Annotated in this window: 222 protein-coding genes (2 of these 222 cut by a window edge); 144 read left to right on the top strand and 78 right to left on the bottom strand. The window is 38.5% G+C overall.

Annotated features, from left to right (window positions below):
* Window positions 1–199: the 3' portion of a hydrolase gene (locus ABXZ32_RS07855; RefSeq protein ID WP_354618125.1), read on the top strand. It extends 296 nt beyond the left edge of the window; 199 of the gene's 495 nt are visible here — the last part of the coding sequence; its start codon lies beyond the left edge, outside the window; it ends in the stop codon at window positions 197–199.
* Here ABXZ32_RS07855 and ABXZ32_RS07850 read toward each other — a convergent pair.
* The 14 genes from ABXZ32_RS07850 to ABXZ32_RS07785 all read right to left on the bottom strand — a co-directional run bounded on the left by ABXZ32_RS07850 (window position 196) and on the right by ABXZ32_RS07785 (window position 16,857).
* Window positions 196–855 (bottom strand): alpha/beta hydrolase, encoded by a 660-nt coding sequence (locus ABXZ32_RS07850; protein WP_354618124.1) that lies wholly within the window; start codon window positions 853–855, stop codon window positions 196–198. The two genes, ABXZ32_RS07855 and ABXZ32_RS07850, sit on opposite strands and share 4 nt — an antisense overlap.
* A 1-nt stretch (window position 856) precedes the next feature.
* Window positions 857–1,180, bottom strand: coding sequence for a hypothetical protein (locus tag ABXZ32_RS07845; RefSeq protein ID WP_354618123.1), 324 nt, complete (start codon window positions 1,178–1,180; stop codon window positions 857–859).
* A gap of 8 nt (window positions 1,181–1,188) precedes the next feature.
* The gene (locus ABXZ32_RS07840) at window positions 1,189–2,439 is read right to left on the bottom strand and encodes a dihydroorotase (RefSeq protein WP_354618122.1); all 1,251 of its coding nucleotides are present in this window, start codon (window positions 2,437–2,439) and stop codon (window positions 1,189–1,191) included.
* Window positions 2,436–4,355 (bottom strand): BatA domain-containing protein, encoded by a 1,920-nt coding sequence (locus ABXZ32_RS07835; RefSeq protein ID WP_354618121.1) that lies wholly within the window; start codon window positions 4,353–4,355, stop codon window positions 2,436–2,438. Before ABXZ32_RS07835 ends, ABXZ32_RS07840 begins: the two co-directional genes overlap by 4 nt.
* A gap of 157 nt (window positions 4,356–4,512) precedes the next feature.
* The gene (locus tag ABXZ32_RS07830) at window positions 4,513–5,520 is read right to left on the bottom strand and encodes a glycosyltransferase (protein WP_354618120.1); all 1,008 of its coding nucleotides are present in this window, start codon (window positions 5,518–5,520) and stop codon (window positions 4,513–4,515) included.
* A 150-nt stretch (window positions 5,521–5,670) separates the two neighbouring features.
* Complete coding sequence (locus ABXZ32_RS07825) at window positions 5,671–7,191, bottom strand: bifunctional GNAT family N-acetyltransferase/carbon-nitrogen hydrolase family protein (RefSeq protein WP_354618119.1); 1,521 nt, start codon at window positions 7,189–7,191, stop codon at window positions 5,671–5,673.
* Between the two features lie 165 nt (window positions 7,192–7,356).
* A complete protein-coding gene (locus ABXZ32_RS07820) occupies window positions 7,357–7,995 on the bottom strand; it encodes an SGNH/GDSL hydrolase family protein (protein WP_354618118.1) in 639 nt (212 codons plus the stop codon).
* Between the two features lie 92 nt (window positions 7,996–8,087).
* Window positions 8,088–9,161 (bottom strand): AI-2E family transporter, encoded by a 1,074-nt coding sequence (locus tag ABXZ32_RS07815; protein ID WP_354618117.1) that lies wholly within the window; start codon window positions 9,159–9,161, stop codon window positions 8,088–8,090.
* A gap of 57 nt (window positions 9,162–9,218) precedes the next feature.
* On the bottom strand, window positions 9,219–10,010 hold the full coding sequence (locus ABXZ32_RS07810; protein WP_354618116.1) for a DUF3050 domain-containing protein: 792 nt from the start codon (window positions 10,008–10,010) through the stop codon (window positions 9,219–9,221).
* 164 nt (window positions 10,011–10,174) lie between these two features.
* Window positions 10,175–11,455 carry a mechanosensitive ion channel family protein gene (locus ABXZ32_RS07805; RefSeq protein WP_354618115.1) on the bottom strand — a complete coding sequence of 427 codons (1,281 nt, stop codon included), beginning with the start codon at window positions 11,453–11,455 and terminating at the stop codon, window positions 10,175–10,177.
* 170 nt (window positions 11,456–11,625) lie between these two features.
* Window positions 11,626–12,951, bottom strand: coding sequence for an alpha/beta hydrolase family protein (locus ABXZ32_RS07800; RefSeq protein ID WP_354618114.1), 1,326 nt, complete (start codon window positions 12,949–12,951; stop codon window positions 11,626–11,628).
* An 8-nt stretch (window positions 12,952–12,959) separates the two neighbouring features.
* Window positions 12,960–13,688, bottom strand: coding sequence for an MIP/aquaporin family protein (locus tag ABXZ32_RS07795; RefSeq protein ID WP_354618113.1), 729 nt, complete (start codon window positions 13,686–13,688; stop codon window positions 12,960–12,962).
* Window positions 13,689–13,713: 25 nt separating this feature from the next.
* Entirely contained in the window at window positions 13,714–15,204 is a 1,491-nt protein-coding gene (glpK, locus tag ABXZ32_RS07790; protein WP_354618112.1) for a glycerol kinase GlpK, read from the bottom strand.
* A gap of 45 nt (window positions 15,205–15,249) precedes the next feature.
* Window positions 15,250–16,857 (bottom strand): glycerol-3-phosphate dehydrogenase/oxidase, encoded by a 1,608-nt coding sequence (locus ABXZ32_RS07785; RefSeq protein WP_354618111.1) that lies wholly within the window; start codon window positions 16,855–16,857, stop codon window positions 15,250–15,252.
* A 138-nt stretch (window positions 16,858–16,995) separates the two neighbouring features.
* Here ABXZ32_RS07785 and ABXZ32_RS07780 point away from each other — a divergent pair, with 138 nt between their 5' ends.
* On the top strand, window positions 16,996–17,757 hold the full coding sequence (locus ABXZ32_RS07780) for a DeoR/GlpR family DNA-binding transcription regulator (RefSeq protein ID WP_354618110.1): 762 nt from the start codon (window positions 16,996–16,998) through the stop codon (window positions 17,755–17,757).
* A 3-nt stretch (window positions 17,758–17,760) separates the two neighbouring features.
* Here ABXZ32_RS07780 and ABXZ32_RS07775 read toward each other — a convergent pair whose 3' ends face one another.
* The 5 genes from ABXZ32_RS07775 to ABXZ32_RS07755 all read right to left on the bottom strand — a co-directional run bounded on the left by ABXZ32_RS07775 (window position 17,761) and on the right by ABXZ32_RS07755 (window position 21,892).
* Entirely contained in the window at window positions 17,761–18,117 is a 357-nt protein-coding gene (locus tag ABXZ32_RS07775) for a hypothetical protein (protein ID WP_354618109.1), read from the bottom strand.
* A gap of 122 nt (window positions 18,118–18,239) precedes the next feature.
* Window positions 18,240–19,733 (bottom strand): S10 family peptidase, encoded by a 1,494-nt coding sequence (locus ABXZ32_RS07770; protein WP_354618108.1) that lies wholly within the window; start codon window positions 19,731–19,733, stop codon window positions 18,240–18,242.
* A gap of 175 nt (window positions 19,734–19,908) precedes the next feature.
* The gene (locus ABXZ32_RS07765) at window positions 19,909–20,673 is read right to left on the bottom strand and encodes a TIGR02757 family protein (RefSeq protein ID WP_354618107.1); all 765 of its coding nucleotides are present in this window, start codon (window positions 20,671–20,673) and stop codon (window positions 19,909–19,911) included.
* Window positions 20,670–21,056, bottom strand: coding sequence for a CPBP family intramembrane glutamic endopeptidase (locus ABXZ32_RS07760; protein WP_354618106.1), 387 nt, complete (start codon window positions 21,054–21,056; stop codon window positions 20,670–20,672). Before ABXZ32_RS07760 ends, ABXZ32_RS07765 begins: the two co-directional genes overlap by 4 nt.
* Before the next feature lie 173 nt (window positions 21,057–21,229).
* Window positions 21,230–21,892: an ABC transporter ATP-binding protein gene (locus ABXZ32_RS07755; RefSeq protein WP_354618105.1), complete on the bottom strand. Its 663-nt coding sequence runs from the start codon at window positions 21,890–21,892 to the stop codon at window positions 21,230–21,232.
* Between the two features lie 250 nt (window positions 21,893–22,142).
* Between ABXZ32_RS07755 and msrA the strand changes: the two genes are divergently transcribed.
* From msrA to ABXZ32_RS07720, 7 genes are all read left to right on the top strand, one after another.
* Window positions 22,143–22,685, top strand: a complete 543-nt coding sequence (gene msrA / locus ABXZ32_RS07750; RefSeq protein WP_354618104.1) for a peptide-methionine (S)-S-oxide reductase MsrA — start codon at window positions 22,143–22,145, stop codon at window positions 22,683–22,685.
* 15 nt (window positions 22,686–22,700) lie between these two features.
* On the top strand, window positions 22,701–23,300 hold the full coding sequence (gene folE, locus ABXZ32_RS07745; RefSeq protein WP_354618103.1) for a GTP cyclohydrolase I FolE: 600 nt from the start codon (window positions 22,701–22,703) through the stop codon (window positions 23,298–23,300).
* A gap of 41 nt (window positions 23,301–23,341) precedes the next feature.
* Window positions 23,342–23,641 carry a hypothetical protein gene (locus ABXZ32_RS07740; RefSeq protein ID WP_354618102.1) on the top strand — a complete coding sequence of 100 codons (300 nt, stop codon included), beginning with the start codon at window positions 23,342–23,344 and terminating at the stop codon, window positions 23,639–23,641.
* A 93-nt stretch (window positions 23,642–23,734) separates the two neighbouring features.
* Window positions 23,735–24,334 carry a class I SAM-dependent methyltransferase gene (locus ABXZ32_RS07735; protein WP_354618101.1) on the top strand — a complete coding sequence of 200 codons (600 nt, stop codon included), beginning with the start codon at window positions 23,735–23,737 and terminating at the stop codon, window positions 24,332–24,334.
* Between the two features lie 96 nt (window positions 24,335–24,430).
* On the top strand, window positions 24,431–25,651 hold the full coding sequence (locus ABXZ32_RS07730; RefSeq protein ID WP_354618100.1) for a sulfite oxidase: 1,221 nt from the start codon (window positions 24,431–24,433) through the stop codon (window positions 25,649–25,651).
* Between the two features lie 4 nt (window positions 25,652–25,655).
* A complete protein-coding gene (locus ABXZ32_RS07725) occupies window positions 25,656–26,126 on the top strand; it encodes a monoheme cytochrome C (RefSeq protein ID WP_354618099.1) in 471 nt (156 codons plus the stop codon).
* Between the two features lie 69 nt (window positions 26,127–26,195).
* Entirely contained in the window at window positions 26,196–27,071 is an 876-nt protein-coding gene (locus ABXZ32_RS07720) for a sterol desaturase family protein (RefSeq protein ID WP_354618098.1), read from the top strand.
* A gap of 62 nt (window positions 27,072–27,133) precedes the next feature.
* Here ABXZ32_RS07720 and ABXZ32_RS07715 read toward each other — a convergent pair whose 3' ends face one another.
* From ABXZ32_RS07715 to ABXZ32_RS07680, 8 genes are all read right to left on the bottom strand, one after another.
* A complete protein-coding gene (locus tag ABXZ32_RS07715; RefSeq protein WP_354618097.1) occupies window positions 27,134–29,359 on the bottom strand; it encodes a TonB-dependent receptor in 2,226 nt (741 codons plus the stop codon).
* A 39-nt stretch (window positions 29,360–29,398) separates the two neighbouring features.
* Window positions 29,399–29,731, bottom strand: a complete 333-nt coding sequence (locus ABXZ32_RS07710; protein ID WP_354618096.1) for a hypothetical protein — start codon at window positions 29,729–29,731, stop codon at window positions 29,399–29,401.
* A 52-nt stretch (window positions 29,732–29,783) separates the two neighbouring features.
* On the bottom strand, window positions 29,784–30,101 hold the full coding sequence (locus tag ABXZ32_RS07705; protein ID WP_354618095.1) for a DUF6787 family protein: 318 nt from the start codon (window positions 30,099–30,101) through the stop codon (window positions 29,784–29,786).
* A gap of 35 nt (window positions 30,102–30,136) precedes the next feature.
* Entirely contained in the window at window positions 30,137–30,598 is a 462-nt protein-coding gene (locus ABXZ32_RS07700; protein WP_408016891.1) for a DUF6146 family protein, read from the bottom strand.
* Window positions 30,599–30,686: 88 nt separating this feature from the next.
* Window positions 30,687–31,319 (bottom strand): DUF937 domain-containing protein, encoded by a 633-nt coding sequence (locus ABXZ32_RS07695; RefSeq protein ID WP_354618093.1) that lies wholly within the window; start codon window positions 31,317–31,319, stop codon window positions 30,687–30,689.
* A 78-nt stretch (window positions 31,320–31,397) separates the two neighbouring features.
* Window positions 31,398–32,348: a D-2-hydroxyacid dehydrogenase gene (locus tag ABXZ32_RS07690; RefSeq protein WP_354618092.1), complete on the bottom strand. Its 951-nt coding sequence runs from the start codon at window positions 32,346–32,348 to the stop codon at window positions 31,398–31,400.
* 31 nt (window positions 32,349–32,379) lie between these two features.
* A complete protein-coding gene (gene serC, locus ABXZ32_RS07685; RefSeq protein ID WP_354618091.1) occupies window positions 32,380–33,444 on the bottom strand; it encodes a 3-phosphoserine/phosphohydroxythreonine transaminase in 1,065 nt (354 codons plus the stop codon).
* A 70-nt stretch (window positions 33,445–33,514) separates the two neighbouring features.
* Window positions 33,515–34,576 (bottom strand): acyl-CoA reductase, encoded by a 1,062-nt coding sequence (locus ABXZ32_RS07680; RefSeq protein ID WP_354618090.1) that lies wholly within the window; start codon window positions 34,574–34,576, stop codon window positions 33,515–33,517.
* Window positions 34,577–34,642: 66 nt separating this feature from the next.
* Here ABXZ32_RS07680 and ABXZ32_RS07675 point away from each other — a divergent pair, with 66 nt between their 5' ends.
* A complete protein-coding gene (locus ABXZ32_RS07675) occupies window positions 34,643–34,993 on the top strand; it encodes a 4Fe-4S dicluster domain-containing protein (protein ID WP_354618089.1) in 351 nt (116 codons plus the stop codon).
* 47 nt (window positions 34,994–35,040) lie between these two features.
* Here the strand turns inward: ABXZ32_RS07675 and ABXZ32_RS07670 are convergent, their stop codons facing one another.
* Together ABXZ32_RS07670 and ABXZ32_RS07665 are read right to left on the bottom strand one after the other, a co-directional pair.
* Window positions 35,041–35,784: a class I SAM-dependent DNA methyltransferase gene (locus ABXZ32_RS07670; RefSeq protein WP_354618088.1), complete on the bottom strand. Its 744-nt coding sequence runs from the start codon at window positions 35,782–35,784 to the stop codon at window positions 35,041–35,043.
* A gap of 62 nt (window positions 35,785–35,846) precedes the next feature.
* The gene (locus ABXZ32_RS07665; RefSeq protein ID WP_354618276.1) at window positions 35,847–38,732 is read right to left on the bottom strand and encodes a TonB-dependent receptor; all 2,886 of its coding nucleotides are present in this window, start codon (window positions 38,730–38,732) and stop codon (window positions 35,847–35,849) included.
* A 378-nt stretch (window positions 38,733–39,110) separates the two neighbouring features.
* Here ABXZ32_RS07665 and ychF point away from each other — a divergent pair, with 378 nt between their 5' ends.
* From ychF to ABXZ32_RS07640, 5 genes are all read left to right on the top strand, one after another.
* Window positions 39,111–40,205: a redox-regulated ATPase YchF gene (gene ychF, locus ABXZ32_RS07660; RefSeq protein WP_354618087.1), complete on the top strand. Its 1,095-nt coding sequence runs from the start codon at window positions 39,111–39,113 to the stop codon at window positions 40,203–40,205.
* 311 nt (window positions 40,206–40,516) lie between these two features.
* A complete protein-coding gene (locus ABXZ32_RS07655) occupies window positions 40,517–42,370 on the top strand; it encodes a DNA topoisomerase IV subunit B (protein ID WP_354618086.1) in 1,854 nt (617 codons plus the stop codon).
* Between the two features lie 31 nt (window positions 42,371–42,401).
* Entirely contained in the window at window positions 42,402–45,050 is a 2,649-nt protein-coding gene (locus tag ABXZ32_RS07650) for a DNA gyrase/topoisomerase IV subunit A (protein WP_354618085.1), read from the top strand.
* A gap of 8 nt (window positions 45,051–45,058) precedes the next feature.
* Complete coding sequence (mscL, locus tag ABXZ32_RS07645) at window positions 45,059–45,493, top strand: large-conductance mechanosensitive channel protein MscL (RefSeq protein WP_354618084.1); 435 nt, start codon at window positions 45,059–45,061, stop codon at window positions 45,491–45,493.
* Window positions 45,494–45,579: 86 nt separating this feature from the next.
* Window positions 45,580–46,539 carry a sterol desaturase family protein gene (locus tag ABXZ32_RS07640; protein WP_354618083.1) on the top strand — a complete coding sequence of 320 codons (960 nt, stop codon included), beginning with the start codon at window positions 45,580–45,582 and terminating at the stop codon, window positions 46,537–46,539.
* 243 nt (window positions 46,540–46,782) lie between these two features.
* Here the strand turns inward: ABXZ32_RS07640 and ABXZ32_RS07635 are convergent, their stop codons facing one another.
* Both ABXZ32_RS07635 and ABXZ32_RS07630 read right to left on the bottom strand, forming a co-directional pair.
* Entirely contained in the window at window positions 46,783–47,160 is a 378-nt protein-coding gene (locus tag ABXZ32_RS07635) for a DNA topoisomerase IV (protein ID WP_354618082.1), read from the bottom strand.
* Between the two features lie 81 nt (window positions 47,161–47,241).
* The gene (locus ABXZ32_RS07630; RefSeq protein WP_354618081.1) at window positions 47,242–47,649 is read right to left on the bottom strand and encodes a helix-turn-helix transcriptional regulator; all 408 of its coding nucleotides are present in this window, start codon (window positions 47,647–47,649) and stop codon (window positions 47,242–47,244) included.
* A 296-nt stretch (window positions 47,650–47,945) separates the two neighbouring features.
* Here ABXZ32_RS07630 and ABXZ32_RS07625 point away from each other — a divergent pair, with 296 nt between their 5' ends.
* The 4 genes from ABXZ32_RS07625 to ABXZ32_RS07610 all read left to right on the top strand — a co-directional run bounded on the left by ABXZ32_RS07625 (window position 47,946) and on the right by ABXZ32_RS07610 (window position 51,111).
* Window positions 47,946–49,055, top strand: a complete 1,110-nt coding sequence (locus ABXZ32_RS07625) for a M14 family metallopeptidase (RefSeq protein WP_354618080.1) — start codon at window positions 47,946–47,948, stop codon at window positions 49,053–49,055.
* A gap of 114 nt (window positions 49,056–49,169) precedes the next feature.
* Window positions 49,170–49,649 (top strand): Lrp/AsnC family transcriptional regulator, encoded by a 480-nt coding sequence (locus ABXZ32_RS07620; RefSeq protein WP_354618079.1) that lies wholly within the window; start codon window positions 49,170–49,172, stop codon window positions 49,647–49,649.
* A 65-nt stretch (window positions 49,650–49,714) separates the two neighbouring features.
* Complete coding sequence (locus tag ABXZ32_RS07615) at window positions 49,715–50,230, top strand: DinB family protein (protein WP_354618078.1); 516 nt, start codon at window positions 49,715–49,717, stop codon at window positions 50,228–50,230.
* On the top strand, window positions 50,230–51,111 hold the full coding sequence (locus ABXZ32_RS07610; RefSeq protein ID WP_354618077.1) for a YihY/virulence factor BrkB family protein: 882 nt from the start codon (window positions 50,230–50,232) through the stop codon (window positions 51,109–51,111). Before ABXZ32_RS07615 ends, ABXZ32_RS07610 begins: the two co-directional genes overlap by 1 nt.
* Before the next feature lie 3 nt (window positions 51,112–51,114).
* On the opposite strand, the gene ABXZ32_RS07605 is transcribed toward ABXZ32_RS07610, so the two are convergent.
* Together ABXZ32_RS07605 and aroB are read right to left on the bottom strand one after the other, a co-directional pair.
* A complete protein-coding gene (locus tag ABXZ32_RS07605; protein ID WP_354618076.1) occupies window positions 51,115–51,441 on the bottom strand; it encodes a hypothetical protein in 327 nt (108 codons plus the stop codon).
* A gap of 99 nt (window positions 51,442–51,540) precedes the next feature.
* Window positions 51,541–52,602, bottom strand: a complete 1,062-nt coding sequence (aroB, locus tag ABXZ32_RS07600) for a 3-dehydroquinate synthase (protein WP_354618075.1) — start codon at window positions 52,600–52,602, stop codon at window positions 51,541–51,543.
* A 94-nt stretch (window positions 52,603–52,696) separates the two neighbouring features.
* On the opposite strand from aroB, the gene ABXZ32_RS07595 reads away from it, so the two are divergent.
* Window positions 52,697–53,863, top strand: a complete 1,167-nt coding sequence (locus ABXZ32_RS07595; protein WP_354618074.1) for a proline dehydrogenase family protein — start codon at window positions 52,697–52,699, stop codon at window positions 53,861–53,863.
* 22 nt (window positions 53,864–53,885) lie between these two features.
* Here the strand turns inward: ABXZ32_RS07595 and ABXZ32_RS07590 are convergent, their stop codons facing one another.
* The 3 genes from ABXZ32_RS07590 to ABXZ32_RS07580 are packed head-to-tail and all read right to left on the bottom strand — an operon-like array spanning window position 53,886 to window position 56,057.
* Complete coding sequence (locus tag ABXZ32_RS07590) at window positions 53,886–54,269, bottom strand: DUF4258 domain-containing protein (RefSeq protein ID WP_354618073.1); 384 nt, start codon at window positions 54,267–54,269, stop codon at window positions 53,886–53,888.
* Window positions 54,270–54,272: 3 nt separating this feature from the next.
* Window positions 54,273–55,472, bottom strand: a complete 1,200-nt coding sequence (locus ABXZ32_RS07585; RefSeq protein WP_354618072.1) for an alanine dehydrogenase — start codon at window positions 55,470–55,472, stop codon at window positions 54,273–54,275.
* Between the two features lie 42 nt (window positions 55,473–55,514).
* A complete protein-coding gene (locus tag ABXZ32_RS07580) occupies window positions 55,515–56,057 on the bottom strand; it encodes a hypothetical protein (RefSeq protein WP_354618071.1) in 543 nt (180 codons plus the stop codon).
* Window positions 56,058–56,915: 858 nt separating this feature from the next.
* On the opposite strand from ABXZ32_RS07580, the gene ABXZ32_RS07575 reads away from it, so the two are divergent.
* Together ABXZ32_RS07575 and ABXZ32_RS07570 are read left to right on the top strand one after the other, a co-directional pair.
* Entirely contained in the window at window positions 56,916–57,860 is a 945-nt protein-coding gene (locus tag ABXZ32_RS07575) for a hypothetical protein (RefSeq protein WP_354618070.1), read from the top strand.
* Window positions 57,861–58,014: 154 nt separating this feature from the next.
* Window positions 58,015–59,268 (top strand): hypothetical protein, encoded by a 1,254-nt coding sequence (locus ABXZ32_RS07570; protein WP_354618069.1) that lies wholly within the window; start codon window positions 58,015–58,017, stop codon window positions 59,266–59,268.
* A 133-nt stretch (window positions 59,269–59,401) separates the two neighbouring features.
* On the opposite strand, the gene ABXZ32_RS07565 is transcribed toward ABXZ32_RS07570, so the two are convergent.
* The 3 genes from ABXZ32_RS07565 to porX all read right to left on the bottom strand — a co-directional run bounded on the left by ABXZ32_RS07565 (window position 59,402) and on the right by porX (window position 62,084).
* Entirely contained in the window at window positions 59,402–59,785 is a 384-nt protein-coding gene (locus tag ABXZ32_RS07565) for a hypothetical protein (protein WP_062054263.1), read from the bottom strand.
* Window positions 59,786–60,111: 326 nt separating this feature from the next.
* Complete coding sequence (gene tsaE / locus ABXZ32_RS07560; RefSeq protein WP_354618068.1) at window positions 60,112–60,519, bottom strand: tRNA (adenosine(37)-N6)-threonylcarbamoyltransferase complex ATPase subunit type 1 TsaE; 408 nt, start codon at window positions 60,517–60,519, stop codon at window positions 60,112–60,114.
* Between the two features lie 20 nt (window positions 60,520–60,539).
* Window positions 60,540–62,084 (bottom strand): T9SS response regulator signal transducer PorX, encoded by a 1,545-nt coding sequence (gene porX / locus ABXZ32_RS07555; protein ID WP_354618067.1) that lies wholly within the window; start codon window positions 62,082–62,084, stop codon window positions 60,540–60,542.
* Window positions 62,085–62,121: 37 nt separating this feature from the next.
* Between porX and ABXZ32_RS07550 the strand changes: the two genes are divergently transcribed.
* From ABXZ32_RS07550 to hisIE, 19 genes are all read left to right on the top strand, one after another.
* Window positions 62,122–63,351, top strand: coding sequence for an HD domain-containing protein (locus ABXZ32_RS07550; RefSeq protein ID WP_354618066.1), 1,230 nt, complete (start codon window positions 62,122–62,124; stop codon window positions 63,349–63,351).
* Window positions 63,352–63,374: 23 nt separating this feature from the next.
* Complete coding sequence (gene lpxD, locus ABXZ32_RS07545) at window positions 63,375–64,400, top strand: UDP-3-O-(3-hydroxymyristoyl)glucosamine N-acyltransferase (protein WP_354618065.1); 1,026 nt, start codon at window positions 63,375–63,377, stop codon at window positions 64,398–64,400.
* Window positions 64,393–65,793 (top strand): bifunctional UDP-3-O-[3-hydroxymyristoyl] N-acetylglucosamine deacetylase/3-hydroxyacyl-ACP dehydratase, encoded by a 1,401-nt coding sequence (locus ABXZ32_RS07540; RefSeq protein ID WP_354618064.1) that lies wholly within the window; start codon window positions 64,393–64,395, stop codon window positions 65,791–65,793. Before lpxD (ABXZ32_RS07545) ends, ABXZ32_RS07540 begins: the two co-directional genes overlap by 8 nt.
* Before the next feature lies 1 nt (window position 65,794).
* Complete coding sequence (gene lpxA, locus ABXZ32_RS07535) at window positions 65,795–66,580, top strand: acyl-ACP--UDP-N-acetylglucosamine O-acyltransferase (RefSeq protein WP_062054251.1); 786 nt, start codon at window positions 65,795–65,797, stop codon at window positions 66,578–66,580.
* Between the two features lie 5 nt (window positions 66,581–66,585).
* Entirely contained in the window at window positions 66,586–67,152 is a 567-nt protein-coding gene (gene efp, locus ABXZ32_RS07530; RefSeq protein WP_062054250.1) for an elongation factor P, read from the top strand.
* Between the two features lie 76 nt (window positions 67,153–67,228).
* Window positions 67,229–68,161 (top strand): UDP-3-O-(3-hydroxymyristoyl)glucosamine N-acyltransferase, encoded by a 933-nt coding sequence (locus tag ABXZ32_RS07525; RefSeq protein ID WP_354618063.1) that lies wholly within the window; start codon window positions 67,229–67,231, stop codon window positions 68,159–68,161.
* 74 nt (window positions 68,162–68,235) lie between these two features.
* Window positions 68,236–69,108 (top strand): succinate--CoA ligase subunit alpha, encoded by an 873-nt coding sequence (gene sucD / locus ABXZ32_RS07520; protein ID WP_354618062.1) that lies wholly within the window; start codon window positions 68,236–68,238, stop codon window positions 69,106–69,108.
* A 154-nt stretch (window positions 69,109–69,262) separates the two neighbouring features.
* Window positions 69,263–70,009, top strand: a complete 747-nt coding sequence (gene fabG, locus ABXZ32_RS07515; RefSeq protein WP_354618061.1) for a 3-oxoacyl-[acyl-carrier-protein] reductase — start codon at window positions 69,263–69,265, stop codon at window positions 70,007–70,009.
* Window positions 70,010–70,100: 91 nt separating this feature from the next.
* Window positions 70,101–72,134 (top strand): VWA domain-containing protein, encoded by a 2,034-nt coding sequence (locus tag ABXZ32_RS07510; protein ID WP_354618060.1) that lies wholly within the window; start codon window positions 70,101–70,103, stop codon window positions 72,132–72,134.
* Window positions 72,135–72,148: 14 nt separating this feature from the next.
* Window positions 72,149–72,964: a prohibitin family protein gene (locus ABXZ32_RS07505; RefSeq protein ID WP_354618059.1), complete on the top strand. Its 816-nt coding sequence runs from the start codon at window positions 72,149–72,151 to the stop codon at window positions 72,962–72,964.
* Between the two features lie 243 nt (window positions 72,965–73,207).
* On the top strand, window positions 73,208–74,065 hold the full coding sequence (hisG, locus tag ABXZ32_RS07500) for an ATP phosphoribosyltransferase (protein ID WP_354618058.1): 858 nt from the start codon (window positions 73,208–73,210) through the stop codon (window positions 74,063–74,065).
* Window positions 74,065–75,354, top strand: a complete 1,290-nt coding sequence (hisD, locus tag ABXZ32_RS07495; protein ID WP_354618057.1) for a histidinol dehydrogenase — start codon at window positions 74,065–74,067, stop codon at window positions 75,352–75,354. Before hisG ends, hisD begins: the two co-directional genes overlap by 1 nt.
* Before the next feature lie 60 nt (window positions 75,355–75,414).
* Window positions 75,415–76,470, top strand: a complete 1,056-nt coding sequence (gene hisC, locus ABXZ32_RS07490; protein ID WP_354618056.1) for a histidinol-phosphate transaminase — start codon at window positions 75,415–75,417, stop codon at window positions 76,468–76,470.
* 50 nt (window positions 76,471–76,520) lie between these two features.
* The gene (hisB, locus tag ABXZ32_RS07485; RefSeq protein ID WP_354618055.1) at window positions 76,521–77,654 is read left to right on the top strand and encodes a bifunctional histidinol-phosphatase/imidazoleglycerol-phosphate dehydratase HisB; all 1,134 of its coding nucleotides are present in this window, start codon (window positions 76,521–76,523) and stop codon (window positions 77,652–77,654) included.
* 89 nt (window positions 77,655–77,743) lie between these two features.
* Entirely contained in the window at window positions 77,744–78,328 is a 585-nt protein-coding gene (gene hisH, locus ABXZ32_RS07480) for an imidazole glycerol phosphate synthase subunit HisH (RefSeq protein WP_354618054.1), read from the top strand.
* Between the two features lie 3 nt (window positions 78,329–78,331).
* Window positions 78,332–78,751, top strand: a complete 420-nt coding sequence (locus ABXZ32_RS07475) for a GNAT family N-acetyltransferase (RefSeq protein ID WP_354618053.1) — start codon at window positions 78,332–78,334, stop codon at window positions 78,749–78,751.
* A gap of 9 nt (window positions 78,752–78,760) precedes the next feature.
* Complete coding sequence (gene hisA / locus ABXZ32_RS07470) at window positions 78,761–79,492, top strand: 1-(5-phosphoribosyl)-5-[(5-phosphoribosylamino)methylideneamino]imidazole-4-carboxamide isomerase (protein WP_354618052.1); 732 nt, start codon at window positions 78,761–78,763, stop codon at window positions 79,490–79,492.
* 60 nt (window positions 79,493–79,552) lie between these two features.
* Window positions 79,553–80,308 carry an imidazole glycerol phosphate synthase subunit HisF gene (gene hisF / locus ABXZ32_RS07465; RefSeq protein WP_354618051.1) on the top strand — a complete coding sequence of 252 codons (756 nt, stop codon included), beginning with the start codon at window positions 79,553–79,555 and terminating at the stop codon, window positions 80,306–80,308.
* 73 nt (window positions 80,309–80,381) lie between these two features.
* The gene (gene hisIE, locus ABXZ32_RS07460) at window positions 80,382–81,011 is read left to right on the top strand and encodes a bifunctional phosphoribosyl-AMP cyclohydrolase/phosphoribosyl-ATP diphosphatase HisIE (RefSeq protein ID WP_062054229.1); all 630 of its coding nucleotides are present in this window, start codon (window positions 80,382–80,384) and stop codon (window positions 81,009–81,011) included.
* Here hisIE and ABXZ32_RS07455 read toward each other — a convergent pair.
* Window positions 81,006–81,824, bottom strand: a complete 819-nt coding sequence (locus ABXZ32_RS07455; RefSeq protein WP_354618050.1) for a DUF1853 family protein — start codon at window positions 81,822–81,824, stop codon at window positions 81,006–81,008. The two genes, hisIE and ABXZ32_RS07455, sit on opposite strands and share 6 nt — an antisense overlap.
* 78 nt (window positions 81,825–81,902) lie before the next feature.
* Here ABXZ32_RS07455 and ABXZ32_RS07450 point away from each other — a divergent pair, with 78 nt between their 5' ends.
* The gene (locus ABXZ32_RS07450; protein ID WP_354618049.1) at window positions 81,903–83,045 is read left to right on the top strand and encodes a vWA domain-containing protein; all 1,143 of its coding nucleotides are present in this window, start codon (window positions 81,903–81,905) and stop codon (window positions 83,043–83,045) included.
* A 40-nt stretch (window positions 83,046–83,085) separates the two neighbouring features.
* On the top strand, window positions 83,086–84,555 hold the full coding sequence (locus tag ABXZ32_RS07445) for a magnesium chelatase (RefSeq protein ID WP_354618048.1): 1,470 nt from the start codon (window positions 83,086–83,088) through the stop codon (window positions 84,553–84,555).
* Between the two features lie 49 nt (window positions 84,556–84,604).
* Here the strand turns inward: ABXZ32_RS07445 and ABXZ32_RS07440 are convergent, their stop codons facing one another.
* Window positions 84,605–85,087 carry a hypothetical protein gene (locus tag ABXZ32_RS07440; RefSeq protein ID WP_354618047.1) on the bottom strand — a complete coding sequence of 161 codons (483 nt, stop codon included), beginning with the start codon at window positions 85,085–85,087 and terminating at the stop codon, window positions 84,605–84,607.
* A gap of 294 nt (window positions 85,088–85,381) precedes the next feature.
* On the opposite strand from ABXZ32_RS07440, the gene truA reads away from it, so the two are divergent.
* The 5 genes from truA to ABXZ32_RS07415 all read left to right on the top strand — a co-directional run bounded on the left by truA (window position 85,382) and on the right by ABXZ32_RS07415 (window position 88,834).
* Window positions 85,382–86,167: a tRNA pseudouridine(38-40) synthase TruA gene (gene truA / locus ABXZ32_RS07435; protein ID WP_354618046.1), complete on the top strand. Its 786-nt coding sequence runs from the start codon at window positions 85,382–85,384 to the stop codon at window positions 86,165–86,167.
* Window positions 86,168–86,213: 46 nt separating this feature from the next.
* Window positions 86,214–87,305 (top strand): magnesium/cobalt transporter CorA, encoded by a 1,092-nt coding sequence (gene corA / locus ABXZ32_RS07430; protein WP_354618045.1) that lies wholly within the window; start codon window positions 86,214–86,216, stop codon window positions 87,303–87,305.
* 213 nt (window positions 87,306–87,518) lie between these two features.
* The gene (locus tag ABXZ32_RS07425; protein WP_354618044.1) at window positions 87,519–88,019 is read left to right on the top strand and encodes a Dps family protein; all 501 of its coding nucleotides are present in this window, start codon (window positions 87,519–87,521) and stop codon (window positions 88,017–88,019) included.
* A 101-nt stretch (window positions 88,020–88,120) separates the two neighbouring features.
* On the top strand, window positions 88,121–88,633 hold the full coding sequence (locus ABXZ32_RS07420) for a hypothetical protein (RefSeq protein WP_354618043.1): 513 nt from the start codon (window positions 88,121–88,123) through the stop codon (window positions 88,631–88,633).
* A gap of 69 nt (window positions 88,634–88,702) precedes the next feature.
* Window positions 88,703–88,834 carry a DUF1328 domain-containing protein gene (locus ABXZ32_RS07415; protein ID WP_354618042.1) on the top strand — a complete coding sequence of 44 codons (132 nt, stop codon included), beginning with the start codon at window positions 88,703–88,705 and terminating at the stop codon, window positions 88,832–88,834.
* 28 nt (window positions 88,835–88,862) lie between these two features.
* Here ABXZ32_RS07415 and cysM read toward each other — a convergent pair whose 3' ends face one another.
* Both cysM and epsC read right to left on the bottom strand, forming a co-directional pair.
* Window positions 88,863–89,747 (bottom strand): cysteine synthase CysM, encoded by an 885-nt coding sequence (gene cysM / locus ABXZ32_RS07410; protein ID WP_354618041.1) that lies wholly within the window; start codon window positions 89,745–89,747, stop codon window positions 88,863–88,865.
* Window positions 89,737–90,531 carry a serine O-acetyltransferase EpsC gene (epsC, locus tag ABXZ32_RS07405; protein ID WP_354618040.1) on the bottom strand — a complete coding sequence of 265 codons (795 nt, stop codon included), beginning with the start codon at window positions 90,529–90,531 and terminating at the stop codon, window positions 89,737–89,739. Before epsC ends, cysM begins: the two co-directional genes overlap by 11 nt.
* A gap of 95 nt (window positions 90,532–90,626) precedes the next feature.
* On the opposite strand from epsC, the gene ABXZ32_RS07400 reads away from it, so the two are divergent.
* Window positions 90,627–91,307 carry a DUF2461 domain-containing protein gene (locus tag ABXZ32_RS07400; protein WP_354618039.1) on the top strand — a complete coding sequence of 227 codons (681 nt, stop codon included), beginning with the start codon at window positions 90,627–90,629 and terminating at the stop codon, window positions 91,305–91,307.
* On the opposite strand, the gene ABXZ32_RS07395 is transcribed toward ABXZ32_RS07400, so the two are convergent.
* From ABXZ32_RS07395 to ABXZ32_RS07385, 3 genes are all read right to left on the bottom strand, one after another.
* Complete coding sequence (locus tag ABXZ32_RS07395) at window positions 91,296–91,706, bottom strand: glyoxalase (RefSeq protein ID WP_354618038.1); 411 nt, start codon at window positions 91,704–91,706, stop codon at window positions 91,296–91,298. The genes ABXZ32_RS07400 and ABXZ32_RS07395 overlap by 12 nt on opposite strands.
* A 136-nt stretch (window positions 91,707–91,842) precedes the next feature.
* Entirely contained in the window at window positions 91,843–94,875 is a 3,033-nt protein-coding gene (locus tag ABXZ32_RS07390) for a WD40/YVTN/BNR-like repeat-containing protein (RefSeq protein WP_354618037.1), read from the bottom strand.
* Window positions 94,876–94,935: 60 nt separating this feature from the next.
* Window positions 94,936–95,700 carry an outer membrane lipoprotein-sorting protein gene (locus tag ABXZ32_RS07385; protein WP_354618036.1) on the bottom strand — a complete coding sequence of 255 codons (765 nt, stop codon included), beginning with the start codon at window positions 95,698–95,700 and terminating at the stop codon, window positions 94,936–94,938.
* A 383-nt stretch (window positions 95,701–96,083) separates the two neighbouring features.
* Between ABXZ32_RS07385 and ABXZ32_RS07380 the strand changes: the two genes are divergently transcribed.
* Window positions 96,084–96,479: an acyl-CoA thioesterase gene (locus tag ABXZ32_RS07380; protein WP_354618035.1), complete on the top strand. Its 396-nt coding sequence runs from the start codon at window positions 96,084–96,086 to the stop codon at window positions 96,477–96,479.
* Here the strand turns inward: ABXZ32_RS07380 and ABXZ32_RS07375 are convergent.
* Window positions 96,476–97,765 carry a dipeptidase gene (locus ABXZ32_RS07375; protein WP_354618034.1) on the bottom strand — a complete coding sequence of 430 codons (1,290 nt, stop codon included), beginning with the start codon at window positions 97,763–97,765 and terminating at the stop codon, window positions 96,476–96,478. The two genes, ABXZ32_RS07380 and ABXZ32_RS07375, sit on opposite strands and share 4 nt — an antisense overlap.
* 181 nt (window positions 97,766–97,946) lie before the next feature.
* Here ABXZ32_RS07375 and ABXZ32_RS07370 point away from each other — a divergent pair, with 181 nt between their 5' ends.
* The 6 genes from ABXZ32_RS07370 to ABXZ32_RS07345 are packed head-to-tail and all read left to right on the top strand — an operon-like array spanning window position 97,947 to window position 107,993.
* Complete coding sequence (locus tag ABXZ32_RS07370) at window positions 97,947–99,746, top strand: ATP-binding protein (RefSeq protein WP_354618033.1); 1,800 nt, start codon at window positions 97,947–97,949, stop codon at window positions 99,744–99,746.
* A gap of 21 nt (window positions 99,747–99,767) precedes the next feature.
* Window positions 99,768–100,139 (top strand): response regulator transcription factor, encoded by a 372-nt coding sequence (locus ABXZ32_RS07365; protein WP_354618032.1) that lies wholly within the window; start codon window positions 99,768–99,770, stop codon window positions 100,137–100,139.
* Window positions 100,140–100,146: 7 nt separating this feature from the next.
* Window positions 100,147–102,903, top strand: a complete 2,757-nt coding sequence (locus tag ABXZ32_RS07360; RefSeq protein WP_354618031.1) for a ring-infected erythrocyte surface antigen domain-containing protein — start codon at window positions 100,147–100,149, stop codon at window positions 102,901–102,903.
* Window positions 102,896–104,323: a glycosyltransferase family 2 protein gene (locus ABXZ32_RS07355; RefSeq protein WP_354618030.1), complete on the top strand. Its 1,428-nt coding sequence runs from the start codon at window positions 102,896–102,898 to the stop codon at window positions 104,321–104,323. The genes ABXZ32_RS07360 and ABXZ32_RS07355 overlap by 8 nt, the downstream gene beginning before the upstream one ends.
* Before the next feature lie 5 nt (window positions 104,324–104,328).
* Window positions 104,329–106,728 carry an LTA synthase family protein gene (locus tag ABXZ32_RS07350; protein ID WP_354618029.1) on the top strand — a complete coding sequence of 800 codons (2,400 nt, stop codon included), beginning with the start codon at window positions 104,329–104,331 and terminating at the stop codon, window positions 106,726–106,728.
* Entirely contained in the window at window positions 106,725–107,993 is a 1,269-nt protein-coding gene (locus tag ABXZ32_RS07345; RefSeq protein ID WP_354618028.1) for a YaiO family outer membrane beta-barrel protein, read from the top strand. The genes ABXZ32_RS07350 and ABXZ32_RS07345 overlap by 4 nt, the downstream gene beginning before the upstream one ends.
* Window positions 107,994–108,453: 460 nt before the next feature.
* Here the strand turns inward: ABXZ32_RS07345 and ABXZ32_RS07340 are convergent, their stop codons facing one another.
* Window positions 108,454–109,317 carry a sigma-70 family RNA polymerase sigma factor gene (locus ABXZ32_RS07340; protein ID WP_354618027.1) on the bottom strand — a complete coding sequence of 288 codons (864 nt, stop codon included), beginning with the start codon at window positions 109,315–109,317 and terminating at the stop codon, window positions 108,454–108,456.
* 192 nt (window positions 109,318–109,509) lie between these two features.
* Between ABXZ32_RS07340 and ABXZ32_RS07335 the strand changes: the two genes are divergently transcribed.
* The 10 genes from ABXZ32_RS07335 (at window position 109,510) to ABXZ32_RS07290 (ending at window position 117,737) form a co-directional block, all read left to right on the top strand.
* Window positions 109,510–110,019 carry a DUF6155 family protein gene (locus ABXZ32_RS07335; protein ID WP_354618026.1) on the top strand — a complete coding sequence of 170 codons (510 nt, stop codon included), beginning with the start codon at window positions 109,510–109,512 and terminating at the stop codon, window positions 110,017–110,019.
* Window positions 110,020–110,022: 3 nt separating this feature from the next.
* A complete protein-coding gene (locus tag ABXZ32_RS07330) occupies window positions 110,023–110,946 on the top strand; it encodes a 2-hydroxyacid dehydrogenase (RefSeq protein WP_354618025.1) in 924 nt (307 codons plus the stop codon).
* Between the two features lie 107 nt (window positions 110,947–111,053).
* Entirely contained in the window at window positions 111,054–112,565 is a 1,512-nt protein-coding gene (locus ABXZ32_RS07325; protein ID WP_354618024.1) for a DEAD/DEAH box helicase, read from the top strand.
* A gap of 3 nt (window positions 112,566–112,568) precedes the next feature.
* Complete coding sequence (locus ABXZ32_RS07320; RefSeq protein ID WP_354618023.1) at window positions 112,569–113,819, top strand: glycosyltransferase; 1,251 nt, start codon at window positions 112,569–112,571, stop codon at window positions 113,817–113,819.
* Between the two features lie 69 nt (window positions 113,820–113,888).
* Window positions 113,889–114,731 carry a 1,4-dihydroxy-2-naphthoyl-CoA synthase gene (locus ABXZ32_RS07315; protein ID WP_354618022.1) on the top strand — a complete coding sequence of 281 codons (843 nt, stop codon included), beginning with the start codon at window positions 113,889–113,891 and terminating at the stop codon, window positions 114,729–114,731.
* Window positions 114,732–114,988: 257 nt separating this feature from the next.
* Window positions 114,989–115,603, top strand: coding sequence for a DEAD/DEAH box helicase (locus tag ABXZ32_RS07310; protein WP_354618021.1), 615 nt, complete (start codon window positions 114,989–114,991; stop codon window positions 115,601–115,603).
* Between the two features lie 11 nt (window positions 115,604–115,614).
* Window positions 115,615–115,845: a putative signal transducing protein gene (locus tag ABXZ32_RS07305; protein ID WP_354618020.1), complete on the top strand. Its 231-nt coding sequence runs from the start codon at window positions 115,615–115,617 to the stop codon at window positions 115,843–115,845.
* Window positions 115,846–116,169: 324 nt separating this feature from the next.
* Window positions 116,170–116,556: an SRPBCC domain-containing protein gene (locus ABXZ32_RS07300; protein ID WP_354618019.1), complete on the top strand. Its 387-nt coding sequence runs from the start codon at window positions 116,170–116,172 to the stop codon at window positions 116,554–116,556.
* 183 nt (window positions 116,557–116,739) lie between these two features.
* Window positions 116,740–117,171, top strand: coding sequence for a BLUF domain-containing protein (locus ABXZ32_RS07295; RefSeq protein ID WP_354618018.1), 432 nt, complete (start codon window positions 116,740–116,742; stop codon window positions 117,169–117,171).
* 131 nt (window positions 117,172–117,302) lie between these two features.
* Complete coding sequence (locus ABXZ32_RS07290; RefSeq protein WP_354618017.1) at window positions 117,303–117,737, top strand: BLUF domain-containing protein; 435 nt, start codon at window positions 117,303–117,305, stop codon at window positions 117,735–117,737.
* A gap of 80 nt (window positions 117,738–117,817) precedes the next feature.
* Here ABXZ32_RS07290 and ABXZ32_RS07285 read toward each other — a convergent pair whose 3' ends face one another.
* Entirely contained in the window at window positions 117,818–119,152 is a 1,335-nt protein-coding gene (locus tag ABXZ32_RS07285) for a serine hydrolase domain-containing protein (protein ID WP_354618016.1), read from the bottom strand.
* An 83-nt stretch (window positions 119,153–119,235) separates the two neighbouring features.
* Here ABXZ32_RS07285 and ABXZ32_RS07280 point away from each other — a divergent pair, with 83 nt between their 5' ends.
* The 4 genes from ABXZ32_RS07280 to ABXZ32_RS07265 are packed head-to-tail and all read left to right on the top strand — an operon-like array spanning window position 119,236 to window position 122,758.
* Window positions 119,236–120,108: a pirin family protein gene (locus tag ABXZ32_RS07280; RefSeq protein WP_354618015.1), complete on the top strand. Its 873-nt coding sequence runs from the start codon at window positions 119,236–119,238 to the stop codon at window positions 120,106–120,108.
* A 9-nt stretch (window positions 120,109–120,117) separates the two neighbouring features.
* Window positions 120,118–120,576 (top strand): 3D domain-containing protein, encoded by a 459-nt coding sequence (locus ABXZ32_RS07275; protein ID WP_354618014.1) that lies wholly within the window; start codon window positions 120,118–120,120, stop codon window positions 120,574–120,576.
* Between the two features lie 46 nt (window positions 120,577–120,622).
* Window positions 120,623–121,279 (top strand): peptidoglycan recognition protein family protein, encoded by a 657-nt coding sequence (locus ABXZ32_RS07270; RefSeq protein ID WP_354618013.1) that lies wholly within the window; start codon window positions 120,623–120,625, stop codon window positions 121,277–121,279.
* Between the two features lie 6 nt (window positions 121,280–121,285).
* Entirely contained in the window at window positions 121,286–122,758 is a 1,473-nt protein-coding gene (locus ABXZ32_RS07265; RefSeq protein ID WP_354618012.1) for a M14 family zinc carboxypeptidase, read from the top strand.
* Between the two features lies 1 nt (window position 122,759).
* Here ABXZ32_RS07265 and ABXZ32_RS07260 read toward each other — a convergent pair whose 3' ends face one another.
* Window positions 122,760–122,927: a hypothetical protein gene (locus ABXZ32_RS07260; protein WP_354618011.1), complete on the bottom strand. Its 168-nt coding sequence runs from the start codon at window positions 122,925–122,927 to the stop codon at window positions 122,760–122,762.
* Between the two features lie 168 nt (window positions 122,928–123,095).
* A complete protein-coding gene (locus tag ABXZ32_RS07255) occupies window positions 123,096–124,187 on the bottom strand; it encodes a vWA domain-containing protein (RefSeq protein WP_354618010.1) in 1,092 nt (363 codons plus the stop codon).
* Between the two features lie 276 nt (window positions 124,188–124,463).
* Here ABXZ32_RS07255 and ABXZ32_RS07250 point away from each other — a divergent pair, with 276 nt between their 5' ends.
* The 13 genes from ABXZ32_RS07250 to treF all read left to right on the top strand — a co-directional run bounded on the left by ABXZ32_RS07250 (window position 124,464) and on the right by treF (window position 138,074).
* Entirely contained in the window at window positions 124,464–124,715 is a 252-nt protein-coding gene (locus ABXZ32_RS07250; protein ID WP_354618009.1) for a MoaD/ThiS family protein, read from the top strand.
* Window positions 124,716–124,764: 49 nt separating this feature from the next.
* Entirely contained in the window at window positions 124,765–125,748 is a 984-nt protein-coding gene (gene moaA, locus ABXZ32_RS07245; RefSeq protein ID WP_354618008.1) for a GTP 3',8-cyclase MoaA, read from the top strand.
* A gap of 55 nt (window positions 125,749–125,803) precedes the next feature.
* Entirely contained in the window at window positions 125,804–126,391 is a 588-nt protein-coding gene (locus ABXZ32_RS07240; protein ID WP_354618007.1) for an NTP transferase domain-containing protein, read from the top strand.
* Window positions 126,392–126,393: 2 nt separating this feature from the next.
* Window positions 126,394–127,464, top strand: coding sequence for a HesA/MoeB/ThiF family protein (locus ABXZ32_RS07235; RefSeq protein ID WP_354618006.1), 1,071 nt, complete (start codon window positions 126,394–126,396; stop codon window positions 127,462–127,464).
* A complete protein-coding gene (locus ABXZ32_RS07230) occupies window positions 127,455–128,234 on the top strand; it encodes a sulfite exporter TauE/SafE family protein (protein WP_354618005.1) in 780 nt (259 codons plus the stop codon). Before ABXZ32_RS07235 ends, ABXZ32_RS07230 begins: the two co-directional genes overlap by 10 nt.
* Before the next feature lie 2 nt (window positions 128,235–128,236).
* Window positions 128,237–129,442: a molybdopterin molybdotransferase MoeA gene (locus ABXZ32_RS07225; protein WP_354618004.1), complete on the top strand. Its 1,206-nt coding sequence runs from the start codon at window positions 128,237–128,239 to the stop codon at window positions 129,440–129,442.
* A complete protein-coding gene (locus ABXZ32_RS07220; RefSeq protein ID WP_354618003.1) occupies window positions 129,439–130,464 on the top strand; it encodes an XdhC family protein in 1,026 nt (341 codons plus the stop codon). Before ABXZ32_RS07225 ends, ABXZ32_RS07220 begins: the two co-directional genes overlap by 4 nt.
* Window positions 130,464–131,075, top strand: a complete 612-nt coding sequence (locus ABXZ32_RS07215; RefSeq protein WP_354618002.1) for a nucleotidyltransferase family protein — start codon at window positions 130,464–130,466, stop codon at window positions 131,073–131,075. The genes ABXZ32_RS07220 and ABXZ32_RS07215 overlap by 1 nt, the downstream gene beginning before the upstream one ends.
* Window positions 131,076–131,098: 23 nt before the next feature.
* Window positions 131,099–132,196 (top strand): amidohydrolase family protein, encoded by a 1,098-nt coding sequence (locus tag ABXZ32_RS07210; RefSeq protein WP_354618001.1) that lies wholly within the window; start codon window positions 131,099–131,101, stop codon window positions 132,194–132,196.
* A gap of 237 nt (window positions 132,197–132,433) precedes the next feature.
* Window positions 132,434–132,925, top strand: a complete 492-nt coding sequence (locus ABXZ32_RS07205; protein WP_354618000.1) for an RNA polymerase sigma factor — start codon at window positions 132,434–132,436, stop codon at window positions 132,923–132,925.
* Window position 132,926: 1 nt separating this feature from the next.
* The gene (locus ABXZ32_RS07200; RefSeq protein ID WP_354617999.1) at window positions 132,927–133,526 is read left to right on the top strand and encodes a hypothetical protein; all 600 of its coding nucleotides are present in this window, start codon (window positions 132,927–132,929) and stop codon (window positions 133,524–133,526) included.
* 175 nt (window positions 133,527–133,701) lie between these two features.
* Complete coding sequence (locus ABXZ32_RS07195; protein WP_354617998.1) at window positions 133,702–136,353, top strand: MGH1-like glycoside hydrolase domain-containing protein; 2,652 nt, start codon at window positions 133,702–133,704, stop codon at window positions 136,351–136,353.
* Window positions 136,354–136,493: 140 nt separating this feature from the next.
* Window positions 136,494–138,074: an alpha,alpha-trehalase TreF gene (gene treF / locus ABXZ32_RS07190; RefSeq protein WP_354617997.1), complete on the top strand. Its 1,581-nt coding sequence runs from the start codon at window positions 136,494–136,496 to the stop codon at window positions 138,072–138,074.
* A gap of 87 nt (window positions 138,075–138,161) precedes the next feature.
* On the opposite strand, the gene ABXZ32_RS07185 is transcribed toward treF, so the two are convergent.
* Complete coding sequence (locus ABXZ32_RS07185) at window positions 138,162–138,995, bottom strand: OmpA/MotB family protein (RefSeq protein ID WP_354617996.1); 834 nt, start codon at window positions 138,993–138,995, stop codon at window positions 138,162–138,164.
* Between the two features lie 181 nt (window positions 138,996–139,176).
* On the opposite strand from ABXZ32_RS07185, the gene ABXZ32_RS07180 reads away from it, so the two are divergent.
* From ABXZ32_RS07180 to ABXZ32_RS07165, 4 genes are all read left to right on the top strand, one after another.
* Entirely contained in the window at window positions 139,177–140,445 is a 1,269-nt protein-coding gene (locus ABXZ32_RS07180; RefSeq protein WP_354617995.1) for an MFS transporter, read from the top strand.
* Window positions 140,446–140,738: 293 nt separating this feature from the next.
* On the top strand, window positions 140,739–141,191 hold the full coding sequence (locus ABXZ32_RS07175; RefSeq protein WP_354617994.1) for a cold-shock protein: 453 nt from the start codon (window positions 140,739–140,741) through the stop codon (window positions 141,189–141,191).
* A 210-nt stretch (window positions 141,192–141,401) separates the two neighbouring features.
* On the top strand, window positions 141,402–142,076 hold the full coding sequence (locus tag ABXZ32_RS07170) for a haloacid dehalogenase type II (protein ID WP_354617993.1): 675 nt from the start codon (window positions 141,402–141,404) through the stop codon (window positions 142,074–142,076).
* Window positions 142,077–142,278: 202 nt separating this feature from the next.
* Complete coding sequence (locus tag ABXZ32_RS07165) at window positions 142,279–143,835, top strand: DEAD/DEAH box helicase (RefSeq protein WP_354617992.1); 1,557 nt, start codon at window positions 142,279–142,281, stop codon at window positions 143,833–143,835.
* Between the two features lie 35 nt (window positions 143,836–143,870).
* On the opposite strand, the gene rlmF is transcribed toward ABXZ32_RS07165, so the two are convergent.
* Entirely contained in the window at window positions 143,871–144,770 is a 900-nt protein-coding gene (gene rlmF, locus ABXZ32_RS07160) for a 23S rRNA (adenine(1618)-N(6))-methyltransferase RlmF (RefSeq protein ID WP_354617991.1), read from the bottom strand.
* 140 nt (window positions 144,771–144,910) lie between these two features.
* Here rlmF and ABXZ32_RS07155 point away from each other — a divergent pair, with 140 nt between their 5' ends.
* The 4 genes from ABXZ32_RS07155 to ABXZ32_RS07140 all read left to right on the top strand — a co-directional run bounded on the left by ABXZ32_RS07155 (window position 144,911) and on the right by ABXZ32_RS07140 (window position 148,016).
* Window positions 144,911–145,243 (top strand): ArsR/SmtB family transcription factor, encoded by a 333-nt coding sequence (locus ABXZ32_RS07155; RefSeq protein ID WP_354617990.1) that lies wholly within the window; start codon window positions 144,911–144,913, stop codon window positions 145,241–145,243.
* A gap of 35 nt (window positions 145,244–145,278) precedes the next feature.
* Window positions 145,279–145,905, top strand: a complete 627-nt coding sequence (locus ABXZ32_RS07150; RefSeq protein WP_354617989.1) for an arsenate-mycothiol transferase ArsC — start codon at window positions 145,279–145,281, stop codon at window positions 145,903–145,905.
* A gap of 2 nt (window positions 145,906–145,907) precedes the next feature.
* Window positions 145,908–146,963 carry an ACR3 family arsenite efflux transporter gene (gene arsB / locus ABXZ32_RS07145; RefSeq protein ID WP_354617988.1) on the top strand — a complete coding sequence of 352 codons (1,056 nt, stop codon included), beginning with the start codon at window positions 145,908–145,910 and terminating at the stop codon, window positions 146,961–146,963.
* Between the two features lie 183 nt (window positions 146,964–147,146).
* Window positions 147,147–148,016: an acyl-CoA thioesterase gene (locus tag ABXZ32_RS07140; protein WP_354617987.1), complete on the top strand. Its 870-nt coding sequence runs from the start codon at window positions 147,147–147,149 to the stop codon at window positions 148,014–148,016.
* A gap of 74 nt (window positions 148,017–148,090) precedes the next feature.
* Here the strand turns inward: ABXZ32_RS07140 and ABXZ32_RS07135 are convergent, their stop codons facing one another.
* Both ABXZ32_RS07135 and recQ read right to left on the bottom strand, forming a co-directional pair.
* Window positions 148,091–148,738: a hypothetical protein gene (locus tag ABXZ32_RS07135; RefSeq protein ID WP_354617986.1), complete on the bottom strand. Its 648-nt coding sequence runs from the start codon at window positions 148,736–148,738 to the stop codon at window positions 148,091–148,093.
* A 130-nt stretch (window positions 148,739–148,868) separates the two neighbouring features.
* On the bottom strand, window positions 148,869–150,977 hold the full coding sequence (gene recQ / locus ABXZ32_RS07130) for a DNA helicase RecQ (protein ID WP_354617985.1): 2,109 nt from the start codon (window positions 150,975–150,977) through the stop codon (window positions 148,869–148,871).
* Between the two features lie 99 nt (window positions 150,978–151,076).
* On the opposite strand from recQ, the gene ABXZ32_RS07125 reads away from it, so the two are divergent.
* The 8 genes from ABXZ32_RS07125 (at window position 151,077) to ABXZ32_RS07090 (ending at window position 158,112) form a co-directional block, all read left to right on the top strand.
* On the top strand, window positions 151,077–152,426 hold the full coding sequence (locus tag ABXZ32_RS07125) for a DEAD/DEAH box helicase (protein ID WP_354617984.1): 1,350 nt from the start codon (window positions 151,077–151,079) through the stop codon (window positions 152,424–152,426).
* Window positions 152,427–152,575: 149 nt separating this feature from the next.
* Window positions 152,576–153,376, top strand: a complete 801-nt coding sequence (locus tag ABXZ32_RS07120) for a hypothetical protein (RefSeq protein ID WP_354617983.1) — start codon at window positions 152,576–152,578, stop codon at window positions 153,374–153,376.
* A gap of 187 nt (window positions 153,377–153,563) precedes the next feature.
* Window positions 153,564–154,262 (top strand): hypothetical protein, encoded by a 699-nt coding sequence (locus tag ABXZ32_RS07115; protein ID WP_354617982.1) that lies wholly within the window; start codon window positions 153,564–153,566, stop codon window positions 154,260–154,262.
* 113 nt (window positions 154,263–154,375) lie between these two features.
* Window positions 154,376–154,882: a GNAT family N-acetyltransferase gene (locus tag ABXZ32_RS07110; protein ID WP_354617981.1), complete on the top strand. Its 507-nt coding sequence runs from the start codon at window positions 154,376–154,378 to the stop codon at window positions 154,880–154,882.
* 37 nt (window positions 154,883–154,919) lie between these two features.
* The gene (locus ABXZ32_RS07105; RefSeq protein WP_354617980.1) at window positions 154,920–155,408 is read left to right on the top strand and encodes a GNAT family N-acetyltransferase; all 489 of its coding nucleotides are present in this window, start codon (window positions 154,920–154,922) and stop codon (window positions 155,406–155,408) included.
* Window positions 155,409–155,584: 176 nt separating this feature from the next.
* Entirely contained in the window at window positions 155,585–156,481 is an 897-nt protein-coding gene (locus ABXZ32_RS07100) for a DUF4382 domain-containing protein (protein WP_354617979.1), read from the top strand.
* 151 nt (window positions 156,482–156,632) lie between these two features.
* Window positions 156,633–157,595 (top strand): EamA family transporter, encoded by a 963-nt coding sequence (locus tag ABXZ32_RS07095; RefSeq protein ID WP_354617978.1) that lies wholly within the window; start codon window positions 156,633–156,635, stop codon window positions 157,593–157,595.
* A gap of 154 nt (window positions 157,596–157,749) precedes the next feature.
* Entirely contained in the window at window positions 157,750–158,112 is a 363-nt protein-coding gene (locus ABXZ32_RS07090) for a DoxX family protein (protein ID WP_354617977.1), read from the top strand.
* Window positions 158,113–158,128: 16 nt separating this feature from the next.
* On the opposite strand, the gene ABXZ32_RS07085 is transcribed toward ABXZ32_RS07090, so the two are convergent.
* Window positions 158,129–158,485 (bottom strand): DoxX family protein, encoded by a 357-nt coding sequence (locus ABXZ32_RS07085; protein ID WP_354617976.1) that lies wholly within the window; start codon window positions 158,483–158,485, stop codon window positions 158,129–158,131.
* Window positions 158,486–158,638: 153 nt separating this feature from the next.
* Here ABXZ32_RS07085 and ABXZ32_RS07080 point away from each other — a divergent pair, with 153 nt between their 5' ends.
* From ABXZ32_RS07080 to ABXZ32_RS06995, 18 genes are all read left to right on the top strand, one after another.
* Window positions 158,639–159,889 (top strand): NAD(P)/FAD-dependent oxidoreductase, encoded by a 1,251-nt coding sequence (locus ABXZ32_RS07080; RefSeq protein WP_354617975.1) that lies wholly within the window; start codon window positions 158,639–158,641, stop codon window positions 159,887–159,889.
* Between the two features lie 151 nt (window positions 159,890–160,040).
* Window positions 160,041–161,135, top strand: coding sequence for a nickel-binding protein (locus ABXZ32_RS07075; RefSeq protein ID WP_354617974.1), 1,095 nt, complete (start codon window positions 160,041–160,043; stop codon window positions 161,133–161,135).
* Window positions 161,136–161,387: 252 nt separating this feature from the next.
* A complete protein-coding gene (locus ABXZ32_RS07070) occupies window positions 161,388–161,870 on the top strand; it encodes a cupin domain-containing protein (RefSeq protein WP_354617973.1) in 483 nt (160 codons plus the stop codon).
* 78 nt (window positions 161,871–161,948) lie between these two features.
* Window positions 161,949–163,334: an FAD-binding oxidoreductase gene (locus ABXZ32_RS07065; RefSeq protein ID WP_354617972.1), complete on the top strand. Its 1,386-nt coding sequence runs from the start codon at window positions 161,949–161,951 to the stop codon at window positions 163,332–163,334.
* A 128-nt stretch (window positions 163,335–163,462) separates the two neighbouring features.
* A complete protein-coding gene (locus tag ABXZ32_RS07060; protein ID WP_354617971.1) occupies window positions 163,463–164,044 on the top strand; it encodes a Crp/Fnr family transcriptional regulator in 582 nt (193 codons plus the stop codon).
* Window positions 164,045–164,116: 72 nt separating this feature from the next.
* Window positions 164,117–164,797, top strand: coding sequence for a type 1 glutamine amidotransferase domain-containing protein (locus ABXZ32_RS07055; protein ID WP_354617970.1), 681 nt, complete (start codon window positions 164,117–164,119; stop codon window positions 164,795–164,797).
* A gap of 3 nt (window positions 164,798–164,800) precedes the next feature.
* Window positions 164,801–165,913: an alkene reductase gene (locus ABXZ32_RS07050; protein ID WP_354617969.1), complete on the top strand. Its 1,113-nt coding sequence runs from the start codon at window positions 164,801–164,803 to the stop codon at window positions 165,911–165,913.
* A gap of 34 nt (window positions 165,914–165,947) precedes the next feature.
* Entirely contained in the window at window positions 165,948–166,367 is a 420-nt protein-coding gene (locus tag ABXZ32_RS07045; RefSeq protein WP_354617968.1) for an OsmC family protein, read from the top strand.
* Between the two features lie 181 nt (window positions 166,368–166,548).
* A complete protein-coding gene (locus tag ABXZ32_RS07040; RefSeq protein ID WP_354617967.1) occupies window positions 166,549–166,995 on the top strand; it encodes a BLUF domain-containing protein in 447 nt (148 codons plus the stop codon).
* A 232-nt stretch (window positions 166,996–167,227) separates the two neighbouring features.
* Window positions 167,228–167,659 (top strand): FKBP-type peptidyl-prolyl cis-trans isomerase, encoded by a 432-nt coding sequence (locus tag ABXZ32_RS07035; protein WP_354617966.1) that lies wholly within the window; start codon window positions 167,228–167,230, stop codon window positions 167,657–167,659.
* 363 nt (window positions 167,660–168,022) lie between these two features.
* Window positions 168,023–169,582 (top strand): hypothetical protein, encoded by a 1,560-nt coding sequence (locus ABXZ32_RS07030; RefSeq protein ID WP_354617965.1) that lies wholly within the window; start codon window positions 168,023–168,025, stop codon window positions 169,580–169,582.
* A 182-nt stretch (window positions 169,583–169,764) separates the two neighbouring features.
* Complete coding sequence (locus ABXZ32_RS07025; protein ID WP_354617964.1) at window positions 169,765–171,105, top strand: DEAD/DEAH box helicase; 1,341 nt, start codon at window positions 169,765–169,767, stop codon at window positions 171,103–171,105.
* A gap of 58 nt (window positions 171,106–171,163) precedes the next feature.
* The gene (locus tag ABXZ32_RS07020; RefSeq protein WP_354617963.1) at window positions 171,164–172,474 is read left to right on the top strand and encodes a DEAD/DEAH box helicase; all 1,311 of its coding nucleotides are present in this window, start codon (window positions 171,164–171,166) and stop codon (window positions 172,472–172,474) included.
* A 112-nt stretch (window positions 172,475–172,586) separates the two neighbouring features.
* Window positions 172,587–173,441 carry a dienelactone hydrolase family protein gene (locus ABXZ32_RS07015; protein ID WP_354617962.1) on the top strand — a complete coding sequence of 285 codons (855 nt, stop codon included), beginning with the start codon at window positions 172,587–172,589 and terminating at the stop codon, window positions 173,439–173,441.
* A gap of 185 nt (window positions 173,442–173,626) precedes the next feature.
* On the top strand, window positions 173,627–174,619 hold the full coding sequence (lpxD, locus tag ABXZ32_RS07010; protein ID WP_354617961.1) for a UDP-3-O-(3-hydroxymyristoyl)glucosamine N-acyltransferase: 993 nt from the start codon (window positions 173,627–173,629) through the stop codon (window positions 174,617–174,619).
* A 753-nt stretch (window positions 174,620–175,372) separates the two neighbouring features.
* Entirely contained in the window at window positions 175,373–176,500 is a 1,128-nt protein-coding gene (locus ABXZ32_RS07005; protein WP_354617960.1) for a serine hydrolase domain-containing protein, read from the top strand.
* Window positions 176,501–176,668: 168 nt separating this feature from the next.
* On the top strand, window positions 176,669–177,229 hold the full coding sequence (locus ABXZ32_RS07000; RefSeq protein WP_354617959.1) for a LemA family protein: 561 nt from the start codon (window positions 176,669–176,671) through the stop codon (window positions 177,227–177,229).
* Entirely contained in the window at window positions 177,229–178,923 is a 1,695-nt protein-coding gene (locus tag ABXZ32_RS06995) for a DUF2207 domain-containing protein (protein ID WP_354617958.1), read from the top strand. Before ABXZ32_RS07000 ends, ABXZ32_RS06995 begins: the two co-directional genes overlap by 1 nt.
* A gap of 61 nt (window positions 178,924–178,984) precedes the next feature.
* Here the strand turns inward: ABXZ32_RS06995 and ABXZ32_RS06990 are convergent, their stop codons facing one another.
* Together ABXZ32_RS06990 and ABXZ32_RS06985 are read right to left on the bottom strand one after the other, a co-directional pair.
* Window positions 178,985–181,288, bottom strand: coding sequence for a type IA DNA topoisomerase (locus ABXZ32_RS06990; RefSeq protein ID WP_354617957.1), 2,304 nt, complete (start codon window positions 181,286–181,288; stop codon window positions 178,985–178,987).
* Between the two features lie 143 nt (window positions 181,289–181,431).
* The gene (locus ABXZ32_RS06985; protein ID WP_354617956.1) at window positions 181,432–182,898 is read right to left on the bottom strand and encodes a hypothetical protein; all 1,467 of its coding nucleotides are present in this window, start codon (window positions 182,896–182,898) and stop codon (window positions 181,432–181,434) included.
* 1,104 nt (window positions 182,899–184,002) lie between these two features.
* Between ABXZ32_RS06985 and ABXZ32_RS06980 the strand changes: the two genes are divergently transcribed.
* The 8 genes from ABXZ32_RS06980 to ABXZ32_RS06945 all read left to right on the top strand — a co-directional run bounded on the left by ABXZ32_RS06980 (window position 184,003) and on the right by ABXZ32_RS06945 (window position 194,294).
* Window positions 184,003–185,553, top strand: a complete 1,551-nt coding sequence (locus tag ABXZ32_RS06980; RefSeq protein WP_354617955.1) for an SDR family NAD(P)-dependent oxidoreductase — start codon at window positions 184,003–184,005, stop codon at window positions 185,551–185,553.
* A gap of 126 nt (window positions 185,554–185,679) precedes the next feature.
* Window positions 185,680–186,885: an acyl-CoA dehydrogenase family protein gene (locus ABXZ32_RS06975; RefSeq protein ID WP_354617954.1), complete on the top strand. Its 1,206-nt coding sequence runs from the start codon at window positions 185,680–185,682 to the stop codon at window positions 186,883–186,885.
* An 811-nt stretch (window positions 186,886–187,696) separates the two neighbouring features.
* Window positions 187,697–189,580 (top strand): CocE/NonD family hydrolase, encoded by a 1,884-nt coding sequence (locus ABXZ32_RS06970; RefSeq protein WP_354617953.1) that lies wholly within the window; start codon window positions 187,697–187,699, stop codon window positions 189,578–189,580.
* A gap of 87 nt (window positions 189,581–189,667) precedes the next feature.
* Window positions 189,668–191,002 carry a sodium/glutamate symporter gene (locus ABXZ32_RS06965; RefSeq protein WP_354617952.1) on the top strand — a complete coding sequence of 445 codons (1,335 nt, stop codon included), beginning with the start codon at window positions 189,668–189,670 and terminating at the stop codon, window positions 191,000–191,002.
* Between the two features lie 15 nt (window positions 191,003–191,017).
* Window positions 191,018–192,145, top strand: coding sequence for a D-TA family PLP-dependent enzyme (locus tag ABXZ32_RS06960; RefSeq protein ID WP_354617951.1), 1,128 nt, complete (start codon window positions 191,018–191,020; stop codon window positions 192,143–192,145).
* Window positions 192,146–192,166: 21 nt separating this feature from the next.
* Complete coding sequence (locus tag ABXZ32_RS06955; protein WP_354617950.1) at window positions 192,167–192,862, top strand: 3-keto-disaccharide hydrolase; 696 nt, start codon at window positions 192,167–192,169, stop codon at window positions 192,860–192,862.
* A 63-nt stretch (window positions 192,863–192,925) separates the two neighbouring features.
* Complete coding sequence (locus ABXZ32_RS06950; RefSeq protein ID WP_354617949.1) at window positions 192,926–193,429, top strand: GreA/GreB family elongation factor; 504 nt, start codon at window positions 192,926–192,928, stop codon at window positions 193,427–193,429.
* A 295-nt stretch (window positions 193,430–193,724) separates the two neighbouring features.
* On the top strand, window positions 193,725–194,294 hold the full coding sequence (locus ABXZ32_RS06945; RefSeq protein WP_354617948.1) for a PAS domain-containing protein: 570 nt from the start codon (window positions 193,725–193,727) through the stop codon (window positions 194,292–194,294).
* A 62-nt stretch (window positions 194,295–194,356) separates the two neighbouring features.
* On the opposite strand, the gene ABXZ32_RS06940 is transcribed toward ABXZ32_RS06945, so the two are convergent.
* From ABXZ32_RS06940 to ABXZ32_RS06930, 3 genes are all read right to left on the bottom strand, one after another.
* Window positions 194,357–194,941, bottom strand: a complete 585-nt coding sequence (locus ABXZ32_RS06940) for a pseudouridine synthase (RefSeq protein WP_354617947.1) — start codon at window positions 194,939–194,941, stop codon at window positions 194,357–194,359.
* An 83-nt stretch (window positions 194,942–195,024) separates the two neighbouring features.
* Entirely contained in the window at window positions 195,025–195,945 is a 921-nt protein-coding gene (locus tag ABXZ32_RS06935) for a pseudouridine-5'-phosphate glycosidase (RefSeq protein ID WP_354617946.1), read from the bottom strand.
* Window positions 195,942–196,862, bottom strand: coding sequence for a carbohydrate kinase family protein (locus tag ABXZ32_RS06930; protein WP_354617945.1), 921 nt, complete (start codon window positions 196,860–196,862; stop codon window positions 195,942–195,944). The genes ABXZ32_RS06935 and ABXZ32_RS06930 overlap by 4 nt, the downstream gene beginning before the upstream one ends.
* 65 nt (window positions 196,863–196,927) lie before the next feature.
* Between ABXZ32_RS06930 and ABXZ32_RS06925 the strand changes: the two genes are divergently transcribed.
* From ABXZ32_RS06925 to ABXZ32_RS06915, 3 genes are all read left to right on the top strand, one after another.
* Window positions 196,928–197,728, top strand: coding sequence for a BtpA/SgcQ family protein (locus tag ABXZ32_RS06925; RefSeq protein WP_354617944.1), 801 nt, complete (start codon window positions 196,928–196,930; stop codon window positions 197,726–197,728).
* Window positions 197,729–197,826: 98 nt separating this feature from the next.
* On the top strand, window positions 197,827–198,384 hold the full coding sequence (locus tag ABXZ32_RS06920) for a DUF4251 domain-containing protein (RefSeq protein WP_354617943.1): 558 nt from the start codon (window positions 197,827–197,829) through the stop codon (window positions 198,382–198,384).
* A 106-nt stretch (window positions 198,385–198,490) separates the two neighbouring features.
* Window positions 198,491–199,402: a sugar phosphate isomerase/epimerase family protein gene (locus ABXZ32_RS06915; RefSeq protein ID WP_354617942.1), complete on the top strand. Its 912-nt coding sequence runs from the start codon at window positions 198,491–198,493 to the stop codon at window positions 199,400–199,402.
* A gap of 153 nt (window positions 199,403–199,555) precedes the next feature.
* Here ABXZ32_RS06915 and ABXZ32_RS06910 read toward each other — a convergent pair whose 3' ends face one another.
* Window positions 199,556–199,939, bottom strand: coding sequence for a response regulator (locus ABXZ32_RS06910; RefSeq protein ID WP_354617941.1), 384 nt, complete (start codon window positions 199,937–199,939; stop codon window positions 199,556–199,558).
* Window positions 199,940–199,947: 8 nt separating this feature from the next.
* The gene (locus tag ABXZ32_RS06905) at window positions 199,948–202,596 is read right to left on the bottom strand and encodes a PAS domain-containing sensor histidine kinase (protein ID WP_354617940.1); all 2,649 of its coding nucleotides are present in this window, start codon (window positions 202,594–202,596) and stop codon (window positions 199,948–199,950) included.
* A gap of 215 nt (window positions 202,597–202,811) precedes the next feature.
* Here ABXZ32_RS06905 and ABXZ32_RS06900 point away from each other — a divergent pair, with 215 nt between their 5' ends.
* The gene (locus ABXZ32_RS06900; protein ID WP_354617939.1) at window positions 202,812–204,311 is read left to right on the top strand and encodes a transglutaminase-like domain-containing protein; all 1,500 of its coding nucleotides are present in this window, start codon (window positions 202,812–202,814) and stop codon (window positions 204,309–204,311) included.
* Window positions 204,312–204,313: 2 nt separating this feature from the next.
* Here ABXZ32_RS06900 and ABXZ32_RS06895 read toward each other — a convergent pair whose 3' ends face one another.
* A complete protein-coding gene (locus tag ABXZ32_RS06895) occupies window positions 204,314–204,562 on the bottom strand; it encodes a hypothetical protein (protein WP_354617938.1) in 249 nt (82 codons plus the stop codon).
* Between the two features lie 231 nt (window positions 204,563–204,793).
* Between ABXZ32_RS06895 and ABXZ32_RS06890 the strand changes: the two genes are divergently transcribed.
* From ABXZ32_RS06890 to ABXZ32_RS06845, 10 genes are all read left to right on the top strand, one after another.
* Window positions 204,794–206,983 carry an outer membrane protein assembly factor BamB family protein gene (locus ABXZ32_RS06890; RefSeq protein WP_354617937.1) on the top strand — a complete coding sequence of 730 codons (2,190 nt, stop codon included), beginning with the start codon at window positions 204,794–204,796 and terminating at the stop codon, window positions 206,981–206,983.
* A 231-nt stretch (window positions 206,984–207,214) separates the two neighbouring features.
* On the top strand, window positions 207,215–207,637 hold the full coding sequence (locus ABXZ32_RS06885) for an ABA4-like family protein (RefSeq protein WP_354617936.1): 423 nt from the start codon (window positions 207,215–207,217) through the stop codon (window positions 207,635–207,637).
* Complete coding sequence (locus ABXZ32_RS06880) at window positions 207,634–208,434, top strand: hypothetical protein (RefSeq protein ID WP_354617935.1); 801 nt, start codon at window positions 207,634–207,636, stop codon at window positions 208,432–208,434. Before ABXZ32_RS06885 ends, ABXZ32_RS06880 begins: the two co-directional genes overlap by 4 nt.
* 278 nt (window positions 208,435–208,712) lie before the next feature.
* Complete coding sequence (gene kefF, locus ABXZ32_RS06875; protein WP_354617934.1) at window positions 208,713–209,309, top strand: glutathione-regulated potassium-efflux system oxidoreductase KefF; 597 nt, start codon at window positions 208,713–208,715, stop codon at window positions 209,307–209,309.
* A 3-nt stretch (window positions 209,310–209,312) separates the two neighbouring features.
* Window positions 209,313–211,202, top strand: coding sequence for a monovalent cation:proton antiporter-2 (CPA2) family protein (locus ABXZ32_RS06870; protein WP_354617933.1), 1,890 nt, complete (start codon window positions 209,313–209,315; stop codon window positions 211,200–211,202).
* 509 nt (window positions 211,203–211,711) lie between these two features.
* Window positions 211,712–212,791 carry an alpha/beta hydrolase gene (locus ABXZ32_RS06865; protein ID WP_354617932.1) on the top strand — a complete coding sequence of 360 codons (1,080 nt, stop codon included), beginning with the start codon at window positions 211,712–211,714 and terminating at the stop codon, window positions 212,789–212,791.
* Between the two features lie 128 nt (window positions 212,792–212,919).
* Entirely contained in the window at window positions 212,920–213,297 is a 378-nt protein-coding gene (locus tag ABXZ32_RS06860; RefSeq protein WP_354617931.1) for an ArsR/SmtB family transcription factor, read from the top strand.
* Window positions 213,294–213,887, top strand: coding sequence for a mercuric transport protein MerTP (gene merTP / locus ABXZ32_RS06855; RefSeq protein WP_354617930.1), 594 nt, complete (start codon window positions 213,294–213,296; stop codon window positions 213,885–213,887). The genes ABXZ32_RS06860 and merTP overlap by 4 nt, the downstream gene beginning before the upstream one ends.
* Entirely contained in the window at window positions 213,887–214,093 is a 207-nt protein-coding gene (locus ABXZ32_RS06850) for a GDCCVxC domain-containing (seleno)protein (RefSeq protein WP_354617929.1), read from the top strand. Before merTP ends, ABXZ32_RS06850 begins: the two co-directional genes overlap by 1 nt.
* Before the next feature lie 229 nt (window positions 214,094–214,322).
* The gene (locus tag ABXZ32_RS06845) at window positions 214,323–214,514 is read left to right on the top strand and encodes a cold-shock protein (RefSeq protein WP_354617928.1); all 192 of its coding nucleotides are present in this window, start codon (window positions 214,323–214,325) and stop codon (window positions 214,512–214,514) included.
* Window positions 214,515–214,589: 75 nt separating this feature from the next.
* Here ABXZ32_RS06845 and ABXZ32_RS06840 read toward each other — a convergent pair whose 3' ends face one another.
* The 3 genes from ABXZ32_RS06840 to ABXZ32_RS06830 all read right to left on the bottom strand — a co-directional run bounded on the left by ABXZ32_RS06840 (window position 214,590) and on the right by ABXZ32_RS06830 (window position 216,832).
* Window positions 214,590–215,234 (bottom strand): thiamine phosphate synthase, encoded by a 645-nt coding sequence (locus tag ABXZ32_RS06840; RefSeq protein ID WP_354617927.1) that lies wholly within the window; start codon window positions 215,232–215,234, stop codon window positions 214,590–214,592.
* Window positions 215,235–215,464: 230 nt separating this feature from the next.
* On the bottom strand, window positions 215,465–216,193 hold the full coding sequence (locus ABXZ32_RS06835; RefSeq protein ID WP_354617926.1) for an acyl-CoA desaturase: 729 nt from the start codon (window positions 216,191–216,193) through the stop codon (window positions 215,465–215,467).
* A 69-nt stretch (window positions 216,194–216,262) separates the two neighbouring features.
* Complete coding sequence (locus ABXZ32_RS06830) at window positions 216,263–216,832, bottom strand: Crp/Fnr family transcriptional regulator (RefSeq protein ID WP_354617925.1); 570 nt, start codon at window positions 216,830–216,832, stop codon at window positions 216,263–216,265.
* A gap of 228 nt (window positions 216,833–217,060) precedes the next feature.
* Here ABXZ32_RS06830 and ABXZ32_RS06825 point away from each other — a divergent pair, with 228 nt between their 5' ends.
* Window positions 217,061–217,660, top strand: a complete 600-nt coding sequence (locus ABXZ32_RS06825; protein WP_354617924.1) for a DUF6642 family protein — start codon at window positions 217,061–217,063, stop codon at window positions 217,658–217,660.
* Window positions 217,661–218,145: 485 nt separating this feature from the next.
* Here ABXZ32_RS06825 and ABXZ32_RS06820 read toward each other — a convergent pair whose 3' ends face one another.
* Window positions 218,146–218,490, bottom strand: coding sequence for a hypothetical protein (locus ABXZ32_RS06820; RefSeq protein ID WP_354617923.1), 345 nt, complete (start codon window positions 218,488–218,490; stop codon window positions 218,146–218,148).
* A 195-nt stretch (window positions 218,491–218,685) separates the two neighbouring features.
* Here ABXZ32_RS06820 and ABXZ32_RS06815 point away from each other — a divergent pair, with 195 nt between their 5' ends.
* Both ABXZ32_RS06815 and ABXZ32_RS06810 read left to right on the top strand, forming a co-directional pair.
* On the top strand, window positions 218,686–218,988 hold the full coding sequence (locus tag ABXZ32_RS06815; RefSeq protein WP_354617922.1) for an HPF/RaiA family ribosome-associated protein: 303 nt from the start codon (window positions 218,686–218,688) through the stop codon (window positions 218,986–218,988).
* Window positions 218,989–219,243: 255 nt separating this feature from the next.
* Window positions 219,244–220,188 carry a TerC family protein gene (locus ABXZ32_RS06810; protein WP_354617921.1) on the top strand — a complete coding sequence of 315 codons (945 nt, stop codon included), beginning with the start codon at window positions 219,244–219,246 and terminating at the stop codon, window positions 220,186–220,188.
* Window positions 220,189–220,227: 39 nt separating this feature from the next.
* Here the strand turns inward: ABXZ32_RS06810 and ABXZ32_RS06805 are convergent, their stop codons facing one another.
* The 10 genes from ABXZ32_RS06805 to ABXZ32_RS06760 form a co-directional block, all read right to left on the bottom strand.
* Window positions 220,228–220,476 (bottom strand): phosphopantetheine-binding protein, encoded by a 249-nt coding sequence (locus ABXZ32_RS06805; RefSeq protein ID WP_354617920.1) that lies wholly within the window; start codon window positions 220,474–220,476, stop codon window positions 220,228–220,230.
* A 20-nt stretch (window positions 220,477–220,496) separates the two neighbouring features.
* The gene (locus ABXZ32_RS06800) at window positions 220,497–221,774 is read right to left on the bottom strand and encodes a beta-ketoacyl-[acyl-carrier-protein] synthase family protein (RefSeq protein WP_354617919.1); all 1,278 of its coding nucleotides are present in this window, start codon (window positions 221,772–221,774) and stop codon (window positions 220,497–220,499) included.
* Window positions 221,771–222,211 carry a 3-hydroxyacyl-ACP dehydratase FabZ family protein gene (locus ABXZ32_RS06795; RefSeq protein ID WP_354617918.1) on the bottom strand — a complete coding sequence of 147 codons (441 nt, stop codon included), beginning with the start codon at window positions 222,209–222,211 and terminating at the stop codon, window positions 221,771–221,773. The genes ABXZ32_RS06800 and ABXZ32_RS06795 overlap by 4 nt, the downstream gene beginning before the upstream one ends.
* A 49-nt stretch (window positions 222,212–222,260) precedes the next feature.
* Window positions 222,261–223,058: an SDR family oxidoreductase gene (locus tag ABXZ32_RS06790; RefSeq protein WP_354617917.1), complete on the bottom strand. Its 798-nt coding sequence runs from the start codon at window positions 223,056–223,058 to the stop codon at window positions 222,261–222,263.
* 56 nt (window positions 223,059–223,114) lie between these two features.
* Window positions 223,115–224,170: a type III polyketide synthase gene (locus ABXZ32_RS06785; protein WP_354617916.1), complete on the bottom strand. Its 1,056-nt coding sequence runs from the start codon at window positions 224,168–224,170 to the stop codon at window positions 223,115–223,117.
* Window positions 224,167–224,892, bottom strand: coding sequence for a methyltransferase domain-containing protein (locus ABXZ32_RS06780; protein ID WP_354617915.1), 726 nt, complete (start codon window positions 224,890–224,892; stop codon window positions 224,167–224,169). The genes ABXZ32_RS06785 and ABXZ32_RS06780 overlap by 4 nt, the downstream gene beginning before the upstream one ends.
* The gene (locus ABXZ32_RS06775) at window positions 224,889–226,016 is read right to left on the bottom strand and encodes an NAD(P)/FAD-dependent oxidoreductase (protein ID WP_354617914.1); all 1,128 of its coding nucleotides are present in this window, start codon (window positions 226,014–226,016) and stop codon (window positions 224,889–224,891) included. Before ABXZ32_RS06775 ends, ABXZ32_RS06780 begins: the two co-directional genes overlap by 4 nt.
* A gap of 75 nt (window positions 226,017–226,091) precedes the next feature.
* On the bottom strand, window positions 226,092–226,757 hold the full coding sequence (locus ABXZ32_RS06770) for an OmpA family protein (RefSeq protein WP_408016946.1): 666 nt from the start codon (window positions 226,755–226,757) through the stop codon (window positions 226,092–226,094).
* A gap of 41 nt (window positions 226,758–226,798) precedes the next feature.
* Window positions 226,799–227,281, bottom strand: a complete 483-nt coding sequence (locus ABXZ32_RS06765; RefSeq protein WP_354617912.1) for a lipocalin-like domain-containing protein — start codon at window positions 227,279–227,281, stop codon at window positions 226,799–226,801.
* Window positions 227,282–227,421: 140 nt separating this feature from the next.
* A complete protein-coding gene (locus ABXZ32_RS06760) occupies window positions 227,422–229,398 on the bottom strand; it encodes an alpha-ketoacid dehydrogenase subunit alpha/beta (protein ID WP_354617911.1) in 1,977 nt (658 codons plus the stop codon).
* Window positions 229,399–229,525: 127 nt separating this feature from the next.
* Here ABXZ32_RS06760 and ABXZ32_RS06755 point away from each other — a divergent pair, with 127 nt between their 5' ends.
* Together ABXZ32_RS06755 and ABXZ32_RS06750 are read left to right on the top strand one after the other, a co-directional pair.
* Window positions 229,526–230,476: an isopenicillin N synthase family dioxygenase gene (locus tag ABXZ32_RS06755; RefSeq protein ID WP_354617910.1), complete on the top strand. Its 951-nt coding sequence runs from the start codon at window positions 229,526–229,528 to the stop codon at window positions 230,474–230,476.
* A gap of 59 nt (window positions 230,477–230,535) precedes the next feature.
* Window positions 230,536–230,686, top strand: partial view of a translation initiation factor gene (locus ABXZ32_RS06750; protein ID WP_354617909.1) — the beginning only. Its footprint extends 182 nt past the window's final position; only the first 151 of its 333 coding nucleotides appear in the window; its start codon is at window positions 230,536–230,538; its stop codon lies beyond the right edge, outside the window.

Below are 230,686 nucleotides of genomic sequence, written 5' to 3'. Positions count from 1 at the left end.
TAATCCTTTAGTTCCCTACGAAGGTATGGAAGGAGATTTTAAGATCAATAAGATTAAAACCTTGAACCATAAATGGATCATCGCAGATTTTTCTGATGGTCAGTATTGGGGTGAAGTATTGATAAAGTATGAGCTCAAAGATGATATGAGTGTAGATTTTACTTTATTGGACCATCTATTGTACACCCGTAGCAATTAAATTTTATTACCAAGCCATTTTTTAAAGGAGTAAAAGTTTTGTGGGGCAACGCCATGTCCAACAGGGAACTCCTCATATTTGTGCTCCACACCAAGTGATTCTAAGATTTGCGGTGCTTTTTGTGCCCATTCTGGCGGAATTACTTGGTCTACCATTCCATGGGAAGCATAAATTTTTAGATTTTGGTGGTCCTTGGTTTTATGATCCTTTGTCAATAAATTTTCATTGATATAACCACTGAGTGCCACAACATTCTTAACTTTTTCAGGATAGGACAATGCCACCGCATAACTAAGAATTGTTCCTTGACTAAAGCCCAAGAGGGTAATTCTTTTTTCGTCCAAATGATAGGTAGCACAAGCCTCATCTATAAATTTCACAATTTTTTCCCTGGCAATTACGGCCTGCTCCTCATCGCTCCATTTTCCATTAATATCATCAAAATTTATCGCATACCAAGCGTTGCCATAAGGAGGTAGGGGATATGGGGCCCGGACAGAAATAATGCATAGTTCTTCTGGGAGTTCATTGGCAAAGGAAAATAGATCTTCTTCATTGCTCCCATATCCATGAAACATGAACATTACTGGAGGTTTTCCTGTTTTTAAAGATGATGGTCTTATTATGTGATGAAGGGATAGAGGTGCTGTAGTCATGCTATTGAATGAATGTAAACCATTTTTGAAAATATTCACCAACTAAGGGAACAATCTGTTTTTTACCCGAAATAGCTCCTATGAAACCATAGCCCCATAAAATTAAATATGAAATATAAAGTCCGTACCAGGCATAGGCATTGAACCATTGACTCAAAAATAGGGCAAATCCGAGAAAGAATAAATGTAAACCAAAGGCTTGCCGTGTATGGAAACGTGCAAAATCATTTTTCGGCTCCATGTTCATGGTTATTGCTATCAATGCACCAACCAAGGTGAAGTAAGCTACTATCGCAGTTGTCCTTCCTTTTTCCATATTCTCCATCTTGTGTATTATATAATCTGTCCGTTTGCGATAATCCCTAAGGCCTTACCTTTAAGCTTTGCCCCTAAGAACATACTGTTTTTGGAAGTGGATAAAATGTTCTTGGTATCAAAAGTATATTCCGTCTCTGGATCAAAAATCGTCAAAGAAGCCTGTTCCCCTTCTTTTATAACTGGAGTCACCAGACCAAAACGCTCCCTGCCTTTTGTCAATAAGGCAATGGTCAATTCCAGATCCAAAAGTTTATTAAGTCCACCAAAGGCACTTTCGAGACCAATACTACCGCTTGCAGCATTGTCAAACTCAACTCTTTTTTGTTCTATATCCATTGGGATATGATCGGAGGTAACGGTATCTATTGTACCATCCTTTAGTCCTTTTAGCAATGCCTTTACATCACTTTTTGTCCTTAAAGGAGGCATTATTTTGTAATGTGTATCAAATTCTACCAAATGTTCATCTGTGAAAAACAAGTTGTGGATTGCTACACTACAGCTTACATCCAAGCCTTTCTTTTTCGCTTCTGCAATAAGTTTAACAGAGCCAGCGGTAGAGATTGTTGGAATGTGCAATTTTCCTCCTGTATATTCTAATATGAACAGGTCTCTTGCAATTTGCAATTCTTCTGCCAGGGAGGGTATTCCCTTTAATCCCAATTTTGTGGAGACTTCACCTTCATTTACAAGGCCTTTCCCCGCTATTTTATAATCTAATGGGAAGGACATGACCAAACCATCGAAATTCTGGGCATACTGCAAAGCAATTTTCAGCAAGTTGGAATTTTCTATGGCATGTTTAAAATCATAATAGCCTACCGCTCCAGCATTTTTCATATCATAAAGTTCTGCCAGATCCTTCCCTTCCCCTTTAACGGTTAAGCATCCTAAAGGATACATGTTTGTGGCATGACCATTGGCAGCATTTTTGAGAAAAACAATATCAGAACTTGAGTCGGGTATTGGGTAGGAGGTAGGGTTCAGTACGATATCTGTAAATCCGCTTTTGGCAGCTGTTTGCAATCCGTTTGTTATGGTTTCACGCTCTTCAAAGCCTGGTTCTCCAAAACTAACACTACTATCGAACCAACCCACTGAAACATGTAAATTGGAATGCTCTATCACCTTGGTCTTGGAAGGAGCCTCTATTTTAACGGCAATTTTATCAATGATACCATTTTTGATAAGGATGTCCCTACGCTTTAAATGAAGGTCCTTATTGTTGGTATCGAATATTTTGACGGATTTTAAAAGTATATTCATTTAAAAATTTTTTGGATAAGAACCTCGACCAACAGAAATAGTAGCGCTAAAATAATAAACCATTTCCAAAGCTCGGTTATGCGATTCTCTTTTTCAAGCGATTCGAAGACTGAATTTATGGAGTCTGAGGAAGAAGTTGAGGATAAATTGTCCAAATCCATAAATCTAAGCTCACTTTCGCTCCTAGGGTAATTAAAACTGATGTTTTTTATTGTCCTATTTTTTTCTTTGATGGAGTAAAGCCCATCTTTAGTGGGAACACTGCCAAATTTTAAGGTAGTTTTATTGGTGTAGGATTTCTGTTCAGGGATAACCTCGTATCCGTTTTGGGATAGTTTTATAATCTGATCCTTTCCTAAACTTACAGCCAGATCCACAGTTTTGGTTTGTCCCAATATCTCATATAAATTAGCCATTTTGAGGCTATTGATTCCCATGGTGTACAATGTTGGAACAATCAAGGGAGAGTTTTTAAAATTGGAAATACCTTCGGATAGAGGGGAAGTAAACAAATAGAAACCGTTTAATCCTAGTAAAAATGGAGCCCCATTTTCAAAGGCAAGCATCTGGGGAGCATCGGATGTAACTGTATAAAATTCCGAAACCTTAGGATATTGAAAATTCACCACCTTTTTATCAAACACATTTTCATACAATGGATGCGAAAAATTTATGCTTACTATATTGTTTTCTCCAGTTATTTTCTGGGAAAATGCTGATTTATAAAACCCATTTAATAAGGCGTTATAAGAGGTGATATCAGTGTTTTCTGAAGGTATGATTAATAAGTTGCCCCCATTTTCTTTGAATTTTTGCAATACAGCGATCAAGGAGGCAGGTATTGCATCCAATTCGTTCAAAATGATGATATTTTGCCTGTCTATAGCGCTATAATCCATTTCATTCAAGGCTGAGCTGGAATAAATAAATTCGTCATCCGTAAAAATCCTGGACAAGAAATTATCGTCGGCCTGCTTAATAGCCAGAACGTTGATTTTTTCTTTCGGAGCCATGTTAAAATACATCACGTTATCATAGCTAAGCCCTGAATCTGAAATTTCCAAGGATCCATTTATTTCCGAATTATAGGGAATGGTAAATGAAACTGATGCCCTTTTATTGACAAATTGGGCGGAGGTCTTCGCAATTAATTTTTCAGAATTAAACAAAGAAACGGGGGTGTCCGGGATATCTGTATTAGTGGATAGTAGGACTTCCAATTCTATGTTTTCAGGGGAACTGGAAGATATGTAAACGGAATCCAAGGACACGTTCTCTAAGTTCCCGGATTTTAATTGAACATGATGCCTTTGATAATAATTCGAAGTATCCATAAACTTTGAAGCCATTCGTTCCTGAAAATCAGATATGACAATCAAATTTTTGACCGAAGGTTTAGCCGCATCAAAATAAGTGGCCCCCTTTAGATAGATATCGTTTATTTGTAGTTGGTTCGTAGAATGTTCAAGTCCCAATAATTCGTTTTGGATATCCTTTAGTTTACTATTTCTAAACACTCTATCATTGGTGAACAGCGTAAAGGACTTTTCTCTTGGCAAGGACTTTATTAATTGTTGAATGCCTTTATTTAACAGGGTTTCATTGTCCTCTTTGGCCTGAAGGCTGAAGGAGTTGTCCAAATAGATAACCGTTTCCTTTTCTTGAAGTGCTGATTCATTGGATAGGAATGGCTGTGCAAAGGCTATAATCAAAGCGGTGAAAAGAAGCAATCTGGTGGTTAAAAGTAGCCACTTTTTCAGGGTACTGCTTTTTCGTGATTGGGATACCACCTTTTGCAAAAGCTGAACATTGGTAAAAGGTGTTTTTTTAAATCTTCTAAGCTGAAAAAGATGTACAATAATGGGAATGAGTAGTAGTAATAAAGCCCAAAGTAGTTCCGGATGTTTAAACTGCATTCCTAAATTTAGTTTTCCAAATATAAATAAAAACACCCACTCCCTTGAATCCAAAGTGGCTTTAATTTGGCAATTTTATATTAGGGCTTCACAATTAATTTTAAGATTTTTCCATTAAATTATAAATGTTCCAATAGCGTCATAATTCTACGAATGCTCAACAGAAAAAATAAGAATCTTGTGGGGCGTTCATTTGCAATCCCTTGAGATGTTCCCGAATAAAACTCTGTGCCTCACTATTGGCTACGGTAATAATAATTTGCGGCTGTTCAAAATGTTTTAAGGCGCTAAAATGTTGTAATTCCTTACCATATATTTCCTTTCCTATTTTTTTTGGATTGTTGCAGATCCAATAAAAGTCGACCTTCTTGTTCAATAAATTTTGTGCAAGATTCTTTCCTTTTTTTCCTGCTCCCCACACTACAAGCTGGCGCGACTCCTCAAAGTTTAATTTTAAAAAATAATGGAGTTTTATTTCCAAAAAATAATTTTGCGCATAATGCTCACTAGTTCTTGAAGCTCTATAATCATAGTCTCTCCAATAATGTAAGACTTCATTGGATGGAATACATTTTAATCCATGTTCAAAGAATCTAAAGGCCAAATCATAATCCTCTGGGTAGCGGTTGGGTTGAAAAGCATCACAATTATCGAGGTCCGACTTATGCACCATCCAACAGGGAGATGGAATTGGGCATTCTTTGTATATCTCAGAGAAATTGGCACCTAAATGGGTTAGTCTGTTGAGCCATTTTTCATATTTCAAATACCCGTCGCCAACTCCACCTTCACAAAAATATTTTACTTTTCCGATCGCTAGATGGCCCTTTCCCTTAGATATCAAGGCTTCTAGCAAAAGGTGGATCTTTTTTGGTACCATTATATCATCTGAATCCATTCTGGAAATATAATTTCCTTTACAAAGTGAATACCCCATTCTTAAAGCCTCAATAATGCCAGAGCCTTCATTTTTAAATACATGGATCCGAGGGTCTTCCTTGGCATATTGCCTTATAATAGATATGCTATTATCGGAGGAATGGTCGTCAATGGCAATAACCTCCCAGTTCTGATAGGTTTGTTCCAATATGGACTCAATACACTCAGGAAGGAATTTTGACGTATTCTTGAAAGGAATCAATATGCTGACCAATGTTTCTTGCATAGGGTACAAGGTATTAAAATAAAGAGATTTGATTGGTTTGAACCTGCTTGAGATTAATTTAGTTGACTTTAGCGCAAAAAAAAAGTCCAAATCATTGGTTGAATTTCTTCTTTTCAATGACTTGGACCTATACTATATTCAGGGTTTTACCTAAAGTTTCTTTAATTCAAAAAGGTCTTTTCTTCTATCCCTTAAATTCTTCACGGCACCAAATTGGTTTAATTCACGAAGCAATTCCACATCAACATCAACAATCAAGATCATTTCCGTATTTGGTGTGGCCTCAGCTTTTATTCCGTTCGCAGGAAACGAGAAGTCGCAAGGTGTAAAGACCATGGATTGTGCATATTGGATGTCCATATTGTGCACTTTGGGAAGGTTTCCTACACTCCCCGCAATTGCAACATAGCATTCATTTTCAATAGCCCTGGCCTGAGCACAGTTCCGCACTCTTGAGAATCCATTTTGTGTATCTGTCAAATAAGGAACAAATAAGATATCCATTCCATCATCGGCCAATATTCTGCTCAGTTCAGGAAACTCGGAATCATAACAGATCAGGATTCCAATTTTACCACAATCAGTATCGAAAGTTTTTAATTGGCTCCCACCTTGTAGACCCCAGACTTTAGCTTCATCGGGAGTAACATGTAGTTTTTCGTAACGTTCCCTGGTACCATCACGCTTACACAAATACCCAACATTATAAAGTCGGCCATCAATTATTTCCGGCATACTTCCAGAAATAATATTGATGTTATAGCTGATGGACAATTTGGTAAACTGCTCTACAATGGCTTCCGTGTGTTTGGCCAGCTCCCTAATGGCCGCTGGTTCCGATAGATGGTTGTTTTCGGCCATTAAGGGCGCATTGAAAAACTCTGGAAATAAAGCAAAATCTGATCTATATCCTGATACCGCATCAACAAAGTACTCAACTTGCTGCATCAGTTCCTCCAAATTTTTATAAGGACGCATTTGCCATTGTATGAGGCCTAGTCTAATCAATGTTTTTGTAGTCTCGGCCTTCTTTTGGGGTTTTGTATAGTAAATATTGTCCCATTTCAATAAAACAGCATACTCACCTGAGGCTTCATCGCCCTCTTGATACCCTTTCAATAATTTTTCGGGATGGAAATCATTGGCCATTTGAAAATTAAGGACAGGATCATTGATCTCTTTTCTCTTTACCTTGGCAATATATTCCTTAGGTGATATATCCTTTGAGTACTTATGATAATTTGGGATTCTTCCCCCAAAGGCAACTCCTTTTAAATTGAGTCTTTCGCATAATTCCTTTCTGTAATCATAGAGTCTTCTGCCCAATCGCATTCCCCTGAATTCAGGTTTAATAAAAACATCAATGCCGTAAAGAACATCTCCATCTGGGCTATGCGTAGAAAACATATAATCTCCAGTTATTTCCTGATAGGTATGCTGGTCATCAAATTTATCATAATCCACAATTATGGAGAGGGCACAACCAACAATCTGGTTGTTGATCTTAAGTACAACTTGGCCCTCAGGAAATTTTTTGATCAAGATATCAATTTGATGTTCCCTCCAGTACGAATTGGGAAAATTGGTATAGGAGGCAATCATTGCAGTTTTAAGCTCTTGGTAATCATCTATGCTTAAATATTTAAGCTCAATATTTTCAATTTCTTTCATTTTAACAACTACTAATTAGAGTTTTAAAGGTATCGATTAATTATGATTTGAAAAAAAATCATTTGGTATGGTTACAATAAGTGATTATTTGTGAACATCAGCTTTTAGGGAACAAGTACTATGTTCTAATATCAGATTACCCCATTGATAATAAAGCAATATTCTTTATTGTAATGCCTTTTGAATAGCAGCTTTAGCAAGAGGTCCCATAATTTTATAACCCAGGGCATTTGGATGGATCCCATCGTATGTGTAAATCTTTTGTAAGCCATTGTTAGAATCTACCATATTTGAGAAATAGTCCAAATATACATGGCCGTTGATTTCGGCATACTGCTTGAGCGATGTATTCAAAGCAATAACTTTCATTGAAGGCTCCAATCCTGGGGCCCACGGAAAATCAGATGCTGGTAAAACGGAGGATAAAACTACTTTAATGCCATGTGCTTTTGCCAATTCTGCCATTGAAAATATATTGTCCTCAATCATTTTTTGGGTGGATGGTCCAGTATTTCCAGCAATATCATTGATACCGGCCAACAGTACTACCACTTTTGGCTTAAGGTCCAAAACATCCTGTCTGAAGCGAAGCAACATTTGTGGGGTGGTCTGTCCGCTGATACCTCTGTTGACATATCCCTTGTTATTAAAAAATTCTGGGTTGTGATCGATCCAACCTTCGGTAATGGAATTACCCATAAAAACAATACGGTCCTCTGAATGCACCTCTTTTTCCAAAGCTATATTGGCTTCCTTATATTTATTTAAATTCGCCCAATCTTGGGCAGCCATAGATCCAGTCATGAATATAGTTAGGAATAGGGTGATTAAAGTTAATTTCGGCAACCACATCTTTAGATTTATTTTGGGTCAGGATACTATTGCAGTCAAGGATATTAAGATACCTTTCTAATTGAGCCCAGGCCCAAATCTACCTTTATTTCATCACCAGAAATGATCTTGGCAATTATTTTGGTTCCGGGGAACTGTTCCAATATGACTTTGATGAACACTGTGATTGGGATTGCTAAAATTAAACCTGGGACTCCCCAGATATATCCCCATAGCATGAGCATTACCAAGATAGTAATTATATTGATGGAAAATGACTTGCCCATGAAGATTGGCTCCAATATAGAACCAAATAAAACCTGTACTCCCGTTATCGTAAGAATAAAGAAAAGAAGTACGTTCACTGAATCAAGACCGACAAAGGCAAAAATACTCAATAATATTACCGTGGCAAAGGATCCTATCATTTGTACAAAATTGATAAGAAAGGCAAATAGCCCCCAAAAAATAGGGAAATTCACATCAAAAAAATAACAGGCCAAACCTGTACCTACACCGGTAAAGAAACTTACCAAAAACTTCACCTTAATAAATTTTATCAGGTCATTCTCAATTTTTATAAAGGTCCTGACCGATGCATGTTTTTGTTTGATAATGGTAGAATTCAATAGTTTTTGAACGTTTATAGATTCTGAAAGCCATAATACCGCAAAAAATACGGTCATAAGCAGCATGGTTAAGGTACTACCAAGAAAGCTAAGGGTAGGGACAAAATTTTGCATAATGCTGTCCTTATTTAGAAATTGACCATAAATATCTGTGCCTTCGACCAATTCCATACCCATGGATTCTTCAAGATCGACAATTATGATATTTAATTTATCCTCTGCCTGCATTAAAAAGGATTGGTCGGTAGATAGTATTTCATTACTGGTGAGCTGTATTAATTCACCTCCAATTTTAAATATCCCAGCGATGATCAAGACAATGACCAAAATACTGATTGGTTTTGGAATTCTTTTCTTGTTCATGCCTCTCATTAATGGTAAAAAGAGTAATGCAATAAACATAGAGGACACCAGTGGTATAAAAATAAAAGATAATATTTTGAGCAAATAAAAAACCAAGGGCACTACTATGACCAGTAATAATATATTCGTTGTCCTTAAATCTTTCATGTTCTAAATTTTATTTAATCCTTACCCCAGCTTCACGCACCAACAAGAATAATGCTATTAATTTTGCAGCTGTAATTTTTTGGCTTCAATTTGTCTTGTAATGAAATCCCATAATTTTATTCTTTGTTCCAAAGCCTGTTTTGCAACTACTAGGCACTCTTCCCATTTAGTTTGATCCTCACCACATAATTCCGAAACCATTTTCAGGGATAAAGGACCGTGCTCATCACCATCTATTTCTATATGCCTTTTTAGGTAATAAGAAAGTTTGCTGTAGGATTTGGAGGTATCACCCTTTTCTTCATTCTTTATAATTTCAATAAACATATCGGGAATCAAATCTTCCCTACCAAATGTAAAGGCCGAAGCAATCAAATGTGGCTTATCAGTTGAGATAATTTTAAAAGTGAACTCCACAAATTCCCGAACTCCACTCTCCAAGTTAATGGTGTCACAGGCCTCTGAAACCTGATTGGTCTCATTTATCAGCCCAATGAATTGATTAATTTTAGAAGTGTCAGCCTTAATCTGATCCATGGCATCCAAATACATGTCAAAATGACTTTTTGGCTCTCCTAGTTCGTCAATATCGCTTTCCTCCCCATGTACAATTTCATTGATAAACCTTGCCAATGTTGCGTTTGATCTTGGGGTCCATGGCACGGTCGTACAGGTTAAATTTATTTGAAGGGCCTTGAGCAAGGACATGAAATCCCAAACAGCAAATACATGATGCTGCATGAAAACCCTAATATCATCAACTTCTGATAAGTTCGCATACAATTGATGAGTGGCCAATTGTTGTCTTAAACCATCGATTTCTCTTTCAATTTTTTCTATTTGTTGCATAAGCCAATTGTAATAATACCGCCAAAATGGAATCCTTTAAGAATGAAAAAAAAATTATTTAAAAGATTCTTTGACAGCTGCAATTTTTTTGGGGTAAAGATAATTGACGGCCCCTATTAAATAAAGGGCTTTAACAAGAATATAAGATTATTAAGAGGACAAGGTTAAGATGACATAGGCATAGGGGGAACAGAATTATCGGGGAGTTCAAATAGCTCCAACTCAAAATAAGGGACAGCAGCCAAAAGATGGTCAAAAATATCTGCCATTATGTACTCATAATTTTCCCATCTCCTATCGCTGCTAAAGGCATATACCTCTAATGGGATCCCTTGGGAGGTAGGCGCAAGGTGCCTGGCCATAAGCATCATATTTTTATTAATGCCCGAGTGACTGGCTACATAACTCTCCACATATTTTCTAAAAACACCAATATTGGTCAAATTTCTTCCATTAATTGCCAATTCCTTGTTGATATTGTTAGATGTATTATAGGTATCTATATCATTTTCCCTTTTTTCCAAGTAAGCTGTAAGAAGACCTATGCCCTTTAGCCTTTCAATATCTTCCTTAGTGAGATACTTGATGCTCTTTTGTTTGATGATCAGTGCCCTTTTTATCCTTCTTCCGTCTGAGTTTACCATACTCCTCCAGTTTTTGAAAGAATCTGAAATTAAGGCGTAGGTAGGGATGGTAGTGGTTGTATAATCAAAATTTCGAACCTTTACAGTGGCTAAATTTATTTCGGTAACATCACCATCTGCCCCATATTTCTCAAAGGTGATCCAATCCCCAATACGGACCATGTCATTAATGGACACTTGAATACTGGCTACAAATCCTAAAATAGTATCCTTAAATATTAAAATAATCACGGCAGAAGCCGCCCCAAGGGTGGTAATGAATTTAATAAACTCAAATCCGGTAACAATAGCCAGGGCAGAGGCTACACCTATGATCCACGCAAAGATCATAAACACCTGAATGTAGCTATCTATGGGTTTGTCCCTGAGGTGGGGCAAGGTCTTAAAATAGCTCTTTAGGGTGTTCAATAAACTGCGAACGATCCAGAGGGTCAATATGATGCTAAATACATGAAGTCCTTTTTCTGCTATACTGTCCGCATACTTATAATCGATCAGCACTGTGGGCATAAATTCCAAAGCAATGAATAGGGGAACAATATGGGCAACGTTTCTTGGCACTTTGTTGATCACCAAATAATCATCAAAAGTTGTAGTAGTCTTTTTGGCAAACGCAGTAAAAGCCTGGATTAAGATTTTTCTAATGATAAAATCCAAGATGCTAATAATTAGAAGCATCGCCAAAAGCAGGCCTAACATATTAAAATACTTCGCCGCGGTTTCTGAAAAACCAATCGAAATAAAATAATCGTATAGCACATGGGCTATTTCCGGAAATATAAGTTCTTTTTGAAATATCATAACTCCGGCAAAAGTATCAAATTGATATGGAGAATCGATGTTTAATCGAGATGGATTTTAACGCATTATAAGAATTTATGATTTATGTAACATATCATTTTATTTAAATAAGAAAAGGGCTCCGAACTAAGTAGTTGGAGCCCTTTGTTTACTTAACTTTCCACAATAAATTATTCCGCAGGCATCGTGTGCAACAGCTCCATTCCCGTCGATGACCTGGGAACGAACCCGAACCAATCTTGCCCATTGGAATTCTCCTGAAGATTCAAATATTTTGCGTAATCCTTTTTGGCTTTTAAATGTAGCCCAATAAACGCGGTAACAAAGTGTTGGTTTATATTGTTCATTCGTCGGGAATCCCACGAAGGTTCCGCATAACGGTAATATTCATCTATGTGCAGCCCCTCTTGTAAAGATTCTACCGGAGGTGGGTTGGGCGCCACATTATGTCTGCCATTGGCATAGGTAAGTAAATATCTATCTGCATTGACACTGCCGCTATAAATGGCCTTAATTCCTTTATCATAGCCGGAAATGTCATCTTGATCACCGGCAATAAAAAAAGTGGGGGTTTTTAGGCCCTTGAGACCCTCAAGGTCCCATACACCTCTTTCCATGCCCCAAGGTGCAAAGGCAACAACAGCCTTTATCCTAGGATCCTTGCCGCCCACGAATTGCGGGTCATTGGAAACAAGACTAGTAATGGCAGTATTGCCGCCAGTCATGGTTCCGAAAAAAGTCTTTAATTGGTCGCTATATCCTGCTCCAGCTACATTTAAAACGCCGTAACCACCCATGGAATATCCAATAATAGCGGAATTATTCATATCAATTAATCCAGATAGGAAACTACCCGATTTTGGTTTGTTGAGTTCGTCAATTTTGTTAAGCGTAAACAAAATATCCTTAGGTCTGTTCAATAATGTGCTTTGAAATCCGCCAGCATCTTTAAACGTAGAATCCGTATGATCTATGGCCACCACGATATAACCTTTTGAGGCCAAGTTTTCAGTTAAATAGGTAAGGAGTAACCTAGAACCCAAATACCCATGGGAAACTATGACCAAAGGAAAAGGTCCGTCTTTGGAGAGGGGGGAAGCGTCTTTTGCTGCCCTGCCCTTAAAGGTGAAAGGGATCAAAGGTCTCTTTTCATCATTTGAGGAACCCATTACTTGATCATAAACAACAACCTCGGGAGTATTCCCATCAAGCATAGCCGGATACCATACTTCAATTTTTAACGGTCTATCATATAAGGGAGCAATGCCCTCCTTAGCATTGAGAATATCTATTTGTTTGGGATTAACGAAATCCAAGGTACGTACACCAACCTTATGTTCACCCCTCACTGCCAATTCTGGAGCGTCGGGAAGTGCATCCCCATATATAAATTTATCGGTTCCCTGCCCAAATACAACTGGACCAGTACTAATGAATAAAGCTGTAAAAAAGATTAAAAGGATGTTGTGATTATTTACTTGTGGATTGAGTCTCATAAAATTGGTTAGTTAAGAATTATTGAAAGAAGTGCCGCCAATGATGCGCCCACTATTGGTCCTAATACTGGGATCCAGGCATATCCCCAGTCATTACCGTTCTTATTTTTGATGGGCAAGAGAGCATGAACAATTCTAGGGCCTAAGTCCCTTGCGGGATTAATTGCATACCCAGTGGTGCCACCTAATGAAAGTCCGATCGCCCAAACCAGAAAAGCCACGGGAATTGCTCCCACTGAACCCAGGCCTACGGCGGTTTCGGAGTCTGTTATTGAAGCATCCGTGAAATACAAAATTGTGAATATCAATACAAAAGTCCCTACGATCTCACTAATTAGATTCGTTGGATAATGTCTAATTGCCGGAGCCGTGCAAAAAACTGCTTTTTTTGCATCCCCATTGTCTGTAGCGCTAAAATGATTTCTATATACGGCCCATACTAGAAAAGAACCTATCATGGCACCTATAAATTGGGCAAGAATAAATAAAGGGACCAACTCCCAGTCAAATTTACCCGCAAAAGCCAAGCCTATGCTCACTGCGGGGTTTAAATGAGCTCCGCTGTAAGGTGCTGAGACAACAACCCCAATATAGACTGCAAGTGCCCATCCAGTGGTAATAACTATCCAGCCACTATTATTACCGGCTGTTTTGTTCAATACTACATTGGCTACGACGCCTCCACCCAATAAAATGAGTAGGCCTGTGCCAATAATTTCTGCTATAAAAGGTGTCATAATTTAAATGGTTTGTTTAGTGTGATTATTTTGCCCAAAATTGTAAGGCCGCGATGGCCTTGTACCATCCTTTAATTCCTTTGTCTATACCTGCGCGTTCTGTGGTAGGGTTAAAGTGTACATCGGTTTGCCAGATTTCTTGTATTTCCTCAAGACTATCCCAATATCCAACTGCCAAACCGGCCAGGTAGGCCGCGCCCATAACTGTAGTCTCTATTACTTTGGGCCTGACGGTAGTGGTATTTAGAACATCTGATTGAAATTGCATTAGGGTATCGTTCACCGTTGCCCCGCCATCTACCCTTAATTCTTTTATGGTTAGTTCTGCATCAGCTTCCATAGCCTTTAGTATATCCATAGTTTGATAGGCTATTGATTCAATGGCAGCTCTAGCAATATGGGCATCCGTAGTTCCTCTAGTAATCCCAAATATTGTCCCTTGTGCTTTTTGGTTCCAATATGGGGCACCTAACCCAGCGAAGGCAGGCACAAAATACACCCCTTCTGCATCGCTGACAGAACCAGCAAGTTTTTCAACATCGGATGATGTTTTTATAATCTTCAGTCCGTCCCTTAGCCATTGTACCACAGCACCAGCAATAAAGACACTTCCTTCAAAGGCATAGGTAGTTTTTCCATTTATTTTCCAGGCAACGGTGGTCAATAAATTATTCTTGGAAACTATTGGTTTCTCTCCAATATTCATAAGCATAAAACAACCGGTGCCATAGGTATTTTTAACCATCCCAGGTTTGGTGCACATTTGACCAAATAATGCTGCTTGCTGATCTCCCGCAATTCCGGCAATGGGTATTTTGCTTGCAATGATGGTTCCAGAGGTATGTCCGTAAAGCTCACTGGACTGTTTGACTTCCGGAAGCATACTCTTTGGGATATCAAAAAGCGCTAATAATTCATCATCCCATGACATGGTATTGATGTTGAAAATAAGGGTTCTAGAGGCATTGGTGACATCGGTGATATGATTTTCTCCCAAGGTCATCTTCCATACTAACCACGTATCAATAGTCCCCATAATTAAATCTCCTTCATTGGCCCTTTTTCGTGCGCCCTCTACATTGTCTAAGATCCATTTTACTTTAGTTGCAGAAAAGTAAGAATCAATGACCAATCCCGTTTTTTTTCTGATAAGATCAGATTTGCCCTGTTCCTTTAATTCATCGCAATATTCGGCGGTTCTTTTGTCCTGCCAAACAATCGCATTATAGACAGGTTCTCCAGTCTTTTTGTCCCAAACTACTACCGTTTCCCGTTGGTTCGTAATCCCTATTGCCGCAATGTTACTCCCGTTCAACCCTTTCTTTACTAAGGCTTCCGCAGCTATCCCAGCTTGGGTGGACCAAATTTCCATGGGATCATGTTCTACCCAGCCCGGTTGTGGAAAATATTGGGTAAACTCCTTTTGGGCAATGGAAACAATGTTTCCTTTTTTATTGAAAATGACGGCTCGGGAACTGGTTGTGCCCTGATCTAGGGCAAGAATATATTGGTCCATATATTAAATTTATAAAGATTTATCCAAAATCTATGGGTTAATAATTTAAGTTGTTGGTTGGCTTTTTAAGATATAATTTTTCGCTATAGCATTGAATGCTAAGATTTGTGATGTTTTCCATTCTAAAGACTTTTCGAGTTCCTGTGCCAAAATTTCGGCAACTAAAGGCGCCATTTCTACTGCTGCCCTTGCATCAAGAAATAGAGCCCTAACACGTCTGGCAAGTACATCCTCAATAGTCCGGGCCATTTCATTTCTTACGGCCCAAACCACTTCTGCCTTCAGATAATCTAAATTTGGATGTAGTTTTTCTCCAAGTTCAGGATCTTTTTGTATTAACTTCTTAATTTCTTGGTAATCCGTACCATAGATATATAAGTGATTGTTACGGTCCATGATATCAGTAGAACCATGTATTGCAAGAGAAGCGGTTTTACAGACCTTCTTTTTCAATTTCCCTATTTCAATAACCTTGTTCAAGGTATCCTGTGCCATTCTTCGATAGGTGGTCCATTTACCTCCAGTTATGGTGACTAGTCCAGAATTGGAGACAATTATTTTATGGCTTCTAGATATTTCCTTTGTTTTTTCAGACTCATCTTGTGGCGCCGCTAAAGGCCTTAGTCCCGCATATATGCTAAGGACATCTTTTCTTTCGACTTTTTTGGTCAAGTATCTATTGGCGGTAGTGAGAATAAAGTTGATTTCCTCTTCCAAGGCTATCGGTTCCAGGCTATGACTGTCCAATACAGTATCAGTGGTCCCCACTACAACCTTATCGTGCCAAGGTACCAAGAAAAGGACTCGTCCGTCATCGGTTTTTGGAATCATGATGGCATCATCCCCAGGTAAAAATGATTTATCCAAAACAAAGTGTATCCCCTGACTGGGGCGTACCATATTTTTGGCATATTCATTATCCATTTGTAATATTTCATCTGTAAATACACCAGTGGCATTGATGACCACCTTGCCATGGAGGGTATAGTCCGTGCCTGACTCCCTGTCAATTGCAATTACACCGTTAATAGTTCCTGTATCATCCTTTGTCAACTTTTGGACTTCAAAATAATTGAGAACGGTAGCCCCATTCTCGATTGCTGTTTGGGCAATATTGATAGCCAATCTAGAATCATCAAATTGACCATCTTGATAAACAACGCCTCCTTTTAAATGTTCGGTATTGAGGGTTTTTAATCTATTATGAGTTTCTTTTTTATTGATATGGAAAGATTTTCCCAAACTTAATTTTCCAGCCAAGAGGTCATATATTTTGAGACCTGTGGTATAAAAGATACCATCCCACCATCTATAATTGGGTATGATAAAGGACTGATTTGATACCAAATGTGCAGCATTTTTTAGCATTAACCCTCTTTCATATAAGGCCTCTTTAACCAAACCTATATCGCCTTGAGCCAAATACCGAACCCCACCGTGTACCAATTTTGTACTTCTGCTAGATGTCCCTTTTGCGAAATCTACTTGTTCCAATAGTACCGTTTTATAGCCCCTAGTAACACTATCTAAAGCTATACCCAGACCTGTGGCACCACCACCTATAATTATAACATCCCAGTTTTTGGTACTTTTTAGCCCTTTAAGAATGGTTTCTCTTTCAAAAATATTCACACATTTTACTTTTAAATCCATTCAATAGTAATACAAATAATCATAATAAAAAAACATTTCGAAACTAAAACGAAATTAAATGAAGCTAAAAATAATTATATTTGATCATTTATATAATTTTTATAAACTTTAAGTTTCATTTTATTACATATTTGCATTATGAAAAGACATCAAGATATTCTGGAAAGACTGCAGGAAGAAAAGTATGTGGAAGTATCGTATCTCTGCAAAAGCTTGAATGTTTCTGCGGTAACCATTAGAAAGGATTTAAAAATTTTGGAAGAAAAAGGGCTCTTATTTAGAACCCATGGGGGAGCTTCATTGGATAATCCTTATATAAATGATAGGCCTGTTAATGAGAAGGAAAAGATTTCGGTCTCCCAAAAAAATGAAATAGCAGAAGCAGCAGCCCAACTCATACTGGAAAATGATTCCATAATGATCGCTTCCGGTACTACCGTGCAGGCTTTGGCCAGGTGTATTAGGCCCAAAGGAAAATTAACGGTGATCACCTCCTCTTTAAATGTGACTTTAGAGCTTATTAAGTTTAAGGAAGTGGAAGTATTACAATTAGGCGGTTACGTGCGTCATAGTTCATCTTCGGTAGTGGGGAATTATGCTGCTTATATCCTTGATAATATCTCTTGCAGTAAATTGTTTTTGAGTGTTGATGGGATCGACTTGGAATACGGTTTAAGTACCACTCATTTAGAGGAGGCCCAGTTGAACAAAAGGATGTTGTCGGCTGCTCAAAAAATAATTCTATTGGTTGATTCTTCGAAATTCGGTAAAAAAAGTTTTGCCAAAATATGTGATTTGGAACAAATAGATGAGATTATAACAGATAAGGGTATCTCATTGTCATTAATAGAGAAATTGGAAGAAAAAGGGATAACGGTTACAGTAATGAATAAGGGTTAGAATTTATTTTTTGAACAATTCGCCTGGTTCTCTGGCATCTTTGTCCAACAGCCATTTTTTTGCCTCTTTTGGTTCCACGAACATACGCATATAAGCTGCTCTGTTTACGGCTACGTTTTCGGTAAGTTTGGTCATATGATCAGGGGGCCACACGACAGCAAGTTTTACCTTGGAACGTAAAACCTCTGCTATCCTTTCTCCAATAAAAAAACGGTCAATAGTGGAAGCATCCGTGTCCTTTAATTCTTCTCCCAGCAAAAGTACTTTATAGTTTCCATGTGATTCGCACGCTTCTAATATGATCTCTGGCATTTTGATAAAGTCCTGAAAAATATAGGAACCTGTGATTTTCATAACCATATGGTCCCTTTTATTTTTAAAGTTATATGTACATTTTAGCATCCTGATGTGAACTTAATAAGATGTATCGAAGCTGTTAAAAATATGACAGCCCAAGTTCATGGGCTGTCACAGAATTTCATCTAATATTTTGCCGACTTACCGGTCGCACTAGAATTAATAATAAACTCTCTTATATCGTTATTTGCTTTTTGTAAATCTTCCCTTCTTAAATACATCATATGCCCGCTTCTATATCCCTTAAAGCTAAATCGATCTTTCATGCGCCCGCTAGGATCAATCTGCCACATGGTATATTTGGCGTTAAAGTACGTTGTTGCCCCATCGTAATACCCAGATTGGAACATCACTTTTAAATAGGGATTTTGGGCCATGGCCTGCCTTAAATTGTCCCTCGTATTGTCATCGCTGTCATCCCAAGGATTTACTGGGCCGAACATATTGTACTTCATATCAGTTTTGAATTTCAATTCCTCCTGAAGATAATAGTTTATGGCAGGGGTAAAGGAATGCAACCAAGAAGTCAGCTCAGAGTTGTAATCTGGCGAATCACCGGCCAATTGCTTATCCATCCCTAAATAACGGGAATCCAATCGACCAATAGTGTACCCACTTTTATCCCTTAATAGTGCTTTCCAGAAATAACTTGTAGGAATAACTAAATTGTGTTCCAAAATCTCTTTCTCTGTAAGTCCTGAGTAGAAGGACATTTTTTTAGCCACCTCCAATTTTTCTGTATCCGAAATAAAACCTCCCTTAGACAAGGCAGGAATAAGGGTGTTTAAGGTATAATTTTCGGATTCCGGTAAAATTTCCAGAAGATCTTTCTGCTGTAAGGCCGGATCCAAAGCTTTTTGATACCATGCCGCTGCTGTAAAATATGGCAAGTTCAAGGCGTCGGATACTGGTCCGCCAACACGAATAACTTTATAATCTGCCGGAGAAACCATTATGACCCCATTGAGGTACATCCATTGCCTGTTCTGTAGTTCCAATGCCAATCCCGCTACCCTGGTGCCACCGTAGCTTTCACCGATGATATATTTTGGGGACCGCCATCTGTTATTACGGGTAACAAAGGTGTTCAACCACTCTGCCAGGTATTTAATATCGGCATTGATGCCAAAAAATTTAGATCTATCTACTTCCTTTCCACTCACAGGGATGGTCCTAGAATATCCTGTGTTAGCTGGATTTACGTAAACGATATCTGCAACATCTAAAATCGAATAAGGATTTTCTTTTACCCCATAAGGTTGAACAGGAAAGCCTTCATCGTCAATCTTGAGTATTCGGGGACCTGTATATGCCAAATGCATCCATACGGAACCTGAACCCGGACCGCCATTAAAGGAAATAACCAAGGGCCTTTCCTCCCTGTCCTTTACATTGTTTCTTGTATAATAGGTGTAGTGGAGGGCCGCTATGGGTTTCCCCAATTCATCCCAAACCGGTTGGGTCCCAGTTTTAGCCGTGTAACTAAATGTAGCTCCATTCGCGGTGACACTATGTTGTGTGACTACGGTAGTGTCTATGGGCAGGGTTCTATCTTGGGCTTTGGAAAGCAAGACGGTACAAGAAATAAGAAGAATAGAAAGGGTAGTTTTTTTTATCATAGTTTTTGGTGATTAATTAAGTTTTAAATTTAACTATTAATAAAGGAAAGACGTAAAGCAATACACGGGTGAACTGTTAAAACTATTATAAATTTTGCATGATGGCGATTCGTTTTAATTCCAATTTAGATTTTACTCAAACCTTTACATGTACTTAGAATTGGTGCAAAACGCTTTAAAACTTTTCGAAAACGCCCAATCCAAAGAGCGCAAAATCGTATTTTACTGGATCTTTTGAATCTAATTTGCGCAGGCTGTAATCCAGTTCAGCCAGGGCTTTGGCATCGTTTTGTTTGCGCTTTAATAATCCCAATTTTCTGGCAACATTACCCGAATGTACATCTAGCGGGCAAGAGAGTATGCTGGTGGGAATGTTCTTCCATAAGCCAAAATCCACTCCGGTTGTATTATCCCTGACCATCCATCGTAAATACATGTTGATCCGTTTGGCTGCAGAGCCCTTTACAGGATCAGAGATGTGTTTTGTAGTGCGTTTTGGATGAGGGATCTCAAAGAAGACTTCTTTAAATTTTGATATGGCAGGTTGGATGGACTTTTTGTCAAGATTGCTTGTAAAAACGCCTTCCAGTCCGCCCCTGTATTGATAAATATTCTTAAGACTTTTCACAAAATACACCAGGTCTATCCCATTAAATGTCCTGTGCACAAAATTATGCAGCTTATCCAGATCATCCTCTTGATGGTTTTTTATAAAATCATACGGAGCATGATCCATAAGTTCCATCATTTTATGGGCGTTAGAAATAATACTTTTTCTATTTCCCCAAGCAATGGTGGCGGTAAGAAATCCACTGATCTCCACATCTTCCTTTATGGTAAACAGATGGGGAATTTGAATGGGATCGCTTTCTAAAAATTCTGGATGGTTGTATTGAATTACCTTGGCATCCAAAAATTCTTTTAGTTCGGTTTTTTTCATTCCATTGGAATATTTAGAATTTTTAGCAACATTACCGGTCCTATTAGTACCGTATTAAAGGTAGCATGAAATAAGATAGACCATTTGAGCCTAAGTTTCACTCGGATATATCCTAAGAAAATTCCAGTTATCAGTTGGGGAGCAATAAGTAAAGGAGTATAATAATATAGTTGGGCGTCTCCTTCGAAATTAAAAATATGGACTATTCCGAATAGTAGGACCGAAGTGTAAAATGCATATTTAAAATAGGGACTGTTCCTAAAATACACTAATGGACCTCTGAACAACACTTCTTCCACAATTGGGGCCATAATACTAACGGTTAGGAAAATTATCCAAATAGAATTTTGCGAGAACAATTTTTCTGTAGAATGCTCTCCCATATTGAATCCTAAAATGTTAGAAAGAGCGTAGTTAAATAGTACAATGGACAGGCCAATTATCAAGTTCCATTTTAATAAAGAAAGAAAAATAGTCTTTTTGTAAGCGCTGGGGGCATTGTGATACTCTCGATATACTGGGTTTTTAATATATTTCCATACGTTATAGAGCATGTTTATGAAGTAATGAGTCCGTCGACCATGACTAATTTCCTGTCTGCCATTTCTGCCAATTCTTCATTGTGGGTTACTATGACGAACGTTTGTCCGAATTGTTCTCTCAATGTAAAAAAAAGTTGGTGAAGGTTGTCCGCGCTTTCAGAATCTAAATTACCACTTGGCTCATCAGCAAAAATAATGGAAGGATTGTTCACCAAGGCCCTTGCAACTGCCACCCTTTGTTGTTCCCCGCCAGACAGTTCACTTGGTTTATGATGATACCTATGGGAGAGGCCCAAAAAATCCAAAAGCTCTTTGGCTCTTTTTTCAGCTTGTTCCTTTGGCGTTTTTTTTATGAATGCAGGAATACAAACATTCTCCAATGCAGTGAATTCAGGTAATAGTTGATGGAACTGAAATATAAAACCAATGTGCTCGTTTCTAAATCTGGCCAGCGCCTTATCATTTAAGGAGGTAACATTGATTTGATTGATGAACAATTCACTGTCATTTTTATTGGTCTGGTTATCCAATGTTCCCAAAATCTGTAATAATGTTGTTTTTCCAGCACCAGAAGCTCCAACAATAGAAACAATTTCACCTTTTTTAATATGTAGGTCTACTCCTTTAAGAACCTTGAGTTCACCATAATATTTTTGGATATTGGAAGCCTGAATCATGAATTATTTTTAGGGGTTGAAAGTAATCATAAAGCCCAACATTACAAAATTAGCCATTGTTTGATGTTTTTATAATTATAGTAATCCAAAGGATAGTTCTGGGGAAAAGCAACGACTTAAATGCTGTTAAATGGCGTAAAGGCAATCGAAGAATAAAATTATGACCGATTTATCATTTTATTTTAAGAAAAGTATAAATAAATGAATAAATTTGTTCAACGTTTGTCTAAAAATGATAAACATTAAATCTATGAATGATTCTAATTCTGAAATAGCAGTACTGGCAGGGGGATGTTTTTGGTGTACCGAAGCTGTGTTTCAACGCTTACGTGGGGTTAAAGAAGTAATCCCGGGTTATACGGGAGGTAATATAAAAAATCCTGCTTACAGGGAAATAGTTACTGGAAGGACTGGACATGCCGAAAGTATTAAAATAACCTTCGATCCTTCGGAGATACAATTTAAATCTCTGTTGGAGGTGTTTTTTGCTACACACGATCCTACAACATTAAATAGGCAGGCAAATGATGTGGGTACCCAATACAGAAGCGAAATTTTCTATCAAAATGATGATCAGAAAGCCATTGCCGAACAGTTTATAAAGGAACTTAATCAAAATAATGTTTTTGGTAATCCAGTGGTAACAGCAGTTACTGAGGCCAAACCTTTTTATAATGCAGAAGAAGAACATATCAATTATTACAATGATCATAGAACCCAAGGATATTGTCAAGTGATCATAGACCCAAAAATTAAAAAGTTAGAAAAATATTACAGCAATAAACTACTATAATTATACTAAAAGCATATGTCGCCATATAAAAGTTTAGAAGAGTACAATTTTGAAATTACAGCAGAAGTTCAGGAAAGGTATTCCCGTATTATTGATGAAATAGGGGAGGATGTCAACCGCGAAGGCTTGGTAAAAACGCCAGAAAGAGCAGCAAAAGCAATGTTATTTTTAACACAGGGCTATAAACAAGATGCTGTGGAAATCTTAGAGGGAGCCATGTTCAAGGAAGATTATGATGATATGGTCATCATCAAGGATATTGAACTTTATTCCCTTTGTGAACACCATATGCTGCCATTTTTTGGAAAGGCGCACATTGCCTATATTCCGAACGGACATATTGTTGGATTGAGTAAGATACCACGTGTTGTAGATGTGTTTGCTAGAAGATTACAAGTTCAGGAGCGTTTGACACATGACATCTTGGAATGTATAAACAACACCTTAAAACCTAAGGGAGTTGCTGTGGTTATAGAAGCTTCGCACATGTGTATGATGATGAGAGGGGTGCAAAAACAGAACTCAGTAACCACGACTTCCGGATTTAGGGGTCAATTTGAAAAACAAGAGACCCGAAATGAGTTTCTTAAATTAATTAGTAGTAAGCTTTCTTAATTATTTGCGATTTTTATTGTCTGTAATTATTAACTTTAAACATGTCTATTATTGAAAATCATAAAATAAGAAATCTTTTTCTTGGCCTTGTTTTCGATGCGTTGGGAATGGTTTCCTTTCTAATTCCAGGAATAGGGGAGTTCTCGGACATTATTTGGGCACCCATCTCAGGATGGTTAATGACCAGAATGTATAAAGGAAAAATTGGACAGGCTGCAGGAGTAATTGCCTTTTTGGAAGAGCTTGTTCCCGGTTTGGATTTTATTCCCTCCTTTACTTTAATGTGGCTCTATACCTATGTAATAAAAGCCTCAAGAAAAGGAAAAGTAATAGAAGTTTAACCTATAAAAATCTTAATTTTAAAGACCCATTCCTTAGTTTTCTAAGATTGGGTCTTTTTTGTTTTGTACTTGAATAGAACCACAGCTAGAACAATGACCGACTCAGATTTAAAAAACATACTAGGCAACTTAGATATTTATCTACTGGATCAGATTGTAAAAGGTCGGTATTCAAAGGAAGATAAAATATTGGATGCAGGTTGTGGATCAGGAAGAAATATGTACTGGTTTTATGACAATCAATTTAATATTTGGGCAATGGATAATGATTTGGCAAATATTAAATTGGTAAAAGAAATTTATCCGGGTTCTAGCGATCAATTCATTGTATCCGAACTAGATGAGATGCCATACACCAATGGGGAGTTTAATCATATAATTTGTAATGCGGTATTGCATTTTGCTAGAAATGAGAAACATTTTATTGGAATGATGGCCGAAATACTGAGGGTTTTAAAGGTGCATGGATCTATTTTTATAAGGATGGCTTCCAATATAGGAATAGAGGAATTAGTTGTGTCCGAAGGAAATGGTATTTTTTCCATTCCAGATGGCACTCAAAGGTTTTTGTTGACAAGGGAGCAGTTGAATAATTTCATGGCCAAATTTAATCTTACATTTTTGGAACCTGTAAAAACAACCAATGTCCATGATGTAAGATGTATGACTACCTTGGTACTCCAAAAGAATTAAGGGTAATCTCCGGGCATAAATTTATGGCGTGTTGTATGTATTTTGAATTCATTATTTTTAATCAATAGCTTAAATACAATTGCTAATTGTAGATTTATGAAGAGAAGAAATTTTGTTGGTAAGGTAGCTCTAGGTGCCATGTCGGGGATCATTGGAACCGAAATAGTATTTGGATCTTCTATGCCTTTGGAGTATGTGCCATTGTTCCTACAGGACAATGATCCTTATAAAATGTTTGCCAAGGACAAGGAAATGGTGGTGCTAAATGACAAACCATGGAACATAGAGGCCAAGGCGCACCTTTTGGATGATAGGATTACGCCCAACAAATCGATGTTTATTAGAAATAACGGGTTAATTCCTGAAAATATTGATGCCAAAAATTGGACCCTTACTATTGATGGAGAATCTGTAAAACAAAAAAAGACTTACTCCCTAGCGGAGCTCAAATCAAAATTTAAAATATATACCTATCAACTTACCCTGGAATGTGGAGGAAATGGGCGTAGTGAATTTGATCCCCCGGCCAAAGGCAATCAATGGACGATAGGTGCCGTATCCTGTGCCAATTGGACAGGGATTAGGGTTAGGGACGTGCTGGAAGATGTTGGAATAAAAGAAGATGCCGTATACATAGGCTACCATGCCCAAGATCTACATTTGACTCGCGACCCTAATAAAGAGCCAATTTCTAGGGGAGTACCAATGAAAAAAGCATTGATGGATGAAACAATACTGGCCTTTCAGATGAACGGAAAGGATATTCCCCTTGCCCATGGATATCCGCTGCGTTTGGTGGCAGGAGGGTGGCCCGCATCTGTCTCAGGTAAATGGATCAACAGGATCAGCATTAGGAATAAAGAGCATGACGGTGAAAAAATGACGGGTTCTTCTTACAGAGTGCCAAAAAATCCAGTGGCTCCGGGAGAGGAGGTAAAAGATTCGGAAATGGCGATTATAGAATCTATGCCGGTGAAATCATTGATAACCTATCCAAAATCAGGAGCTTTGTTGCAGTCTGGATCTACCTTGAAGATTAGGGGACATGCATGGGCCGGAGAACTGGAAGTTACTAAAGTGATGTATTCTATTGATTTTGGTGCCACATGGAATTCGTGTTCCCTTGAAAAGCCTATTAACCGATTGGCATGGCAACATTTTTCGGCGGGAATACAATTTCCTAAAAAGGGATATTATGAGGTATGGGCCAAAGCGATTGATAGTAATGGCAAAGCACAACCCATGCTTGTACCTGGATGGAACCCAAAAGGATACTTAAATAATGCATGCCATAGAATAGCAGTTAAAGTGGTATAGATAAATGGCAAAGTCAGAAAAAAACAAACAAAATTTTAAGGCGCCCTATAGACTTCTCATCAGTGGGTTTTTATTACTAGTGGTGCTAATTGCTGTTGTATTTTATTTTTATGATGAGGCTGGAATAGCCTTATCTGACACTTCTAATGATGACGTTGAATATGTTAATATTGAGGAAGATACGGAAAGAATAGTGAATGGAATCCATGTAAGAACCGGGTTTATAGTGTCCGATGGGATGCAGCAAGTAATAAACAATTGCACAAATTGCCATTCTGCAAAATTGGTTACACAAAACAGGATGAGCAAAGAAGGGTGGACAGCCACCATACGATGGATGCAGAAAACCCAAAACTTATGGGATTTAGGTGAAAATGAAGGTGTAATAGTAGATTATTTGGCAAAAAACTATGGTCCAATAAAAAAAGGGAGAAGGGAAGGTTTAAAGGATATAGAGTGGTACCCATTAAAATAGAAAAGGTTTTGATGTAAGGAATTCACCTATTTCACTACTTAGCATAGTAGTAAAACAACAAGTTTTATATTGGAAAAATATACAGAAGCTTTTATAAAATCTTTTATGGGAACCTTAGATTGGACATGGAAATCCATTCTTATGGAGGTGCCCTGGTACAATAATTACTTTTGGGGACTTATAGCAATTTCTTTGTTGGTGTGGACTTTGGAAATCTTATTTCCCTGGCGCAAATACCAGTCTATTTTCAGAAAGGATTTTTGGATGGATGGTTTCTATATGTTCTTTAACTTTTTCATCTTCGCTATAGTAATCAGTGGTTTTTACAAACTATTAGGGGTTTTTTTCAAAGACATTGGAATATCATCCAAGAGTTTGGCCATCTTGGATTTAAGCAATCTTAATATGGTTTTCCAATTATTGATATTTTTTATTGTATTGGATTTTGTGCAGTGGTTTACGCATATCTTACTTCATAGATATGCCTTTTTATGGAAATTCCATAAGGTCCATCATTCCGTAAAGGAAATGGGATTTGCGGCACATTTGAGATATCATTGGATGGAAAATGTGTTCTACAAGCCGTTAAAGACTTTTGGAGTAATGATTTTAGGGGGATTTGAGCCAGAACAAGCTTACATTGTCCATTTTCTTGCCATTACCATAGGACATTTCAATCATTCCAATATTAAAATTACATGGGGCCCTTTAAAATACCTATTCAATAACCCAGTAATGCATCTTTACCATCATGCATACACCTTGCCTAAAGGCACTTATGGCGTAAATTTTGGTATAAGCCTAAGTCTTTGGGACTATATTTTCAAAACCAATTATATTCCTGAAGAAAGTGGAGACATTGAATTAGGATTTAAAGGGGATGAAGAGTTTCCTAAGGGTTTTTTGGAACAAATAACACATGGGTTTGGTCCCTCCAAGAAATAAATAAAAATAAAAAATGGGAACATTTTTGTTGTTCCCATTTTTAAAAACTAATCCATTAGATATTATAAAGGTAAACTAAGTGCCAGACTAATATTTCGGCCTATGTCATTTATTCCATCAGATTTTAATCGTGATAAATGGGAAACATAGGACTTATCCAAAACATTGTTTCCACTGACGCGTATTTCAACATCTTGTTTGCCTACGGTTATGTTGCCACCAATCCCAATATTTAAAATGCTATATCCATCTGTAGCCGTTTCAAATTCATTCACTTTATTTTGGTCGAAAGCCGATTTTAAGGTAACAAAGGCGTAACTATTGTTTAACCAATGATTTGCATTGGATTGCTCAATTCTAATGGTATTGGTGAGACTATTGGCTGGAATAAGGGGTAAGTAGTCGCCGCTATCCAATTTTCCGATCACGGTTTGGTAACTACTTTCCAAATGCAGCCAATCTAATGGATGTGGGTGTAAATGGAACCCAAATTCACCGCCGTATAACTTAGCATCTTGTTGTTGGTAGTTATAAACGGCATTATCATCCTGAACGGTTCCCGTTGGCTCCAAATAAACATAATTGTTCACATCATTTAAAAACCCATTGGCAAATATTTCTATATGTTCATTTTTATATTCCAAGGAAATATCAGTTTGTATGTTCTGTTCATTTTTCAAATCTGCATTACCTATTTCATATCTATTGGTGCCTTCATGGACTCCATTGGAAGTGAGCTCGGCCAAATTAGGAGCCCTAAAACCAGAGGCTAAATTTAATCGACCAATAAAAGACTGGGCAAAGTTCAACTTATAGCCTGCAGCAGCATTAAAACTGCTAAAATCCCTGTTCAATTGGGCTATGTAACCCTCTTCACTTGGTATTCCTGCGGCCTCGCTATTGATAGACCTATGATCAAACCTTAGTCCTACTTGAAGATCGTTATTGCTATTAAAATGGAGGTGGGAGGTAGCCAAGGCGCCAATATCATTGGTAATGGCGTCGGGTATTAATATCTCTTCCCCAAAATTAGTATTGCTCTGATGCATTCCCTGTAAGCCAAAAATGGTCTCCACCTTTCCAAATTTGGGCAGATTATAGTGTATGTTATAATTAAAAGTGGACAAATCCATATCCAAGGCGGCATTTTGAGGGTCATCTTCAAATTCCTTTCTTTCATTAAAAGTATAGCCAAGTGTAAACTCCATGCTTGATCTGTCAAAAAATAAATTGGATTTAGAGCTAAGGATTTGATTGGTTATCTTTTGAAAGGGGAGTTCTGGAGTTCGTTCAGTGGTCTGCTCCCCAATAGCTTCCGGTATTCCAATTTCGGTGGCATAGTAATTATATCTTACCTCCGTATTAAATTTGGTTCCTTGATAAGCAACTCCAGTTTTTATGTCATTTTCTTTAAATCTTGAATTGGTTACCCTATCTCCATCCCCAGTTTTGTAATCTGCATGAGAGGATGTTCCTCCTCTTAGGATGAATTTGAGGTTTTCACCAGATGTCTTAAATCCGGCATTGGCACCATATCCCTGTGTATTGGAAAAATAATTAAGATTGATATCCCCAACTGTAGAATTTGACGGTGCAAATTTTTCTGGATTTAAATATAACACCCCACCCATGGCGTCTGAACCATAGAGTAGGGAGGCGGGCCCTTTTATGACCTCTATGCTCTCAATACCTGCATCATTAACACCTAATCCATGTTCATCACCAAACTGTTGGTTTTCTAATCTTACGCCTTGGGTATAGACCAAAACCCTGTTAGAACTCAAACCTCTAATTACCGGTTTGCCTATGCCAATACCAGTAGAAACACTTTCTACCCCTGCTATGTTGGTAATCCCATCTGCTAAAGTAATGGCTCCTTTCTTTTTTAGCATGGCTACATTGGCATATTCTACCTTAACGACATTTTCACTTTGTAATTTGTGAAAGGGAGTGGAAACTATGACTTCTTCCATTTCTATAGCACTGAGCTTTAAACTAACGTCTAAGACGTTTTCACCCTGATTAATATCAATGGTTTTTGAAAAAGTTTGAAATCCTAAATAGGCAATTACAATTTTATAAGGTCCAACTGGTATATTAGAAAGGGAATAGTTTCCGCTTGCGTCGGTCAAGGTTCCTTTTTCCAATTGGGGAAAATAGATCTCAACTTGTTCCAATGGAGATTGGTCTTCATTGCTTATGATCGTACCGGAAATTGAATTTTGTGAATAACTGCCTTGAGTTATAAAAAATAATGCAATAAGGGGTACTGTTAAAAATTTGCACATAATTAAATTTGAAAAAGATGAATAATATTTTAAATCGAATTATACACTAACTGGTGGGCCCCTAAGAGAATAATGAAGTTTTTGAAAAGTATTTACAAAGGAATAATAATCAAAATGGTCCTCTCTAATGTTTATTACCAGCAATTCATCAAAATGATTCTGAGGAAGGAAATAGTGAAGGGAGACGTTAAATTTCTGAAAAGGACAATCAATTTCGGCACTGTGGATATGAACGCTGCCTTCCAGATCACATTTCACCTCTTTATGGCTATATAGAGAATGCCATAATTTTACTACCGAGGGAGCTTCAATGGCAGCTAATAACAAAAAAGCTGCGGTAATTAATAGAAAATTTTTAAATCTGGTTCCCACATCACAAACTAAACAAATCCTATGAAGAAGGAATGTTAAGGAAAGTATAATTTTATTTAAATAGGAAGCCTAGGCCCAATCTGCCAAGCATTTTCTTTTCAAAATTCCAAAAAAATTTGAACTGGCCAAACAACCATCCGAAAAGCACAAGTAGAAGTTGGTAAATTGGAAATATGATAAGAATTCTTGTGGTCCAATAAAGGAAGGAGTAAATTCCATCTTCAGGGAAAATAGATCTGGTAAATCCTATTGCTTCCAATAAAGGCCTGGCAATTTTAACTGAACTAGAACCTGTTAATGCAAACACCAATAAAATGACGACTACTTCGAAGTTGGAATCTATGCCCCAACGTTCTTTTAGTTTCTTCATATCCTTCTTTAAATTCTCGCGCAAAGATAAAGCATTTATATTCTAGGAACAAAAGGCCCTAAGCGTTGATTGTATTTACGTTTGAAATAGATGAAATAATTATATAGTTGATAGTTTACTTCATATCCATAATCCGTTTGTGGATCATAGTTGATTTGGAGTTCATAAAGGTTGGGGCCAAAACGTTGTGGTTGCAGCACCCTTGCATTCCATTCCCTCACGTAAATATTATTTCTATTTTCCATAAATGATTGAGAATAGTATTGTCTAGGTTTGGCAACAGACTGCAACCAAAAATTAAAACCAGGCTCAATGATAATTATGTCATATTCCAAGCTTTCATTGGCAATGGTGATCGTATCCCCTTCTTTTTGGTTAAAGGCCATTTTTTCCTGATCGGTTACCTCCACGGCCTGTTTAGTTCCTGTACAGCTACCAATGGCAAGGGCCATTACAATAATGAATGCTATAATTTTAAGAAACGATTTAATTAACATGACCATTGTTTTTATTGTATTTAAGGTACAAAAAAACCACCTGAGAGGACAGGTGGTTTTGTTAAAATATTCTTATTTTGAATCCTTACTATTTTCCAAAGAGACCTCCAAGCATACTTCCTAATCCTCCTTTTTTCTTTGTATTTCCTAAGACCATATCTGCAACATCATCAAGAACACTTCCGTCTCCATCAGAATCCAATAAACTAGTTATCAAACTTTGATTTTGTTGTGGCTGTCCTCCTAACATGCTGCCAATTAGACTACTTAGTCCGTTTGCATCGTCAAGGCTGTTCTGAGATTTTTGTTTTCCTAAGAAACCCATTAATATTGGTGCAGCTATTTTCAATATGTCAGCCACTGAGCTGGCATCCAAACCTGATTTTTGACTTAAAGTATTTTCGACTAGTGCTTGTTTGTTTCCCAATAAATGTCCAAGTATTCCTGCGCCGTCACTCATAACCGATTGATCAACACCACCATTGAACATACCTCCAAGATTGTCCAAAATACTTCCATTGTGTTTGGAATTTAAGGCACTCATCAACCCTTCTGCCCCTTGTGGGGTAGATGCGTTTTTCTTCATGGCACCCATTAAAAGAGGCATTGCCATGCTAAGTACATCGGCAGTTTTCTCTTCAGAATTACCAGTTTGTCCAGCTATTCCACCAATTAATTGTTTGCCCATTGGGCTATCTAGTAATTCTAATAATCCTGACATGTTTTTTAAATTATGTTCGTTGGATTCCTAAGATACGAAATTGAAATACAAAAAAACAGATAAGGGCTTTTACCACCACTATTTGGAATGGTCTATAATCAAATTCGCCAATTCCATTCCAATCCTTTCCTGGGCCTCAATGGTACTGCCTCCAATGTGCGGGGTCAGGGAGATTTGAGGATGCATAAGGATCCTTATTTCAGGACTTGGTTCAGATTCGTAAACGTCCAAACCTGCAAAAAGTACTTTTCCATTTTCTAAGGCATCAACAAGAGCCACTTCGTCTATTACACCACCTCGAGCAGTATTTATTATACCAACTCCATCTTTCATCAATTCAAATTCCTTCTTGCCAATAGCGTATTGTTTTTGGGCTGGAACATGCATGGAAAAGAAATCTGCGGATTTCAAAAGCTCCTCCATAGAATTATTCTTTAAAACAAAGGATACGGACTGTCCATCAAAAAAGGGAACAGTAACTGTTGTTTCTTCTCTATGGTGGTCATGATACATCACCTTCATGCCAATACCCAAAGCTATTTTTGCAGTAGCCTGACCAATTTTTCCAAACCCCACGATCCCTAGGGTCTTTCCTTTAAGTTCCAAGCCTTTGGAATATGCTTTTTTGAGCATATTGAACTTGCTATCTCCCTCTAACGGCATGTTTCTATTGGAATCATGAACAAATCGCACACCGCTGTACAAATGGGCAAAAACAAGTTCCGCCACAGAAGCTGCGGATGCCTCAGGGGTATTAATAACTTTTATTCCTTTTTGCACGGCATATTCAACATCAATATTGTCCATGCCAACGCCGGCCCTACCTACTATTTTTAAGGTGGGACAGTTGTCTATTACTTCTTTGTTTACTTCAGTAGCGCTTCTAACCAAAAGAATTTCAATGGCGTTTTTATTGATATAATTTATCAGCTGTTCTTGTGCAACCTTGGTGGTATTAACTTCAAACCCTGCATTCTGCAAGGCCTGTATTCCAGATTGTGATATTCTATCGTTCACCAGTATTTTCATGCTCATCTATCTTGAATAATCTTTTTATTAATTATGCTTTTCGTTCTAATTCACTCATTATATCTACCAATACTCCAACGCTTTCCAATGTTAGGGCATTGTACATTGATGCGCGGTATCCTCCTACAGACCTGTGTCCGCTTAGACCATTGATGCCCGCTTCTTTCCACATGGCATCAAAAGTAGCTTGAAGTTTATCATCCGTAAGATTAAACGTGGCGTTCATTGTTGATCTGTCCTCTTTTACGGAATATCCCTTGAAAAGAGGATTTAAGTCTATTTCTGAATATAATAACTGTGCCTTTTTATTGTTTATCTCTTCAATAGCTTCTATACCACCTAAGTTTTTAAGCCATTCCAGGGTTAACATGGAAACATATACAGGAAATACGGCAGGGGTGTTGAACATGCTCTCTTTGGAAATGTGTACCTGATAATTCAACATAGAAGGAATTTTGCGGCTCACTTTTCCTAAAACGGATTCTTTAACAACTACCAAGGTAGTCCCGGCTGGACCCATATTTTTTTGTGCACCGGCATATATCAAATCAAATTTAGAAAAGTCGAGCTGTCTCGAAAAAATGTCAGAACTCATATCACAAACAAGTGGGACATTTACCTTTGGGAAGTTTTTTATTTGCGTCCCGTAAATGGTATTGTTTGAGGTTAAATGTAAGTAATCCAGATCATTGGGAACACCGTACATCTTAGGGATATGGTTGTAGCCTTCAGATTTGGAAGAGCCAACCTCTAATACCTCCCCGAAGAGTTTTGCCTCCTTTATCGCTTTATCACTCCAAGTTCCTGTATTCAAGTATCCTGCTTTTTTCTCCAATAGGTTATAGGCTGTCATTAAAAACTGAAGACTTGCTCCTCCTTGTAAAAAGAGGGCTTTATAGCCTTTGTTTTCCAATCCCAACAATTCCAATGCCAAGGCTTGAGCCTTATCCATTACAGCTACAAAATCCTTGCTGCGGTGAGATATTTCTATTAGGGACAACCCTGATCCATTAAAATCCTGGATCGCTTCTGCTGATTTAAGTATTACTTCTTGAGGAAGGACACAAGGTCCGGCACTAAAATTATGTTTCTTCATGGGTGGTGAAATGTTTAAGTGGTAAAGTTCATTAATTATGACCAAATTAAATAGGTAAAATCAGGTAATTTTATGCATTTATCAGAAATTCTACTGTATCAATTCCATCGGCATAGTCCGATAAATTTGGATTCTGCGTTTCTCCAAACGCAATTTCCCCATCTATAATCCCATTGCCAACAACGCATTGTATTTTTTCCTTTTCAGCTTCAAGTTTTAATTCCAATTCTTTTAATGAATCATATACCTCGTAAAACACAGTGGCTATGGGGGAGGAATAACTTTCGTCTTCCTTAAGCATCAAAAAACCATTGTCGAGCAACTTAAATTCACTCATTAGATAAACCGCCTTGTTGTAATCATAATTATTGGAATACTTTACTTGATTGATTATCGGATTATAGGAAAAGATAGCCTCAAAAAAGACATTGAAATTATAGTTTTTGGGAACAAAAAACTTAGAGACACTTCTACATCCAAGCCCATAGTATCTAAAAATATCCTCTCCCAGGGCATTCAATTGTTCCGATGTTTCATTACCCGTCAGAACGGCCACGGAATTCCTATTTCTCCTAATAATATTGGGTTTATTCCCAAAATAATGCTCAAAGTACCTTGCAGTGTTATCACTTCCAGTGGCAATCACTACATCAAAACCCTTCATTTGTCCTTCCGTAATGGTAATTTCATTTTTTAGGGTAGGGGCAACGTGAGTTAAATATTTTATCACGCAGGGAAGTAGGATATTGTCATTGGAGGATAATTTAATCAAGGCTTTGTTGCCTGTTAAAATAGTAACCATAAAATCATGAAAACCGACCAAAGGGATGTTGCCCGCCATTATCAAGGCCACAGTTTTAGGTTTATTTAGATCAACATCATAGTCTGACAGCCATTTGACAAGTTTTTCCTCAGTCAATAAGTCTCCCCATTTTTCTAAACAAAAAAGGATATTCTCTTTAATGAACCATCCATTTTTATGTCCAGCTAAAGTAATTGTTTCATCGAATTTTAAAAACCATTCATTAGTAGATTCTTGATTGTGTTCACTTTTATTGGAAAATTCACAAAACTCTCGGAACAAATCACCAAGTTTAACAAATGCTTCTAATCTCAGTTCAAGCTCAGTCATTATATTTGTATAGTGTTTTAATAGGATTTACCTTTGTGCAAAAGTAAGCAATAGAAAAAGAAAATTATGGCAATTATAATAACTGATGAATGTATAAATTGTGGGGCTTGTGAACCGGAATGTCCAAATACCGCAATTTATGAAGGAGCAGATGACTGGAGATATAGTGATGGTACTTCCTTAAAAGGGAAGGTTGTATTGCCAAATGGCTCTGAAGTGGATGCCGATGAAGTACAAGAACCAATAAGTGACGAAATTTATTATATCTCCCCTGACAAGTGTACAGAATGTGTGGGTTTCCATGAGGAACCCCAATGTGCAGCGGTATGTCCGGTGGATTGTTGTGTTCCAGATGACAGTCATGTGGAGACAGAAGAAGAATTACTGGCAAAACAGCGTTTTATGCACCCAGAATAAGAATGGTAAGCATTATTATTAAAAGCCCAATCCTCTGATTGGGTTTTTTATTTGTTCTTTTTAGCAACGATCACAAAAGTATCAAAGGCATAGGTAGGCCTGTCCATTGAGTCCTTAACTTCAAATCCTGCCTGTTTAAGTGCTGACCTTATTTCCGTTTCTGTAAATACCTTGAATATTACCGTGTCCTTTCCCAAAAACAGATTTTCTGCACTTCCTTGTTCATAGTAGGAGGCCGTCCAATGAATTAATTCCGGGTCATCTTTCATGGAATACCATTCTGAAGTTCTATAATAATTGGTATTCCCCACCTTGGATGTATGAAGTACTGTTGGGTTTTCACGGATATATGGTATAAACTTCGTTGCATCTATACAATCAAAAATCATATATCCATTTAGATTCAAGACCTTATGGATACACTTAAAAGTGCTCAAAAGGTCATCACTTGTAAGTAAATAACTGGTTGATCTACCTGTTATAAGGGCGGCATCAAATCTTTTGTCCAAACTAAAATTTCGCATATCCCTATGGACAAAATTCCCGTTTGGAAATTTTTCCCGTGCAATGGACAGCATATGTTCGCTATAATCCAATCCCAGATAGGCATCAAAATCTTTACTGAAATAAGTTGCAAGGTTCCCCGTACCACAACCTAATTCCAAAATGGATTTTACCTTGTTTTCTTGACACAGTTGTGCGTAAAATACATATTCGGCATTATAGTCTATAAAGCCTTTATATATTTTATCAAATACCCTGGATAATTTTGGACCGTATAAATTACTCATATCTGTAACAAAAAAAAGCTACCTAAAAATAGGTAGCTTTTTACAATTAATCTAGTTGTTTACTAGAATCTGTAGTTCACTGAAAAATTCATCATTGTTCCTAATTGACTAAAATGATATCCATCATAAGTCATTTGAGAGTAACGTGAATTGAAAGTTATTAAATTAGCTTGTTCGTCTATTAATGTCAATCCACTTGCTTGGATAGTAGGATTGTCAATTATAGCCTGACCCGCTGCATTCTCTGCTTTAAATGACCATTCTGGCAGCACATCCAATAGGTTATTAATATTCAATGCTAGAGTAAGTTTAGGAGTCGCACTAAAGGTAACACCTAAATCTGTTACAATTTTTGGTGTAAACTCAGTTCTTAAATCATTACTCATCCCTTGCTGCTTGAAAGTAGTCTTACCGAAATAGGTGTTGTTTAAAGAAAAACCAAACTTGTTGATGTCATAATTAGCACCTAAGATCCATTTGGTCTCTGGTCTAGAGGTAAAGAACAATGCCTCTTGTGTGTCGTTCACAACTGACTGTCCGGCATTCGCAACTAGAGTTGGATTTTTTACAGCTCCATCTCTTTCGTTTTGAATAGTATAGTTACCAGATAAGTTTAAATCAAGTAAACCTTGACCTAGCATAATATTATCATAGCTCAATACTACATCTATACCTGAGGTCCTAGTGTCAATAGCGTTCGCAAAGAAACTAACATCTGACAAATTATTATCTCTCAAGATATCATCAAGAGGAGTAGTTCCTATATTATTGCCGTTATCATCAAATTCGGTTCCTGTGATTTCAGAACTTAAAACAATTCTGTCTTTCACTGCGATGTTATAATAATCTAGGGTATAGCTAAATCGACCAGCAATTTTACCACCTAATCCTATAGTAAAGTTATTTGAAGTTTCAGCATCCAATTGTGGAATACCCAATAATTTGGCCTGGGTAGAAACATTGTTAACTAAACCACCAACTTGAATACCTTGACCAGGCACAAAGCTATACTGCGCTTTTTGTGTATAAATTTGGTGTAGGGTAGGAGCTCTGAAACCTGAAGAAAGCGAACCTCTTAAAGTAAAGGCATCACTAACTTTATAACGAGAGCTGAATTTATAAACAAAGGCATTACCAAAATCAGAATAGTTCTCAGTACGAACAGTTCCGCTTAATAGGAATTCATCAGATACATCATAATCCAAACTGAAGTAACCACCAATATTATAACGGTTAAATTTTCCAGAGTTTTGAGGGGATGCTCCTGCAAAGGAATCGGCTCCACCACCATCGTAAGAAGCTAGTTCACCTTCAATAACTTCAAAAGTTTCGGTTCTGAACTCAGCACCAACACCTATACTTACTTTATCAGAAAGGATTCTTGAAATATCAATGTTTCCTACATTATGGGAGAAAGCAGTTCCACCCGGATCAAAGGATTGCTGGCTATTTTCTCTATACAGTTGAGATCCTTGGGAAATTTCAACCCCTTCACCTTGTTCTACTGTCCCATTACCATCTGCATCGTAGGCGGTTGTATTAACATTGCCATCACCGTTAGAGTCAACCCATGTAGAAGGAGAGTACACAAAATTTCTATTGTGCGTATTATTCACTTTGTAAGTCTGTGTATTTCCACCGGTAGTAAAACTGGCATCTATGTTCCAGTCATTAATAGTAGATTTAAAACCAACAGTAGCATTATAATCAGATAATAAGCCTTCAAATGTTGGTAAATAACCATCATAACCACCAGCTGTAGTAGGATTGTCTCCTGGAAAGAAATCCGCTAGATAAGGGAAATCATCTAAAGTTCTCCAATATGGAGTTCTGTAATTTGCAAAACTGTTTACAGCTTTGTAAACATAAGCCGCATTCCCATATAACTGCGTATTATCACTTAAGTCATATCCCATGTTGATCGAAAACTTGGAAGCCGCTGTTTCAGGTGATGCATTAATATTCCCTCCATCTGGTTTACGGGATAAAAATTCTTGGACAAAACCGAGATCCGCTCCAAATCCTAGGTCACCATCAGCTTCAGCTAATGCGTTTACTTTACCTGGTCTGTTTGCCTGATTTACTTTTGATAAATCTATGGTGTAGTTTACAAAGCCTTTGTCGTCACCTATGGTACTACCGTTGTTAACTGCAACTCCAAACATTTCGCCATCACCTTCTGAGGTAATTCCTGTCCTAACAGTTGCAGATCCTTCACTTGGGCTATCTTTTAGAATAATGTTCATTACCCCGGCTATGGCATCAGAACCATATTGAGCAGAAGCTCCATCTCTAAGTATTTCAACTCTTTTGATAGCGTCTGTTGGGATAGCTGAGATATCAGCACCCGTTTCACCTCTACCTGGCGAAGTTTGTGTGTATAATAAGGCACTTAAATTTTTCCTTTTACCATTGATCAAAATCAAGGTTCTACTTGGTCCCATGTTTCTAATTTCATATGGATCCAAAAGAGAAGTTGCATCGTTCACCGGTGTTTGAACCGTGTTAAAAGATGGAATCCTATACTGTAACGCCTTATCAAAGGTCATTTGTCCAGTTGAAGTCAATTCCTTGGCTCCAATAACATCTACTGGTAATGGGCTGTCAGCGTTACTTCTAGGTGCTGTACGTGAACCTACCACAATAAATTCTTCCAATTGCATTCCTTCTGCAAGTGTAACATTAATTGTAGACTGACCTGCAACTTTTACTTCCGTAGTTGCAAATCCTACATAACTGAATACCAAAGTAGCATTGTCCGCCACAGATATTTCATAGTTTCCATCAAAATTGGTTGATGTTCCATTATTTGTACCCTTTTCTACAATGTTCACTCCTGCGAGGGGCAAACCTGCGTCATCCTTTACTGAACCACTTACCGAATTCTGCGCAAAGGCAGTCGATACGGATAGTAAAAGAAATGCTGTAAAAGCATAAAACAATCTCATATAGTTTAAGTTTTGAGTTAATATGTTGCCGAAAATAACAAAAAATTTATGAATTAACATTTTTTTGTGAAATATAAAGTCCAATCGTGAATTTTCTGTTTAATCAAAGGAATGGCAAGTCAGTCATATAGCGGGTTATAATTCAAGGATATTTTCTTAATAAATTTATCAAAAACTTTAATGATAAAATATGGGGTGTATAGGTAATTCTTGTCCATAATAAAGGAAGCCTTAAGATTAATCTGCTTTATTATTCCCTTTAACACTACAAATTCACTTAAAGTTCAATGACTTTAACTGTCTGGTGATAGTTTGTGGAATCAATGGTTTGGAATTTGCTTTTTAGAACTATATTTGCACCCTCAAAATAATGAAAGAATGAAAGCAGGTATCGTAGGATTGCCAAACGTTGGTAAATCAACACTTTTCAATTGTTTGTCCAATGCAAAAGCACAAAGTGCCAATTTTCCGTTTTGCACCATAGAGCCTAATATAGGGGTGGTAAACGTGCCAGATGCTAGATTAGAAAAATTAGAATCTTTGGTCAATCCGGAGCGAGTTCTACCAGCAACCGTAGAAATAGTTGACATAGCAGGGTTGGTAAAGGGAGCCAGTAAGGGAGAAGGTCTTGGAAACCAATTTTTGGGGAATATCCGTGAAACCGACGCAATTCTTCATGTCCTAAGATGTTTTGATAACGACAATATTGTTCATGTAGATGGATCCATCAATCCTATTAGGGATAAGGAGACCATTGATATGGAATTGCAATTAAAGGATCTTGAAACGGTAGACAAAAAGCTTGAAAAAGTAAAACGCGCTGCCAAAACTGGGAATAAGGAAGCACAAAAGGAAGAAGCTGTCCTATTGAAAATTAAACAAGGTTTGGAAGCGGGTGTTTCCATTCGCGCCCTTGAATTTAGCAAAGAAGACAGAAACGAATTTGTAAAGCCGTTGCAGTTTATTACAGATAAACCGGTGATGTATGTCTGTAATGTAGATGAAGAATCCGCAACCACAGGTAATAGCTACGTGGATAAAGTAAAAGAGGCGGTAAAGGACGAGAATGCAGAAGTTATATTCTTAGCAGTAGGGACAGAAGCTGATATTACTGAACTGGAAACTTATGAAGAGCGACAAATGTTTTTGGAAGATCTTGGTCTTGAAGAACCGGGATCTGCCAAATTAATTCGCGGGGCATATAAATTATTAAATCTTGAAACCTATTTTACAGCAGGGGTCAAAGAGGTAAGGGCATGGACTATTCCCGTTGGGGCAACGGCGCCACAGGCAGCTGGAGTAATTCATACCGATTTTGAAAAAGGATTTATCCGTGCAGAAGTGATTGCTTACGACGATTTTGTTGCCTTTGGAAGTGAGGCCAAGGTTAAAGAGGCAGGTAAAATGAAAGTAGAGGGCAAAGAATACATCGTTAAAGATGGTGATGTAATGCACTTCCGTTTTAATGTGTAAGAATCACAATTAATAAGGTTTAAATTATCTTTATACTTTAAACGGTAATAAAAATAATACCCCAAGTAGGATAGATGTCAAAATAGGGCATTCATTTTACTTGGGGTGTTTTATTATATTTTTGCTATATTATCGTTTAGGTCCTTCAGGTAATTCTGATTTTCTACTACCGTTACTGAAATCGAAATCCCTTGGAATACAATCTATATCAACAAATGAATACAAGCTATTGTTAATTACTTTAACAAGTAGTGTTTTTATCTTTTTAGAACACTCCCTATATTAGCAACGCGCCTTAAACTACTTAATTAATGGAAAACACCCAATATACCGAAGATAATATACGTTCATTGGATTGGAAGGAGCATATTCGTATGCGACCTGGAATGTATATTGGTAAATTGGGAGATGGATCCTCTGCAGATGACGGTATCTATATACTTCTTAAGGAAGTTTTGGATAACTGTATAGATGAATTTGTAATGGGGGCAGGGAAGACCATAGATATCAGTATAAAGGATAATGTGGTCAGTGTTCGTGATTATGGCCGGGGTATTCCTTTGGGCAAAGTTGTGGATGTTGTTTCCAAAATGAATACAGGTGGTAAGTACGATAGTAAGGCCTTTAAGAAATCGGTAGGTTTAAATGGGGTTGGTACAAAAGCTGTCAACGCATTGTCCACTTTTTTTAAAGTAGAATCATCTCGAGAAAATAAATTAAAAACAGCAGAATTCCATCAAGGCAATCTGGTCTCTGAAGATGGCCCTGTGGAAACAACAAAACGTAAAGGAACCAAGGTTTCCTTTATTCCTGACGAGGTTATCTTCAAAAAATACAAATACAGGAATGAGTATGTGGAGCGCATGCTTAAATACTATGTCTATTTAAATCCAGGGCTGACCATTGTTTTCAATGGGGAGAAATTCCATTCAGATAATGGTTTAAAAGATTTATTGGAGGACAACAATTCCAAGGATGATATGCTCTATCCAGTAATTCATTTAAAGGGAGAGGATATTGAGGTTGCCATAACACATAGTAAAACACAGTATAGCGAGGAGTATCATTCCTTTGTGAATGGACAGCACACCACGCAGGGGGGGACCCACCAATCTGCATTTAGGGAAGCGGTGGCAAGGACCATTCGTGACTTTTACGGCAAAAATTATGAGGCTTCCGATATACGGAAATCCATAATTTCCGCCATTGCCATTAAAGTGATGGAACCTGTATTTGAAAGTCAGACCAAAACAAAGTTGGGTTCTACGGATATGGGAGGCGATTTTCCCACGGTGAGGACCTACATCAATGATTTTGTTGGAAAGCAGCTAGACAACTACTTGCATAAAAACCCAGATACCGCAGAAAAACTGCAGCGAAAGATCATGCAGGCGGAACGCGAAAGAAAAGAACTTTCCGGAATTCGAAAACTGGCAAAGGATCGGGCTAAAAAAGCGAGCTTGCACAACAAGAAACTTAGGGATTGCAGGGTGCACCTTGGGGATATGAAAAACGAAAAGCGGTTGGAGAGCACCTTATTTATTACAGAGGGAGATTCTGCATCCGGCTCCATTACCAAATCTAGGAATGTAAATACCCAGGCTGTTTTTAGCCTTAGGGGGAAGCCATTGAATTCCTATGGCATGTCCAAGAAAATTGTATACGAGAACGAAGAATTCAACTTATTGCAGGCGGCCTTGAACATAGAAGAATCTATGGAGGATCTCCGGTATAACAACGTTGTGATCGCTACGGATGCCGATGTTGATGGAATGCACATCCGATTGCTGTTGATTACATTCTTCCTACAATTTTTTCCCGAGCTCATTAAGGAGAACCATCTCTATATTTTGCAGACCCCTTTGTTTAGGGTACGCAATAAAAAAGAAACCATCTATTGTTATAGTGAGGATGAACGAAGAGATGCCATAGAGAAATTAACAGGAAAACCTGAGATCACAAGGTTTAAAGGTCTGGGGGAAATCTCCCCGGACGAATTCCAGCACTTCATTGGGGACGACATTCGTTTAGAGCCCGTGATGTTGGATAAAGCGCTGTCCATTGAGAATTTATTGGAATTCTATATGGGCAAAAACACACCCGACCGCCAGAAATTTATTATAGAAAATCTTAAAGTTGAACTTGATCTTGTCAAGGACAACTAAATATAAACCAAACTAATACGAATCTTTCTGAATGGAAGAGAATGAAGAAGTAAATGAAGGAATTAATGAAAACCTAGATAACTCCCAGGACTCCTTGACCAAGGTCACAGGGATGTATAAAGATTGGTTTTTAGATTACGCTTCCTATGTTATTTTAGAACGTGCTGTACCAGCTATCGAAGACGGATTTAAACCCGTACAGAGACGGATCATGCACGCCCTAAAAGAACTGGACGATGGAAGATATAATAAGGTGGCAAACGTTGTTGGACATACAATGCAGTACCATCCCCATGGTGATGCCAGTATAGCTGATGCCATGGTGCAGATCGGTCAAAAAGATCTGCTGATCGACACCCAGGGTAACTGGGGTAATATTTTAACTGGGGATGGGGCAGCGGCATCGAGATATATTGAGGCCAGACTTTCCAAATTTGGACTGGAAGTTGTTTTTAGTCCAAAAATTACAGAATGGCAACAGTCCTATGACGGCAGGAGGAAAGAGCCAGTAAACCTTCCGGTTAAATTCCCACTTTTATTGGCCTCAGGTGCCGAAGGAATTGCGGTGGGACTTTCCACAAAAGTACTGCCACACAACTTTATTGAATTAATAGACGCCTCTATCAAACATTTGAAAGGACAGCGTTTTACCCTTTTTCCTGATTTTCCGACGGCTGGTATTATCGATGTGACCAATTATAACGAAGGACTCAGGGGAGGAAAAATTCGCGTAAGGGCAAAAATTTCACAACTGGACAGGAATACGCTGGTTATAAACGAAATTCCATACGGAACCAATACTTCTAGTTTAATAGATTCCATCCTAAAAGCAAATGATAAAGGGAAAATAAAAATTAAAAAAATTGAAGATAACACTGCTGCGGATGTAGAGATTTTGGTGCATTTGCCAAGTGGACTTTCACCCGATAAGACCATTGACGCCCTTTATGCCTTTACAGCCTGCGAATCTTCAATTTCACCTTTGGGATGTATTATAGAAGACAACAAACCTCTTTTTATTGGAGTGGTTGAAATGCTGAAAAGGTCCACTGATAATACGGTAGACTTATTAAAGGCTGAATTGGAAATACAGCTTTCCGAACTTGAGGAGCAGTGGCACTTTACTTCTTTGGAACGGATTTTCATTGAGAAAAGAATATATAGGGATATTGAAGAGGAAGAGACCTGGGAAGGGGTTATTAAGGCTATTGATAAGGGACTACAACCTCATGTCGGCCATCTAAAAAGAGCTATAACTGAGGAAGATATAGTCCGACTTACAGAAATTCGGATCAAAAGGATTTCTAAGTTCGACTTGGAAAAGGCCCAACAATTTATTGAAGGTCTGGAAGAAAAAATTGCACAGGTAAAGCATCACCTTGAGCATTTGATTGAATATGCCATAGACTATTTCAAAAGTCTAAAGGAAAAATACGGAAAAGGTAGGGAGCGTAAATCGGAAATTAGAGTTTTTGATGATATTGAAGCTACCAAGGTGGTTATTCGGAATACAAAACTCTATGTGAACAAAGAGGAAGGTTTTGTTGGAACTTCTCTAAAAAGGGACGAATATGTGACCGATTGTAGTGATATTGATGATATTATTTGTTTTACGAAGGATGGCAAGATGATGATCACCAAGGTGGACGCCAAGACTTTTATCGGTAAAAATATTATTCATGTTGCAGTTTTTAAGAAAAAGGATAAGCGCACCATTTATAATATGATCTATAAGGATGGGAAAGGTGGTCCTAGTTATATTAAACGTTTTAATGTAACCAGCATTACCAGGGACAAGATTTATGACCTGACCAATGGTAAGGCCAATTCAGAATTATTGTACTTCTCCGCCAATCCCAATGGGGAGGCCGAAGTGGTTACTGTAATGTTGAGACAGGCAGGCAGTATTAAAAAATTAAAATGGGATATCGATTTTGCCGATGTGCTCATCAAAGGCAGGGCTTCTAAAGGAAATGTTGTTACGAAATACCCTGTTAAGCGAGTAGAACTAAAAGAAAAGGGTGTTTCTACCTTGAAGCCAAGGAAAATCTGGTTCGATGACGTGGTTAGAAGGCTCAATGTTGATGGCAGGGGAGATCTATTGGGGGAATTTAGAGGAGATGACCTGCTTCTTGTTGTGACCCAAAAAGGAATCGCCAAAACATTGATACCTGATCTTTCAACGCATTTTGATGAAGACATGATTTTGTTGGAAAAATGGAATCCGGAAAAGCCATTATCCGCTGTGTATTATGAGGGGGAAAAGGAAAAGTATTATATCAAACGCTTTGTCATTGAAAATGAAGGCAAAGAGGAATTGTTCATTTCTGAACACCCTAAGTCGGTCTTAGAACTCGTTTCCACGGATTGGAGACCTGTCGTAGAAATAGAATTTACCAAGCCCAGAGGCAAGGATGCAAAACCCAACCAAACAATTGATTTGGAGGACTTCATAGCGGTTAAGGGAATTAAAGCTTTAGGTAATGTATTGACGTCAGAAAAGGTAAAGAGTGTAAACGCTTTGGAACCATTGCCATTTGAAGAGCCAGAGGAGCAAAAGCCAGAGGACATGGAAGTTGTTGATGAAGAGCCGTTAGACTCTTCCAGTGAAGCTACTTCAAATTCCACGAAGCCCAAGGGGTCCAAACCAGAAGATGAGGGCCAGACTTTATTATTCTAAATAATGCCATGAAAGATTTTTTTAAAGAATTTAAGAATTTTGCGATCAAGGGCAATATGATCGATATGGCGGTGGGTATCATTATAGGAACCGCCTTCAACAAGGTGGTCGATGCCATAGTAAAAAAGGTGATCATGCCTCCGTTGAACTTATTGACAGGTGGCGTAAATTATTCCGATAGAAAGTTTATCCTTAGGGAAAAGCAAGAGAATATAGAAGAAGTTGCTATTGCTTATGGCGAACTGATCGAAGTTTTTGTGGACTTTATTGTAGTGGCCTTTACCATATTTGTGGTCATCAAGTTTATCAACCGCTTTAAATCCAAATCGGAAGATCCTAAAAATCAAGAAGTGGCCACCCCAAAAAATTTAGAATTGCTGGCCAATCTGGAGGAATTAATGAAGGAACAAAATAATTTATTGAGAAGTATAAAAGAAAAATAGAAGCTTGTATTAATTTGATATGTTGATGTTAAAGTATTAAAGAGTAGCGTGAGTTTATTGTTATATTTACAAAAAATGTAGTTTTTATGGATTTTACCAATCCGTTAGTATACGGAGTCCCCTGTTTTATTGCCTTTATCTTATTGGAATTAACTTACAGCAAAACCCACGGAGATGATGACCTTTACGAGTGGAAAGATTTTGCCGCCAGTGGCTTTATGGGCATTGGTTCCGCTATTATTGCCCCTTTAATTAAAGTAATATCTGCCATTGTAATCTTTGAATTTACCTATGAGCTTTTTAATCCTGTAGATGTTTCAGGAGTTCGTACAAACATTCTAGGATATGAATCATTTGGGTATGCCTGGTATGTCTGGCTTCTTTGTCAATTTGCAGATGATTTTACCTATTATTGGTTCCATAGGGCAAACCACGAAATACGTATTTTATGGGCTGCACATATTGTACACCATTCTTCAGATAATTTTAATTTAGGTACTGCTGTAAGAAACGGCTGGTTCACCATATTGTACAAGCCCTTATTTTATATGTGGATGCCTGCATTGGGCTTTCCTCCAGAAATGGTTGTGGTCTGTTTGGGTATAGAGGCATTGTGGCAATTTCAGCTTCATTCGGTCTATGTCCCAAAAATGGGTTTCTTAGAGAAGATCTTTAACACCCATACCATGCATCAGGTGCACCATGCACAAAATGTAGAATATTTGGACAAAAACCACGGAGGGTTTCTGAATATATTTGATAAAATCTTTGGTACCTGGAAAGAACTGGATGATGATATAGATGTAAAGTACGGGGTAATACACGCACCTGATTCCCATAATCCCATTGTGATCCTTACTCATGAGTTTAAGGACATTTATAAAGACGTAAAGAAATCTAAGAAGCTCTCACATGCGCTGATGTATATCTTTGGCCCTCCGGGCTGGAGTCACGATGGCAGCACATTAACTGTAAAGCAACAACAGCGACTTTTTAAGGAGCATAAGGATGTTAATCCGGAATTGGCTTATAGTAGGCCAAATTAGGTAACAGAGCATTATACATATAAAAAAGCCCTTGGAACTCCAGGGGCTTTTTTATGTTTTGGGGAGAATATAAAATTGGTGCTACTTGCACGCAGTTTCGTTCTCCTGATCAGCATTCTTGTAGTATCTGATATCGTAAAATGAGTAGAGGTTGCATCAAGTATGCAGAATCCACTTATGGAGTCGTATATAAATTGTGATGATGGCTGAAATCACCCCTATCCAATAAAAATCAAAAGCAGTTTAATTTGTTTTTGTGGCTGTTCCCCTGGATTTCTTTTTGTTGCCTACAATATTGTATTCAAAGGTATAGCTGTCATTCGTAGTAGAGAGGATCTTCATATGCACCGATTTCTCCTCTGCCATGTTTTTTGGATTAAGCTTTTTCACTATGTACTCACAGTCGTTGATCCATCTTACGGAAGAAGTGTCGCTCTTCCCTTGGAAATAGTCGATTTCAATGTCGTTTTTACGAATGAAGGTAGTTGTCAATTCTTCACCGTTCACCGTAGAAGTAAAACTGAATTCCCCTTCTTTAAACTGGGTACAGTTGCGCTCTGGCTGGTAACATGACACGCATAGGAGAACAGAAAATACAATGTAAAATGAATTTTTAACCATACCACAAAGAAAAGAAAATTGCGGTTATCTACCATTGAAACTTTTTACAACTTTTAAAACAAACCCCTGAAAAAAGGAGCACTATTCTTTATTTCCGAAGTACGATGAAAAACTTCCATCCGAATAAAAAATAACAATTCGTTCTACTGTTTTATTTAAAGAGCTCTTAATGTTATCTAACCTTGGGACCGGAGGTTGGGAGGTCTCTTTTACTTTTGGTTTTTCAGGGGTAGGGAGTTGGGTAGCTTTCTCCTCGTTTTTATTTGAAGGAAAATTACCTTCTCCCTGAAGTAACCAATAAAGATTTACTTCTGGAAAGGCATGGACAATCTTTAATACAAATTCCAAGCTCGGTTTATTTCTCCCGGTTAACAAGTGTGAAATACTGGAACGCTGAACCCCAATTTTATCAGCCATGGCAGAGGCTGAAAGATCATAATACTGGATCACCAGTTCAAGTCTTTTTAAAAATGCATCTTGGTTTAACATTGTAACATATTTAATACAAAAGTAATCATTTCCCCTTCAACTTCAAGTAATCAGATCCCTTAATTTGCTATAATAAATTGAATTATGACTTTAAAATAAAGTATATAACATATTGATATAATGAGATTTAAGATATAACTATACAAATTTCCTATTTGTTAGATTTTAGCTGTTTACAAAAACGCAACATTAATACAATATGCTACATAAAATCGTATACAATTGTATATTTTTATTGTTTACAATTGTAATTGTATTTGATGTTAGTTTTGTAAACAAATAAATGACAGAATTACATGCAACCATTTAATTTGGATTATTCAACGATAAAGGAAAAGACGGTTACGGGAAGATATGTGACCAATGCAGAGGTTGATAAATTTTTAAACCTACACTCCAAAGAATTTAAAATAGAGGAAATAGGTTTTTCTGTACTTCAGAAAAAAATTAAAATGGTCACTATTGGTTCAGGTCCTAAAAAAATATTGATGTGGTCCCAGATGCATGGAAATGAATCCACCACCACCAAAGCTGTTTTAGATCTATTGAACTATTTAAAGGAACCTTCAGATCTTGCAAAAACAATTCTCAAGGAATGTACCTTAAAAATTATCCCCATACTAAATCCTGATGGGGCTGCTGCATACACACGTATAAATGCCAATGAGGTCGATTTAAACAGGGATGCCCATGATCGGTCACAACCAGAAAGCAAGGTGTTGAGAACAGTTTATGATGCTTTTGAGCCCGACTTCTGCTTTAACCTACATGATCAAAGGACCATCTTTAATGTTGGTAATGATCAAAAGCCAGCAACCATTTCATTTTTGTCCCCTGCCCATGATCAGGAAAGGAGTATTTCTAAAACGAGGGGAATAAGCATGCAGTTGATCGCAGCTATGAACAGTTTAATTCAAAAATTGATTCCAGGACAAGTCGGTCGGTATGATGATAGCTTTAACCATAATTGTGTGGGAGATGCATTTCAAATGTTGGGGACACCCACCATACTTTTTGAGGCAGGGCATTTTGAGGATGATTATAAAAGGGAACATACCAGAATGTACATTTTTTATGCCATGTTAAAAGGGGTAGAGACCATTGCAAAATCGGAGATAGAACAATATCCCCAGCATATGTACTTGGAAATTCCGGAAAACAGCAAATTGTTTTACGATATCTTAATTAAAAATGTGGACCAAGTAGTGCCCCACCTTCCCAAAAATTCGGATTTAGGTATCCTTTATAAAGAGGTTTTAGAATCCAACACTATAAAATTTATGCCGTTTGTTGACAAGACAGGCGATCTTGGTGACTATTTTGGACATAAAACGTATAATTGTCTCGAGGAAAATGATGCGGAAATCGTAAAATCCAATAAAAAACTAATGAATTCTATAAGATAAAAATTGAATGAAATCGTTTGAAATATACAAATCGTTATGATTTTCTTAAAAAAATAGATTATTTATTACATTTAATTCCTTTATTTTCTATTTTTGCTCAAAATATTTACACCAATGAGTAAAGTTAAATTAGACGAAATAGATCACCAGATTCTGGACATGCTTATAGACAATACCAGAACTCCATTCACAGATATAGCAAAAAAATTATTGATCTCAGCAGGTACTGTACATGTTAGGGTGAAGAAAATGGAAGAAGCAGGAATAATCAAGGGTTCATCATTAACCTTGGATTATGTCAAATTGGGGTATGCCTTTATTGCATATGTAGGTATATTCTTGGAAAAAACACATCAAACAAAATTTGTCTTGGAGCGTTTGAGTCAAATTCCTTTTGTAACTGTAGCACACATTACCACCGGAAAATTTAATATTTTCTGTAAAATCAGGGCAAAGGATACGAACCACGCTAAAAATATCATTTTCAAAATTGATGATATTGATGGTATTAGCAGAACTGAAACTATGATTTCATTGGAAGAAAGCATTAATGATAAGAAACGTTTGATGCACACTATTTTCAACGAGCTATAACGAATTTTAAATCTTATTAACCATCCCAATCATTACCTTTGATTGGGATTTTTTATTTTTATACAATGAGGACAACAGATTTAAGCACTACAGATTACAATTCTTATTACCAACCCTATATAGAGGCCTTAGGGGATGTAGAATTAATGGACGGATTGAAAACAGGTATGGATCAATTTGTGAACCAAATAAAGAACATTCCTGAAGAGAAATTAACGTATGCTTATGGAGTTGGAAAATGGACCATTTTAGAGGTTTTGGTGCATTTGATTGATACCGAGCGGGTTTTTCAATATAGGGCCTTGCGTTTTTATAGAAATGATAAAACGCCCTTACCTGGATTCGACCAAGATGAATATGTGCCTGCTTCCAAAGCCAATAAGCGCACTAGAGAAAGTATTATAAAAGAATTTAAGGCCGTAAGGCAATCTACCATTGCATTATTCGAAACCTTTGAAGAAGAGGGGTTAAAAAGAACTGGAATGGCCAGCAGTGCTAAAATGAGTGTTGGGGCAGCCGGATTAATTATTTCTGGACATCAGAAACACCATCAGGCCATTATTGAGAACCGATATTTATAATGAGTGATAGCGTACAGATTTTCTTTTCCCTATTAAAAAAAACATTTGCTGCATGGTATAAGGACGATCCATTTGGTAAAAGTGCCATTATTGCGTACTACACTTTATTTTCACTTCCTTCCTTATTAATGATCGTTGTTACCATTTCTGGGTATTTTTTCGGTGTGGATGCTGTGAGGGGAAGAATCGTAGAAAAGTTAGGCGGATTGATAGGGGAAGGGGTGTCCGAGGCTATAGAAGCAATGATTGCCAATGCTACCCTCAACCAAAGTAGTACTTTTGGTGTTATTCTTGGAGTTGCCATGCTGCTTTTTGGTGCAACCGCTGTTTTTGTTCAATTAAAAAAGACCATGAACGCTATTTGGCATGTGAAATCAAAAAAAGAAGGATATATAAAAACGTTGGTGGACAGATTGATTTCTTTTGGAATGGTCTTGGTCTTGGGATTTTTATTTTTGGTCTCCTTGGTGCTGTCCGTCCTATTGAATGTTATGAGTGAATATATAGGGCAAATAGCACCTTATATTGCGGCCATATTTGCAGATATTGTGAGCTTCCTTCTTTCCTTTGGTATTATTACGGGCTTGTTTGGAGCTATTTTCAAATGGTTGCCGGATATTGAGATCCGATGGAAAACTACTTTCTACGGAGCCGGACTCACCACCATCCTTTTTTTGTTAGGCGAGTACCTTTTAGGATTTTATTTTACCAAAAGTGATCCAACATCCGTATATGGAGGGGCCTCTTCGGTAGTTTTAATCTTGTTGTGGGTATACTATACCTGTATCATCATATTTTTTGGTGCAGAATTTACCTATCAATACGCTACTTATCGCAATGAAAAGGTAGGGCCAAACAAAAGAGCTATTAGTGAAGAATAACAACTATTCGTCAAAATCTTCTTCATGCCTATCTTCGTACTCATACTCGGTTTCTTCATCTCCAGCAATAACCTGAGGTTTGATGGGCTTGATCTCTAATTCCTTTTCCATTTTATCATCAAATTCAGCAATAAATCGTGCTAAACACTTACTGATCTTAACAAGATAAAGGGTGTCATTGGTTTTTACTTCAACGGCTTCCACAATTTCACCATGCATGTTCTTAAAGGAGATAATATCACTATCTCCATATCCGTGGGGATATTTTTCAATAAGAAGGTTGGCTACTTGATGGTCCAGTTTTTTGTAGTCTACTAGTCGGCGTATCATAGTTTGGTTTTTAGGATGGTTTCTTATCCTAAGCTATGTTATTTATTCGTTACGCAACTGAAAGAGTTGTAAAACCACCCTTTTAAGTAGGTGTAGGCATTAATCTTTGTAGTAATCAAATGCCTTGATATACAAATCGTTAGGTATTTTTATGTCAATAACAGGGTTTCCGATAGATTCTAAGAGCACAAAATTGATATTGCCATGGGAGTTCTTTTTGTCAAACTTCATTAAACCCAAGATGGCTTGTATATCTTCTTCAGTGAAAGCTACTTTTTTATACCTTTTAAGAAAGGTGGTCTTAATATCTTCCAGTTCCTTTTCCGATAGCCCTGTCAGTTCTTTGGATAAAAACGCTTCCATAATCATCCCTACAGCTATGGCCTCCCCGTGTAAAAGGGTCTCATGTGATGAGCTCTCCAGGAAATAGGATTCTATGGCATGCCCAAGGGTATGACCGAAATTCAAGATCTTTCTTATGTTTTGCTCTGTAGGATCCTGTAGTACGACTTCATTTTTTATTTGTACGGAATGATAGATGAATTCATCCATAGTATCAAAATTGGAAAGTAATTTAAGTTCTTCCCAATACTTTTTTTCCTTGATAAGGCCGTGTTTCAACATTTCGGCAAACCCGCTTTGAAGTTGTCTTTCCTCCAGGGTATTTAAAAATTGGGACACCACCAGTACCATCTGTGGCTGGTTGATAACACCAATCTGATTTTTTATAGCTCCCAGGTCTATTCCGGTTTTACCTCCTACAGAGGCGTCTACCATAGATAATAGGGTAGTGGGCACATTAATAAAATGGATGCCCCTTTTAAAACAGGAGGCTATAAATCCGCCCATATCGGTTATGACCCCACCTCCTAAATTGATCATTAGACTTTTACGGTCTGCATCCAATTCGGACATGGCTTCCCAAACCTGAGTACAGGTCTCCAGATTCTTATGGATTTCCCCCGCTTCTATTTCAATGATCTCGTAAACATAATCTCCCTCTATTTCTGCCATAAACTGGGGCAGGCAAAGATTATGGGTGTTTTCATCTACCAAGATGAAAATTTTGGAATAATCAGCACCCTTTAAGTGCTTGTTTAATGCCTTAAAAGCGTTTTCGTTGAAATGTACGGCGTAGGAATCACTGGATATCGACTTCATTCTGAGCGTATTGAAAAAGACAAAATAAAGGCTATTTTTATAGATAAAATAAATATTCTGTACTTATATTTGGCCCATTACGAAATTGACAATAATGGATCAAATTTTTGAAAATACCGCAACGGCTTTTGCATTAAAAACAGACTCCGAATTGGAGAGAGCCTATTTTTTATTTAAGATGATTGCCAATGAACCATTGGTGAGAATTGGCTCTGCTGTTACTAATTTTGCCATAAAGGCCCATTTGCCTGTGGAAGGATTGATACGAGCTACGGTATTTGACCATTTTTGCGGCGGTGTCAATGAACAGGATTGTTTACCGCTTATTGAAAAAATGCACCAAAAAGGGGTTTCATCGGTATTGGACTATTCCGTTGAAGGAAAGGACGTGGAAAACCAATTTGATTTTGCCTACGAGAAAATAATGGAAATCCTCAATTTTGTAAAAGAGAAAGAGGGGATTCCGTATGCAGTTTTTAAGCCTACCGCTTTTGGTCGCTTTGCGATCTACCAAAAAATAGGGGAGGGAAAAACCTTAACGGAAGCTGAAAACCAAGAATGGCAACGTATCATCAACAGATTTGATAAGGTATGTAAAAAGGCGCATGATATGGATGTGGCCCTTTTGATTGATGGGGAAGAAAGCTGGATGCAGGATGCTGCAGATAGTCTGGTTGAGGATATGATGGTAAAATACAACAAAGAAAAACCTATTGTCTTCAACACTTTGCAAATGTACCGTTGGGATAGGATGGATTATTTGAAGAAACTACACCAAAAGGCCAAAGAAGAGAATTTTAAAATAGGGTTTAAAGTGGTTCGTGGAGCCTATATGGAAAAGGAGAACGATAGGGCAGAGGAGAAAGGTTATCCTACACCTATTTGTGAATCCAAAAAAGCCACAGATGAGAATTTTGATGCTGCCATAGAATATATTGTAGAGCATCTGGACGTTATTGCCCTCTTCTCGGGAACCCATAACGAATTGAGCTGTTATAAATTAATGGAGCTCATGGACAAAAACAGCATTGCCCATAATGATCCCAATATTTGGTTTGGCCAATTATATGGTATGAGCGATAATATCTCCTTTAATCTGGCTGCACATGGGTACAATGTAGCCAAATACCTGCCATTCGGACCGGTAAGGGATGTAATGCCCTACCTTATACGAAGGGCAGAAGAAAATACCTCTGTATCAGGACAGACTACAAGAGAGCTTACCTTATTGAAAAAGGAGCGTACGCGTAGAAAAATATAAATCTAGGAGAACCAGTTGAATTTTAGAACTGGGTAATCCGTTCCACTAGAACCTTTGAAGGGCAATTTTTAACTTCTAAAATTGCCTTTTTCTCTTTTATAGCGCCTTCTATAACATAAGTTCTGCATGGTACAGCCTTCGCATTGCTTTTTCCAAAATCTATATCCCCATCCCTAAAAAAGGTTTCGATATCCAAAGTGTCTAGTTTATTGGACGCTAAGAGTTCGTTAATGTCCTCGGAATACGCAATAGGTTTGGACCTTAAGTCCTTTAAAACCCTACAGTTTGGAAAATAACAGAAAGATGTTCCTGTTTCTTCCGTTTTTTTCTTAAAAAAGAAGGTAAGAAATACTATTCCAATAGAAAGACCGACCAAAAAGAAGCCGAGTCGTTTTAAAAATGCCATACACTAAAAAATAAGAAAATTGATATCGCTATAAGAAAGGTCATACCATTCCCCAACCGATTTGTTGGTCAAAATACCGTGGTACAAATATAGGCCATTTCTTAGTCCTTTATCAAATCTCAAGGAATTTTCAAGTCCACCGTCTTCCCCTATTTTCAAAAGATAGGGCGTAAAGATATTACTGATGGAAATAGAAGATGTTTTTGGATATCTGGAAGGGATATTGGGTACCCCATAATGGATGACGCCAAATTTTTCTCTGGTTGGCTTATCGTGCGTGGTTATTTCACTGGTTTCAAAACACCCGCCCATATCAATACTCACATCAATGATGACGGCCCCTTTTTTCATGTGCTCCACCATGGTACTGGTGACCACAATAGGAGACCTGTCCTTTCCACGGGTAGCTCCAATGGCTACATCACAGCGTTTTAAGGCCTTTAGAAGATTTTTAGGCTGTATGGTAGAGGTATAGACCGTTTGTCTTAAATGGGTCTGTATGTTTCGGAGCTTGGTAATGGAGTTGTCGAACACCTTTACATTGGCCCCCAAGCCAATGGCAGATCTGGCAGCAAATTCCCCTACCGTGCCAGCACCTATAATAACCACTTCAACAGGGGGAACCCCACTGATGTTGCCAAACATAAGGCCATTACCTTTATTGGTGGCAGCCATAATTTCGGAAGCTACCAAAACAGACGATATTCCAGCAATTTCACTTAATGACCGTACGGCCGGGTATTTCCCATCATCATCCAAGATGTACTCAAATGCAATGGCAGTGACCCTTTTCTTGGCCAGTTCCTCAAAATATTTTTTGGATTGTGTTTTTATCTGCAGGGCAGAAATAATGGTTGCCTGCGGATTTAATAGTTGTATTTCGGAGTGGGTAGGTGGTTCTACCTTAAGGATAAGGGGACAGGAAAATACTTTCTTGGTGTCCCTGGTGATTTCGCCTCCGGCATTGGTGTAATCTATATCTGAATAATTGGCTCCTTCTCCTGCTCCGGATTCTATTAATACCCTATGTCCATGTGCGGTAATGGCATTTACGGCATCTGGGGTTAAACAAATACGTTTTTCCTGGAATTGGTTTTCCTTGGGAATCCCAATATAGAGTTCTCCTTTTTGTCTTAAAACTTCTAAAGTTTCTTCTTGTGGCAGTAATTGTTGCTTGCTAAAAGGTGAAGAAGGTTGGTTCATAAGTTGTAATTGAACGTGCCAATAGGCACATCATCTTCAAATTTACAATTTTTTTGTTTTAAGTGCTTCTTTCTCCATTCGTAAACGTTCCCTTTCTTGAAGCATTTTTAATTCCGCATCCATAGCATCCAAATCTATGCCATGCACATGCTTATCATAAAGCTTAATCCTAATAAAATATACAATAGGGGTAATGACCATACATACAGGTAAGATCCAAAGGACATTATCTGTGTCTACATAATCATCGGATCCATAGACCGTTTCAAAAATTTGAAAGGAATACATACATATAGGGATCAAAATGATATGGTACCACCAGTCCTTAGAGGTAAAAAACCAAATAATAAATAAGTATAAGGGAATAATTTTCCCTACCATAAACCAGCCATAAAGCTCCATTGTGCCAAAGCCGTTACTGTCAAAGGTCATTCCAAGAAAAGTAAATGTTGCACCTTGTTCTTTGGGCAGATACTCATGTGCCTTGAATATAAATGGGGCCAATATGATCAAGAATACCATTAAGGATTCTATGAGTAGTTTCTTTTTGGCCTTCTTTGTTTTGGGGGTCTCTTGTTCTTTCATTAATGTAAAAATCTAGCGTATGAAACTATAAAACGCAAAAAAGGGTAATTTATGATTACCCTTTTTAAAAATTTCAAAAAAAAACAATTACAGATGTTTATCCGTTACCATTCCCTTTGTTAATTAGCGTTTTGTCGATGCCTTGCTCGTACAATGCATCATCACTAGCTGTACTGGAAGTACAGGAAGCAACAAGCAATGTTGTGGCGGCGACAACAGCGAAAAAAATCTTTTTTGTGTTCATCGTAAAAAGTTTTTAGTTAATAAAATTTCATCTTCAATACAAATGTAGGAAAAAAATTACAAACAATTTGCATTACAACGACAAAATAATACATTTAATCGATAAAAAAAATACTTTCATCGAATTTAGTGTCTTTTCATGGAAAATGTACAATAATATTTTGACTTATCCGATATGTAGTCCTACAAAATGTTTTAACACTTAATATAATATAGGCTATCTTTTCTCTCAAAATATGAGACTTACAATAGGCCCTTATTCTTTATGGTTACTATTAATCCATAACCTGAATGGTACTATGTCGATATATTATATTAAATCTAATGAATTAAACTATTTTTGAATTGTTGAATGTCATACCCATAAAATATAGCCCCCAGCTTCTACTTACCTTAAGTATTGCACTTTTACCCTTATTGCTATATGTGTATTTATGGATACCAGATTCTTATACTTTATCTATTTTTTCATACTCCATTAGGATCACTGAATTTATATCATATTATGTTTTAGGGAAGCTGTATGTAATTTTATTATTGGGATATTGGTTTATCTCAGAACCGAGGATTTGGCGGTATTGTTTGATACCGGGACTGTTATTGACCATCTTCCAAATGGTTGCTATATTATGGGGCCCGGACATGGGCTATGGTATTTTATCCTTAGTAACTTTACTTTGCGGTTCCCTATATTTTCTTTTATTGATAGTCCTGTCTAAGCGTTTTACCACCCATTTGCAAAACTCCTTATCTGTTGTGACCAGCGACATTATTTTTTTGATAAAAACCATTCAAGATCGTAAGCTTGTCCTTGCCATAAAAGAGAGAACGATAGATAAACTAAAAACACAACCCGTAGAATCTAAAAAGGAATCAGGGCTAGGTAAAATTAAGGATTTGCAATCGAATCGTGAATTTGGATCGGAATCAACTGCATTGTCAAATAATCATAATAATTTGACCAAAGCGAACATAATTGGCATTGTTACTGTTCTTTTGATCTTACCTGTTTTATTTTATTCCTACAAATTGGTTCCCAATGATATTGTGGAAGTACAAATATTTGGATTTTCATATAATGCGGGGTTTCCGACCTTTCAGACTTTCGTATACTTTGTTTGTTTGAAAATGTTCAGTTTAATTTACCTATTAACCTGGTTTCTTACTTGTAAACACATTTGGAGATATGGTGTGCTGATCAATTTGTTAATTGTGGCCTTTCAGCTGGTCTCCATTGTAAATCCAAGTATTTCCCAGGCTCTCGATGAACATGAACTTTATTATTCTTTTCCTTTTATTGTGCCCATACTGTTACTGATGTTACTATTGTTCAAAGTGAACACCTATCAAATGCAAATTAGGGAGGCAGATGGGAAATTGGAATATGAGATCACAAGAATAATTGAAAAACATCAATCATCTGATATCAATGAAAAGTTTGCAATTCCTTTTCAGCAATTGTCAAAAGAAAAGGAATATTTGCGACCAAAAGAATATGAGGAAAGGTTGGCACTTCTTAGAAATAGATTGGTTTTGGAATTGAAAACACTTCAGCATTAGGCCTTTCAATAAACGTTTTACAATATTCTTTTAAAGAACCTCTTTTCTAATTATTTTATAAAATTTTATACTAAAATGTAAGTTTTAGCGCTTAGAGTATAATCTTTATATTCATTTCAAAATTCAACTTTTGTAGGTTGTTCATTAGATTTTTATGGCTGAACAGAAAAGGGAGAGAAATAGCTTATGGAAGAAAAAAATGTCAGTGGATGTCCTTATTGCGTTCGCAATTATATTGCTGCCTATAACACTATACTCACACATATTTACAAATTCTGATACGTCAGGAGTATATAGAATTGGCAACCTGATCATTAAACATAGTTTTCTAAATAATCAGGCGTTGGTATGGTTTAATCTTTCAATGCTTATACCATTACTTCTCTATATTATTTGGTTTTTTACTTCTCATTTTGTTTGGAAATATTTTATTTTAAGCCCAATAGGGCTATTTCTATTTGAGTTGATATATGAAGGAGGAGTACTAAAAAAAAGCTCTCAGAATTTAATACCTATTATAATTTTTATAATGGTATTCTTACTTTCTTTGGTTCTTCTTGATCGAAGGTTTTATGGTTTTAGATTCAACAACATTGGACGAGATATTGATACGGGTGCACCGGTAATTAAAAATTATAAGAACATATATGCTAATTTGCGTGTACACAAAAATAAATTGGAGCGAGTGCAACACCAAACTTCTGCACAAGGCTATTTGAAAAAGTTATACGGAGCGATAGAAGTTTTAAATACAGAAATGGATTTTTCCGTAAAAAAAGCAAAAAAGCGTAAGAGGATACGGCAGGTATTCGAATTAATTAGTTCCATTTTGCTAATTTCAATCCCAGCCATTTACTATGTTGATACTTTAATTCCTATAGGAATAAAAACATATCAATGGGGTTGGTTTGTAATTCATGATTTTGGTTTTAATGGAATACACATGTTCTTGTGGTATTTAAATTTAAAACTATGTGTACTGATTCCGTTGATGATTTGGTTTATTAGTTGTAAAAACTGGTGGAGGTATTCTTTATTGGTGCCAATTATTATATATTCATTTCAAATTTGGGAAACTGTTCAAAGTACATCTGGTCCTGTAGATCAATTTGAACTTTTTAAAGCGTTGCCTGCAATCCTATTTATCGTAGGACTACTTCTTGTTTTATCTTATTTTGTCCAATATCGCTACAAGATTTATGATATTTATTTGGATCTGACCCAAGAGATAAATGATCTGGTAAGTCGGTTGGGCTCAAGCAACAGTACGGTTATTGAAAAAAAGGTATTATTGGATCAACTAAAAGAAACTACGATTTCTGAAGTTACTGCTACAGAACGGATGGAAGCTCTTGTGAAACTTAAAGAATCCCTTATTTCCGAATTGGACAAGAAGAAAGAAAAATAAAGATCTTCCTCTTTTTTAAATTAAATATGGTGTAAATCCCATCGAAACAAGCCAATAAAAAAAGCTTCCTTAATATTAATTAAAGAAGCCTTAGCTGTTGAATAGAATGCTAAAAAAGTAGAATAGGGGGGGACTAATCTTTACTTTTTGTCTTTTCAATTTCTTGGGTCACATCCAAAAGAAGTTTTTGTAACTCATTTTCCTGGCGCTCCCTAATTTTTTGCTCAATTATCTTTTCAATTTCCTGTTGTTTGGTGGCAGGCAATTGATCGAATTCCAAAGACTTGGATTCTGCACCTTTTTTAATCATTTCACCTTCACCCGTCATCAACCAAACTAAATTTAATTGTGGATACGTTCTAATGATTGTTTCAATGACATCACTACCAATTGAGGCATGATTTTTTTTCATCCTTAAAGTATAACCGTTTCCGGCCCCTATGGACAAATCAAACTGTCGGGCACTTAATCCCGCGTATTTGATGAATTGTGTTAACCGATCTATAGTTTTTATCATAATGGAGGATTTTGTTGTAGATATAAATCTATAACGTTATCGAATATACAAACAAATATAGGTAAATAATGAGTGGTATAAAATTATTATTGAGATAAAATTCAATTAATTTTGTGGTTTGTAGGACTTTATCTTCATTTTTGGTAGTTTATTCTGTATGAATGGTGCATTTATCCATATAATTTTTTGTATTCATAGAAAATAAAAAATCAAGACTTTATTCTTCGTTCGTAAAGATTTATTACTACAATCCCATGTGATTCATACTTTTTAGCAGCTTAATTGTTTTTAATTAGAAGCAATTATTGGAATAAAAATGAAGTTGCCTAATTGCCAAAGGTTATGTTCCGGGTCTTGTGATCTACAATTTCTATGAACAGATTTGTACAATCTTCAGGAATATAGGATGGAACTTTTTCCGGCCATTCTATAAAAACCCATGCCCCGGAATATAAATATTCTTCTACGCCAAAATCCAAGGCTTCTTCCTCGTTTTCCAATCGGTAAAAATCAAAATGGTACCCCAATAACTCATTGGTGGTTGTATGATATTCATTAACGATCCCAAAAGTTGGGCTGTTGGCATTGCCTGCGCCACCCAATTCTTTTACCAAGGCTTTTATAAGGGTAGTTTTACCTGCCCCCATGGGACCATGAAAGCAAATCACCTTCGATTTGGCCGATGCCACTATTTTTTTTGCCACTTCGGGCAGCTCCTTTTCTGAATACATCATAATAAAATAATCTAAACTGCCTATCTAGGCTCAAGAACTATAAACGGTATAATAACCTCTTCCAATGAAACGCCCCCATGCTGATAGGTGTTTCTATAATAACTCACATAGTGGTTATAATTATTGGGATAGGCAAAAAACAAATCGTTCTTGGCAAAAATAAAAGAACTGCTCACATTTATAGTAGGAAGATTAACGTCTTTTGGATTCCTAATTTCTAAAACATCCTTCTCCTCATACGTAAGACTTCTCCCTGTTTTATATCGTAAGTTAAGACTCGTCTCCTTGTCTCCTATGACCTTTGAAGGCTGTTTTACATTTATGGTACCATGATCTGTGGTAATGATCAATTTGAGCCCCATATTCTGTGCTTGTTGTATAATTTCCAGTAAAGGGGAGTTTTTAAACCAGCTAAGGGTCAAGGATCGATATGCTTTGTCATTGGATGCCAATTCCTTGATGACCTCCATTTCTGTCCTAGAGTGGGATAACATGTCCACAAAATTATAGACAATCACCGTTAAATCATTTTCCTTGTGGGATTTGAAATTTTGGGATAAGTGTTTTCCTTGTTTTAAACTGCTTATTTTATGGTAATCCCATTTTAGGTCTAACCCCAACCGCTTTAATTGTGTTCCTAAGAATTCAGCTTCAAACAAATTTTTCCCACCTTCATCCGTATCATTTTTCCACCAATCTGGATACTTCTTTTCCATATCCAATGGTGTAAGTCCAGAAAAGATTGCATTTCTGGCGTATTGGGTAGCTGTTGGGAGTATGCTATAATAAGGTGTTTCCTTTTTCTTTTTATAAAAGGTGTTCAAAGTGTCTTCAAAGGCCAGCCATTGGTCATACCTCAAATTATCTATAACCACCAATAAGGTCTTGTTGTCCTTTAGTTCTGGCTTAACCAATTCCTTGAACAGGGTATGCGACATTACCGGTGCATCCCCGCCTTGGTACCAATCTTCATAGTTTTTCTCCATGAATTTACAGAACTGGGCATTGGCCTCCGTCTTCTGGGATTCCAATATTTCGAACATACCAGAGTCTTCAATTTCTTCCAAACGAAGTTCCCAATATATAAGCTTCTTATACAGCTCTGCCCATTCTTCATAGGAGTTCACCATAGAAAGATCCATGGATATTTTCCGGAATTCTTGCTGATAGTTGGCTGTGGTCTTTTCGGACACCAACCTAGAGTGGTCCAAATTCTTTTTAAGTGATAAAAGGATCTGGTTGGGATTTACTGGCTTTATTAGGTAATCCGCTATTTTAGAACCTATGGCTTCCTCCATAATTAACTCTTCCTCACTTTTTGTAATCATCACCACAGGTAAGGAGCTATTGATGATCTTAATTTCATTCAGTGTTTCCAAGCCCGATATTCCAGGCATGTTTTCATCCAAAAAGACAATATCTACCTTACTTTTGGTAAGTTCTTCCAAGGCTTCTTGTCCACTTAAACAGGTAATTACTTCGTAATTTTTGCTTTGGAGGAATATAATATGTGGTTTAAGTAGATCAATTTCATCATCTACCCATAGGATTGTAATCTTGTTCATTTAGTGCTTATATTTGCTGCCTTAAAGATTCGTAATTTTGATTAAATCAAACAAACTTAAAATTTTTAATGATCCAATTTACGGATTTATTAGCATACCCAATACTCTAATTTTTGACCTGATCGCCGAACCCTATTTTCAGCGATTGCGAAGAATTTCACAAATGGGATTATCTTCTTTGGTGTATCCAGGAGCAACCCATACCCGATTTCATCATGCTTTGGGGTGTATGCATCTCATGCAAAAAGCCATACAAGTACTTCGTTTTAAGAAGGTTGAGATAACTGAGCAAGAAGAGGAAGGCCTCTTATGTGCCATCTTATTACATGATATAGGACACGGTCCTTTTTCCCATGCCATGGAGCACAGTATTGTGGAAGGGGTCAACCATGAGCGGATATCCCTTCTTTTCATGGAAAAACTGAATATGAAGTTTAACGGAAGTTTAACTACGGCCATTCAGATCTTCAATAGGGCCTATCCTAAAAAATTCTTGAATCAATTGGTGTCCAGTCAGCTCGATATGGATCGAATGGATTACCTTAAAAGAGACAGTTTTTATACTGGTGTTGCCGAAGGAAATGTGAGTTCTGATCGATTGATTACCATGCTCAATGTGGTGGATGGGGAATTGGTCGTAGAGGAAAAAGGTATTTATTCCGTAGAGAAATTCCTGATGTCCAGACGTTTCATGTACTGGCAGGTATATCTGCACAAGACCGGTTTGGTGGCGGAAAAGTTGTTGATCAGCGTTCTTAAAAGGGCCAAAGAGTTATTGGAGAAAGGGGAGGAACTAGAATGCAGTAAACCCTTGTTGTTTTTTATACAGCATAAAATTAATGAGGGTAATTTTGATGACGATACTTTGGAGATCTTTGCCAAATTGGACGATGTGGACATCCTATCAGCTATAAAATTATGGGTTGGGCATCCCGACTTTGTACTTTCAGAATTGTGCGATATGATCATCAATAGAAGATTGTTGACCATTAAAATGAAAAACAAGCCAATTGATGATGAAAAGCTCCAAAAGCAATTCCAAAAAATAAAAAAATCTTATAACCTTACCGATGAGGAAACTGCGTATTTTGTTTTTAGTGGGAAGATTGGAAACAAGGCCTATGACCAAGATAGGCAGAACATTAATATCGTAAGAAGAAATGGTAGAATCACCGATGTGGCCAAGGCTTCAGACCATTTAAATTTAAAAGCGCTTTCCAAAACAGTGACTAAATATTATATCTGTTATCCCAAAGTTGACGTTTAACTATTTTTCTTACTTTTGTCCTCATGAAATTTACAGCTAGCCAGATTGCGGGTATATTGGAAGGTGAGGTTGAAGGTAACCCTGAAATCACTGTTCATAAGCTATCCAAAATTGAAGAAGGCGAGGACGGTTCCCTTACCTTTTTGGCTAATCCCAAATATACTCCCTACATTTATTCTACCCAGGCTTCCATTACCATAGTGAACAGGAGCTTTAAACCAGAGCATGTTTTAAAGACTACCCTGATCAAGGTGGATGATGCATATGAGTCTTTCTCCAAATTATTGGAGTATTACAATCAGGCAAAGAATATTAAGACTGGAATTGAGAACCCTGTTTTTCTTTCAGAATCAGCATCTTACGGAACTGGATTATACCTAGGTGCTTTCTCGTATGTGGGGGAATATGTGAAAATGGGCAATGACGTAAAGATCTACCCAAATGTTTATATTGGTGACAATGTTACCATTGGCAATAATGTCACCGTTTTTGCTGGGGCCAAAATTTACTCAGATACCCAAATTGGCAATAATTGTGTTATACATAGCGGGGTAATATTAGGTGCCGATGGATTTGGGTTTGTACCCAATGGCAGTGGAGAATTCAGCAAAGTGCCACAGACAGGGAACGTAGTATTGGAAGATAATGTAGATGTAGGCGCGGGCACTACTATAGATAGGGCCACCTTAGGTTCTACCATATTAAGAAAAGGTGTTAAATTGGATAACCAAATCCAAATTGCGCATAATGTGGAAATTGGGGAACATACGGTAATAGCCGCACAAACGGGTATCGCTGGATCTACAAAAATAGGTAAGAACTGTTTGATAGGAGGACAAGTGGGCATTGTTGGCCATATTGTCATTGGAGATAGGGTGAAAATCCAGGCACAATCCGGAATAGGTAGAAATATCAAGGATGGTGAGATTTTACAAGGGTCACCTTCCCTACATTATGGGGATTTCAATAAATCCTATGTACATTTTAAGAATTTACCGAAGCTTGTCAATAGATTGGAAGAACTAGAAAAAAATAAAACCAGTGAGTAAAACAACTGCAAAACAAAGGACTATAGAGAAGGAGATTACACTATCCGGTGTTGGATTACATACCGGAGAGAATGTCACAATGAAATTTGTGCCTGCTCCTGAAAATCATGGCTACGCCTTCAAAAGAGTTGATCTAGAAGGGGACCCCATCATTGAGGCCGATGCCAATTATGTGGTGAACACCCAGCGCGGTACTAATTTAGAAAAAAATGGGGTCAAGATTCAAACCTCAGAGCACGTGCTAGCTGCTTTGGTAGGTCTGGAAATTGATAATGTCCTCATAGAGCTCAACTCGTCTGAACCACCCATTATGGATGGTTCCTCCAAATTTTTTATAGAAGCTTTGGAAAAAGCCGGCATTGTGGAACAAGATGCTGTTAGGAATGAATATGTAGTAAAAGAGGTCATTACCTATAAAGATGAGGCCACCGGAAGTGAAATAACCATTATTCCTTCAGATGAATACCAAGTGACCACTATGGTCGATTTTGGAACCAAAGTATTAGGGACCCAAAATGCTACCTTGGAGCGTTTATCAGATTTTAAAACAGAAATAGCCCCAGCACGTACCTTTAGTTTTTTACATGAACTGGAAATGTTGTTGGAGCATGGGTTGATAAAGGGAGGTGATTTAAATAACGCCATTGTATATGTAGATAAGGAGATTTCTGAATCCACCATGTTGAAACTACAAAAAGCCTTTAAAAAAGAAAAGCTTTCGGTTAAACCAAATGGCATTTTGGACAATCTTACCCTGCATCATCCTAACGAGGCCGCAAGGCATAAATTATTGGATGTTATTGGTGATCTCGCTTTGGTAGGCACAAGAATACGAGGTAAAGTCATTGCCAATAAACCCGGACATTTTGTGAATACCCAATTTGCACAGAAATTGTCCAAAATGATAAAAATGGAGAAAAGGAACAGCGTTCCTACCTATGATCTCAACCTGCCACCCTTGATGGATATCCATCAAATTATGGCCATGTTGCCACATAGACCTCCATTCTTATTGATCGATAGGATTTTAGAGCTTTCTGATAGTCACGTTGTTGGGATGAAAAACGTGACCATGAACGAACCGTTTTTTGTAGGACATTTTCCCGATGCTCCTGTAATGCCTGGAGTTTTACAAGTGGAGGCCATGGCCCAGACCGGAGGGATCTTGGTATTGAGTACTGTTCCCGATCCTGAGAATTATCTGACTTTCTTTATGAAGATCGATAATGTAAAATTTAAACAAAAAGTATTGCCAGGTGACACCCTGACCTTTCACTGTAGCCTGATTACGCCTATAAGAAGAGGAATATGCCATATGCAAGCTTATGCTTATGCAAACGGTAAACTGGTTTGCGAGGCAGAAATGATGGCACAAATAGCAAAAAAGAAATAATATGAACCAACCACTGGCGTATATACATCCAGGGGCAAAAATCGCCAAGAATGTGGTGGTGGAGCCGTTTACGACTATTCATAATAACGTTATTATCGGCGAGGGAACTTGGATAGGATCCAATGTAACCATAATGGAAGGGGCCAGAATAGGAAAAAATTGTAATATTTTTCCAGGAGCCGTAATTTCAGCAACGCCCCAAGACTTAAAATATAAAGGAGAAGAAACTACCGTGGAGATTGGTGATAACACCACCATCCGGGAATGTGCTACCATTAATAAGGGGACTTCAGACAGAATGAAAACCAAAATAGGCAAGAATTGCCTGATTATGGCTTACTGTCACGTAGCCCATGATTGTTTTATTGGTGATAATTGTATCTTCTCGAACAACTCTACCTTGGCCGGACATGTTACCATAGGTGATAATGTGATATTGGCAGGTCTGGTTGCGGTTCATCAATTTGTATCAATAGGTCACCACGCTTTTGTAACTGGAGGCTCACTGGTAAGAAAAGATGTTCCTCCCTTTGTAAAAGCTGCTAGGGAACCCTTATCTTATGTAGGGATTAATTCAGTAGGCCTAAGGCGCAGGGGATTCGAATCTGATAAGATCAGGGAAATCCAGAATATTTATAGAATACTGTACCAAAAAAACTACAACAATTCCCAGGCTGTACAGATCATAGAGGCAGAGATGGAAGCAACTCCGGAAAGAGATGAGATTTTACAGTTTATAAGAGATTCCCAGAGAGGGATAATGAAAGGATATTTTAGTACAAATTAATTTATATGGCATCTACATCAGATATTAGAAAAGGTTTATGCATCAGGTATAACCACGATATTTTTAAAATTATTGAATTTTTACACGTTAAACCGGGAAAAGGTCCTGCTTTTGTTCGTACAAAACTTAAAAGTGTCACTACTGGAAAGGTGATTGACAATACTTTTTCTTCCGGACATAAAATTGAAGATGTTCGCGTGGAGACCCGTACCTACCAATTCCTTTATTCGGAAGGGGAAACGTACCACTTTATGAACACCGATGATTACAACCAAATTACACTTCAGGAAAGTTCATTGGATGCTCCAGGATTATTGAAAGAAGGTGAAATGGTGACCATTTTGTTCAACACCGAGGATAGCATGCCCTTGTCCGTTGATATGCCAGCCAGTGTTGTATTGGAAGTTACCTATACAGAGCCAGGTGTAAAGGGTAATACCGCTACCAATGCCACAAAACCGGCCAAAGTAGAGACTGGAGCCAGTGTAAATGTCCCTTTGTTTATCAATGAAGGTGATAAAATAAAAGTGGATACAGAGAAAGGCGCTTATATGGAGCGCGTAAAAGAATAATCCAGTTAATCATATATAGGTGTTTAGCTTTTGGAGGAAAACTCTTTTTGTTAAACACCTTTTTTAATATCAAACAATGAAATTTCCCATTCCTTATTCCTTAAAACAGATTGCTGGCATTATCAATACAAAGTATGTAGGGGATGATGACTTCCCAGTTTTAGGGATGAACGAAATTCATGTGGTGGAAGCTGGGGACATCGTTTTTGTGGATCATCCAAAGTACTATGATAAGGCCTTAGATTCAGATGCTACCGTTGTACTCATCAATAAGGAGGTTGCTTGCCCGGAAGGGAAGGCACTTTTAATTTCTGATGACCCATTCCGGGATTTTAATACGTTGACCAACTTTTTTAGGCCATTTGAAAAATCGGCCAGCAATATAGCTCCCTCAGCAAAAATTGGGAAACATACAACTATTCAACCCAATGCCTTTATTGGGAACAATGTGGTCATTGGGGAACATTGTGTTATTCATTCCAATGTCTCCATTTATGATAATTGTGTTATTGGAGACCACGTTACCATCCATGCAGGTGCCGTCTTGGGGGGAGATGCTTTTTATTATAAAAACCGTCCTACCGGGTACGACAAATTACTATCGGGAGGTAGGGTAGTAGTAGGGGATCATGTAGATATTGGGGCTTTATGCACCATAGATAAAGGAGTTACAGGGGATACCACCATTAAAAAAGGATCCAAGTTGGACAATCAAGTTCATGTAGGCCACGATACCGTGATAGGGGAGAAATGTCTTATTGCCTCCCAAACGGGAATCGCCGGATGTGTTGTAATCGAGGATGAAGTAATCCTTTGGGGACAAGTGGGCGTTATCAGTGGGATCACCATCGGTAAAAAAGCAGTGATCATGGCCCAATCTGGGGTATCAAAATCATTGGAGGGAGGCAAGAATTATTTTGGTAGTCCGGCTGAAGAAGCAAGGGAGAAATTGAAGCAATTGGCCTATGTAAAACAAATCCCTTTCATCTTGGATAAATTGAAGGAATAAATAAGCAAGCGAATACTTTAGAAATCGTTTTTTAAGACATATTTTTGTAAACCAAAAAATAAACCAAATATAGAATGAGCGTTTTAGTTAATAAGGACTCGAAAATTATTGTACAAGGTTTTACAGGTAGTGAAGGTACTTTTCACGCCGAACAGATGATCGAATACGGAACCAACGTAGTTGGGGGTGTTACTCCAGGTAAAGGAGGTCAAGAGCATTTGGGAAGACCTGTTTTCAACACTGTAGAGGAAGCTGTAGAGAAGGTAGGAGCGGATACAACTATTATTTTTGTACCACCCGCATTTGCTGCAGATGCCATTATGGAAGCTGCTGAGGCAGGAATTAAAGTTATTATTACTATTACCGAAGGTATCCCTGTAGCTGATATGGTGAAGGTTTACGACTATATAAAAAGTAAAGATTGCAGATTGATAGGTCCTAACTGTCCAGGAGTAATTACCCCAGGAGAGGCTAAAGTAGGCATCATGCCAGGTTTTGTCTTTAAGAAAGGGAATATCGGAATCGTTTCAAAATCAGGGACATTGACATACGAAGCTGCTGACCAGGTAGTGCGTCAAGGATTGGGGATTACTACCGCAATTGGAATTGGTGGAGATCCAATCATTGGTACTACTACCAAAGAAGCTGTTGAATTATTGATCAACGATCCAGAAACACAATGTGTGGTTATGATCGGAGAGATCGGCGGTCAATTGGAAGCTGATGCTGCACACTGGTACAAAGCTAGTGGTAGTAAAAAGCCAATTGTAGGTTTTATCGCAGGTGAAACTGCTCCTGCAGGAAGAACAATGGGCCATGCAGGTGCTATTGTTGGTGGTAGCGATGATACAGCTCAGGCCAAGAAACGTATTATGAGGGAATGTGGAATCCACGTAGTAGATTCTCCAGCAGAAATTGGTTTAAAAGTAAAAGAAGTAGTAGGATAACAATTGTCATATTAAAAATATAGGATTCAGTAAATGAATCTCAAAAAAATCCCTATCATTCTGAATTAAATTCGGGAGGAATAGGGTTTTTTTTTCGCCTTATCTGAAACATAGCCTATATTTGAATATCAACTTAAGTAAACAAAAGAATCACATGAAGCTTCTAGAAGGAAAAAATGTTATTATTACTGGTGCCAGTAGAGGTATAGGTATGGGGATTGCCAAGGTTTTTGCAGATCATGGTGCCAATGTAGCCTTTACCTATAGTTCCAGTGAGGCACCTGCCCTTGAATTGGAAAAAGAATTAACGGCTAAAGGCGTTAAGGCTAAAGCATACAAAAGTAATGCGGCCAGTTATGAGGACTCAGAAAAATTGGTTGGCAAAATACTGGAAGATTTTGACAGTATAGATGTCTTGATCAACAACGCTGGTATTACAAAGGACAATTTGCTTATGCGTATGTCCGAAGAAGATTTTGATGCCGTTATAGAAATCAATTTAAAATCTGTTTTCAATATGACCAAGGCTGTACAACGTACCATGTTGAAGCAGCGCAAAGGTTCTATCATCAATATGAGTAGTGTTGTTGGGGTAAAAGGGAATGCAGGACAGACCAATTATGCGGCCTCAAAAGCAGGAATGATAGGTTTTACCAAATCTGTGGCTTTGGAACTTGGTTCCAGAAACATTCGTTGCAATGCTATTGCACCAGGATTTATAGAAACGGAAATGACAGACAAATTGGACGCTAAAGTAGTTCAGGGTTGGAGAGATGGCATTCCACTTAAGCGCGGTGGTTCGCCGGATGATGTTGCAAATGCTTGCTTGTTCTTTGCTTCGGACCTTTCAGCTTATGTAACGGGACAAGTTTTAAATGTTGATGGAGGAATGTTGACATAGCCAGAAATTTTAGGGTAATGATTTTACATCCTTTACTTTTAAAAATAAGGAGATTTTTCCCCTTGGCTATCAAAATGAATTTATAAATTATATGCAGACATCTTCAGTACTATTAATTTTGCTCGCGGTTTTGTTCGCATTCGGAATAGTACTGATTCAATATTTTTACAAGACCAAAGGGAGTAGGAAACTTAAAGTTTTCCTCTCCCTTTTACGTTTTCTGGCCATCTTCGGCGTCCTATTGTTATTGATCAATCCTAAATTTACCAAAACAGAATACGAGATTGAAAAGTCCAATTTGGTAGTATTGGTCGATAATTCCACCTCTTTAAAGGAAATCAATAAAAACGCCAATATTGATTCCCTGCTCAATAAAATTGCCAAAAACGAAGACGTTTTGGATCTGTTCAACCTTGAAACCTTCAGTTTTGGGAACGGTTTGGAAGCTCTGGACAGTTTAAGTTTTACGAAAAAAAGCACCAATATCGCCAATGCGCTGAATTCTATCAATACCTTATTTGATTCCTCCAATACGGCTGTCATAATGATAAGTGATGGAAACCAGACAGTTGGAGTAGATTATGAGTTTTACGGTTCCCCCAATAAAATTGCAGTGTATCCGGTAGTGGTGGGCGACACAGCAACCTATGACGACATAAGAATCTCCCAAGTCAATGCCAATAAGTATGCCTTTCTTAAAAATAAATTCCCCTTGGAAACATATGTTGCTTATGAAGGAGAGGGCAGTATAAATACAGTGGTCCGTATTATGATTGATGGGAAAGTTGTGGCTACGGAGACGGTAAATTTATCAAAAACGGACAATTCCAAAAGGATAAATAGCCTTCTGGAGGCAAAAACAGTCGGAGTTAAGGAAATAAAAATTACGGCAAGTCCTTTAAAGAATGAAAAGAACATAGTCAATAACCAACGTGAAATTGCATTGGAGGTCATAGATGAAAAAACCAATGTGGCCATCATTTCAGATATACTCCATCCCGATATAGGGGCATTAAAAAAGGCTATTGAAAGCAATGAACAGCGTAGGGTAACATTGTTTAAGCCTGGCACGGACGTAACTAAACTGGATGATATCGATCTGTTCATTCTTTACCAACCCATAAGTAGCTTTAAGCCAATATATGACTTTGTAAGGACCAAAGAGGCACAAATATTCACTGTAACGGGTTCTAAAACCGATTGGCGCTTTTTGAATTCTGTACAAAATAGTTTTGAAAAGAATACCTACAATCAAACTGAAGAGATTTTTCCTGTACTAAACCCCAATTTCTCAATTTTCAACAATTCTGAATTTTCCATATCCAATTTTCCACCTTTGGAAAGTGATCTGGGGGAGATCCTGATCACAAAATCCCATGAAACCGTGTTGGACCAGCGCATCAAGGGGGTAGAGGTAGGAGAGCCACTGTTGGCAGTTATTACAGATGGTACCAGAAAGGAAGCGGTCCTGTTTGGAGAGAATATATGGAAGTGGAGAATGCAGAGTTTTAGAAACGACCAAAACTTCAATAATTTTGATGAATTAATGGGCAAGTTGGTATTTTACCTGGCTACAAATAAGGCCAAGGAACGATTAACGCTCGATTATAATACGATATTCTCTGGTGCCGGCGATGCCAAAATTAAGGCGTCTTACTTTAATAAGACTTATGTATTTGATTCAAATGCCTCTCTAACCATTACCATCAAACGATTGTCGGATAACGCTGTACGGGAAATACCTATGTTATTGAAAAATGGGTATTATGAGGCAGATCTGGAAAATTTCACTAGTGGCTCTTATGAGTTTAAGGTAAGTGTGCAAAATGAAAATATTTCGAAATCAGGAGGTTTTAAAATTCTGGATTTTGATGTTGAAAAACAATTCTCATCCAGTAATTATCTAAAGATGGGAAGATTGGCGCAAAATACAGGCGGCAGACTTTTTTACCCAGAGAAGACTGATAATCTTATAGCGGAGTTAATTAATGATAAACGTTATTTGCCAACCCAAATAGGCAGGCAAAATGTTGTATCTTTAGTCGATTTTAGAATTTTATTGGCCATAATTATTGCTGCACTTTCAGCAGAATGGTTTTTGAGAAAATATAATGGATTAAGTTAAATTAAATATAGAAAATGGACAAATTACCTAAGATTGCATTACCTGCAATATTTATTATTATTTTACTAGTTATTCTAATTACTAAATCGGCTGTTACCATTGGATCAGGTAAAGCAGGTGTATTATATGAAACTTTTGGGGGAGGTGTTGTTACTGATGAGCCTGCCATGGGCGAGGGTTTCCATATAGTAGCCCCTTGGAACAAAGTTTTTATTTACGAAGTAAGACAACAAGAAGTATTCGAAAAAATGAATGTACTATCCTCCAATGGATTGGACATTAAATTGGATGCTTCAGCTTGGTTTGAACCTAAAAGAGAATTCTTGGGAAAATTACACCAGGAAAAAGGAGAAGAATACATTCAGCGTGTATTATTGCCAACGATAAGATCTGCTGCAAGAAGCGTTGTAGGACGTTATACCCCGGAACAATTATATTCCAGTAAAAGGGATGCCATACAGGCAGAAATTTATGAGGAAACCAAAAAAATTGTGGACGGTCAGTACATTCAACTAAATGAAATTTTGGTGCGCGATGTTACTTTGCCATCTACGATCAAGGATGCTATTGAGCGTAAGTTAAAGCAAGAGCAGGAATCCTTGGAATATGAGTTTAGACTGGTTACAGCCTCAAAAGAAGCCCAAAAAGTTATAATTGAAGCTCAGGGTAAGGCAGATGCCAACCGTATTTTAAGTGCTTCTTTAACGGATAAAATTCTTCAGGACAAAGGGATAGAAGCTACCATTAAATTAGCGGAATCTCCAAACAGTAAAGTAATTGTTATCGGTTCTGGAGATAGCGGGTTGCCAATAATTTTAGGTAATCAGTAGTATTTTAACATTTTTGAAATAAAATGTGAGGTATTAATTTTTCAAGATTAAAAATTAGTATTATTTTTGCGTCATTATGAAAAAGCAAAGTGTACATCATCATCATTTCTTTACTTGCAATCAGGCGAGCTAGAAATGTATTGTTGTAACTAAAATATATTCTAACCCGTTTGAGCAATCAAACGGGTTTTGTTTTTAACATCCTGTTTGTTTTGTTCAGATCAAAAAACAAAAATTAAACACATGAAAAAAATTAAAATTGCTATTCAGAAAAGCGGACGCCTAAATGAAGATTCCCTACAAATTTTAAAGGATTGCGGTATCTCCATCGATAATGGGAAAGATCAGCTCAAGGCTTCCTCAAGAAATTTCCCCTTAGAAGTGTTTTATCTTAGAAATGGTGACATCCCCCAGTATTTAAGGGATGGAGTAGTGGACATTGCCATTATAGGCGAGAATGTATTAATTGAGAAAGGGCAGGACATAACAGTAGCTGAAAAACTTGGTTTTTCTAAGTGCAAGGTTTCCCTGGCCGTACCAAAGTCGGTCAAATACCAATCGGTAAAGGATTTTGAAGGCAAAAGAATTGCTACCTCCTATCCAAATACCGTTGAGAGCTATCTAAAAGAAAAAGGGGTTAAGGCAGATTTGCACATTATCAGTGGATCAGTGGAAATTGCACCCAACATTGGCCTTGCCGATGCCATTTGTGACATAGTATCCAGTGGTAGTACCCTTTTCAAAAACAATTTAAAGGAGGTGGAGATAATGCTTCATAGTGAGGCTGTTTTGGCAGTTTCACCAGAGATTTCAGAGGAAAATACGCTGCTCTTGGAAAAACTACGTTTTAGAATTCAATCGGTTTTAAGAGCCCGTCAATCTAAGTATGTGTTATTGAATGCCCCAAATGAAAAACTGCAGGAAATTATTGCCCTACTGCCGGGAATGAGGAGTCCAACAGTCTTGCCTCTGGCAGAAGAAGGCTGGAGCTCCGTGCATACTGTTATCAATAAAGACAAGTTCTGGGAAGTGATCCAGGAATTAAAAGAGGCAGGAGCTGAAGGTATATTAGTTTGTCCAATTGAAAAAATGGTCCTGTAATGAACAAAATTTATAATCCTGAAAGAAAGGACTGGGAAGCTGTTTTAAAGAGGCCAACACAAGAGGTTGATCAAATTGAGGGTATTGTCAATCAGATTTTCAAAGAGATAAAGACAAATGGTGATGAAGTTATAAAGAAGTACACCCAACAATTTGATGGGGTCGCTTTAGAGAATAACAAAGTCACGGAACTAGAATTGGAAGAAGGGATAAACTTAGTTTCAGAAGAGCTTAAAAATGCCATCCTTCAGGCAAAAAGTAATATTGAAGTTTTCCATAAGGCCCAAAGGACTTCTAAAATAGAGGTGGAGACCACCGAGGGAGTGGCTTGTTGGCAGGAGAAAAGACCAATTCAAAAGGTTGGACTTTATATTCCCGGCGGTACAGCACCTTTGTTTTCAACGATTTTAATGTTAGCGGTTCCTGCTGCCATTGCTGGTTGTAAGGAAGTGGTTTTATGTACGCCTCCCAACAAGGAGGGAAAAATTAATCCAGCTATATTATATACGGCCAGTCTTTGTGGAGTAACTCAAATTTTCAAGGTAGGGGGTATCCAGGCAATTGCTGGAATGACTTTTGGAACGGAGACCCTGCCCAAAGTCTACAAGATCTTTGGACCTGGAAACCAATATGTGACCGTTGCCAAGCAGATCGCCACTAAATTTGGAGTTGCCATTGATATGCCTGCCGGACCCAGTGAGCTATTGGTCATGGCCGATGATTCCGCTAATGCTGCATTTGTAGCCTCGGACTTATTGAGTCAGGCCGAACACGGTGTGGACAGTCAGGTTATTCTCGTTTCCACGTCCAAGCAACTCATAGAATCAGTTGAAAAAGAGGTAGAAACTCAAATTGAAGTACTCCCCAGAAAGGAGATAGCAATACAGGCTATTGCCAATAGTAAGTTGATATTTGTTGAGGAAGAGCAGACAGCCATTGACCTAATCAACGAGTACGGCCCTGAGCATTATATCCTTTGTGTGGAAAATGAGGCTTTCTTTTTGGAAAATACCTTCAATGCAGGTTCGGTATTCATAGGTAATTATACCCCGGAAAGTGCTGGGGATTATGCCTCGGGCACCAACCATACTTTGCCTACAAATGGGTACGCCAAACAATACAGTGGGGTGAACCTGGATAGTTTCATGAAAAGTATGACCTTTCAAAAGATTTCTGATAAAGGTATCCAAGCAATTGGAAGGACCATAGAGGTTATGGCAGAAGCGGAAGGGTTGCTAGCACATAAGAATGCCGTTACCCTTAGGCTAAAAAGTTTGAAAAATAATTAATTTATCCGGAACCAGTTCGAAGCACTAAATTTTCGGTAATTGGTCCTTGTGGCGTAGACTATGAAAATAGAAATAAATATAAATAATCTGGTTAGGGAAAATGTAAAGGGACTCAGTCCTTACTCCTCTGCAAGGGATGAGTATGTTTCCGATGGATCTCAGATGGTTTTCCTGGATGCCAACGAAAATCCATTTGAAAATGGGGTCAATAGATATCCAGATCCACAGCAGCGGAGCCTAAAGGCTGTTTTGGCTTCCCAGAAAGGTGTTGATGTATCACAGATACTTCTTGGAAATGGGAGTGATGAAGTGCTCGATCTACTTTTTAGGGCATTTTGCGAGCCTAGGGAGGATAATATTATTTCTCTACCTCCAACATATGGGATGTACAAAGTGCTTTCCAATATTAATAACATAGAAAATAGAGAGGTTTTACTAACTGAAGATTTCCAGCCGAATGTGGCAGAAATCCTTAAGGCAATGGATCAAAGGAGCAAGCTCTTATTTGTTTGTTCGCCTAATAACCCTACTGGAAATGGTATCTCAAGTGCCTATATCCATGAATTATTGACTAAATTTAATGGTCTGGTCGTTATCGATGAAGCTTATATAGATTTCTCTAAGGATGCTAGTTGGATTGGTGAATTATCCCAATACCCTAATTTGGTCGTTACCCAAACCCTTTCTAAAGCTTATGGTCTTGCGGGAATTCGACTAGGGATCTGCTACGCGTCGTCAGAAATAATTGCGGTGCTCAATAAGATCAAGCCGCCGTACAACGTCAATGAACTGACCCAACAGCGAGCCCTAGAAAGACTTCAGAATACAGAGAAGGTGCAAGAGGAAGTAACGAATATCCTAAAGGAGAGAAGTGTATTGGAAGCGGTATTGGCGGACATGAATTTTGTAGACAGGATCTATCCTACCGATGCCAATTTTATTTTAGCCAAAGTAGATGACGCTACCAAAAGATACAATCAATTATTAGAGGCTGGAATTGTGATCAGAAATAGGACCACACAACCCCTGTGTTCAAATACCTTAAGATTTACGGTAGGGACTGCAGCGGAAAATAAAAAATTAATAGAAAAATTAAAGGAATTAGATAACCAATAAAAAAATCCCAAAGCCCTCTTTTGTAAAGTTGGGCCAAGGATCAGGGTCATATGAAAAAAGTATTATTTATAGACAGGGACGGCACTATCATTAAGGAAACAATTGATGAGCAAATAGATGCCTTTGATAAAATGATCTTTTATCCAAAAGCATTTACGTTTTTGGGTAAAATTGCCAAGGAGTTGGATTATGAATTGATCATGATCACCAACCAAGATGGGTTGGGAACCGATATTTTTCCTGAGGACACCTTTTGGCCAGTACACAATTTCATCCTAAAATCTTTTGAGAATGAAGGAGTGGTTTTTAACAAGGTGTTCTTGGATAGAACCTTTCCACATGAAAATGCCCCTACTAGAAAACCTGGTACTGGATTATTGACAGAGTATTTTTCCGATGACTATGATTTGGCAAACTCTTTTGTGATAGGGGATAGATTAACGGATATGGAACTGGCAAAGAATCTTGGAGCCAAAGGAATCTTCATCAACGACAATACCAATTTGGGTACTGGGGAAATCACAGTCAAACACGAGGAACTCAATGATGTGATTGCCTTAGAGAATAATGATTGGGAAAAAATATACGAGTTCTTAAAGCTGAAAGACAGGGTTTTTGAAATAAACAGGAAGACCAATGAAACGGATATTTTTATAAAATTGAATCTTGACGGGACTGGAAAAAGTAATATAAAGACCGGACTCGACTTTTTTGACCATATGCTGGACCAATTGGCACGACACGGCCAAATGGACCTAGATATTAAGGTAAAAGGGGATTTGGAGGTAGATGAGCACCACACCATAGAAGACACCGCAATAGCCTTGGGGGAGGTATTCCATAAGGCCTTGGGAAATAAGCTCGGAATAGAAAGATATGGGTTTTGTTTACCCATGGATGATTGTTTGGCCCAGGTTGCCATAGATTTTGGTGGTCGTAACTGGCTGGTATGGGAAACCGAGTTTAGGCGTGAAATGATTGGAAAAATGCCAACTGAAATGTTCTTTCATTTCTTTAAATCTTTTACCGATGGGGCGAAAGCCAATTTGAACATCAAGGCAGAGGGCACCAATGAACACCATAAAATTGAGGCCATTTTTAAGGCCTTCGCAAAAGCTATAAAAATGGCTGTGAAGCGCGACGTGGAAAAAATGGTTTTACCTAGCACCAAAGGGGTACTGTAATATTAAAATAATAATGATCGAGGTTTTATGCAATCCGTTCTCAAAGAAATGAGATGCAACCAAGTATCTAAATCGTCTACCAAAAAATAATGAAAATAGTTATTATCAACTACGGTGCTGGAAATATTCAGAGTATCAAATTTGCAATAAAGCGCTTGGGCTATGAGGCTGTTTTAAGTGATAATGTGTCGGAAATAAAGGCTGCGGACAAAGTTATCTTCCCGGGAGTGGGAGAAGCAAGCAGCGCTATGAAAAAGCTTCGCGACAGTAAGTTGGACGCAATAATCCCCGATTTAAAACAACCGGTCTTAGGAATATGCCTTGGGATGCAGCTTATGTGCAATTCTTCGGAAGAAGGAAATACGCAAGGTTTGGGAATTTTTGATGTAGATGTAAAGAAATTTTCAGATAAGGTAAAGGTGCCGCAAATTGGTTGGAACCAAATTACCGATTTAAAAACATCTTTATTCAAGGGTATACCAGAAAAGGAACATATTTACCTAGTACATAGTTTTTATGCCCCTATTTGTTCTGAAACCATTGCTGTATCCGAATATGAAGTACCCTATAGCGCAGCCTTGCAGAAGGATAATTTTTACGGGACGCAATTTCACCCAGAAAAGAGCAGTACGATAGGTGAAGCAATCCTCAAGAATTTTCTAGAAGTTATTTGAGCCATGGAAACGTATATATCTACCAATAAAGAAGACTTGGACGTCCCTAAAATACACCGATATATCAGTGAAGATTCTTATTGGGGCAAGGGAAGAACCCTGGAAGATGTGCAGAAAACCATTAATAATTCATTCTGTTTTGGTTTGTATTCCGAAACAAATGAACAATTGGGCTTTGCTAGGGTAGTTACTGATTTTGTCGTATTTGCTTATATGATGGATGTAATCATTTTTAAAAATCACCAAGGTAAAGGTTTGGGGGATAAGCTCATATCACACATAATGGAATGTGATGCTTTAAGTAAGATAAAGACCTTTGCGCTGAAGACAAAAGATGCCCATTCGCTCTATGAACGCTTTGGATTTGAAAAAATAGAAAATTCTAAACTTTGGATGACCAAAGACAACGTGGTCCTTTTATAAAATATTAAGATGAGAATAATACCGGCAATAGATATCATAGATGGTAAGTGCGTCCGCCTTTCAAAAGGGGATTATGATACCAAAAAAATATACAATGAACACCCCTTGGAGGTTGCCAAGGAGTTTGAGGCCCATGGTATTGAATATCTGCACTTGGTTGATTTGGATGGTGCAAAATCCAAACACATTGTGAACCATAAGGTCTTGGAGCAGATAGCTTCAAATACCTCCTTAAAAATTGATTTTGGTGGGGGACTTAAAACCGATGATGATCTCAGGATTGCGTTTAACAGCGGTGCCCAACAAATCACCGGTGGTAGTATTGCAGTTAAAGATAGGGACACCTTTATCAATTGGATACAAAAATATGGTGCCGATAAAATCATTCTTGGTGCGGATGCGAAAGACGAAAAGGTGGCTGTTTCTGGATGGCTTGAAGATTCCAAGGAGGAATTAATACCCTTTATCCAAGCGTATCTCAAGGAGGGAATTTCCTATGTGATTTGTACAGATATCAGTAAGGACGGCATGTTGGAAGGTCCGTCCTTTGATCTTTATTCAAAAATTATTAGAGAAGCAGGGCCAAAAATTAAGCTTATTGCCAGTGGGGGAATTTCCACTTTTGATGAGCTGCCCAAATTGGTAGAAATGGGATGCGAGGGAACAATTATTGGAAAGGCCATTTACGAAGGGCGTATTTCCATGAAGCAATTGGAGGAATTTATTTTAAAAAGCACCTAAAATTAAGATTGAAAGTTTAGGAAGGCAATAGCTTTTCAAACTTTCAAAAAAAATATACTTATGTTGACAAAACGTATTATTCCATGTTTGGATATAAAAAATGGACGCACAGTGAAGGGGATCAATTTCGTGGATCTACGCGATGCCGGAGACCCGGTAGAACTGGCGGAGATTTATGCAAGAACAGGAGCTGATGAATTGGTTTTCCTGGATATCTCGGCCACAGAAGAAAGGCGGAGAACCCTGGCCGATCTTGTTTTAAGGGTTGCAGAGAAAGTAAATATCCCATTTACCGTGGGTGGCGGAATTTCTTCGGTAGAAGATGTAGATATCCTATTGCAAAATGGTGCCGATAAGGTTTCCATTAATTCCTCTGCCGTCAAAAACCCCCAATTGATCAATGACCTGGTTGCCAAGTTTGGATCACAATGTATTGTGGTTGCCATAGATGCCAAAGAAATAGATGGGGAGTGGATTGTTCATTTGGTAGGAGGCAAGGTGCCTACAGAACTCAATCTTTTTAAATGGGCCAAGGAAGTGGAGCAACGTGGTGCAGGGGAAATATTATTTACCTCCATGAATCACGATGGTACCAAAAATGGATTCGCAAACGAAGCATTGGCCAAATTATCCACAGAACTTAATATCCCTATTATTGCCTCAGGAGGCGCTGGGAATATGCAGCATTTCACAGATACGTTTATCGAAGGAAAGGCTGACGCCGCTTTGGCAGCCAGTGTATTTCATTTTAAAGAAATTGAAATTAAGGATTTGAAGGAAGAATTGAAAAGGAACCATATTCCGGTACGCTTATAATAGAATTAGGAGTTTAGGATATCCATGAATTACGGGTTTTCTATAGTTCGATTATCACAATATTCAAGAAGTTATGAAAATAGATTTTACAAAAAATTCGGACGGTTTGGTGCCGGCAATTATACAGGATGCGAGTACCAAGAATGTATTAATGCTTGGCTACATGAACGAGGAAGCCTACCAAAAAACTATGGAAACCAAGACGGTAACCTTTTTTAGCCGTACCAAAAACAGACTGTGGACCAAAGGGGAGGAGAGTGGTAATTTCTTAAAGCTCACCAATATTCAATTGGATTGTGATCAGGACACCCTTTTAGTCTCTGTAGATCCTATTGGCCCTACTTGCCATAAGGGTACTGATACCTGTTGGGGCGACAAAAATGTACAGGCTTTTGGGTTTATTTCTGGCTTGGAGGATATCATCCAAAATAGAAAAGACCAAGCGGAAGGTAAAGCTCCCATTGAGGATGGTGCCAAGCCGAGCTATGTCTCTTCTCTTTTTCAAAAAGGGATCAATAAGGTGGCGCAGAAAGTCGGGGAAGAGGCCGTGGAAGTAGTCATTGAGGCTAAAGACAACAACGATGGACTCTTTTTGGACGAAAGTGCCGATCTGCTGTTCCATTACCTGATACTATTGCAGGCAAAAGGATTTAAACTGAATGATATTGTGGAAGTTTTAAAAGTTAGGCATAACAAATCATAACCACCATACTACAAAAATTTTTACGAACTCCCCATTCGATTTTTTTAACCAAACCATAGGGGAGTTTTTATTTGACAATTGGGAATCTATATCCAACTCAATATCTTGATAGGACTGCCAATGTAAACCTGCTGTAGGGTTTTGGGGCCACTCCTTTTTAAAAGGAATATAAAACTGAGTGTTATCCCGGCTATAGGACGCAAAATTATCCCTTGTCATCCAGAACCCAGCAATACATTCTGTATTTAAAGGGGCAAGGTTTTGATATTTTAGATCCCACGGAATATAGACCTGGCCTTTGAAACAAACCTTGTGATCCAGGTCCTTAACATCAATCTCCCTGTCCTTTAATGCTCGGTCACCCTCTTTGGAATACAATAATGGAATCTGATGGTGTTTGATCTTCTCTTTTTTGGCATAAAAAGTATCCCTTTTATTAGGCCCTATCAACTGGTGGATAAGATTTGGAAACGAAGGATCCAAAATGTAAAACTTATAGGTGAGCTCAACATGTACCAGTTTGTCTTTTTCCAGATCCTTCAGGATGAAATCGATTTCACCCAAACTAATTTTGTCTTGTCTGATATGAATATTATAAGCGTTGACCCTATAACGCGAGGAGTGCTGAACAAGTTGATGGAAAACATATTCCATTTGATGCCCCAATCTTATATTATGCGGTATAGGCTCAACTTGCAAATGCTCCAGATCGACTTTTGGAAAGTCAAATTGCTCTAGGCCATCATAGTTTCCATGCCATAAGGGTGGAGTTTGTAAAAAGGCGTTAAATTTTGAAAGGTTTTCACGATCCATACGATACTAAAGTAGTGCAAACAGTTAAGTTTTCTTTAAAAAATAATGGGTCTCTTCCAAATGTATTAAATTTATAGAATGGCTATGAACATAAGAAAAGGGTTTCGTTTTTCCAAGTACGAGGCACCGAACCAAACTCCCTTCGAAAAGCTTTTTGAGATTTTCAAAGAGTTGATTACACATACTTCCGGGGATGTGGAGGAGGCGTTGGATTGGTTGCGGGAGCTGGATAAGGAATACGAACTTACAGATGAGAATTACACCATTGATGACTTCATTGAAGACCTCAAAGCAAAAGGGTTTTTAAGAGAAGAATTTAAAGATGGTGGAGGAGATGGTGCCGGGGAAGGCGAAGGAGATTTATCCATAACTGCCAAAATGGAGCGTGTTATAAGACAAGCGGCGCTGGACCAGATTTTTGGCAAACTCAAACGCAGCGGTTCGGGCAACCATAAAACCGGTAAATCCGGTAGGGGAGACGAGCATACAGGGGAATTCCGTGAATATAGGTACGGCGACGGACTGGAACATATTTCCATGACCGAGAGCCTGAAGAATGCCCAGATAAATCATGGGATGGACAGCTTTACCCTAAGCGAGGATGATCTTGTGGTAGAGGACACCCAATACAAGGCACAAATGAGTACGGTGCTTATGATTGATATCTCCCACAGTATGATCCTCTATGGGGAAGATCGAATTACCCCCGCTAAAAAGGTAGCAATGGCCCTGGCTGAACTTATTACCACCCGCTATCCCAAAGATACCTTGGAGATTTTGGTGTTTGGTAATGATGCTTGGCCAATTCCCATAAAGGATCTCCCTTATTTGAAAGTGGGACCATACCATACCAATACCGTAGCAGGATTACAATTGGCAATGGATATGCTCAGAAGAAAACGGAATACCAATAAGCAAATCTTTATGATTACCGATGGTAAGCCCAGTTGTTTACGAATGCCGGACGGTACTTACTATAAGAACAGTGTGGGCTTGGATGATTACATAGTTGAGAAATGCTACAATATGGCCAGACAGGCTAGAAAATTACATATTCCAATTACCACCTTTATGATTGCCAAAGATCCATATTTAACTCAGTTCGTCCGCCATTTTTCGGAAGCCAATAATGGCAAGGCCTTTTTCACAGGACTAAAAGGACTTGGAGAAATGATTTTTGAAGATTACGAGCAAAACAGAAGAAAAAGATTAAAAGGATAATAACGAATAACTTCCAATAGAGAAGTGTTTAAAAAGCTATATGAAATTGAACTATAAAGAAATAACGACACTTGGAGCCCTAAAAAATGCGGGGTACCAATCAAAAAACATCAAGGATGAGCTTAGGGACAACCTAATACTTAAAATAAAGAACAAGGAACAAACCTTCAAGGGGGTATGGGGTTATGAAAATTCGGTGATTCCCGAGCTGGAAAGGGCCATACTTTCCAGACATAATATTAACCTATTAGGACTCAGGGGACAGGCTAAAACAAGATTGGCAAGATTAATGGTCAATCTATTGGATGAATATATTCCTATTGTGGAAGGGTCGGAAATTAATGATGATCCCTTAAAACCCATGTCCAGATATGCCATGGAACTCATTAAGGAAAAAGGGGATAAGACACCTATTTCTTGGCTGCCGCGCGAAGAACGGTTTTATGAAAAACTGGCCACCCCAGATGTAACTGTTGCGGATTTAATTGGTGATGTGGACCCCATAAAAGCAGCAAACCTAAAATTATCCTATGCAGATGACAGGGTGATCCATTTTGGGATGATCCCAAGGGCCAACCGCTGTATTTTTGTAATCAATGAGTTGCCAGATTTACAGGCGAGGATCCAAGTGTCACTTTTTAACATATTACAGGAAGGGGATATACAGATCAGAGGGTTTAAATTGCGACTACCCTTAGACCTACAATTTGTCTTTACGGCCAATCCAGAAGATTATACCAATAGAGGAAGCATTGTTACCCCTTTAAAAGATAGGATTGGATCACAAATTTTGACCCATTACCCCGAGGACATCAAGACTGCCAGGAAAATTACGGAACAGGAAGCCAAATTGGATGAAAGACAGACCAATGCTGTATTTGTTCCAGATGTGGCCAAAGATCTTTTAGAGCAAATAAGTTTTGAAGCTCGGGAAAGTGAATATGTAGATGCCAAAAGTGGCGTAAGTGCCAGAATGAGTATTACGGCCTTTGAGAACCTATTGAGCACCGCAGAGCGCCGTGCATTGAAAAATGGTGAAGACAGCACGAGTATCCGTTTAAACGACTTTATGGGGATTATTCCGTCTATAACCGGGAAAATAGAACTGGTATATGAAGGAGAACAGGAAGGTGCAGGGGGAGTTGCTTCAATTTTAGTGGAGGATGCCATAAAAACCTTGTTCCCTATGTATTTCCCTCAAATAGATAAATTGGAGCGAAAAGATGCGGTTGGACCCTATGATGAGTTGATATCGTGGTTTTTTGATGGGGACGGTTTCGAAATATTGGATGATGCAACCAATAAGGAGTATCAAAAGGAACTGGACAGTGTTCAGCCATTGAATCAATTGATTAAGGAATATCAACCAGATACTTCAAAAGAAGATAGTTACTTTTTAAAGGAATTACTGCTTTGGGGCTTGGTGGCCCATAAGAAATTGAGTAAACACAGGTTTACGGAGGGGTATCAGTTTAAAGATCTCTACGGAAGCTTTATAAGCGGACTATAAACAAAAAAGCCCTTTCTATTAGAGAGGGCTTTTTTTTATGTGTGGATTCCTATTGCCAAGAATCAATATTATCGTTCACATCCATAAATTTATATTCCCCTACCAAAACCTTACGGTGCTTAAAGGAAACCAACGTCATAAAAATTAATAGGGAGTACAAGGTAACGATCAAGGATCCCATTGGAATAAACGTTTTTGGGATTATTGAAGCATCATAATCTGTATAACTGGAAAGGATATAAAGCGTATCGAAAATTTGAAATACGTAGATGAAAAGTATCACGTACAAGAGATATTCCAGATTCCTCATTTGTGGATCTGGATATTCATTTTCCCGCACTTTGAACCATATTACATAGAGGTATACAAAATGGGCTATGGACAATATGGGAAAAATATAATTGTCAAATTTAAAAAAGTAGAACTTATTGGTATAAAGTCCATAAAAGTTAAGAACGATAAGTGTTATCAATGTCACTATTGATAATAGCTTAATCATTCCCCATGGAAGGATGCGTAGTAGTGTATTCATTTAAGTAGGTTTCGAGGTGCTTGGGGAACCTCAGTTTCTTTAAATAAAACGGAGTACAATTTTATTTATTTCAAACATTTCGATGAAGTGCAGCCATTGTTGGGAACGCTTAAAAAAGTGTTGTGTAATGGGGTTTGGTCCTTCAAATGACGTCTTGATATTGTTGGGAAAAGCCTAAAAAGTGTGGTGAAATGACATTCATATTATTAGAGCCTAAAAGTCTATGGTGTAATTAGTATTTTTGGTGGGCCAAGTTTCAAAAGAAACTTACCTAAACAGCATCAAAATTGGCCCATGCAAAAGGAACGCTATTATTACTTGATTGAATTACAATTCTTGGGCTTCCGATATAGTGGATGGCAGAAGCAGCCGGGCCAAAAGACCATTGAGAGCATGCTCCTCAAAACCTTAAAGTTTGTATTGCCTGAAAGAAAATTCAAAATCTTGGGGGCAGGACGTACTGATGCGAAGGTTTCTGCACTTCATGCCGCTTTTGAACTATTTTTGGATGATGCCCCGTTGAACGACCTAATAGAATTTAAAGCGCTATTCAATAGGAATTTACCCCCAGACATAAGAATTACATCTATTTTATCTGTCGATAAAGACTTTAATGTTATTCAACACAGTAAGGAAAAGGAATATGTCTATTTATTTTCATACGGGCAAAAAAACCATCCCTTTAGTGCCCCCTTTATTGCCAACATACAGGATGACCTGGATTTGGAACTGATGACCAAAGCTACCGGTCTATTTGTAGGGAACCATGATTTTCGAAACTATACGACTAGGCATCAGGAAAATACCAATTCCAATCGAAGCATAAAAAGCTGTGTAATACAGGAGAACACGATTTTAAAGGCCAATTTTTTCCCCGAAAAAAGCTATGCCCTTCATATTGTATCAGAAGGTTTTATGCGCTATCAGGTACGCATGATCATGGGCGCATTAATTTTATTGGGAAAAGGGGAACTCAGTCTAAATGATATAGAAGAATCCCTGAAACCGGAAACTGTTTTCCTTTTGTCCTACGTTGCACCTGGTTCAGGGTTATTGTTGAATAGATTGGACTTTCAATAAATATTTTGGTTACATATCCCTATCTTTAAATCTTAAAATTCCTAGCATGTCCAAAAAGAAACCTAACCATAAAGTAACCCATAGAAAACAACAAAGAGCCAACAAAAAAATAGGAAAGGCACCAGGTACGGTAACCTATCTAGGGTTTAGGGAAGGTCAAAAAAGTAAAGTTATCATAATAGAGTATGATGACAATGCATTTCAAGTGCATCAAACAGATGATGTTGAAAAAATTCTGGATTTTAAGAAGTCCCCCTCTACTTCATGGATCAATGTAGTAGGATTAAGTGATGAAGCCTATATAGAAACCCTTGGTAAGGCCTTTGAGTTGAACCCGTTGATTATAGAAGATGCTGTAAATACAAGTCAAAGACCGAAAATTGACGAATATGAGGATTACATTTTTTGCGTCCTAAAAATGATTTATCTGGATGCCAACAATGAGTTGGTCAGTGAGCATGTTGCCTTTGTGTTAATGGAAAGAACCGTGATTGTCTTCCAGGAACTTCAAGAGGACGTTTTTAATGGTCTCAGAGAGCGTATCCAGACAAAATCGGGTCGTATTAGGAGTAGGGGAGCAGACTACTTACTTTTTGCCCTTTTGGACGCAATTATAGACAACTATTTTGTTGTTTTGGAGAACATCAATGCCAAAATAGAGCTATTGGAAGAAGAGGTGTATGACAACCCAAAACCAGAAACTGCCCGTAAGATCCAAGATTTAAAAAAGGAGGTTCTAAGAGTGCGCAGGAGGATTTTTCCTGTAAAAGAACTGATCAATAGGCTTATAGATACTGAAAACCCCTTGATCACGAAGGACACCAAATTGTTCTTAAAAGATTTAATGGATCACTGTCTCGAAATCAATGAAAGTCTGCAGATTTACCGGGAAATGTCCATGAGCTTATTGGAGATGTATATGAGTAATGTCAGCAATAAAATGAATGAGGTGATGAAAGTACTTACCATCATGGCATCTATATTTATTCCATTGACCTTTATTGCTGGAATCTATGGGATGAACTTTTCCTATATGCCCGAATTACAATGGAAATATGGCTATTTTGCTGTATGGGGAGTTATGTTGACCCTTTTTATAGCTATGTTAATATTCTTCAAAAAGAAGCGCTGGCTTTAACAGATCATTTTGTTAATACTTCCTAAATACCGTTAAAGGTCGTTAAACGCCTTGACATCACCTTGTACACCCTGTATATTGGGGGTGTTGGACATATTTATATAACATCTTTTTTAGGGCATTCGCCCAATCCGCCAATAATCTATTGGCATACCAGAGACTTCCTGTCCAATTAAAAATCACATTTTTTAATCACTAAATTTTATATTGAATATGAACTATTTAAATATTAATGAAGAAAAACTTTTGCCTGTAGTTATTGAACTGAATACACTATTGGCAGATTACCATATGTACTATCAAAAATTGAGGAACTTCCATTGGAACATCTTGGGAAATAACTTTTTTGATCTTCACGAAAAGTTCGAGGAGCTATATACAGATGCAAGAGTGAAGGTAGACGAGATCGCAGAACGTATTTTAACACTACGGTACCACCCAATGAGTAATTATAGCGAATATTTAAAAGCCTCTTCCATTGAAGAAAGTACAATTTCATTAGCTGATAAGGAAATGGTAGAAGAAATTTTAAAGGCACACCGATTATTGCTCAAGCAAATGTCAAAAGTGGTGGACAAGGCCAATTCCATTGGGGATGAAGGTACCATAGATATGATTGGCGGCTATATTGGCAACCTTGAAAAAACAAGCTGGATGCTGGATGCCTGGAACAAAAGTAAAACTGATAAATTAAAAGATGCCACAGTGAGCTAGTCGTAGACTATACTTTAAACTTCATTCAAATAAAGAGATAGTATCAACAATAGCTAAGTGGGAAACACTTGGGAAAAAATTATTAACCTAAAACAAGACATATGAAATCTATAAAAATATTTTTAAGCACTCTAACATTATTTTCTGCAGCTACAATGCTGGCCCAGGAAAACAGTGATATGACCTCAGAAACCACGGAGAAAACATATTCGGTTTACGATGGTGGTGAATTGATAAAAAATTCTGTAAAAATCAACACCATGGTATCTCGTGATGTTCTGATCAAAAAGGAAGACAAGAACAAATTAAATCAAGATCGCGTGTTCCAAAAAAAGAATGTGATGAAAACGGTCAAGATCGATAATGATAGTGACAATACGTATGACGAGATTATTAAATTTAGCTATAGAGCAGACGATAAGTCCGACTTCATGTTGGTGACCAATGACGAGGAAATCATGGTAGCCATAGATAACGGAGATAACTTAGAGATTGTAAAGAGTGAGAGTATTTATAAAAATAAACTCAAAAACAATAAAGAGGCCTATGTCATTACCGATGATAAAGGAAATGAAATAGATTTATTTATTGAAGAGTATAAGTCAATGAAATAGAATGATTTACATTTATTAACTTAAACTCAAGCATTAATGATGTGGCGCTGGACCTTTATATTTTTATTGATGGCAATTATTACCGCAATCCTTGGTTTCGGAGGATTGGCAGGTGCTGCTCAGGGAATAGCAAAAATTCTTTTCATTATCATTATGCTGGTTTTCTTGCTCACCCTCATTAGTGGGTTGTTCAGGAAATAAAAAAAGAGCGCTTATCGGCGCTCTTTTTTTATTCGAATAAGTCTGAGGATAAATAGCGGTCGCCCCTATCGCAAATGATGGAAACAATTACTCCCTTATCTAAGGTTTTGGCCAATTCCAAAGCGGCTGCTGTAGCACCGCCACTGCTCATTCCGGAGAACACTCCTTCTTCCTTGGCCAATCTTTTGGCCATCTCAATGGCAGCTTCTTCGGTTACCTCAATGATTTGGTCGACCTTACTTCTATCAAATATTCTGGGTAAATATTCTTCTGGCCATTTTCGTATCCCTGGTATCTTGGCATCGTCTTCTGGTTGCACCCCTACAATCTGTATGTTGGGATTCTTTTCTTTTAAAAAAGTAGATGTTCCCATAATGGTACCTGTGGTTCCCATGGAGGAAACAAAATGTGTCACTTTTCCTTCGGTATCCCGCCAGATTTCCGGACCTGTACCTTTATAATGTGCCTTCCAGTTATCGTCATTACCAAATTGGTTCAACATAATGTAACCATGGTTGGCCACTTTCTCCTCTGCATAATCACGTGCTCCTTCAATTCCAATATCCGCTGGGGTCAAGGTCACTTTTGCTCCATACGCCCTCATGGTCTGAACCCGTTCTTTGGTGGAATTTTCAGGCATGACCAACTCTATGTCCAAACCATAGATCCCTGCAATCATGGCCAATGCAATTCCGGTATTTCCGCTTGTGGCTTCAATCAGTTTAGAGGTTTTGTCAATATCGCCTCTTTCCAGACCGCTTTGGATCATATTAAGTGCCGCCCTGTCCTTGACACTGCCTCCGGGATTATGGCCTTCCATTTTAAAAAACAATCGGACATTTGGATTTTGGTTCAACACCCTTGATTCTACCAGAGGGGTATTCCCAATTAGATCTATTATACTATGACCCATTAGTGATGGTTTTTATTTTTATCTCTGGTTTATGGTACACCGTTGAGTTTGGAGGTATGGAAGACGTGATCCACGCGTTACCTCCTATGATACTATTTTCACCAATAACTGTTTTTCCTCCTAAAATGGTAGCATTGGCATAAATGGTCACATTATTTTCTATGGTAGGGTGTCTTTTGGTATTCTGCAGGTTTTTGGCAACATATAACCCACCTAAAGTTACCCCTTGGTAGATTTTAACATTGTTCTTGATTATAGCCGTTTCGCCTATAACCACCCCAGTTGCATGATCAATAAAAAAGGAGTCTCCAATCTTGGCTCCAGGATTGATATCGACCCCTGTTTGTCTATGGGCATATTCAGTCATCAGGCGGGGAACCATAGGAAACCCTTCTTCATATAATTCATGGGCCAAACGGTAGATGGCGATTGCATAAAAACCTGGATATGCCATATACACCTCTTCTATGGATAAAGAGGCGGGATCGCAGTTCACAATGGCCTCTGCATCTAAATTAAGTTTTTCCAAAATAGTAGGTATTTTGGCCATATAGTTGTTCCAAACTTTTTTACATGGGGTTTCCAACTGCCAACAGGCCAAACGTACCAACTCATCAAACTCCGATTCCAAAATATCTAAATTTTCTTCTACCGGCGTTTCAATATCGAAAAGCATGAAAAAAAGTCGATCTGTGAAATTCTCTACATTGTGTTTCAACCGGTATCTTAAATTGGGTTGTTTTTTATGTTGTATTATTTTCTTTATGATTGATTCTTTATCCATATGATGATCTAGTTAGTTCAAAATTAACCATAATTTCAAACGATAGCATTGAAAATGTTTAACTTTAAGGTAAAATTATAAAGCCTTTAGGTCGTATGCAAAGCACATTGATTACGAAAGACATCTTCGATTTTTTAAAAGCATTGGAAAAAAATAATAACAGGGAGTGGTTTACAGAGCATAAATCACAGTTTAAAGCCTTAGAATCCAAGGTTAAGGATTTCTACAAAAGTATACTACAGGCCTTGGAGGAACACGATGAGATAGAAAAATTAAAAATGTTCCGCATCTATCGTGATGTACGGTTTTCGAAGGACAAAACACCCTATAAAATTCATTTTGCTGGTTCTTTTTCTAGAGCGGGAGCGTCATTGCGCGGCGGGTATTATATGCGGTTAAAACCGGACGAAAGCTTTATTGCAGCCGGATTTTGGGAGCCAAACAAAGATGATCTCCTAAGAATCAGAAAAGAGTTTGAAACGGATTCATCAGAATTTAGAGAAATACTCAATGATCCTACTTTTAAAAAAGTATGGGGCGATCTACAAGGGGAGGAACTAAAAACTTCTCCAAAAGGATTCGATAAGGAAGATCCCAATATAGATCTTATCCGCAAAAAGCAGTTTATTTTTGTAAAGCACTTTTCAGACCAAGAGGTATTTTCTCCCGAGTTCAAGAATACAGTCAATGAATCATTTAAGACTATTAGACCTTATTTTGATCTTATGAGCGAAATCCTCACCACCAATTTGAATGGAGAGACCTTATTGGACTAAAGCGACCAATTCAAGTAGCTGTATTTGATCTTTGAGACGTTCTATGGCCATATTCATCATCCTTTTGTTCAAGGCCGAAGAATTTCGGATATAGGTTTCGTATTCCTCAACAGTAAATTGACCAATGATCAGACCCTTTAGGGAATTTCTGAACTTAATATCCTTTTGAACAGCATTTTCAATGTATTCCATGCGTTTCTGAAGGGTAAGCTCATAGAACCTGTTCTTGTGTTTCCCAATATAATTTTTGAAAACAGCAATAATCAAAAAGTTCTGTAATTTGATGATAGGACGCAGTGTTTGGTTTTGAAACCGTTCATCGGGGCTCATATCACTTGTAATTCTGGCGGAAGGAATCTCTGGACGAAGGCTCAAGAGATTAGTGGATCTACTATTCATCTCACGGAGTTTTTATAAAGATAGCCATTAACAAAGAGTCTAATTTATTTATACCAATTAGTTTTTAACGGGGTTATGAACAAAAAAAAGCCATTGACTTATGGGTCAATGGCTTTTAGGTATTGTTTGATTTTATTTATTTGCTCCCCACGAAATCCTCAAAACTTTTTAATTGCAGGCTTTCATAAGCCTTGGATTTCTTTTTCAGTTTATCAAAGTCCGTTTTAGCTGCAGTGAATCGGTCAGAGATAACATTTAGGTTGTCCAATTCAGATTTTGTAGGCTTATCATAATTACTGGCCAACTTACTATACAGATCGGTCATTTTTTCCCTAAGCTGTGGTTCGGCCGAACCAACATAATTATCCCCTGTCGTAACGACCAAGGTTTTTTTCAGGTCATTCAGTTTAGAATTCAACTTGGTATTCCCATTGTTTTTAGTTTGTTCCATAAGTGCGTCTACTTCATAAACCAGATAGGCAAGCTCCTGGGTCATATTGTAAAGTTTCATGATCGTTTCATTTTTAAGTTTTCGATCACTTGGAGAAAGGGGAGACCTTTCGTCATAAACCAGTTCAAAGGTATGTTCAAAAGTATCCTTGCCTTTGTTCATGACAACTTTATAAGTGCCGGCCGGTACTTTAGGTGCTGTAAAGCCGCCAAAACTGAATGTTTTTCCCTTGGCCACTTTAGGTACATTCCTGGTGTATCCCCAATTCACTATATTAATTCCTTTGGATTTACCTGGTCCAAGTTCCATAATTTTGTTCCCTTCCATATCCTGTACTTCCATCGACATTTTACCAAAGGTGTGTCTCTTTTTTAAGTAGTACTTAATTTGAACGTCTTTGGTCTTGTTCTGACCCACAAATTGGGTTTCATTACCAAATCCGCTAGAAAACCCTCCTTGCTCATCAATTACTGTTGGCTTGTTCGCGAAAAAATGCACATTTTTATCCATAACCTCAGGGGTAAGATCCCTTAAGGGGGAGATATCGTCAATGATGATGATACCCCTACCGTGAGTCCCCATTACAAGGTCGCTCGTTTTTTTCTGAAGATCAATGAAATGTACAGCCACTGAAGGCATATTGTTTGTGAATTTGTACCAATTGTTACCACCATCCATGGTGATATAGAGTCCAAACTCAGTCCCCAAAAATAAGAGGTTAGGATTTACATAGTCCTCTTGGATGTTCCTAACAAATCCTTCAACATCCGGGGTAATTATATTGGTCCACGTTTTACCAAAATCAGTGGTTTTATAGGCATATGGTTTCATATCCCCAGTCGTATGTCCTTCAAAAACAGCATAGGCAGTCCCTTTATCAAAGGAACTTGCTTCTATGTGGTAGCACCATGTATTCTTGGGTAACCCAATAATATTACCTACCGTATTGGTCCATGTTTTTCCCCCATCTTGGGTAACTTGTACATTTCCGTCGTCCGTACCCACCCAAATGACCTTTTCATCCTTTGGGGATTCCGCGATTGTAAAGATGGTGGTATGGTTTTCCGCTCCTGAATTGTCTTTGGATAGTCCTCCTGAATCTTCCTGATTTTGCTTTTTTGGGTCATTGGTGGTAAGGTCTGGGGAAATAATCTGCCAAGTATCTCCCATATCCTCCGATTTATGAAGGTATTGGCTTCCCATGTAAAAACGATCAGGTTGATGCTCGCTTACTGCCATTGGGGCATTCCAATTAAATCTCAATTTCGGAGTTTCTTTTGTAGGCAGTGGCTGAATGGTTTTGGTAAGGTTTTTTTCCACATCATAGCGCCACACATTTTCAGCTCCTTGCATTTCGGAGTATATAATTTTTTTTGTCGGATGCTTTAAAACTCTAAAGCCATCTCCGTAACCAACAGAATTCCAATCCCTGGCTTCTACGCCTCCCGGGGAACTGGAGGGACCATACCATGATCCATTGTCCTGTAAGCCTCCGTAGACATTGTATGGCTCCTCATTATCAACACTAACATGATAAAACTGTGAAAGAGGTAGGTTCTCCACAATTTCCATGGTATTACCACCATTCCAAGAACGGTAAACACCACCATCCGTACCCACATAAAGGATATCAGAATCTTTGATACTAAAGGCAAAATCATGGATATCACTGTGCATATTTCCAAGATTTTTAAAAGTTTTGCCACCATCCCTGGAAATGGAGCCACTTAAGCCTCCTTTGACAACAACGTTTTCATCTTTTGGATCTACCACAATTCTAGAAAAATAAAAAGGTCTAACCGTAATTCCGAAATCATTGTTCAACTGTTTCCAAGATTCTCCCGCATCATCACTTCGATACAATCCTTTCTTTTCGTCCTTTTCTGCTTCTATAACTGTGTAAAGAATATTTGGCTTTGATGGTGCTACTGCAATTCCCAAACGCCCTAAATTGCCTTCCGGAAAACCATTGTGTATTTTATTCCAAGTTGCTCCCCCGTCAACTGACTTGTATAGGGCGCTGTTACTGCCTCCCGACTCAAAAGACCATCCTGTTCGTCTAAACTCCCACATAGAGGCGTAAAGGATATTGGGATTAGATGGGTCCATGGCCAAATCTGCACAACCCGTCTTGGCATTGATATACAAAAGCTTCTCCCATGTGGCTCCGGCGTCCTTAGATTTATAAACACCTCTTTCCTCACTGTCGCTCCATAAGGCGCCTAAAACACCTACATAGATTTCCTTGGAGTTTTTAGGATTAACAATAATACTTGTAATTCGTTCAGAAGCGTCAAAACCAATTTTATCCCAATTGGTTCCTCCATCCACCGATTTATAAAGACCGTCTCCTATAGAAACACTATTCCTTGTCCAGGTCTCCCCGGTTCCCACATAAATAGTATTGTCCGGATCATTGGGATCCACGGTAACTGTACCAATAGATTGACAATATTCATCAAAAATTGGATTAAACGTCGTCCCGGCATCATTGGATTTCCAAACCCCGCCACCTGCAGTACCTGCATAAATGATGCGGCTATTAGTTGGGTGTACTTCCATATCGTTTATACGTCCGCTCATAAGAGCAGGACCGATATGCCTTGCGGTCATGTCACCAAAAATTTCTTTGCCATTATTGGTTTTTGCTTCCTGTGCAAGCCCAACAAAAGGAAGTAGGATTGCGCCAACTAAAAGTTTATATATTATTTTTTTCATTTGGATGTAGCTTTAAATAAAAAAGACCCTTAAAAAAGAGTCTTTTATGATGTTATTAGATTATTTGTCCTCTTTTATTTCATCGGGAAAAGCAAAAGCTCCATCCTCTACGGTAGGATTAAGAACAATGCTCTCGATAGTCAATGGACTGCCAGGTTGCCCTTTAACGCCCTGGGTCATTGAGAATGGAAAGTATATGCCATCCACTTCTTGGTAGTCACTCATGGTTACCTCTGAAGTCATTCCTTTACCTGGACCCGACTTAACTTCCGACTGTACTGCTATGGGGACATAGTTTTCTGAATCAAAAAAGTAGAAGGAAACATCTTCTTCTTGTTTGCCATCAACCATTATTGGTTCTTTTACCAATTTAATTTTATATGTTTCCGCTCCATCAATGGTTTCCTTACCCATTAATTCAACGGTATATCCCTTTTCTTTGTAATTAATAAATGAATCAGGAAAATCATTGGAATTTAACTTAAAGTTAGCGGTAGCTTCTGCATCACTTTTTTCTGCCTTCATGGTCATGAAATTATGACTCCAAAGCGTGTTGCCATCAAATACTCCTTGTTTGATTTCCTTACCTTGAAAATTGATAATGGTCATTTGTCTACCATCGTTCAATTGCAAAATTTCCAAAGGTATTTCCATACCGCCTTGACTAACTTTGGCGGTCATCTTTACACCTTTTATACTCATCATTTTTTCCAAACCACCAACATTCTCAAAATAATTGGCTAGTATATCGTCAGCTGTTTGGGCCTGTAGTGGCGCCAAAAAAGAAATAAGCAAGGCAGCTAAACTGATTTTTAATGTCTTCATTTCCATTTAGATTTTAAGTTATAGTTTCTAATTAGTAGTCATTTGCAAGAATTGTTACACTATATGAGGTATAATCTTTAATTTTTTAACACCCTAACGCCATAACAGTTAAAATGATCCTAAGTACAAAAACCGAACCTTCTATATATTTAACTATTTGCACAGAATTAACGGTTTAGGGTGGTGGATTATCTTTCTATGGGATCATGGGGTATATGAATAAAAAAAAGATCTATATAAAATGACAATTTCAATAGTATGTTTTTGTCAATATCCGTTATTCATGGGCATTAAAATTTCAAATTCACATTTCTGACTCCTAATCCAAATCCATGTTATTTTTTCAAGATAAAGTCGACTAATTTTGGATAAAACAGTGAGTTATGAGATTTCATACTAGAAAATGGGTCAAACCAGAAGATTTAAATGCGAATGAGACCTTATTTGGAGGTAGATTGCTTGCATGGATAGATGAAGAAGCTGCTCTTTACAGTATTATTCAGCTGGAAAGCAAGAAGGTGGTTACCAAATACATGTCGGAAATCAATTTTATGAGTACCGCGGTTAAAGGTGATATTATTGAAATAGGGATTGAGGTAGTTAAATTCGGGAAGTCCTCGTTGACATTAAATTGTGAGGTCCGCAATAAGATGACCCGTGAGACCATTGTTACGGTTGACAATATTATAATGGTGAACTTAGGGGTCGACGGAAAGCCGGCATCCCATGGCAAAACCAAGATAGAATATGTAAAGGATAGACTAGCGGCCGAAAGTTAATTTTCGGCCAAGTTTTTTGATACTGCCTGCACTTCATCCAAAACCCTTAAAAGGTTTCCTCCCCATAGTTTTTCGATTTCCTCTTCAGAATATCCTCTTTTTACCAACTCCAAGGTCACGTTAAAGGTCTCGGAAGCATCATCCCATCCTTCAATACCACCGCCACCGTCAAAATCAGAGCTAATCCCTACATGATCTATTCCAATAAATTTTACCATATAATCGATATGGTTTACGAAATCTGAAACATTTACTGCTTCAGGGGCATTTTTATCCTTTGAAGCCTCTATTTTGGCCTGTTTTAAAACTTTAGGATAATTCGCCATGAACGCAGCTCTTTGAGCGTCTGACAGCTCGGGAAATTGGGATCTTTCATACCAATCAATATCCATTGAATCGGCAATTTTAGAATAGAGTCCTTTCATATATGCAGCTCTGGCTTCATGTTTATCCGTGTTTAGATAAGAACTGAAGGCTACGGTTTGTACAACCCCTCCATTCTTTTTTAACAGTAATAATTGATCATCATCCAAATTACGACTGTGATCACATAGTGCCCTAGCCGATGAGTGTGAAGCGATAATAGGGGCCTTGGAAAGTGTTACCATTTGCTCCATAGAAGATTTTGATGGGTGGGATATATCAATCATTATCCCAAGTCTATTCATCTCAACCACAGCTTTTTTGCCTAATTCACTTAAACCATTATGTAACCATATGCTATCCTTTTCTCCGGTATTGGAATCACAAAATTGACTATGTCCATTGTGGGAAAGGGAAATGTATCTGGCGCCAAGATCATGGTATTTTTCAAAATTTGAGAGATCCTCTCCTATGGGATATGCATTTTCTACACCGATCATGGCTACTTTCTTACCCGATTTAGAAATGCGCCGTACATCATCAGAGGTCAAAGCCAATTCAATTTTCTCAGGAGCTATGTCCTCACAGAGTCGGTGGATGGCTTCAAATTTATCCATGGCATTTTTTGCCGCTTTTTCATATCCTTCAGCGTTTAGGGAATCCTGTCCGGTATACACAATTAACCAAGAAACATCCAATCCGCCTTCTGTCATTTTCGGCAAATTTACTTGGGTATCCAAATTTTGGGTGTAATTGATGCTATCTGTGAAATTACCCACATTTATATCGTTATGGGTATCAATAGTAATCACCTTTTCATGTATTCTATGTGCCTTTTCCAAAACACTTTCGGCCATTTCCTTTTTCTCTTCCTTACAGGCTACCAAAGTTAAAATGCTGATAAATACGACAAACTGCTTCATAATGATTGTTTATATACCTACAAATAAAGCACTTTGACAACACAAAAGGAAGGCTAGATAACATTTAATTGCCTAAAGTGTATAGAATGGTGAAATTTAAAAAACCAAAACCAATAGCTAGTAATGGGCTTGAGAATTTTGAAATCGATTCATTAAGGCCATAACCCAAATCCAATACCCTTTGAAATCTAAAGACCTAACGTATCACTTAACCGACTTAGAAGCAAAACTGAGCAATCTATCTTTTGAAAAATTGACGACTGAAGAGGCTTCCCAGTTAAAAAAATCTTTCAATTCGTTAAAAAGTAGTCTTGAGGAAAAATTTGTTGGGACTACAGCTTCCAACACCTCGCCAACGTATGGAGGAGAGGAAGCAGAAATGGACAGAGGCCACAAAAAAAATACTTCCAGCCAGTCGCCAAAAAATCACACTAACAACACAGGGGAACATTTGGTTGCGAAAGTTAGCCATGAAATAAGAACGCCACTCAACGGAATTATCGGATTTACGGATTTATTACAGGAAAGCGAGCTTTCTGAGGAGCAAAAGCAACATGTATCTGCTATACAATCAGCTTCATACAACCTCATGGACATCATCAATGAGCTTTTGGAATATTCCAAACTCTCAGCTGGACTAGAACATTTTGAATCTGTGAATTTCAATTTCTACAGTTTGGTTAGGGACGTCATGTATCTCTGCAATACCCTTATCATGGATAAAGAGGTAAAATTGGAAGTGGATATGGATACCAAAATTCCAGAAATGTTGGTTGGAGACCCGTCCAAACTATCTCAAATATTATTAAATCTCGTTGGTAATGCCATTAAGTTCGTTAATAAAGGAGATATACATCTTAGGATCCAAGCCTTAAAGCAGAGCAATAAAGACATCGTTTTGGATTTTAAAATTATCGATACAGGTATAGGTATTTCCGAAGAACATCTCGAACATATTTTTGATGCTTTTAGACAGGCCGATCATGATACATTTAAGAAGTACGGTGGTTCTGGTTTGGGGCTGAGTATTGTTAAACAAATAATAGAGAACCTAAATGGTAATATAAACGTTACTAGCACCTTAGGAGTAGGAACAACTTTTAACTTTGAGCTACCCTTCATCATTGGTGTTGAGTTGCCAAAAGAAAAGGACGATCAGCACAAAGCAAACATTAATAATAGGAAGGACCTTGTAAAAGGCATGCAGATTCTTGTATTTGAGGACAACCTTCTCAATCAGAAACTCATTGAAAAAAGATTAAAAAGTTGGGGGTGTTTGGTTCAAATAACGGATAATGCCCAGTATGGTCTAAACATTCTTGAAAACAACAAGATAGATTTGGTTTTTATGGATCTTAGAATGCCGGTTATGGACGGATTTGAAGTGACCCGCAGAATCAGGAGCAGTAAGAACGCCTATGTGAGTCAAATCCCTGTTATAGCCCTAACGGCCGACTTTTCTATTAAGGACAAGGAACAATGTCAGAATAATGGCATCAATGATTACATTCTAAAGCCTTACAGTCCAGATGAATTATTATTGAAATTAACCTCTAACCGGGCAGATATGAAGATAATTGACAAGAATGACTCCAAGTTGGCGACCCAACCTAAAGTTATTATAGATGAGGAGGCGCCTAAAATAAATCTCAAACTCATTTTAGAGGAGTGTATGGGCGAAGTGGATCTTTTGGAGGAATTAGTAACCCTTTACAAGCAAAATGCCCTAGAATTTATCGGTAATGTGAAGCACCACCTAGAGGTGGAAGATTATGAAAACATTCAATTTGCAGCACATAAAATGAAATCGGGTCTAGCTATGATGCAGACCTACAGTTTGCACGCTATAGTTGTTCAAATACACCAAACTTGTATAACAGATAAGGATCAAAAACACCTGGAATTTTTATATAACTGTTTTCTGGAAGAGTATCCAGTAGTTATAAATGAAATAGAAATAGAAATGAAAAAATTAAAATAAACCCTAAACCATTCCCCCCAAATGGACAAGAAAAAAATTTTACTGGCAGAAGATGACGAATTACTAGCCTCCTTATTGACCTTCCGACTTGAAAAGGCCGGTTATATTGTGATAAGGGCCAATGATGGAAAGCAAGTGAAGGAGAAACTCTCTGAAAGCATTCCTGATATAATCGTCAGTGATATTATGATGCCGTATTTATCCGGGTTGGAACTGATTGATTTCGTCCGGAACCAATTGAGCTTGTCCGTTCCAATTATTATCATTTCCTCTGCAGGGAATGAGGAGAATGTATTAAGCGCCTTTGAGTTAGGCGCCAATGATTTTATATCCAAACCTGTAAGTCCAACAGAATTATTGGTAAGGGTTGCCAGAGAATTAAGAAAAGTCTGATCCATTAATGAACCTTCTTACCATACATAGCTATGCGCTGTTAGATGTTCCAAAGATCCATACGGATCTCTTGTGGGATTTAACGCTCTTGTTTTCTGTATTGGCTGTAGTTTATTTTGGAGTTATTTTCTTTTTTAGAAACAAATTCACCTCTAAGACCAAACAGATATCAGACCGTAAGAGGCAACTTTCGCCTATGATCAGCGAGTTTCTTTTTTACGACGCAAATAGTGCTAATGAGGAAGATCACAAGAATTATATAACCCTCAAGATCGAGATCAGGGATCTTATCAAAGACGAATTCAACCATCAAATACTGTCTGATATCCTTATCGATCTACAAAAAGATTTATCCGGAGAAACCTTGGAGCGCCTGTACAAGTTGTTTAAAGACTTAGGACTTCATATCAAAGCATTTGATAAGCTCAGGAGTTATCGATGGCAGGTAGTTTCCCAGGGAATTATGGAGCTCACACGGATGAGCGTCACAGAATCTTACGGCTTTATCACAAAATTTATAAACGATAAAAGGGGGACAGTTCGCAAACAGGCTGAATTGGCAGCGGTGTCGCTGGAAGAAAAAGGTATTGTGCATTTTCTGGATACCACCAGATATCAGATATCAGAATGGCAGCAGCTAAAACTAATGGATATCCTTAGACAGAAGGAAAACTTTCAGCCGCCTAGATTCAAAAGATGGCTGACCTCCAACAACAAGGCCGTGGTACTTTTTGCACTACGCCTTTTGAAGCATTATGATCAAAACGATGCTAATGCCATTTTGATCCAATTGGTGCGCCATAAAAACAAACAAATCAAAGAAGAAACTATCAGTTGTATCCAAAAATTTGGGGTAGTTGAAGCCTTGGATACGCTTAAAATGGTGTTTTGGAAGAGTAATGTGAACAGCAAGATTTTGATTCTCGATACCATATCTGAGCTAGGTACTGAAAAGGATATAGAATTCTTGCAAAATGTTGAAAGTAAGTCGTTTAATTTTGTTGTAAAAAGTAAAGCTTTAAGTACTATACTCACCTTGGCTCCTGATTCGGATATGACTTTGGAAGACCTGGAAGACACTTCTGATGATTCTCATTCAATGACATCAGATTTTATTGTATCCAATGATGAAGAAAGCACTCAACTTGAAGAAGAACCTATGAATGGGCCTGCATCGGATTCACCTGAAACGGATATTCCTGAAGCACTGCCATCAGAATTAGTTGTAACAGCTGAGACAAATATAGAAGTTGAAATTCCAGAAGTTGATTCAGAAAGTATCCCTGAGACATCATTAGAAAACAAATTTTTAGAGGAAGAACAATTGAAAGAATCAGAATTTGATGCACTTGATATGGAAATTCCTGAAGATCTGCCAACAGAAGATATGGTAATGCCAGAGGGTATTATTGAATTGGAAATTTCAGAAGTTGATTCAGATAGTATCCCTGAGACATCATCAGAAAACAAAAATTTAGAGGAAGAACAATTGAAGGAATCAGATTTTCATGCACTGGAATCGGAAATCCCTGAAGACCAACCACCTGAAGACATAATAACAGCAGAGCCAATAATTGAATTTGAAATTCCAGAAGTTGAATCAGACAAAGTCCCTGAGACACCATTAGAAAACAAAAGTATTAAAGAGGAGACCCAAACTAACAATACAGACCAACCCATGAAGGAAGAGAAAAAAGAAAAACCAGTAAAAGAATCCTTCTCCTTAAGCATGGAGGATTTAAAGAATTTAGAAGTGATTTCTGATGAAATACTGTATTCATTGGACCTGGAATCCCTTGATCAGTTCTTAAAAGACATCCCTGATTTGGACGATTTTGTTGAAATTGAAAAGGAAGAGCCCATAGTAAAGGTAAAACCAGATTTTAACGGTCTTCGTTTAAATAAAGATAGGACTGCACCCAACGACGACTTTTATGAGGATATTTTTTCCATAAAGGATGATTGTGATAAAAACATCCTATTGGATACCATCTTTGATGTTGGTGATGAAAGGGAGATTCCTATTTTGAAACAAATCGTGGTCAATGAAGATAACATAGGTATCAGGGATAAAGCCCTTAAAATATTAAATGGTATTTCGGATCAAAACTATTGGTTTTCTGAAGAAGAAGGAGCTGTCCTGGAAATTGAAAAGATTAGGGACAGGTGTATCTTTAAGCCTCTTTTTAAAAATGCAGATGTTGAAACCAAATTAGTGCTATTGGATCAAATAGGAGAAATAGGGGATACCAAGGAATATATCTTCCTAAAGACCTTATTGAGTACCGAAAATCCGATCCTCAAGAAAAAAATTGAACAGACCATCGTCTTATTGGAGGAACATCTAAACTTGGTTCCTGCTGAAATAGAAGAAATAAGAGGAGAATCCCCACGAAACAAGGATGGCAGCAAGGATAAGCTCATTAGAGAACCTGATGAACCCGTTAGTCCTACCGGAATCCTCACTTTGGATGAAGAAATTCCGATAGAGCAATTGGGAAATATCTATTCCGTAGAAAATTTTCAAAACACCAAAGGTAAAATGCCTTTGGATTTTTGCTTTTTATTGGATGACCTCGAAATAAGTCCTTCTAAGTCTTCAGATCTATTGGACATGGACTTTGAACTGGGTTCTTTGAAGGAACAATCGAGCACAAATAAAAAGCATGAAGAAGCTAAGAATAATGGGGCCACGGGAACCATTTCCTTTCTGGATCAGATTCTTTCCTTACCATCAAAAATAAAGGATATCTTTAATGGATAGTGGACTGCTAAATATCATCCTGGATTATATAAACATCGTTTTTTTGGTGTTTACAGTGGTGCTGTTTATCATGTTCACCTTTATGGGATACCTTTCCACCCGAAATTCCCTGCATTACAAACATAAAAATAGTTTTGGGGATCTATCCAAAATAATGGCCTCCCCAATGGCACCGAGCATTACCATTATTGCGCCTGCCTATAACGAAGGACTTACCATAGTGGAAAACATACGGTCCCTGCTCTCATTGCAATACGTTAACTACGAGGTAATGGTGGTAAATGACGGAAGTAAGGATGACACCTTAGAAAAGATGATTGCGGCCTATGACCTTGTTAAAATCGATAAAAAAATAGATCCGAATTGGCAATCAAAACCGATACGAGGTATATATAAGTCCAAACAACTTTCTTTTTCCAAACTTACAGTGATCGACAAAGAGAACGGCGGTAAGTCAGATGCCTTGAACACTGGCATGCACCTCTCAGAAAATCAATATGTAGGTTGTATAGATGTGGATTGTCTTTTAATGCCGGAATCCCTTTTACATGTGGTAAAATCGTTTTACCAACGCTCACAAAAAAGAGTTATAGCTGTTGGTGGGGTAATTAGAGTTGCCAATTCCTGTAAAATTGCAGGTGGGATGTTAGAGGAAATACGATTACCCAAGAATTGGTTGGCGAAATTTCAACTATTGGAATATACCCGCTCCTTTTTGCTGGGCAGAATGGCTTGGGGACGAATAGATAGTCTCTTGATTATTTCAGGGGCCTTTGGGTTTTTTGATAGGGAAATTGCTTTGGCCGTGGGAGGATATGACACCAAAACAGTAGGGGAGGACATGGAAATTGTCTTTAAAATGCGTAGATATATGCACGATAGGGACGAGCCTTATACCATTGAGTATATCCCAGATCCCTTGTGCTGGACAGAGGTGCCAGAGAGTTTGAAGATTTTGGTAAACCAAAGGGATAGATGGTCCAGGGGAAACCTGGAAACCCTACAAAAGCATAAGGATATGTTCTTTAACCCAAAATATGGGAAATTGGGAATGATCAGTTACCCTTATTGGTTCTTTTACGAATGGTTGGCACCTATTTTAGAATTCTTTGGATTCTTTTCCATTATTCTATTCTATTACCTAGGGATCCTAAACTGGAGCTTTTTTGTGGCAATCACCTTGTCCATTTATGCCTATTCGATAATGTATTCATTTTACGCCATATTATGGGATGTTTATTCCTATAACCAGTACACCAAAACAAAGGATATATTGACACTAATGTTATTCGCTATTTTGGAACCTGTAATATTTCATCCAATCGTGGTATTTTCCTCGGTCAGGGGTAATTATAAGAAATTGTTCAATATCAAATCTGGTTGGGGAGTTATAACACGTAAAGGATTTAGTAAAGCTTAAGATACATGCAGGTAGAAGAAAAAATAACAAAACATGCCCCCAGAAAGACCCTAAGGGAATATACCCGATTGGTCATTGCTTTCTTTGGCTGTCTTGTGGTTATTTCCTGTTACCAATTTATACGTTTATATCTCAGTGGAGTGTTGGATGTGTTTGTTGGCAAGAGCCTCTTGTTGCAATTGTTTCATCACCTGGGCTATGCCTCTTTGGTAGGGCTACTCCTGGTTTTTGGTTTTAATTTTCTGGAATCAAGAAAACCAAATTTTGGTTTTGTAGTAACCATAATCATTCTGATCATAGGTTTACTAACAGAGGTTTTATTGACGGAATACTATCTTGCCAATTATGAGATCCTAGAGGTAAACATACTAAGTCTTACGTGGTATGGGGTGAATATATGGAAGATCAGCACCATAGTATTAATGGCCATAATCAGCATGCTGTCACTATTTTTTCTATTCTATAAGATTACGGTCAAGGTGCATCGCATCATTAGTAAAATGTACCCCTTGACCATTGTGTTTTTTAGCCTGTTCTTGGCGGCACTAGCTTCGGAAAAGAAGCCTATCAATGAAAATAAAACGCAACATTTAACAGTTAGTCTTGCCGAGGAATGGTTGGATCTGAATAAGTATGATGGAAAGGTGGAATTCCCACTTCTCCAACCCACAAAAACTGAGGACCGTTTAGGGGAGTTTTTCAACCTGAAAGCAGAGAAACCGAATATTGTTATCTTGATCGTGGACGGCCTAGGATCGGACTTTTTGGGTAAGGACCCCAATTACGAAGGATTTACCCCTTATCTTGAATCCTTAAAGGGCAGTTCACTCTTTTGGACCAATTATGTGAGCAATGTAGGTCAAAGTTCCGAAGTTTTGCCGAGCATCATAGGTTCCTTGCCGTTTGGTAAAAAGGGATTTACCAATACCAAGATATCTCCCGAACGCAACACCCTCTATGGCATTCTAAAGGCCAATGGTTATTATACGTCCTTTAATTATGGAGGAAATAGTAGTATCAATTTTCTGGATAGGTTCCTTTATGAAGAACGGGTGGACTATATTTTGGACCGAAAGAATTTTGATGACACTTACGAACTACAAAAAGAGGATGCAGCCGGACTTTCTTTAGGATATCCAGATAGGGAGCTTTTCAAGAAATATAACGCAGATTTCATAGAATACCCGCGTGCCAGATTTGATGTGATACAAACTTTAAGTACTAAAAATCCGTCACTAATCCCTAATCTTTCCTATTATGAAGATAAAGTAGACAGAATCCTAGAAAAAGAAGCCCTAGGTTCAAAGCCCCGTAAAATAGTCGAAAATAATAAGGAGATATTCGCAGGCCTTTACTACATGGATCAAAGCATTAAGTTGTTCTTTAAAAACTATAAGAAAAAAAGGACATTTGAAAACACGATCTTCATAATTACAGGAACACACAACCTTTCCGACCTGCCCCATGGGAACAATCTAGATCGCTATAGGGTGCCACTACTTATTTATAGTCCCTTGCTCAAACAAACCAAACAATTCAATTCCCTCTCCTCCCATGCAGATTTGGCTCCAAGTATCCTTGCCTTGCTGACACAAAAATATAAACTGGACCTACCATCGGAAACTGCTTGGTTGGGATCTGGTCTGGTAAACAACGGTATGTATGATAAGGAGAAGAAAATACTATTTCTTAGAGAAAAGAACAATATCAGGGAATATATACAAGGAGATCATTTCATCTCAAGAAATACGGTATTTAAACTAGGTACGGATCTGGTTCTGAAGAAAGAAAAGGACGAACAAATCATTCGAGAAACTAAGGATGGATATAGGAACTCAAAAGCCATCAATAACTATTTGAACAATAATAACAAAATCATCCCAACTTCTCTGGCACTTTTCAAAAAACCCAAGAACGAATTTTCTAAACAAGAACAGATATGGGTGAACAGTGTTTTTGGCGGCGCCGATTTTGATAATGCCTATTCAACTGCCAGAGATCTGGCTTTGAATAATGAAAGGGATAGGGCCATGCTGCTCAGCAGGTACATTCTAACTAAAATTCCAGGTCACGCAGACACGGAAATCCTATTGGGCAGGGTAAATGCGTGGAATGAAGCTTATGGCGAGAGTATTGCAATCCTAAAGGAGGTCATTAGAAAATATCCCACCTATTCTGATGGGTATGCGGCCTTATTAGACGTATATTTCTGGTCCGATAAAAACCAAGAAGCCTTATTATTGATCGATCCATTGAAAAAGCATAATATCAAATCTCCAGATGTGATAAAGAAAATGACAAGGGCCATGGAAAATATGAAACAAGAGGCCCTGGAAAATCCCAATGCAGTGTATTTTGATTATACTAAAATTAAAGCTTATCTAGATCAGGTCACCATCAAATGAATCTAACCAAACACCATATCCTATTCCTATTTCTGGTAATATCCATTATTGGACATACTCAAGAAACACCTATGGAAAAGTCGCCAGAGGCATCGTTTGCAACTGCCCAAAATCTTGCATTTAAAGGTGATAGAAGCGAAGCTAGGGATACTTTGAAAGTTATACTGACAGCAAATCCAAATTTTCACGACGCCAGGGTATTATTGGCAAAGACTTTTAGCTGGGACAAACAATATGAAAATGCCAGAAAGGAATTCAATAAAGTGCTTTCTCATGACAAAATGATCAAAGATGCATGGATAGGGGCTATAAACAATGAAATATATGCCGAAAACTACTATTTGGCCCTAGGCCTTTCCAACAAAGCCTTAAAATATCTAAAACTGGACCAAGACCTATCTTTATTAAAGGCTAGGGCGATCAATTCTATCGGAGAGGTACCTTCTGCCATAGACTGGTTGCAGGATCATTTAAGGAGGTTCGAAGGGGATACCGCTGCCAAGGCATTTTACCGGGAACTAAAAGATCAGGTCAATGTGAACAGTATTGGCATCTCTACCACTGCCGAAGTCTTCGATATCGTATACGATCCAATGGCAGCGGTAAGTGTCGACTATAAAAGAGTTACCTCTCTAGGAAGTATTTCGGCCAATGTCAACTATGGACACAGATTTGGTGTGGATGGTATCCAATACGGGCTGGATCTCTACCCTAAGGTCACAAAAAACATATACACTCATTTAACCTATTCCTTTTCCAAAGCTGAGATCTTTCCCAAGAATTTAATAGGAGGGGAGGTCTACCTAAAGCTACCTAACGCTATGGAAGCATCATTAGGGGGTAAGTATTATGATTTTGAAAATTCCACCGCTACGGTTATCACAGGCTCATTTGGGATGTACAAAGGGAACTTCTATTATTCATTTAGACCTTATATTACCCCGGTGCCCAATGCATCTCCCAGTTTTTCTGGGGCGTTGGATGTACGAAAATATTTAAAAACTGCTAAAAATTATTTTGGGGGAGTGATAAGTTATGGATTTCTACCGGAATTAACCCAATTGAACATCAACAACCAATTGATTTCAGAAACGGTTCTATACTTGGAATCGCAACGATTGAATTTAGTCTATCAATTCCCCTCAAAGAATTTACAGAACCTCTGGAAATTACAAGCTGGAGCGTTAAGACAAGAGCTAGTCTTTGATTCTGAACGTTTTGTATGGTCGGTTTCAGCAGGGATCAATTACAGATTTATGTTCTAACAAACAAGGTCAGCCCATAAAAGAGCTTGTTTTTACAACAAAAAAAAGCACCTTCACCACAAAATGTTTTTTTGTTTGTACTAATTAAATAAGTTTACTCCATAGATTTAAAGTCCCAAATTTTAAATTAATTAAAACCCGAACTTAATTATGTTATACGACACCTACGGAGAGGAATACTTAATCTTCCTTAAAGATTTAAATGAAATTTTAAGTTTAAACGAATTGGTGGAGCTAGACTATTTATAGGCTAATAACATCATTATTAAAACCCCAAATTATGGCAAACCAAAATCAAGACAACGCAGCTTATTTGAGCTTTATGCAAGATTTAAACGAAATCTTGGTCAACTTTAATATTAATAAGTTGAATTATTCATAGTGCTATTAGAGCCACTAAAAAAAGGAGCACCTTATTGGGTGCTCCTTTTTTTTATATAAAAATCATTAAGTGCAATTATTATCCCAAATAAGTCTTTAGAATCTTGCTTCTAGAGTTGTGTCTGAGCTTTCTGATGGCCTTTTCCCTTATTTGTCTTACTCTTTCCCTGGTCAGATCAAATGTCTGTCCTATTTCGGCCAAGGTCATGGAATGTTGGTCTCCAATCCCGTAGTATAGTTTTACCACATCGGCTTCTCTTTGTGAAAGTGTTTCCAAAGCCCTGTTAATTTCCGTGTTTAGGGATTGTAACAATAACTTTTTATCCGGATTTGGTGATTCTCCTGATCTAAGTACATCATATAAATTGGAATTTTCTCCTTCAATCAAAGGAGCATCCATACTTACATGCCTACCGGAGTTTTTCATCGACTGCTTTACTTCGCTTACAGAAAGATCCAATTCCTTGGCTATTTCCTCAGCAGAAGGCGGACGCTCATGAGCTTGTTCCAAGTAAGAAAAAGCCTTTTTGATCTTGTTTATGGACCCGATCTTATTCAAAGGCAATCGTACAATTCTCGATTGTTCGGCTAAAGCTTGTAGAATAGATTGTCTGATCCACCAAACGGCATAGGAAATAAATTTAAAACCCCTCGTCTCATCAAAACGCTTGGCTGCCTTTACCAAGCCTACATTTCCCTCATTTATCAAATCCGGTAATTTTAAACCTTGATTCTGATATTGTTTTGCAACGGAAACAACAAACCTTAAATTTGCAGTAGTTAATTTGTTCAAGGCCAATTGATCACCCGCTCTTATCTTTTGGGCCAGCTCCACTTCTTCATTTGCGGTAATCATATCTATTTTACTGATATCTTGCAAGTACTTGTCCAATGATTTTGATTCCCTGTTTGTTACCTGCTTGATGATCTTTAGTTGCCTCATATATGGATTTTTGATTTAGAAAGTTTACAAGGCTATATGATACATTATTTTTATGGATAATCCAAAAAACATTGTCATTTAATGCCTTTTTTTGTGAAAAATTTAAGATTTTGGTGAATTTACACTAAAATATGTTTGAATTATTTTAGCAAATACTACTTTTGAGGGAACAATTGTCGGTATTATCGCACTATGAGCAAAAGGGCATTAAAGAAATACCTTGCAGAACTACGGCAAGAGGAATTAGCAGATCAACTGATGGACCTTTATGACAGGTTTCCCGTCGTAAAGGAATATTATGATTTTGTCTTTAATCCAAAGGAGGACAAAATGGTGCAGGAAGCAAAGGTGAAAATATCCAATGAATATTTTCCCGTAAAACGCAAGCGTCCAAAAGCGAGAAGATCCGTTGCTCAGAAATTTATCAAGCACTTTATAAAATTAGGGGTAGAGCCTCAATTGATTGCGGATGTTATGTTGTACAATCTCGAAATTGCCCAGGCTTTTTCCGCTGACAAAAATGTCCCGGATGCATTTTTTAAAAGTATGCTCAATTCTTTTACAGAAGTAGTCCAATACATTTCTATAAATGGCCTATTGTCAGATTTCAAAGAGCGGATCGTACAAATATTTGAAACCACACATAATCAAAAATGGCCCAATGAAGAGGAATTTTCCAGGGCATTGGATATAATAGATTAGCATATGGCCATTGTAATTATTAGACAGGACGGAAAAGCTTCCCATTGGAAAGAAATCCTACTGAGTACATCCAAAAATATTCCCATTTATGAATTTGGGGAAGAACATCCAAAAGAAGATATTACCATGGCGTTGGTTTGGCAACATCCAAAGGGTTCCTTAAAACAGTATCCCAACTTAAAGTGTGTGGCATCTATGGGAGCTGGAGTGGATTTTATCATGGCTGATTCTGATATTTCGGAGAACATTACGATCACCAGAGTGGTAGACCCTATGTTGGCCAATGACATGTCCGAATTTGTAATTGCTTGTATCTATTCACATTTAAAAAATCTGTCATTCTATGGACAGCAAGAATCCCAAAAGAGTTGGACAAGAAAGGAATACTTGAGTAAGGAAGATGTTACCATAGGTATAATGGGCTTGGGCGAATTGGGGAGAACCCTTGCCAAGGATCTTCAACATCAGGGGTTTCAAGTTCAAGGTTGGGCCAATTCCCGTAAGGAGGGCATCCATACCTTTCTAGGCAAAAAGGAGCTTACCCAATTTTTATCCACTACCTCCATTTTGGTCTGTTTGCTGCCATTGACAGAGGATACCAGAAACATTTTGGACAAAGAATTGTTCAAGAAACTACCCAAAGATGCCTATGTCATCAATGTGGCCAGAGGTGGGCACTTAGTGGAAAAAGACCTTCTCAATATGGTTGATAGCGGACATTTGTCAGGTGCAAGCTTGGACGTATTTTCCCAGGAGCCATTGCCGCAGGACCATCCATTTTGGGGGCATCCCAATATCCATATTACCCCACATATCGCAAGTATTTCTTCTCCAAAATCAATCGTTCCACAAATCTTGGAAAATTATAACCGATTGGCCAAAGGGGAGCAGTTGAAGAACGTAGTATCTACCTCCAAGGGATATTAAATTTTTATATTTCCCCAATTTAAATTTCTTTAAAGGGCAAAAAACTGCTAATTTTGAAAGGTTCCCTCAACCTTAAAAAGTTAAAACCCAAAAACCATTGAATCCTATTGGAGATTAAAAAAGAACAAGCGGAAAAGACCCTATATGATTATCAACTAGAGGATCTGAACACCATTTTTAAGCAATTGGAAGAATCTCCCAACGGTTCCAATTTGTTGTACCAATTACCCACTGGAGGAGGTAAGACTGTGGTTTTTTCAGAAATTGCCAAAAGATACATTAGGGAAACACAAAAAAAAGTGGTGGTATTGACCCACCGTATAGAGCTAAGCTCACAAACGTCTAAAATGCTGAAGGGGTTTGGAGTAAAAAACAAAATCATCAATAGCGACGTCAAGGAACTTATTGACCAGGATGAGTATATGTGCTTTGTGGCCATGGTGGAGACCTTGAACAATCGACTTCAGGAAGAAAAGGTTGAGATAAAGAACATTGGTCTTGTAATTATTGATGAAGCACATTACAATTCATTTAGAAAACTGTTCAAATACTTTAAGCATTCTACGATCCTTGGGGTCACAGCAACCCCTTTGAGTTCCAATATTAAGCTACCCATGAAAGACAATTATCAAAAATTGATCATGGGGGAGTCGATCAGCAATCTGATCGAGAAAAAGTTTTTGGCCCGTGCCAATATGTATAACCGGGATGTGAGTCTTAAAACCTTGAAATTGGGGATCCATGGGGACTATACTGTAAAATCTTCTGACGAGCTTTACGGTAATTTAAGTATGCAGAGCAAACTTTTAGGATCTTATGAAGAGATTGCCAAGGGTACAAAGACCTTAATATTCAATAACGGGATCAATACTTCAAAATACGTCTATGAGACCTTTAAAAAAGCAGGATATAAGATACGTCATCTAGACAATAAGAATACCGCCTCTGAGCGGAAGGAGATCTTAAAATGGTTTTCCAATACCCCAGATGCCATATTGACATCGGTGAGTATATTGACCACAGGATTTGATGAGCCCAGTGTTGAGACCATTATCCTGAACAGGGCCACCAAATCTCTTACCCTCTATTTCCAAATGATAGGTAGGGGATCTAGGGTATTGCCAAATAAGGAGGAGTTTACTGTAATTGATCTTGGGAACAATGTGGCTAGGTTTGGTATGTGGGATGCCCCAATGGATTGGAAAGAGATCTTTCATTTTCCAGACTTTTTCCTGGAGAATATTAGAAATGATGAGGATATTGAGCGCGACTTTGTCTATGAGATGCCACAAGAATTAAAGGATAAGTTTTCTAATTCTGTCACGCTAGACTTTGATGTTAAAGAAGAATACAAGAAGGTTTTTGCCCAGGGGCTTAAATCCAAGACTGTTTTGGAGAGGAGTATAGAACAACACGCCCAAATTTGTGTGGAAAATAGTGAGGATATTTTTGATGCACGGATCTTGGCCAAACAGCTAAAGGAGGAGATATCCTATAGAGTACGCCTATATTCCTATTGCATCATGAACAATACTAAAAATTACAAAGAGTGGTTGGAGGAAGATTATGAGCGGAAGCTTCGTTCTAGAATCTCCAAGAAATTCGCTTCGAAAATGTAACCCATGACCGCTATTTTGGCCCCAAAAAAAATATTGATCATCGGTTTTGTCTGGCCCGAACCAAATTCTACTGCTGCGGGATCTAGAATGCTTCAATTATTACATTTTTTCAAAGGTAACAACTATCAGATCACTTTTGCATCTACAGCCCAGGCCTCTGAATTTTCTATGAATTTGGAAGCTTTAGGTGTTTTTAAGAAAAACATACTATTGAACGACTCTGGATTTGATCTGTTCCTTCAAGAATTAAATCCCGACATAGTGCTTTTTGACCGCTTCCTTACTGAAGAGCAATTTGGGTGGCGTGTTGCAAAAAACACCCCCAATGCCTTACGTATTCTGGATACTGAAGATTTACATTCCTTAAGGTCCGTTCGCTTGGAAAGCCAAAAGAATAAAACAACCGCCTCAATTACGGATTGGAAACAAGCCGATATGACCAAAAGGGAAATAGCAAGCATCTACAGATGTGATCTTTCCTTGATCATTTCCAGTTATGAAATGGACCTGTTGCTAAAAGAAATGAAAATTGATGAAAAGCTGTTGCTTCAGCTACCATTTATGTTGGGTAACATAGGGGAAAGTGATAAAATGCAGTGGATGCCATTTGAAGATAGAGAAGATTTTGTTTGTATTGGCAATGGCAAGCATGCCCCTAATTTAGATGCGATCCGTTGGTTAAAAACTGAAATATGGCCCTTGGTTCGAAAACAATTGCCCACAGTAAATCTCAAAATTTATGGGGCCTATCTTCCGGAGAGCATCCTGCAATTGCATCAACCCAAGGAAGGGTTTTTGGTTTTAGGCAGGGCCAACGATGCAAAGGAAGTCCTTGGACAAGCTAGGGTAAGTTTTGCGCCATTGCGATTTGGAGCTGGGATAAAAGGAAAACTGGTGGATTCCATGATATGTGGCACCCCAAGTGTAACCACAGACGTAGGGGTTGAAGGAATGCATGCCCATCTTCCTTGGGGCGGTAAGGTCTCCAACGATGCCGAATCCCTTGCTGAAAATGCTATCGCATTGTATACCGACAAAAAGCTTTGGACTAAATGTCAAAGCAATGGAGAGGCCATTATCAACCAATTATATGACAAGAGCATACTGGAAGAAAAACTGCTAAGTCGGATAAATGAAACCCTCAACAGTCTTGAGGAGCACAGGGCAAGTAATTTTATTGGCTCTATGTTGATGCACCATTCAATGGCCAGCACCAAATACATGGCCAAGTGGATAGAGGCTAAAAATCAGTAGCCCTATTCATCCCATATCGCAACTAGAAGCGTTATTTTTGTATTTTGAAAATGTTTATAATCACGAATCATGAATAAGATCAATTGGAAAGTAGTCAAGGAATTTGAAGATATCACCTATAAAAAATGCGATGGAGTGGCACGTATTGCCTTCAACCGTCCCAATGTAAGGAATGCCTTTAGACCTAAAACCACCAAAGAATTGTATGAAGCCTTTTATGATGCACAAGAGGATACCTCCATTGGAGTTGTTCTGCTTTCTGCGGAAGGACCTTCAACCAAAGATGGAGTCTATTCCTTCTGTAGCGGTGGTGACCAAAAGGCTAGGGGACATCAAGGTTATGTTGGGGAAGACGGTATGCACCGCTTAAATATCTTGGAAGTGCAACGATTGATCCGATTTATGCCCAAGGCTGTAATTGCCGTGGTCCCAGGATGGGCCGTGGGTGGCGGACACAGTCTTCACGTAGTCTGTGATCTTACCCTTGCCAGCAAGGAACATGCTATTTTTAAACAAACCGATGCCGATGTCACCAGTTTTGATGGGGGCTATGGGTCCGCATATTTGGCAAAAATGGTGGGACAAAAAAAGGCAAGGGAAATCTTCTTTTTGGGAAGGAATTATACCGCCCAGGCTGCCTATGAAATGGGGATGGTCAATGCCGTCATTCCACATGAGGAACTGGAAGACACCGCATTTGAATGGGCACAGGAAATCTTGGCTAAATCACCAACATCAATCAAAATGTTGAAATTTGCTATGAACTTAACCGATGACGGTATGGTGGGGCAACAGGTATTTGCGGGCGAAGCTACCCGATTGGCCTATATGACCGAGGAGGCCAAAGAAGGTAGAAATGCCTTTCTGGAAAAACGCAAGCCCGATTTTGGCAAGAACAAATGGATTCCATAAGAGATCTCTTATAGAAGGTATTAAATTAAAAAGGACCTTACCTGAGAAGATAAAGCCCTTTTACGAGAACACTATATGAAAATGAAAATTCTTATTCTGTTTTTGTATACCACTAAAGTATATACATTTGGAGCTCACAAGAAATTATTGTTGTGAATCGGTTCCATTTTGTGGCAGGAGTGCGAAATATAGATATCTATATGAATTCAAAAGTGCTTTTACCTAATAGAATTACAAATTAATAGTCCCTAATATTTATGTCATTTAAAAAAATACATCCCACCTTAAAAGAAAACATTGCACGTAAGGGTATTACTGCCCCTACACCTTTTCAAAAAGAGGTGATTTCAAAAATTAAGGGAGGAAGCAGCCTTTTTGCCATAGCTCCAAAAGGAGCTGGTAAAACCACGGCCATGATCATAGCTACGATTCAGAAACTCGGAGCAACTGCCTTTGAAGATTCACCAAGGGCATTGATTTACGTGAAAGACAAGCAATCGGCTTTGGAGCTTGCAGAGAAATTTAGAGGCTATACCTATGGAACCGATTTAAGGGTGTACTGTGCCTATGAGGAACACAATATTGAACTGCAAAGGGAAGAAATCTATTTGGGAACCGATATTGTCATCGCCACGCCCAAAAGATTAAGTCGTATCTTTTATCTTAATGGGATACATCTAGGGCAATTGAAATTGTTCATGGTAGAAGATTCAGAATTTTTGGTAAAGGCAAGTGATTATTCGGATGTAATCCGTATTCCGGAAAGTATAGAAAAATGCCAATATATTATGTTCGGCACCAAGTTTGACAATCGTCTGGAAAAAATGCAAGACTCCTTTATGTACAATGCAGAAACCATAATCGCTGAATAAAATAGAATCCTATGGAAGAAAAAAACAAATATGTAAGTGTCTTTACCGGTAGTGAGGTAGATGTTATCCTCTTGAAAGGGTTGTTGGAGGAAGAGGGTATAGGGGCCTTGGTCAAGAACGAAAATGAATCTGCCCGCGTCTCGGGTTTTGGTGGTGGTTCCTATACGGGAGTTAGACTTTTTATTTTGGAATCCGATAAGCCTAGGGCAACTCCAATTATAGAAGGTTTTATAGAAGGCTAAGCTCATCAAAGTTATCTCCATAAAAAAAGGCTTCACCTTTTTAAGACGAAGCCCTTTTTACGAGAACACTATATGAAAATGAAAATTTTTATTACTTATCTACACAGCTAATGTAATTCCCTTTTAGTCGTTTTCGAAAATATTGTTGTGAAGTGGTCCTTACTTGTGGTGGGGACCACTTTTTTAGTTATAAAGACTGCTATTCCATCGTTAATTTAAACCTAACACTGATCAGTCTTTGTCCTAATTTCACTAGATTTAAGAAGGAACGTGATATAACATTCACTTCAAACTACTAAGAAATCTTCATTAAAATTAGATACTATGGAATTTACACTCAAAACAACCTTAAATGCCCCGGCAAAGGATATTTTCAATACCTGGATCAGTAGCGAAGGACATACAAAGATGACTGGAGGAGAAGCCATAGCCTCAAACAAAGTTGGAGGCTCTTTTACGGCATGGGATGGCTATATCCAAGGCAAAAATCTTGTTTTGGAAGAAAACAAAAGAATTGTTCAATCTTGGAGGACTTCACAATTTGAACCTCATGAAGAAGATTCACAGATTGAAGTGGTCCTAACAGAAAAGGGTGGAAATACCGAGCTCACACTTATCCATTCCAAGGTTCCCGAGAGTGGGGAGCATTACATTAAAGGGTGGGATGAACATTATTTTCAACCCATGAAAAAATATTTCACCAAAAATTAATACCTAAAAACAGAACAACCTTAAACCTGTTTTATTCGTATAAAAGGTATGTGACAATGTATTTGAATTTTATATGTGGCCTACAGGAAATTCATCTTAAAAAATAGGACTATTGGTAAATGGTTCTAGTCCGAAAATAAATATATAATTGTAGTTTTGGCCGCCTTATGCCTAACGTTTTTTATGTACGAACTTGTTTATTCCTCCAAAGCCAATAAAAAAACAGATAAATATGCCATCCTGGATATTTTGAAAACCGCTCAATCCACCAACAAAGCATTGGATATTACAGGGTGTTTAGTATTCCATAAAACCACATTTGTACAAATATTGGAAGGGAACAAAGAGGATATTCATGGACTCTTTGCAAGAATTTCCATTGATGAAAGACATAGGGAAGTAGTGATTTTACATGAAGGGGAGATTAAAAAAAGAAGTTTTGATAGCTGGTCTATGGCATTTCATAATTTAAATGACCAAAACATAAGTCAACAAGACACCCAAACTTTTGAACAGAATTTAATTATGCTCTCCGAATTGGTTGATAGATCATCAGCTGCCTCTTTCCTTTTTTGGCTCAATGTGAGGAAGCAAGTTATGGGTTGGTTGGTTTAATGGGTTTTTCATCATTTATTTAGTGAGATGTTATTCTATATTCTTGTAAAAAATCCGTATCTTAATAAAGGAGTTCAATTTTAATTGATGTACCATATTTAGTTAAAGAAGATAATTCAACGAAAAATACAATGATGTTCGAACTTGTCTATTGTTCTAAAGCCAAGAAGGATACGGATAGTATCAAAATATTTGAGATTTTGAAAACATCACGTACCAACAACCAAAAATTTGGGATAACGGGTTGTTTGGTGTTCCATAACGATATTTTTGTTCAAATAATTGAGGGTGATTCAAAAAACATACATAATCTATACCAAAATATAGAGCAAGATGAACGGCATTATGACGTGAATCTATTGTGGGAAGGATATATTCCCAAAAGAAATTTCAATGATTGGTCCATGGCCTTTCATGACTTGGCGGACGGTATCATTAATGAGGAAGATATTCTTACTTTTGAGCAGAATCTGTTTCAATTATCGGAAACTGCCGATAAAACATCACCGGCTTCTTATTTATTTTGGCTCAATGTCCGCAAACAAATTATAGGGTGGCTCGTTTAGGGAGTATTTTGACTAGTAAAATCGTGTTTTTCTAAAAATCATCTGCATGAATACCAAAAGAGGTATACCATTCACTTTCTTTAGTCAATGGCGCTTATAATATCCAATAGAAAATCATTCACATTAAATACAGGATCTTCCGCCAAGCCCGTGCGGACAACTACCAATTCCTTAGAAGGAATTATAAAAACATACTGCCCTTCATAGCCGTTGGCAGAATATAGATCTCTAGGAACATCAGGATACTTGCCTCCAGCGTTTAACCAAAAATGGGCGCCGTATACTCCATCGGAATTGACAGTTGGGGTGGTGACATAGGTAACCCAATTCTCGGACAAGAGCTGTTCTCCATTCCATTGGCCATTATTGAGATATAATAGTCCAAATTTTGCCCAATCCCTTGTGTTTGCCCAAGCATAGGACGACCCTATGAAATTGTTGTTCATATCCGTCTCAATCACCATGGAATGCATACCTATTTTGTCTATTAGGGAGGCATAGGGAAAGTTGAGATAAGCCTGCCCTTCCCCAACATAGTTATGTAACAATCCTGACAGTAGATTTGATGTTCCCGAGGAATAGTTCCAGATTTCCCCTGGTTTTGCAATCGCTTTTTTTAAACGTTGTGGTTGGGTCATATCCGACGACATAAACAGCATTTTTGTTACATCAGAAATTTTAGTGTAATCCTCTTCCCAAGCCAGACCACTTTGCATCCTCAACAAATGGTTTATGGTAATGTTTTTACGTTCATCCTTATGCCAATTAGCAATGGGAGCTGGGTCATTAAGATCAAATTTTCCTTGGTATTCCAATATTCCGTAGAGGGTGGCCAGGATGCTTTTGGTCATGGACCAACCTAGAATTGGGGTATCCGGAGAAAACCCATCTGCGTATTGTTCGGCAATGATCTCATTTTTATAAGTCACCAAAACTGTTCTGGTTTTTTTCACCTCAGGCTCTGAAAAGGCATTGTTGATGGTTTTTTGCAATTTTTGATAGTCCACATTGCCAAACACCGTATCCTTTTTACCGTTATCTCCATAGGGAAATGGAAGGTCATTTTCTAAGGTATGTCGTTTAGGACGTAAATATTTCTTGCTGTAATCATAAGAACCATGTACAAGGACGCTCCCTAATCCCTCCCTATAGACCGCTTTTCTTTCCATTAGCCCAAAAACAGAGGAAGTAATGGTTTTATTCTTCTGATCTACCTCGGTTTCAGCCAATTTGATAAGGGGAACGTTATTATCGTAATTATCAATTGAGGCTGGGGTTCTTCCAGCGATAAAAACACTCGACGCCATATTTTTGGCAGCATAGCCAGAAATGATGTTGAGTTTAGAGTAATTGAACGCCACAACAATTACTAGAACGATTATAAGAGCAATGACAATTCTTTTAAAAACTTTCATGGAAAGAATAATTAAGGAATTTTAAAAATAAATCATTAGTTGAGAATTATTGTAACTTTAGATAAAATAAATGATTTGCTTTTATGTCAACCCTTGGTTTAATCATCGCTGAAAGAAGTAGGGATATAGGGGATTTTTTAGTAGGAAGATTGATTCCTTTTCGCAAAAAAAGGATGATAGGTCCTTTCGTTTTTATAGACCATATGGGACCTACCCAGTTGGGGCCTACCAAATATATGGATGTGGACCAACATCCGCATATTGGACTTTCCACGCTTACATATATGCTGGAAGGTGAAATAATGCATGAGGATAGTATAGGGACACGTCAGCGTATCACCCCTGGCTCCGTAAATTTAATGGTAGCTGGCAAAGGGGTGTCCCACACAGAAAGAACACCAAATGACCTGAGAAATGGATATTCATTCACCGCTCATGGATATCAAATTTGGATTGCATTGCCAAAAAGCATGGAAGATTGCATCCCTGAATTTCATCATATAGAAGCAACCGAAATTCCGCATTGGAAGGAGGGGAGCGCTAATTTCAAATTAATAGCTGGGGAAGGATATGGAAGAACCTCACCCGTTCCTGTCCACTCTCCATTATTCATGATAGAAATTAGGAACACATCGGAATTTGAACTCAATACCAAAGATCATTTAAAGGGAGAAATTGGAATTTGCATTGTTGAAGGAAGCATTGAGGCTTGCGGAGAAGTGGTTGGTAAAGGAAATATTCTTGTGTCCAAGGTTGAAGACACCTGCAAGACCCTGATCAAGCCAAATTCCCATCTTCTGCTTTTTGGGGGAGCACCCTTACCCGAAGAACGACATATCTATTGGAACTTTGTATCTTCAAATAAGGAAAAGATAGAGCATGCAAAAAAAGCTTGGGAGAAAAAATCATTTCCAATGATGGAAAATGACGAAAGTTATGTTCCCCTGCCCAACTGATCATATCATATGCAGAAGACTACCAAACAAACATTATTATTTGTAATAACCTCTATCTCTATAGTCCTAACCCTTCATTTTTCCTCTTGTACGCCTAAAAAAAAGGTTTATGCCGAGGTCTTGGTATGGGACTCCATTAGAGTGACCGCCACGGCATATAATTCCATTCCATCACAGACCACCGCACTTAATTCCAATGTTACAGCATGGGGCGATACCTTACGTCCCGGCATGAAATGCATAGCAGTTTCAAGAGACTTGATCCGAATGGGGTTAAAACACAATACCATGGTAAGGATAGACACCTCTTCCCAAATTTATTTGGTAAAAGACAAGATGCATACCCGTTGGCGCAAGAAAATCGACATATATATGGGTGTAGATAGGGCGAAAGCTTTTGAATGGGGCAGAAAAAAGGTACAGCTCTATTATGTAGTTAAAAAAGATAGCATTCTAATTGTGGACTAGACTCCCTAAGTTGTACTTTTAAGGCGCAATTAAATACCATTTAAAATTGAAATATGTAATTTTCATTGCTTGCCTTCTAAATTTAGTTTCGTGTTCGGTTTCAAGAGTAATTGTTGACAAACCCGTTATTTTTGATGAAGAACGGATAGCACTCACCAAGGAATACATGTCCGATCGCTACGGATTGGAATCCGATTCAGCTAAAATCACTCCTAAAATGATTGTCTTGCACTGGACGGCCATTCCTACCTTCCAGGCGTCTTATGATGTGTTTTACAAGTCAAAATTACCGAGTTGGAGAGATCAAATACAAACCGCAAGCAGCCTTAATGTCTCTACCCATTTTTTAGTGGATAGGGACGGAACAATCTACAGATTGATGCCAGAAACGTTAATGGGAAGACATGTGATAGGTTTAAACCATGTGGCTCTCGGTATTGAAAATGTCGGTGGCCTTGACGATAAGAAGCTGACCAGGGCACAACGACGATCAAATATTTGGCTCGTGAAATATTTAAAATCCAAATACGATATAGAATATCTTATTGGGCATTATGAGTACACCAACTTTGTAGGGCATCCTTATTGGTTGGAAGTGGACGACTCTTATAGAACCGAAAAAGAAGATCCAGGACGTCGGTTTTTAAAACGAGTAAAAAAGGCCACAAAAAAATTAGAATTTAAACCCACACCTCAAAAATAAACTAGCATGAAAATGAAATTGGTAATTTTTCTATGTCTTTTCCTAATCGCGGCCGATAGTTCGGCACAAGAAAATGATATTACAGCTGCCTTATATGAAAGTTATGATCAATTCAAGGAGCCTTCCCTGGATAAGAGGAGGATAAAGCATAAAGAACTTCAACCCTTGATCAATCGATTAAAGTCGGACCCAAAATATACGGTGAAAGTGGTGGGGAAATCCATAGAAGGGAGAGACTTGTCCCTGATAAGCATTGGATCTGGTCCAACCAGTGTATTTCTTTGGTCTCAAATGCATGGAGATGAGCCAACAGCTACCCAAGCTATCTTTGATATCATCAACTTCTTAAACGGGGATACTTTCATAGCTGAAAAGGAAGCTATTTTGTCCAATATCACCTTGCATTTTTTACCGATGCTTAATCCGGATGGAGCAGAGGCCTATACCCGAAGAAACAGGTTGGGTATAGATATCAATAGGGATGCGCTTATGTTGCAATCCCCTGAAGGAAGAACCCTTAAAATGGTAAGGGATTCCCTAGACGCCGATTTTGGATTTAACCTCCATGATCAAAGCACCTATTACAATGCGGAACGTACCGAAAAACCTGCTACTATATCGTATTTGGCACCAGCATATAACTATGAAAAAGATATTAATGAAGTTAGGGGCAATGCCATGAAAGTGATCGTTTTCATGAACAGCATCATCCAAAAGTATGCTCCTGGACAGGTAGGACGCTATAATGACGATTTTGAACCTAGAGCGTTCGGTGACAACATACAAAAATGGGGCACAAGTGCCATCCTTATCGAATCTGGAGGTTATGCAGGGGATCCGGAAAAACAGGAGATTCGTAAACTGAATTATGTTTCCATTTTATCTGCCATTTATACCATTGCCAAGGAGAACTATAAAAATATTCCTTTAGAAGATTACGAGAAAATCCCTGAAAATGACAGAATGTTATTCGATCTAAAGATAGAAGGACTTACCTACAACCTTTTGGGCAAGGATTACAAATTAGATTTGGGAATTCACCGTTCCGAAGTGGATAATGCAGACCATTCCAAATTCTATTACAATAGCACTGTAGCCGATCAAGGCGACCTTTCTACATTTTATGGATACGAAACCTTGGATGCCAATGGATATACCATAAAAGGCGGCAAAGTTCATCCCGAAATCTTTAAATCCATGGAATCCCTTAAGGAATCTGAGGTATTGAAATATTTAAAACAAGGATATACCTATGTGAGATTGGAAAGCTTACCAGCTGGCAAGAAGGATACCAATTTACCAATTCAAATAGTAGGCAAGGATTTTAAGGCTCCTGTGCTTAATCTACGTGCAGGAATGAATCCTATCTTTGTTTTGGAAAAGGACAATAAGATTGAATATGCCGTGGTCAATGGTTTCCTTATCCGTCTAAATGGTGACAAAAGCAATTTTAAAAATGCCTTGATCTTAAAGAAATAAACTAATAACCATATTGAATGGTCATATATGGACCGTATATCAGCAAAAGAATTAACATGCAGAACAGGGTAATTACAATGCTTGAAAACAATAGTAGTACGGCACTTTTATAGGCTAAGGTCCATTGGCCGATTGGGCTTTCTTGAATAATTTCGTTGATAACATCCATGATTTTAATGTTTTAGATAGTGAAAATTATTTTTAGGATGTAGGTTGTTGTTATACAATTAAAACAACTGAGGGACCAAAAACCCTACCGAAGCCACTATTATCATGAAAACAAAAAAGGGAACATCAGTAAGATGTTCCCTTTTTTATAACTTATAATTTAGGACCTTTATTTACAACCTCCTGTAAAACCTTTGGCGTTGAATTTGGTCTGTACAGCACCTTGTTTGTTTCCTGATCTCACTTGGATGGCAAGATTGTTTTCACCACTTCCGTCTCTCTTTGGAGTACAATACTCAAAAAGGTAGAAGCTATTGGCTCTTTCGGAAACCCTTTCTGAAATAGCATTAAAAGTATTTTCCAATTCGGCTTTGTTGCCAGCAAATACGCTAAATGTCTTCCCTATCTTTTTAAGAACCTCGGTATCTATTTCCGCACCTAATCCAATGGAATAGAAACTAATGTTGGCATTTGCTTCCCTTACCTTCTTTAAAGCCGCAGCTTCAGTATATCTAGAAGCCTGATCAGTTCCATCGGTAAAAATAACCACAGAAGCAGCTCCGATATTATTATTTTGAGTGCTCTTGTTCAATAGATCTGTGGCAATATCAGTAGCTTTAATAACCGCACCGTAAAGATCTGTGGAAGGGTCATTACTAATATCTTGGGTAATTCCATCAATAGAATTCAATAATTCTGCTTTAGAAGCCGTCAAAGGATTCAACAAGTGTAACTTGTTCTCCCCATCAAACCAATAGATAGCCATTTTCACAGATTGATTGGCTGGGTCGGGCATTACATTATTCACAAAACTAGTAGAGGCCGTTTTCAATTCTGTTAAACTGCTGCTCAAAACACTGTTGCTCAAATCCAACACCAATAGGGTATTGTTCTTGAAAATTTGAGAATTCGGTGAAATTCGGGCAAAAGATTCGGATGTAGAAATGGTATTAAAACAAGCGTCATTTCTTCCTTGTTCATAGATGGTAAACTTGTCTGCCGTTAATCCAGATACTGGAGATCCATCACTGTCAGAGACTTTAAAGAAAATGGATACTTTCCCTGGAAGGGTAGTATATTGCTCCTGTATGGATAGAATAAGCTGATTTTCGCCAAGGTTGAGGCATTCATCCACGGGTTTACCCTTACCCAGTTCCCCATCATTATTTACATTGAAGTTTACATCATCCTCTGCATTCCCACAGGATATGGCTAAAAATAGGATACTAAATAAGGCAAGTATTTTAATTGATATTTTCATTTTCTAATTTATATAGGTTCACGAAGCAGAACGCTCAAAAGTAATTTAAATTATATGTGATGTAAAAAATATTTGTTAAGAAATTAAATCAACTTCATTTGGGAGATAAATAGCCAAATCTCCATTAACAAAGTGTTAAAATGAAGTATGCCATTTATATTTTATTTAACTTGATGTTTCTATAGAATCTGACTTGCTTTATTATATATTTCAAGCAGTCTATGATGAATCCGGGCTTGTTGAAAACACCCGAAAATTAAAATTTATAAGATTGATATGACCATATTATTATTTGGGATAACAAAAGACATTATAGGCAGTGCTACCTTGGAGTTGAACACAACAAACGAAAAGGAATTGCAAATCCGCACTGTAGGAGAATTAAAGAATTATCTGGGTGAACATTATCCAAAGTTAAATACTTTATCCTCTTTGGCGGTAGCAGTGAACAGTACCTTTGCTGATAATGAATCATTGGTGAATGATAAAGATGAGATAGCTCTAATCCCCCCTGTTAGTGGTGGATAACCTATCTTTGAATAAATGATGATGCAACTAATCCAATAATTACAGCTAAATGTTGATCGACAACCATAATAGAAAGATAAACTACCTACGATTGGCGGTTACGGACCGTTGTAATCTTCGTTGTAATTATTGTATGCCGGCTGAAGGCATAAATTTCGCAAAAAATGATAAACTATTCACTATTGATGAACTCTATACCCTAAGTAAGATTATGGTAGAACAGGGTATCGACAAAATAAGAATTACAGGAGGAGAACCCTTTGTGCGAAAGGATTTGATGGTGCTTTTACGCAAAATGGCCGTCTTGGACGGACTTAAGGATATTTCCATTACTACGAATGCCACCTTGATAGGGCCATATATTGATGAACTCAAAGAATTGGGCATCACCAATATTAATGTAAGTATGGATGCCATCAATAAAGAAACCTTTGATACTATTACCCGTAGAAAGGAATATGAAACGGTATATCAAAATTTGATCCGACTCATTTCCGAAGGTTTTAATGTCCGGATTAATTTTATCGTTTTGGATGGTCAAAATACGCAGGATATCTTGCCCATTTTGGAAGCAATGAAAAAGTATGATGTTTCTGTCCGATTTTTAGAGGAAATGCCATTTAATGGGGGTTCCAAGAACTTCGATACCATAAAATGGGATTACAAGAACATCTTCAAGCATATTGCGGGAGCTTATTCCAATATCGAAAAACTGGAATCGCCACGTACTTCTACCTCCATCAATTATAAAATAAGAGGTCACAAAGGAACTTTTGGACTCATCCCTTCCTTTAGCAGAACCTTTTGCGGCACATGCAATAGGTTGCGGATTTCTGCAACAGGGGATGTTATTACTTGTCTTTATGGTAAACCAAGTATGAACCTAAGGGAGGTTTTGAGAAACGAAAATGCGGAGGAAAATATCAAACTTCATATTTTAAAAGCAATCGGCAGTCGGGCCAAAACGGGCTTCGAAGCACAAAAAAACCACTCCTCTGTTTTTGATAGTTCTATGACTTCAATAGGAGGATAGAAGAATATAAACAGGGTTAGGAACCCTTAATTATAAATTTAAAGATACTTCTAACATGTCTCAGGAGGTAACATATGGATTAGTTCTTGCTGGAGGGAAAAGCACGAGAATGGGTACCGATAAGGGCTCCATTATATATCATGAAATTCCCCAAAGGGAACATTTGTACCAATTGTTGGAAAAGGTTTGTGATAAAACATTTCTTAGCGTACGCTCGGAACAGGTGAACGAACTCCCTAGCGGTGTCAATTTTATATTGGACAATAATGAATTTAGAGGGCCTTACAATGGAATTTTAAGTGCCCATAAAGAGTATCCCAATGTCGCATGGCTGGTACTGGCCTGCGACCTGCCGCTTATGGATCTAAAAGGGATTCAGCAATTGATCGCGGAAAGAAACACTAATAAGGTAGCAACTGCTTTTGCAGGAAAAGAGAACAAGTTACCTGAGCCCTTATGTGCTATTTGGGAAGTTGAAGGTTTAAAACAATCTATAGCACATCTCATTAATGGGACCAGTACCTGTCCAAGAAAATTCCTAATTAATTCCAATGTGCAATTAGTTTTTCCAGAAGAAGAACAGATATTATTGAATGCAAACTCCAAGGAGGAATACCAAGAGGCTATTTTAAAACTAACTTAATTTTGGATCCCAATAGATACATACGGCAAACCGCTCTTAAAGAGTTTGGGCCACAGGCCCAAAAGAAACTAGCGAAGTCACGGGTACTCATTGTTGGAGCCGGAGGTTTGGGGGTCCCTGTATTACAATATTTAAATTCCATGGGGGTTGGTACCCTAGGTGTGGTAGAGCAAGATGTAGTCTCTATTTCCAACCTTCATCGTCAAGTACTATATACCGAAAGAGATATAGGAAAACCTAAACTGGAAGTTGCCTTTAAAAAACTAAAAGCACAAAATTCGTCTACAAGGCTAAGGGGTTATGATACATTTTTGATGGCTTCCAATGCCTTGGGTATCATAAAGGATTATGACATCGTTATAGATGCATCCGATAATTTCCCTACCCGATATTTAATAAATGATGCTTGTGTTATATTAAAAAAACCTTTTGTTTATGGAGGGTTACAAGGATTTGAAGGTCAGGTGAGCGTATTTAACTATAAAGGAGGACCAACATATAGATGCCTTTTCCCAAACATGCCCACTATTGATGAAATACCAAACTGTAATATTAATGGCGTTTTAGGGGTGCTTCCGGGGATAGTGGGAAATCTCCAAGCGTTGGAAACTGTAAAGATGCTTACAGGGATAGGAGAGGTGCTAAGAGGTAAATTACTGCTATTCAATGCCTTGGACCAGACTATTCAGAAAATTAATTTTAGCCTTCAAGAAAATAGTTTAAATATTACAGAATTAAAATATTCCTATGGGATTGTATCCGCTTCCCCATTTTCAGAGATAACAGTAGATGAACTCAAGGATTTAATAGACTCACAGAGGAATGTTCAAATTATAGATGTAAGGACCCAAGAGGAATTTGAGGCCTATAAAATTCCTAATTCCGTCCATATTCCTTTAAACGATCTTGGAAATCGTTACCATGATATTGACTTAAAACAACCTATTTACTTAATTTGTCAATCGGGTAAACGCAGCGCCCAGGCATTGGAACAATTAAAAAATCAATTTTCTGAAATTTCCCTGTACTCCGTTAGAGGGGGCATAAATACTTATGTGGCCGTATGCTCCTAAATCCCCAAGAATTAATTTTACTCTGTTTAGGTTTTTTTTCGATCGCTCTTTTATATTCCTCTGTGGGTTTTGGCGGTGGCTCTAGTTATTTAGCGATTTTGACCCTTGTTTTTTCCAGTTTCTTTGATATTAGAACCACAGCATTGCTCTGTAATCTTGTGGTAGTAAGCGGAAGTTGTTTTTTATATTATAAAAGAGGCTTTATGGATTTTAAAAAATTCATTCCTTTTGTGATCACAAGTATCCCCTTGGCATTTTTAGGGGCCTCCTTTAAGTTGAAGGAAAATATATTCTTTATCATCCTTGGTGCAGCGTTAATAATTTCTGCCCTAGCGTTGGTGGTTCAGACTATTACCCTGCCCACACAGGAAGAAATTAAAAAGAAATATCCTCCTTATTTGACATACATACTTGGTGGTGGTATAGGTTTGCTTTCTGGTCTTGTTGGGATTGGGGGCGGTATTTTTTTAGCACCTGTCCTGAACCATATGAGGTGGGAAAAATCTATTAAAATAGCGGCCTTGGCCAGTTTTTTTATTTTAGTAAACTCGGTTTCAGGCATCGCCGGTCTCGTTTCGAATGGTACTTTTCAAATGCCTTTATGGGAAGGGCTTGCCTTATTGGTTTCTGTTTTAATTGGCGGACAATTGGGGATACGAATCAGTTTAAGTAAATTGACAGGGAGAGGAATTAAATTAACTACTGCCATTTTGGTCTTTATGGTCGGTGTCAGGGTTTTAATGGTCAATGGACTTCAAATATCTATTTAAAAATGATCACTTTTCAAGAAGCATACCTAAAAGTAATGGCCCATAAACAAGATTATGGTACCGAAGAGGTGGAACTACTTAAATCAATGGACAGGGTATTGGCCGAAGACATTAAAGCAGATCGGGATTTCCCTCCATTTGACCGGGCTACTAAGGATGGCATAGCCATTAACTACGCAGCTATAAAAAATGGAATAAAAGAGTTCAGGATTGAAGCCGTTCTTGCCGCGGGATCTCCTAAGTACAAGCTTAAAAGTGAAAACAATTGTGTGGAGATCATGACAGGTGCCGTAGTTCCTGAAAATGCAGATACCATTGTAATGTATGAGCAAATTACCATTAAAAACGGATATGCTATTTTGGACAAAGATCCAAATCAGGGGCAGGAAATCCATCTCCAAGGAAGCGACGAACTACAGGGCGCTATCGTCCTGAATAAGCACAAATTGATTACCGCATCAGAAATAGGTGTTCTGGCAGCTGTTGGAAAAGCCAAGGTTTTGGTCAAGAAACTGCCTAAAAGTACCATTATCAGCACAGGGAATGAACTTGTAGATGTGCAGGAAACCCCTTTGCCCCATCAAATTAGAAAATCCAACATTTATTCGCTTTATGCTGCCTTAGCGGAAGAAAAGATAGTTCCTTCCCAATTACATTTAAATGATGAAAAGGAGGAAATTAAAAAAGAAATAAAAAAGGCCTTAAACGAGAATGATGTACTCCTGTTGAGCGGTGGTGTTTCTAAGGGTAAATTTGACTACATTCCTGATGTATTGGCAGAATTAGGTGTGGAAAAAATCTTCCACAGGGTGCTGCAACGTCCTGGAAAGCCTTTCTGGTTCGGAATACAAAAAGAAACGAGAACCCTAATTTTTTCATTCCCCGGAAATCCTGCCTCTACCTTTGCAAATTACCATCTCTATTTTAAAGATTGGTTAAAAGGTTCATTAAGCCTCTCGATCCCAAAAATTAATGTAATTTTAGATGAATCCATTCCTGTTACCGGTAATTTGACCTTATTTTTAAGGGTTAAAATACGAATGGAAAATGGACAGCTCCTAGCTGATCTCGTTAAAGAAAACGGATCTGGAGATTTAACTAGTTTGGCACAATCAGATGGATTTATACGGTTAGATCCTAAAGAAGTTCCTTATAGTGTTGGGGAATTGGTACCTTTTTCACCGACAAGAAGAACAATCTCATTATGACACACGAATTCAAAAAAATAATACACGAATACCAGCACGCAAAAGATCGCGGTAACAAGACAGTATTGGCCACTGTGGTGGATTTGGACGGTTCCTCCTATCGCAGGCCAGGTGTAAGCATGTTGCTTTTAGAAAACGGTAAAAAGGTAGGCGCGGTAAGTGGTGGCTGTGTTGAAAAGGAAGTGGTCCTGCAGGCCAAGAGTGTTTTTGAAAGTAATATCCCCAAAATGATGACCTATGACGGGCGTTATCGCCTAGGTTGCGAGGGAATTCTTTATATTCTCCTTGAGCCTTTCTATCCCAATGAACCCTTTTTATCGTCATTTGAAATCTGCCTAAAAAAAAGAAGCAGCTTCAAATTGCGCTCCTATTATAAAAAAGCAGAAGTTGAGTTCAAAGGCTTGGGAACAGTCGTTGATTTTGGAGAAGGAAATGAACATCCCGTGCAACATAATTTTGATCTTGCGTTTTCTCAAAAATCGGAACTACAGGTTTTTGAACAAGTAATGGAACCATGTTTTCAACTAATGATTGTTGGTGCTGAGCACGATGCGGTCCAACTCTGTTCAATGGCATCCGCCGCTGGGTGGGAAGTCACTATCATAGCTACGCCCATGGAAGAAAAGAATATTTTTGATTTTCCGGGAGCTTTTGCTTTTTTCAACCGTACCCCGGATGAAATGGATGTAAGCAGCATTGATGAACAAACAGCGCTGATAGTCATGACGCATAGCTATGCGAAAGATTTGAAATATCTCCTTAAATTGAAGGATTCCAATCCAATTTATCTCGGCTTATTGGGGCCTGCAAAAAGAAGGGAACGCTTGCTAAACGATCTATTGGAACACTGTCCGGAAGTAGCACATACTTTTTTTGATAAAATCCATGGTCCAGCCGGACTCAATATTGGTGCGGAGACCCCACAGGAAATCGCAATCGCCATCTTGGCAGAAATACTTTCGGTAACTAGGAACAAGAAACCTATGATGCTCAAGGACAAAGCAGGGGGAATACATAGCTGATGGGCAATTCAGAATCAAAAATTGTTGTTTTAATCCTCGCAGGTGGCAAAGGATCGCGCATGGGTACCATTAAGCAACTATTGCCATGGAAAGGCGCTACGCTCTTGGAAAACACCATTATACAGGCCAAAATGTCCCAAGCATTCGGCATTATTGTCGTTTTGGGGGCTCACGCAACAGAAATACGCTCCAAAATTAGCGATAAGGACATCCTATTAGTAGATAATACGGAATGGGAGTCAGGATTGGGCACCTCCATCAGCACTGGAGTGAACTACATTCAAAATAACATACCGCACGCAGAGGGAGTTATGGTTCTTTTGGCAGACCAACCGCTGATAGATACCCAGTATATTGATCATATGCTGGATACTTTTACAAAACAATCCAATGGTATGGTTACCACAAACTATGGCAATAGGGAAGGGGTGCCCGCTATATTCGACAAAAAATATTTTTCAGATCTATTAAGTTTGAACCAAGACTTTGGAGCAAAAGATCTCATCCAAAAGAATAAGCATTTAAATATCAGTCTAAATCCCAAGGGCAAGGAATTGGATATTGATACGCCGGAAGATTACAATACCCTTTTAAAACAACAATCAAAATAATAGTAATACCTATGAGAATTTTTATGAGCGATAAAAAAATAGTATTGGCCTTCCTGAGCTGTGTTTGCTTCATGTTAAGTGCCCTTCAGGCGCAGGAGATGGATTTTGAGGCATACAATCCTACATCTACCCTTGTAGTTCCTGGCAATGAGGTCAAAAAGGCTAAATTTCCATTTATAGATGTCCATAGCCATCAATACCGCATGCCAGACCAAGATCTGTCCGAGCTCATCACGGCCATGGATTCACTAAACGAAGGTATCATGGTAAATTTAAGTGGTGGATCTGGAGAGAAGTTAGTAGGCTCAATAGCAAATATTAATAAAAACTACCCCAATCGGTTTGTGGTCTTTGCGAATGTTGATTTTGAAGGAGCGAGTGATGCGGAATGGACCCAAAAAGCCGTTGCCCAATTGGAAGAGGATGTGAAAAACGGCGCAAGAGGATTAAAAGTATATAAAAGTCTTGGGCTTCGCAATAAGGATTCGGATGGAAAGCGGTTGGCTATAGACGACGCACGTTTAGATCCAATATGGGCCAAATGTGGAGAACTGGGGATTCCAGTATTGATCCATGCTGCGGATCCAAAGCCATTTTGGGACAATTTTGATGGAGACAATGAAAGATGGCTTGAACTAAAGACACATCCCCGAAGAAAACGCACCGATACCGATCCTGCACCATGGGAACAAATAATTGGTGAACAGCATCATGTTTTTAAAAAACATCCCAACACCAATTTTATAGCGGCACATATGGGCTGGTACGCCAATGATTTACAGAAATTAAGTGAGTTGATGGATGAAATGCCCAATATGAATGTCGGTATATCAGCCGTTATTGCAGAATTGGGCAGGCAGCCCCAAAATGCACATAAATTTTTCGTCAAATATCAGGATAGGATACTTTTTGGAAAGGACAGTTGGAAACCTGAAGAATTCCCTACCTATTTTAGAGTCTTGGAAACCAATGATGAATACTTCCCTTATTACAAAAAGTACCATGCATTTTGGGCCATGTACGGAATTGGTCTCCAAGATGATGTTTTGAAAAAGGTCTATTATAAAAATGCATTGCGACTTATTCCCGGTCTCGATACCAGTTTATTTCCTATGGATTAAGGAATCATTTATGAAAGGATAATAACTTGGTAAACTAGGTTGATTAAAGACAACTTAAACAAACAACATTTGCAAAAAACATTAACTTTAAAATAGAGGGAGCCAAAAAGCTCCCTTTTTTTATGCTTAAATTTCTAGATGTTTTCATCCCCAAAAACAAGAGCATCAAAATATTTATAGAGAATAGTGTGATAATTGAATATAGTTTGATACTAATAAAGAAAGCACAGTGCCAGAATGAATAAGGAAGAACAATTTACCACGTTGATCAAAAAAAATGAAGGCGTCATTTTTAAGATAACCACCTTATATACAGATCACCGTGATGACCAAAAAGACCTTTATCAAGACATCGTTTATCAGTTATGGAAATCGTTCGACTCCTTTAGAAACCAGTCTAAGATAAGTACTTGGATGTATCGCATTGCTTTGAATACGGCCATAACCAGATTAAAGAAAAGAAAAAGGAAACCGGATGAAGTTGGCATAGATCAAATTATTCTTGAGCAAACAGAACATTATGACCCTCAATTTGAGGAGCGATTGAAGTTGGTATATGCGCAGATACAAAATTTAAATGATTTGGAAAAAGGTATTATGCTCCTATTATTGGAAGGAAAACAATACGATGAAATTTCGCTGATAACCGGGCTGACCCCAACCAATGTTGCCACTAGGATATCACGAATCAAACAAAAATTAAAATCACAAATTCTAAAAAAACAATAGCATGGACTTAGAAGAAATACAGGCAGTCTGGTCCGAAATGAGTGACCAACTGGAACAACAAAAGAAATTAACCGATAAAATTATATTAGATATGACACAGGATAGATATATACGAAAATTTAGTACTATTTCTAAAGTAGAAACCCTAGGAGCCATTATTTGTTTTGTTTCTGCACTTTACTTTTTGTTTAACTTTTATCAATTGGATACTTGGTATTTACAACTGTGCGGCGCATTTTCCATTGCTTTTTTAATAGGACTCCCAATACTTACGCTTAGATCTTTAGGAAAAATCCAAAAAATCAACATTATCGATAAAAACATTAAGGACACCTTGGTCACTTATTCCAAGGCAAAAAACAAGGTTTTGGCCATACAGCGTTTAGGGATATTTCTTTGCTTTATTTTTATGATGACCTGTCTGCCAGTTTTCTCCAAATTAATGAAAGGTAAAGATATCTTTCAACAGGGTTCTTTTCCTATCTGGTATGTGGTCATTATGGGGGTTTTTATTGCATTTTTTGCGAGATGGGGGTATGGATGTTACAAAAAAATCACCCAGTCCGCTGAGGGTATTCTAAAGGAGTTGGAAATGGAATAGGATTTTTGCACTGCAAAGAACCAATTTCCAGTTCCTTTTTCTTAATATGTTTGATTAATCCTATCAAATCCCCATTATATTCCGGAAAGTACCCAGATATATATAAAAAATATAGATTTATAATGGATTTATTGGATAAAGAAGTATTTTCCGACTCCGAAAAGCATATTGTTTTATGATTAAAGAAGAGGAAAAAAGACTCAAAGAAAACTATAGTGGAGAAAAAGATTGGTTACAGTGGGGCCCATATTTAAGTGAGCGTCAATGGGGTACTGTTCGTGAAGATTATAGTGTTCACGGGGATGCATGGAATTATTTTCCGCATGACCATTCCAGATTAAGGGTATATCGATGGGGAGAAGATGGGATAGCTGGTATTTCGGACCGTTATTGCAATCTTTGTTTTGGGGTAGCCCTATGGAACGGGAAGGACAATATCATTAAAGAACGTTTGTTTGGCCTAACGGGACCAGAAGGTAACCATGGAGAGGATGTGAAGGAACTGTATTATTATTTGGATAATACGCCCACCCATTCCTACATGAAACATTTATATAAGTATCCCCAAAAGGCTTTTCCTTATAAGGATTTGGTCGCTACCAATCAGATGAGGGGTAAAAAGGAACTGGAATACGAATTACTAGATACTGGGATCTTTGATAAAAATGAATATTTTGATGTGTTTACAGAATACTCCAAGGCAGACCCTGATGATATTCTTATAAAAATTACCATTGCCAATAGAAGCGTTAAAAAAGCGCCAATATCCGTTCTCCCTACCTTATGGATACGTAATTTCTGGAGCTTTTACCCAATGCCATCAAAACCTTTGATCAAAGCCAATGAACAAGGTAAAACATATGGATCGGTAGATATCACCCATCCCTATATTGGGGACTATCATTTTTATTTTGAAAAACCGGACAAACTCCTGTTTACGGAAAATGAAACCAATGATGCTAAAATATACAATAAGCCAAACGACCATCCCTTCAAGAAAGACCTTTTTCACGATGCAGTGGTAAGTAATAATTTTAAAATACCGGAGAGCAAAAAAGAAGGTACAAAGTTTGCCCCTTATTATAAACTGGAAATTAAAGGCAAGAGCGAGGTTACTATACGATTGCGATTGTCCAAAAAGAAGATTGAGTCCAACCCCTTCGATTCATCATTTGAAGCAAATTTTGAAGAAAAGATCGCACAGGCAGATGAGTTTTATGGAGGTCTAAAGAAGACCGATGACAAGGATCTAAGCAATATTCAACGTCAAGCCTTCGCCGGCATGCTCTGGACCAAGCAATATTATAATTATGATGTAGAACAATGGTTGAGTGGGGATAAATTGACAGGGGAGCCACCAAAAGCAAGATGGAACGGCCGTAACAGTACCTGGAAAACCATGAGGACCCACGATATTCTCTCCATGCCCGATGCTTGGGAATATCCTTGGTTCGCAGCTTGGGACCTTGCATTTCATTGCGTGCCCTTGGCACATTTGGATGCAGAATTCGCTAAAAATCAACTGATGCTCCTCAATAAGGAATGGTATATGGCACCAAATGGTCAAATACCCGCATATGAGTGGAATTTTAGTGATGTCAATCCCCCAGTACAAGCTTGGGCTGCATTCCAAGTCTATCAAATCGACAAAAAGAAAACAGGAAAAGGGGATATAGATTTTCTGAAGAGGATGTTCAATAAATTGGCCCTTAACTTTACATGGTGGGTCAACCAACAAGATAAAAATGAACATAATGTCTTCCAAGGTGGGTTTTTAGGCCTCGATAATATTGGGGTCTTTGATAGGAGTCATGATATTCCTGGTGGAGGCTATTTGGAACAAGTAGATGGAACGGCTTGGATGGCACTTTTCTGTTTAAATATGTTGGAAATATCCCTTGAAATATCCCTAGAGGACAAATCTTTTGAGGATATGGCCACCAAGTATTTGGGACATTTTGTTTTTATCGCTGAGGCTTTGAACAATTTAAACGAAGATACCGTTGGTAACTGGGATAAGGATGAAGGCTTCTTTTATGACAGATTGGTAAAACCCAATGGGGAACATGTTCCTGTTAAAATTAGATCTGTTGTAGGCTTACTTTCACTTGCGGCAGTTTTGGTTATTCCAGAAGATACGTTGGACCAGCTCCCGACCTTTAAAAGAAGCTTGGAGTGGTTTAGGAACTATCGCATGTATAAATCCAAATATCGTGTTATTCAAAGTAGTTCCAAAGAAGGGGTACTCCTATCATTGGTATCTAAGGACCGATTAAAAGTACTTATGACGGCCTTATTGGATGAAAAGGAATTCTTAAGTGATTATGGAATCCGTGCATTGTCCAAAATTCATGAACAAAAGACCTATACCCTGACTATAGACGGGATACCTTATTCCATAGATTACGAACCAGCAGAATCTACAGTATCCCTATTTGGAGGGAACAGTAACTGGAGGGGGCCCATATGGTTTCCCATCAATTATATGTTCATAGAATCCTTATTGGAATACCATAATTTTTATGGAGGGGATATGCGCATGGAATACCCCACAGGAAGCAATAACAACAAAAATTTAAAGGAGTTGGCCGAGGAATTAGGGAAAAGATTGGTAGCTATCTTCCAAAAGGATAAAAGCGGAAATCGTCCTGTGAATGCCTTGCACAAAACATATTACCAGCATCCTAAATTTGAAGATCTCGTTCTTTTTTACGAGTATTTCCATGGGGACAATGGCCGTGGGGTAGGGGCTTCCCACCAAACAGGCTGGACCGGACTGGTGGCAAATTTGATCTATGAGTTCTATGATAACAATAAACCAAAATAAAATTAATACACATTACAATTTAAATAAACCAATTATAAAGTTGTAACCTTAATAAGGAAGTCCAGGGAGCTATTCTTGGACTTTTTTTTGTTTGCCGGCCCTTATCTTAAAATATCCTATTTTTATAAAAAACTAACCTTATGAAGATTTTAAATTGGGGATCCATTCTATTCCTCTTCCTTTTCCTTTCCTGCAAAACTGAGGCTCCCAAAGAAACCACAATTGATTTCTATGAGAGTCAATTGTTCCAGGATGTACAGATCAACACCGTGTTCAAAGATTCAAAAACCTTTGTAGACTTAGTGCCGGATCGTTCATACCAAGAGTTGATAACTCTTTATGAGCAAGAAAAAAATAACCCAGATTTTAAACTGAATGCTTTTGTAAATAGTCATTTCTCGGATCAGTTCAGCAGCAGCACAGCACAATTTGAAACCGATACTACCAAAAGCATGTACCAGCATATCAGCAATATTTGGGGGATGCTCACTAGACCTCCAGATAAGGCAGTGGCACATTCTTCAAGAATACCACTTCCCAAAGAATATGTGGTACCAGGTGGGCGTTTCCGAGAAATATACTATTGGGACAGTTATTTTACCATAGAGGGGTTACTGGCTGATAATAAAGATGCCTTGGCCACAAATATGGTGGACAACTTTAGCCATCTTATTGATACTTTGGGTTTTATTCCCAATGGAACTAGAGATTATTACCTCTCCAGGTCACAACCCCCATTTTATACTTTAATGGTCACCGCCTTGACCAAAGGGGAGGATCAGAAATTTTTGGAATACCTGCCATACATTGAGAAGGAATATAATTTTTGGATGGACGGGGAGTCTAACTTGAAACCTGGTGAGCTTAGCAAGCATGTTGTAAAAACCACTGATGGCATGGTATTGAATAGATATTGGGATAAGCGGGATAGCCCACGACAGGAATCCTATAAAGAAGATGTACACTTGGCAGCTCAATTCAGCACCGAGGCCGAAAAAAAGAACCTATATGCCAATTTAAGGGCTGGGGCAGAATCTGGCTGGGACTTTAGTACCAGATGGTATGGCAAACCGGGAGATTTTGGATCCATTACTACAACCACAATTGCACCCGTAGATCTAAATTGCCTGTTATACTATATGGAAACCCAATTGGCCCGTGGTTACCAATTAAAGGGAGAATTGGAAGCCGCAGAATCCTTTTCAAGTAAGGCCAAAAATAGAATGAAGGCCATACAAGAAGTGTTTTGGAGCAAGAAGAACTCATTTTTTATGGATTTGGATGTTCCTCAAGCAACGGTTAGAGGTCAAATGACCTTGGCCGGAGCATTTCCATTGTTCTTCAACCTTGCTACAAAAGAACAGGCGAATTTGGTAAAGGAACACCTCATGACCGATTTTTTAAAGGATGGCGGACTACTAACAACTTTGGAAGATAGTGGCCAACAATGGGATGCTCCCAATGGTTGGGCACCTTTACAATGGATTGCGGTAAAAGGGTTGTTGAATTATGGTTTTGATAAAGAAGCAAAGGAAATCATGACCAGATGGTTAGCACTGAACAAAAAAGTGTATGCCAATACAGGTAAAATGATGGAAAAATACAATGTAGAGGATGTTACCCTCTTGTCTGGAGGCGGTGAGTATGACCTGCAGGATGGTTTTGGATGGACCAACGGGGTTGCCCTAGGATTCAGGCAGCTATTGAATGAAATGGAATAGGGTAGTCCAATTTTAGATGTAAGACAAAAAAAAGGCCATCAAATATGATGGCCTTTTTAATAGTATATAATTGAATTTAATGACGACTTATTCGTTAGAGGCCATTAATGCAAAAAACTTGTCGATGTTTGGTAAGATCACGATACGTGTTCTTCTATTTTTAGCTCTATCTTCTTTAGTATCGTTAGATACCAATGGCTGATAGCTACTTCTTCCTGATGCAATTAATTTTTCAGGAGCAACGTTGAACTCGTTTTGTAATTTTCTTACTACTGAAGTAGCACGCATTACACTTAAATCCCAGTTATCTGCTAATTTTGGCGTGTTGATAGTTCTGGCATCGGTATGACCTTCTACCATAACTTCAATACTAGGCTCAGAATTGATGATGTTGGCCAATTTTTGCAAAATATCATTCGCTTTGCTACTCACATTATAACTAGCAGTATTGAATAACAATTTATCGGAGATAGAAATCATAACCACAGTCTCATCTATGTCTATAGCGATGTCCTCATCCTCGTTCAGGGTATTGGTATCCAAAGATTTTTGAAGATTGTAGGACAATGCTAAATTCATGGAATCTTTTAGCGTCTTAGCTTCGCTTAGTTTTCCAGGAGCTACATTTTTCAATGTCGCACGCATTTGTTTTTTAACATCATTGGAAATAACGGCAACTCCATCAACAGTAACGAATTGGGCATCGTTTTCTTCTGATAATTCATTGATCTTAGAATTGTATTCTGCAACTCTTGCCTCTATTTTAGCAAATTTAGCTTCAAGTTCTTCCTTTTCTACAGCAGTTTTGGTCAATTGACTTTTTGTTTGGCCATGTTCCTGTTCCAATTGCACATATTTCTTTTTAGAAACACATGAAGCAAGTAGGACTACTGTTAATAAACTAAGTGAAATTTTTTTCATGATAAATATTTAATGTTCTGCTATTAGATACGGACGTAATGGAGAATTAGATTTTTTAATGTTTATTTTTACACCCTTAAAATGAAGGCGGATCCGAATGTTTTGTCAACTTTATAAATCAAATATTTAGTACAAATAACTTGATGTGAAGTATTTAACCCCTAATGATTGAAGACTCTTTATGAATAAAAAGGATCCATATGCAGCCTTGCGATTTAAGGAATTTAATATTTTTTTATTGGTTCGTTTTGCAATGGTCTTTGCGTGGTCCATGCAATTTGTGGTCATAGAGTGGGAGGTATACAGCATTACAAAAAATCCGTTGTCCCTTGGAATTATTGGTTTGATGGAGGTTATTCCAGCCGTGGGGATGGCCCTATTTGCAGGACATATCGTAGATCAATCGGAAAAAAGAAATCTCCTCATAAAATGTCTCCTCGGGTTTTCTGTGATTAGTTTTGGGCTGTTTTTATTGACCTGGCCAAGAATAGTGGCCGATTGGTCTACCAACATTATCCTTTATTCTATTTACTTTTTGGTATTCTTGGGCGGCTTCGTAAGAGCCTTTATGGGTCCAACTGTTTTCTCATTGTTTTCCTTGGTGGTTCCCAAAAAAATATATCCCAATGCTGCAACTTGGAGTAGTTCAGTTTGGCAAATGGCCTCCGTTCTTGGGCCCGCATTGGCAGGATTTTCCATAACTTGGATAGGTGTCCACTGGTCGATGTGCCTCATTGTGGGCTTTTCTGCCTTTGCGTTGATATTTCTGTATCAAATACCCAAAAAACCAATTTTGAACCCGAAAATAGGGGAATCCATGATGACCAGCCTAAAGGAAGGGGTAACCTATGTCTTAAAGACCAAAGCTATTTTTGGAGCTATTACACTAGATATGATTGCCGTGCTCTTTGGAGGAGCCATCGCCCTATTGCCCATTTATGCCCAGGATATCCTAAAAGTCGGGGCAGAAGGGTTTGGGGTATTACGGGCGGCACCTGCAGTGGGAGCCTTTATTATCATGTTCGCATCGGCCTATTTCCCTTTGCATAGAAATGCCGGGATGAAGCTATTGGTTGCCGTCTTTGGATTTGGCATCTGTATCATCATTTTTGGATTGTCCCAAACTTTTTGGATATCGGTCCTAGCGCTTTTCTTTAGTGGTGTTACGGATGGTATTTCCATGATCATCAGACAGACCATCCTGCAATTAAAAACACCGGACCATATGCGGGGGCGCGTATCATCCGTAAATTCGATGTTCGTAGGCTCATCAAATGAGCTGGGAGCGTTTGAGAGTGGACTTACCGCTAAATTAATGGGAACGGTTACTGCTGTGGTCTTTGGAGGCACAATGACCCTGTTAACGGTTCTCGGATTTGGAATTTTCTCTCCTACTTTCAGAAAATTGGATTTAAAAGATGATCTGGATAAACACGAATCTGAAGAATAAAATAAATTTATTTAAAAAAGATGGATTTTTTTAACAAAATCATCGGGATAAACGAACCAATTGTCCAAAGAGTTTTATAATTTCAAAATGTAGTGCTATCTTTGTAGCCGTTTCTATGTACAAAAAGAAACATTTTTTGCATTTCTTCGATTAAAACCACTGAATTGGGTATTCGATATATCAATCGCATCGATTGATATTTTCCAAGGATTCTTTTAGTATTTTCTCATGAAAAGTTGTACATTAAAGACATAAATGATTCATTAATAAATATAAATTAATAGTAAAAGCGAATGGCGAGAGCACAGGAAACCTTTAATAAAAAAGAAAAAGAGAAAAAGCGTTTGAAAAAACGTGAGGAAAAAATGAAGAAGAAAGAAGCCCGTAAGGCAAATTCCAAAGGCGGAGACTTTGAGAATATGATTGCTTACGTGGATGAAAACGGACATCTAACAGATACCCCGCCAGATCCATCTAAAAAGGTGAAAGTTGATGCGGAAAGTATCGTTATTGGTATTCCAAAGAAAGAGGATTACGAAGAAGAGGAAGTTGCTGACAAAACTGGTAAGGTATCTTACTTTGATACTTCAAAAGGTTTTGGTTTCATTATAGACAGTGTTTCCCAAGAAAAATATTTCGTCCATGTTAGTGGACTTATCGACGAAGTTCTTGAGAACGACAAAGTTACCTTTGAATTAGAAAAAGGCCTTAAGGGGATGAATGCCGTTCGCGTCAAGAAAATCTAGTTACAAATAACATTCTTATATTTTAGAAAGTACTTGGAGACCTTCCAAGTACTCTACTAAAATATGAAATTACTTCACTTTTAGCATCAAATAAATATCCTACCGATCTTTCGGTATGCGTTAAATTTCCCATAATTAACTTTCTTGGGTATTGAAGTGCATAGGTTTATTTATACTTTCATCCCATAATTGAAATCCCAAATACACACTATGCCAATGCACTCCCAACCTAGGTTGCTCATCTTTGATGTCAATGAAACCCTATTGGATTTAAAACCGATGAAAGTGGCCATTAATAATGCCCTGGCGAATGAACTTGCCTTTGATAACTGGTTTTCTTCTCTTTTGCACTACTCCTTGGTGGAATCTATAACCGGAAAGTACCAAGATTTTGGAAAAGTAGGGGCCGCAACCCTTAAAATGACTGCAGAAAAATTTGATAAGCAAATCTCTGAGAGTAAAATTAAGGATGTTCTGAGTTTGATAAAAAAATTACCCCCACATCCCGATGTTGTGCAAGGCCTTACTATACTTAAAAATAGCGGTGTAAAAATGGTCGCATTGACCAATGGTACGATGGAAGTTGTAAAAGCCCAAATGGCATTTGCAGAAATTGACCACTTCTTTGATGAACTTTTTAGTGTGGAGAATGTGAAACAGTACAAGCCACATCCTTCAACCTACACCCATGTGGTAAAGGAAATGAAAGCTTCGCCAATTTATACCATGCTGATTGCCGCACACGGATGGGACATTGCGGGTGCCCAACGAGCCGGACTTATGACTGGTTTTGTTTCAAGGCCAGGGAAATTCCCATATCCATTGGCGGAAGAAGCCGATATTACCGGAAGCAACATTCTATCAATAGCCAAGGAGTTGGTTTAAAATAAAAGTAATGCCTCCTGCACTTTATAGGTATGATTCAACTGAGACACTTTTAAGCAGTTAATTGCATAAAAATATTCTCGTTGTACACGTAAAATTAAGGGTCCAATTACCTTTTCTAAAAACTTTAAGATAATTTAGGACTTAAGATTTGACTTCAAGCCTATAAAGGCCGTACTTTTGCGGGCTCTAAAGCGTCTACATGTCTACAGTAAAAACCTCCGAAACAGAAGAAAGAAAATCAGGGAAAGATCTATATAGCTACCAGAAGGGAGCTATAGATAAAATTTTCAAATGTTTTGAAGAGGCTCCTGATGATTACCATTTGTTGTACCAATTGCCTACGGGTGGAGGTAAAACAGTAATCTTCTCTGAAATGGTACGCCAGTATCTTAAACACCACAACAAAAGAGTGGCAGTACTGACGCATAGAGTGGAACTGTGCAAGCAAACTTCCAATATGTTGACCGAATTTGGGGTTAAGAACAAAGTAGTAGACAGTAAGGCCAATTTGGACGATCAGGACGAATATAGCTGTTTTGTGGCCATGGTGGAGACCTTGAACAACAGATTGAATGACGATAAGCTCGACATATCGGACATTGGTTTGGTCATCATTGATGAAGCCCATTACAATTCCTTCACCAAGTTGTTCAAATTTTTCGAAAATTCCTTTATTCTGGGAGTGACTGCAACTCCTTTAAGTTCCAATACCAAGCTTCCAATGAACGACAACTACAATGAATTGATTGTAGGGGAAACCATTGAAGCACTTATAGAGAACGAGTTTTTGGCAAGGGCCGAGACCTATTCCTATAACGTGGGACTAACATCTTTGGAAATTGGTTCCAATGGGGATTATACCGTGAAATCATCGGATGATCTGTATACGGGAACCGATATGTTGGGAAAATTGATGCAAGCCTATGAGGAACGCTCCAAAGGAAAGAAAACCTTGATTTTCAACAACGGTATTAACACCTCCTTATTCGTATATGACACTTTTAGAAGGGCAGGGTATCCCATCATGCACTTGGACAATACCGCTACTAAAAAAGAAAGAAAACAAATTCTAAAATGGTTCAAGGAAACACCAGATGCTATTTTAACATCGGTAAGTATTTTGACCACTGGGTTCGATGAACCAACCGTGGATACCATCATTCTAAACAGAGCTACCAAATCTCTGGCACTCTATTACCAAATGATAGGTCGTGGATCCCGTATTTTGAGGAATAAAGCGACTTTTACCGTTATTGACCTCGGAAACAACTTTCATCGTTTTGGACCTTGGGGAGCTGATTTGGACTGGCAAAAAATATTTCACTCGCCTAATTATTACTTGGACAACCTTCTTAATGATGAAGACATCGAAGGTAATTTCAGGTATGAAATGCCCGAGGAACTCCGTGCTGAATTTGCCAATTCCAAGGAAGTCTATTTTGATATAAAACAAACCTATATCGATTCTATTAATAATGGGGAGTCCTCCAAGGTTGTTCTAGAAAGATCTATTGAGCATCACGCCAAAATCTGTATTGAGAATAGTGAGGATGTCTATGATGCCTATGCTTTGGCAAAAATGTTAGGCGATGATATAGACTACAGAATAGAACGCTATACCAAATGTATCAGCCGTAGTACCTTTAATTTTGTGGATTGGCTCAACGATGACTATCGCAAGAAATTAAGGGCCTATCTAAGGGATAATTTTGATACAGTTTTTGAGCAAATTCACGGCAGACCACCGGAAGAGTAATTCTTTTTTTAACTCGAATTTATTTAAGTAACTGGTTAGGGCTTAAAGTTCCAGGCCACAAATCTACTTTGTTTGTTGCCCTGCTCCATAGTCACGGTGCTGTATTGGGCTTTCAGCTTTTGTAATTGCTTGTAGATCTTGGGGAGGTGTTCTTTCTTGGAAACAAGGGTTGTAAACCACCCTACCTGATTTTTAAATCCTACGCTCTCCTTGATCATTCTTTTTATAAACAAGGATTCACCGCCATTGCACCACAACTCATTGGCCTGACCCCCAAAATTATGTGCAAGGCTTTTGATACCATGAAGATTTTTTAATTTTCGTAAGGTTCCTTTTTCAGCTTCTTCCTTAGAAGCATGAAAAGGGGGATTGCACATGGTGAAATGATAATATTCCCCTTCTTTAATGATGCCATGAAAAATATGGGCATTGTTGCTCTGATGTCGTATCTGGATCTTGGTTTCCAATTTGGGGGTTAGGTCAACATTGCTTTGTGCTGCCGCAACTGCAGCTTTATCGATATCCGCACCTACCATGCGCCAACCGTAAATTTGGGCACCTAGGATAGGGTAGATACAATTGGCCCCAACCCCAATATCGAGGCCCACTATGCCTTCCTTATGATTGCCTGCATCCAACATATCTGAAATATGATGGATGTAATCTGCCCTGCCTGGAATTGGGGGACAGAGATAATTAGTAGGGATTTCCCAATAACCAACCCTGTAATGAAGTATCAAAAGTGCTCTGTTCAAGGCTATCACCGCTTCGTTTACAGAAAAATCAATGGTTAAATTATCATGTTGATTTTTTTGGACAAAGGGAGCTAGGGCTGGGTAAGCCTTTATTAATGCTTCAAAATTGTAAGGAGAATTATGGATATTCCGTGGATGCAAAACAAAAGGGTATTGGGTGAGTGATAAAGATACGTTCATTTATGTCGTTTATAGTAATAATTGATGTTCATGATCTATTCTTTTAGTTCCACTCTGTAAGTTTCGGGTATTAAATGTTTGGATTTTGGTATTGTTACATCTTTATTTATTGTAATATTGCAATGAACAAATTAAAATAGATGGGACTTACCAAATCGGAAATATTTACCGACCAACAAAATAAAATTGCTACTCTGGCCAAAGCCTTCGGTCATCCAGCAAGGGTAGCCATACTGCAATACCTTTTTAAAACTGACTCTTGTATTTGCGGGGACCTTGTCAACGAAATTGGTTTGGCACAACCTACCATTTCCCAACATTTAAAAGAACTGAAAAACCTTGGTCTCATCAAGGGTAGTATTGAAGGGACCAGTGTTTGTTATTGCATAGATCAAAAGGTTTGGGAGGAAATGTCTTCTCTCCTTACCAACTTTTTAACCCAAGAACCTAAGGCAGCTGAGGGCTGCTGCTAATCAATTATCCTAATTTTAACTTATTATCCCACTGAATGAATAAAGAAAGCATTTTCTCAGAACTGCATGATCTCATCAAATCCTTAAAACAGGAGACTATTACCGAAGAACGAAAGGAAGTACTGCAGCCATTGATCGATTACATTCAAAAGAATGTAGAAAAAAAGAACCCCATCAATTTAAATTTTATTTGTACCCATAACTCCAGGCGCAGTCATTTATCCCAGGTATGGGCACAAACTGCGGCTTTTTATTATCGAATAGGCAATGTCAATTGTTATTCTGGAGGAACAGAAGCAACAGCATTATTTCCCATGGCAGCAGCTACATTAAAGGATCATGGGTTTGAAGTATTATCCCTGTCCAAGGAACCAAATCCTATTTACGGGATCAAATATGCTCAAAATGCTCCGCCTATCATTGGTTTCTCCAAGACCTATGATGCTGAATTTAATCCCAAGTCGAACTTTGCCGCGATAATGACCTGTTCCCAGGCAGATGCCGGATGCCCTTTAATTCTAGGAGCAAATAAACGAATCCCGATTACCTATGAAGATCCAAAAGCTTTTGATGGCACTCCCCAACAAGCAGAAAAATATAGGGAACGCAGCCTTCAGATTGCCACAGAATTGACCTACGTATTTTCACAAATAAAAGCATGAGCATGTCCGGAAATAAGAAAAAACTAAACTTCTTGGATAGTTACCTAACCCTATGGATATTTTTGGCCATGGGCCTTGGAGTTTCTTTAGGTTATTTTAATCCTTCCATACCAAACTTGATCGAGTCATTTGGAAATGGCTCCACCAACATCCCAATCGCCATTGGACTCATCCTAATGATGTATCCACCTTTGGCCAAGGTAAATTATGCCCTTTTGCCCAAAGTATTCAGAAATGTGAGGATATTGTCCATTTCCCTTATCTTAAATTGGATCATAGGACCTATTTTAATGTTCATATTGGCCATAACCTTTCTGCAGGATTATCCAGAATATATGGTGGGACTCATATTAATTGGATTGGCCAGGTGCATTGCCATGGTGTTGGTCTGGAATGATCTTGCCGAAGGCAGTAGTGAATATGGTGCCGGACTAGTGGCCTTGAACAGTATTTTTCAGGTATTCGCCTATAGTTTTTACGCATGGCTGTTTATCACCGTTCTGCCACCTTATTTTGGTTTTGAGGGTGCAATAGTCGACATTTCAATTGGCACCATTGCCGAAAGTGTGGCCATCTATTTAGGAATTCCCTTTTTGGCAGGAATAGTAAGCAGATTTGTGTTGGTAAGACTCAAGGGGGAGGAATGGTATACCACCCGATTTATCCCGGCCATTTCACCGCTTACCTTAATCGCACTTTTATTTACTATAGTTGTCATGTTCTCCTTAAAAGGCCAGTTAATTGTAGAGATCCCAATGGATGTTGTGGTCATTGCCATTCCTTTGCTGATCTATTTTGCCCTAATGTTCATCATAGGTTTCTTCTTCAGTAAGGCAATGGGCGCTAGTTACGATAAGAATGCTGCAATTTCATTTACGGCTGCCGGCAATAATTTTGAATTGGCGATTGCCGTTGCTATTGGCGTGTTCGGAATTAATTCTGGTCAGGCTTTCGCAGGGGTCATAGGACCATTAGTGGAAGTCCCTGCTTTGATTCTGTTGGTACGAGTGGCTTTTTGGCTGCGTAAAAAATATTATCAACCCTTAAAAACGGTTTAATTCTATTATACGCTGTGGAAAATTGAAATAATTCAATTAGACATATTTCTATAATGTATTTAATATCATGTAGTTAATCAACTACATTGTCCTCTATTTGTACAGGCAAACAGTTAAAGTGGCAAGCTTTGGGTGGCGAGTATTAAATCTTTATATATTTAGGCCTTCTTAAGATAATAGTGCATGAATTCAGCTAAGCAATTACTTAACATATTAGAACTAACAGAAGTTGGTACACATCAATTTGAAGGGGAGAGCAAAACCATTGGCAGCCCAAACGTATTTGGGGGACAGGTTTTGGCACAGGCCCTGAATGCGGCGTACCGAACCATTACCAACAAACGGATTTTGCATTCCCTACACTCATATTTTTTGGAGGCAGGGAATTTGGAGTTGCCCATCAGATATGAGGTGAGCATTATTAGGGATGGAGGTAGTTTTTCTACAAGAAGGGTGACTGCCTTACAAAGGGATAAAATCATATTTATCCTTTCCGCATCATTCCATAAGATAGAAGGGGGGTACGAGCACCAAATTCCTATGAAAACCAATGTCAAGCCCCCAGAGGAGCTACTGAGTTGGGAAGATTTATTGAAACAATATGGTAAACTAATGCCTAAAAATAGGCGGGAATTTCTAGAGATAGAACGGCCTATAGATTTTAAACCAACGGTGATAGCCAATCCAATGGACAGAAAGGATTTACCGCCTTTCAATGACATTTGGTTTAAACTCAAGGGAAATATTAATGGGCTGGAACTTCCTATAAAACAACAGATACTCACCTATATCTCAGATTATAACATCCTGCTTACTGCAATTTTACCAAATGCCAGCAAAGCACATTACGGTAATTTGCAAATGGCCAGTTTGGACCATTCAATGTGGTTCTTCAGGGAATTTGATTTTGATGATTGGATGCTTTTTTCGATTGAATCTCCAAGTTCTAGTAATGCCCGTGGCTTCTCTAGGGGAAATATATTTTCAAGGGATGGTAAACTTATCGCATCAGTTGCCCAAGAAGGATTGTTGCGACCATGGAAAAGACAATAACCATTTTATTTATCGGACAGGTAGAATACTTCATTTTGTGCCTATGGATATATCATATGTAGTATGAGGGCAAGCTATTGAACATTCTTGGTTGTTCTCATTTTTCTGTAAAGGGAAATATTCAAAAGGGCAAACCAGCCGATAAAGCTGACAAATGTTATTTTTTGAATTGCAGGAAGTACAGTTATTAGCAGGCCCGATTCATAGATATAATAGTTCAAAAGCAAAATGGCCAAACAAAAGATTCCTAAGGCAAAAAGCTCCTGATATCCTTCTTTATAGAGCGCAACAATGGTTGTGATCATTGCTATCAGCCCAATAAGTCCGGCAATATATATCACCAAATCATGGGAGTTGGAGGATAAAAATAAAGTAATGATCATGGCCGAAATACCCGTAACTCTTATAACAACCAGGTGCACACCTTTCCTTTTAAAAAGTTTGGGTAAATAATACCACAATACGGTCAAACAAGAACAAAGAAGAAAAAGTGCAAGACGAGCTAGATCTTTAGAAGGATTAGGAGAGCCGTTAAACGTTGTACTATCAAGTAAATCACATAAATAATTGTTCAAAAAACTAAACCCCTCCTCGGTAGAAGAGTACTGGGAACCCCCAGGATACAAGGAAGCAGCCTTGATAATAAAAAATACAAATAAAAGCATTCCCAAAATTGGTATTAACAGGGCTTTAGGCTTTTCATGTGTAGTATTCCAATTCATTTCATGTTCTTAGGTCCTACCATCGGTACAATACAATAAGGTAGTGCACTGAGCATAAACATGAAATGACAAATATCAACCCAATTATTGGGTTTTACCAGGTATTTGGTTCCTACAAAAAATAATGTATTTATCTATTTTCCCTATCCAAAATAGTAAGGGCCAAACGTATTTTGGAATACTCCAATTCCTCATTAAAATGATCAAAATAAGGCTTTAGTCCTTCTGGAGAATTCAACTCCTTTTTTGCATTTTTTACAGAAATAACTTCTTCTTTGGTCACAAATTGGTACATATCTATCTCCTTGCCCTCACTATATAATTTGGAAAGGTGTGAAAAAACAGTTGGCGCCTTTAAATCCCTGGCCTCGGCAATTGCTTCAATAGACATGCCTTTCTTATACATTTCATAGGTAACCTTAGCGGTATCGGACTTCTTGGTCTTCTTTTTTTTCTCTGCCATAAAGGCATTTATTTCCGCTATGAACTCGTCACCGTATACTTCCATTTTACGCTGTCCCACACCGCTGATCTGCTTAAATTCAGCTTCGCTCATGGGTCTTTCTGCTTCTATTTCCTTTAAGGTGGCATCACTGAAAATCAAATAGGCAGGAATATTTTCTTCCAATGATATTTTTAAGCGCAGCAGTCGTAACCTTTCAAAAAGCGTATCTTTTTTCTTGGACTTCTTGGTCTTTTCTTTCTGTTCTTCAATTTGCACGTTCCTTTCTATGGGCTTTGTCATTTGCACCTGCTGCCCATTAAAAAGAACTTCCCTGGAAAAATGGGTGAGCTGTAGCGCATTATGCTTGTGAAAAGCTATCTCACAATATCCTTGGTCTATCAACTGAATGATATAATGTTGCCAATCTTTCCAAGCGATATCGTTACCTATCCCATAGGAGGGAAGTTGATCATAGTGTTTGTCCAAGGTAGTGGCATTTTTCGCTCCTCTGAGCACATCTATAATTACCCCCATGGATTCTGACTGCCTTAATCTGGTAATCACTGATAAGGCTTTTTGTGCTATAACGGTACCATTAAAAAATTGAGGTGGATTTTTGCATATATCACAGTTCCCGCAATTCTTTGCCAAGAGTTCTCCAAAATAACTCAGAAGTATTTTTCGTCTACAACTCGTGGCTTCGGAGAATTGCTTCATACGATCCAATTTAGCAACCTGCAGTTGCTCATTGGTCGTGCCATCTATGAATCTTCGCAATTGCAACACATCCGCATAACTGTGGAACAAGAGTGCTTTTGCCTTGGTGCCATCCCTTCCAGCGCGACCGATCTCTTGATAGTATCCCTCCAGATTTTTAGGCATGTTGTAGTGGATCACCCAGCGAACGTTAGATTTATCTATCCCCATTCCAAAAGCAACGGTGGCACAGACCACTTGGGTCTTATCAAAAATAAAATCTTCCTGAACTTTGGTGCGTTCTTCAAAATTCAATCCAGCATGATAGGCATGGGCATCTATCCCCTTGCTTTGCAGCCTATCTTTCAACTGCTCAGTCGATTTACGGCTCAAACAATAGATAATTCCCGATTGATTTGGTCTTTGGGCTATAAAATCTATGATCTGGTTAACCCTATCATTCGCCGGTCTTACTTCCAAGCCAATGTTTTTCCGATCGAAAGAGGTAATAAATTGCTTGGCATTGGGAATTTGCAGCTGATCAATGATATCTTGCCTTGTGGCCTTATCAGCTGTTGCGGTAAGGGCAATAACCGGGGTATTGGGCAAGGATCTTTTTAAAAAGGACAATTGTTGGTATGATGGACGAAAATCATGTCCCCAAGAAGAGATACAGTGCGCCTCATCTATGGCCACACAACTGATATACGCTTCTTTTAAAATGTTTTCTAAAGCCCCTAGACTTTCCGGTGCAACATAAAGCAGTTTAAGCTTTGATGTAACTACTTTTTCCAAAATTTCCTGTTGTTCCTCTCCCGCCTGGCTGCTATTGAAATAGTCGGCCTCTATGCCATTGGCCCTTAACCCATCCACTTGGTCCTTCATAAGGGCAATCAAAGGGGAAATAACCAGGGTAATACCACTGAACATCAAGGCAGGCAGTTGGAAACATATAGATTTCCCTCCTCCTGTTGGCATGATCACCAAACAATCCTTTTGCTCCAAAACAGTATTGATAATTTCCTCCTGTTGGTTGCGAAAACTATCAAATCCGAAGTATTTTTTTAAGGTGGGGATAAGGGTGCTAGAATCGGTCAAGGTTCTTTTTTAAGAATTGTTCTGCAAAATAAAACTAATTCCAATCCTTAGAAAAATAGAATGTGATAGAATACGCTACCTTTGCAAAAAAAATTACCCATGAGTACCTTTGAAAATTTCAATATATCCAAACAACTTCACTATGCCATTGAAGATTTGGGGTTTGATGTTCCGACCCCTATCCAAGAAGGTGCATTTTCTGTTATTCTCTCTGGTAAGGATATGGTAGGTATTGCCCAAACGGGTACTGGGAAGACTTTTGCATATATGCTGCCCTTATTACAGGATCTGAAGTTTTCTAAACAGACCAATCCAAGAATCCTGGTCATGGTCCCCACCCGTGAATTGGTGGTACAGGTAGTGGAACAGATTAAAAGTTTTTCAAAATACCTCACGGTAAGAGTCGTAGGCGTCTATGGGGGCGTTAATATGAACACCCAGGCACAAGCAGTTGCCCAAGGTGCCGATATAGTTGTAGCCACCCCGGGCCGATTGTATGATTTGGTCTTGAGTAGGGCCTTACAACTTAAAGACGTTAAAAAATTAGTGATTGATGAAGTAGATGTGATGTTGGATCTTGGTTTCAGGTTTCAATTGATCAATATTTTTGAACTATTGCCTGAAAGAAGGCAAAATATAATGTTTTCCGCTACCATGACGGATGATGTGGATGCATTGATTAATGACTTTTTTGTCATTCCCGCTAAAATATCCATTGCTGTAAGCGGAACTCCTTTGGAGAATATATCACAACAAGTATATGCAGTTCCAAATTTTTATACCAAAATAAATTTGTTGAACCACTTGCTAAGGGACAAGCAAGAATTTCATAAAGTACTGGTCTTTGTTTCCAACAAAAGAAGTGCCGATAAGGTATTTGAATGTTTGGAAGAACGATATGCTGATGAATCTGCCGTGATCCATTCCAACAAAACCCAAAATTACCGCTTGAGATCCATCAACCAGTTTGATGAAGGAAAAAATAGGATCTTGGTGGCGACGGATATAATGGCTCGTGGTTTGGACCTAGACAAAATTTCACATGTCATCAATTTTGATACCCCAAACTATCCTGAAAATTACATGCACCGTATCGGGAGAACCGGTAGGGCAGAGGAATTGGGAAAATCCATTCTTTTTTATACTGAAAAGGAGGCTCCTTATAAGGAAGCCATTGAAGCATTGATGGATTATAGTATTCCTGTAATGGAAATACCAGAAAAAGTAGCTATTTCAGAGGAGTTGACTCCAGAAGAACGGCCTAAAATCATAGAAGGGAACAATCCAGAAGAGCGCTCGGAAGATGCGGGCTCTGGTTTTCATGAAAAAAGTGAAAAGAATAAGAAAACCAATCAAGGAGGCTCCTACAAAAGAATTATAGCCCAAAAATACAAGAAACCCAAAACTAGGGGGGACAAGAACTACAACAAACGTAATAAACGTAAATAGGAGTCCTACTTTTCCATCGATTGTCATAACCTTTACCTTATGAGTAGTAGCACATGATTTTTAAATTATTGTGCATTTCATCGTTTTGTTCCATCCTTTCACACTATTGAAGGATGATTGTCGTTAACTACTTATAAATCAAGATAAGTATGAAAACAAACATGTTGAAAAGCGGAGTGTTTCTGCTCTCAGGTATAGCATTATGTATGGGTTATTCCTGTAGCAAAGATGACAGTTCCGTAACCTCGGATCAAGAATTATCACAAACAGAAGTAAAAACAGTTTTAGAAGCAGATGACCTGTCCGGTATTGCGGATGATATCGTTTCCGAAGCTTACATGAACAATTCAAATTCTGGAAAGTCGGCAAAAGGCACCAACCAATGTTACGCGGCAGTTTACGATGATAATGGGTTTACCATGACCTTCGAAAATTGCAATATCCGTAACCATGAGAATGTAAACGGAGTCTTGAATGTTGTTTACACTGGACAAGGTGAAAATGCTTCTTTTATGGTTACCTATGATAATTTTTCAGTAGGAGATATTGAATTTAATGGCACCAGAAGTTTTACCATGGAAATGGGATCAAATCAAAACTCTGTGGCATACAATGTAACCAGCGATTTAATAATTACCAAAGCAAATGGTAATGTGTTGGAAGTAATTGGCTCTAAGGGCGTTCTTATCACCTTTGGGGAGACTTTGGAAGATATTACCTTTAGTATTACTGGAAAATGGAGTGTAAATGAAGGTCCTAATAGATATAGTCTAGATGTAAAGGAGGCATTGGTTGGAAACCTTGCTTGTGAGTTCTTAACACAAGGTGTTTTGGAAATCAACAAAAATGGATTGGTCGTCTCCATTGACTGGGGCGATGGTGAATGTGATGATACAGCTACCCTGATCTATCCAAATGATGTAAAGACAGATTTTTCACTACGTGATTAATTAAAGTATATTTTAAGTGTACATAAAAGATCCCCTGTTGCAAACGACAGGGGATCTATCTTTTAATAAAAGTCACGTTGGTCCATACTAACGTGTATTTCATCCAAAAGGATCGCTCTTCATTAAACCTTTTCCCTTGAGAACCATCCAAAACCAAAGAATATTAAAACCACCAAAAAATATTGCTATGAAAAAGATCAGAATCAGTATTATCGGATTATTGTTATTGGGTTCCACTGCCTTGATGGCCCAGAATGTCAAAGAAGCTATTCAAGACCACCATCAAATTCGTGTGGATAAAACAACCTTAGCAAGGGATGAAGCAGAACTTAAGGCCTTCGATACCCATAGTCATAATTTTAAAATGGCCATCAACACCAAAAACATTGGTGCAGCTAAAAGAAATCAAACCATATTATTGGCCAGTATGTCCCGAGAAATAAGTCAGACAGAAGTTAAAATTGCCAGGGCCAAGAGGGAGGTAGTACAAAGCACCAGGGAAATTCAAACCGATAGAAGGGAGAATAGAAGAAACAGAAGACAATATGTGGGATCCAATGATGATCATAGAGATATTGCAAGGGATAGACGAGATACCAGGGATGACATAAGGGATAAAAAAGACGATGTTTTGGATCTTAAAGAATTGGAAGCGAGATTAGGGCATCAGAGAGCCTTGTTCCAGACAATAAAAAACATATCTTATTCCGATATGAACAAAGTAGTAAAGCTGGAGCTTCATAAAAATATTCTACAAAAATTTATGGGCACCATGAAAGCTGATCTTGCCGAAACGAAGGAGGAACTAAGGGAAGATAAACGGGAATTGGCCGAGGATAGAAGGGAAAGACGTGATGACCGAAGGGAAAGAAGAGAAAAGTACTAAAACTAGCCCGTAAGCCCATTTGGGAGAGACCATAGGGTTACAATATTCGGACCTAAACGGATATAAAAATGGATTGGCTATCTTAGATATGCAAATAATCTATTTTTATCCGAATGAAAATTACCAATAGCAACACTGCCGATATTCCTGAAATATTCAGGTTATATCGGCTTGCTACAGCCTTCCAAAAAACAAAAAAATGTGTTCAATGGCCCCAATTTTCATCAGAGCTGGTGTCCAAAGAAATTGCCGAAAACAGGCAATGGAAAATTATGGTTGGCCAACAAGTGGCCTGCGTGTGGGCGGTAACTTTTGAAGATCCCGAAATTTGGGGAGAAAAAGATGCAGACAAGGCCATGTACATTCACAGAATAGCCACGAATCCCGAATTTCGGGGACAACATTTGGTGGAACACATAGTCACTTGGTCCAAAGCCTATGCCCACGAAAATAAACTGGATTATATCCGTATGGATACCGTAGGAGAGAACCTTGGATTGATTTCCCATTATAAAAAATGCGGGTTCCAATTTCTAGGGCTTTCTAAATTGAAGGACACGAAATCCCTTCCGGCACATTACCACAACGCAACCGTAAGTTTGTTTCAGATTACATTATAATTTATATTAATTTCCCTTTATAATTAATATACAACTAGTGGATTTACAAATACGAGTTGCAGATTTAGCGGACCAAGATGCTATTTGGGACATAATAAAAAATGTTATAAAAACAGGAAACAGTTATGTTTTCTATCCAGACTCCAGCAGGGAAAAGATGATAGATTACTGGTGTTCAAAGGAAAAGCGTACCTATGTGGCGTTCCTTGGGAATAAGTTAGTAGGCACCTTTCTTATTAAAGACAACATTCCCGATAATGGATCACATGTTGCCAACGCCTCCTATATGATACATCCAGATAGTTTTGGTAAAGGAATTGGGGAAGCCATGGGCAAATATTCCTTGGTGGAAGCAAAAAAATTGGGCTATCGTGCTATGCAGTTCAATATGGTCATTAAAAGCAACGAGCCCGCCGTAAGGTTATGGACCAAACTTGGGTTTCAGATTGTTGGGGAAATACCAGAGGCCTTTAATCATCCAATCAATGGATATACCAATGCCTATGTTATGTATAAAAAATTGTAGTATCCCAAATTAGGTTAGCAATACTGGGCATTTTTAGAATTCCAAAAATTTTGGGGAAAAGCTGCAGTTCATCGAAAATATCAAAAAAAACTCCCTTTTCAGGTACAACGGAACAACCTTTATAGCTAATACCTGCGTAAATAAGAAAGTTAGTTGAACCCAATCTAAAATCTGATATGATGAAAATTAAATTTATTCCCCTTTTGTTTTTAAGCCTTTCCCTAGCCTTGATAGGATGTAGTAGCGATAATAACAAAGACAACGAATTTGGCAGGCTTTCCATAAAACTTACAGATGCCCCTTTTCCCCACGATCTAGTCGCTGAAGCAAATGTGACCATTTTTAAAATTGAAGCCAGGTCCAAAGGTGAAGGAACGGATGAAAATAATGCTCCCTATCTTCTGTTAATGGAAGAAGAAATGGAGGTGAATCTTTTAGACCTTACCAATGGCATTACTACAACTTTGGTGAATACCGAAGTTCCTGCTGGGTCTTATGACCTATTTAGAGTCTATGTTAAAGGTGTAAATATTGTGCTTACGGACGGTACCGTTTATGATTTAAAAGTACCTAGTGGTGCAGAGTCTGGAATTAAAGTCTTTGTAGAACCAAACATTATTGTTGATGGTGGACTTACCGCAGATCTGCTTTTAGATTTTGATGTGAGCAAATCTTTCGTGGCCAAAGGAAACAGAAAAGATGCGGGTGGCATCACAGGTTTTAATTTTAAGCCAGTTATTAAAGCATCCAATCTATCTACGGCGGGAACTTTGACGGGAATGATTACCACGGATAACGGTGGTGAAATAATTCCATTGAAAGGTGCCCAAGTATCCATATTCCCTGAGGGCACTGAATTCCTTGAGGATGATTCAATTACATCTGCCTTTTCTGATGAAACAGGAATGTATACCATATTAGGGTTAGAAGCTGGGACATATGATGTGGTTGTTGCATTGATTGTTGAATCGGAAACTGAGATAATTGAATATAAAACCGTTACAGCTCTAGGCATTACTGTAGTGGCTGCCAATAAAACCACTTTGGATTTTGAACTTGAAGTTCTAGAATAATCATTATATAAGCTTAGTAAAAAAGGGAGCAATTAATTTTGCTCCCTTTTTTATTTTCCAAATATTTAATTAAGACCACCATCTAATTATTTTATTTACAGGATATTTGCATACCCGATAGTGGAAAGCCAAATATTGAAGGAATATAACAATGATTAAGAACATTTTTAAGGCCAAACCAAGCACAGCTATTATCATTGTTCTTGCTTTTTTTTCCATCTATGTTTTTTGGGGCAGTACCTATCTAATGAATAAGGTAGCAGTTTCTGAACTTCCTCCATTGATGTTGGCAGCTATCCGCTTTATTACGGCTGGGACGCTTATTTTCATTATCGCCAGACTATTGGGGCTTCCCTTGACGATTACAAAACCACAAATAAAAAATTGCATTATTGCCGGATTTTTATTCTTGACCTACGGCAATGGGGTAATAGTATGGGCATTGAAATTTGTAGACAGTGGCTTTGCTGCCCTTGAAGCATCTACCCAACCGTTGATCATCTTGCTTTTGATGCGTTTCTTTCAGGGTAAAAAAATCAGGACCATGTCCGTTGTAGGGATTGTTCTTGGATTTATTGGCATCTATCTATTGGTAAGTCAACAGCAGTTAAGCACTCAGGAAGGCAGTACCTTAGGGATCATAATGATCTTTACCTGTATTTTGAGCTGGAGTGTTGGTAGTCTTTTTGTGGCCAAGGCCGATTTACCTCCCAATTATTTTATCAATACGGGCTACCAAATGCTATTTGGGGGGATTATGTTGGCCATATCCAGTTTCATTGTTGGAGAAACATGGATCTCTCCCTTGAATTGGAGTGGAAAGGTGCAGGCGTCAATTATTGGTCTAATTTTGTTTGGTAGCATTGCTGCCTTTACTTCCTTCAATTATCTGTTAAAAGTAGTTTCTACCGAAAAAGTGGCAACATCGGCTTATGTAAACCCGATTATCGCGATGCTTCTGGGATGGTACTTTTTACAAGAACAGATAACCCTTCAATCCGTTATAGCGGCAGTAATTCTATTAACGGGTGTTTACTTCATTAATACGAAAAAGAAAGTCTTGATTTTTTCCAGGTTTTCTGGGAGAATGGGGCGCATGTTGGATGATACCTAATGCCTATTAATTTGTATTGTCAGAGGTGAAAAAACCTCCATTTTCAAAATCATTTTCATATTTCAAGTATAAGTTTGACCTGAGAAAAGTAGTTTCTAATTATTTTTTACGAAATTTAGATTGAATTCTATTAGAAACTATTTATACCTTGTATATGAACTATTTAATCATCCTTCTTCAAGTAATTGTAGGCCTCAGTATCCTAAATGTTTGGCTTATACAGAAAAATAAACCTACAAAGTGGCGTGGTGGAAATGCCAAAACTATTGTGGAAGAGTTTCAGGTATACGGTCTTCCTGTTTGGATGTGTTATGTTGTAGGTACCCTAAAAGTAGCGCTGGCACTTGCCCTACTAGCAGCAATTATTTATCCCGAATTAAAACAACCGGCTGCCCTGGGATTGGCAATATTACTTTCTGGATCCATCATTATGCATTTAAAGATCAAAGATCCATTGATGAAGTCTTTTCCTGCTTTTCTGTTTTTAACAATGTGTTTGATCATTGCTTTTGTATAGTAAGAATTTTCTTTACCTATATAAAAATTAGTGCCCCATATTGAAATGCCAGATAAAGATTGAGCAGCGCATAGAATAAAGCTGGAGAGGATTGTAGTACACTATCCTTAATCTTGATGCGAACCCATAAGCCTAAAAGCATCAAAACGAAGAGGCCAATCGTTGATATAAAACTTAAAAAAGGGCTAATAAACAGTCCTAAGAGCAAGCCTATACTGCCTAAAAGTTGTAACGCTCCGGTAAGCCATCGTTGTTGTTTATTGAGTCCATAACGCATGAATTCTAATTTCATTCTCGGTGAGAAAAAACAGCCAATACCAAAAAATAAAAAGGAAAAGGATGAAAAAAAAGTCAATATTGTGAGTCCATCCATAGGTAGTAATTAGCTCAAGTGTATTTTTAAAATCTCGTTCAAAGATAAATCATTAGAGTCACATCCTCATTTTATAACCCTTTCAAATCAATTTCCAAGAATTAGGGAAAGCTTATTTCCCTTCCAATTCTTTATTTTTACCTAAAAAATGAAATGGAAAAATCAGAATATACTATCAATATAGTTGGTGCAGGGATCAGTGGTCTTGTTGCTGCCTTGGTTTTGGAAAAGGAAGGGTATTCTACCACCATATATGAGGCAACTGATAGGGCTGGGGGTCGCGTTAAAACAGATATTTATGAGGGATTTCAATTAGATCATGGCTTTCAGGTCCTATTGGACGCATACCCTATGGCCAAAAAATATTTGGATATGGATTCTCTTGCACTACAGAAATTTCTACCTGGAGCAGTAATCTTTAAAGATGGGAAGAACAAAACACTGGGTGACCCTTTAAGAAATGTATCCCTTCTAATACCCACATTACTTGCTAATATCGGCACTGTTTCTGATAAATTTAAAATCCTCAAACTAAATAACGAATTAAAAGCAATGTCATTGGAACAGATATTTGCTTCCAAAGAAACAAGCACCTTAACCTATTTAAAGGACAGGGGTTTTAGCGATGACATCATATCTTCCTTTTTCAAACCTTTTTTTAGTGGCATATTTTTAGAACCTAATTTGGAGACCTCTTGTAGGATGTTTCAATTTGTCTATAAAATGTTCGGAGAGGGACTGGCCGTACTGCCAAAAGCTGGTATAGGGGCAATTGCAGAGCAGCTCGCGTCCAAACTTAAGAGAAGTAATATCATCCTAAATACCCCAGTGGAAAGGGTATTGGAAGGAAAGCTAGTATTGGCAGATGGCAAAGAACTACCAAGCCATTATACCATAATAGCTACTGATGCTTCCCATTTAACAGGGGATTTAATAATGGAAACTGTTACTTGGAAAAGGTGTGAAACCTTTTATTTTACCACTCCAAAAAGAATCATACCCCGGCCACTTATTGGATTGATTGCTGATAAAGATGCGCTGATCAACAACCTATTTTTCCATACGAGTTTAGAAATGGCAAATCGTGGAGAAGGAGAACTGCTATCAGTGACTTTGGTGAAGGAACACCAATTGAGTGATAAGGATGTCCTGGATAGGGTAGTTCAAGAATTGGAGCAGTATTGCGGTATTACTGAACTTACTTTCCTAAAGCGCTACCAGATTAAAAAGGCCCTGCCACAACTTACCAATTTGCAATATTCAATGACTCCTCAACAAACCCAATGGTCTCCAAGTATATATCTCGCAGGCGATCATCACCTGTATGGATCATTAAACGCAGCGATGACCACAGGGGAAATGGCGGCAAAAGCCATTTTAGAACATATGAAGACAACATCGTAAAAGCTAAGCTTACATTTTAATTCTCGTAGCTTGGCTTAGATTAATCTAAAACCAAACATCCATCATTCTAATTTATTAAGTTACATATTTATATAGCATAAAATCAGAATAACTACCTAAAAATCACTACATTGTATAGAAAATAAAGAATATGCCTATCTATATGGATCGCCATGACGTATCGGAAACCGTGACTGCAGAGCATGTTGCGAAATTGCATATAGAAGATATTAAAATAGAGCACCTTTTTGGATGTAAAGGGCTGACCTATTGGTTTGACGATCAAAGAAAGATGGCATTTTGTTTAATAGAGGCCCCGAACAAGGAAGCTATTGAAAGAATGCACAACCATGCACATGGTGAAATTCCCCATAAAATAATTGAAGTAGAAAGTGCTATTGTTGAATCTTTTTTGGGTCGCATTGAAGATCCCGAAAAGGCGGCCAATGAATTGGCACATGTCATAAACGACCCCGCATTTAGGACCATAATGAATGTAGGACTCAAACCTTTAAATTTAAAAAACTTCAAGAGTATGGGTAACACCCATTTTCAACACCTATATGAGTCCATTATTGAAACTATAGGCTCGAATGATGGTAATATGGTTCGTAAAAATTCAGGATCATTTTTAGTCTCTTTCCAATCTGTATCAAGAGCTATGGAGTGTGCCGTGCAGATTCAGGACAAGTCAAAGCAATTTAGCAATTCCAATACATTGGTCACCATTGGACTGGATGCAGGGGTTCCCGTGACCGAAAAGGATGGTATTTTTGAGGCTGCCGTTAAGTCGGCCCAACGAATGTCCAATTTTGTAAAGGGAAATATTGTAGTCTCCACCGAAGTTAAGTCGCTCTATGAACAAGAAAATCCTAGCCACGTAATAGATCTCTCATCCATAAGAACCATTAATAATTCTGAGGGACGGTTCTTAAATATTTTAATTGATTATTTGGATGAAACTTGGCATAAAACAGATTTACAAGTGGAGACCTTCGGTACCGAATTGGGCTTTAGCAAATCACAGTTTTACAGGAAGATGAAAGGGATTACCAATCAATCCCCAAATATATTTCTAAAAGGATTTCGTCTACAGAAATCCCTGCAATTATTAAATAACAGGAAAGGTTCCATTTCTGAAATTGCCTTTGAAACTGGTTTCAATAGTCCAGCTTATTTCTCAAAATGCTTCCAAGCTAATTTTGGAATACTCCCTTCCAAATATCTACAGGAAAATCTAGCCTGATCCTCTTACCCGTTATTTGATTACTTGGTTCAAAATTCCTCTTTTTTGAATCAATATTGATAGTCCTTTTGCTTTTATCTCTTTATCTTTATGTAGTTACTCCACGTATCCCCACAGCCCGTTCCAATTGGGCTCGACTTGGTTTTAAATCAATAAAATAGTCAATCCTTGTGACCAGTTTAAGGTCCCAAAAGTGTGTCGTTCCCCTTTATTATTTAGTCTAATCAATTCAATAATTTAAAATTTTCAATCATGAAAAACAAGCACCTATCTTTAAAATTAGCAGCCATGGTGTTGCTCGTAGTCACGTTTTTCAGCGGTACCATCAATGGGCAACAATCCAATGAGATGGCCACTGAAATGTCTTTGGTCAAATCCCACACCAACGCCGACCTGCAATGGGGGCCATGTCCTCCATTTATGCCTGAAGGTTGTGGGATAGCCGTTTTGCACGGGGATCCAGCAAAAAAGAACGTAGATGTTTTCTTTAAGGTCCAAGCCAACTCCGATATACCAAGACATTGGCACAATTCTGCCGAACGGATGATCTTGGTTTCGGGTAAATTGTATGTAACCTATGATGGGGAGAAAGAAGTAGTATTGAATACTGGCTCCTACGCCTTTGGTCCTGCCAAAAAACCACATGTTGCAAGATGTGGGGATGAAGGTCCTTGTGTACTTTTTATTGCCTTTGAGGAGCCTTTGGATGCCTTTCCAATGGTGGTGAAGGAATAGCGGTATTAAGACTGTTAACTTGATATATCAATCAAGGTGTAATATAAACAAATACATACCATATTTAAAAACAAAAAAATGGCACATACAGTAGATGACGTAATTCCGTCTAAAATAGAGGATTTTAAAGCCCTGTTAAGGGGAGAAATTGTATTTCCATCAGATGCAAATTACAATGAGACACGAGAAGTGTATAATGCCATGATAGATAAATATCCTGCCATGATTGTAAAATGCGTGGATGTGGCCGATGTTATATACTCAGTAAATTTTGCAAGAGAAAACGATATCTTATTGGCTATCCGCGGAGGTGGACACAATGGAGGCGGTCTGGGACTTTGCAATGACGGACTAGTCATTGACCTTTCGGGCTTAAAATCAATACGGGTCAATACCAATGACAACACCGTTCGGGTAGGTGGCGGGAATCTCTGGGGGGAAGTAGATCACGCCACCCATCCATTCGGACTAGCCATCCCCGCCGGTATCATATCAACAACCGGAGTAGGAGGCCTGACCCTTGGAGGAGGAGTTGGCTATCTATCTAGAAAATTTGGTCTGACCATTGACAATCTGTTGGAGGCCGATATGGTTTTGGCTGATGGATCCTTTGTCACCGTAAATTCTAAGGAACACCCAGATTTATTCTGGGCCATTAGAGGGGGAGGAGGCAATTTTGGAATTGTGACTTCCTTTAAATTCCAAGCCCACGTGGTTAAAACGGTCATTGGAGGGCCAACGCTTTGGCCTATTGAAAAAACAGAGGAAATAATGGCTTGGTACGATGAATTTATTCATGATGCGCCAGAAGATTTAAATGGCTTTATAGCTACTTTGGTGATTCCGGGACCGCCCTTTCCGGAAGAACTTCATAACAAAAAGTTTTGCGGCATTGTATGGTGCTACACGGGAAATCCCAATAAGTTTGATGAACTCTTTAAACCCGTTCTGGACAAAAATGCGATATTTCAACACGTCGGAGAAATGCCTTATCCATCCATACAAACCTTATTTGATGGCCTTTTTCCACCAAGATTACAATGGTATTGGCGTGCAGACTTCTTCAATAAATTAGGACCTGAAATAAGGGCTGGGCATTTAGAATATGGTTCCAAGATACCAACACCGCTATCACAGATGCATCTTTACCCTTTAAGTGGTGCGGCCAGTAGGGTTGGAAAAGATGATACCCCTTGGGCCTATAGGGATGCCAAATACGCAGGGGTCATCGTTGGGGTAGATCCAGATCCTAAAAACGCAGATAAAATTACACAATGGTGTAAAGATTATTACGAAGCCCTGCATCCGTATGCTTCAGGGGGAGCTTATTCCAATTTTATGATGGATGAAGGGCAGGAACGTATCAAAGCGAGCTATAAACATAATTATGACCGTTTGGTTAAAATCAAAAGAAAGTACGATCCCAATAATCTGTTTCAGGTCAATCAGAATATAAAACCATAAATATTTTAAAATCAATCAAATAAATAATTTTCCCATTCAAAGTGCATTGTAGCGTAAGCCATACAATGCGCTTTGTTGTTTATATACTTCAAAAATGATACTTTTAGAGGGTAGAATTAATCCTCCTTATGAACGATGCCATTATAGCCCATGTGGAAAAATACATCTCGCTTTCAAAAGAAGAAACCGAAACATTCCTATCGTTCTTATCCGTTGTAGAAGTTTCTAAGCGAAAAAGGCTTGTAGAACCTGGGTCTTATATCCGGAATGAGTATTTTGTTATCAAAGGTTGTTTAAAAGGATATTATTTAGATGACAACGGTGACAAGCACATTATTCAATTTGCCATTGAAAATTGGTGGATCGGGGATTTTGATGCATTTTACAACCAAGTTCCCTCCAAACTTCACGTTGAGGCCATAGAAGATTCTACCCTATTGGCAATAACGTATGATGATCTTCAGCGGTTATTTGAATCCATTCCAAAATTCGAACGTTATTTTAGAATTTTGGTAACTGGGGCTTTTATCTCCCTAAGAGGACGAATTTTATCCACATTACAAAAGTCTACCAAAGAACGATATCTGGAATTTTGCAAGACCTATCCCAATATAGAACAACGTGTTGCAAATTATGATATCGCTAATTATTTAGGCGTTTCAGCTCAAAGTTTGAGCAGAATAAGGCGAAATTTGGTCATATCTCCCTGATTTCTTAACATAGGTCAAGTTATTTGGGAGGTACAAACAATAACTTTGTAACTCACAAAAAAACAAGACATCATGAAAAATATATTATTTGTACTGACCAGTAATGACGAAATGGGTTCAACCGGACACAAAACAGGTTTTTGGGTTGAGGAATTTGCTGCCCCTTATTATGCCTTAACCGATAATGGATTCAATGTAACCTTGGCATCGCCAAAGGGAGGACAACCCCCAATAGATCCAAACAGTGATACGGAAGATGCTGCTACCGAAGCGACAAAAAGGTTTGACAAGGACGAAGCAACCAAGAAAAAATTGGCAAATACCTTAAAATTGGAAACGATTGACCAGAAAGATTTTGATGCTGTTTTTTATCCAGGTGGACATGGACTGCTATGGGACTTGGTAGAAAACAAAACTTCCAATGATTTAATTGAATCTTTCCACAGTCACAAAAAACCGGTTGCCTTTGTATGCCACGCTCCCGCTATTCTAAAAAACATCAAAGGCTCAGATGGGAAACCACTAGTTAATGGTAAAAATGTGACAGGATTTACCAATGGGGAAGAAGAAGCAGTACAATTAACCGACGTTGTTCCTTTTCTTATTGAAGATATGTTGCAAGAAAAGGGAGGCAACTATTCAAAGCTTGGTGACTGGCAGCCATATGCCCTGGAAGACGGACTGTTAATCACGGGACAAAATCCGGCCTCGTCAGAGAAGGTAGCCGATTTATTAATTAAAAAATTGCAATAAGAAATGAATAAGAATCAAGCATTATTACAAACATATAAAAAGAACGGTCTAGAATTAAAAAACAGGGTCGTAATGGCTCCAATGACAAGGGGTAGAGCCTTAAATGATGAGAATAGACCCACTGGAGATTTACATGCCCCTTATTACGCAGAAAGAGCTTCCGCTGGTTTGATCATTACAGAAGGGTCACAAGTTTCTGAAGATGCCATTGGATACATAAACACACCCGGAATTTACACAGAAGCACATGTTGAGGGATGGAAAAAAGTAACCAAAGCAGTCCATGATAATGGTGGAACAATATTTATTCAATTGTGGCACGTAGGAAGAATGTCACACCCAGATTTTCACGGGGGTAATTTACCATTGGCTCCATCGGCTATCAATCCTAACGAAAAATCCTTTACACCAGAAGGTTTTAAAGACACTGTCACTCCTAAGGCTATGACCATAGAGGATATAAAAACTACGGTTGAAGATTTTAGAAAAGCAGCTGCCAATGCAGTAAAAGCAGGATTTGATGGTGTAGAAATACACTCCTCCAATGGATACTTGTTCCATCAATTCTTCAATGCCACTTCTAACCAAAGGACGGATGAATATGGCGGATCCATTGAAAATCGCGCACGTTTTTTCTTTGAGGTATTAGATGCCGTGAAGCAAGAAATATCCGAAAACAAAATAGGGGCAAGGTTCAATCCTTCTTTGCACGGATCATTTGGATCTACGATGGACGAGGAGACCATTCCAACATTCGATTATATCATCAAAAAATTGAATGATTACGACTTGGCCTATATCCATTTGTCAGAACCATTTTCGGATGTCTCTGATATTCCATATGCCGTTAGCGAAATTGCAAAACATTACCGACCTTTATACAAAGGGACCTTAATGATCAATAATGGCTTTGACCAAGAATCTGGAAATGCCGTTATTGAACGTGGAGATGCAGATTTGGTAGCTTTTGGCAAACCTTATATTTCCAATCCTGACTTGGTGAAACGTTTTGAAAGAAACCATCCGTTGGCAGATTGGGACCAAGACACTTTCTACACAGGTGGTGCAGAAGGTTATTTGGACTACAACACAATAGAAGAAGCCCAAGAAGCATAATTAGCAGTACTGTTTAATTTAAAAATTTTGATCAATGAAATTCAATAGAAAAGCAAATGCCCAATGGTTGGGAAGTGGAAAAGATGGAAAAGGAAATTTAACTACAGCAAGTGGCGTATTGGATAAGACCCAATATTCATTTAGCACTAGATTTGAGGATGGCAAGGGAACCAACCCTGAGGAATTGGTTGGTGCGGCACATGCTGGTTGCTTTGCCATGCAACTGAGTTTCCTTTTGGGAGAGGCTGGATTTACGCCAGATACCCTAGATGTGGAAGCCACCGTTAGTTTTGAGGACGGAAGCGTCACCACTATAACCTTGGATCTAAAAGGTAAAGTTCCAGGAATTACTTCAGATAAATTCAAGGAAGTTGCCCAAAATGCAAAAGAAGTATGTCCAATTTCCAAATTAATGAAGGCGGATATTGTTTTAAATGTGAGCTTAAACAACTAAGCCATTTGTCTTATTTCGATTAAAAAAAGGGGAGCAGCAATGCTTCCCTTTTTTATTGACCAATCACCTAATTATCTAATTATCAACATTTTTGTATGATAACTATTTTAAGGTTGTCTTATTTTCAGCAGAATTATAAAGTATATTTAAACAGAAGAAAACGACCCATAATAAATCAAATATGTTTTGTCTGGTATATAAGTCCAAAGCCGTCCCAAATCTAAGTTTTGCCCAAATTGAGGTTTTACTGGAAAAGGCGCGGTTATTTAATAGTGCTAATAATATATCTGGTTGTCTTCTCTTCTATGAAGGTGAATTCATCCAATACATGGAAGGGAACCATATAAAAGTATTGAAACTCTTTGATAAAATATCATTGGACAAGCGGCATACCAATGTGCAACTTTTATCGCACGGACTAATAGAAAAGCGGGAGTTTAAAAATTGGAGTATGGCTTTTAAAAATGTGCAGGGACAAAATGACCAGCTTCAATATATTGAATTATTGGTGGATACATTTTTGGAAAAGGATTCCCCAATTCAAGGACCTAATCCTACGTCCAAAGAATTTTGGAAAACTACAAAAGGCCTGTTGGACTACAACAGGGCATTAAGAATTATAGATTAGGACCACGTTTTTGGAAGACCCAAATTATCGTATTTGTCCGCATGGGTCCTAATAATTCCCTAAATATCAATAATGAAATGGAGAGCAATTAGCTCTCTTTTTTTATGATTCGCCCATTTATGTTAAGGTTTTGTCAAATCCAGGGGATTTATTAGGTATCGTTCGTCTAAGCAATATAGAACCCATAACTTTGTGCTGTTTTAAATGATTGAAAATTAGAGATATTAGATTTATGAGTAAAGTAAAAGAAAACGACACGGTAGAAGTACATTACACTGGAAAATTAAGCAACGGTCAAATATTTGATAGTTCTTTGGAAAGAGAACCTATTAAGGTAACCTTAGGTCAAGGCAGTCTTATTCCTGGTTTTGAAAAAGGATTGATCGATATGGAGCCTAATGAAAAGAAAACAGTAACTATTCCTAAGGAAGAAGCTTATGGGGAAATCAACAAAGAGATGTTCCATAAAGTAAGCAAAGCAGATTTACCTGCAGATATTAAGCCTGAAGTTGGAATGGGTTTAATGGCTAAAAATCCTGATGGATCGGAAAACCAATTGCGCGTTGCAGAGGTAGGGGAAGACCATATCATCATAGATGCAAATCATCCTTTGGCTGGACAAGATCTTACTTTTGACTTGGTTCTTGTAGCAATAGCATCCTAATATAAAAGGCAACCTTCTTTTGAAGGCACCTTATTTAATACTTTAAGACCGTCTTTTTAGACGGTCTTTTTTTGTGCCAATCTGATGTAAATTAATTTTTTAAAATTATACGATTCAACTTTTTATTTAGGCAGAATGACTTACATCATCTTCTAAACTCAGGAGTTCTTTAATTTTGTGCTTCATAAATTTTCAAGTAGTAGCACTTTTTAACTCAAATGTCAAAAGATGGTGTGCTATCAAATTTCAAAAACACCATTTTAATGTTCCTTTAACATTCTTTAAGATTAATTTATCGGTATAATCTTACACGCAGACTAGATTTGAGTCACAATTAACAGTTTAACCTAAAAAAAATAATCTATGAACTTTTTAAAACAACTTAAGCCTTTTGCTTTTGCGGCATTGACCTTGTCCTTGATAGTCGGATGTAGCAATGATGATGACGGAGTAGTTATTCCTGATGAGAACGGTGGTGTAACTGCCACTGGCCAATCCAAAACGTACGACCTAGGTGCTCAGGCGAATGCCGACATTTCAGGAACGGCCAAATTTATTGAAAACACCGACAATTCCGTTACCATTGAACTGGAATTGCAAAACACTCCAGCGGGAGGAATGCACCCGGCCCATATTCATTTTAACACGGCAGCTGAAGGTGGTGATATTGCGTTGACTTTAGGAACTGTTAATGGCGATACGGGCAAAAGCAGTATCACTGTTACAGCATTGGACGATAATTCAACGATTACGTACGATCAATTATTAAATTTTGATGGCTATATCAATGTACATTTAAGCACAGATGATTTAGCCACTCTTGTAGCCCAAGGAGATATTGGACAAAATGATCTTACTGGGGAGAGCAAGGAGTATGCCCTGGATGAAAAAGCTGTAGCTGGAATAAATGGTACCGCTACCTTTTTTGAAAGAGTCAATGGTGAAGCTCTTGCTGTACTGAATATCAACAACACTCCCGACAATGGAATGCACCCGGCACACATCCATTTGAATACAGCAGCAGAGGGCGGAGACATAGCCTATACCTTTGTAAGTGTTGATGGCAATACGGGCGTAAGTTATTCGAATGTGGCTACATTGGATGATGGGACTACTTTTGGATATGACCAAGTCTTGGATTTCAACGGATATATCAATGTACACCTTAGTGTTGATGCCCTGGCAACAATTGTTGCACAAGGAGATATAGGTCAGAATGAATTAACAGGAACCTCCAAAACCTACGATCTGGTAGAGAAGGATGTTGCGGGGATAAGTGGAACAGCTAATTTTGCAGAAAGGGTAAATGGTACCACTTTGGTAACCTTGGAATTGATTGGTACTTCAGCAGGTGGTATCCATCCCGCCCACATACATGCCAATGATGTGGCAACCACAGGGGAAATCATTGCAGGATTGACAGCTGTTGACGGTGCTACAGGTATAAGTCAGACTCAAGTAGCCTCTTTGGTAGGAGGAGCTGCAGTAACCTATGAAGAACTGTTGACCATAGATGCCTATATAAATGTGCATTTAAGCGATAGCGATCTTGTAACCATTGTAGCTCAGGGTAATATTGGGGCCAATGAAGGAACTACATCCTCAAAAAATTATAATGTTACCAATCAAGATGCTACGGCTTATATTTTTAATGGCGAAGGACTTTCCGATGTTAATAACCCGGCCCTTACCCTGAAAAGAGGAGAAACCTATACGTTTACAGTTGATACACCAGGTCATCCATTTTACATAAAAGACGTAAAGGGTACAGGGACTGCAAATGCATATAGCTCAGGCGTTACCAACAATGGGACTGTAAACGGCACGGTAACTTTCACGGTTCCTGCAGACGCACCGGACACCTTGTATTATAATTGTGAATTCCACGCCCTAATGACAGGAGTCCTTACGATTACCGATTAAGTTTTAGGAAAAAAAATCATATTATTACCTCGGTTGCCGCAATGGGTAACCGAGGTTTTTTTTGCGAATTACAATTTATTCTTCCTTAAGGTCAAGGTATTCGAATTCCTTCCAAATTATACTTCTAACGATTCTATTACTTCCACTACCAAAGAGTACCTATCTTTGCACAAATTATTATAATGTCAAAACAATTTTCCGATTTAGGAATCAATAGCCAACTTCAAAAAAGTCTGGCCGATCTAGAAATAACATCACCTACCGATATTCAACAAAAAACAATCCCTGTTTTACTAAAACAAAAGGATGATTTTGTGGGTTTGGCAAAAACAGGAACGGGTAAAACCGCGGCCTTTGGATTGCCCTTATTGCAATTGATCGATGTGGAAAATGCAAGTATACAGGCTGTAATTATTGCCCCAACAAGAGAATTGGGCCAGCAGATCTACAACAATTTAGTGTCATTTGCTACAAATCTGCCTGCAGTTTCCATGGCTTCCATATGTGGAGGAATCCCCATTAAACCGCAGATAGAACGTTTGACCAAGGACACCCACATTGTCGTGGCAACCCCTGGAAGATTGATCGATCTGATCAAACGCAAAGCTATCGATATTTCCAAAGCAAATTATTTGGTCCTTGATGAAGCCGATGAAATGGTCACCTCCCTAAAAGAAGGTTTGGATGAAATTGTAGCGGAATTGCCAAAAAAAAGAAGGACATTTTTGTTTACAGCCACCATGCCCGGAACTATAAAACAATTGATACAAAACTATATGTCCAAACATGTAGTACAGGTCAGTTCTGACATGGAAACAGTGGGTCATCAAGGAATTGACCATAGATTTATGGTTGTGGAACCCATTGAAAAATTGGACATGCTTATGTATTTTCTCAACTCCAAAGAAGGGGAGAGGGGAATCATATTCTGTAAGACCAAGGCTGCCGTAAACAAATTGGCCAAAAACCTAGCCATCAACAAATTCTCTTCTGGAGCGCTTCATGGAAGTTTGTCACAGCCTATCCGGGATCGCATAATGGGTCAGTTTAGAGAAGGACATATCCGTATTCTTGTAGCCACTGATCTTGCCGCAAGAGGTATAGATGTCAAAGAGATTTCCTATGTGGTGAATTACCACCTGCCAGATGTGTACGAAACCTATGTGCATAGAAGTGGCCGTACTGCTAGGGCAGGGGCTGAAGGGCTCTCCCTGACCATCTTGCAAAAGGAGGAGGAAGAAGATATAAAGGAATTTGAAGAGGTATTGGGAATCTCTTTTAAGCCCTATAAAAAAGCGGATGCCCAAAGTATCGAGGAAAACAATGCACAATTATGGGCTAAGAAAATATTCAAGACGAAACCCAATCATTCTATTTCCTCGGATTTTAAAAACAAAATCCACACCGTATTCCATCATTTGACCAAGGAGGAACTTATTGATAAGCTTCTGGCCCACCATTTGGGTCAGCATTCAGGACAAATACCTGCCGAAACAGAAAAACCAAAGAGAAAAAAAAGATAAATGGCATTAGCGACCAATTCATTTTGATTTGGTTTTAGTTCCTCAAAAATAATACATCATGGCAAACACTATAAAAGAGCGACAGGATATTTTGGAAAAACTGAATATTCATCAGTTGAACCCAATGCAGGAAGAGGCGCTCTCCATCATCGAAACAAATACCAATACAATAATCCTTTCGCCCACGGGAACAGGAAAGACGTTGGCATTCTTATTGCCTTTAATTGATCAGTTGGATCCTGAGAGTGAGGAAATTCAAGCCTTGATCCTGGTTCCTTCACGGGAATTGGCAATACAGATAGAACAGGTGATCCGAGAAATGGGATCAGGCTACAAAGTCAATGCCGTGTATGGAGGAAGGGCCATGGCCAAAGACAAATTGGAACTAAAACACACCCCGTCCATACTTATTGGAACCCCGGGAAGGATAGCCGATCATTTTGATAATGAGCGCTTCTCCACAAAGTTTATTAAAACCCTTGTTTTGGACGAGTTTGACAAATCCTTGCAGGTTGGCTTCGAGGAGGAAATGAAATACATCATAGGAATGTTGCCCAGCATCAACAAACGCATCCTTACCTCTGCCACCCAAGGTGTTAAAGTACCTACTTTTGTAAGATTGGACAAGCCGATCATTCTCGATTATTTAAAAGAGGAGAACACAAAACTGGCTATCAAAACCGTTGTTTCTGCGTCACAAAACAAACAAAAGACGGTTTTAGAACTTCTAAACCATATAGGAAACCAACCTGGAATCATTTTTTGTAATCTTAGGGAGACCGTCGAGAAATTGAGTACGTTCTTGGAACGTAATAATGTCAGTCATGGTTGTTTCCATGGAGATATGGAACAGAAGGATAGGGAACGTTCCCTGATCAAATTCAGGAATGGCTCCAATCAGATCATCGTGGCCACAGATTTAGCGGCAAGAGGTATCGATATACCCGAAATGAAGTTTATTGTCCATTACGAGTTCCCGTATAAAAAAGAAGAATTTATCCATAGAAATGGTAGAACTGCCAGAGTTAATGCCAAGGGAACTGCCTATGTAATCAAATGGGTTGATGAAAATCTGCCAGAATTTATTACAAATGCCCCAGTGGTCGATATCTCCAAAAAGGCACCCAAAAAAGCCCAGTACTGGCAAACACTCTTTATTTCGGGTGGTAGGAAAGATAAAATCTCAAAAGGGGATATTGCTGGATTATTTTTTAAACAAGGGAACATTAATAAGGATCAACTGGGAATTATAGAACTAAAGAACGACTGTACTTTTGTTGCAGTTCCCGTGACCCTTGCTGAAGATTTAATAAAGAAATTGAACAACACCAAACTAAAGAAAAAGAAGGTTAGGGTAACGGTTCTATAACCATTGAATGCTTATGAAAAGTTTGATACTAAGGAGCTCTTTAAAATCCTTATAAAATCGTAACTTATTGTCCGTTTTCACTAGTAAACGGACAACCTTAAATTTCAAAGTTATGTTCAAAAACTTAAAAATATTCGTTTTGATCCTTCTTGGATCGATCTCCTTGATAGGCTGTAAATCAGAACCTAAAAAAAATGCTTCAGAAAATAGGGAAGCAATGGAGGAAACATTGCAGGCCAATGTGATCGGCAATGAAGTGAGCTACGCCACAGAGGATACGCAAATGAAGGGCTATATCTCCTATGATGAAAATAAAAAAGGAAAAAGACCCGGGGTGATTGTAGTGCATGAATGGTGGGGGCACAATGACTATACCCGAGAACGGGCAGATATGCTTGCAGAACTGGGCTATGTAGCCCTGGCCATTGATATGTATGGGGATGGCAAACAGGCACAACATCCTGAGGATGCAGGGAAATTCTCAGGTATGGTGATGCAAAATATAGATGTTGCCAAGGCCCGGTTTGATGCTGCAATGACTGTTTTAAAGGCAGATCCACATGTAAATGCAGATGAAATTGCGGCCATAGGCTACTGTTTTGGAGGAAGTGTGGTCTTAACAATGGCCAATCTAGGAAAAGATCTCGATGCCGTAGCGGCATTCCACAGTGGGGTTCAACTTCCGGTAATGCCCAATGAGAATTTAAAGGCTAAGGTATTGGTATGTAATGGAGCTGCAGATCCCTTTGTTTCATCGGAATCCGTAACAGCATATAAAGCAGCCATGGACAGTGTAAATGCTGATTATAAGTATATCGCTTATCCAGATGCACAACATGCCTTTACCAGTAAGGAGGCAGATTCGCTGGGGAAAAAATTCAACCTGCCCTTGGCCTATCAAAAGGAAGCCGATGAAAAATCTTGGGCTGAGCTAAAATCCTTATTGGCAGCTACTTTTAAGCAGTAATCCCTAAATCAAATTTTGAAACCAATAAAAAATAGGACTCACATCCCTATTTTTCACCTTCTAGAGAATTAATTAGGATCAGGTATATCTAATGATATCCCAACTAGTAATCAATATTTCGGCATCCTTGGTTTGGAACTAAAAATAAGACTATATTTAGGGCATTCACATAAAAGTACCCCAAAATGAAATCATTATCCATTCAAGAAATCAATACCATTTTAAACGGAGAATTAGTAGGTGATACCTCCCAAATGATAGATGGATTGGAACAATTAAAAAATGCCCAACCGAACCAAATGACCTTTATTGGCAGTATTAAATACGAGCGGTTGTGGGATTCCTCAAAAGCCAGTGCTGCCATCGTAAATGAAAATATACGCATAGAGCCAGGAGAGGGCAGGGCCTTTATCAAGGTGAAAAATGCCGATTTGGCCATGGCCAAATTATTGGAGGAGTTCGATCCAGGTCCACCACAATTTGATATTGATATACACCCTACCGCAGTCATACATGAAACTGCCAAGATTGGTAAAGGCGTTAAAGTTGGAGCCAATAGTTATGTTGGAAAAAATGTGGTGTTGGCAGACGGGGTAGTCCTTTATCCCAACGTATCCATTTTTGATGATACAACTGTTGGACCTCAAACGGTAATTTGGTCTGGGACCGTTATCCGCGAGCGGACCGAAATTGGTGCCCAGTGTATCTTCCATACCAATGTAAGCATTGGAGCAGATGGCTTTGGATACCGCCCCAGCGATGATGGTAGGGGATTGGTGAAAATTCCGCAAATAGGAAATGTGATTATTGGCAACCTTGTAGAAATTGGCTCTAATTCCTGTGTTGACCGTGGAAAATTTAGCTCCACAATTATAGGAGATGGCTGTAAAATAGATAATTTAGTACAGATAGGTCATAATTCCGTCATGGGCCGTTTTTGTATTATGGCAGGCCATAGTGGTTTAGCAGGTTCTGTGACCCTTGGAGATGGCGTAATGATCGGCGGCAGCGCCTCCATTAAGGATCATACCGTTATTGAATCAGGTGCAGTTGTAGGTGCCGGTTCCGGTGTAATGAACGATGTTGCTGCTGGCAAGACCGTTTTAGGATATCCTGCCTGTGATTCCAGGGAAATGCTGAAACAATGGGTGGCCTTAAGAAGGCTAGCCAAAAACTAGGTGATAATTGTTGATGTAATCATAAGAATTACTATCAACATTTAGATATATACTTTTACAATTTATGAGGCCATAACGATTGCGTTATGGCCTTTTTGCTCCCATTATTTATTTAGTAACGCACTTTGAATTAAATTAAATCTAATTTGATTGATGAACCGGTGCATGTTCGTGTCTGAACCCTCTTTTAATCTGATAAACGGTATCCATGCGTCCGCGAGGGTACTAAACGCAGCCTTTTGAACTATGGCACTGGTAGTAATGGAATTGGAAAAAGTATTCCATAAAGGAATGGAATTGAGCTACTGCAGTACACAGGCCGGTAATAGCAAAGACGGATGAAATTCCTCTTTAGTTATATGGCAGATTCTTGTTGGTGTAAATAATTTTTACTTTTTCCCTTCGCATGCCCAACTACGTAACCAAATACAAAAAATGCGATGGGCATCGCTACAATTAAAAAAATCATTAGGATAATCTGTAAAGGACCTATAGCCAAATTCATAACTTAAATTTTATGGTTCTCCTAAAAATAGGAAATAGAGGTCAAATTGTGTAGGAAAATTGTATAGATTGTCGAATAATTTCTATTTTTGTCATTTTATTGCTTATAATTTTAACCTAATAACATCCCTGAAACCAGCTATTTAATACTATTAGCTGCATTATTTACAACAAATTACTAAATTCACATAACCACTATTGCTATTCAGGGTTGCAAAAAAAATGCTATTTGCCATACAAACACCTTCTATGAAACATCATATACCTCTAATAATTGTCTTGCTTTTTGTTATGGGATGTAAGACAACTCCTAAAAATTCGGCCAATTTTCAGTTAATTTTAGATAAGTCGGTAAAGAATAAAAATAATCAATTATCAGGTGTTTCCATGACTGTAATAGCTCCAAAATTGAATATTTTGTGGACAGGGGCGTCGGGATTTGACAGCAAGAAAAAGACACATAAACTTTCAGCCAAACAACCCTTTAGAATTGCCAGCGGCACCAAAACATTTGTGGCAGCAGCCATTTTACGTCTTCAGGAAGAGAAAAAATTGACCCTAGAAGATTCTATTGCCACATATCTCTCAGACGAACACCTACAACTACTTAGATCCGATGGTTACGATCCTAAGGCTATCACGATAAAGCATTGTCTATTGCACAGAAGTGGCCTGTTCGATTATGCCGAGGGAAATACCTCCTATATAGATAGCATCATTAAAAATCCAACTAAAAAATGGACGCGCACAGAGCAGCTCAAATTTGCAATGGATGCCGGAGACCCTTTAGGAAATCCTGGCGAAGTATATGGCTATAGCGATACAGGGTATATACTCCTTGGGGAAATTATTGAAAAGGTCACAGGAAAGTCTTTGGCACAGGCCCTTCGACAATTATTGGGCTATGATAGATTGGGGATGAAATCAACGTGGATGGAAGGTCTAGAAGACCCGCCAGCTGGAATTTCACAGCCTGTGCACCGTTATATTGGGGATTATGATGCAACAACTTTAGATAATTCAATCGATTTATTTGGGGGTGGGGGCATTTCTTCCACAACTAAGGATCTTGCCATCTTTATTGACGCCCTTTTTAATGGCCAAATCTTTAAAAACACTGAAACTCTTTCCATTATGTTAGAGGATCCCGGGACATTGCCCTATGGGGCAGAATCAGAAGATTACCGAATGGGCCTCAGTAAAGAAGGGGTAATGGGCATATCTGGCTATATGCACCGTGGCTTTTGGGGAACGGTATGGATACACATGCCCAAACCAAACTACACCATTGTAGTGAACTTTACCAACGAACCAGAGGGAGCGGGTATCATTACCAAAACCACAGAAAAACTACAAAAATTAGCGCAAGCTGACTAAATTAAGGTTTGGTGGCAGCTATTTGTTCTCCCCAATTTAAATCTAACTACATAAAAACCACTACCAGGTATGCCCTATAAATGGTGGCTTACATAAAATTATTGTTTTCTGACAATCCCACTGAAAATTTAGGTAAATTAGAAGTTGAAAACCGTAATATATCTAGTCATGTCCACTGTTCTTATCCTTTTGGGAGTCATAGCATTAATTGTCATTCTATTCATAAGCATTTTCAACAGATTCGCAAAAAATAGAAATCAGGTCAAAGATGCATGGAGCAATATAGATGTGGCATTAAAGCGACGTTATGACCTTATACCCAATCTAGTTGAAACGGTAAAGGGATATGCCAAACATGAAAAATCCACACTTGAGGCCGTTATCAATGCGCGCAACGCTGCAATGGCCGTCCCTACCGGCGACATTAATGGACAGATCAAGGCAGAGAATCAATTGCAACAGAGCCTGAGGAGTATTTTTGCCTTAGGGGAAGCATATCCAGACCTCAAGGCCAATGTAAATTATTTGGACCTTCAGGAAAAGTTGAACCTCATTGAAGAAAACCTAGAAAGAAGCCGTCGTTATTACAATGGATCGGTACGGGAAAACAACACCTATGGGGAAAGCATTCCCGGCGTTCTGATTGCCGGAATGGCCAAATACCAACATTTCGATTACTTCGAAACTGAAGAAGCCTCAAGGGAAAATGTAAAAGTAGATTTTTCTTAATGAAAAAGATTTTTATCCTCCTTACGCTCTTACTGGTATTCATTAGCGGGTCTGCCCAAGATTTTACCGTCACAAATTATACGGTAGATATAACCATAGAAGAGGATGGTTATTTTGATGTGATTGAAAATTATGACCTCAACTTTGAAATTCCAAAACACGGGATCTATAGAACCATACAGACCCAGTATGATCTGCTCACCTTCGAAGGCGAGAAAGAGGAGAGAAAAATAAGGATCAGCAATGTTAAGGTCCCTGATTATAAATTTGATGTCCCCTTTAATTTTGTACAAAAGTTAAAGGATAATATGATAATAAAAATAGGAGACAAGGACGTCACTATTGTTGGCCCACAACATTATGAGATCCAGTATCGTGTGCACAATGCTTTTTTGTTTGAGGACAGCCAAATACGTTTTTATTGGAACATTAAACCGGATGGTTGGGAGGCCGATTTTGAGCAAATAAGCTTTCGGATCCATGTCCCGGAAAATATTCCGCTCAGTAAAGAAAATTGCTTCGTGTATTCGGGAGAACGGGGCACTTCAATTCCCACTAAAGATTTTAAGCTCTACTATACCAATGAAGGTTTCTCAGGAACGAGTAACGACAGCTTTATTTCACGTTCTGGAGAAAGTGTGACGGTAATGATCAATCTGCCGCCTAATTCTATTACCGAAGAAAAGCCTTTATGGCCATTTTGGAATCAATACGGATGGGTATTCCTTATAGGCATACTTATCACGGGCTTCTATGCCTTGTGGCGTAAATTTGGAAGGGATGATAGGGTGGTGACAACCACAAGTTATTATCCCCCCAAAAATATGGATCCTGCCATGGTCGGTTTTCTGATCAATGATCGGGATGATACTTCCGATCTTATTTCTTTGATTCCATATTGGGGTGCAAGAGGGTTGATAAAAATGGAGGAAATTCCTAAAAAAGGCTGGTTTGGAAGTAAGGATACCAAACTTATTAAAATTGGAAACCTGCCAGACGATTCGCCCTCCTATGAAAAAGAAATATTTACCGGCCTATTTGGGAATGAACAAGGTCTGGAGTCTTCAGAAATACTGGTGAGCAGTCTAAAGGATACTTTCTATACCACAATGAGCAGTGCCAGTAGCCAATTAAAAAAAATGGCCCAGCCGTATTATGTAGTGGAATCTAAAAAGGTACAGACCATATTATACTTTGGTTTGGTAGCTAATGCCATTGTTCTTACCGCAATCGCCTTATTTGTTTGGGGGCCTTTGGCCGCTGTGGCCATTGTGTTGACCTCTGTTCTATTGATTATTCTAAATGGCTATATGATCAAGAAAAATGATATAGGAAATCGGATTCTATCGGAATTGAAGGGGTTTCGTCAGTTCATAAAAGTGGCGGAGGAGAACAAATTAAAAATGTTATTGCAGGATGATCCCAACTACTTTGAAAGTACTATGGGATATGCCCTGGCCTTTGGACTGTTTGAAAAATGGGCGAAAAAATTTGACGCTCTCAATATTCCCCCTCCATCCTGGTATTCATCCGCTTCTACCCATGCATTTACGATGCAAGGGTTTTCCAAATCCTTTTCAAAATCTATGGCTGTAACCCAGTCAACCATGATAAGTTCCCCCAAAAGCAGTGGTTCTTCCGGCGGGGGTTCGTCTGGAGGCGGTTTTGGCGGCGGCGGCGGCGGAAGCTGGTAATTTTCTTTTGATACCAGTAAAGATCTAGCCCTGTTACCCCTTGCACTGTTGTAGCACCACGCTAAGAATGACCTTCGTTCAGAATTGAGAATACAAGCTCTTTGGTCAATGGCTTATCTGCCGCCTTGGTCTTAATATCCTCAAAACTACATCTGAAATCACACCCATTCTTATATTCACTGCATCCATAGGCCGATTTTCCTTTGATTACAGTTCCTTTTTTACATTTTGGGCAACTCAGTGTATCCGGTATCTTTTTCTCTGGCTTTTTGGCTTCTAGGACCAACTGGAACGTATCATTAAATCGCAAGAGGCCCTCCAATACTTCATCGGTCTCTGGACCTTCATTTTTAAAACCTTTTAGGTTCACCGTACAACCTTTTCGAAGCAAACGCAGCCATTGTTTTTCCGATATCTTTTTCCCTTGAAAAGTAAAGGGCAATACAAAATCACAACCTTCCTTATAAGCACTACATCCGTATGCGGCCTTTCCTTTCAACAGCGTTCCTTGTTTGCATTTGGGACAGGTTTCTGCTGTGACTCCTGCTTTTTTGGTGACCACATTAGCGGCTTTGGCAGCTTCTTGGACAACAGTATGGGAAATATTGGCGCGGGTGGTCTCACTTCGTACTTCATAGACCAGGTGATCTACCATTTTCTTCATGTTGGCAATAAACATACCTGCACTAAAAGTCCCTTTTTCTATATCCTTCAATTGCTTTTCCCATTGACCCGTAAGTTCTGCAGATTTTAAAAGGTCGTTTTGAATTGTATCTATCAACTGTATGCCTGTAGGCGTGGGGAGCACTTGTTTTTTATTTCGTTTGATGTATTTGCGCCTAAACAAGGTCTCAATAATGTTGGCACGGGTAGAAGGGCGTCCTATCCCGTTCTCCTTCATCAGTTCCCTCATTTCATCATCATCTACTTGTTTCCCAGCTGTTTCCATTGCCCGTAACAACGTTGCCTCCGTAAATTGTTTGGGGGGCTTGGTCTGCTTTTCCAAAAATGAAGGTTCATGTGGTCCTTTTTCGCCCTTTACAAAAGTTGGCAATATGCCGGCTTCCTTGGTTTTGGCTTCTGGATTTTCAAAAACAACCTTCCATCCTTTGGACAATATTTCCTTCCCTGTGGTTTTAAAGGTTATAGTATCCACTTGTCCCAGTACTGTGGTATTTGCTACCTGACAATCCTCATAAAAAACGGCAATGAATCTCCTTACAATAGCATCATAAACCTGTTGCTGGTTGTATTGAAGTTTTATTTGTACCCCAGTAGGAATAATCGCATGGTGATCTGTAACCTTACTGTCATTAAATACTTTGGACGACTTTCTAATTTTTTTGCTTAATATGGACTGGGTAAGTTCTGCATAATTGGTCAACTTTTGAAGAATACCAGGTACCTTGGGGTAAACATCATTGGGCAAAAAAGTGGTATCCACCCTAGGATAGGTAACTACTTTTTGTTCATATAGCTTCTGTACCATCTTTAAGGTCTCATCGGCGGTAAATCCAAATTTGGTATTGCAGTATACTTGAAGTCCAGTCAGATCAAAAAGTTTAGGGGCGTATTCCTTGCCCTTCTTCTTGCTTACGGAAACAATTTCGAAATCTTCTCCCTTTACCTTTTGTGCCATGATTTCCCCGTCTTCCATCTTAAGAAAGCGACCTTCTTCATAGCTAAAAAGGGTATCCCTGTACAAGGTTTGTAATTCCCAATAGGGTACAGGCTTAAAATCCTCAATTTCTTTAAACCGGTTGACGACCATGGCCAAGGTTGGAGTTTGAACGCGGCCCACGGAGAGCATTTGCTTATAACCCCCGTGTTTTAGGGTATACAATCGGGTAGCGTTCATCCCTAAAAGCCAGTCACCTATGGCCCTGGAAAATCCTGCGTAATATAAATTATCATAGTTTTGAGAAGGTTTTAGAGCGTTAAATCCTTCTTTTATGGCCTCCGTGGTCAGCGATGAAATCCATAGCCGCTTCACCTCTCCCTTGTAATTCGCCTGATGCATCACCCAACGCTGTATCAGTTCTCCTTCCTGACCCGCATCCCCACAGTTGATCACAACCTCAGCTTGGTCGAATAATTTTTTAACAATCTTAAACTGTTTTTGAATACCCGAATTTTCCACCACTTTGGTCTGGAATTTTTCGGGTAGCATGGGAAGGTTGTTCAGGTCCCAACTTTTCCAATACGATTTATAGTCATTTGGTTCGAACAGGGTACATAAGTGTCCAAATGTAAAGGTTACGGCATATCCGTTACCTTCAAAATATCCGTCGTGCTTGGTATTTGCTCCAAGAACAGCGGCAATTTCTCTGGCAACACTAGGTTTTTCTGCAATACAAACTTTCACTTATTGGGATTTAAACGGAGGTGCAAAGTAAACATTTTCATGAAAAGGGAGGCTAACTAGTGGACCTTAAAATCTAAACGAAACCGATCCTTTCCCTATATTATTTAAAAGTTGGAAACGACAGGATTTATACATTGGGATAGTTATTTAACCTTTATAAGAACGGCTTCTGAGCTTGAAAGATCTGAATTCAGAACAATTTTTTCCGAGGAAGAGCCATCAGAAACTTCAATTGATACCGTATTTGGGGGAATAGTCCCAAGATTATGGGCATATAAAAATAGATCATTGGATTTAGAAGCATTCAATTGTACTTGAAATTGTTTTTTATCCTTAGTCAAAGAGTATTTGGCAATTATGGGTTCCCCATTGAGATAAACGGACACAATATCCCCATCTTGTTCCTTGTTGTCCCAAAGATCTATGGTAATATCTTTGCTTCTGACCGTCAATTCCTTGACATAGCTTATCTTCCTCCCAGCGAATTCAGTCCTTTTGGTAGTTTCAACAACCTTGTTCTCGGTCACATATTTGTTCTTGGGTTCATTCTTTATAGAAAAGGAAGGGGTCACGTACTTTGCAATCTTGAACTTATCGGATGGAAATAACTCAATGGCCATGATTTTAAAATTATCACCAGGCTCAATGTTCTTTTCCAATTGGATCCCGCTGGCACTTTCCTTGTTTTTAAAGATCCCAAGCTCCTGTACCATCATATCATCCTTGACCAAGAAAAATCGTATGGACTTGCTGGCATCAATATTGGCAGTTACCCATGTGAGATCTAAAGGGTTTTGGACGGACAATACTGTGTTTTTGGTAGGGTAGGTGACCGTAATGGACGATTTCCATCTTCTGCGCTCATCTATGCGCAACTGGTTCAAATAATCCAAGTTTTTTTTGAAATTGATATATGGAGCATACACCGCTATACCTGTTCCTGTCTCCCTTAGGATATCATAAAATTCATTTAATTGTATTAGGGCCGTTACCAAAGGAATCTTGTCAAAATAAGTCTTATCCAATTCTTCAATTTTAGCCATTGCCTTTTTAATGTTACCACCATTACCAATTGAGTTGGCAGAGGAAGTACTTTTGTCCATGATGGTTTTGGCATGATCTAATTTGGCATATCCAAACCTCTTGTCCAAAAACTCAATGGCCTCTTCATAACTGATTGAATCGTTTTGTATCAATTTTTGAGCTAGTTCAAAAGCTCTTTCATACTCCTTAAGACTTTCCGATATAGTGGCTCTGGCAAGTTTAATACTTGCTTTTTCCTCCGAATTTACGGCATCCCTTAAGACGGCCAAATAGCGATCTTTTGAAATAAAGTTGCCTACATCGGCCGTTCCAATCTGAAAGAAATCTGTCCCAAGGCCTGGTGACTGTAAAAAGATATACTCCGCGTCATTCACACCCTCTTCCCCATAAGACGTGAAAATGGAATTCATAGTATCATCTTCCCATTGTTTGGAATTTTTTTTGATGATCTGTTTCATCAGCTGAATAGGGTCATTTATGGAGCGGGTCCATTCTTGGTCCATATTTTGACCTTGGGAATAAGTTCCCAAAAGACAAAAACAGTAAAGAAGAAACAAATATTTCATTCTCGGAATAAGCTATGAATCACGTTTGACCAATATACAGTTTTATTACAATAGATGTCTACTGACCTCTAGTCTACTTTATGGACAACACTAACCAATTCCAAAAATAGTGTGTATTTGCCTATTTCCATAGTTTGACGGTTCAAATGGCCACCAGGCTCGATAAAACAACAGATATCTGTTAAGCCCAGGCAAATTCTAAAAGGCCAAGGGGGGAGGGTTGTTTTACTAATAAAATGATTGGACACAAAAAAAGTAGTGGATTGTACACTCACTACTTTTTTTGGTTTGGAAGCTTTGGATTAATTTAAATTCCCAATATTTGGTTTCTATTGATCTCAAAATTAGACCATCTGATTTTCTTAGTATTTCTAAAGATTGCAAAGATGCTGCTCTTTTTATATTCTATCCGTGATTGATTGATGAAAGGTTTCATGATTTTAGATTTAAATTACCTTGTGGTTATCTGAATCGCCTTTTAGCGTTCCATATGTTCATTCTAGAGGATTCTGTTGTTGATCTTAACTGATGCTTGTTTATAGTTTCCATTTTTGATTGTATTAAGTTGTTATACGTTAGACTTTTTAGGTATTTATTTAGTGGTATCTCCTTTTGCTGTTCCAAGTTTTGGAGTTTGAAATTCTTACCGTTGGCTGTGCGTAATGCTTGTTTGATGTTTCCATGATATTGATTTTAGGTAGTTTATATTAATTGTTATTTCAAATATTAGTGATATCTCCTTTTGGTGTTCCAAGTTTTGGTGTTGGAGATTCTTACTGTTGGCTGTGCGTAATGCTTGTTTGAAGTTTCCATGATATTGATTTTTAATTGTTTATAATTTTTTATATACCCACTAGACGCACGATTTATATGTTTGTTACAGTACTATGTTATAAATAGTACCATTTTAAGCAATATTTAACATTTGGTTCCTTTTTAACCACAACGAGTAGGGGAAGGATTTTTAAAAAAATAGGGTGGTGTCTTTTATTTACTATTGGTATATCTTGGGAAGTGTTTGACAAAAAACCCGATCACTTCCGCCATTTTACAACTACCTTTGTACCCATGTTGGGCTTCTAAACCCAATTCAACTTTCATACTATGGGGGAACACCTAACTTCTGATAAGAACACCTTGACCAAAGAGGACATTGCCAATTGTATCTCCGTCTTGGAACTACTGGTTTCTGAGACCGATTACATTTTCGATATTGAAATAGAACAGCGAATAGCATTGATCAAGGCGGCAGGTCAGTTTTCCCGTCCAAATAGGGAGGAATTCTCTAGACGAAAGAAGGATGGTAAAAAAGCAGCCAAAAGAAAATTGGAGGCCAAGGACAAAAAAGCGCGCAAGGAAACGGGAATAAGACATGCTAGGGAAGCTGCCGTTTTTGTGGCCCCAAAATTATTGCCCATGGCCCATCTATCCAAGAAGGAACCTTTGGAGCTGGAAACACCAAGGAAGTGCTATGTCTGTAAAACGGAGTTTACCAAATTGCACCACTTTTATGACACCATGTGTACCGATTGTGGCGATCTGAACTACGCCAAACGATTTCAAACAGCGGATGTAAAGGGACAGGTAGCTGTCATTACCGGTTCCCGCTTAAAGATAGGATACCATATCACCCTGATGCTGTTAAGGGGAGGGGCAACGGTGATAGCCACAACAAGGTTCCCTGTAGATTCCGCCCTACGCTTTTCTAAAGAGGATGATTTTATGGAGTGGGGACATCGCCTAAAAATTCACGGCCTGGATTTAAGGCATATCCCTAGTGTTGAGATATTCTGCAATTTTATTTCCCAAAAATATGATCAGTTGGACATCCTGATCAATAATGCTGCACAAACCGTAAGGCGACCCGCTGGCTTTTATCAGCATCTTATGGTCAATGAAGAGCGATCTATTAATTCCTTACCTCCCTTTGCACAAGAAATTCTGGCAGATCATCAAGGATGTTTACAGGAACTAAAGGAATTGACGTCATCGACATCTTCCAATCAGAACATGCCGGTTACCTGGCATGGACCAGAACCTGGGATTGGTCTTAGGGCATCGGCAAAACTATCACAAATTCCCTACAGCTTTGATAATACTCTGGTAGCTCAAGAGGTTTTTCCAGATGGGGAGTTGGATGCTGATCTGCAACAAGTGGATTTGCGAAAGACCAATAGTTGGAGATTAAGGCTCGGACAAATTGAGACCACAGAAATGTTGGAGGTGCAGCTGGTAAATTCCGTAGCGCCATTTGTACTTTGTAACCGACTGTCCGAACTCATGAAAAAGAATCCAACCGGAAAAAAACACATTATTAATGTTTCTGCCATGGAAGGTAAGTTCCACCGTTTTTTCAAGGAAGACCGACACCCACATACCAATATGGCGAAAGCAGCCCTAAATATGCTCACCCATACCTCCTCGGGCACCCTAGCCAAAGAAGGTATCTTTATGAATGCCGTGGATACGGGTTGGGTAACTGATGAAGATCCGGCAGAGTTGGCCAAACGGAAGAAAGAAGTGGAGGATTTTCAACCTCCGTTGGATATTGTGGATGGGGCAGCTAGGGTTTTGGATCCTTTATTTGATGGAATCAATACCGGGAAACATTGGTGTGGTAAATTCCTAAAGGATTATCGACCTATAGATTGGTAAATCAATTTACTTACCTTGATTTTTATAAATTAAAGAGGAATAGGAACTAAAATCAGTCCCCATTTTCTCGGTAACATGGATTATTTTGATACATTTAGGTATTCACCCTTCTAAGCAATTTGGCCTATGTTATCAAATGTATTGTTAGAACGAAAAATATATGCATCGGAAGAGCACCGTATGATGCGCGATATGATCCAAGATTTTATCTCCAATGATATTGTGGATCAGAACGATCAATGGGAAAAGGATGGAATGGTTAGTCGAGCCGTTTGGGAACGTGCCGGGTCCTTGGGTCTTCTTTGTATTGATATGCCTACCCAATATGGGGGAAGCGGCCTTGATTTCAGCTATAGTTCCCTTTTAATTGAAGAATTGGCAAAAAAAGGATTCAGCGGCCCTGGATTTTCCCTTCATTCAGACATTGTAGCTCCCTATCTATTAAATCATGGTACCGAAGCCCAAAAGCTGCAATACCTACCCGTAATGGCAAGTGGAAACCTAATCACTGCAATAGGGATGACTGAACCCAATTGTGGGAGCGACCTAAAAGCCATACGTACCACTGCTGTTGACAAGGGTGACCATTACGTGGTCAAGGGACAGAAAACATTTATTACCAATGGTTACCTGTGCGACATGGCTGTGGTGGCAGTGAAAACCAACCCAGGAACAGAAAAGGAAGGGGTATCCCTTTTGATCATGGAAAGTAAATGGGATGGCTTTGAAAAAGGGATTCCTTTTAAAAAGATCGGGATGAAAGCCCAGGATACCTGCGAACTGTTCTTTGATAACGTAAAGGTTCCCAAGGAAAACCTTCTAGGGAAGGAAGGAGAAGGATTTAAGATTATGATGCAGGAGTTGGCTCGGGAACGTTTAACGGTAGCGGTCACGGCCATAGGCAATGCAGAGGGGGCATTAATGGATACCATTGATTATACTTCTACCAGGACAGCTTTTAAAAAACCAATCGCCGCCTTCCAGAACACCCAATTCAAGTTGGCCGAATGTGCAACAAAACTTCAAGTACACCAAGCATTTATAGATCGTTGTATCCAAATGGTGCCAACACATGAACTAACGGCAGAAAGTGCCTCTATGGCCAAGTATTCGGCCACAGAAATGTGCGGGGTGGTGGTAGATGAATGTCTGCAGTTATTTGGTGGATATGGATATATGTGGGATTATCCCATCGCTAGAATGTATGCCGATAATAGGGTGGCAAGAATCTATGCCGGCACCAATGAAATCATGAAACTGTTGATAGCCCGCGGCCTCTTCAAAGAATTGTTCCTGCAGATGAAGAACGACCGAAAAAAGGATAAGAATTAGATCATAAATACAATCAACCGCAAAAAGTACCCTGTACGCTGCAATCGTTTTAATAATAGATCCTCATTCCCGTATTTTAAGACGATCCGGATCATTTAAAATGCTTTTGACCTCAATGAAATGATACGTATTTGCCGGAATAATAATGGACCTCCTCATATGGAGGTAGCTATGCCTTCAATCAACAATTCTGCTTTAAGGCACGATTTGTAGATTGTGGCAGGGACTTAGTATGCTACAAGAATACCCTATCGATTTTCTACTGGTATTTAGAGGTAGTTATTCTCAGTATTTTTTAGCGCCCTTTTTAGCAGCTTTTGCGGCCTTTTTCTCTTTAGGGGTTTTAGCGGCTGCCGTTTTATCTGATTTTTGTTTGCCTTCTTTTTCTTTTGACATCTTTAATTAGTTTTAATAAAAGTGAATAATTAGGGCAGGATAGTTGCTCCCTACCAACGTGTTAAGATAACTCTTTTAAAATAATAATGAGACTTTATTACACATGTCAAAACATTGTATTCTAACAACCCTAGCATGCTGAATTAAAGATAGTTATACGTATCACATGAGGGTGCCTTTTAAAGATCTTAACCATGCTATATAATTGGTTTTCCTAGTTCACAACTATTTTCTCCTTTTGCCCACATGTATAATGTAGAAGAACGTTTCGAGATACCTGGATTATCTAGTTATTTTGGTGTTGCAAAAAGAACTTCTAGTGATTTAAAACTGCAATCAAATTATATCCTAGTATAGTATTCATGTTCAAATTTTTATAACTTACCATTTGAAAATTACCAACCAAAAATATACCATGAATACACGATTGACCTTCGCTACATTTTGCTTGTTACTTTGTTTTTTTACTTTCAACCTACAGGCCCAAAATGACATACTTGAGAAACTCAATGAAATAGCAATTACCGATCAAAAAGTAATGATGCCCATGCGAGATGGTGTACGCTTGGCAACAGATATCTATAGACCTAAAAGTGCAGAGCCTGTTCCCATTATCTTTTCACGGACCCCTTACAATTTCAATTCCTGGGGTGATGGGGAAGAAAAGACAAGAACTGCAGAACGGGCTTATGAGGCAGTAAAAAGGGGGTATGCCTATGTAGTACAGAACGAACGTGGTAGGTACTTCTCTGAAGGGGAATGGGATATTTTGGGGGTACCTTTGACCGATGGGTATGATGCCTTTTCATGGATGAAGGATCAGCCGTGGTCCAACGGAAAAATTGGCACTTTGGGCTGTTCCTCAACTGCAGAGTGGCAAATGGCCGTTGCAGCTTTGGATCATCCATCACATTCAGCAATGGTTCCACAAGGATACGGGGCTGGGGTAGGACGAATAGGCGACTATTATGAACAAGGTAACTGGTATAGGGGAGGAGTAGAACAGCTTTTATTCTTTTCATGGCTATATGGTGTTGAACACGATAAATTCAAGCCAAGAATTCCTGCCGGAGCCACCCAAGAAGATTTAATCCGCATTTCAAGATTTTATGACCTGGCACCAGAAAATCCATCTGTGGATATGGCCGAAGCCCTAAAACATCTTCCAATCCAAGATATCATAAAGAATATGAATGGTAAAAAAGAGGTGTTTGACAAAATGGTACGACGCACCCCTAACCACAAAGATTGGTATACAGGCGGACTCTATCATGACAATATGGATTTTGGAGTTCCCAGTTTTTGGTTTGCCTCCTGGTATGACGTCTCCATAAGTCCTAATTTGGCCCTTTTCAATCATGTACGAAAAAATGCCAAGGACCAGGAAATAAGGGACAATCAGTACTTAGTAATAGCACCCACTTTACACTGTGCCTATACCAGGGCAACAGAGAATACAATTGTTGGGGAACGAAGTGTTGGAGATGCCCGGTTGAACTATGAGGAACAGATTTATGCCTGGTTTGATCTTTGGCTAAAAGGGGAACAGAACAATTTTAAAGAAAATACCCCCAGGGTACAATACTATACTATGGGAAGTAATACATGGCAATCTGCAAGTGAATGGCCGCCAGCCACCACAAAACTGGAGACCTACTACATCAATAGTAAAGGAAGTGCCAATAGCTTATATGGGGATGGGAAACTAACAACCACCAAACCAAAACAGGACATGCCAGATTCATTTATTTATGACCCTATGAATCCCGTTACATCATATGGGGGCAATGTATGTTGTACAGGAAATGCAGTGAAAGGTGGAGCCTTTGACCAACAACAAATGGAAACTAGAAACGATATTTTGGTGTATACTACAGATGTCCTTTCAGAAGGGGTAGAAGTATCAGGCTTCATCGAATCTACTTTGTATGTGTCCTCTGATGCCAAGGATACCGATTTTACCATTAAACTAATAGATGTTTATCCAGACGGCACAGCCTATAATTTGGATGAGACCATTCAAAGGGTAAGGTATAGGGAAGGCTATGATAAGGAAGTATTTATGCAAAAAGGAAAGGTATACAAGGTAGACCTAACACCAATGTCTACCAGTAATTATTTTAAAAAGGGTCATAGGATCCGAATCGAGATATCAAGTAGTAATTTTCCAAGGTTTGCCCGTAATTTAAATACTGGGGGAACCAATTATGATGAATCCAAAGGAGTGGTTGCCCGTAATAAGGTGCATCATTCGGACACCTATCCGTCGCAGATAAGACTGCCGATCAAAAGAAAATAATCAGATGGAGGATAACTTTGGTTGTATCAACATAAGTACTTTAACCTCAATTAATTAAAATCAATTAAGCTCATTTAAAACCTTTCCATGCCATCTAGCTTTATCCAGGATTTAGGATTGATATCCATCCTTCTTTTAATTGGTTTTATACTAAGAAATAGAATCACCTTTTTGCAAAAATTATTTATCCCTGTAAGTATTATTACAGGGTTATTAGGCCTACTCTTGGGCACTAATGGGTTGGAATTTCTGCCGTTTTCGGATCAAATTGGTTCTTATCCAGGAATAATGATCGCTTTTTTGTTTGGCTCCCTGCCTTTCACCTTCGACATTGAAAAAGATAAATCAAGAGAGTTTAAAAGAAATACCGTTCAAATTGGAGGTGCATCCATTATCATCCTCTTGTTACAATGGGGAATAGGACTCCTGTTCGGGCTTACTTTTTTAAGCTGGTTATATCCCGGGATCCACACCAGTTTTGGTGCCATCCTGGCCACTGGTTTTTTTGGGGGCCATGGAACTGCGGCAGCCATAGGGGAGTCTTTTGCCTCCAATTTGCAATGGGCAGAAGCACAATCCTTGGCTATGACAAGCGCTACGGTTGGGATATTTTCTGCAACTATGGGCGGGGTAATTATGGTGCAATGGGGTATAAAAAAGAAACACACCTCATTTATCAAAAATTTTAATGAGTTGCCCGATAGTTATAAAACTGGACTGATAGTTTTAAAGGACCAAAAGTCCATCGGGAAGGCCACATTTTCGAACATTGCCATAGACCCTTTATTAATGCATCTTATGTTAGTAGTATTTGTTGGGTTTGCCGGAATATTTCTCACCAATATTACCAAACCTTTTTTAAGTGGCTATACCATTGCCGCCTTTTCATTTGCTTTTGTGGTAGGGTTACTTTTAAAGGCTTCGTTGTCCAAATTAAAATTAATGCAATATTTTGATCCAAAGCTGATGAGTAGAATTTGTGGGTTATTCGCAGATCTCATTGTGGTATTTGGAATTGCGTCCATAAAAACGGCTGTGGTGATTAAATTTGCCGGTCCCCTGCTTCTCATATTTATTTTGGGTATAGCACTTGCTATTTTTCTGTTTCGGTTTATGGGTTCAAAATTATTCATTACCTACTGGTTTGAAAAATCCATTTTTTTATGGGGCATGTCCTTAGGGGTAACTGCAATCGGTATCGCCTTATTACGGATGGTCGATCCTGAGTCCAAATCCGAAACATTACCGGTTTTCGCCTTGGGCTATATTGGGGTGACCCCATTTGAGGTACTTTGTCTCGTATTTTTTCCAATTTTGGCTAGCCAGGGATTTCAATGGCATTTTACCCTCGGTTGCTTGCTTGGAGGAATAATCCTTTATATCTTGATTAAGAAATTCAACAGGACTTATAAAGTGTCTTAACTTAAATATAGAATTATGACCCCTGGCAATTTATCATCAAACTGGTTCCTTATCAATAATGTATCGGAATTGGATTCCCCTTCCATCGCCTTATACAAGGACCGCTTGCTGTTCAATATTCATAAGATGAAGGCCATGGTAGGCAATGATGTTTCCAGATTGATGCCGCATGTTAAAACCAATAAAATGCCGAAGGTCATTGCCCTTATGATCTCCAATGGCATAACGAGGTTCAAGGCGTCTACTATTGCAGAGGCCGAGATAGCCGCCCAGGAAGGGGCTAGTGAGGTTTTGATAGCCCACCAATTGGTAGGCCCCAAAGTAGAACGTTTGGCGTCGCTCATCGAAAATTATCCAAAAACTGTATTTTCAACCCTTGTAGATAATATTGCTTCCGCCCAACGGCTTAATGAGGTGGCTTTTAATAAAAACCTTCGTATCGCAATTTTCATTGATATCAACAACGGCATGGACCGCTCTGGAATAGAAATGGGAGCCGACTTGGATGAACTTGTGTTTGAGGTGAAAAATCTTAAAAATCTTTATTTTAGAGGTTTACACGTTTATGATGGGCATTTAAGGCATAGCGACTTTCAAAAAAGAAAGGAGGAAATAGAGCTTGGCCTTAATAAGGTCAATACACTATACGCCCAATTAAAAAAGGAGGACCCAAACTGTCAGCTTATTTGCGGCGGAACACCTTCATTTACGGCCCATCTCTTGGAAGAAAGCCGTATTTGCAGTCCAGGTACGTGTTTGTTTTGGGATTGGGGATATGGCGACAAAATGGAGGAACAAGAATTCCAATATGCTGCCCTATTGGTCACACGAGTAATTTCCAAACCTAAAAAAGGCATTATTACACTAGATCTTGGGCATAAGGGGGTGGCCTCAGAAAATCCTATTCATAGTCGGGTGAGATTTCTGAATCTTTCTGATTATGAGCTTCTATCACAAAGTGAGGAACACGGAGTACTTAAGGTAAAGGATTGGGATACAATTGCGGTCGGTGATGTCTTCTATGGCGTACCTTATCACATTTGTCCCACTATTAATTTATATGACGAGGTCGCAGTTATCGAAAATGGTAACAAGGTGGACACATGGCAGATTACCGCACGCAAAAGAAAAATCAATATTTAACAAATACATCTTCTAAAATCCATGAAAAAACTATTATTTCTAGCCTCTATAACTCTGACAATAGTTGCTTGTAATACCAAAACAACTTTCCCACTTTTTAACGGCCAAAATTTAGAGGGCTGGCACGTGGATGTCCCAGAAATGGATACCCTAACCAATACTATCAATCCCTTTATAGTTCGAGATGGTAATTTGGTGAGCCTGGGGACGCCCAGAGGCCATCTTATCACTGATGCTGAGTATAAAAATTATAGGTTGGATATTGAATACCGTTTTACAGGAGAACCTGGGAATTGTGGAATTTTGGTTCACGCCTCTACCCCAAGGGCCCTTTATAAAATGTTTCCAAAATCTATTGAGGTGCAAATGGAACATGAAAATGCTGGGGACTTCTGGGTAATTGTGGAAGATATTACTGCCGATAATATGGTAGAACGAAGAGGTCCCAAGGAATCATGGGGAATCATCGAAGATACGAACAGGCGTATTGAAAACTTGAAAAACGGCTTGGAAAAACCCTTGGGTGATTGGAATACCATGGTGATTGAATGTTTTAAAAATGAAATTAAAGTTTGGGTCAATGGTACCTTGGCCAACTATGGGTATAATGCAACGGTGAGCAGTGGACAGATTGCCGTGCAAGCAGAAGGATCGGAGGTAGAGTTCAGGAAACTGACACTCACCCCGATTATTGAACTTAGTGATGTCCAAGAGTAGGTGTTTGGCTTGGAATCCTCCTTATTTTTTTCTATTTTAAAATAATAACAATATTGAAAATTTATGAGTAGAGCCTTTGTTAAGGAAGATGACCAAGAAGAAATACCTATAATTTCCCCAAGAGCGCACTTGCCAGCCGGGGAGACCAATTATGTAACCCCGGTGGGATTACAGAAGCTAATGGATGAAAGAGAAGTGCTGTTACATGAGCGCAGTACATTGGACATTGCCGACGCCAATGAAAGAAGAATTGCATTATTGGTTCTTAACGGTAAACTCCAATTGTTGAATGACCGTATAAATAGCGCCAGACCTATTGACCTTGGTAGTCAAGATAAAGAAAGTATAAGGTTTGGAGCACAGATACAATTAAAAGTCCAAGCAACAGGAAAATTACAAACGCTTCAGATCGTAGGGGTGGATGAGGCTGATATCTCTAAGGGTAAAATTGCCTTTACTTCACCTTTGGCCAAAATCCTGAACCATAAAAAGGTAGGGGAAGTGGCAACCCTGAAATTGGAAAATGGTAATAGAGTCTTCGAAATCCTTAAAATTGAATACTCCTAATTTGTAGAATTCCGTCTCTTAATCAATTGTATGGGGGAGGTAGAATGTGCATACCCATAGGACTGTAAGGAAAGATTTGTCCATTGACATTTATATTTATATATAAAATAGTAATTAAATCCCTGTTAAGTACCTGCTATACGTTCGTTTTTTAAGCTTTGTCGGAGATAATTAATATAATAATCGTTCCCATTTTATCAATGTTAAGAGAATAATCGATCATTATTATGGAAATAGCATTGATTATAGATTTTTTTCTTGCGTTCTTTACTGTTATCTAAATTCAATCCCCGAAATGCCAACCAAAGATATTAAGGATACTTACAGTTCCATTTTTAAATCAAATGGCAATATAACATTGGAGCACCATATTAAGAAAATTATTGAATTGGACGCTTACCTGCCCTATAATTCCACCTTCTTCACCCTAATTAACACCACTTCCTTGTCCTTTGATTTTGTAAGTAAAAATTTTGAAGTGTGTACTGGAATGAAATCCCAAGAAATGAAAACAAAAGGGATAAAGTATTTTTGGAGCATAATGCATCCTGAAGACCTGGAATGTTATTTAATGGCACTTCAGGATCTAATGGAATTTACGCTGAAGGAAATCCCCTTGCAAGAACGTAAACATCTTTGTTATACCTATAATTACCGCTTAAAAAATGGGGTCGGACAATATGTTCACGTTATTCAGAATTCAACGCCGGTTTATTTCGATGAATCTGGTAAGCCTGTTATCGGAATGGCGCATTATACGGTTTTAGATCCTGATGTGAAACTTCCTTTATCGGCCAATGTCAAGTATATGAAGGACAATAACCAATATGAAACTGTATTTTCTAAGACGTATAGCCCAAAATAGAGGGTTTTTAGTAGTATAACGGATTTAACGGTAGGTATAATTAGAAATTCATTGGGTATAAATTAAAATGGAACTTCAATTTCCGCAACAGCACCTGGGGCAAGATCTCTTAAAGTGGTAATTCCTATTCTTACCCTCACCAATCTCAAGGTAGGGTAACCAACAGCCGCCGTCATTTTACGCACTTGTCTAAATTTTCCTTCGGTCAATACAATACTGATCCATGAGGTGGGCCTATGCCTCCCTATACGCAGTTTATGATCTGGTGGAGGAAGTAGGTGGGGGGTATTGATTTTATGGACCTTACAGGGTTTGGTATGGTATCTTTTACCGCCAAAACCAATTTCTACACCAGTTTCTAAGTCTGCAATCTCTTTTTCTGTGATCTCCCCATCCAATTGGACGTAATATTCCTTTTCTACCCCAGAACGATTAATGGTATCACTCAATTTACCATCAGTTGTCATTAACAGGAGTCCTTCAGATTTCGCATCCAAACGGCCTATAGGCATAATCCCTTCAGGAAAATTAAACAGTTCCTCCAAGAACCGCTTACTCCGAACCTCTTTGGGATCATTTGAACCCATCTGACTCAACATGCCAAAAGGTTTGTGTATTTTATAATGAAGGTGGTTTGTTATTGGCATTATGAATGCAACTAGTTATAGAATTAAATTTGTTTCCAAAGATGCATTTTTCTTTAATTTTATTCCCGGTAAATCAACAATTATTACATCAGGGCAATATATTCTTTAGCAACAGCAGCAGCTACTCTTGCATTGTTATACACCAACTCAATATTGGCCATAAGACTGGTGCCGCTGGTTAATTGCTTAACCTTGCCCAAAAGAAAGGGAGTGCTTTCCTTTCCCTTTATTCCTAACTTCTGCTCTTCTAAAAGTGCCTCCTCAATAGCCTTGTGCATTACCTCAAATGACAATTCCTTTTCCTTGGGAATGGGATTGGCAATAATGACACCGCCATTTAAGGGGAGGGCCCACTTTACCTTTAACATTTGAGCAATTTCCTTGGCACTTTCCATTCGATAAGTTACGTTATAACCGCTCTTTTGGGTGTAAAATGCAGGTAATTCAGAGGTTTTATAACCGAGGACGGGCACCCCGTGAGTTTCGAGATATTCCAGGGTCAAACTAATATCCAGAACGGATTTGATCCCAGCGCAGACCACTGCAACGTTGGTATGGGCCAACTCTTGTAGATCCGCAGAAATGTCGAAGCTTTCTGAAGCACCTCGATGAACCCCTCCGATACCTCCAGTGGCCATTATAGAAATTCCAGCCAATTGGGCAGCAATCATTGTAGATGCCACTGTTGTGGCCCCATCTATGTTTTTTGATAAGAGGTATGGAAGATCCCTACGACTGGCTTTTACAATTTTTTGCCCTGATTTGGCTAGGTGAACAAGTTCTTTTTCAGTCAACCCTACTTTGAGCTTCCCGTTAAGTACAGCAGTAGTTGCAGGAACAACCCCGTAATCTCTCAGGATTTGCTCAACTTGTAAAGCAGTTTCCAAATTTTGTGGATAGGGCATGCCATGGGAGATTATAGTAGATTCCAATGCTACAATGGGCAAGCCTCCATTTAAAGCATTCTTTACCTCCGATTGAATGTCGAGGATGCTTGCAATCATTGCATGGTTTTTAAAACCATTTCCTCGCATATCTCGGGATGTACTGCATTTTTATGTTGAATTGTGATTTGGGCACAGCCAGTTCCAAAATTAACCATGTCATAAAGATCCATTCCCTTGGTTTCTCCATAGATTAGTCCGGCCATAAAGGCGTCCCCAGCTCCAATGGTATTGACTGGAATGAGGATATTGTTTTTATTGATGAAGATTTCATTTTGGTCCCCATAAGCAACACCATCTTTACCCAGGGTAATGAAAACTTTTTTCACTCCCATCCCCAAAAAATGTTCAATGATTTTCTCGTAATCGCTTTCATATTGGACTGTCATATTGCTCAGCAATTCGGCTTCCTTGGCATTACATTTTAAAATATGTAATCTATCTATGATTGATATGGCTTTTAAGGCCTTTTTTGCAGAAACAGCTTCCAAAGCAAATTTAGTGTTAGGGAGTTTTTCTGTGACAAGTTCCAAGATGGAAACAGGAAGATTGGTCTCTATCACACAAAATTCATTTTGGGCGATAACGTCCAACTTTTCCAAAATAAAACTATCGGGAATAGTATCGTAAATATCCATAGCGGAAAGGGCCAAAGCCAAATCACGGTAATGGTCCATGATCGCCACGTAAAGTGATGTATTACTCCCTTTGACCGTTAAACTATGTTCAATGGAGATGCCTAGATCCTTACAGGAATTTTTTAAAGTTTTAGAAAACTCATCATCAGCAAATACACTTAGGAAATCAACATCAAACCCTAAATGTTTTAAATTTTCAGCAATATTGCGACCGACCCCTCCGAGGATCGTGTCAATCGAACCAACATTGGAATCCTCATAAATTAATTTTTCCTTAGCCAGACCTATTAAATCAACGTTGGAAGCACCAATTACCGTTACTTTTGGAATATTGGACATCTTTCTGATTATTAGATGAATACCTTCTTAAATTTACGTAATTTTAAGGGAATTAGATAGCTTTCATGGATAAATTTACCTCAGTTTTTAATGGAATAAAGCCAGTTATAGGCATGATCCATCTTAAGGCTCTACCTGGAACTCCAAAAAATTCTTTGAATTCTTCCGAAATTATAAGGGCAGCCTTAGATGAGGCGGATATATATATGAAGGCAGGGATTGATGCCATCATGATAGAAAACATGCATGATGTGCCCTATCTCAAAGGAAATGTGGGTCATGAGATCAGTTCCCTAATGACCTTAGTTGGGTATCTCATAAAACAAAAGACCCAACTCCCCGTGGGCATCCAAATTCTGGCGGGAGCCAATATGGAAGCCTTAGCAGCCGCCAAGGCAGCTGGACTCGATTTTATTCGAGCAGAGGGTTTTGTATTTGCCCACGTGGCAGATGAGGGGTTTATTGAGGCCCAAGCAGGGGAGTTGCTGCGGTATAGAAAAAATATAAATGCTGAAGAAATAGCAATATTTACAGATATAAAAAAGAAACATAGCTCCCATGCTATCACCAATGATGTCACTTTATTGGACACTGCTAAGGCTGCGCAATTTTTCCTAAGTGATGGAATCATAATTACCGGCAGCCATACTGGGGTTTCGGCTTCGGTTGAAGAATTAAATTCCTTAGAAGATCTCGAAACTCCCGTCCTTATCGGCTCTGGCATTACAAAGGACAATGTTGTTGATTATTGGCCCATTTGCGATGGAATGATCGTTGGTTCCTATTTCAAAAAAGAAGGTTACTGGCAAAATGAATTGGAATACAATCGTGTTTCAGAGTTCATGAAACTCGTTAAAAAATTATAATTCCCTCTTGAACGTACCTTTAAATTTTATAAAAACTTTAAAACGCATTGTTCAAAAAAGTCCATAACTTCATGATCCATCTATAAATAGGGGTAATCATGAAACTGAATTTTAAGCATGTAGCCGTTTTGATTGCAGGAATAACCATCAGTTGTGGTTCTTCTTCCAAAATAGTCTCATCCCAAGCACAAATACAGCAACTGGAAGAGCTGGTAACCTCAAAATCTTTCCAAATTCAATCAGATTGGGCCATGCCCTTAATGACCAATAGTATGAACAGTATTTCCAACGCCGGACTTTTACCGATAGGGAGCACGGGGAATATGATCAGCTTAATAGGGAACACCAATTTTTTAAAAATGGAGGGCGATACCATATCAGCCTATCTTCCCTATTTTGGAGAGCGACAAATGGGCGGAGGGTATTCCAACAATGATAATGCCATTCAATTTAAAGGTGTCCCGAGAAATTATGAAGTAACGGAGGATAAAAAGACCGGAAGCAAGGAAATAAGCTTTAACATAAATAATAGAACAGAATCCTTTCGGGTGTTCATCACCTTGTCCCCTAATCTTTCCAGCAACATTAACGTAAACAGCACAGAACGATTTACGATACGGTATCGAGGTAAGGTGGAGCCCATTCTAAGTGAATAACTATTGTTCTTCGTTTGAGCACTACAAGATCAATGCATTAATTAATAAACCTACCTCAACCATTTTATTCCTTAATTTTAGACCTCAGTACAATCAATTTTAAAAAATGCAAGAAATCCATACCAATAGCCGAAGAAACTTTCTAAAACAAGCTAGTTTACTATCTGCAGCCACCATGCTACCCCTTACAGGATTTTCTATGGCCCAAAAAAGAAGCTACAAAATAGGCCTACAGCTCTTTACCATTCGCGATGCCATGAAAAGGGACCCCATAGGAAGTTTAAAAATGGTTGCAGGCCTAGGTTATGAGGATTTGGAGCTCTATGGGTATGATGGGGAGAAAGGCTCGTATTATGGCTACAAGGCCTCTGATTTTAAACACATATTGGATGATCTGCAGCTAACCGCTTCAAGCGGACATTACAATTATTCGGACTATTTTGAACAACCCATAGATCAACTTAAGAGGTATACAGATCAATGTATTGAAGGGGCCCTGGCCCTCGATAAGCGATATATTACCTGGCCATGGTTGCACCCTAACTATCGTACCCTGGACAATTTCAAAATACTTTCTGATAAATTGAATAGGATAGGGGAGCAGGTATACAGTGCTGGACTAGGGTTTGCCTATCACAATCATGATTTTGAATTTACAGATCACGGTGGGGAAACGGGGTATGACATTATTCTACGCGAAACAGACCCCACTTTGGTGAAGTTGCAAATGGACCTTTACTGGGTGGTGCACTCTTCTAAAGTGAGTCCAGCTGAACTGATTGCAAATCAACCTGGCCGCTATGTGATGTGGCACATCAAGGATATGGATAAGATAACCAGGGACTATACTGAATTGGGCAATGGTTCCATCGACTATATCAAACTACTATCCACTATTCCTACGGACGTTTTGGAATTCTATTATTTGGAACAAGGCGGTAATTTTGCCGAGAATTCGATACAGAGTATTACGGACAGTGCTGCTTACTTTAAGCAACATCTGCAAAAATATTTATAGCTGTTTTATATTCTTATTGCCTTTTAATTTTGATTCTCTGTTCTATGGTAAGACATAAAAGCCTTCATCAATATTGTATTGTATGGATGATGGAGACGGGAATTGGAAAGGAGGGGTGTGCCTAATTGTATAGGGACTAAGTACTTACTTCTTTTATACTATTAACTCCAGTAAGGCATTTAGTTTTGAAGAGTCCAACGGCTTGATCAGATATTCCAGGACATAGGGATTTTTCTTTGCAGTTTCAATATCTTCCATATTATGGGACGAACTGAGCATTATTATCCTACATTTTTCTTTTTGTTCCTCCGACAATTTTTCAAATGCGCTCAAGAATTCAAAGCCATCCATTTGTGGCATTTTTATGTCCAAAAATATAAGTTCTGGAAATCGATCCGTTTTGCTTGCCAAGTATTCTAAGGCTTCAAGAGGAGATAGCTTTACCGTTATGGTCTCAGCTATTTTTTCTCTGGTAAGAATTGTTTTATTGATAAAATTATCAATATAATTATCATCAATTAATAATATTTCATTCACGGTCATAGTTAAACAGAATGGTCATTAGAGTTCGGTATTGTAAGTCTAAAGGTTGTTCCTTTATTTAATTCGGAGTCAATTTGTATGGTACCGTTTAGCCTATCTATAGTTTCTTTCACAATATACATTCCCATTCCTGAACCTGTTGATAATTTGGTGGCACGATAGAACATTTCGAATATCTTATCGATATGCTCTTGTCCTATACCAATACCATTGTCTTCTATAACGATGTAGGCATTTTTTTTATCTGCAGTTACAGTGATATTTAAAATGTGCTCAGCCTTGTCCTTATCATAATATTTGATGGCATTCGATACCAGGTTTCCCAAGACAATCTCCAGTCTTTTCTTATCTGAATAAAAGTCGCCCTCTTGGGTGATATTAATGGTGGATTTAATATTGGAATTGATATTCATATATTTCAAACTCTCCCAAACAGACGCTATTAATTCTTCAAAATTAATATTTTCTGCGGATACTTCTGTTCTTGAATTTACGGAGTAATCAAAAATACTTCTGATAAATACATCCATTTTATCAATTGTAGTGGACATCAAGCATAAAGGCTCTTTTAGTTCCTCATCTTCTGGTTTGAGGATCATTTCCATAATTTGTATCAATCCTCTTAAAGAAGTTAAGGGAGCTCTTAAATCATGGGATGCACTATAAACAAATCGGTCCAATTCTATATTTGCTTTTTGTAGCTCCTCATTTTTTCGGGAAAGTTCATCATTGATCAATTTCTCTTTTGTAACGTCCTGTATCGTCCCTTTTAATATTAAATCCTTTCCATTTTCACTCTTTACAACTTCACAAATCTCGTTTATATACTTAAGGGTACCATCATTGCCTTTTACGTAATAACCAATTTCATAGCCTTCTTCCTTATATACAGCATTATTTACAAGTTCATTAAATTTATCGAAGTCTTCGGGCTGGCATTTAGACCTATATAGCTCAAATAAGTCGTCTTGGGATTCCTTGTTTATTTCCAAAATATTGTACATCTCATCAGAAAAAAATACATCTTTGGTCTTCGGGTTAAATTCCCAGTTCCCTATTTTCGCCAACCGCTGTGCTTCTTTTAATTTTGCATTGGAATCTTCAAGTTTCTTTTCTGTAGTCTTAAGTTGGGTTACGTTGGTATGTGATATTACCAATTTGTCCGATGCATTACCAAAAGGAACTATTTGTAGGGTAAACCAGCGTTCTTCTCCAGGAGAATGGCATGGATACTCCATTTTAAAACTGGATTGTTTTTTATGTAGAACGGACAATAGCCCTTCTAAGACTTTTTGTGATAAGGCATCTCCTCTAGAAATTGCATTCTCACATTCCTTTAAATAATTGCTTCCAACGGAAGTACGGGCCAAATTAAATTCTCCATTTTCAAGCGAAAAATTGTCCCAGGCTTTATTTACTGCTAAAATTTCACCAGTTTTATCTATTACAGCAATATGCGCGCTCAAAGATGATAAGATACCTTTGTTAAAGGCCTCACTTTCCAATAAGGCTTGTTGCGCTTTCTTCTGTTCGGTAATATCTGAAAAGTAAATGGTTAGACCTTCTGTACTAGGGTAAATTCTATTTTCGAACCATTTATTATAAGGTTCATAATATTCTTCGAAATATTGGGTTTGCTGTGTTTTTTCAGCAACGTGATACGCATCATAAAAAGGGAGTCCTACCCCTTCAGGAAATTCTGTCCATATATGCTTCCCTATTAAACTATTTGGTTCCCTGTTTAAAAACTGCCCAGCATTTTTATTCACATAGGTATAGCACCAATTCTTATCTAGGGATACCACTCCATCAGAAATTTTTAATAAAGTGGTCTCAAAGCGTTCGTTTAATTCTTTTTCGGTATTCTCTTTTTCGATTTTAAGATCCAAATATTTTTTTCTAAAGGTGAAGATGGAAAAAATATCCCGTTTTTGATCGGCAATAAATGAAGTGGATACCACCTCTTTATCAATGTGAGTCAAATAGATGTAAAGAATGATGGAAAATAAAAGTGCTGAAAAAGATTTTCCGATAATATGTCCTATAAGGGAGGGTGCATAATTTGAAGTGCCATAAAAAAGGGCTGTATTAAAAGCCAAGGCATCAAACATCAAAACCGTCCAAAGCGATAAAAAGAGGACAAAAAAGAAAAACGGTTTTTTAATTTTACTAACTAAAAACTGATAAATGCTCACTAATAAGATGAAATCAACAAATAAAATAATAGTGCCAATAATGAAGTATTTGTAATTAATGTTGAATAGCACATTGGAGTTTAAATCAATATCATCGAATTGATTTCTTACAAAATAATCTTGGGCAGAAATAATTTCAAACAATACGGTTAAAAAAAGGTTTGAAATTAGAATACCTATAATAAGGGTTCTAGCGCTCACTACACCTTCCTTGATATAGATCAGTAAAACAGCAAATAAAAGCGCGCTGAATAACACCACAGAAGCTGGATACATTGGGTATTCCCCCAAAAATTTAAAGCTGCTCAGGTTTTCCAAGTTGACTTGGAAATATTGAAGACATCCGAGTAGAATGTAAACCGGTGCTAAGCCTAGTTTTTCCCTCAGATTAAAAAATACAAGAATGCAAATGGAGACTAATAAAAATTGAATTAGAATCGAAGCAAGGACATACATAAAATGCTTTTGAATAACAATTTAAGAATTAATTCTCTCAAAAAACCAATTTGGACTAAATTGTAGAAAATCATTGTATAAACTGTATGAATGGTCAATATAGGTTGCATTGTTCTATAATAATTCATAGAATTTGAACATGTTACAAGATCTAAAATCCAACTCCAATACTTTAAAGAAGGATAATTAACACTGCTAAGAATTATGAGTGTTTTATGGTTTCGAAAATCTTTACTTCTAAAATTCCATTGATCCTATTGGCCATTGTCCTCTTACCAGGATTACCTTATTTTAAGATTGCAGAAAATATCGTAAATTCAGAACTAGAGAAATCATATCATAGAATGAAAAATTCGATACTTATTCTTGTAGGTGTTCTGACCACGTTAATGGCCTGCAATTTGAACCCCAAACAACAGAAAGAAGAAAAACAACATACTGAAAGGAAGGTTCCCAACGTGGTTACCAGCGATATAGAAGCAGGCATCAAAACCAATATTGCCAAAAAGGTAGAAGAGGGTGGCGGGTATTTCTTAATCGACACGGAAGATAAAGAACTGCAATTACAGCTGGTGCGGGTACATACAGAATACCTTTCCAATTTAGGGCCACAACGTCATTTTGCCTGTGTGGATCTAGCAGATGTAAGTGGGGATGTATATGATGTGGATTTTTTCTTGGAAGGCGATCCGGGCAGCATGACCGTTACTGAAACCACCCTACACAAACTCAATGGGAAACCCTTCTATACCTGGAAACAGCGGAAGAACAAAACGTGGTACAGAATGCCTGTCCAAAATGCCTCCACAGATTTACTAGGGGTCGTAGAAGGGGAGGACGCTTTCGAATTTCGTTACGAGGTTACCTTGCCAGAAATGGCTGCACCTGCAAAAATGTGGCTTCCCCTTCCTCAAACAGATCGCTTTCAAACTGTTGAACTACAATCTATAGATGCTCCCGTTGCGCATCGGATAATAAAAGAAAAGAAATATGGCAATTCCATTTTATATATGGAACTATCTCCAGAACATAGCGGGAAGAAGGTGGACCTTGTCTATGATGTGAAACGGCAGGAAAAAAAACCATATACGGAAGCTGCTGACCCATCGCCATATCTGGATGCCAATATTTTGTTACCCATTGGTGACCGATTTGAAGTTCTATCAGATTCTATTATTGGGGACAAACGCAAGGAAGGCACCATTATGCAGGCAAGAGCCTTATATGACTATATAATTGACAATATGCGCTATATCAAAGCGGGGAAATATGGAACGGGAGATGCTGTCTATGCCTGCAGTGCCCTAACCGGAAACTGTACCGAATTCCATTCCTTGTTTATTTCGCTGGCCAGGTCTGCTGGAATACCTTCACGGTTTGCCGTAGGGGCTTCTATCCCTTCAGATCGCGACGAAGGGGGCATAGACGGCTATCACTGTTGGGCAGAATTTTATGCCGAGGGTAAATGGTGGCCCGTAGATATAAGTGAAGCAAATAAGTACACTGCCTTGGCCACCTACTATTTTGGGCGGCATCCGGCCAATAGGATTGAATTCACGCGAGGGCGCGACCTTCAGCTCGACCCCGGTCCCCATTCAGGGCCCATCAACTTTCTTGCCTATCCGGTTATGGAAATAGGCAAGGAGCCGGCATACCCGAAAACATTTTTTTCATTTCGCAGGAAGACGGCACCTCTGACCTCAGATTCTCTGTAATACTATCCTGATACGGAGTCAGTAGGGTGTTCCTGTCCTTCAGGGTGTTCCTGGCCTTCAGGATGTTCTTCCCCTTCTTTGGCGGGATGTTCTTCGCCTTCAGGGTGTTCATCTGATTCTGAATGAATTTCCTGCTCTTCCGTTTTTTCCTTTTCTTTTTGTTCGCGGCAGGATGTAAGTGAGCTGGCAGCTAAAAAACTACATAACAACATGGCCAAGGTGAAGAATTTAAGTTCTTTTAAACGAGTCATAAGTATGGATATTTGTATGAATTAAAATAAAATAGATTTCTAAGTATTTGATTATGTTAAATATAACCATTTTTAAAAGACCCTTAAGGAGGACAGAAAACTTTCTTTTTTGATTAAAAAGAGAATGCTTGAACAAAAGATTCAATAGAATTCCTGCAATATGTTTTATATTTATTTAGAATCAATTCTGGTCTACAAATTTAAATCCAACCTCCAATACCACTAAATAGCATGAAGTCGCACGCCAAGTCCTATTTTGAAAATCCCAGAAATTCAAAAATCATTACTTCAAGTATCCATATGGGACTATTGGCAATTGCCTTCTTGCTTTCTTCTTGTTTCAATAGTAATGAGACTTCGGAAGCACGCCTCGATTACGACCAATGGAGACACTATTTAGGAGGGCCGGATAGAAATCATTTTTCAACGCTTGACCAAATAGACAAAACTAATCTTGATCGCCTAACAGTGCTATGGTCCTATGATGCTCCAGATATGGGCCAAATGCAGATGAATCCTATTATTATCGACACGCTGTTATATGGGGTAACAGCCGACCAAAAAACTATTGCCCTGCATGCCGCAACAGGGAAAGAGGTTTGGCGTTTTGAGGATGATGAAAATTCTGGCCATTCGGCAAATAGAGGGGTTAGTTTCTATGATGACGGCAATGAGGGTCGTATATTTTTCGTAACCGGCCCTTTTCTTTATGCCTTGAATGCGAAAACAGGAAAACCTATCAATAGTTTTGGTAAAGAAGGTAGAATAGATCTCCACATTGCCCTGCCAGAAAACGCCTCTGATAAGTTTGTCACCTCCACAACGCCAGGTACCATTTATAAAAATCTGATTATAATGCCTGTTAGGGTTGCGGAAAATGAGAGTTCTGCCCCTGGCAATTTGGTGGCAATTGACTGCAACAGTGGAGAATTGGTCTGGCGCTTTCATACCATTCCACACCCCGGAGAAACGGGTTACGATTCTTGGAAAGACAAAGATGCCTATAAAAGTGATGGCATAGGCGGGGCAAACAATTGGGCCGGTATGGCTTTAGATGAAGCCCTAGGAATAGTTTACGTGCCTACTGGTTCTGTCGCCCCCGACTTTTATGGCGGTGCTAGAAGGGGAAGTAATCTCTATGCAAATTGCCTTTTAGCGATGGATGCCACAACAGGAACACTAAAATGGTATTTTCAATTTACCCATCACGATCTATGGGATAGGGACCTTCCGGCACCGCCCAACCTTATTGAAGTGGTACATAACGGGGTTAAAATACCGGCAGTGGCCCAGATTACAAAACAGGGCTATGTTTTCGTTTTTGATAGGCGAACTGGGGAACCCCTATTCGATATTGAAGAAGTGGAGGTACCCCCTTCTAGTATTCCCGGAGAGGAGGCCTGGCCCACCCAACCAATTCCTACCAAACCCAAACCCTTCGCAAGGCAATCCAATGTTTTTACAGAAAATGATATTAGTCCATACGCACAGAACCGGGAGGAGCTCCTAGAGCGTTTCAGGAAGATGGACAGAAGGCAATATGCCCCTCCAGGCCTAGCACCCGTTTTATTGCTCCCAGGTTATGATGGGGGAGCAGAATGGGGCGGCGCTGGGGCCGACCCGCAAGAAGGGATTTTATATGTGAATGCCAATGAAATGGCTTGGATCCTGCAACTTAAAGAAAAATCGAACGTCATTGACGACAGTCTACCCCTTGGTGCTTCCATCTATAGCCAGTATTGTGCTACCTGTCATAAACTAGATATGACAGGGATTCCTGCAAGCGGATTTCCATCATTGAAAAATTTAAATTCGAAGTACGCCAAGCCTGAGGTACTCAATATCATAGACAAAGGAAAAGGGATGATGCCCGGATTTCCACAAATATCCAAAGAGGAGAAAACCATGTTGCTGGACTTTTTATTTGAAGTGAAAGAGGACAAGACAGAAATTGTTGCAAAATCAGAAAACAAACCAAAATCAAATGGGCCCTTGTCCTATGAGCATACAGGGTATTTCAAATTCATGGACAGCAATAATTTACCAGCGATTTCTCCACCATGGGGGACCCTACATGCCATTGATTTAAATACGGGCGATTATAAATGGTCCATTCCCTTGGGGGAAACAGAAAGCTTAAAGGCCGCAGGACACCCGACAACTGGAACAGAAAATTACGGTGGGCCCTTACTAACAAAAAACGGACTGCTTTTCATTGCAGCTACCAAAGATGGCTATTTTAGGGCTTTTGATAAAAAAAACGGCACCCTACTTTGGGAGTACAAGCTTCCTGCACCAGCATTCGCCACGCCAAGTACGTATATGGTAAATGGCAAACAATACATTGTGATTGCCTGTGGAGGGGAAAAATTAGGAACAGAAAAGGGAAATAAAATTATCGCTTTTGGGATTAAGAATTAGCAGCAACTTCATCTCGATATTAAGCCTTGTCGGAGTTGTCAGTTCGAGCGCAGTTGAGAACAAAGTCCAATAGTTTCCTTTTTCGGAAGTGTCATTTTGAGGGTATTTTTACTGGAAATTCATTTAAAATCAAGGGGACAATGTTGCTCTTTCCTGTCCTATTTATCTGGTTTTTACTCTATTTGATCAAATTCAGTATCTTAACACCAACCAACCTTCAAATTCTTTTTAATGTCGCCAACTGAAGTATTTTCTATAGTTAACACTATCGCTTTGCCCATGTGGCTCTTGATGATTGTAGTACCCAAGTGGAAAGTAACCCGATTTTTAATTGATTATAAACTGATCCCTCTGTTGTTGGCGTTGGTATATGCCTTTTATATTTTTCAAGCTTTACGGATAGGAGGGATGATGGATTTTGGTAGTCTTGCTGCCGTCAAGGCATTGTTTACAGAAGAAAATGCCCTATTGGCCGGATGGGTTCATTATCTGGCATTTGATCTGCTTGTGGGCATGTGGATTTTAGATGAAAATAAAAAATTAGGCATCCACCAATTATTATTGGTCCCTTGTCTATTAGGTACATTTATGTTTGGCCCCTTGGGCTTTTTACTTTTTATGATCATCAGGGGAATTAAAGTACAACGATCATGAATAACCTAACCAACGTATTCACAACTGTAAAAAAAGAAAGTCCCATCCTTTATAGGATTGTTTTGTTCCATTTTTTCCTTGTCATTTTATGCTTGGCAGGTCTCTTGATGGATGATAGATCCCTAATGGGGATCAACGTATGGATTAAACCCTTGAAATTTGCAATCTCGGACGGAATTTACATTATGACCGTAGGCTATCTCATCACCTTTTACCCATACCCCAAAATAAAGACCAACATCATCAATAATATTGTTGCTTGGACCTTGTTGATAGAGACGCTAATCGTTGTCTTCCAGGCATCAAGGGGGATACAATCACATTACAATAAAGATAGCGTGTTTGATGCCCTTCTGTTTTTGTCCATGGGCATCCTAATCGGGATTAATGTCTTGGTGATGGCGCTCTTTATTATCGACACCATTCGGTTGAAATTAAAAACCGGCAAACCCATCCAATGGGCCATTTTATTAGGTTGGTCGGTTGTGTTTTTTGGGAGTTGGGTAGGAGGGCAGATGATTGGCCAGTTGGCGCACAATGTAGGGGTGGCAGATGGAGGTCCCGGACTGCCATTATTGAATTGGAGCACGGTGGCCGGAGATCTAAGGATCGCCCATTTCTTTGGTCTGCACGGAATTCAGATCATTCCCTTATTTGCGTTATGGGTCACGAAAACCTGGAATATTTCAAGTAAAAAGCAGATCCTTGCTGTGACTGTATTTGGACTGCTGTATGCTGCTTGGATAGGATACATCTATTATCAGGCATCCCTTGGGATCCCATTATTGAAAGTATAAGTAAATAGGAGGGAGCTATCACACCGAGCGCACTCGAGAACGAAATCCAATTGTTCGCCCTGTCGGAGATGTCAGTTCGAGCGCAGTCGAGAACGAAGTCAAATTGTTCATTTTATCCAAGCAGTCATTTCCAGCACTTGCCAGATCAAAATCCCATGTGTTAATAAACAAAAAGAAATATCTTTTAGAGCGCTGGAATTATCTTTAACTAATTACCAAGTTTTTGTGTAATAGTTTACGTTAAAGGAATTTCATCTTTTAATTTCTAAATTTGAAATATGAAAAAAATATTGGTTCTTTTTTCGCATCCGAAATTTGAAAATTCTCGCGCAAATTCAGTGCTCATTGATCATATTAAAGATAAGGAAGGCGTTACCTTTCAAGACTTGTATGAGCTTTACCCAGATTTTAATATTGATGTAAAAGCGGAAAAAGAATTATTGGTTCAACACGATGTTATTATATGGCACCATCCATTCTATTGGTACAGTTGTCCCCCGTTGATGAAACAATGGATAGACATGGTTTTGGAGTTTGGTTGGGCCTATGGTCCCAATACCAATGCATTACATTCTAAGATCTGCTTAAATGTGATTACTACAGGTGGTTCTAAGGAAGTATATTGCTCTAAAGGCACCAATAGTTTTACGATCAATCAGTTTCTAAGACCTTTTGAACAAACTGCAGTCTTGTGCGGTATGAGATATTTTCCGCCTTTTGCAGTCATGGGCACCCATAAATTGAGCGATGAGGAATTAGATCGTGACGCAAAAAAATACAGTAAATTAATAGATTTGCTTCAAGGCGAATTCACATTGTCCGATTTTGAGGGTTGTGCATTTTTAAATGATATCCCAGAACTTGAAACTGCTTAAAATATGACCGGAAGTATACTTTTTGATGCTGTAGTTTTTTTGGGGGGAGCAATCATCTGCGTCTCTATTGCCAAGCGACTAGGATTAAGTTCCGTCATTGGTTATTTGTTGGCTGGCGTCCTGATCGGACCTTACGTGCTGGGTTTTGTAGGTAATGAAGGGGAAGATATTCTGCATTTTGCAGAATTTGGAGTTGTGATGATGCTGTTTTTAATTGGATTGGAAATTGAGCCCAAAAATTTCTGGAATATGCGAAAAACCATTGTAGGGATGGGTGGAATTCAAGTAGGAGGAACCATGTTACTCTCTTATTTCCTGTTTATTTTGCTGGACTATGATTGGAAAATCGCGCTGGTTATCTCCATGGCCGTGGCATTATCATCTACTGCAATTGCCATGCAAACTATTAAAGAAAAGGGCTTAATGGACACCACGTTTGGGATATCGTCATTTTCCATTTTGCTTTTTCAGGATATCATTGTAATTTTTATGTTGGGCTTTATGCCTTTGCTTACAAATACCGAGGGTAGCCCTACTGCTGAAATCGGTGACCAGCATACTAAATTGTTGGATAATCTTCCAATTGGCCTACAAACATTGGCTATTATTCTGTCCGTATTTTCAATTATAGTGGCCGGAAGGTACCTAATTGTGCCCATGTTGAGAAGGGTGGCAAAAACAGGGGTGAGGGAATTACTGATCGCTGCTGCACTTTTAATTGTTTTTGGTATTTCGCTTTTAATGGAGTTTGTAGGTCTAAGTCCAGCTCTCGGTGCCTTTTTAGGAGGCGTGGTACTCTCAAACAGTGAATTTAAACACGAACTGGAAAGTACACTCGAACCCTTTAAGAACCTGCTGTTAGGTCTGTTTTTTATGGCCGTGGGTGCCTCCATCAATTTTATCGTGATTGCTAAAAGTCCGCTTACCATTGGAGGTTTATTGATCGCTGTTATTATTTTAAAGGCTATCGTTTTATTTGTTACTGGTCGCATTTTTGGTTTAAAGTTGGATCAAAAATTACTGCTCACCTTTGGTCTGGCTCAAATTGGAGAATTTGCGTTTGTAGTACTCTCATTTGCTTTTCAATTGAATATTCTAGGGCAGGACCAAATGGATATGCTATTGGTAATAACTGCACTCACCATGTCCCTTACGCCAATAATCAGCATGATAAATGAACGTTTTATCCTGCCAAAAATAGGAACAAAGGAATCGGTCAAACGCCCAATGGATCATATTGCAAAATCCCAGAAGGTCATCTTGGTGGGGTTCGGACATTTTGGAAGCACTGTGGGTCGTTTTTTGCGCTCTCATGGCGTAGAAGCCACCATTTTGGATCAAGATTCCAATCGTGTTGATTTTCTTCGAAAGATGGGGTTCGAGGTATATTACGGAGATGCTACACGAAGGGATTTGCTGGAATCTGCCGGCATTGCCAACGCAAAAATTTTAATCTGTGCCATCGATAATCCCAATGTGACCAAGCAGGTTGCCAAGCTAGTCAAGGAAAAATATCCACATGTGGAACTTATGATTAGGGCAAAGAACAGGTATGATGCCTACGAACTGCTCAATTTAGGGATGGAGAATATTTATAGAGAATCGTTGGACACCTCTTTAAGCCTGGCCAAAGATGTATTGAGTAAAATGGGCTTCAGAAAATATACATTGACCAGACAAGTACAAAATTTCATTAAGTATGATGAAGACAGTTTAAGACGTCTGGCCGCAGAACCCAAAGGAGGTGACAACTACATTTTCAAAGCTAGGAAAGAACTTGAGGAACAACAAAAATTAATGGAGAAAGACTTTGAAAGGGGAATTGTGGAACTTGACACCCATTGGGATAGTGATCAAATCAGAAAAGCACTGAATAAGAACCAGAATAAATAATAGGCAGGTTGATGCCATGGTCTATTGCCGCGCAGTCGAGAACGAAGTCCATTTGTCCACTTTGACAGTACTGTCAGTTCGAGCCTTTCGACTCCGCTCAAGACAGGCTATGTCGGGAACGAAGTCCATTTGTCCACTTTGTTGGAGCCGTCAGTTTAAGGGCAGAAGAGAATAACAGCACTAATCTCCTCATAAGCGATTGGGTTCCCTGCCAATGAAATTCCTTATTGAAATTTTAAAACACCCTGTTTTAAAGGCCTTTCCAGAATCAAATAATACCTATTGCACATCTCAGCATCATACTGAATTCCTCAAAATTTGATAAAATATTGCGTATTTTACATGGATTAAAGTCAATAGGGAACAGGATCAATTCAAATTAATTCTAGTTGGCTTTAATTATAGCGTCATGCACGTTTTAAATGAAGAGGCAATTTATAAAGGGTCCGAAATCAGTATTATTACAAAGGCTTTGGTAATTAGCTTGAAATTCATCAATTGATCAAATCATGAAAAAAATAATTAAATCCAAATGGTTATGGAGTCCGCTTATCATACTGATACTACTCCTTGGATTCTATTTTTTTAAAGCCCAATACCAAGGTAGCAAACAACATATTAGTTTTCAATCGGATATTGAGCTTGAGGGTCTGCTCCTTAAGCCCAAAACCCCAGGGCCCTATCCGGCAATAATCTTACTTCATGGGGCAGGGGGTAGCCACCAACATCATAACAAGGCCTTTTTCAGGTTTCATGCCAATGCCTTTTTAAAAAAAGGCTTTGCTGTTTTGGTTTATACCAAAAGAGGTTCAGGAAATAATCCTATTAATTATGACTATTTCACCTATAAACAACTTGCAAATGACGCCCTTGCTGCCATAACGTTTTTAAGAAATCAAAAAGATATAGATCAAAATAATATTGGCCTCATGGGTGTGAGCGAATCGGGCTGGTTCACCCCTGAATTGGCATACTTGGATGGTGGTCTTAAATTTATTATTAATAGGGTCAGTTCTCCATTTTCATTTGTACAAACGGTGATTCATGAGGTAAAAATGGATGCCCTCAAAGAAGGTTATACAGCAACAGAAATAGAAAAAGAGATCTTGCCACTTACAAAACAAATATGGGACTACTATATAGCAGTATCCAAAAACCCCTTATTGGCAAATGGCCCAGAGCGTGACAAAATCAATGCAAAACTGAAAATAGTACATGACGATGAGAGACTGGGCGCCTGGTTTACTTATGAGCAACTAGAACCTTATGACTCACTCTTGTATGCAGCCCGAGGTCAGAATTTTTCCTATGATCCCTTACCGTATTTGAAAGAAATAAAACTGCCTATGTTTTATGTCATGGCAGGGCAAGACATCAATATTCCGACCTATGAAGTAGTCGATTTTCTTGAAAAATTCAAGAAAACAAATAATAGGAATATAGATATAAAGGTGTATCCCAATGCAAGTCATTATCTGTTTAAATGGGGCTTGGAAGATGGACCTTATGAAGGTTGGCTTTATCAAGAGGACTATCTGGATACCATAACCGAATGGGCGGTAGAACAAACAGCAAAATCAGAGAACTAATGCATAATTACTAAATAATATATTAATGCTCTATGTTAAATTGTGAAAGTGAAGAAAGGGTTTTATCGTAATCCATAACTTAATATTTAAGTATTTGCTTAAATAAGATAATATGCATAAATTTGACCATGGAAAAACCCATTTGTATTCGATTAGAGGCAGACACCAAACAAATAATGAGCTGTAGGGGGGTAGTTCAAGAACTGGAAAAATCTTTTGATGCACTTTCTAATATTTTAAGTTTAACCGGTAACCCGGTAAGATTAAAGATATTGTACCTATTACACCAAGAAAAACGCCTTTGTGTATGCGATTTAAGTGATATATTAGAAATGAACGTTTCAGCTATCTCACAGCATCTAAGAAAATTAAAGGACAGAAATATAATCTACTCGCAAAAAGAAGCGCAAACCATATTTTATTCAATTAAAAAAGATAAGATTCCGCTCTTGATTCCATTTTTTACAATAATAGATGACACTAAAGTTTTAGAAGATAAGTTATGAGTTCAGAAAAGAAGTTAGTTGGCACAACGATTATTACTGCAATAGCAGCCTCATTATGTTGCCTTACTCCTGTTTTAGCCTTCATTGCAGGAACAAGTGGCATTGCATCAACATTCTCCTGGATTGAACCGTTTAGGCCTTATTTAATTGCGCTTACGCTCTTAGTATTGGCCATAGCCTGGTATCAAAAACTAAGACCAATAAATCAAGAAATTGATTGTGAGTGCGAAGACGAAAAGCCAAAATTTCTTAACTCAAAAAAGTTTCTACTTCTTGTGTCTTTGTTTGCAGTATTGATGTTGGCATTTCCATTTTACTCTCAAATTTTTTACCCAAATCCAAAGACGAATAAGGAAATAGTTTATGTGTCCGAAGCAAATAGCGCAAAAGTTGAATATTCTATAAAAGGAATGACCTGCTCTGGGTGCGAGGGGCATATAGAAAGTGAAGTGCACAAACTTGATGGCATATTGGAAGTAAAAGCAAATTATACTAAGGGTAATACCGTGGTTACCTATGATAAAACTAAAGTCACCAATAAAGAAATAGAAGATGCTATTGGAAAAACTGGATATAAAATTATAGAATAATGGAAGTACAATTAAAATCAACTATAACATGTCCAACCTGCGGGCATAATAAAGAGGAAGAAATGCCAACCACAGCTTGCCAATTCTTTTATGAATGTGAAAATTGTACAGAAATATTAAAACCTAAGGCTGGTGATTGCTGCGTATTTTGTTCTTTTGGCACTATAGCTTGTCCGCCAATTCAAGAAAACAATAGCTGTTGTTAAAGTAAGTCGTTACTTAATAATGCATTGTTTTAGTTATGGGAATTTCAAAAAACAGGCATTGACCCCTTGAAAAACCTATAAAAACTTGTAATTACTTTGTAAGTGTTTCCCACATCCATGGTAGTATGTTAGTATAAAGGAGTAGAATAGAACGTAATTAGTTGTGTATTAACTTAATTGGCACGACCTTTGCATTTCAATACATATTATAAATTTAATAAATATTACGATGAATAAAGGAACAGTAAAATTTTTCAATGAAACTAAAGGATTTGGATTTATCACTGAAGAAGGAGTTGAAAAAGATCACTTTGTACACATTTCTGGATTAGTAGACGAAGTACGCGAAGGCGACGAAGTTGAATTTGATCTTCAAGAAGGTAACAAAGGTTTAAACGCAGTAAACGTAAAAGTTATCTAATACATATACTTCAAGTTTTACAAAAGCCCATCTATTCATTTAGATGGGCTTTTTTTGTGGGAATATTCATTTTAATTAGAAGGTATACCGTTGCTCTTCTGTTGAAGAGGCATTTAATAATTGGTTGAATGTTCTAATGTTATCAAAATTACGGGTAATTTCTCCTGATACTGCCAGTCCATTAATACCCGTTTCCAATATGGCAATAACATCCTCTAGAGTTATACCTCCAAAGCCAATAATAGGGGTTTTGGTGTTTAAGATTTCTATAATAGCGGTATAGCCGTTTAGACCCAATGCTGGACTTACATTGTTATCGGTGGTTGTTTCTCTAAAGGGACCTAAACAAATATAATCAACCTCATTCTCCAGTAATGCTTCGCACTCCTGTAACATATTTGCGGTAGCGCCGATCATTTGCCAAGTATATAAATTCTTTCTCACCAAAGTGGGGGAGGCATCCGTTTGACCTAAATGGACGCCATCTGCCTTAATCTCCTTTGCTATTTTATAGTGGTCCCGGATAATTAATCTGGTTTGAAAATGAGCTGTAATTTCTCTAGCCTCTTGGGCAAATTTCAGCATTTTCTTATCGGAAGCATCGTTTATTAAGGGGAGTTGCACCAACTCAATACCAGAGGTACACGCTTTTTGTATGTTTTCCAGATGCTCTTTTGGTGAATTTCCCTGGGATATATAATGTAGTTTAGGTATGATCATGTCTTGGTTTTACAGTAGTGAATGTGTCCCGAAGATTTAAATTATCCGAGAAGCAAAAATACGAATGTTAAACGAACCAAGTACAGTGGTTTCCTGTGAAAACAAATGACTGTTTGTAGGTGGTATAGAGTTATACAGGACTTGTCTGTTTGAGCGCAGTCGAGAACGAAGTCCTATTTTTTACTTTGTGATGGTCATTTCAAACATATAACCACTTGTTACGACTTCACTTAAATTCGCTTCAACCGAATAAAGCCAAAAGCATCCAACACTTTTATAATCAGATAGGTAATATCAATCTCATACCATTTTACGCCAAAATTGGCGCTACTAGCATGTTTGTGATGATTGTTATGATACCCTTCACCCATCATTAAAAAATCAAAACGGAAGAGGTTCTTGCTGGTGTTCTTCATTTTAAAATTAACATAGCCGTAAATATGCCCAAACCAATTGATGATCATCCCATGGATAGGCGCCATTAAAAAGGTCATTGGAAGTAATAACCATTGCCACCAAGCGGTTGCAAAAAGTGCAAAAAATAAGACATACCCAGCAATCCAAAGCAAACGAGAAAATCGTGAACTAGCAAATAGGTCAAATCCTTTCCATTGTGGAACATTTTTGGTAAAACGCTGATCTACCTCAATTTTTTGGGTATTAATGTCCTGATAAATTGTTTTTGTTCTCCACATCATGGCAAATAAATTAGCATCATGTGATGGGGAATGGGGATCGTTCTCAGTATCGGTGTAGGCATGGTGCATCCGATGCATTACTCCATAGCCATACGCACTAAGGTAGCTCGGCCCTTGAAAAATCCAGGTCAGAACAAAGGTAATACGCTCCATAGTTTTGGACATGGTAAATACCTGGTGTGCCGCATAACGGTGTAAAAAGAAAGATTGAAAAAACAAGCCACCATACCAAAGCACTGCAACGAAAAGAACTATCAACATACCTTTTTTTTTGCAAAGGTAATTTGATGTTATAAGGGAAACAATGAACCCAGGTCAATAAAACGCCTCTTACAAACGTTTTCTAATTCTGCTCAAAGCCTGTGAAGTAACCCCAATATAAGAACTGATGTATTTTAAGGGAATCACTTTCAAGAGCTCTGGCCGTTCTTTGAATAAATTGACATACCGTTCTTCTGCAGAAAGATTCAATAAGTTCTGTTCCCGTTTGGATTTTATTAAAAAGAGACGCTCTGCCGTGAGTCGGCCAATAAGATTTCCTATTTGTGTGGTCTTATATACCAATTGCAGATCATCATACGTAATGCTCCAAATGGTAGTATCTGTCAGTACCTGTAATTGATATGCAGAAGGGGTCCGTGTTAGGAAGGAGTCGTAAGCACTGACAAACTGATCTTTAAAACTGAAACCAAAGGTGATTTCTTTATCCGGATTCTCCTTGGGAATATAAAGGCGCACCACGCCAGATTCTATAAATGAGATATGGTTTTCTATCTCATTGACTTTCAAAAAAACCGATTTCTTGGGAATCTCCCGCCGCTGTAATTTGGAAATAAAAAAATCCCAATCCTCGTTAGATATGTCAGCTATTTGATCTAAGTGTGCTTTTATCTGTTGCAATGGGTCTAATGGAAATTAATGAGCTGTAAAGATAAGGATTCAAGTCTCAAAGTGTACGGTAAAAATGGTTGTCAAGACTATTTGGGTTGAGAGGTTTGCCCTGTGGTGCTATGATAGTAGAGAGGAGGGAGGGCAAGGTTTGTGGAACGGAATTTTATATCAAAACGCTGAAAAACTAGAAGAGTTACAGTAATTTTGTATTGATATACTTTATATAAATTCAGAAACTTGTTAGAGAAAAGACGACAATTACCCCAAGAGCAATTTAATGATGCAGATTATTTCATTTATTGTTTGGAAGCGGTTCAGGAAATAGAAACGGACAAGGTTACCGAAGCACAAGAAAACTTGGAACAATTGGCCATGAAATATGGAATTACAAGTATTTATAAAACGTGCGACACCATTGAAGGCCTAGAGGCTAGCTTAAATGCACTGGTCTTGGATGATCATAATTTTAAAGACTATGAAATAATCTACTTGGTTATGACAGGGGAAGCAAATAGTATTTGTTTAAATGACTACTACTATAGTTTACAAGAAATTGCAGAAATTTTCGAAGGAAGATTAAAAGGAAAGTTTTTACATTTTTCAAATGCAAAAATCCTGGATTTAGACGAAGAGGAAGCTCAATATTTTTTGGATATAACTGGCGCAAAAGGTGTTTCTGGCTATGGTAATGAATTTAATGGAATAAGCAGCTCAAATCTTGATATAGCGTTCTTTAACTTATTTAAAGAAGATGATAATATGTTAAATGTTGTAGAAGAGTTGCACCAAAGACATTACAATGTCTGCAAATTACTTGATTTTAGAATGTATTATTAAATCCGGACAGATTAAGGCATAGAAAATGCCTTTTGACGGCGGGTTTATGCGGCTGTGACGATATAGAACACCTACGTGTTTCATATAAGATTTTCTTTTACATACGCGAAAAAAGAAATTAGCCAGTGGCTGATTGCTTTTGGCGGCGTGTTGATGCGGCTGTGACGATATAGAATTCTTGCAGGTTGCGAGGATCAATGATTCCAGTAAAACAGCTTTGACATACGCGCAAAGAACATTAGCCAGTGGCTGATTGCCTTTTAACGGCGGGTTGATGCGGCTATGACGATATAGTATTTTGGCTTTATGCCATGAATAATGATTCTAGTAAAACAGCTTTGACATAATTGCTGACGATATAGAACACATACGTGTTGCTATATCTGCAATTATATCAAATAGCACAGCTATACGCTGTTTTACTATATAGACATATTCTGCCCTATAATTTATATTATGTAAAATAGGATTTTGGGAAATGGCTGTTAGCCCACAAATCGGATCGGATTGCGATAGTCCTCCACTCGCCTCTGTAGTTCGTTAAATTCCAATAACTGTGTTCGGATTCTACCCAATCTTCCTTTTGGTGGTTCCTCTCCATTTGTTATATCAGCAATAATTTCAAGATTGGATTTTCGAAGTTGCAGTAATCTCGACTTTAATGCTGTCAGTTCCTCATATCGTTCATATGTCCTTGGTTCACACCTATAACAGCACAACATTCTGTTTAACTGAAAGATATCTCTATTGTTCCGTTCTAAGCGTAATACACTGGTACTTCTGCTAGAAACTCTCCCTTCCGGGTACTCTTTAAACCTTGTTGTTGTCATATCTATAGGATTTAGGGTTTGTGGGAGAACTTAGAAACTCCTATTAAGTTAGACATTTTTTCTTTTCCCTAAAAATATAATATTCAGAAAATCAGACTTTAACGTTTTGACAACCTAAATTTTATGTTTACCTTAATTAAAAATATTTGCTTTCTTTATTTTACCTCTTTACCTTAAACAAAAATTATAATTATTATGAATATAAACTTTGAATACGATGGCGTAAAAGCCAGTGAACGTTTGGAAATATTTGCTGGTAAAAAAGTAGACAAGTTATTGGACAAATATGATTTTATAATTCGTGCCGATATATTCTTCAAAACAGAGAATACTGCCTCCCCAGATACAGGAATGATCTGTGCGATTCGATTGAGTTCCCCAGGACCCCGCCTTTTTGCAGAGTCGAGCAACGGTAGTTTTGAAGCCTCCATTGCCAAAACCGTGGATGATCTGGAACGACAATTAAAAAAACGAAAAGATAAGATTAAAGCTCATTAATTGCAGGGATATCAATTCTTGTACCTAATACCACGAAAGGATTCACATCCTTTAAATTCTAGAGAAAACAAATATTTTATTTAGAAATGGGTCTGTAGACAACTACAGACCCATTTTTATTTGCCTGCAGTTGCCCTTCTACGAAACGGACCTCTTTTAAGAATCCCACTACTACTTACTTCAACCCCAATTTATTTGAATTTTTTGCGCCAATATATCTTAGGATGATTAGCTTTGTGATCTTAAAAATTTGCTATGTTGATCTGGATTGGTTTTATCGCTTTAATTTTAGTATTTCTTGCTTTAGATCTTGGGGTTTTCCATAAAGATGAACACGTAATTAAAACCAAGGAAGCGGCCATATGGACCGCCATATGGATTACCGTAGCCATGGCATTCAGCGGTGTTATCTATTGGTTGTTCGACGGGAACCATATTGCCAATCCAACAAACCTTACGCCCAGCAAAGCTGTCATAAAGTATATTACAGGGTACTTGATAGAACTTTCCTTGAGTGTCGACAATGTATTCGTAATAGCCGTTATATTTTCATCCTTTAGTATCCCGCCCCTGTACCAACACAGGGTTTTGTTCTGGGGAATCCTGGGAGCCATTGTTTTTAGGGCTCTTATGATTGTTTTTGGCGTGGCCCTGATCACCAAGTTCGAATGGATTATTTATGTTTTTGGGGTATTCTTATTGTATACCGCCTTTAAAATGCTAAAATCCAACGAGGAAGAATTTGATCCCCGTAAATCTTTTATTTTTAAACAGGTAAAAAAGATTTTCCCGATCTCAACCCAATTGCACGGGCATGATTTTTTTATTAAAAAAATGGGGATTCGCGCTGCAACCCCACTTTTTGTGGCGCTTATTGTGATAGAACTTACAGATATCCTCTTTGCACTGGACAGTATTCCTGCTATTCTGGCCATTACCGCAGACCCCTTTATCGTCTTCAGTTCCAATATTTTGGCCATCCTTGGACTCAGATCCATGTACTTTTTAATCTCTAGAATGTTGGAGAAGTTCAAGTATATCAACTATAGTCTGGTGGTGATCTTAGCCTTTGTGGGTATAAAAATGCTGTTGTCCCACTATGTGGAATTCCCAGAATGGCTATCATTGGGTGTTATAGCCCTGGCCCTTATCGGTGGCGTTGCCGCATCCATGATACTTGCGGAAAAGAAGGTGGCCTAAACGAAAAGGAAACTGTATCTTTTCTATGAACCTTAGTACTTAAGAGGCTTTGAGCTTGGTATCAATAATGGCCAATGCGTCCTTTACGGTCTTCATTTGGTCCATATCTTCATTTTCCAAAACGATGTTAAAAGCATCTTCCACATCCAATACGATATCTACTAAATTGGCGGAGTTGATGTTCAACTCGTTGATGAAATGACTCTCTGGCGTGATTTCTTCTACCGTTACGTCCTCTGGTAGGTAAATTTTAATGATCCCTTTTAACTGCTGGTATCTCTCTTCCATATATTTATAATCGGTAGTTCTTATTCGTTTTTATAAGCCTTAAAAATAACACAAGCATTTACATCACCAAAGCCAAAACTGGCCTTGGCTATAATTTTTGGACGATATGCGATTGTTTCCCTGGGTATTTTGGTGGCATCCACTACCTCCAAGATCTCAGGATGTATGTCTTCACAGTTGATATTTCCAAAAACCTGTCCTTCTTTGAATTGCAAAAAGGCTGCAACACATTCCAAACTGCCAGCGGCCGCTAAGCAATGGCCCATCATTCCTTTAAAAGAATTTATAAAGGGGAACTCTGTTCCCGAACGCTCCAAGGCCGCACTCCAATTTTGGATCTCTACCGCATCCTTGCCTGTTGCTGTCAGATGACCATTAATAACATCGATTTCCCCTTTCTGTATTTGGGCGTTTTCGACTGCTTCGACTATACAGCGCTGCACCGCTTCACTGTTTGGGGCTGTCATGGTACCCTCTCCCCTTTGTCCGCCACTGTTCACGGCTCCTCCGAGCACTTCCCCATAAATATGGGCTCCGCGCTCCAAAGCACTCTCCAAAGTTTCCAACACCAAGGCCCCTGCCCCACTGCCCGGCACAAAACCAGCTGCCGAGGCGCTCATTGGCCTACTGGCCTTTTCCGGTTCTTGGTTATAGGCATTTGGCAAGATCCGCATGGCATCAAAACCGCCCCATACATATGGCCCACTGTCACTACAGCTCCCCGTAAGTATTCTGGTGGCCTTCCCGGCCATAATGCGCTCATAGGCCATTAAAACACCTTCTGTGCCCGTGGTACAGGCAGATGAGTTGGTGGTCACCTGGTTGCCACAGCCCAATATTCCCCCTAAATAGGCACTTATCCCGCTGGCCATGGTCTGCATTACGGAAGTACTACCCAACCTACGGGTGTTGCCTTCGTCTATCAGGTGGATCGACTCTCTAAACTTGTCGACCCCCAAGATTCCGGTACCAAAGATGATACCGCTGTCCCAATCCGGAGTTTCTTTGGAAGCCATGGTCAAACCGGCATCTTTCCATGCATCCATCCCTGCCATAACCCCGTAAACAATACCACTGGCATTCAATCCCCGTTGCTGTAATGAATTAAAGTATTTATTTAAATGATCGTCGTTAAAAATAGGTTTACCAGCAATTTGGCACGAAAACTTAAGTTCTTGTAGTTCTTGGTGAAACCGTATTCCACTAGTACCCTCCTGTAGGGATCTGATAAAATCATTTAACCCTACTCCATTGGGGGCACATACCCCCATTCCTGTCACTACTACCCTATTTTTCATGCACCTTCCATTTTTATCATTCCGGCCATAACTCCTTTACAGACCAGCTCGCCTTTAGTATTGTGCATTCGCACTTCACACTTTAATTTATTGAATCTAAAATAGATTTTTTTGGAGGTCACCACCACTTTCTCATTGGGAAAAACAGGGTGCAAAAACTCCATTTCGGCACTGCTCAATCCTATTTTAAAGTTTGAAGTATCACTTGCGTTTAGCAAATATAACCCCAAGCAAACCAATCCTATCTGTGCGCAACATTCTGTAAGTATCACCCCTGGGGTTACTGGCCCATCCTTAAAATGTCCCTTATAAAAATATAGGTGCTCTAAGAAGGTAAATTCACCCACGGCCCCATCGTCATCTACCCTGTACAGCTTATCCACAAAACGGAATTCTGGGCCAAAGGGCAATTGATTCAATATGCTGTTAAATTCCATTTATTGGTGTCATTTTTTTTAATGAACTCGTGCTTCCCTCCCTTTACTGTTACCGTAAACTTTCCCCTCCGTCTACCTTCAATACCGTGCCCGTGATCCATTTTGCCTCCTCCGTGATCAAAAGATAAACCACATTGGCGACATCTTCGGGGGTGGTCAGCCTACCACTTGGATTGCGCTGCAGTGCACTTTCTTTTAATTTTTCACTCCCCGGAATCATATTAAAAGAATTGGTCAAGGTCATTCCTGCTTGCACACAGTTGGCTTTTATACCTAAAGGAGCGAATTCCAAGGCCATGTTACGGGTAATAGCCTCCAAAGCAGCCTTTGCGGCAGAAACTGCGGCATAATTCTCCCAGGCTTTTGAGTTGCCCTCACTTGTAAATGAAATGATCCTGGTGTCTTCTGCAAATAGCTTAGCGGCTATCAAAGCTTTTGTCCAATCGTACAGACTAATTGCCATGGCATCCAATGTAAGGTGAAAATCTTGGTTGTTCAAGGTATTTTGTTCTTCAGAATGCATCGGTTTTAAATTGCCCTTGGCAATGCTATGGACCAGGACTTTTATACGGCCATTTGGCCCCAAATCGCCATAGATTTCCTTTATAGTTGCCATTCTGCGCTCTGGATTAGTGGCGTCTATATGGTACGATTTCAGCTCTATTTTATTTAAAGTAATACTTCTGAATTCTTCTTCAATCCTCTGGAAGTCAATTCTTCTATCCCTATGTACTACTAAAATATTAAATCCGTGCTTTGCCAGCTTTTTAGCCGTAGCCAGACCCAAGCCACAACTGCCCCCTAATATTAAGGCCCATTCATTTTTTAGTGTCCCATTCTTACCCATAATCCACTTATATTTCTATTGTAAAGCACTATTTATTATTCCATAAGTGCTACAGATTACCATTCCAACAATACACGTTGGGCCGAAAATCCAGGTCCAAAACTAAGTATCAATCCCTGTTCTCCCTTTGTGATTTCCTTTTCCAAAAAGCGCTCCAGCACATACAATACTGTTGCACTGCTCATATTGCCGTACAAGCGCAATACTTCCCTTGTGTCATCTATATTTTTGCCCATGGCCCCAAAGAGATCTTCCACTGTTTGCACTATTTTCCTCCCCCCGGGATGAAAGATCAGGTGGTCAACTTGGGCAATAGATGAGCCATGACGAGCCAAAAAAGGATGAACGATATATGGAAAATGAGCTGCGATGGTTTCCGGTACGACGGGATCTAAGATCATTTTAAGTCCATAATTGGTGAGATCAAAGCCCATCATATGGGTAGCATCTGTAAAATGGTACATCTCCCCTCCCATTATCTTGGGGCCTTTGGCCTCTTTCTCCGAAGACAAGAGCACACAGGCCGCACCATCTCCAAAGATGGCGGCACTAACCATATTGGCCATGGAATAGTCGTTCAATTGAAAGGTGGCAGTTGGACTCTCCACTGCCACTAATGCAGCGCGTTTCCCCGGATAGGAGCGCAAAAAGTTATAGGCGTAGATCAATCCAGATACGCCCGCAGCGCAGCCCATCTCGGTTACCGGGAGTCGCACCACATCTTGTCGCAACCCCAAATCATTGATGATATAGGCATCCAAAGAAGGAATCATTATGCCCGTACAACTCACGGTTATGATAAAATCTATACTATCGGTCGGCCAATCCGCAGCTGTTAAAGCCTTTTGAAGTACCCCAGAACCCAGTTTTTTGACTTCCCGCGCATAAATAGCGTTTTTGTCCTCAAAGGAGGTGGTGGTAAACACTTCCTCTGGCGCCATAATACTATAGCGTTTATCTACTGCAGCGCCTTCAAATATTTTGAGCACCTTACGCCTAAACCGCTCTTCCTGGTTGCCCAACCACAATTCTACAAGTGGTAAAATATCCTTGGTATCCCTACTGTATTCCGGTAATTGTTTGGTAACATTTACAATCTTAACTTCATTCATTTCGTAACTGAGGGTCTATTGGTTCTTATGAGCCATAAATATCTAAAGGCCCATTTGTAATGTACCGAATGGTATGCATTTGGAATCGCTTTTGAAAAAGCGGTCAACTCATCCTTCAAAAAGCCACTTTTTATGGACGTTAATCCGTCTAATCTTCCAATATCGGTTTTTATAAAAATAATACTAAACAACTTAAAAAGATAATATGCCACCTTACTTCTTTGCAAATCATTGATAACAACTCCTAAATTGGCCAACTTTACAAATTGGTCCAAGAATATGGGGATTTCGGTATTGCTAAAATGATGCATGGTCAGGGTACAGAGCAAAATATCACATTGTAGCGCTTCCGCCTTAAGCTTGAGAATATCCTGTCTTAAGAATTGTATTTCAGGGTATCCCTTAGACAACTCTTGGGCGATTTGGATTCCTTTTTCACTCAAATCGATCCCCACCAAACGTACTTCAATATCTTTATTGCGGTAAAAATCGGCCACTTCCCTTAACATTTGCCCGTCTCCGCAGCCCATGTCTACAATGGTATACTTATCCCTAGGTGTTTCCTTGATCAATTGTTCAACCGCCCTAACCGTAATCCTATTCCCGTTTAAGAGTCGGTTCACGCGGGATATGTCCTCCAAAACTTTCCTTAGGACCGCCTCAGGGACATTGGGATCGTCCATCAATTCCGGATCTGTATTTCTATGGATGAAATTGATCATGAGGTTATGGGTTTACCGTGTGTACTTTTTATCAACTTGTTCAAGATCCACGGCGAATTTCCAACAGCACCCAAAGCCCATTGGGACAGGCTGGGATTCAACAAGAGGGATTGGAGTCTTCTTCCCATCCATAATCGATGTTGAAAGGTCTGGTCCCATGTAGTTTGGTAAGCTCCTTCCAATTGGTCTCTACTAAATGACGTATCACTAAAATATTTGGATATCAACTCAGATGCCAGCTTAGCGCTATGTATGGCCATAGCCATCCCATTGCCACAAAGGGGATGTATGAGTCCGGCAGAATCCCCGCACATGAGCATATGGTTTTCAATGGCCTTTTTTTTGTCAAATGATATTTGTGCGATACTTAATGGGGATTGGAACAAAGGCTCCCCTTCCCTTAGAAATTCGGCCAGAAAGGGATTTTTGGACACCACATTGGCATTAAAGCTATCGATATTCTTTTCACTCTTAAAACTTTCATAGGTGGTCAGATAACAGAAGTTGACCGCTCCCGTTTCCGTTTTGGAAAGTCCGGCATAACCGCCCTTAAAATTATGGAGGGCCACTAAATTATCCGGAAAATCCGGGAAATCATAATGTGCCTTAACCCCTAACCAGGTAGATTTGTGCTGAACAAAATCGCGCTTAAAATGCATATCCAAGGTGCTCCGCTTGCCATATGCCCCCAAAGTAATTTTTGAGGTAAAGCGATTTTCTCTTTGGGTTGTAACTAAAAAACGATCGTTTTCAAAGTGCACCTTATCCACACTTTCAAAAACAAAAACCACCCCTTGGGTCTTAGCCTTTCGGAACAGCAAATCATCAAATGCATATCTGCTTATCCCCGTTCCCCCCAATGGAAGTTTTGTAGTAATAGTCCTTCCATTGACCAATGAAAATTGGAGGGCATCTATTTGTGCCACCTGGAATTCGGAAAACGTAATATCCAAATATTCCAAATAGGGCAACACTTCATTGGAAACATATTCCCCACAGACTTTATGATGTGGATACTGCTGTTTTTCCAATACCAAAATGCTATGACCATTTTTTCTGAGATGCAAGGCAGCTGTCAACCCAGCTAAACCCCCTCCAATGATAATAACATCGTAATCTACCATTGATGGAAGATACTATTATAAATAAAAAATCCCGCCATATTTGGCGGGATTTAGTTATATAAAGGATGGTATTAATTATCCTTTTGTTTTTTCAATGGCTTCTTGTTTTAATGCCTCGTTGGCTACAATTACCATTTCTACCCTACGGTTCTTTGCTCTTCCCTCAGCGGTTGAATTGTCCGATTTAGGCTGATTCTCACCGTACCACTTGGCAGTAAGTCTACTTTTATTTATTCCTTGCGAAATAAGGTAATTGGTCACAGACTGTGCACGTTGTTGTGATAGGCTCATGTTGTACTCATCACTTCCTGCACTATCGGTATGTCCTTCTACCAAAATATTGGTGTCTGGGTATTCCTTTAAAACACCGGCCAACCTATTTAAGGTTTCGGCAGAAGCTCCTTTTACAGCTGATTTGTTGGTGTCAAAATACACTCCAGCATCCTCATTGAAGGTCACGTTGATCCCTTCTCCAACCCTAGTCACTTCTGCACCTGGAATCTCGGTTTCTATACGTTCCGCTTGTTTGTCCATTCTATTTCCGATATAACCTCCGGCAGCACCACCTACCACAGCACCAATAATGGCACCTAAAGCAGTGTTTCCTTTACCTACGTTATTTCCGATAACACCACCAACGGCAGCACCACCAGCAGCGCCGATGACGGCACCTTTTTGGGTTTTATTGGCATTTTTAACAGTACTACAACTTGCAATAATGGTCAGAGCCATTACAAACATGATACTTTTTGATACTATATTATTTTTCATTTTAATCGATTTTACTTTTTAGTGTAATTATAAACTACGGTCACAGGCGAACCATTAACGGAAACATCGGATTTCAATGTCATGGCCTGTGGGGTCAAGCTAACGATATCCAAACGGTAGCCAAAACCACCACTGACATCTTTATTTTTAGCATTGATCGACTTGAACTGTAGTTGATTGGGAAGTCCTTCCCTGTTCACTACGGACCATTTGATATAACGATCTCCACCAGAACAAAGGCTGCCACTAGGAATAGTATAGCGTCCTGTGCTATTGTTATCTCTAAAGAACCATTCACTGTTCTTAAAACAGATATCCTTGGCATCATTAAAAAGCAAGGAAGAGAAGGTTCCAGTATTGTTTTCATAGGAAATATTGTTCAAGGACCAGGTCCCGCTCAACATATTTCTTTGGCTCCGAACCTCTTTGGTCACGGAACAGGATGTCATGATTAGTGCTGCGACTGCAAGCATTAAAATGAGTTTTTTGTTCATCTTTTAGGGTTTAATTTAACTTATATACGTTGAAATACTTCAAACCGACTTTGCATCATTAAGAATGTGCAAAACCTTCTGCAAGATCGTGATTTCATCGTGCAATATTAGTTCAAAAACATCTAATACTAACGCATTTGCTAATAATCCAGTAACTCCTTGATTGCTAGCGAAAAACGTTCCTTTGGGAGGTAGTTTTGTTCCAGTTTTTTGGCAAATGGGATAGGAGTATCCAAACTGGCGACCCTCTTTACCGGTGCATCCAGAAATTCAAAGCAGTTTTCCATAACCAAAGCAGAAATATCACTGGCCACACCCCCAAAAAGACTGTCCTCCTGTAAGATGATCAGCTTTCCTGTTTTCTTGACAGATGCGTAAACGGCTTCCATATCCAAAGGTTGAAGGGACCTTAAATCCAAAAGTTCGGCATTTATCTCTGGTTGGTTGTCCAAAACTTCCAAGGCCCAATGGACGCCAGCTCCATAAGTAACGATTGTTATATCCGATCCATTTCTCAAAATACTGGCCTTGCCCATGGGCAAGGTGTAATAATCCTCTGGCACATCTTGATACATACTCCTATATAAGGCCTTGTGCTCAAAGAAAAGTACCGGATTGGGATCGTTGATAGCGGTTGCCAACAATCCCTTTGCATCGTAAGGAAAAGCGGGATAGACCACCTTTAAGCCTGGGGTCTTGGTAAACCATGCCTCATTGGTCTGGGAATGGAAAGGTCCTGCCCCTACTCCGGCACCGCAGGGCATACGAACCACAACGTCTGCGTGTTCTCCCCAACGGTAGTGTGATTTTGCCAAGTAGTTTACGATAGGGTTGAAACCAGAACTCACAAAATCGGCGAATTGCATTTCTACCATTACCTTCATCTTATTAATGGATAGGCCCATGGCCGTGGAAACAATAGCAGATTCACAAATAGGAGTGTTCCTTACCCTCTCTTTACCAAATGCCTCCATAAATCCTTCTGTAATCTTGAAAACCCCACCATAATCAGCTATATCCTGACCCATGAGCACCAAATTGCCATGTCGCTCCATGGACTGCCTCAGTCCTTGCGAAATGGCATCTATAAGCCTTATGTGGGCAGTCTTGTCATTTGGTTTTACTTCTTGATATTCAAAAGGTTTATACACATCCTTTAATTCCATGATGGGATCAAGGGTAATTTCTTCCTCATTGTAGGCCATCTGAAGATGCTCCTCTATTTCCTGAAGGATCTTTTCTTTAATCTGAGTAATGGAGCCTTCATTTAATACCCCTTCTGAGACCAGAAATTCCTCATAGTTAGCAATCGGGTCTTTTTTGGCCCATTCATCCATCAGTTCCTGTGGAACGTACTTGGTACCACTGGCTTCTTCATGCCCCCTCATCCTAAAGGTCTTGAACTCCAACAGTACAGGCCTTGGGGTATTTCGCATACTCTGACAAAGGGCATCTACTTTCTCATAAACCTCTAAAATGTTATTGCCATCTATGATGTGCGACTCCATGCCATAGCCCAGGCCCTTGTCCGCCAAATTCTCACATTTATATTGTTCATTGGTGGGGGTAGAAAGTCCATATCCGTTGTTTTCTATACAAAACAGAACTGGGAGGTTCCACACCGAGGCCACATTGAGGGCTTCGTGAAAATCTCCTTCACTGGTTGCACCTTCCCCTGTAAAAACAGCGGTCACCAATTTTTCCTTTTTTAAGATATTTGCCAACGCTATGCCATCTGCAACCCCCAATTGAGGCCCCAAATGGGAGATCATACCTACAATCTTGAATTCTTGGGTCCCAAAATGAAAACTACGGTCCCTCCCTTTGGTAAATCCACTGCTCTTGCCTTGCCATTGCGCAAACAACCTATATAGTGGAATATTTCGGGAGGTAAAAACACCAAGGTTCCGGTGCATGGGCAATACGTACTCATCTTCCTTCAATGCAGATGTCACTCCCACTGAAATGGCTTCCTGCCCAATTCCACTAAACCATTTGGATACCTTTCCCTGACGTAGTAAAATCAGCATTTTTTCCTCGATCAACCGAGGTTTCATCATCCTTTCATATAGTTTTAACTGGGTGATTTTGCTAATATTGTTAGGTTGATATTTCATAATTATATAACGTTGTCTGCTAATATTGGGTTAAATGTAACGAAAGGACAGAACAAAATTGAATGTTTTCTTATTCGATAACCTTAATTAATTTAGTAAATTTGAGGTGCAAATTTAATTTTTGGTCATGAGCGGAATTCCAAGTGTAAATCTTCAAGATTTTTTATCTGAAGATAAGAATAGAAATAAAAAATTTATTGAAGAAATAGGTAGCGCCTTTGAGGATATAGGTTTTGTAGCCTTGAGCGGTCATTTTTTGTCCGATGAGCTTGTAAAGGATCTTTACAGCGAAGTTCGCAACTTTTTCAATTTACCCCAAGAGGTAAAAGATTCTTATGAAATTCCCGGCATCGGAGGACAAAGGGGATATACTTCCTTTGGGAAAGAACATGCAAAGGGCAAAAAAGAAGGGGATTTAAAAGAATTCTGGCATTTTGGCCAATATGTGGAGGACAATCCTAAATTGGAAGCCGAATATCCGGATAACGTGATGGTAAAAGAACTTCCTAATTTTAATGTCATTGGAAAGGAAACCTATAAGATGCTCGAAAAAACTGCAAAATATGTGCTGAGAGCCTTGGCATTGCACCTTGAACTAGAGGAAACTTATTTTGATGATTATATAAAGAACGGGAACTCCATCCTTAGGCCTATCCACTACCCACCTATAACCTCCGAACCAAAAAATGCCATTAGGGCAGCGGCCCACGGAGACATCAATTTGATAACCCTATTAATGGGGGCACAAGGGAAAGGACTTCAGGTTATGAACCATCAAGGGGAATGGGTAGATGCCATAGCACAGCCCAATGAACTAATGATCAACGTTGGGGATATGCTTTCCAGGCTGACCAATAACAAACTAAAATCTACCATCCACCAGGTGGTCAATCCTCCGAGGGAACTTTGGGGAACCTCCAGATACTCCATTCCTTATTTTATGCACCCGGTAAGTGATATGCCGCTTAATTGTTTAGATAATTGTGTTGATGAAGAAAATCCAAAGCAATTTGAGGACATTACAGCAGGAGAATTTTTACATGAAAGATTGATCGAACTTGGATTGATTAAAAAATAAGAACATCAAAAGCCTCCCTGCGCAAGGGAGGTTTTTTCTAGTATTCAATACCTTAAAAGATGGACCTTAAAGACCAGCTCAAAAACTTATTCCCAGATCATACTCCTTCTACCGAAGAGGATACATCCACATCCAACAAAGAGGGAATCTGGATGCAAGAGGCACCTATGATCTGCAAATATGAAAAACGAAAAGGGAAACCAATCACTA

The organism is Sediminicola luteus (assembly GCF_040566555.1).
Taxonomy (GTDB): Bacteria; Bacteroidota; Bacteroidia; order Flavobacteriales; family Flavobacteriaceae; genus Sediminicola.
The sequence above is the reverse complement of the archived record's forward strand: the minus strand, read 5'-3'. Positions and strand labels throughout refer to the sequence as shown.

Bases quoted from the DNA above. Each gene is read 5' to 3' on its own strand.
- ABXZ32_RS07850 (WP_354618124.1), bottom strand. From the start codon at position 855: ATGACTACAGCACCTCTATCCCTTCATCACATAATAAGACCATCATCT.
- ABXZ32_RS07845 (WP_354618123.1), bottom strand. From the start codon at position 1,180: ATGGAGAATATGGAAAAAGGAAGGACAACTGCGATAGTAGCTTACTTC.
- ABXZ32_RS07840 (WP_354618122.1), bottom strand. From the start codon at position 2,439: ATGAATATACTTTTAAAATCCGTCAAAATATTCGATACCAACAATAAG.
- ABXZ32_RS07835 (WP_354618121.1), bottom strand. From the start codon at position 4,355: ATGCAGTTTAAACATCCGGAACTACTTTGGGCTTTATTACTACTACTC.
- ABXZ32_RS07830 (WP_354618120.1), bottom strand. From the start codon at position 5,520: ATGCAAGAAACATTGGTCAGCATATTGATTCCTTTCAAGAATACGTCA.
- ABXZ32_RS07825 (WP_354618119.1), bottom strand. From the start codon at position 7,191: ATGAAAGAAATTGAAAATATTGAGCTTAAATATTTAAGCATAGATGAT.
- ABXZ32_RS07820 (WP_354618118.1), bottom strand. From the start codon at position 7,995: ATGACTGGATCTATGGCTGCCCAAGATTGGGCGAATTTAAATAAATAT.
- ABXZ32_RS07815 (WP_354618117.1), bottom strand. From the start codon at position 9,161: ATGAAAGATTTAAGGACAACGAATATATTATTACTGGTCATAGTAGTG.
- ABXZ32_RS07810 (WP_354618116.1), bottom strand. From the start codon at position 10,010: ATGCAACAAATAGAAAAAATTGAAAGAGAAATCGATGGTTTAAGACAA.
- ABXZ32_RS07805 (WP_354618115.1), bottom strand. From the start codon at position 11,455: ATGATATTTCAAAAAGAACTTATATTTCCGGAAATAGCCCATGTGCTA.
- ABXZ32_RS07800 (WP_354618114.1), bottom strand. From the start codon at position 12,951: ATGAGACTCAATCCACAAGTAAATAATCACAACATCCTTTTAATCTTT.
- ABXZ32_RS07795 (WP_354618113.1), bottom strand. From the start codon at position 13,688: ATGACACCTTTTATAGCAGAAATTATTGGCACAGGCCTACTCATTTTA.
- glpK (WP_354618112.1), bottom strand. From the start codon at position 15,204: ATGGACCAATATATTCTTGCCCTAGATCAGGGCACAACCAGTTCCCGA.
- ABXZ32_RS07785 (WP_354618111.1), bottom strand. From the start codon at position 16,857: ATGGATTTAAAAGTAAAATGTGTGAATATTTTTGAAAGAGAAACCATT.
- ABXZ32_RS07780 (WP_354618110.1), top strand. From the start codon at position 16,996: ATGAAAAGACATCAAGATATTCTGGAAAGACTGCAGGAAGAAAAGTAT.
- ABXZ32_RS07775 (WP_354618109.1), bottom strand. From the start codon at position 18,117: ATGGTTATGAAAATCACAGGTTCCTATATTTTTCAGGACTTTATCAAA.
- ABXZ32_RS07770 (WP_354618108.1), bottom strand. From the start codon at position 19,733: ATGATAAAAAAAACTACCCTTTCTATTCTTCTTATTTCTTGTACCGTC.
- ABXZ32_RS07765 (WP_354618107.1), bottom strand. From the start codon at position 20,673: ATGAAAAAAACCGAACTAAAAGAATTTTTGGATGCCAAGGTAATTCAA.
- ABXZ32_RS07760 (WP_354618106.1), bottom strand. From the start codon at position 21,056: ATGGGAGAGCATTCTACAGAAAAATTGTTCTCGCAAAATTCTATTTGG.
- ABXZ32_RS07755 (WP_354618105.1), bottom strand. From the start codon at position 21,892: ATGATTCAGGCTTCCAATATCCAAAAATATTATGGTGAACTCAAGGTT.
- msrA (WP_354618104.1), top strand. From the start codon at position 22,143: ATGAATGATTCTAATTCTGAAATAGCAGTACTGGCAGGGGGATGTTTT.
- folE (WP_354618103.1), top strand. From the start codon at position 22,701: ATGTCGCCATATAAAAGTTTAGAAGAGTACAATTTTGAAATTACAGCA.
- ABXZ32_RS07740 (WP_354618102.1), top strand. From the start codon at position 23,342: ATGTCTATTATTGAAAATCATAAAATAAGAAATCTTTTTCTTGGCCTT.
- ABXZ32_RS07735 (WP_354618101.1), top strand. From the start codon at position 23,735: ATGACCGACTCAGATTTAAAAAACATACTAGGCAACTTAGATATTTAT.
- ABXZ32_RS07730 (WP_354618100.1), top strand. From the start codon at position 24,431: ATGAAGAGAAGAAATTTTGTTGGTAAGGTAGCTCTAGGTGCCATGTCG.
- ABXZ32_RS07725 (WP_354618099.1), top strand. From the start codon at position 25,656: ATGGCAAAGTCAGAAAAAAACAAACAAAATTTTAAGGCGCCCTATAGA.
- ABXZ32_RS07715 (WP_354618097.1), bottom strand. From the start codon at position 29,359: ATGTGCAAATTTTTAACAGTACCCCTTATTGCATTATTTTTTATAACT.
- ABXZ32_RS07705 (WP_354618095.1), bottom strand. From the start codon at position 30,101: ATGAAGAAACTAAAAGAACGTTGGGGCATAGATTCCAACTTCGAAGTA.
- ABXZ32_RS07700 (WP_408016891.1), bottom strand. From the start codon at position 30,598: ATGTTAATTAAATCGTTTCTTAAAATTATAGCATTCATTATTGTAATG.
- ABXZ32_RS07695 (WP_354618093.1), bottom strand. From the start codon at position 31,319: ATGTCAGGATTATTAGAATTACTAGATAGCCCAATGGGCAAACAATTA.
- ABXZ32_RS07690 (WP_354618092.1), bottom strand. From the start codon at position 32,348: ATGAAAATACTGGTGAACGATAGAATATCACAATCTGGAATACAGGCC.
- serC (WP_354618091.1), bottom strand. From the start codon at position 33,444: ATGAAGAAACATAATTTTAGTGCCGGACCTTGTGTCCTTCCTCAAGAA.
- ABXZ32_RS07680 (WP_354618090.1), bottom strand. From the start codon at position 34,576: ATGACTGAGCTTGAACTGAGATTAGAAGCATTTGTTAAACTTGGTGAT.
- ABXZ32_RS07675 (WP_354618089.1), top strand. From the start codon at position 34,643: ATGGCAATTATAATAACTGATGAATGTATAAATTGTGGGGCTTGTGAA.
- ABXZ32_RS07670 (WP_354618088.1), bottom strand. From the start codon at position 35,784: ATGAGTAATTTATACGGTCCAAAATTATCCAGGGTATTTGATAAAATA.
- ABXZ32_RS07665 (WP_354618276.1), bottom strand. From the start codon at position 38,732: ATGAGATTGTTTTATGCTTTTACAGCATTTCTTTTACTATCCGTATCG.
- ychF (WP_354618087.1), top strand. From the start codon at position 39,111: ATGAAAGCAGGTATCGTAGGATTGCCAAACGTTGGTAAATCAACACTT.
- ABXZ32_RS07655 (WP_354618086.1), top strand. From the start codon at position 40,517: ATGGAAAACACCCAATATACCGAAGATAATATACGTTCATTGGATTGG.
- ABXZ32_RS07650 (WP_354618085.1), top strand. From the start codon at position 42,402: ATGGAAGAGAATGAAGAAGTAAATGAAGGAATTAATGAAAACCTAGAT.
- mscL (WP_354618084.1), top strand. From the start codon at position 45,059: ATGAAAGATTTTTTTAAAGAATTTAAGAATTTTGCGATCAAGGGCAAT.
- ABXZ32_RS07640 (WP_354618083.1), top strand. From the start codon at position 45,580: ATGGATTTTACCAATCCGTTAGTATACGGAGTCCCCTGTTTTATTGCC.
- ABXZ32_RS07635 (WP_354618082.1), bottom strand. From the start codon at position 47,160: ATGGTTAAAAATTCATTTTACATTGTATTTTCTGTTCTCCTATGCGTG.
- ABXZ32_RS07630 (WP_354618081.1), bottom strand. From the start codon at position 47,649: ATGTTAAACCAAGATGCATTTTTAAAAAGACTTGAACTGGTGATCCAG.
- ABXZ32_RS07625 (WP_354618080.1), top strand. From the start codon at position 47,946: ATGCAACCATTTAATTTGGATTATTCAACGATAAAGGAAAAGACGGTT.
- ABXZ32_RS07620 (WP_354618079.1), top strand. From the start codon at position 49,170: ATGAGTAAAGTTAAATTAGACGAAATAGATCACCAGATTCTGGACATG.
- ABXZ32_RS07615 (WP_354618078.1), top strand. From the start codon at position 49,715: ATGAGGACAACAGATTTAAGCACTACAGATTACAATTCTTATTACCAA.
- ABXZ32_RS07610 (WP_354618077.1), top strand. From the start codon at position 50,230: ATGAGTGATAGCGTACAGATTTTCTTTTCCCTATTAAAAAAAACATTT.
- ABXZ32_RS07605 (WP_354618076.1), bottom strand. From the start codon at position 51,441: ATGATACGCCGACTAGTAGACTACAAAAAACTGGACCATCAAGTAGCC.
- aroB (WP_354618075.1), bottom strand. From the start codon at position 52,602: ATGAAGTCGATATCCAGTGATTCCTACGCCGTACATTTCAACGAAAAC.
- ABXZ32_RS07595 (WP_354618074.1), top strand. From the start codon at position 52,697: ATGGATCAAATTTTTGAAAATACCGCAACGGCTTTTGCATTAAAAACA.
- ABXZ32_RS07590 (WP_354618073.1), bottom strand. From the start codon at position 54,269: ATGGCATTTTTAAAACGACTCGGCTTCTTTTTGGTCGGTCTTTCTATT.
- ABXZ32_RS07585 (WP_354618072.1), bottom strand. From the start codon at position 55,472: ATGAACCAACCTTCTTCACCTTTTAGCAAGCAACAATTACTGCCACAA.
- ABXZ32_RS07580 (WP_354618071.1), bottom strand. From the start codon at position 56,057: ATGAAAGAACAAGAGACCCCCAAAACAAAGAAGGCCAAAAAGAAACTA.
- ABXZ32_RS07575 (WP_354618070.1), top strand. From the start codon at position 56,916: ATGGTTGCTATATTATGGGGCCCGGACATGGGCTATGGTATTTTATCC.
- ABXZ32_RS07570 (WP_354618069.1), top strand. From the start codon at position 58,015: ATGGCTGAACAGAAAAGGGAGAGAAATAGCTTATGGAAGAAAAAAATG.
- ABXZ32_RS07565 (WP_062054263.1), bottom strand. From the start codon at position 59,785: ATGATAAAAACTATAGATCGGTTAACACAATTCATCAAATACGCGGGA.
- tsaE (WP_354618068.1), bottom strand. From the start codon at position 60,519: ATGATGTATTCAGAAAAGGAGCTGCCCGAAGTGGCAAAAAAAATAGTG.
- porX (WP_354618067.1), bottom strand. From the start codon at position 62,084: ATGAACAAGATTACAATCCTATGGGTAGATGATGAAATTGATCTACTT.
- lpxD (WP_354618065.1), top strand. From the start codon at position 63,375: ATGAAATTTACAGCTAGCCAGATTGCGGGTATATTGGAAGGTGAGGTT.
- lpxA (WP_062054251.1), top strand. From the start codon at position 65,795: ATGAACCAACCACTGGCGTATATACATCCAGGGGCAAAAATCGCCAAG.
- efp (WP_062054250.1), top strand. From the start codon at position 66,586: ATGGCATCTACATCAGATATTAGAAAAGGTTTATGCATCAGGTATAAC.
- ABXZ32_RS07525 (WP_354618063.1), top strand. From the start codon at position 67,229: ATGAAATTTCCCATTCCTTATTCCTTAAAACAGATTGCTGGCATTATC.
- sucD (WP_354618062.1), top strand. From the start codon at position 68,236: ATGAGCGTTTTAGTTAATAAGGACTCGAAAATTATTGTACAAGGTTTT.
- fabG (WP_354618061.1), top strand. From the start codon at position 69,263: ATGAAGCTTCTAGAAGGAAAAAATGTTATTATTACTGGTGCCAGTAGA.
- ABXZ32_RS07510 (WP_354618060.1), top strand. From the start codon at position 70,101: ATGCAGACATCTTCAGTACTATTAATTTTGCTCGCGGTTTTGTTCGCA.
- ABXZ32_RS07505 (WP_354618059.1), top strand. From the start codon at position 72,149: ATGGACAAATTACCTAAGATTGCATTACCTGCAATATTTATTATTATT.
- hisG (WP_354618058.1), top strand. From the start codon at position 73,208: ATGAAAAAAATTAAAATTGCTATTCAGAAAAGCGGACGCCTAAATGAA.
- hisD (WP_354618057.1), top strand. From the start codon at position 74,065: ATGAACAAAATTTATAATCCTGAAAGAAAGGACTGGGAAGCTGTTTTA.
- hisC (WP_354618056.1), top strand. From the start codon at position 75,415: ATGAAAATAGAAATAAATATAAATAATCTGGTTAGGGAAAATGTAAAG.
- hisB (WP_354618055.1), top strand. From the start codon at position 76,521: ATGAAAAAAGTATTATTTATAGACAGGGACGGCACTATCATTAAGGAA.
- hisH (WP_354618054.1), top strand. From the start codon at position 77,744: ATGAAAATAGTTATTATCAACTACGGTGCTGGAAATATTCAGAGTATC.
- ABXZ32_RS07475 (WP_354618053.1), top strand. From the start codon at position 78,332: ATGGAAACGTATATATCTACCAATAAAGAAGACTTGGACGTCCCTAAA.
- hisA (WP_354618052.1), top strand. From the start codon at position 78,761: ATGAGAATAATACCGGCAATAGATATCATAGATGGTAAGTGCGTCCGC.
- hisF (WP_354618051.1), top strand. From the start codon at position 79,553: ATGTTGACAAAACGTATTATTCCATGTTTGGATATAAAAAATGGACGC.
- hisIE (WP_062054229.1), top strand. From the start codon at position 80,382: ATGAAAATAGATTTTACAAAAAATTCGGACGGTTTGGTGCCGGCAATT.
- ABXZ32_RS07455 (WP_354618050.1), bottom strand. From the start codon at position 81,824: ATGGATCGTGAAAACCTTTCAAAATTTAACGCCTTTTTACAAACTCCA.
- ABXZ32_RS07450 (WP_354618049.1), top strand. From the start codon at position 81,903: ATGGCTATGAACATAAGAAAAGGGTTTCGTTTTTCCAAGTACGAGGCA.
- ABXZ32_RS07445 (WP_354618048.1), top strand. From the start codon at position 83,086: ATGAAATTGAACTATAAAGAAATAACGACACTTGGAGCCCTAAAAAAT.
- ABXZ32_RS07440 (WP_354618047.1), bottom strand. From the start codon at position 85,087: ATGAATACACTACTACGCATCCTTCCATGGGGAATGATTAAGCTATTA.
- truA (WP_354618046.1), top strand. From the start codon at position 85,382: ATGCAAAAGGAACGCTATTATTACTTGATTGAATTACAATTCTTGGGC.
- corA (WP_354618045.1), top strand. From the start codon at position 86,214: ATGTCCAAAAAGAAACCTAACCATAAAGTAACCCATAGAAAACAACAA.
- ABXZ32_RS07425 (WP_354618044.1), top strand. From the start codon at position 87,519: ATGAACTATTTAAATATTAATGAAGAAAAACTTTTGCCTGTAGTTATT.
- ABXZ32_RS07420 (WP_354618043.1), top strand. From the start codon at position 88,121: ATGAAATCTATAAAAATATTTTTAAGCACTCTAACATTATTTTCTGCA.
- ABXZ32_RS07415 (WP_354618042.1), top strand. From the start codon at position 88,703: ATGGCAATTATTACCGCAATCCTTGGTTTCGGAGGATTGGCAGGTGCT.
- cysM (WP_354618041.1), bottom strand. From the start codon at position 89,747: ATGGGTCATAGTATAATAGATCTAATTGGGAATACCCCTCTGGTAGAA.
- epsC (WP_354618040.1), bottom strand. From the start codon at position 90,531: ATGGATAAAGAATCAATCATAAAGAAAATAATACAACATAAAAAACAA.
- ABXZ32_RS07400 (WP_354618039.1), top strand. From the start codon at position 90,627: ATGCAAAGCACATTGATTACGAAAGACATCTTCGATTTTTTAAAAGCA.
- ABXZ32_RS07395 (WP_354618038.1), bottom strand. From the start codon at position 91,706: ATGAATAGTAGATCCACTAATCTCTTGAGCCTTCGTCCAGAGATTCCT.
- ABXZ32_RS07390 (WP_354618037.1), bottom strand. From the start codon at position 94,875: ATGAAAAAAATAATATATAAACTTTTAGTTGGCGCAATCCTACTTCCT.
- ABXZ32_RS07385 (WP_354618036.1), bottom strand. From the start codon at position 95,700: ATGAAGACATTAAAAATCAGTTTAGCTGCCTTGCTTATTTCTTTTTTG.
- ABXZ32_RS07380 (WP_354618035.1), top strand. From the start codon at position 96,084: ATGAGATTTCATACTAGAAAATGGGTCAAACCAGAAGATTTAAATGCG.
- ABXZ32_RS07375 (WP_354618034.1), bottom strand. From the start codon at position 97,765: ATGAAGCAGTTTGTCGTATTTATCAGCATTTTAACTTTGGTAGCCTGT.
- ABXZ32_RS07365 (WP_354618032.1), top strand. From the start codon at position 99,768: ATGGACAAGAAAAAAATTTTACTGGCAGAAGATGACGAATTACTAGCC.
- ABXZ32_RS07360 (WP_354618031.1), top strand. From the start codon at position 100,147: ATGAACCTTCTTACCATACATAGCTATGCGCTGTTAGATGTTCCAAAG.
- ABXZ32_RS07355 (WP_354618030.1), top strand. From the start codon at position 102,896: ATGGATAGTGGACTGCTAAATATCATCCTGGATTATATAAACATCGTT.
- ABXZ32_RS07350 (WP_354618029.1), top strand. From the start codon at position 104,329: ATGCAGGTAGAAGAAAAAATAACAAAACATGCCCCCAGAAAGACCCTA.
- ABXZ32_RS07345 (WP_354618028.1), top strand. From the start codon at position 106,725: ATGAATCTAACCAAACACCATATCCTATTCCTATTTCTGGTAATATCC.
- ABXZ32_RS07340 (WP_354618027.1), bottom strand. From the start codon at position 109,317: ATGAGGCAACTAAAGATCATCAAGCAGGTAACAAACAGGGAATCAAAA.
- ABXZ32_RS07335 (WP_354618026.1), top strand. From the start codon at position 109,510: ATGAGCAAAAGGGCATTAAAGAAATACCTTGCAGAACTACGGCAAGAG.
- ABXZ32_RS07330 (WP_354618025.1), top strand. From the start codon at position 110,023: ATGGCCATTGTAATTATTAGACAGGACGGAAAAGCTTCCCATTGGAAA.
- ABXZ32_RS07320 (WP_354618023.1), top strand. From the start codon at position 112,569: ATGACCGCTATTTTGGCCCCAAAAAAAATATTGATCATCGGTTTTGTC.
- ABXZ32_RS07315 (WP_354618022.1), top strand. From the start codon at position 113,889: ATGAATAAGATCAATTGGAAAGTAGTCAAGGAATTTGAAGATATCACC.
- ABXZ32_RS07310 (WP_354618021.1), top strand. From the start codon at position 114,989: ATGTCATTTAAAAAAATACATCCCACCTTAAAAGAAAACATTGCACGT.
- ABXZ32_RS07305 (WP_354618020.1), top strand. From the start codon at position 115,615: ATGGAAGAAAAAAACAAATATGTAAGTGTCTTTACCGGTAGTGAGGTA.
- ABXZ32_RS07300 (WP_354618019.1), top strand. From the start codon at position 116,170: ATGGAATTTACACTCAAAACAACCTTAAATGCCCCGGCAAAGGATATT.
- ABXZ32_RS07295 (WP_354618018.1), top strand. From the start codon at position 116,740: ATGTACGAACTTGTTTATTCCTCCAAAGCCAATAAAAAAACAGATAAA.
- ABXZ32_RS07290 (WP_354618017.1), top strand. From the start codon at position 117,303: ATGATGTTCGAACTTGTCTATTGTTCTAAAGCCAAGAAGGATACGGAT.
- ABXZ32_RS07285 (WP_354618016.1), bottom strand. From the start codon at position 119,152: ATGAAAGTTTTTAAAAGAATTGTCATTGCTCTTATAATCGTTCTAGTA.
- ABXZ32_RS07280 (WP_354618015.1), top strand. From the start codon at position 119,236: ATGTCAACCCTTGGTTTAATCATCGCTGAAAGAAGTAGGGATATAGGG.
- ABXZ32_RS07275 (WP_354618014.1), top strand. From the start codon at position 120,118: ATGCAGAAGACTACCAAACAAACATTATTATTTGTAATAACCTCTATC.
- ABXZ32_RS07265 (WP_354618012.1), top strand. From the start codon at position 121,286: ATGAAAATGAAATTGGTAATTTTTCTATGTCTTTTCCTAATCGCGGCC.
- ABXZ32_RS07260 (WP_354618011.1), bottom strand. From the start codon at position 122,927: ATGGATGTTATCAACGAAATTATTCAAGAAAGCCCAATCGGCCAATGG.
- ABXZ32_RS07255 (WP_354618010.1), bottom strand. From the start codon at position 124,187: ATGAAAATATCAATTAAAATACTTGCCTTATTTAGTATCCTATTTTTA.
- ABXZ32_RS07250 (WP_354618009.1), top strand. From the start codon at position 124,464: ATGACCATATTATTATTTGGGATAACAAAAGACATTATAGGCAGTGCT.
- moaA (WP_354618008.1), top strand. From the start codon at position 124,765: ATGTTGATCGACAACCATAATAGAAAGATAAACTACCTACGATTGGCG.
- ABXZ32_RS07240 (WP_354618007.1), top strand. From the start codon at position 125,804: ATGTCTCAGGAGGTAACATATGGATTAGTTCTTGCTGGAGGGAAAAGC.
- ABXZ32_RS07230 (WP_354618005.1), top strand. From the start codon at position 127,455: ATGCTCCTAAATCCCCAAGAATTAATTTTACTCTGTTTAGGTTTTTTT.
- ABXZ32_RS07225 (WP_354618004.1), top strand. From the start codon at position 128,237: ATGATCACTTTTCAAGAAGCATACCTAAAAGTAATGGCCCATAAACAA.
- ABXZ32_RS07220 (WP_354618003.1), top strand. From the start codon at position 129,439: ATGACACACGAATTCAAAAAAATAATACACGAATACCAGCACGCAAAA.
- ABXZ32_RS07215 (WP_354618002.1), top strand. From the start codon at position 130,464: ATGGGCAATTCAGAATCAAAAATTGTTGTTTTAATCCTCGCAGGTGGC.
- ABXZ32_RS07210 (WP_354618001.1), top strand. From the start codon at position 131,099: ATGAGCGATAAAAAAATAGTATTGGCCTTCCTGAGCTGTGTTTGCTTC.
- ABXZ32_RS07205 (WP_354618000.1), top strand. From the start codon at position 132,434: ATGAATAAGGAAGAACAATTTACCACGTTGATCAAAAAAAATGAAGGC.
- ABXZ32_RS07200 (WP_354617999.1), top strand. From the start codon at position 132,927: ATGGACTTAGAAGAAATACAGGCAGTCTGGTCCGAAATGAGTGACCAA.
- ABXZ32_RS07195 (WP_354617998.1), top strand. From the start codon at position 133,702: ATGATTAAAGAAGAGGAAAAAAGACTCAAAGAAAACTATAGTGGAGAA.
- treF (WP_354617997.1), top strand. From the start codon at position 136,494: ATGAAGATTTTAAATTGGGGATCCATTCTATTCCTCTTCCTTTTCCTT.
- ABXZ32_RS07185 (WP_354617996.1), bottom strand. From the start codon at position 138,995: ATGAAAAAAATTTCACTTAGTTTATTAACAGTAGTCCTACTTGCTTCA.
- ABXZ32_RS07180 (WP_354617995.1), top strand. From the start codon at position 139,177: ATGAATAAAAAGGATCCATATGCAGCCTTGCGATTTAAGGAATTTAAT.
- ABXZ32_RS07175 (WP_354617994.1), top strand. From the start codon at position 140,739: ATGGCGAGAGCACAGGAAACCTTTAATAAAAAAGAAAAAGAGAAAAAG.
- ABXZ32_RS07170 (WP_354617993.1), top strand. From the start codon at position 141,402: ATGCCAATGCACTCCCAACCTAGGTTGCTCATCTTTGATGTCAATGAA.
- ABXZ32_RS07165 (WP_354617992.1), top strand. From the start codon at position 142,279: ATGTCTACAGTAAAAACCTCCGAAACAGAAGAAAGAAAATCAGGGAAA.
- rlmF (WP_354617991.1), bottom strand. From the start codon at position 144,770: ATGAACGTATCTTTATCACTCACCCAATACCCTTTTGTTTTGCATCCA.
- ABXZ32_RS07155 (WP_354617990.1), top strand. From the start codon at position 144,911: ATGGGACTTACCAAATCGGAAATATTTACCGACCAACAAAATAAAATT.
- ABXZ32_RS07150 (WP_354617989.1), top strand. From the start codon at position 145,279: ATGAATAAAGAAAGCATTTTCTCAGAACTGCATGATCTCATCAAATCC.
- arsB (WP_354617988.1), top strand. From the start codon at position 145,908: ATGTCCGGAAATAAGAAAAAACTAAACTTCTTGGATAGTTACCTAACC.
- ABXZ32_RS07140 (WP_354617987.1), top strand. From the start codon at position 147,147: ATGAATTCAGCTAAGCAATTACTTAACATATTAGAACTAACAGAAGTT.
- ABXZ32_RS07135 (WP_354617986.1), bottom strand. From the start codon at position 148,738: ATGAATTGGAATACTACACATGAAAAGCCTAAAGCCCTGTTAATACCA.
- ABXZ32_RS07125 (WP_354617984.1), top strand. From the start codon at position 151,077: ATGAGTACCTTTGAAAATTTCAATATATCCAAACAACTTCACTATGCC.
- ABXZ32_RS07120 (WP_354617983.1), top strand. From the start codon at position 152,576: ATGAAAACAAACATGTTGAAAAGCGGAGTGTTTCTGCTCTCAGGTATA.
- ABXZ32_RS07115 (WP_354617982.1), top strand. From the start codon at position 153,564: ATGAAAAAGATCAGAATCAGTATTATCGGATTATTGTTATTGGGTTCC.
- ABXZ32_RS07110 (WP_354617981.1), top strand. From the start codon at position 154,376: ATGAAAATTACCAATAGCAACACTGCCGATATTCCTGAAATATTCAGG.
- ABXZ32_RS07100 (WP_354617979.1), top strand. From the start codon at position 155,585: ATGATGAAAATTAAATTTATTCCCCTTTTGTTTTTAAGCCTTTCCCTA.
- ABXZ32_RS07095 (WP_354617978.1), top strand. From the start codon at position 156,633: ATGATTAAGAACATTTTTAAGGCCAAACCAAGCACAGCTATTATCATT.
- ABXZ32_RS07090 (WP_354617977.1), top strand. From the start codon at position 157,750: ATGAACTATTTAATCATCCTTCTTCAAGTAATTGTAGGCCTCAGTATC.
- ABXZ32_RS07085 (WP_354617976.1), bottom strand. From the start codon at position 158,485: ATGGATGGACTCACAATATTGACTTTTTTTTCATCCTTTTCCTTTTTA.
- ABXZ32_RS07080 (WP_354617975.1), top strand. From the start codon at position 158,639: ATGGAAAAATCAGAATATACTATCAATATAGTTGGTGCAGGGATCAGT.
- ABXZ32_RS07075 (WP_354617974.1), top strand. From the start codon at position 160,041: ATGCCTATCTATATGGATCGCCATGACGTATCGGAAACCGTGACTGCA.
- ABXZ32_RS07070 (WP_354617973.1), top strand. From the start codon at position 161,388: ATGAAAAACAAGCACCTATCTTTAAAATTAGCAGCCATGGTGTTGCTC.
- ABXZ32_RS07065 (WP_354617972.1), top strand. From the start codon at position 161,949: ATGGCACATACAGTAGATGACGTAATTCCGTCTAAAATAGAGGATTTT.
- ABXZ32_RS07060 (WP_354617971.1), top strand. From the start codon at position 163,463: ATGAACGATGCCATTATAGCCCATGTGGAAAAATACATCTCGCTTTCA.
- ABXZ32_RS07055 (WP_354617970.1), top strand. From the start codon at position 164,117: ATGAAAAATATATTATTTGTACTGACCAGTAATGACGAAATGGGTTCA.
- ABXZ32_RS07050 (WP_354617969.1), top strand. From the start codon at position 164,801: ATGAATAAGAATCAAGCATTATTACAAACATATAAAAAGAACGGTCTA.
- ABXZ32_RS07045 (WP_354617968.1), top strand. From the start codon at position 165,948: ATGAAATTCAATAGAAAAGCAAATGCCCAATGGTTGGGAAGTGGAAAA.
- ABXZ32_RS07040 (WP_354617967.1), top strand. From the start codon at position 166,549: ATGTTTTGTCTGGTATATAAGTCCAAAGCCGTCCCAAATCTAAGTTTT.
- ABXZ32_RS07035 (WP_354617966.1), top strand. From the start codon at position 167,228: ATGAGTAAAGTAAAAGAAAACGACACGGTAGAAGTACATTACACTGGA.
- ABXZ32_RS07030 (WP_354617965.1), top strand. From the start codon at position 168,023: ATGAACTTTTTAAAACAACTTAAGCCTTTTGCTTTTGCGGCATTGACC.
- ABXZ32_RS07025 (WP_354617964.1), top strand. From the start codon at position 169,765: ATGTCAAAACAATTTTCCGATTTAGGAATCAATAGCCAACTTCAAAAA.
- ABXZ32_RS07020 (WP_354617963.1), top strand. From the start codon at position 171,164: ATGGCAAACACTATAAAAGAGCGACAGGATATTTTGGAAAAACTGAAT.
- ABXZ32_RS07015 (WP_354617962.1), top strand. From the start codon at position 172,587: ATGTTCAAAAACTTAAAAATATTCGTTTTGATCCTTCTTGGATCGATC.
- lpxD (WP_354617961.1), top strand. From the start codon at position 173,627: ATGAAATCATTATCCATTCAAGAAATCAATACCATTTTAAACGGAGAA.
- ABXZ32_RS07005 (WP_354617960.1), top strand. From the start codon at position 175,373: ATGAAACATCATATACCTCTAATAATTGTCTTGCTTTTTGTTATGGGA.
- ABXZ32_RS07000 (WP_354617959.1), top strand. From the start codon at position 176,669: ATGTCCACTGTTCTTATCCTTTTGGGAGTCATAGCATTAATTGTCATT.
- ABXZ32_RS06995 (WP_354617958.1), top strand. From the start codon at position 177,229: ATGAAAAAGATTTTTATCCTCCTTACGCTCTTACTGGTATTCATTAGC.
- ABXZ32_RS06985 (WP_354617956.1), bottom strand. From the start codon at position 182,898: ATGAAATATTTGTTTCTTCTTTACTGTTTTTGTCTTTTGGGAACTTAT.
- ABXZ32_RS06980 (WP_354617955.1), top strand. From the start codon at position 184,003: ATGGGGGAACACCTAACTTCTGATAAGAACACCTTGACCAAAGAGGAC.
- ABXZ32_RS06975 (WP_354617954.1), top strand. From the start codon at position 185,680: ATGTTATCAAATGTATTGTTAGAACGAAAAATATATGCATCGGAAGAG.
- ABXZ32_RS06970 (WP_354617953.1), top strand. From the start codon at position 187,697: ATGAATACACGATTGACCTTCGCTACATTTTGCTTGTTACTTTGTTTT.
- ABXZ32_RS06965 (WP_354617952.1), top strand. From the start codon at position 189,668: ATGCCATCTAGCTTTATCCAGGATTTAGGATTGATATCCATCCTTCTT.
- ABXZ32_RS06960 (WP_354617951.1), top strand. From the start codon at position 191,018: ATGACCCCTGGCAATTTATCATCAAACTGGTTCCTTATCAATAATGTA.
- ABXZ32_RS06955 (WP_354617950.1), top strand. From the start codon at position 192,167: ATGAAAAAACTATTATTTCTAGCCTCTATAACTCTGACAATAGTTGCT.
- ABXZ32_RS06950 (WP_354617949.1), top strand. From the start codon at position 192,926: ATGAGTAGAGCCTTTGTTAAGGAAGATGACCAAGAAGAAATACCTATA.
- ABXZ32_RS06945 (WP_354617948.1), top strand. From the start codon at position 193,725: ATGCCAACCAAAGATATTAAGGATACTTACAGTTCCATTTTTAAATCA.
- ABXZ32_RS06940 (WP_354617947.1), bottom strand. From the start codon at position 194,941: ATGCCAATAACAAACCACCTTCATTATAAAATACACAAACCTTTTGGC.
- ABXZ32_RS06935 (WP_354617946.1), bottom strand. From the start codon at position 195,945: ATGATTGCAAGCATCCTCGACATTCAATCGGAGGTAAAGAATGCTTTA.
- ABXZ32_RS06930 (WP_354617945.1), bottom strand. From the start codon at position 196,862: ATGTCCAATATTCCAAAAGTAACGGTAATTGGTGCTTCCAACGTTGAT.
- ABXZ32_RS06925 (WP_354617944.1), top strand. From the start codon at position 196,928: ATGGATAAATTTACCTCAGTTTTTAATGGAATAAAGCCAGTTATAGGC.
- ABXZ32_RS06920 (WP_354617943.1), top strand. From the start codon at position 197,827: ATGAAACTGAATTTTAAGCATGTAGCCGTTTTGATTGCAGGAATAACC.
- ABXZ32_RS06915 (WP_354617942.1), top strand. From the start codon at position 198,491: ATGCAAGAAATCCATACCAATAGCCGAAGAAACTTTCTAAAACAAGCT.
- ABXZ32_RS06905 (WP_354617940.1), bottom strand. From the start codon at position 202,596: ATGTATGTCCTTGCTTCGATTCTAATTCAATTTTTATTAGTCTCCATT.
- ABXZ32_RS06900 (WP_354617939.1), top strand. From the start codon at position 202,812: ATGGTTTCGAAAATCTTTACTTCTAAAATTCCATTGATCCTATTGGCC.
- ABXZ32_RS06895 (WP_354617938.1), bottom strand. From the start codon at position 204,562: ATGACTCGTTTAAAAGAACTTAAATTCTTCACCTTGGCCATGTTGTTA.
- ABXZ32_RS06890 (WP_354617937.1), top strand. From the start codon at position 204,794: ATGAAGTCGCACGCCAAGTCCTATTTTGAAAATCCCAGAAATTCAAAA.
- ABXZ32_RS06885 (WP_354617936.1), top strand. From the start codon at position 207,215: ATGTCGCCAACTGAAGTATTTTCTATAGTTAACACTATCGCTTTGCCC.
- ABXZ32_RS06880 (WP_354617935.1), top strand. From the start codon at position 207,634: ATGAATAACCTAACCAACGTATTCACAACTGTAAAAAAAGAAAGTCCC.
- kefF (WP_354617934.1), top strand. From the start codon at position 208,713: ATGAAAAAAATATTGGTTCTTTTTTCGCATCCGAAATTTGAAAATTCT.
- ABXZ32_RS06870 (WP_354617933.1), top strand. From the start codon at position 209,313: ATGACCGGAAGTATACTTTTTGATGCTGTAGTTTTTTTGGGGGGAGCA.
- ABXZ32_RS06865 (WP_354617932.1), top strand. From the start codon at position 211,712: ATGAAAAAAATAATTAAATCCAAATGGTTATGGAGTCCGCTTATCATA.
- ABXZ32_RS06860 (WP_354617931.1), top strand. From the start codon at position 212,920: ATGGAAAAACCCATTTGTATTCGATTAGAGGCAGACACCAAACAAATA.
- merTP (WP_354617930.1), top strand. From the start codon at position 213,294: ATGAGTTCAGAAAAGAAGTTAGTTGGCACAACGATTATTACTGCAATA.
- ABXZ32_RS06850 (WP_354617929.1), top strand. From the start codon at position 213,887: ATGGAAGTACAATTAAAATCAACTATAACATGTCCAACCTGCGGGCAT.
- ABXZ32_RS06845 (WP_354617928.1), top strand. From the start codon at position 214,323: ATGAATAAAGGAACAGTAAAATTTTTCAATGAAACTAAAGGATTTGGA.
- ABXZ32_RS06840 (WP_354617927.1), bottom strand. From the start codon at position 215,234: ATGATCATACCTAAACTACATTATATATCCCAGGGAAATTCACCAAAA.
- ABXZ32_RS06835 (WP_354617926.1), bottom strand. From the start codon at position 216,193: ATGTTGATAGTTCTTTTCGTTGCAGTGCTTTGGTATGGTGGCTTGTTT.
- ABXZ32_RS06820 (WP_354617923.1), bottom strand. From the start codon at position 218,490: ATGACAACAACAAGGTTTAAAGAGTACCCGGAAGGGAGAGTTTCTAGC.
- ABXZ32_RS06815 (WP_354617922.1), top strand. From the start codon at position 218,686: ATGAATATAAACTTTGAATACGATGGCGTAAAAGCCAGTGAACGTTTG.
- ABXZ32_RS06810 (WP_354617921.1), top strand. From the start codon at position 219,244: ATGTTGATCTGGATTGGTTTTATCGCTTTAATTTTAGTATTTCTTGCT.
- ABXZ32_RS06805 (WP_354617920.1), bottom strand. From the start codon at position 220,476: ATGGAAGAGAGATACCAGCAGTTAAAAGGGATCATTAAAATTTACCTA.
- ABXZ32_RS06800 (WP_354617919.1), bottom strand. From the start codon at position 221,774: ATGAAAAATAGGGTAGTAGTGACAGGAATGGGGGTATGTGCCCCCAAT.
- ABXZ32_RS06795 (WP_354617918.1), bottom strand. From the start codon at position 222,211: ATGGAATTTAACAGCATATTGAATCAATTGCCCTTTGGCCCAGAATTC.
- ABXZ32_RS06790 (WP_354617917.1), bottom strand. From the start codon at position 223,058: ATGGGTAAGAATGGGACACTAAAAAATGAATGGGCCTTAATATTAGGG.
- ABXZ32_RS06785 (WP_354617916.1), bottom strand. From the start codon at position 224,170: ATGAATGAAGTTAAGATTGTAAATGTTACCAAACAATTACCGGAATAC.
- ABXZ32_RS06780 (WP_354617915.1), bottom strand. From the start codon at position 224,892: ATGATCAATTTCATCCATAGAAATACAGATCCGGAATTGATGGACGAT.
- ABXZ32_RS06775 (WP_354617914.1), bottom strand. From the start codon at position 226,016: ATGGTAGATTACGATGTTATTATCATTGGAGGGGGTTTAGCTGGGTTG.
- ABXZ32_RS06770 (WP_408016946.1), bottom strand. From the start codon at position 226,757: ATGTTTGTAATGGCTCTGACCATTATTGCAAGTTGTAGTACTGTTAAA.
- ABXZ32_RS06765 (WP_354617912.1), bottom strand. From the start codon at position 227,281: ATGAACAAAAAACTCATTTTAATGCTTGCAGTCGCAGCACTAATCATG.
- ABXZ32_RS06760 (WP_354617911.1), bottom strand. From the start codon at position 229,398: ATGAAATATCAACCTAACAATATTAGCAAAATCACCCAGTTAAAACTA.
- ABXZ32_RS06755 (WP_354617910.1), top strand. From the start codon at position 229,526: ATGAGCGGAATTCCAAGTGTAAATCTTCAAGATTTTTTATCTGAAGAT.